Source organism: Microbacterium sp. KU4F, from assembly GCF_056868075.1.
In genome coordinates this window covers 624,610-847,107 of the sequence record NZ_CP200324.1, presented here as the reverse complement: position 1 = coordinate 847,107, position 222,498 = coordinate 624,610, and the positions used below count along the sequence as shown (strand labels likewise).

At 69.2% G+C, this 222,498-nt stretch carries 217 protein-coding genes, 5 tRNA genes, 1 other RNA gene and 13 pseudogenes (2 of these 236 cut by a window edge); 143 read left to right on the top strand and 93 right to left on the bottom strand.

Annotated features, from left to right (window positions below; all coding sequences use genetic code 11):
* Nucleotides 1-535, top strand: the 3' portion of a protein-coding gene (locus AC1VNH_RS04295; RefSeq protein ID WP_483110071.1) for a UPF0182 family membrane protein. 2,366 nt of this gene lie to the left of the window's left edge; 535 of the gene's 2,901 nt are visible here — the last part of the coding sequence; the start codon falls outside the window, past its left edge; its stop codon occupies nt 533-535.
* 170 nt (nt 536-705) lie between these two features.
* On the opposite strand, the gene AC1VNH_RS04290 is transcribed toward AC1VNH_RS04295, so the two are convergent.
* Genes AC1VNH_RS04290 through idi form a run of 7 tightly spaced genes read right to left on the bottom strand, consistent with a single transcriptional unit; the run spans nt 706 to nt 6,243 of the window.
* On the bottom strand, nt 706-1,590 hold the full coding sequence (locus AC1VNH_RS04290; protein ID WP_483110070.1) for a prenyltransferase: 885 nt from the start codon (nt 1,588-1,590) through the stop codon (nt 706-708).
* Nucleotides 1,587-1,892: a lycopene cyclase domain-containing protein gene (locus tag AC1VNH_RS04285; protein ID WP_483110069.1), complete on the bottom strand. Its 306-nt coding sequence runs from the start codon at nt 1,890-1,892 to the stop codon at nt 1,587-1,589. The genes AC1VNH_RS04290 and AC1VNH_RS04285 overlap by 4 nt, the downstream gene beginning before the upstream one ends.
* Complete coding sequence (locus AC1VNH_RS04280) at nt 1,889-2,215, bottom strand: lycopene cyclase domain-containing protein (protein WP_483110068.1); 327 nt, start codon at nt 2,213-2,215, stop codon at nt 1,889-1,891. Before AC1VNH_RS04280 ends, AC1VNH_RS04285 begins: the two co-directional genes overlap by 4 nt.
* Nucleotides 2,215-3,768, bottom strand: a complete 1,554-nt coding sequence (crtI, locus tag AC1VNH_RS04275; protein WP_483110067.1) for a phytoene desaturase family protein — start codon at nt 3,766-3,768, stop codon at nt 2,215-2,217. Before crtI ends, AC1VNH_RS04280 begins: the two co-directional genes overlap by 1 nt.
* Nucleotides 3,765-4,637, bottom strand: coding sequence for a phytoene/squalene synthase family protein (locus AC1VNH_RS04270; RefSeq protein ID WP_483110066.1), 873 nt, complete (start codon nt 4,635-4,637; stop codon nt 3,765-3,767). The genes crtI and AC1VNH_RS04270 overlap by 4 nt, the downstream gene beginning before the upstream one ends.
* The gene (locus AC1VNH_RS04265; RefSeq protein ID WP_483110065.1) at nt 4,634-5,692 is read right to left on the bottom strand and encodes a polyprenyl synthetase family protein; all 1,059 of its coding nucleotides are present in this window, start codon (nt 5,690-5,692) and stop codon (nt 4,634-4,636) included. Before AC1VNH_RS04265 ends, AC1VNH_RS04270 begins: the two co-directional genes overlap by 4 nt.
* A complete protein-coding gene (gene idi / locus AC1VNH_RS04260) occupies nt 5,689-6,243 on the bottom strand; it encodes an isopentenyl-diphosphate Delta-isomerase (RefSeq protein ID WP_483110064.1) in 555 nt (184 codons plus the stop codon). The genes AC1VNH_RS04265 and idi overlap by 4 nt, the downstream gene beginning before the upstream one ends.
* A gap of 76 nt (nt 6,244-6,319) precedes the next feature.
* Between idi and AC1VNH_RS04255 the strand changes: the two genes are divergently transcribed.
* Complete coding sequence (locus AC1VNH_RS04255) at nt 6,320-6,802, top strand: MarR family winged helix-turn-helix transcriptional regulator (RefSeq protein WP_483110063.1); 483 nt, start codon at nt 6,320-6,322, stop codon at nt 6,800-6,802.
* A gap of 78 nt (nt 6,803-6,880) precedes the next feature.
* Here the strand turns inward: AC1VNH_RS04255 and AC1VNH_RS04250 are convergent.
* A tRNA-Met gene (locus AC1VNH_RS04250) sits at nt 6,881-6,954 on the bottom strand.
* 86 nt (nt 6,955-7,040) lie between these two features.
* Here AC1VNH_RS04250 and AC1VNH_RS04245 point away from each other — a divergent pair.
* Complete coding sequence (locus AC1VNH_RS04245) at nt 7,041-7,844, top strand: carbon-nitrogen hydrolase family protein (protein ID WP_483110062.1); 804 nt, start codon at nt 7,041-7,043, stop codon at nt 7,842-7,844.
* A 1-nt stretch (nt 7,845) separates the two neighbouring features.
* Here AC1VNH_RS04245 and AC1VNH_RS04240 read toward each other — a convergent pair whose 3' ends face one another.
* The 3 genes from AC1VNH_RS04240 to AC1VNH_RS04230 all read right to left on the bottom strand — a co-directional run bounded on the left by AC1VNH_RS04240 (nt 7,846) and on the right by AC1VNH_RS04230 (nt 9,674).
* Nucleotides 7,846-9,045: an aminotransferase class I/II-fold pyridoxal phosphate-dependent enzyme gene (locus tag AC1VNH_RS04240; protein ID WP_483110061.1), complete on the bottom strand. Its 1,200-nt coding sequence runs from the start codon at nt 9,043-9,045 to the stop codon at nt 7,846-7,848.
* A gap of 257 nt (nt 9,046-9,302) precedes the next feature.
* Nucleotides 9,303-9,470 carry a hypothetical protein gene (locus AC1VNH_RS04235; RefSeq protein ID WP_483110060.1) on the bottom strand — a complete coding sequence of 56 codons (168 nt, stop codon included), beginning with the start codon at nt 9,468-9,470 and terminating at the stop codon, nt 9,303-9,305.
* Between the two features lie 81 nt (nt 9,471-9,551).
* Nucleotides 9,552-9,674 (bottom strand): hypothetical protein, encoded by a 123-nt coding sequence (locus AC1VNH_RS04230; protein ID WP_483110059.1) that lies wholly within the window; start codon nt 9,672-9,674, stop codon nt 9,552-9,554.
* Between AC1VNH_RS04230 and AC1VNH_RS04225 the strand changes: the two are divergent.
* From AC1VNH_RS04225 to AC1VNH_RS04205, 5 genes and pseudogenes are all read left to right on the top strand, one after another.
* Nucleotides 9,631-10,200 (top strand): annotated as a pseudogene (locus tag AC1VNH_RS04225) (S1C family serine protease); the annotation flags it as partial. The gene AC1VNH_RS04230 and the pseudogene AC1VNH_RS04225 sit on opposite strands and share 44 nt — an antisense overlap.
* A gap of 136 nt (nt 10,201-10,336) precedes the next feature.
* A complete protein-coding gene (locus tag AC1VNH_RS04220) occupies nt 10,337-10,651 on the top strand; it encodes a PDZ domain-containing protein (RefSeq protein ID WP_483110058.1) in 315 nt (104 codons plus the stop codon).
* Nucleotides 10,652-10,699: 48 nt separating this feature from the next.
* Nucleotides 10,700-11,059, top strand: a pseudogene (locus tag AC1VNH_RS04215) (CDP-glycerol glycerophosphotransferase family protein); the annotation flags it as partial.
* Nucleotides 11,060-11,169: 110 nt separating this feature from the next.
* Entirely contained in the window at nt 11,170-11,958 is a 789-nt protein-coding gene (locus tag AC1VNH_RS04210; protein ID WP_483112687.1) for a CDP-glycerol glycerophosphotransferase family protein, read from the top strand.
* Nucleotides 11,955-13,403, top strand: a complete 1,449-nt coding sequence (locus AC1VNH_RS04205) for a CDP-glycerol glycerophosphotransferase family protein (protein WP_483110057.1) — start codon at nt 11,955-11,957, stop codon at nt 13,401-13,403. Before AC1VNH_RS04210 ends, AC1VNH_RS04205 begins: the two co-directional genes overlap by 4 nt.
* Nucleotide 13,404: 1 nt before the next feature.
* Here AC1VNH_RS04205 and AC1VNH_RS04200 read toward each other — a convergent pair whose 3' ends face one another.
* On the bottom strand, nt 13,405-14,499 hold the full coding sequence (locus AC1VNH_RS04200) for a glycosyltransferase family 2 protein (protein ID WP_483110056.1): 1,095 nt from the start codon (nt 14,497-14,499) through the stop codon (nt 13,405-13,407).
* A 40-nt stretch (nt 14,500-14,539) separates the two neighbouring features.
* On the opposite strand from AC1VNH_RS04200, the gene AC1VNH_RS04195 reads away from it, so the two are divergent.
* Nucleotides 14,540-15,823, top strand: a complete 1,284-nt coding sequence (locus AC1VNH_RS04195; protein WP_483110055.1) for a CDP-glycerol glycerophosphotransferase family protein — start codon at nt 14,540-14,542, stop codon at nt 15,821-15,823.
* Between the two features lie 13 nt (nt 15,824-15,836).
* Here AC1VNH_RS04195 and AC1VNH_RS04190 read toward each other — a convergent pair whose 3' ends face one another.
* Together AC1VNH_RS04190 and AC1VNH_RS04185 are read right to left on the bottom strand one after the other, a co-directional pair.
* Nucleotides 15,837-16,733, bottom strand: a complete 897-nt coding sequence (locus AC1VNH_RS04190) for a hypothetical protein (RefSeq protein ID WP_483110054.1) — start codon at nt 16,731-16,733, stop codon at nt 15,837-15,839.
* Nucleotides 16,734-16,780: 47 nt separating this feature from the next.
* Nucleotides 16,781-17,473 carry a phosphocholine cytidylyltransferase family protein gene (locus AC1VNH_RS04185; RefSeq protein WP_460740535.1) on the bottom strand — a complete coding sequence of 231 codons (693 nt, stop codon included), beginning with the start codon at nt 17,471-17,473 and terminating at the stop codon, nt 16,781-16,783.
* A gap of 192 nt (nt 17,474-17,665) precedes the next feature.
* On the opposite strand from AC1VNH_RS04185, the gene AC1VNH_RS04180 reads away from it, so the two are divergent.
* Genes AC1VNH_RS04180 through AC1VNH_RS04170 form a run of 3 tightly spaced genes read left to right on the top strand, consistent with a single transcriptional unit; the run spans nt 17,666 to nt 21,232 of the window.
* Entirely contained in the window at nt 17,666-19,378 is a 1,713-nt protein-coding gene (locus AC1VNH_RS04180; RefSeq protein WP_483110053.1) for an ABC transporter ATP-binding protein, read from the top strand.
* Nucleotides 19,354-20,925, top strand: coding sequence for a hypothetical protein (locus AC1VNH_RS04175; protein WP_483110052.1), 1,572 nt, complete (start codon nt 19,354-19,356; stop codon nt 20,923-20,925). Before AC1VNH_RS04180 ends, AC1VNH_RS04175 begins: the two co-directional genes overlap by 25 nt.
* Before the next feature lie 40 nt (nt 20,926-20,965).
* Nucleotides 20,966-21,232: a DUF3039 domain-containing protein gene (locus AC1VNH_RS04170; RefSeq protein WP_243227542.1), complete on the top strand. Its 267-nt coding sequence runs from the start codon at nt 20,966-20,968 to the stop codon at nt 21,230-21,232.
* A 10-nt stretch (nt 21,233-21,242) separates the two neighbouring features.
* Here the strand turns inward: AC1VNH_RS04170 and AC1VNH_RS04165 are convergent, their stop codons facing one another.
* A complete protein-coding gene (locus AC1VNH_RS04165; protein ID WP_483110051.1) occupies nt 21,243-22,547 on the bottom strand; it encodes a nicotinate phosphoribosyltransferase in 1,305 nt (434 codons plus the stop codon).
* 41 nt (nt 22,548-22,588) lie between these two features.
* Between AC1VNH_RS04165 and murI the strand changes: the two genes are divergently transcribed.
* The 4 genes from murI (at nt 22,589) to AC1VNH_RS04145 (ending at nt 26,201) form a co-directional block, all read left to right on the top strand.
* On the top strand, nt 22,589-23,419 hold the full coding sequence (gene murI / locus AC1VNH_RS04160; RefSeq protein WP_483112686.1) for a glutamate racemase: 831 nt from the start codon (nt 22,589-22,591) through the stop codon (nt 23,417-23,419).
* 50 nt (nt 23,420-23,469) lie between these two features.
* Nucleotides 23,470-24,216 (top strand): ribonuclease PH, encoded by a 747-nt coding sequence (gene rph / locus AC1VNH_RS04155; RefSeq protein ID WP_309736447.1) that lies wholly within the window; start codon nt 23,470-23,472, stop codon nt 24,214-24,216.
* Entirely contained in the window at nt 24,213-24,809 is a 597-nt protein-coding gene (gene rdgB / locus AC1VNH_RS04150) for an RdgB/HAM1 family non-canonical purine NTP pyrophosphatase (protein ID WP_483110050.1), read from the top strand. The genes rph and rdgB overlap by 4 nt, the downstream gene beginning before the upstream one ends.
* Nucleotides 24,810-25,286: 477 nt before the next feature.
* Complete coding sequence (locus AC1VNH_RS04145) at nt 25,287-26,201, top strand: cation diffusion facilitator family transporter (RefSeq protein WP_483110049.1); 915 nt, start codon at nt 25,287-25,289, stop codon at nt 26,199-26,201.
* Here the strand turns inward: AC1VNH_RS04145 and AC1VNH_RS04140 are convergent, their stop codons facing one another.
* Nucleotides 26,202-28,580 carry an ATP-dependent DNA ligase gene (locus tag AC1VNH_RS04140; RefSeq protein WP_483110048.1) on the bottom strand — a complete coding sequence of 793 codons (2,379 nt, stop codon included), beginning with the start codon at nt 28,578-28,580 and terminating at the stop codon, nt 26,202-26,204.
* Between the two features lie 115 nt (nt 28,581-28,695).
* Between AC1VNH_RS04140 and ku the strand changes: the two genes are divergently transcribed.
* On the top strand, nt 28,696-29,556 hold the full coding sequence (gene ku / locus AC1VNH_RS04135) for a non-homologous end joining protein Ku (RefSeq protein ID WP_483110047.1): 861 nt from the start codon (nt 28,696-28,698) through the stop codon (nt 29,554-29,556).
* A gap of 15 nt (nt 29,557-29,571) precedes the next feature.
* Here ku and AC1VNH_RS04130 read toward each other — a convergent pair whose 3' ends face one another.
* From AC1VNH_RS04130 to AC1VNH_RS04120, 3 genes are all read right to left on the bottom strand, one after another.
* Nucleotides 29,572-30,264, bottom strand: coding sequence for a DedA family protein (locus AC1VNH_RS04130; RefSeq protein WP_483110046.1), 693 nt, complete (start codon nt 30,262-30,264; stop codon nt 29,572-29,574).
* A gap of 59 nt (nt 30,265-30,323) precedes the next feature.
* A tRNA-Leu gene (locus AC1VNH_RS04125) sits at nt 30,324-30,405 on the bottom strand.
* A gap of 75 nt (nt 30,406-30,480) precedes the next feature.
* A complete protein-coding gene (locus tag AC1VNH_RS04120; RefSeq protein WP_483110045.1) occupies nt 30,481-31,203 on the bottom strand; it encodes an alpha/beta fold hydrolase in 723 nt (240 codons plus the stop codon).
* A 235-nt stretch (nt 31,204-31,438) separates the two neighbouring features.
* Between AC1VNH_RS04120 and AC1VNH_RS04115 the strand changes: the two genes are divergently transcribed.
* From AC1VNH_RS04115 to AC1VNH_RS04075, 9 genes are all read left to right on the top strand, one after another.
* The gene (locus AC1VNH_RS04115) at nt 31,439-35,767 is read left to right on the top strand and encodes a family 43 glycosylhydrolase (protein WP_483110044.1); all 4,329 of its coding nucleotides are present in this window, start codon (nt 31,439-31,441) and stop codon (nt 35,765-35,767) included.
* Between the two features lie 138 nt (nt 35,768-35,905).
* The gene (locus AC1VNH_RS04110) at nt 35,906-36,511 is read left to right on the top strand and encodes a DUF4304 domain-containing protein (protein ID WP_483110043.1); all 606 of its coding nucleotides are present in this window, start codon (nt 35,906-35,908) and stop codon (nt 36,509-36,511) included.
* 91 nt (nt 36,512-36,602) lie between these two features.
* Nucleotides 36,603-37,766 carry a TadA family conjugal transfer-associated ATPase gene (locus AC1VNH_RS04105; RefSeq protein WP_483110042.1) on the top strand — a complete coding sequence of 388 codons (1,164 nt, stop codon included), beginning with the start codon at nt 36,603-36,605 and terminating at the stop codon, nt 37,764-37,766.
* Nucleotides 37,763-38,623, top strand: coding sequence for a type II secretion system F family protein (locus AC1VNH_RS04100; RefSeq protein ID WP_483110041.1), 861 nt, complete (start codon nt 37,763-37,765; stop codon nt 38,621-38,623). Before AC1VNH_RS04105 ends, AC1VNH_RS04100 begins: the two co-directional genes overlap by 4 nt.
* Entirely contained in the window at nt 38,620-39,540 is a 921-nt protein-coding gene (locus tag AC1VNH_RS04095; protein ID WP_483110040.1) for a type II secretion system F family protein, read from the top strand. The genes AC1VNH_RS04100 and AC1VNH_RS04095 overlap by 4 nt, the downstream gene beginning before the upstream one ends.
* Before the next feature lie 38 nt (nt 39,541-39,578).
* Nucleotides 39,579-39,773: a hypothetical protein gene (locus tag AC1VNH_RS04090; protein WP_137417346.1), complete on the top strand. Its 195-nt coding sequence runs from the start codon at nt 39,579-39,581 to the stop codon at nt 39,771-39,773.
* 3 nt (nt 39,774-39,776) lie between these two features.
* Nucleotides 39,777-40,172: a TadE/TadG family type IV pilus assembly protein gene (locus AC1VNH_RS04085; RefSeq protein WP_483110039.1), complete on the top strand. Its 396-nt coding sequence runs from the start codon at nt 39,777-39,779 to the stop codon at nt 40,170-40,172.
* Nucleotides 40,147-40,623, top strand: coding sequence for a TadE family protein (locus AC1VNH_RS04080; protein ID WP_483110038.1), 477 nt, complete (start codon nt 40,147-40,149; stop codon nt 40,621-40,623). The genes AC1VNH_RS04085 and AC1VNH_RS04080 overlap by 26 nt, the downstream gene beginning before the upstream one ends.
* Complete coding sequence (locus AC1VNH_RS04075) at nt 40,605-41,033, top strand: pilus assembly protein TadG-related protein (protein WP_483110037.1); 429 nt, start codon at nt 40,605-40,607, stop codon at nt 41,031-41,033. Before AC1VNH_RS04080 ends, AC1VNH_RS04075 begins: the two co-directional genes overlap by 19 nt.
* 7 nt (nt 41,034-41,040) lie before the next feature.
* Here the strand turns inward: AC1VNH_RS04075 and AC1VNH_RS04070 are convergent, their stop codons facing one another.
* Together AC1VNH_RS04070 and AC1VNH_RS04065 are read right to left on the bottom strand one after the other, a co-directional pair.
* Nucleotides 41,041-41,562 (bottom strand): cupin domain-containing protein, encoded by a 522-nt coding sequence (locus tag AC1VNH_RS04070; protein ID WP_483110036.1) that lies wholly within the window; start codon nt 41,560-41,562, stop codon nt 41,041-41,043.
* The gene (locus tag AC1VNH_RS04065; RefSeq protein ID WP_483110035.1) at nt 41,559-41,900 is read right to left on the bottom strand and encodes an SdpI family protein; all 342 of its coding nucleotides are present in this window, start codon (nt 41,898-41,900) and stop codon (nt 41,559-41,561) included. Before AC1VNH_RS04065 ends, AC1VNH_RS04070 begins: the two co-directional genes overlap by 4 nt.
* A gap of 39 nt (nt 41,901-41,939) precedes the next feature.
* On the opposite strand from AC1VNH_RS04065, the gene AC1VNH_RS04060 reads away from it, so the two are divergent.
* Both AC1VNH_RS04060 and AC1VNH_RS04055 read left to right on the top strand, forming a co-directional pair.
* Nucleotides 41,940-42,287 (top strand): GntR family transcriptional regulator, encoded by a 348-nt coding sequence (locus tag AC1VNH_RS04060; RefSeq protein WP_483110034.1) that lies wholly within the window; start codon nt 41,940-41,942, stop codon nt 42,285-42,287.
* Nucleotides 42,284-43,249: a hypothetical protein gene (locus tag AC1VNH_RS04055; protein ID WP_483110033.1), complete on the top strand. Its 966-nt coding sequence runs from the start codon at nt 42,284-42,286 to the stop codon at nt 43,247-43,249. Before AC1VNH_RS04060 ends, AC1VNH_RS04055 begins: the two co-directional genes overlap by 4 nt.
* Nucleotides 43,250-43,255: 6 nt before the next feature.
* Here the strand turns inward: AC1VNH_RS04055 and AC1VNH_RS04050 are convergent, their stop codons facing one another.
* The 9 genes from AC1VNH_RS04050 to AC1VNH_RS04010 form a co-directional block, all read right to left on the bottom strand.
* Entirely contained in the window at nt 43,256-44,650 is a 1,395-nt protein-coding gene (locus AC1VNH_RS04050) for an MFS transporter (RefSeq protein ID WP_483110032.1), read from the bottom strand.
* On the bottom strand, nt 44,647-45,981 hold the full coding sequence (locus AC1VNH_RS04045; protein ID WP_483110031.1) for an NtaA/DmoA family FMN-dependent monooxygenase: 1,335 nt from the start codon (nt 45,979-45,981) through the stop codon (nt 44,647-44,649). Before AC1VNH_RS04045 ends, AC1VNH_RS04050 begins: the two co-directional genes overlap by 4 nt.
* A complete protein-coding gene (locus tag AC1VNH_RS04040) occupies nt 45,978-46,646 on the bottom strand; it encodes a cysteine hydrolase family protein (protein WP_483110030.1) in 669 nt (222 codons plus the stop codon). The genes AC1VNH_RS04045 and AC1VNH_RS04040 overlap by 4 nt, the downstream gene beginning before the upstream one ends.
* The gene (locus AC1VNH_RS04035) at nt 46,643-47,710 is read right to left on the bottom strand and encodes an LLM class flavin-dependent oxidoreductase (RefSeq protein ID WP_483110029.1); all 1,068 of its coding nucleotides are present in this window, start codon (nt 47,708-47,710) and stop codon (nt 46,643-46,645) included. Before AC1VNH_RS04035 ends, AC1VNH_RS04040 begins: the two co-directional genes overlap by 4 nt.
* A 29-nt stretch (nt 47,711-47,739) precedes the next feature.
* The gene (locus tag AC1VNH_RS04030) at nt 47,740-48,834 is read right to left on the bottom strand and encodes an ABC transporter substrate-binding protein (RefSeq protein WP_483110028.1); all 1,095 of its coding nucleotides are present in this window, start codon (nt 48,832-48,834) and stop codon (nt 47,740-47,742) included.
* 133 nt (nt 48,835-48,967) lie between these two features.
* Nucleotides 48,968-49,831 carry an ABC transporter permease gene (locus AC1VNH_RS04025; RefSeq protein WP_483110027.1) on the bottom strand — a complete coding sequence of 288 codons (864 nt, stop codon included), beginning with the start codon at nt 49,829-49,831 and terminating at the stop codon, nt 48,968-48,970.
* 9 nt (nt 49,832-49,840) lie between these two features.
* Complete coding sequence (locus AC1VNH_RS04020) at nt 49,841-50,671, bottom strand: ABC transporter ATP-binding protein (protein WP_483110025.1); 831 nt, start codon at nt 50,669-50,671, stop codon at nt 49,841-49,843.
* Nucleotides 50,668-51,156 (bottom strand): flavin reductase family protein, encoded by a 489-nt coding sequence (locus AC1VNH_RS04015; protein WP_161594065.1) that lies wholly within the window; start codon nt 51,154-51,156, stop codon nt 50,668-50,670. Before AC1VNH_RS04015 ends, AC1VNH_RS04020 begins: the two co-directional genes overlap by 4 nt.
* A 163-nt stretch (nt 51,157-51,319) precedes the next feature.
* Entirely contained in the window at nt 51,320-51,760 is a 441-nt protein-coding gene (locus AC1VNH_RS04010; protein ID WP_137417330.1) for a hypothetical protein, read from the bottom strand.
* Between the two features lie 98 nt (nt 51,761-51,858).
* On the opposite strand from AC1VNH_RS04010, the gene AC1VNH_RS04005 reads away from it, so the two are divergent.
* Nucleotides 51,859-53,073 carry an MFS transporter gene (locus AC1VNH_RS04005; RefSeq protein WP_483110023.1) on the top strand — a complete coding sequence of 405 codons (1,215 nt, stop codon included), beginning with the start codon at nt 51,859-51,861 and terminating at the stop codon, nt 53,071-53,073.
* A gap of 6 nt (nt 53,074-53,079) precedes the next feature.
* Nucleotides 53,080-53,823 carry a MerR family transcriptional regulator gene (locus AC1VNH_RS04000; RefSeq protein ID WP_483110021.1) on the top strand — a complete coding sequence of 248 codons (744 nt, stop codon included), beginning with the start codon at nt 53,080-53,082 and terminating at the stop codon, nt 53,821-53,823.
* A 133-nt stretch (nt 53,824-53,956) separates the two neighbouring features.
* Here the strand turns inward: AC1VNH_RS04000 and AC1VNH_RS03995 are convergent, their stop codons facing one another.
* Entirely contained in the window at nt 53,957-55,486 is a 1,530-nt protein-coding gene (locus tag AC1VNH_RS03995) for an FAD-dependent oxidoreductase (RefSeq protein WP_483110019.1), read from the bottom strand.
* A gap of 28 nt (nt 55,487-55,514) precedes the next feature.
* Here AC1VNH_RS03995 and AC1VNH_RS03990 point away from each other — a divergent pair, with 28 nt between their 5' ends.
* Complete coding sequence (locus tag AC1VNH_RS03990) at nt 55,515-56,105, top strand: helix-turn-helix domain-containing protein (RefSeq protein WP_483110017.1); 591 nt, start codon at nt 55,515-55,517, stop codon at nt 56,103-56,105.
* A 90-nt stretch (nt 56,106-56,195) separates the two neighbouring features.
* Here the strand turns inward: AC1VNH_RS03990 and AC1VNH_RS03985 are convergent.
* From AC1VNH_RS03985 to AC1VNH_RS03975, 3 genes and pseudogenes are all read right to left on the bottom strand, one after another.
* A pseudogene (locus AC1VNH_RS03985) lies at nt 56,196-56,942 on the bottom strand (formate/nitrite transporter family protein); the annotation flags it as partial.
* Between the two features lie 99 nt (nt 56,943-57,041).
* Nucleotides 57,042-58,283 carry an FAD-binding protein gene (locus AC1VNH_RS03980; RefSeq protein ID WP_483110015.1) on the bottom strand — a complete coding sequence of 414 codons (1,242 nt, stop codon included), beginning with the start codon at nt 58,281-58,283 and terminating at the stop codon, nt 57,042-57,044.
* The gene (locus AC1VNH_RS03975) at nt 58,283-59,554 is read right to left on the bottom strand and encodes an MFS transporter (protein ID WP_483110014.1); all 1,272 of its coding nucleotides are present in this window, start codon (nt 59,552-59,554) and stop codon (nt 58,283-58,285) included. The genes AC1VNH_RS03980 and AC1VNH_RS03975 overlap by 1 nt, the downstream gene beginning before the upstream one ends.
* Nucleotides 59,555-59,574: 20 nt before the next feature.
* Here AC1VNH_RS03975 and prfB point away from each other — a divergent pair, with 20 nt between their 5' ends.
* From prfB to AC1VNH_RS03950, 5 genes are all read left to right on the top strand, one after another.
* Nucleotides 59,575-60,684: a peptide chain release factor 2 gene (gene prfB / locus AC1VNH_RS03970; RefSeq protein WP_234075202.1), complete on the top strand. Its 1,110-nt coding sequence runs from the start codon at nt 59,575-59,577 to the stop codon at nt 60,682-60,684.
* Nucleotides 60,685-60,744: 60 nt separating this feature from the next.
* A complete protein-coding gene (gene ftsE, locus AC1VNH_RS03965; protein ID WP_483110011.1) occupies nt 60,745-61,764 on the top strand; it encodes a cell division ATP-binding protein FtsE in 1,020 nt (339 codons plus the stop codon).
* Nucleotides 61,761-62,675 carry a permease-like cell division protein FtsX gene (gene ftsX, locus AC1VNH_RS03960; RefSeq protein WP_483110009.1) on the top strand — a complete coding sequence of 305 codons (915 nt, stop codon included), beginning with the start codon at nt 61,761-61,763 and terminating at the stop codon, nt 62,673-62,675. The genes ftsE and ftsX overlap by 4 nt, the downstream gene beginning before the upstream one ends.
* 69 nt (nt 62,676-62,744) lie before the next feature.
* A complete protein-coding gene (smpB, locus tag AC1VNH_RS03955) occupies nt 62,745-63,221 on the top strand; it encodes an SsrA-binding protein SmpB (RefSeq protein WP_307324783.1) in 477 nt (158 codons plus the stop codon).
* A 7-nt stretch (nt 63,222-63,228) separates the two neighbouring features.
* Nucleotides 63,229-63,618: a sensor histidine kinase gene (locus tag AC1VNH_RS03950; RefSeq protein ID WP_483110007.1), complete on the top strand. Its 390-nt coding sequence runs from the start codon at nt 63,229-63,231 to the stop codon at nt 63,616-63,618.
* On the opposite strand, the gene AC1VNH_RS03945 is transcribed toward AC1VNH_RS03950, so the two are convergent.
* From AC1VNH_RS03945 to AC1VNH_RS03935, 3 genes are read right to left on the bottom strand one after another with little or no spacing between them, the layout of a single operon-like run.
* Nucleotides 63,605-64,036, bottom strand: a complete 432-nt coding sequence (locus AC1VNH_RS03945; protein ID WP_483110005.1) for an SIMPL domain-containing protein — start codon at nt 64,034-64,036, stop codon at nt 63,605-63,607. The genes AC1VNH_RS03950 and AC1VNH_RS03945 overlap by 14 nt on opposite strands.
* Nucleotides 64,033-64,251, bottom strand: coding sequence for an SIMPL domain-containing protein (locus AC1VNH_RS03940; RefSeq protein ID WP_483110003.1), 219 nt, complete (start codon nt 64,249-64,251; stop codon nt 64,033-64,035). Before AC1VNH_RS03940 ends, AC1VNH_RS03945 begins: the two co-directional genes overlap by 4 nt.
* A gap of 20 nt (nt 64,252-64,271) precedes the next feature.
* Complete coding sequence (locus AC1VNH_RS03935; RefSeq protein WP_483110001.1) at nt 64,272-65,087, bottom strand: siderophore-interacting protein; 816 nt, start codon at nt 65,085-65,087, stop codon at nt 64,272-64,274.
* Between the two features lie 147 nt (nt 65,088-65,234).
* Between AC1VNH_RS03935 and ssrA the strand changes: the two genes are divergently transcribed.
* From ssrA to AC1VNH_RS03915, 4 genes are all read left to right on the top strand, one after another.
* Nucleotides 65,235-65,604, top strand: a transfer-messenger RNA (tmRNA) gene (gene ssrA, locus AC1VNH_RS03930).
* Nucleotides 65,605-65,733: 129 nt separating this feature from the next.
* Nucleotides 65,734-66,174, top strand: coding sequence for a MerR family transcriptional regulator (locus AC1VNH_RS03925; RefSeq protein ID WP_483109999.1), 441 nt, complete (start codon nt 65,734-65,736; stop codon nt 66,172-66,174).
* Complete coding sequence (locus AC1VNH_RS03920; RefSeq protein WP_483109997.1) at nt 66,171-67,133, top strand: NAD-dependent epimerase/dehydratase family protein; 963 nt, start codon at nt 66,171-66,173, stop codon at nt 67,131-67,133. Before AC1VNH_RS03925 ends, AC1VNH_RS03920 begins: the two co-directional genes overlap by 4 nt.
* Before the next feature lie 61 nt (nt 67,134-67,194).
* Nucleotides 67,195-68,157 carry an LLM class flavin-dependent oxidoreductase gene (locus AC1VNH_RS03915; protein ID WP_483109995.1) on the top strand — a complete coding sequence of 321 codons (963 nt, stop codon included), beginning with the start codon at nt 67,195-67,197 and terminating at the stop codon, nt 68,155-68,157.
* 27 nt (nt 68,158-68,184) lie between these two features.
* Here AC1VNH_RS03915 and AC1VNH_RS03910 read toward each other — a convergent pair whose 3' ends face one another.
* Nucleotides 68,185-69,390, bottom strand: coding sequence for a fatty acid desaturase family protein (locus AC1VNH_RS03910; protein WP_483109993.1), 1,206 nt, complete (start codon nt 69,388-69,390; stop codon nt 68,185-68,187).
* 543 nt (nt 69,391-69,933) lie between these two features.
* Between AC1VNH_RS03910 and AC1VNH_RS03905 the strand changes: the two genes are divergently transcribed.
* Together AC1VNH_RS03905 and AC1VNH_RS03900 are read left to right on the top strand one after the other, a co-directional pair.
* Complete coding sequence (locus AC1VNH_RS03905; RefSeq protein WP_137417306.1) at nt 69,934-70,137, top strand: cold-shock protein; 204 nt, start codon at nt 69,934-69,936, stop codon at nt 70,135-70,137.
* 144 nt (nt 70,138-70,281) lie between these two features.
* Nucleotides 70,282-70,626: a hypothetical protein gene (locus AC1VNH_RS03900; protein WP_483109991.1), complete on the top strand. Its 345-nt coding sequence runs from the start codon at nt 70,282-70,284 to the stop codon at nt 70,624-70,626.
* Between the two features lies 1 nt (nt 70,627).
* Here the strand turns inward: AC1VNH_RS03900 and AC1VNH_RS03895 are convergent, their stop codons facing one another.
* Complete coding sequence (locus AC1VNH_RS03895; RefSeq protein ID WP_483109990.1) at nt 70,628-71,071, bottom strand: MarR family winged helix-turn-helix transcriptional regulator; 444 nt, start codon at nt 71,069-71,071, stop codon at nt 70,628-70,630.
* 205 nt (nt 71,072-71,276) lie between these two features.
* Here AC1VNH_RS03895 and AC1VNH_RS03890 point away from each other — a divergent pair, with 205 nt between their 5' ends.
* The 5 genes from AC1VNH_RS03890 to AC1VNH_RS03870 all read left to right on the top strand — a co-directional run bounded on the left by AC1VNH_RS03890 (nt 71,277) and on the right by AC1VNH_RS03870 (nt 73,648).
* Complete coding sequence (locus AC1VNH_RS03890) at nt 71,277-71,444, top strand: hypothetical protein (protein WP_483109988.1); 168 nt, start codon at nt 71,277-71,279, stop codon at nt 71,442-71,444.
* Nucleotides 71,445-71,470: 26 nt separating this feature from the next.
* On the top strand, nt 71,471-71,821 hold the full coding sequence (locus AC1VNH_RS03885) for a DUF7882 family protein (protein WP_483109987.1): 351 nt from the start codon (nt 71,471-71,473) through the stop codon (nt 71,819-71,821).
* A gap of 176 nt (nt 71,822-71,997) precedes the next feature.
* Nucleotides 71,998-72,879: an SDR family oxidoreductase gene (locus AC1VNH_RS03880; protein ID WP_483109985.1), complete on the top strand. Its 882-nt coding sequence runs from the start codon at nt 71,998-72,000 to the stop codon at nt 72,877-72,879.
* A 142-nt stretch (nt 72,880-73,021) separates the two neighbouring features.
* A complete protein-coding gene (locus tag AC1VNH_RS03875) occupies nt 73,022-73,249 on the top strand; it encodes a DUF7882 family protein (protein WP_483109983.1) in 228 nt (75 codons plus the stop codon).
* A 138-nt stretch (nt 73,250-73,387) separates the two neighbouring features.
* Complete coding sequence (locus tag AC1VNH_RS03870; RefSeq protein WP_483109981.1) at nt 73,388-73,648, top strand: hypothetical protein; 261 nt, start codon at nt 73,388-73,390, stop codon at nt 73,646-73,648.
* Here AC1VNH_RS03870 and AC1VNH_RS03865 read toward each other — a convergent pair.
* The 4 genes from AC1VNH_RS03865 to AC1VNH_RS03850 form a co-directional block, all read right to left on the bottom strand.
* Nucleotides 73,639-74,481, bottom strand: coding sequence for a serine hydrolase (locus AC1VNH_RS03865; protein WP_483112685.1), 843 nt, complete (start codon nt 74,479-74,481; stop codon nt 73,639-73,641). The genes AC1VNH_RS03870 and AC1VNH_RS03865 overlap by 10 nt on opposite strands.
* A gap of 69 nt (nt 74,482-74,550) precedes the next feature.
* The gene (locus tag AC1VNH_RS03860) at nt 74,551-75,000 is read right to left on the bottom strand and encodes a Cpe/LpqF family protein (protein WP_483109980.1); all 450 of its coding nucleotides are present in this window, start codon (nt 74,998-75,000) and stop codon (nt 74,551-74,553) included.
* Between the two features lie 88 nt (nt 75,001-75,088).
* Entirely contained in the window at nt 75,089-75,658 is a 570-nt protein-coding gene (locus AC1VNH_RS03855) for a hypothetical protein (RefSeq protein ID WP_483109978.1), read from the bottom strand.
* The gene (locus AC1VNH_RS03850; protein ID WP_483109977.1) at nt 75,655-76,488 is read right to left on the bottom strand and encodes an inositol monophosphatase family protein; all 834 of its coding nucleotides are present in this window, start codon (nt 76,486-76,488) and stop codon (nt 75,655-75,657) included. The genes AC1VNH_RS03855 and AC1VNH_RS03850 overlap by 4 nt, the downstream gene beginning before the upstream one ends.
* 104 nt (nt 76,489-76,592) lie before the next feature.
* On the opposite strand from AC1VNH_RS03850, the gene AC1VNH_RS03845 reads away from it, so the two are divergent.
* A tRNA-Lys gene (locus AC1VNH_RS03845) sits at nt 76,593-76,665 on the top strand.
* A gap of 80 nt (nt 76,666-76,745) precedes the next feature.
* Here AC1VNH_RS03845 and AC1VNH_RS03840 read toward each other — a convergent pair.
* On the bottom strand, nt 76,746-77,966 hold the full coding sequence (locus AC1VNH_RS03840) for an ROK family protein (protein WP_483109975.1): 1,221 nt from the start codon (nt 77,964-77,966) through the stop codon (nt 76,746-76,748).
* A 93-nt stretch (nt 77,967-78,059) separates the two neighbouring features.
* Between AC1VNH_RS03840 and AC1VNH_RS03835 the strand changes: the two are divergent.
* The 4 genes and pseudogenes from AC1VNH_RS03835 (at nt 78,060) to AC1VNH_RS03820 (ending at nt 82,939) form a co-directional block, all read left to right on the top strand.
* Nucleotides 78,060-79,393, top strand: a pseudogene (locus tag AC1VNH_RS03835) (ABC transporter substrate-binding protein).
* Nucleotides 79,390-80,298, top strand: coding sequence for a carbohydrate ABC transporter permease (locus AC1VNH_RS03830; protein ID WP_483109974.1), 909 nt, complete (start codon nt 79,390-79,392; stop codon nt 80,296-80,298). Before AC1VNH_RS03835 ends, AC1VNH_RS03830 begins: the two are co-directional and overlap by 4 nt.
* Entirely contained in the window at nt 80,298-81,200 is a 903-nt protein-coding gene (locus tag AC1VNH_RS03825) for a carbohydrate ABC transporter permease (RefSeq protein ID WP_483109972.1), read from the top strand. Before AC1VNH_RS03830 ends, AC1VNH_RS03825 begins: the two co-directional genes overlap by 1 nt.
* A gap of 44 nt (nt 81,201-81,244) precedes the next feature.
* Nucleotides 81,245-82,939 carry a glycoside hydrolase family 13 protein gene (locus AC1VNH_RS03820; RefSeq protein ID WP_483109971.1) on the top strand — a complete coding sequence of 565 codons (1,695 nt, stop codon included), beginning with the start codon at nt 81,245-81,247 and terminating at the stop codon, nt 82,937-82,939.
* 58 nt (nt 82,940-82,997) lie between these two features.
* On the opposite strand, the gene AC1VNH_RS03815 is transcribed toward AC1VNH_RS03820, so the two are convergent.
* Nucleotides 82,998-83,564 (bottom strand): TetR/AcrR family transcriptional regulator, encoded by a 567-nt coding sequence (locus tag AC1VNH_RS03815; protein WP_483109969.1) that lies wholly within the window; start codon nt 83,562-83,564, stop codon nt 82,998-83,000.
* A 134-nt stretch (nt 83,565-83,698) separates the two neighbouring features.
* On the opposite strand from AC1VNH_RS03815, the gene AC1VNH_RS03810 reads away from it, so the two are divergent.
* Complete coding sequence (locus AC1VNH_RS03810; protein WP_483109968.1) at nt 83,699-86,146, top strand: MMPL family transporter; 2,448 nt, start codon at nt 83,699-83,701, stop codon at nt 86,144-86,146.
* Between the two features lie 65 nt (nt 86,147-86,211).
* Here the strand turns inward: AC1VNH_RS03810 and AC1VNH_RS03805 are convergent, their stop codons facing one another.
* Together AC1VNH_RS03805 and AC1VNH_RS03800 are read right to left on the bottom strand one after the other, a co-directional pair.
* Nucleotides 86,212-87,435: an MFS transporter gene (locus AC1VNH_RS03805; RefSeq protein WP_483109966.1), complete on the bottom strand. Its 1,224-nt coding sequence runs from the start codon at nt 87,433-87,435 to the stop codon at nt 86,212-86,214.
* Nucleotides 87,432-87,866, bottom strand: coding sequence for a MarR family winged helix-turn-helix transcriptional regulator (locus AC1VNH_RS03800; protein WP_483109964.1), 435 nt, complete (start codon nt 87,864-87,866; stop codon nt 87,432-87,434). Before AC1VNH_RS03800 ends, AC1VNH_RS03805 begins: the two co-directional genes overlap by 4 nt.
* An 83-nt stretch (nt 87,867-87,949) precedes the next feature.
* Between AC1VNH_RS03800 and AC1VNH_RS03795 the strand changes: the two genes are divergently transcribed.
* Nucleotides 87,950-89,134, top strand: coding sequence for an acetyl-CoA C-acetyltransferase (locus AC1VNH_RS03795; protein ID WP_483109962.1), 1,185 nt, complete (start codon nt 87,950-87,952; stop codon nt 89,132-89,134).
* Between the two features lie 20 nt (nt 89,135-89,154).
* On the opposite strand, the gene AC1VNH_RS03790 is transcribed toward AC1VNH_RS03795, so the two are convergent.
* Nucleotides 89,155-89,412 (bottom strand): cytochrome c-type biogenesis protein, encoded by a 258-nt coding sequence (locus AC1VNH_RS03790; RefSeq protein WP_137417275.1) that lies wholly within the window; start codon nt 89,410-89,412, stop codon nt 89,155-89,157.
* Nucleotides 89,413-89,526: 114 nt separating this feature from the next.
* Between AC1VNH_RS03790 and AC1VNH_RS03785 the strand changes: the two are divergent.
* The 10 genes and pseudogenes from AC1VNH_RS03785 (at nt 89,527) to serA (ending at nt 102,466) form a co-directional block, all read left to right on the top strand.
* Nucleotides 89,527-90,934 (top strand): annotated as a pseudogene (locus AC1VNH_RS03785) (alpha,alpha-trehalose-phosphate synthase (UDP-forming)).
* A complete protein-coding gene (gene otsB, locus AC1VNH_RS03780; RefSeq protein WP_483109960.1) occupies nt 90,931-91,695 on the top strand; it encodes a trehalose-phosphatase in 765 nt (254 codons plus the stop codon). Before AC1VNH_RS03785 ends, otsB begins: the two are co-directional and overlap by 4 nt.
* 46 nt (nt 91,696-91,741) lie before the next feature.
* Nucleotides 91,742-93,448 (top strand): dihydroxy-acid dehydratase, encoded by a 1,707-nt coding sequence (gene ilvD, locus AC1VNH_RS03775; RefSeq protein WP_483109958.1) that lies wholly within the window; start codon nt 91,742-91,744, stop codon nt 93,446-93,448.
* 43 nt (nt 93,449-93,491) lie between these two features.
* On the top strand, nt 93,492-95,294 hold the full coding sequence (locus AC1VNH_RS03770; protein WP_483109957.1) for an acetolactate synthase large subunit: 1,803 nt from the start codon (nt 93,492-93,494) through the stop codon (nt 95,292-95,294).
* Between the two features lies 1 nt (nt 95,295).
* A complete protein-coding gene (gene ilvN, locus AC1VNH_RS03765) occupies nt 95,296-95,805 on the top strand; it encodes an acetolactate synthase small subunit (protein WP_274285555.1) in 510 nt (169 codons plus the stop codon).
* Between the two features lie 88 nt (nt 95,806-95,893).
* Nucleotides 95,894-96,919 carry a ketol-acid reductoisomerase gene (ilvC, locus tag AC1VNH_RS03760; RefSeq protein WP_137417264.1) on the top strand — a complete coding sequence of 342 codons (1,026 nt, stop codon included), beginning with the start codon at nt 95,894-95,896 and terminating at the stop codon, nt 96,917-96,919.
* Nucleotides 96,920-97,111: 192 nt separating this feature from the next.
* A complete protein-coding gene (gene adhE / locus AC1VNH_RS03755) occupies nt 97,112-99,802 on the top strand; it encodes a bifunctional acetaldehyde-CoA/alcohol dehydrogenase (protein ID WP_483109955.1) in 2,691 nt (896 codons plus the stop codon).
* A 77-nt stretch (nt 99,803-99,879) separates the two neighbouring features.
* The gene (locus tag AC1VNH_RS03750) at nt 99,880-100,365 is read left to right on the top strand and encodes a DNA polymerase III subunit gamma/tau (RefSeq protein ID WP_483109953.1); all 486 of its coding nucleotides are present in this window, start codon (nt 99,880-99,882) and stop codon (nt 100,363-100,365) included.
* Nucleotides 100,362-100,706 carry a bacitracin resistance protein gene (locus AC1VNH_RS03745; RefSeq protein ID WP_483109951.1) on the top strand — a complete coding sequence of 115 codons (345 nt, stop codon included), beginning with the start codon at nt 100,362-100,364 and terminating at the stop codon, nt 100,704-100,706. Before AC1VNH_RS03750 ends, AC1VNH_RS03745 begins: the two co-directional genes overlap by 4 nt.
* 156 nt (nt 100,707-100,862) lie before the next feature.
* Nucleotides 100,863-102,466 (top strand): annotated as a pseudogene (serA, locus tag AC1VNH_RS03740) (phosphoglycerate dehydrogenase).
* Between the two features lie 182 nt (nt 102,467-102,648).
* On the opposite strand, the gene AC1VNH_RS03735 reads toward serA, so the two are convergent.
* On the bottom strand, nt 102,649-103,194 hold the full coding sequence (locus tag AC1VNH_RS03735) for a TetR/AcrR family transcriptional regulator (protein WP_483109949.1): 546 nt from the start codon (nt 103,192-103,194) through the stop codon (nt 102,649-102,651).
* A gap of 68 nt (nt 103,195-103,262) precedes the next feature.
* On the opposite strand from AC1VNH_RS03735, the gene AC1VNH_RS03730 reads away from it, so the two are divergent.
* The 5 genes from AC1VNH_RS03730 (at nt 103,263) to AC1VNH_RS03710 (ending at nt 109,102) form a co-directional block, all read left to right on the top strand.
* Nucleotides 103,263-104,810, top strand: a complete 1,548-nt coding sequence (locus AC1VNH_RS03730; RefSeq protein ID WP_483109947.1) for an MFS transporter — start codon at nt 103,263-103,265, stop codon at nt 104,808-104,810.
* Between the two features lie 29 nt (nt 104,811-104,839).
* Nucleotides 104,840-105,892, top strand: a complete 1,053-nt coding sequence (locus AC1VNH_RS03725; RefSeq protein ID WP_483109945.1) for a 3-isopropylmalate dehydrogenase — start codon at nt 104,840-104,842, stop codon at nt 105,890-105,892.
* 61 nt (nt 105,893-105,953) lie between these two features.
* Complete coding sequence (locus AC1VNH_RS03720) at nt 105,954-107,060, top strand: branched-chain amino acid aminotransferase (RefSeq protein ID WP_483109943.1); 1,107 nt, start codon at nt 105,954-105,956, stop codon at nt 107,058-107,060.
* 34 nt (nt 107,061-107,094) lie between these two features.
* Nucleotides 107,095-107,862, top strand: a complete 768-nt coding sequence (locus tag AC1VNH_RS03715; RefSeq protein ID WP_483109941.1) for a fumarylacetoacetate hydrolase family protein — start codon at nt 107,095-107,097, stop codon at nt 107,860-107,862.
* On the top strand, nt 107,855-109,102 hold the full coding sequence (locus AC1VNH_RS03710; protein ID WP_483109940.1) for an MFS transporter: 1,248 nt from the start codon (nt 107,855-107,857) through the stop codon (nt 109,100-109,102). Before AC1VNH_RS03715 ends, AC1VNH_RS03710 begins: the two co-directional genes overlap by 8 nt.
* Here AC1VNH_RS03710 and AC1VNH_RS03705 read toward each other — a convergent pair.
* Nucleotides 109,099-110,151 (bottom strand): aminotransferase class V-fold PLP-dependent enzyme, encoded by a 1,053-nt coding sequence (locus tag AC1VNH_RS03705; RefSeq protein ID WP_483109938.1) that lies wholly within the window; start codon nt 110,149-110,151, stop codon nt 109,099-109,101. The genes AC1VNH_RS03710 and AC1VNH_RS03705 overlap by 4 nt on opposite strands.
* 83 nt (nt 110,152-110,234) lie before the next feature.
* Here AC1VNH_RS03705 and AC1VNH_RS03700 point away from each other — a divergent pair, with 83 nt between their 5' ends.
* Together AC1VNH_RS03700 and gltX are read left to right on the top strand one after the other, a co-directional pair.
* Complete coding sequence (locus tag AC1VNH_RS03700; RefSeq protein ID WP_483109936.1) at nt 110,235-111,200, top strand: LysR family transcriptional regulator; 966 nt, start codon at nt 110,235-110,237, stop codon at nt 111,198-111,200.
* A gap of 11 nt (nt 111,201-111,211) precedes the next feature.
* The gene (gltX, locus tag AC1VNH_RS03695) at nt 111,212-112,726 is read left to right on the top strand and encodes a glutamate--tRNA ligase (RefSeq protein ID WP_483109935.1); all 1,515 of its coding nucleotides are present in this window, start codon (nt 111,212-111,214) and stop codon (nt 112,724-112,726) included.
* Between the two features lie 9 nt (nt 112,727-112,735).
* On the opposite strand, the gene AC1VNH_RS03690 is transcribed toward gltX, so the two are convergent.
* Both AC1VNH_RS03690 and AC1VNH_RS03685 read right to left on the bottom strand, forming a co-directional pair.
* Nucleotides 112,736-113,053: a mannosyltransferase YkcB-related protein gene (locus tag AC1VNH_RS03690; protein WP_483112684.1), complete on the bottom strand. Its 318-nt coding sequence runs from the start codon at nt 113,051-113,053 to the stop codon at nt 112,736-112,738.
* A 958-nt stretch (nt 113,054-114,011) separates the two neighbouring features.
* Nucleotides 114,012-114,488, bottom strand: a pseudogene (locus AC1VNH_RS03685) (glycosyltransferase family 39 protein); the annotation flags it as partial.
* Between the two features lie 286 nt (nt 114,489-114,774).
* Here AC1VNH_RS03685 and AC1VNH_RS03680 point away from each other — a divergent pair.
* Nucleotides 114,775-114,846 (top strand) — tRNA-Gln (locus AC1VNH_RS03680).
* A 251-nt stretch (nt 114,847-115,097) separates the two neighbouring features.
* Nucleotides 115,098-115,244, top strand: coding sequence for a hypothetical protein (locus AC1VNH_RS03675; protein ID WP_483109933.1), 147 nt, complete (start codon nt 115,098-115,100; stop codon nt 115,242-115,244).
* Nucleotides 115,245-115,502: 258 nt separating this feature from the next.
* On the opposite strand, the gene AC1VNH_RS03670 is transcribed toward AC1VNH_RS03675, so the two are convergent.
* A complete protein-coding gene (locus AC1VNH_RS03670; protein ID WP_483109932.1) occupies nt 115,503-116,243 on the bottom strand; it encodes a DUF5677 domain-containing protein in 741 nt (246 codons plus the stop codon).
* Between the two features lie 1,245 nt (nt 116,244-117,488).
* On the opposite strand from AC1VNH_RS03670, the gene AC1VNH_RS03665 reads away from it, so the two are divergent.
* Nucleotides 117,489-117,863: an EXLDI protein gene (locus AC1VNH_RS03665; RefSeq protein WP_483109931.1), complete on the top strand. Its 375-nt coding sequence runs from the start codon at nt 117,489-117,491 to the stop codon at nt 117,861-117,863.
* 18 nt (nt 117,864-117,881) lie between these two features.
* On the opposite strand, the pseudogene AC1VNH_RS03660 reads toward AC1VNH_RS03665, so the two are convergent.
* Nucleotides 117,882-118,779 (bottom strand): annotated as a pseudogene (locus AC1VNH_RS03660) (IS5 family transposase).
* Between the two features lie 400 nt (nt 118,780-119,179).
* Between AC1VNH_RS03660 and AC1VNH_RS03655 the strand changes: the two are divergent.
* From AC1VNH_RS03655 to AC1VNH_RS03645, 3 genes are all read left to right on the top strand, one after another.
* Complete coding sequence (locus AC1VNH_RS03655) at nt 119,180-120,346, top strand: SIR2 family protein (protein ID WP_483109930.1); 1,167 nt, start codon at nt 119,180-119,182, stop codon at nt 120,344-120,346.
* 2 nt (nt 120,347-120,348) lie between these two features.
* Entirely contained in the window at nt 120,349-120,966 is a 618-nt protein-coding gene (locus tag AC1VNH_RS03650) for a hypothetical protein (protein ID WP_483109929.1), read from the top strand.
* Nucleotides 120,967-121,273: 307 nt separating this feature from the next.
* Nucleotides 121,274-121,957: a FadR/GntR family transcriptional regulator gene (locus tag AC1VNH_RS03645; RefSeq protein WP_483109928.1), complete on the top strand. Its 684-nt coding sequence runs from the start codon at nt 121,274-121,276 to the stop codon at nt 121,955-121,957.
* Here the strand turns inward: AC1VNH_RS03645 and AC1VNH_RS03640 are convergent.
* On the bottom strand, nt 121,923-123,320 hold the full coding sequence (locus AC1VNH_RS03640) for an aspartate ammonia-lyase (RefSeq protein WP_483109926.1): 1,398 nt from the start codon (nt 123,318-123,320) through the stop codon (nt 121,923-121,925). The genes AC1VNH_RS03645 and AC1VNH_RS03640 overlap by 35 nt on opposite strands.
* A 180-nt stretch (nt 123,321-123,500) precedes the next feature.
* Here AC1VNH_RS03640 and AC1VNH_RS03635 point away from each other — a divergent pair, with 180 nt between their 5' ends.
* Together AC1VNH_RS03635 and AC1VNH_RS03630 are read left to right on the top strand one after the other, a co-directional pair.
* Nucleotides 123,501-125,003: an amino acid permease gene (locus AC1VNH_RS03635; RefSeq protein ID WP_483109924.1), complete on the top strand. Its 1,503-nt coding sequence runs from the start codon at nt 123,501-123,503 to the stop codon at nt 125,001-125,003.
* Nucleotides 125,000-125,932: an asparaginase domain-containing protein gene (locus AC1VNH_RS03630; protein ID WP_483109923.1), complete on the top strand. Its 933-nt coding sequence runs from the start codon at nt 125,000-125,002 to the stop codon at nt 125,930-125,932. The genes AC1VNH_RS03635 and AC1VNH_RS03630 overlap by 4 nt, the downstream gene beginning before the upstream one ends.
* Before the next feature lie 46 nt (nt 125,933-125,978).
* Here the strand turns inward: AC1VNH_RS03630 and AC1VNH_RS03625 are convergent, their stop codons facing one another.
* The gene (locus tag AC1VNH_RS03625) at nt 125,979-126,686 is read right to left on the bottom strand and encodes a TetR/AcrR family transcriptional regulator (RefSeq protein ID WP_483109921.1); all 708 of its coding nucleotides are present in this window, start codon (nt 126,684-126,686) and stop codon (nt 125,979-125,981) included.
* Nucleotides 126,687-126,714: 28 nt separating this feature from the next.
* Here AC1VNH_RS03625 and AC1VNH_RS03620 point away from each other — a divergent pair, with 28 nt between their 5' ends.
* The 5 genes from AC1VNH_RS03620 to AC1VNH_RS03600 all read left to right on the top strand — a co-directional run bounded on the left by AC1VNH_RS03620 (nt 126,715) and on the right by AC1VNH_RS03600 (nt 130,044).
* Nucleotides 126,715-127,362 carry a DUF4386 domain-containing protein gene (locus tag AC1VNH_RS03620; RefSeq protein ID WP_483109920.1) on the top strand — a complete coding sequence of 216 codons (648 nt, stop codon included), beginning with the start codon at nt 126,715-126,717 and terminating at the stop codon, nt 127,360-127,362.
* Nucleotides 127,363-127,460: 98 nt separating this feature from the next.
* On the top strand, nt 127,461-127,856 hold the full coding sequence (locus tag AC1VNH_RS03615; RefSeq protein ID WP_483109919.1) for a hypothetical protein: 396 nt from the start codon (nt 127,461-127,463) through the stop codon (nt 127,854-127,856).
* A 31-nt stretch (nt 127,857-127,887) separates the two neighbouring features.
* A complete protein-coding gene (locus tag AC1VNH_RS03610) occupies nt 127,888-128,235 on the top strand; it encodes an SseB family protein (protein ID WP_483109917.1) in 348 nt (115 codons plus the stop codon).
* Between the two features lie 55 nt (nt 128,236-128,290).
* Nucleotides 128,291-128,512 carry a hypothetical protein gene (locus AC1VNH_RS03605; protein ID WP_483109915.1) on the top strand — a complete coding sequence of 74 codons (222 nt, stop codon included), beginning with the start codon at nt 128,291-128,293 and terminating at the stop codon, nt 128,510-128,512.
* A gap of 62 nt (nt 128,513-128,574) precedes the next feature.
* Entirely contained in the window at nt 128,575-130,044 is a 1,470-nt protein-coding gene (locus AC1VNH_RS03600) for a glycoside hydrolase family 28 protein (RefSeq protein ID WP_483109913.1), read from the top strand.
* 13 nt (nt 130,045-130,057) lie between these two features.
* On the opposite strand, the pseudogene AC1VNH_RS03595 reads toward AC1VNH_RS03600, so the two are convergent.
* Nucleotides 130,058-131,558: pseudogene (locus AC1VNH_RS03595) on the bottom strand (amino acid permease).
* Nucleotides 131,559-131,775: 217 nt separating this feature from the next.
* Between AC1VNH_RS03595 and AC1VNH_RS03590 the strand changes: the two are divergent.
* Nucleotides 131,776-132,624, top strand: coding sequence for a CPBP family intramembrane glutamic endopeptidase (locus AC1VNH_RS03590; protein WP_483109911.1), 849 nt, complete (start codon nt 131,776-131,778; stop codon nt 132,622-132,624).
* Nucleotides 132,621-132,848 carry a hypothetical protein gene (locus AC1VNH_RS03585; protein WP_483109909.1) on the top strand — a complete coding sequence of 76 codons (228 nt, stop codon included), beginning with the start codon at nt 132,621-132,623 and terminating at the stop codon, nt 132,846-132,848. Before AC1VNH_RS03590 ends, AC1VNH_RS03585 begins: the two co-directional genes overlap by 4 nt.
* Nucleotides 132,849-132,914: 66 nt before the next feature.
* On the opposite strand, the gene AC1VNH_RS03580 is transcribed toward AC1VNH_RS03585, so the two are convergent.
* From AC1VNH_RS03580 to AC1VNH_RS03550, 7 genes are read right to left on the bottom strand one after another with little or no spacing between them, the layout of a single operon-like run.
* Nucleotides 132,915-133,886 (bottom strand): sugar phosphate isomerase/epimerase family protein, encoded by a 972-nt coding sequence (locus tag AC1VNH_RS03580; protein ID WP_483109908.1) that lies wholly within the window; start codon nt 133,884-133,886, stop codon nt 132,915-132,917.
* Nucleotides 133,873-134,967, bottom strand: a complete 1,095-nt coding sequence (locus AC1VNH_RS03575) for a sugar phosphate isomerase/epimerase family protein (RefSeq protein ID WP_483109906.1) — start codon at nt 134,965-134,967, stop codon at nt 133,873-133,875. The genes AC1VNH_RS03580 and AC1VNH_RS03575 overlap by 14 nt, the downstream gene beginning before the upstream one ends.
* Before the next feature lie 3 nt (nt 134,968-134,970).
* The gene (locus AC1VNH_RS03570) at nt 134,971-135,777 is read right to left on the bottom strand and encodes an ATP-binding cassette domain-containing protein (protein WP_483109905.1); all 807 of its coding nucleotides are present in this window, start codon (nt 135,775-135,777) and stop codon (nt 134,971-134,973) included.
* A gap of 8 nt (nt 135,778-135,785) precedes the next feature.
* Nucleotides 135,786-136,700: an ABC transporter ATP-binding protein gene (locus AC1VNH_RS03565; protein WP_483109903.1), complete on the bottom strand. Its 915-nt coding sequence runs from the start codon at nt 136,698-136,700 to the stop codon at nt 135,786-135,788.
* A gap of 1 nt (nt 136,701) precedes the next feature.
* Nucleotides 136,702-137,622, bottom strand: coding sequence for an ABC transporter permease (locus tag AC1VNH_RS03560; RefSeq protein ID WP_483109901.1), 921 nt, complete (start codon nt 137,620-137,622; stop codon nt 136,702-136,704).
* Nucleotide 137,623: 1 nt separating this feature from the next.
* Nucleotides 137,624-138,664 carry an ABC transporter permease gene (locus AC1VNH_RS03555; protein WP_483109900.1) on the bottom strand — a complete coding sequence of 347 codons (1,041 nt, stop codon included), beginning with the start codon at nt 138,662-138,664 and terminating at the stop codon, nt 137,624-137,626.
* A 4-nt stretch (nt 138,665-138,668) separates the two neighbouring features.
* Nucleotides 138,669-140,234, bottom strand: a complete 1,566-nt coding sequence (locus AC1VNH_RS03550) for an ABC transporter substrate-binding protein (protein WP_483109898.1) — start codon at nt 140,232-140,234, stop codon at nt 138,669-138,671.
* Nucleotides 140,235-140,431: 197 nt separating this feature from the next.
* On the opposite strand from AC1VNH_RS03550, the gene AC1VNH_RS03545 reads away from it, so the two are divergent.
* Genes AC1VNH_RS03545 through AC1VNH_RS03535 form a run of 3 tightly spaced genes read left to right on the top strand, consistent with a single transcriptional unit; the run spans nt 140,432 to nt 143,627 of the window.
* The gene (locus tag AC1VNH_RS03545; protein ID WP_483109897.1) at nt 140,432-141,166 is read left to right on the top strand and encodes an aspartate/glutamate racemase family protein; all 735 of its coding nucleotides are present in this window, start codon (nt 140,432-140,434) and stop codon (nt 141,164-141,166) included.
* 9 nt (nt 141,167-141,175) lie between these two features.
* Nucleotides 141,176-142,978: a 2-oxo-4-hydroxy-4-carboxy-5-ureidoimidazoline decarboxylase gene (locus AC1VNH_RS03540; RefSeq protein ID WP_483109895.1), complete on the top strand. Its 1,803-nt coding sequence runs from the start codon at nt 141,176-141,178 to the stop codon at nt 142,976-142,978.
* A complete protein-coding gene (locus AC1VNH_RS03535) occupies nt 142,968-143,627 on the top strand; it encodes a GntR family transcriptional regulator (protein ID WP_483109894.1) in 660 nt (219 codons plus the stop codon). The genes AC1VNH_RS03540 and AC1VNH_RS03535 overlap by 11 nt, the downstream gene beginning before the upstream one ends.
* Nucleotides 143,628-143,629: 2 nt before the next feature.
* Here AC1VNH_RS03535 and AC1VNH_RS03530 read toward each other — a convergent pair whose 3' ends face one another.
* From AC1VNH_RS03530 to AC1VNH_RS03520, 3 genes and pseudogenes are all read right to left on the bottom strand, one after another.
* Nucleotides 143,630-145,093 (bottom strand): chlorohydrolase family protein, encoded by a 1,464-nt coding sequence (locus tag AC1VNH_RS03530; RefSeq protein ID WP_483109892.1) that lies wholly within the window; start codon nt 145,091-145,093, stop codon nt 143,630-143,632.
* Nucleotides 145,090-145,425, bottom strand: coding sequence for a hypothetical protein (locus tag AC1VNH_RS03525; RefSeq protein ID WP_483112683.1), 336 nt, complete (start codon nt 145,423-145,425; stop codon nt 145,090-145,092). The genes AC1VNH_RS03530 and AC1VNH_RS03525 overlap by 4 nt, the downstream gene beginning before the upstream one ends.
* Before the next feature lie 106 nt (nt 145,426-145,531).
* A pseudogene (locus AC1VNH_RS03520) lies at nt 145,532-145,954 on the bottom strand (amidohydrolase family protein); the annotation flags it as partial.
* A gap of 486 nt (nt 145,955-146,440) precedes the next feature.
* Between AC1VNH_RS03520 and AC1VNH_RS03515 the strand changes: the two are divergent.
* Together AC1VNH_RS03515 and AC1VNH_RS03510 are read left to right on the top strand one after the other, a co-directional pair.
* Nucleotides 146,441-147,094: a formylglycine-generating enzyme family protein gene (locus tag AC1VNH_RS03515; RefSeq protein WP_483109890.1), complete on the top strand. Its 654-nt coding sequence runs from the start codon at nt 146,441-146,443 to the stop codon at nt 147,092-147,094.
* A 32-nt stretch (nt 147,095-147,126) separates the two neighbouring features.
* Nucleotides 147,127-150,129: a hypothetical protein gene (locus AC1VNH_RS03510; protein WP_483109888.1), complete on the top strand. Its 3,003-nt coding sequence runs from the start codon at nt 147,127-147,129 to the stop codon at nt 150,127-150,129.
* A 10-nt stretch (nt 150,130-150,139) separates the two neighbouring features.
* On the opposite strand, the gene AC1VNH_RS03505 is transcribed toward AC1VNH_RS03510, so the two are convergent.
* Nucleotides 150,140-152,152: a DUF262 domain-containing protein gene (locus tag AC1VNH_RS03505; protein ID WP_483109886.1), complete on the bottom strand. Its 2,013-nt coding sequence runs from the start codon at nt 152,150-152,152 to the stop codon at nt 150,140-150,142.
* A 162-nt stretch (nt 152,153-152,314) separates the two neighbouring features.
* Between AC1VNH_RS03505 and AC1VNH_RS03500 the strand changes: the two genes are divergently transcribed.
* The 6 genes and pseudogenes from AC1VNH_RS03500 (at nt 152,315) to AC1VNH_RS03475 (ending at nt 157,847) form a co-directional block, all read left to right on the top strand.
* Nucleotides 152,315-153,088 carry a hypothetical protein gene (locus AC1VNH_RS03500; RefSeq protein WP_137417202.1) on the top strand — a complete coding sequence of 258 codons (774 nt, stop codon included), beginning with the start codon at nt 152,315-152,317 and terminating at the stop codon, nt 153,086-153,088.
* Between the two features lie 130 nt (nt 153,089-153,218).
* Nucleotides 153,219-153,650, top strand: coding sequence for a hypothetical protein (locus tag AC1VNH_RS03495; RefSeq protein ID WP_483109884.1), 432 nt, complete (start codon nt 153,219-153,221; stop codon nt 153,648-153,650).
* An 83-nt stretch (nt 153,651-153,733) separates the two neighbouring features.
* Nucleotides 153,734-154,519, top strand: a complete 786-nt coding sequence (locus tag AC1VNH_RS03490; protein WP_483109882.1) for a DeoR/GlpR family DNA-binding transcription regulator — start codon at nt 153,734-153,736, stop codon at nt 154,517-154,519.
* Nucleotides 154,516-155,441, top strand: a pseudogene (locus AC1VNH_RS03485) (1-phosphofructokinase family hexose kinase); the annotation flags it as partial. The gene AC1VNH_RS03490 and the pseudogene AC1VNH_RS03485, both read left to right, overlap by 4 nt.
* A gap of 42 nt (nt 155,442-155,483) precedes the next feature.
* Nucleotides 155,484-157,544, top strand: coding sequence for a PTS fructose transporter subunit IIABC (locus AC1VNH_RS03480; protein ID WP_483109881.1), 2,061 nt, complete (start codon nt 155,484-155,486; stop codon nt 157,542-157,544).
* 33 nt (nt 157,545-157,577) lie between these two features.
* On the top strand, nt 157,578-157,847 hold the full coding sequence (locus AC1VNH_RS03475) for an HPr family phosphocarrier protein (protein WP_274285521.1): 270 nt from the start codon (nt 157,578-157,580) through the stop codon (nt 157,845-157,847).
* Between the two features lie 69 nt (nt 157,848-157,916).
* Here the strand turns inward: AC1VNH_RS03475 and AC1VNH_RS03470 are convergent, their stop codons facing one another.
* Nucleotides 157,917-158,555, bottom strand: a complete 639-nt coding sequence (locus AC1VNH_RS03470) for an MBL fold metallo-hydrolase (RefSeq protein WP_483109879.1) — start codon at nt 158,553-158,555, stop codon at nt 157,917-157,919.
* 109 nt (nt 158,556-158,664) lie between these two features.
* Between AC1VNH_RS03470 and AC1VNH_RS03465 the strand changes: the two genes are divergently transcribed.
* Together AC1VNH_RS03465 and AC1VNH_RS03460 are read left to right on the top strand one after the other, a co-directional pair.
* Nucleotides 158,665-158,740 (top strand) — tRNA-Glu (locus AC1VNH_RS03465).
* Between the two features lie 173 nt (nt 158,741-158,913).
* A complete protein-coding gene (locus AC1VNH_RS03460; RefSeq protein ID WP_483109877.1) occupies nt 158,914-159,387 on the top strand; it encodes a CinA family protein in 474 nt (157 codons plus the stop codon).
* Nucleotides 159,388-159,391: 4 nt separating this feature from the next.
* Here AC1VNH_RS03460 and AC1VNH_RS03455 read toward each other — a convergent pair whose 3' ends face one another.
* The 7 genes from AC1VNH_RS03455 to AC1VNH_RS03425 form a co-directional block, all read right to left on the bottom strand.
* Nucleotides 159,392-159,928, bottom strand: a complete 537-nt coding sequence (locus tag AC1VNH_RS03455) for a hypothetical protein (RefSeq protein WP_483109876.1) — start codon at nt 159,926-159,928, stop codon at nt 159,392-159,394.
* The gene (locus tag AC1VNH_RS03450) at nt 159,925-160,332 is read right to left on the bottom strand and encodes a DUF4383 domain-containing protein (RefSeq protein WP_137417187.1); all 408 of its coding nucleotides are present in this window, start codon (nt 160,330-160,332) and stop codon (nt 159,925-159,927) included. The genes AC1VNH_RS03455 and AC1VNH_RS03450 overlap by 4 nt, the downstream gene beginning before the upstream one ends.
* 148 nt (nt 160,333-160,480) lie before the next feature.
* Nucleotides 160,481-161,008 (bottom strand): hypothetical protein, encoded by a 528-nt coding sequence (locus AC1VNH_RS03445; protein WP_483109874.1) that lies wholly within the window; start codon nt 161,006-161,008, stop codon nt 160,481-160,483.
* A gap of 88 nt (nt 161,009-161,096) precedes the next feature.
* Nucleotides 161,097-161,846 carry an anti-sigma factor gene (locus AC1VNH_RS03440; protein WP_483109873.1) on the bottom strand — a complete coding sequence of 250 codons (750 nt, stop codon included), beginning with the start codon at nt 161,844-161,846 and terminating at the stop codon, nt 161,097-161,099.
* Nucleotides 161,846-162,445, bottom strand: coding sequence for an ECF RNA polymerase sigma factor SigK (sigK, locus tag AC1VNH_RS03435; protein WP_234075273.1), 600 nt, complete (start codon nt 162,443-162,445; stop codon nt 161,846-161,848). Before sigK ends, AC1VNH_RS03440 begins: the two co-directional genes overlap by 1 nt.
* Before the next feature lie 64 nt (nt 162,446-162,509).
* Nucleotides 162,510-163,601 (bottom strand): DUF4349 domain-containing protein, encoded by a 1,092-nt coding sequence (locus AC1VNH_RS03430; RefSeq protein WP_483109871.1) that lies wholly within the window; start codon nt 163,599-163,601, stop codon nt 162,510-162,512.
* Nucleotides 163,598-164,146, bottom strand: coding sequence for an RNA polymerase sigma factor (locus AC1VNH_RS03425; protein ID WP_483109869.1), 549 nt, complete (start codon nt 164,144-164,146; stop codon nt 163,598-163,600). Before AC1VNH_RS03425 ends, AC1VNH_RS03430 begins: the two co-directional genes overlap by 4 nt.
* A gap of 121 nt (nt 164,147-164,267) precedes the next feature.
* Here AC1VNH_RS03425 and AC1VNH_RS03420 point away from each other — a divergent pair, with 121 nt between their 5' ends.
* Complete coding sequence (locus tag AC1VNH_RS03420) at nt 164,268-165,266, top strand: TerC/Alx family metal homeostasis membrane protein (RefSeq protein WP_483109868.1); 999 nt, start codon at nt 164,268-164,270, stop codon at nt 165,264-165,266.
* A gap of 9 nt (nt 165,267-165,275) precedes the next feature.
* Here AC1VNH_RS03420 and AC1VNH_RS03415 read toward each other — a convergent pair whose 3' ends face one another.
* Nucleotides 165,276-166,592 (bottom strand): LLM class flavin-dependent oxidoreductase, encoded by a 1,317-nt coding sequence (locus tag AC1VNH_RS03415; RefSeq protein WP_483109867.1) that lies wholly within the window; start codon nt 166,590-166,592, stop codon nt 165,276-165,278.
* A complete protein-coding gene (locus AC1VNH_RS03410; RefSeq protein ID WP_483109866.1) occupies nt 166,589-167,908 on the bottom strand; it encodes an O-acetylhomoserine aminocarboxypropyltransferase/cysteine synthase family protein in 1,320 nt (439 codons plus the stop codon). The genes AC1VNH_RS03415 and AC1VNH_RS03410 overlap by 4 nt, the downstream gene beginning before the upstream one ends.
* Before the next feature lie 247 nt (nt 167,909-168,155).
* On the opposite strand from AC1VNH_RS03410, the gene leuC reads away from it, so the two are divergent.
* Genes leuC through AC1VNH_RS03380 form a run of 6 tightly spaced genes read left to right on the top strand, consistent with a single transcriptional unit; the run spans nt 168,156 to nt 174,491 of the window.
* Nucleotides 168,156-169,625, top strand: a complete 1,470-nt coding sequence (gene leuC, locus AC1VNH_RS03405; protein WP_483109864.1) for a 3-isopropylmalate dehydratase large subunit — start codon at nt 168,156-168,158, stop codon at nt 169,623-169,625.
* 1 nt (nt 169,626) lies between these two features.
* The gene (gene leuD, locus AC1VNH_RS03400) at nt 169,627-170,232 is read left to right on the top strand and encodes a 3-isopropylmalate dehydratase small subunit (protein ID WP_243227667.1); all 606 of its coding nucleotides are present in this window, start codon (nt 169,627-169,629) and stop codon (nt 170,230-170,232) included.
* 10 nt (nt 170,233-170,242) lie between these two features.
* On the top strand, nt 170,243-171,607 hold the full coding sequence (gene murA / locus AC1VNH_RS03395; RefSeq protein ID WP_344228651.1) for a UDP-N-acetylglucosamine 1-carboxyvinyltransferase: 1,365 nt from the start codon (nt 170,243-170,245) through the stop codon (nt 171,605-171,607).
* Nucleotides 171,607-172,377 (top strand): lysophospholipid acyltransferase family protein, encoded by a 771-nt coding sequence (locus AC1VNH_RS03390; RefSeq protein ID WP_344228649.1) that lies wholly within the window; start codon nt 171,607-171,609, stop codon nt 172,375-172,377. Before murA ends, AC1VNH_RS03390 begins: the two co-directional genes overlap by 1 nt.
* A 16-nt stretch (nt 172,378-172,393) precedes the next feature.
* A complete protein-coding gene (locus tag AC1VNH_RS03385; RefSeq protein ID WP_243227670.1) occupies nt 172,394-173,500 on the top strand; it encodes an NAD(P)H-dependent glycerol-3-phosphate dehydrogenase in 1,107 nt (368 codons plus the stop codon).
* Nucleotides 173,406-174,491 carry a D-alanine--D-alanine ligase family protein gene (locus AC1VNH_RS03380; protein ID WP_483109863.1) on the top strand — a complete coding sequence of 362 codons (1,086 nt, stop codon included), beginning with the start codon at nt 173,406-173,408 and terminating at the stop codon, nt 174,489-174,491. The genes AC1VNH_RS03385 and AC1VNH_RS03380 overlap by 95 nt, the downstream gene beginning before the upstream one ends.
* Before the next feature lie 3 nt (nt 174,492-174,494).
* Here the strand turns inward: AC1VNH_RS03380 and AC1VNH_RS03375 are convergent, their stop codons facing one another.
* A complete protein-coding gene (locus AC1VNH_RS03375; protein WP_483109861.1) occupies nt 174,495-174,962 on the bottom strand; it encodes a DUF3515 family protein in 468 nt (155 codons plus the stop codon).
* Nucleotides 174,963-175,031: 69 nt separating this feature from the next.
* Here AC1VNH_RS03375 and thiL point away from each other — a divergent pair, with 69 nt between their 5' ends.
* Entirely contained in the window at nt 175,032-176,018 is a 987-nt protein-coding gene (gene thiL, locus AC1VNH_RS03370) for a thiamine-phosphate kinase (protein WP_483109859.1), read from the top strand.
* On the opposite strand, the gene rsmD is transcribed toward thiL, so the two are convergent.
* Nucleotides 175,988-176,563, bottom strand: a complete 576-nt coding sequence (rsmD, locus tag AC1VNH_RS03365) for a 16S rRNA (guanine(966)-N(2))-methyltransferase RsmD (RefSeq protein ID WP_483109858.1) — start codon at nt 176,561-176,563, stop codon at nt 175,988-175,990. The genes thiL and rsmD overlap by 31 nt on opposite strands.
* 50 nt (nt 176,564-176,613) lie before the next feature.
* Between rsmD and AC1VNH_RS03360 the strand changes: the two genes are divergently transcribed.
* From AC1VNH_RS03360 to mutM, 6 genes are all read left to right on the top strand, one after another.
* On the top strand, nt 176,614-178,791 hold the full coding sequence (locus AC1VNH_RS03360) for an ATP-dependent DNA helicase RecG (RefSeq protein ID WP_483109856.1): 2,178 nt from the start codon (nt 176,614-176,616) through the stop codon (nt 178,789-178,791).
* Nucleotides 178,792-178,844: 53 nt separating this feature from the next.
* A complete protein-coding gene (gene coaD, locus AC1VNH_RS03355; protein WP_137417165.1) occupies nt 178,845-179,345 on the top strand; it encodes a pantetheine-phosphate adenylyltransferase in 501 nt (166 codons plus the stop codon).
* A 103-nt stretch (nt 179,346-179,448) separates the two neighbouring features.
* Nucleotides 179,449-179,946, top strand: coding sequence for a YceD family protein (locus AC1VNH_RS03350; RefSeq protein WP_243228192.1), 498 nt, complete (start codon nt 179,449-179,451; stop codon nt 179,944-179,946).
* Between the two features lie 12 nt (nt 179,947-179,958).
* Nucleotides 179,959-180,168 (top strand): 50S ribosomal protein L32, encoded by a 210-nt coding sequence (gene rpmF / locus AC1VNH_RS03345; protein WP_045248451.1) that lies wholly within the window; start codon nt 179,959-179,961, stop codon nt 180,166-180,168.
* 10 nt (nt 180,169-180,178) lie between these two features.
* Nucleotides 180,179-180,871 (top strand): ribonuclease III, encoded by a 693-nt coding sequence (rnc, locus tag AC1VNH_RS03340; RefSeq protein WP_483109853.1) that lies wholly within the window; start codon nt 180,179-180,181, stop codon nt 180,869-180,871.
* A 1-nt stretch (nt 180,872) separates the two neighbouring features.
* Nucleotides 180,873-181,769: a bifunctional DNA-formamidopyrimidine glycosylase/DNA-(apurinic or apyrimidinic site) lyase gene (gene mutM / locus AC1VNH_RS03335; RefSeq protein ID WP_483109851.1), complete on the top strand. Its 897-nt coding sequence runs from the start codon at nt 180,873-180,875 to the stop codon at nt 181,767-181,769.
* A 15-nt stretch (nt 181,770-181,784) separates the two neighbouring features.
* On the opposite strand, the pseudogene AC1VNH_RS03330 reads toward mutM, so the two are convergent.
* The 3 genes and pseudogenes from AC1VNH_RS03330 to AC1VNH_RS03320 form a co-directional block, all read right to left on the bottom strand.
* Nucleotides 181,785-182,165, bottom strand: a pseudogene (locus tag AC1VNH_RS03330) (DUF1643 domain-containing protein); the annotation flags it as partial.
* 84 nt (nt 182,166-182,249) lie between these two features.
* Nucleotides 182,250-183,329: a GNAT family N-acetyltransferase gene (locus tag AC1VNH_RS03325; protein ID WP_483109849.1), complete on the bottom strand. Its 1,080-nt coding sequence runs from the start codon at nt 183,327-183,329 to the stop codon at nt 182,250-182,252.
* A gap of 29 nt (nt 183,330-183,358) precedes the next feature.
* Nucleotides 183,359-183,607, bottom strand: coding sequence for a hypothetical protein (locus AC1VNH_RS03320; RefSeq protein WP_483109847.1), 249 nt, complete (start codon nt 183,605-183,607; stop codon nt 183,359-183,361).
* Between the two features lie 443 nt (nt 183,608-184,050).
* Here AC1VNH_RS03320 and smc point away from each other — a divergent pair, with 443 nt between their 5' ends.
* The 3 genes from smc to AC1VNH_RS03305 are packed head-to-tail and all read left to right on the top strand — an operon-like array spanning nt 184,051 to nt 189,009.
* Entirely contained in the window at nt 184,051-187,563 is a 3,513-nt protein-coding gene (smc, locus tag AC1VNH_RS03315; protein WP_483109846.1) for a chromosome segregation protein SMC, read from the top strand.
* Between the two features lie 23 nt (nt 187,564-187,586).
* Nucleotides 187,587-188,459 carry a signal recognition particle-docking protein FtsY gene (ftsY, locus tag AC1VNH_RS03310; RefSeq protein ID WP_483109844.1) on the top strand — a complete coding sequence of 291 codons (873 nt, stop codon included), beginning with the start codon at nt 187,587-187,589 and terminating at the stop codon, nt 188,457-188,459.
* A gap of 49 nt (nt 188,460-188,508) precedes the next feature.
* Complete coding sequence (locus tag AC1VNH_RS03305; RefSeq protein ID WP_234075295.1) at nt 188,509-189,009, top strand: DUF2004 domain-containing protein; 501 nt, start codon at nt 188,509-188,511, stop codon at nt 189,007-189,009.
* Nucleotides 189,010-189,011: 2 nt separating this feature from the next.
* Here the strand turns inward: AC1VNH_RS03305 and AC1VNH_RS03300 are convergent, their stop codons facing one another.
* From AC1VNH_RS03300 to AC1VNH_RS03285, 4 genes are read right to left on the bottom strand one after another with little or no spacing between them, the layout of a single operon-like run.
* Nucleotides 189,012-190,508, bottom strand: coding sequence for an ATP-binding cassette domain-containing protein (locus AC1VNH_RS03300; protein WP_483109842.1), 1,497 nt, complete (start codon nt 190,506-190,508; stop codon nt 189,012-189,014).
* Nucleotides 190,505-191,356 (bottom strand): ABC transporter permease, encoded by an 852-nt coding sequence (locus AC1VNH_RS03295; RefSeq protein WP_483109840.1) that lies wholly within the window; start codon nt 191,354-191,356, stop codon nt 190,505-190,507. Before AC1VNH_RS03295 ends, AC1VNH_RS03300 begins: the two co-directional genes overlap by 4 nt.
* The gene (locus tag AC1VNH_RS03290) at nt 191,353-192,339 is read right to left on the bottom strand and encodes an ABC transporter permease (protein WP_483109838.1); all 987 of its coding nucleotides are present in this window, start codon (nt 192,337-192,339) and stop codon (nt 191,353-191,355) included. Before AC1VNH_RS03290 ends, AC1VNH_RS03295 begins: the two co-directional genes overlap by 4 nt.
* A 7-nt stretch (nt 192,340-192,346) precedes the next feature.
* Complete coding sequence (locus tag AC1VNH_RS03285; RefSeq protein ID WP_483109837.1) at nt 192,347-193,987, bottom strand: ABC transporter substrate-binding protein; 1,641 nt, start codon at nt 193,985-193,987, stop codon at nt 192,347-192,349.
* Nucleotides 193,988-194,238: 251 nt separating this feature from the next.
* Between AC1VNH_RS03285 and AC1VNH_RS03280 the strand changes: the two genes are divergently transcribed.
* Nucleotides 194,239-194,832 carry a TetR/AcrR family transcriptional regulator gene (locus tag AC1VNH_RS03280; protein WP_483109836.1) on the top strand — a complete coding sequence of 198 codons (594 nt, stop codon included), beginning with the start codon at nt 194,239-194,241 and terminating at the stop codon, nt 194,830-194,832.
* Nucleotides 194,833-194,844: 12 nt separating this feature from the next.
* Entirely contained in the window at nt 194,845-196,383 is a 1,539-nt protein-coding gene (gene ffh, locus AC1VNH_RS03275; RefSeq protein ID WP_483109835.1) for a signal recognition particle protein, read from the top strand.
* 7 nt (nt 196,384-196,390) lie between these two features.
* Here the strand turns inward: ffh and AC1VNH_RS03270 are convergent, their stop codons facing one another.
* Together AC1VNH_RS03270 and AC1VNH_RS03265 are read right to left on the bottom strand one after the other, a co-directional pair.
* On the bottom strand, nt 196,391-197,122 hold the full coding sequence (locus tag AC1VNH_RS03270) for an SGNH/GDSL hydrolase family protein (RefSeq protein ID WP_483109834.1): 732 nt from the start codon (nt 197,120-197,122) through the stop codon (nt 196,391-196,393).
* A gap of 41 nt (nt 197,123-197,163) precedes the next feature.
* Nucleotides 197,164-198,324 carry a glutamate--cysteine ligase gene (locus tag AC1VNH_RS03265; RefSeq protein ID WP_243227691.1) on the bottom strand — a complete coding sequence of 387 codons (1,161 nt, stop codon included), beginning with the start codon at nt 198,322-198,324 and terminating at the stop codon, nt 197,164-197,166.
* Between the two features lie 181 nt (nt 198,325-198,505).
* Here AC1VNH_RS03265 and rpsP point away from each other — a divergent pair, with 181 nt between their 5' ends.
* From rpsP to trmD, 4 genes are read left to right on the top strand one after another with little or no spacing between them, the layout of a single operon-like run.
* Nucleotides 198,506-198,928: a 30S ribosomal protein S16 gene (gene rpsP, locus AC1VNH_RS03260; RefSeq protein ID WP_137417152.1), complete on the top strand. Its 423-nt coding sequence runs from the start codon at nt 198,506-198,508 to the stop codon at nt 198,926-198,928.
* Between the two features lie 5 nt (nt 198,929-198,933).
* Complete coding sequence (locus AC1VNH_RS03255; protein WP_137417151.1) at nt 198,934-199,164, top strand: RNA-binding protein; 231 nt, start codon at nt 198,934-198,936, stop codon at nt 199,162-199,164.
* On the top strand, nt 199,164-199,793 hold the full coding sequence (gene rimM, locus AC1VNH_RS03250; protein ID WP_483109833.1) for a ribosome maturation factor RimM: 630 nt from the start codon (nt 199,164-199,166) through the stop codon (nt 199,791-199,793). The genes AC1VNH_RS03255 and rimM overlap by 1 nt, the downstream gene beginning before the upstream one ends.
* 1 nt (nt 199,794) lies before the next feature.
* Nucleotides 199,795-200,484: a tRNA (guanosine(37)-N1)-methyltransferase TrmD gene (gene trmD, locus AC1VNH_RS03245; protein WP_483109832.1), complete on the top strand. Its 690-nt coding sequence runs from the start codon at nt 199,795-199,797 to the stop codon at nt 200,482-200,484.
* A gap of 7 nt (nt 200,485-200,491) precedes the next feature.
* Here the strand turns inward: trmD and map are convergent, their stop codons facing one another.
* Nucleotides 200,492-201,274, bottom strand: coding sequence for a type I methionyl aminopeptidase (gene map, locus AC1VNH_RS03240; RefSeq protein WP_483109831.1), 783 nt, complete (start codon nt 201,272-201,274; stop codon nt 200,492-200,494).
* 140 nt (nt 201,275-201,414) lie between these two features.
* Between map and AC1VNH_RS03235 the strand changes: the two genes are divergently transcribed.
* The 10 genes from AC1VNH_RS03235 to AC1VNH_RS03190 all read left to right on the top strand — a co-directional run bounded on the left by AC1VNH_RS03235 (nt 201,415) and on the right by AC1VNH_RS03190 (nt 208,990).
* On the top strand, nt 201,415-201,912 hold the full coding sequence (locus tag AC1VNH_RS03235) for an MFS transporter permease (protein WP_483109829.1): 498 nt from the start codon (nt 201,415-201,417) through the stop codon (nt 201,910-201,912).
* Between the two features lie 164 nt (nt 201,913-202,076).
* Nucleotides 202,077-202,424 carry a 50S ribosomal protein L19 gene (gene rplS / locus AC1VNH_RS03230; RefSeq protein WP_137417146.1) on the top strand — a complete coding sequence of 116 codons (348 nt, stop codon included), beginning with the start codon at nt 202,077-202,079 and terminating at the stop codon, nt 202,422-202,424.
* Nucleotides 202,425-202,542: 118 nt separating this feature from the next.
* Nucleotides 202,543-203,301, top strand: coding sequence for a signal peptidase I (gene lepB / locus AC1VNH_RS03225; RefSeq protein ID WP_344228586.1), 759 nt, complete (start codon nt 202,543-202,545; stop codon nt 203,299-203,301).
* Nucleotides 203,298-203,957 (top strand): ribonuclease HII, encoded by a 660-nt coding sequence (locus tag AC1VNH_RS03220; protein WP_483109827.1) that lies wholly within the window; start codon nt 203,298-203,300, stop codon nt 203,955-203,957. The genes lepB and AC1VNH_RS03220 overlap by 4 nt, the downstream gene beginning before the upstream one ends.
* Nucleotides 203,958-203,998: 41 nt before the next feature.
* Nucleotides 203,999-204,322 (top strand): DUF2469 family protein, encoded by a 324-nt coding sequence (locus tag AC1VNH_RS03215; protein WP_137417143.1) that lies wholly within the window; start codon nt 203,999-204,001, stop codon nt 204,320-204,322.
* Between the two features lie 92 nt (nt 204,323-204,414).
* Nucleotides 204,415-204,777 (top strand): YraN family protein, encoded by a 363-nt coding sequence (locus AC1VNH_RS03210; RefSeq protein ID WP_483109824.1) that lies wholly within the window; start codon nt 204,415-204,417, stop codon nt 204,775-204,777.
* Nucleotides 204,774-206,300 (top strand): YifB family Mg chelatase-like AAA ATPase, encoded by a 1,527-nt coding sequence (locus tag AC1VNH_RS03205; protein ID WP_483109823.1) that lies wholly within the window; start codon nt 204,774-204,776, stop codon nt 206,298-206,300. The genes AC1VNH_RS03210 and AC1VNH_RS03205 overlap by 4 nt, the downstream gene beginning before the upstream one ends.
* Complete coding sequence (gene dprA / locus AC1VNH_RS03200) at nt 206,297-207,457, top strand: DNA-processing protein DprA (RefSeq protein ID WP_483109822.1); 1,161 nt, start codon at nt 206,297-206,299, stop codon at nt 207,455-207,457. Before AC1VNH_RS03205 ends, dprA begins: the two co-directional genes overlap by 4 nt.
* Nucleotides 207,458-207,473: 16 nt before the next feature.
* The gene (locus AC1VNH_RS03195; RefSeq protein ID WP_243227701.1) at nt 207,474-208,376 is read left to right on the top strand and encodes a tyrosine recombinase XerC; all 903 of its coding nucleotides are present in this window, start codon (nt 207,474-207,476) and stop codon (nt 208,374-208,376) included.
* Nucleotides 208,377-208,408: 32 nt separating this feature from the next.
* The gene (locus AC1VNH_RS03190; protein WP_483109821.1) at nt 208,409-208,990 is read left to right on the top strand and encodes a DUF3060 domain-containing protein; all 582 of its coding nucleotides are present in this window, start codon (nt 208,409-208,411) and stop codon (nt 208,988-208,990) included.
* 1 nt (nt 208,991) lies between these two features.
* Here AC1VNH_RS03190 and AC1VNH_RS03185 read toward each other — a convergent pair whose 3' ends face one another.
* Nucleotides 208,992-209,519 carry a murein hydrolase activator EnvC family protein gene (locus AC1VNH_RS03185; protein WP_483109820.1) on the bottom strand — a complete coding sequence of 176 codons (528 nt, stop codon included), beginning with the start codon at nt 209,517-209,519 and terminating at the stop codon, nt 208,992-208,994.
* A 299-nt stretch (nt 209,520-209,818) separates the two neighbouring features.
* Here AC1VNH_RS03185 and rpsB point away from each other — a divergent pair, with 299 nt between their 5' ends.
* The 9 genes from rpsB to AC1VNH_RS03140 all read left to right on the top strand — a co-directional run bounded on the left by rpsB (nt 209,819) and on the right by AC1VNH_RS03140 (nt 216,468).
* The gene (gene rpsB / locus AC1VNH_RS03180) at nt 209,819-210,721 is read left to right on the top strand and encodes a 30S ribosomal protein S2 (RefSeq protein WP_344228569.1); all 903 of its coding nucleotides are present in this window, start codon (nt 209,819-209,821) and stop codon (nt 210,719-210,721) included.
* Between the two features lie 99 nt (nt 210,722-210,820).
* A complete protein-coding gene (gene tsf, locus AC1VNH_RS03175; protein WP_243227705.1) occupies nt 210,821-211,648 on the top strand; it encodes a translation elongation factor Ts in 828 nt (275 codons plus the stop codon).
* Between the two features lie 81 nt (nt 211,649-211,729).
* Nucleotides 211,730-212,446, top strand: coding sequence for a UMP kinase (pyrH, locus tag AC1VNH_RS03170; RefSeq protein WP_320434163.1), 717 nt, complete (start codon nt 211,730-211,732; stop codon nt 212,444-212,446).
* A gap of 63 nt (nt 212,447-212,509) precedes the next feature.
* Nucleotides 212,510-213,064, top strand: coding sequence for a ribosome recycling factor (gene frr / locus AC1VNH_RS03165; RefSeq protein WP_234075314.1), 555 nt, complete (start codon nt 212,510-212,512; stop codon nt 213,062-213,064).
* Nucleotides 213,065-213,070: 6 nt separating this feature from the next.
* A complete protein-coding gene (locus AC1VNH_RS03160) occupies nt 213,071-214,099 on the top strand; it encodes a phosphatidate cytidylyltransferase (protein ID WP_483109819.1) in 1,029 nt (342 codons plus the stop codon).
* Nucleotides 214,096-214,713, top strand: coding sequence for a DivIVA domain-containing protein (locus tag AC1VNH_RS03155; protein WP_483109818.1), 618 nt, complete (start codon nt 214,096-214,098; stop codon nt 214,711-214,713). Before AC1VNH_RS03160 ends, AC1VNH_RS03155 begins: the two co-directional genes overlap by 4 nt.
* Before the next feature lie 59 nt (nt 214,714-214,772).
* Complete coding sequence (locus AC1VNH_RS03150) at nt 214,773-215,456, top strand: aggregation-promoting factor C-terminal-like domain-containing protein (protein WP_483109817.1); 684 nt, start codon at nt 214,773-214,775, stop codon at nt 215,454-215,456.
* A 2-nt stretch (nt 215,457-215,458) separates the two neighbouring features.
* Nucleotides 215,459-215,746: a hypothetical protein gene (locus AC1VNH_RS03145; protein WP_243228193.1), complete on the top strand. Its 288-nt coding sequence runs from the start codon at nt 215,459-215,461 to the stop codon at nt 215,744-215,746.
* Nucleotides 215,746-216,468 carry an alpha/beta hydrolase gene (locus AC1VNH_RS03140; RefSeq protein ID WP_483109816.1) on the top strand — a complete coding sequence of 241 codons (723 nt, stop codon included), beginning with the start codon at nt 215,746-215,748 and terminating at the stop codon, nt 216,466-216,468. The genes AC1VNH_RS03145 and AC1VNH_RS03140 overlap by 1 nt, the downstream gene beginning before the upstream one ends.
* Here the strand turns inward: AC1VNH_RS03140 and AC1VNH_RS03135 are convergent, their stop codons facing one another.
* On the bottom strand, nt 216,469-217,524 hold the full coding sequence (locus AC1VNH_RS03135) for an AI-2E family transporter (protein WP_243227711.1): 1,056 nt from the start codon (nt 217,522-217,524) through the stop codon (nt 216,469-216,471). It abuts the gene before it with no gap.
* 153 nt (nt 217,525-217,677) lie between these two features.
* Here AC1VNH_RS03135 and AC1VNH_RS03130 point away from each other — a divergent pair, with 153 nt between their 5' ends.
* On the top strand, nt 217,678-219,507 hold the full coding sequence (locus AC1VNH_RS03130) for a DUF8094 domain-containing protein (protein WP_483109815.1): 1,830 nt from the start codon (nt 217,678-217,680) through the stop codon (nt 219,505-219,507).
* A complete protein-coding gene (locus tag AC1VNH_RS03125; protein ID WP_483109814.1) occupies nt 219,507-220,433 on the top strand; it encodes a tetratricopeptide repeat protein in 927 nt (308 codons plus the stop codon). The genes AC1VNH_RS03130 and AC1VNH_RS03125 overlap by 1 nt, the downstream gene beginning before the upstream one ends.
* Nucleotides 220,434-220,479: 46 nt before the next feature.
* Here the strand turns inward: AC1VNH_RS03125 and glgB are convergent.
* Nucleotides 220,480-222,498 (bottom strand): annotated as a pseudogene (glgB, locus tag AC1VNH_RS03120) (1,4-alpha-glucan branching protein GlgB) (it continues 118 nt past the right edge of the window).

Below are 222,498 nucleotides of genomic sequence, written 5' to 3'. Positions count from 1 at the left end.
CACCATCCCCGGTCCCGGCCAGGTGCAGAACACGTTCAACTCGGATCCCGGGATCTCGGCGCAGATCAACATCCTGAAACAGGGGCAGTCGAACGTCATCAACGGCAATCTGCTGACCCTCCCCGTCGGCGGGGGACTGCTGTACGTGCAGCCGGTGTTCGTGCAGGCCTCCAGCGGTACGCAGCTGCCGCAGCTGCAGAAGGTGCTCGTCGCCTTCGGCACCGAGGTCGCGTTCGAGGACACGCTCAACGAGGCGCTCAACGCCCTGTTCGGCGGCGACTCCGGCGCCAACGCGGGTGACCAGGACGTCGCACCGGACCCGGGGGCGACGCCCTCGCCCGACCAGACCGGTGGTACGGACGGTACGTCCACGGGAAACACCGGAAGCCCGGACTACCAGGCCGCGCTGCAGGACGCCCGTCAGGCGCTGATCGACCGGGACGCCGCCCTCAAGGCCGGCGACTGGACGAAGTACGGCGAGGCCGACAGTCGGCTCACGGCCGCGGTCGACAAGCTGATCGAGCTGGGCGGCTGACCCGCATCCGCTCCTCTTCGCGCCGGTCCCGCATTCCGCGGGGCCGGCGCGCTTGTCTTCACCAGCCCGCGAGACTGCATTCGCCGCACGAGATCACGGGTAAATACCGTGATCTCGTCACGGAGATGCAGTCTCGATGGTTCGAGTCGAAGGGATGCGGGCGAGCCGCGTCAGGCGGTGAGCAGCGCGTACCAGATGAGCAGCAGGGTCGTGCCGAAGCCACCCAGCTGATTGAGCCACAGGAACCGTCCCCAGCCGACCGTGGCCCGCTCGCACGTCTCATCGGTGATCGAGCGGTAGGGCCAGAGGGTGAGCAGGTACGGGATGACGAGCAAGCCTCCGAGCGGTCCCGGCCAGGCCGACGCGAGCATCACGAGACCCGCCGCGAGATAGCATCCGAGCGCGAACCACACGGTCCACCGCGCGCCGCGCACCGTCGCGATCGAGGAGATGCCGGCCTCGCGGTCCGCGGTGACGTCCTGCACGGCGCCGAACGCGTGGGAAGCGACGCCCCACAGGGCGAAGGCGACGAGGACGGCGATGAGCCCCGGCGTGAAGGTCGCGCCCGCGAGGACGAGCCCGTACACGGCGGGCGAGAAGAAGTGGATGCTGCTCGTCATCGAATCGGCGAACGGCACCTCTTTGAGGCGCAGCGGCGGCGCCGAGTAGAACACCACGAAGAACAGGCTGAGCGCGAGCACGACCCAGGATGCGGGCGAGCCGACCGCGACGAGGTACACGACGAACGGCAGGCACGACAGCGCCGCCGCCCACAGGGTGATCCGGTGCATCCGCCGATCGAGGACCGCGCCGTGCGTTCCGCCCTTGCGCGGATTGCGAAGATCCGACTCGTAGTCGAAGACGTCGTTCACACCGTACATCGCGAGGTTGTAGGGGACGAGGAAGAACAGCGTGCCGACGATGAGGGTGAGATCCACCGTGCGTGTGGTCATCACGACGGCCGCCGCGAACGGGAACGCCGTGTTGATCCAGCTCACGGGGCGCGACGAGACGAACAGCGTGCGCAGGATGTCGGCGGGGCGGAGGTCGGTCATTCGGTCTTCCGAGTCGGGAGCAGTGAGAGCACGGCGGGAACGCCGAACGCTGCGCACAGCGGATAGGAGAAGTCCTCGATCGGGGCGAGTCCGATCCGGATGCCGCTGAGATGCTCGGCGGGATAGGTGAACAGATCGAGGGCGATCATCACGTTATCGAAGACCGCGGTCAGCGCGAATAGCGCGATGGCGCAGGCGACGCTGGCCCGCATCCGTCGGGCGAAGCCCGGCCGGCGGGCGCTGACCGCGGTGACGATGGCGGTCACCAGCACGAACGGCAGCACGATGAGCGGGTAGGTCACGCCGCATCCCGTCTGCGTTTGGTGATCCGCAGGGATGCGGCGTGCACTACGAGCGCGAGGTAGCACAGGAACGCGAGGAACACCGGCTCCTCCAGCGGCAGGTGCGGGGCGAGATCGATGCCGACGAGCAGGGGGCTGCCGCCCTTGACGAAGACGCCCGTGGCGATGCCCACCGCATCCCAGAGGAGGAAGAAAGCGGTTCCGATCCCGACGGCTGCCGTGGTGCGCCCCGGCCGGGCCCACAGCGCCAGCCGGAACCGGGCATCGAGTGCGCCCACTCCGACGATGCTGACCAGCAGCGCCAGCAGGTAGAGCCCCGGCATCACACCGCCTCGGCCACCGGCTCGGGGAGAGGGCCCGCCGAGCGGTCGCCGCGCAGCCGCTTGACCACGAGCTCGGCGGAGATCAGGCACATGGGAAGTCCGATGCCCGGCAGCACGGACGCGCCCGCGTAGTACAGTCCCTCGACCTTGGCGGAGGCGTTGCGGGGCCGGAACAGGGCGCTCTGGGTGAGAGGATGCGCGAGACCCAGTGCGTTGCCGCGCCAGGCGTGCAAGTCGCTCTCGAAGTCGCCGGGGGCGATCGTGCGGCGCACGACGACGCGATCACGCAGGTCGGGAACACCGCACCATGCGGCGATCTGATCGATGGCCGCATCCGCCGCGCGCTCGATGACGACGTCACCGGCCCCGTCGACACCGCCGTGGCCGAGGCTCGGATCCGCGGGGATGGGCACCAGGACGAAGAGGTTCTCGTGGCCCTCGGGCGCGACGGAGGGGTCGGTCGCGCTGGGGCGGCAGACATAGAGCGACGCCGGATCCGGGATGCGGGTCGCGTCGCCGAAGATGGCCGCGAAGTTCGTACGCCAGTCCTCCGTGAACAGGAGCGTGTGGTGGGCGAGTTCGGGGAGCTCGCCCGTCACGCCGAGCAGCACGAGCAGCGCGCCGTAGCTCGGCGTCTTCGACTGCCACCAGGACTCCGGGTAGGTGCGGTACCGCTCGGGGACGAGGCGGGTCTCCGTATGGTGCAGATCGGCGGTGGAGACCACGACGTCGGCGTCGAAGCGGCGCCCGTCGGCGGTGACGACGCCGCGCGCGACGCCGTCGGCGACGAGGATGCGATCGACGTTCACGCCGGTCTCGATCACGACGCCGCGCTCGGTCGCGACGCGCGCGATGGCGTCGATCAGCGCGGTGAAGCCCCCCTGCGGATAGCGCACCCGATCATCGAGATCGAGGTGGCTCATGAGGTGGTAGAGGCTCGGCAGCTGGTACGGCGAGCCGCCCAGGAAGACGCCGGCGTAACCGAGGATCTGGCGGAGGCGCGTGTCGGTGAAGCGCTTGTCGATCCTGGACTGCAGCGGCTGGGTCAGCAGGCGCGTCAGGTGGCCCAGCCGACGCAGGATCGAACGGTCCGTGAGGTTGCCGAGCGACTCGTAGGTGTCGTACAGGAAGCGGGAGACGGCGAGGTCGTACGCCTCGCCGGCCGAGTCCAGGTACGCATCCAGACGCGCACCGGCTCCCGGCTCGATCGACTCGAACAGGGCGGTCGCTTCTTCACGACCAGATACGACGTCGACGGGTGCCTCATCGAGGTGGGATTCGGCATAGACGCGGTACGCGGGCACGAGATCGACGAGATCGAGCTGTTCTGCGGTCGTCGTGCCGAGCAGGCGGAAGAAGTGGTCGAACACCTCCGGCATCAGATACCAGCTGGGACCCGTGTCGAAGCGGAAGCCGTCGCGCTCCCACGAGCCCGCCCGGCCGCCCACCGCGTCACGCCCCTCGAGGAGGGCCACCTCGTGCCCGTCGTTCGCGAGCAGGGCGGCCGTGGCGAGCCCCGCGATCCCGCCTCCGATGACGACGGTGCGAATCATGAGCGTTCCTTCAGGGGTGCGGCGCCCAGCCAGGCGCGGGCGGCGAGAACCGCCTTCTGCGATGTGGGAACACGCACGCGCCCTTCGTCGGACGCCTGGCGTAGGCGCGCGGAGAGTGCGGCGAAGAGATCGTGGGCCGCCGTGACGGCCCTGCGGCAGTCCGAAGGCAGGAGCGGGACGGTGGCGGCTGCCGTTGCGAGGTCTCGATCGATCCGGTCGAGCACGTCGTCCCGCGTGCGCGCGACGCCGTCGACGGCGAGGTAGTCCCGTCCGAGGGCTCCCGCATCGTGCTCCAGGTCTCGAAGGAAGTTGACGTCCTGGAAGGCGCGCCCGAGCGCGCGTGCGCCCATCACGAGCTCGGCCGGGGGCGCGGAAGGGGACCGGCGTCCGGCGTTCTCGAAGACGGCGAGACACATCAGCCCCACCACTTCGGCCGATCCGTACACGTACGCGTCGTGCGACAGGTCGTCGTGTTCACGCACGCCGAGATCCGTCCGCATCGAGGCGAAGAACGGGGCCGTCAGGTCCTCGCCGATTCCGCACTCGCGGGCGGTCAGGGCGAAGGCATGCACGACGAGGTTCGCGCTGAATCCTCGCTCGACGGCTGCACGGGTCTCGCGCTCGAACGCGTCCAGCACTTCTTGCTGCCGCTCGCGGTCGAGCCCGGCCTCTCCGGCCGGTCCGTCCACGATCTCGTCCGCGACGCGAACGAGCGCATAGACATTGCGGATGTGGGGGCGTGTGCGCGGGCTGAGGAGCCCGGTCGCGAGGGCGAACGAGGTGGAGTACGCGCGGATGACGGATGCGGCGGCCGCCACCGCCGTGCGGTCGTAGAGGGAGAGCCCGCTCGGCTGATCGCGCGCGCTCACGGCATCCTCTCCGCGATGCGGGTCGCGAGCTCGTCGACGAGGGCGACAGCTGCGGGGGAGAGTGTGGCGGCATCGGCTCGCGCGGAGCGGAGCGTTTCGTCGATGAGCACCGCGAGACGCTCGCGGGCGCCTGTCGCATCCAGCGCGCGCTGCGCGGCGAGCACAGCCACGGGCCCCGTGTGTGCGACCGCGAGCGCCTCCGCGACTGCATCGCGGCCCGCCCCCTGCTGCGCCAGGACCACGAGCGGAGTGCGCTTGGCCTCGCGAAGATCGCTGCCCGCATCCCGCCCGGCCTGGTCGGCCGTGCCGAACGCGCCGATCAGGTCATCGACGAGCTGGAAGGCGAGTCCCAGCGCACCGCCGGCGCGGCGCAGCGCCTCGAGCTCGGGCTCGCTCGCGCCGGCGAGCAGAGCACCTGCGCGCAGCGGCGCGTCGAAGGAGTACACGGCGGTCTTGTCGTGTGCGGTCGTCAGCACGGACGCGGCCTCCGCCGCGTGCAGTCCCAGCGCGTTCTCGACGTCGGCGAGCTCGCCAGCAGCCGAGACCGACACGGCGTCGTCGAAGAGTTCCACGAGTGCCGTCCGGGTGGCGGCGGGCACGTCGACGAGCGCGAGGATGCGGGTGGCTTCGTACAACAGCAGATCGCCCCCGAGGATCGCCGCGGCGTCGCCGAGATCGTTCGCGCCCGAGCGGGACGCTCCTGCCGCGGTGGCGCGCGTTCGGAACTCCCCGGAGATGTTCAGTACGCCACGACGCTGGACGTCGTGGTCGATGACGTCGTCATGGACGACGAACGCCGCGTGCAGTAGCTCGAAGGCGGCAGCGACCTCGTAGACCGCCGGCAGCGCCTGGTCTGCGCCGTCGAATGCGAGATACGCGCCCACGACGTTGGCCGGCCGGAAGCGCTTTCCTCCGGTCGCCGCGCGCGTGACCGCGGCGGTGAGCGCGGCGTAGGCGTCTGCGCCGTCGGTCGCGCGGCGACGGATGCGGGCGAGAGCCGCATCGACCGCCGCGTCGATCCCCGCGCGGTTGTCCGCGCTGAGCCAGGAGATCATCGCGTCGCCGCCTGTATTCGCCGCTGGGTGACGAACAGATCGAGCTGACGTGCTTGCAGCACGAGCCAGGGGCTGAACGCCCACTCGGCGGCATCCAGCGCGGTCACGAGATCGGCGGGGTGCACCCACTGCGTCTCGAGCACCTCGAGCGGATTGGGCTGCGGCACGTTCTCGGCGCGGGCGACGTAGACGGGGCAGATCTCGTTCTCCACGATCCCGCTCGCGTCGGTGGCGCGGTACCGGAAGAGGGGGAGGGCCAGTTCGATGTCGGTCAGGCGCAGTCCGAGTTCGGAGTCGGCGTGACGCTTCACCGCGTTCAGGACGGGCTCGGCGGGCCGCGGGTGTCCACAGAAGGAGTTCGTCCACACGCCGGGCCAGGTGCGCTTGTGCAGGGCTCGACGGGTGACGAGGACGCGACCTTCGTCATCCAGAACATGGCAGGAGAAGGCGAGATGCAGCGCGGTGTCTGTACCGTGGACACTGCTCTTGGGCGCAGTCCCGATCTGGTTGCCCTCGTCATCCACAAGAATGACCTGTTCGATCTCGTCCATGCGCCCTTCCATTTTGCTAGTTTTACTAGCTAACCGAGTTCGATCGAGCATACATACGACCTGAGGGGGTGTCCACATGGCGAGTCCCGCTGACTCCGACGATACGTCGCGTGATATGGATCGCGCAGTATGGCGCGTCCTGTCGGCCGTGCGCGCCTTCAGCGACGCCATGGATCGCATGTACAGCGGCATGAAGGGCGACATGGACATGAACGCCACGGACCTCGCCGCTCTGCGCATGCTCATCATCCGCGAGCAGCGGGGACAGGACGTCAGCCCGCACGACATCGCGCGGCACCTACGGATCTCCACCGCCTCCACGACGAAGCTCGTCGACCGTCTCGAGGACTCGGGGCATGTTGTGCGCAAGCCGCATCCGGTGGATCGCCGGGCGAGGCTCATCTCGTTGACGGAGAAGTCCCGCACCGACTTCACGCACCACTTCCGCGACAGCATCGACGCGATGAGGGATGTCGCGTTCGACTACTCGCCGACGGAGCTCGCCGTGATCGCCGACTTCCTCGAACGGATGTCGATCGGCATCGACCCCGACGCTTGAGGAGCGAGAATCCGGTGTGACCAGGGCTTCCTGAGCAAAGCAGAAGGCCCGGATCCGAGGATCCGGGCCTTCTTTTTGTTGCGGGGACAGGATTTGAACCTGCGACCTCTGGGTTATGAGCCCAGCGAGCTACCGAACTGCTCCACCCCGCGGCACAAGAGATAACACTAGCACGCGTTCGAGCAGTGCGCGAATCGAGGCGGTTGCCGAGGTCCCTCCGGGCCGGGAGGATGGGGGAGTGCCCGCCGTTCTCTCCCTCGCCGTCGCGCAGTTCGCGCCGATCGCCGACCGCTCCGCCAACCTCGATCGCATCTGTCTGCTCGCGGCGCAGGCCGCCGCCCGCGGAGCCCGCGTGCTGGTGCTTCCGGAGTACAGCAGCTTCTTCGTCGACCCCTTCGACGCGTCGCTGCGCCAGAACGCAGAGCCCGGGATCGACGGGCCGTTCGTGCGGGGTCTGCGCGAGATCGCTGTGCGGGAAGACCTCACCCTGGTGGCGGGTCTGGTCGAGGCGGCGGATGCGGACCGCGTTCACAACACCGTCGTCGCGGTCGACGCCTCGGGTGTCGTCGCGAGCTACCGCAAGCAGCACCTCTACGACGCCTTCGGGCAGCAGGAGTCGGACTGGGTCGCGCCGGGAGACCTTGACAAGCCCCAGACCTTCACCGTCGACGGCGTCGTCTTCGGCATCATGACCTGCTACGACCTGCGCTTCCCCGAGGCCGCGCGCCGCATCGTCGATGCCGACGCGCACGTCATCCTCGTGCCGGCCGAATGGGTCCGCGGCCCGTTGAAGGAGCAGCAGTGGCAGACGCTGCTCGCTGCGCGCGCGATCGAGAGCACGGCGTTCGTCGCGGCGGCGGATCATCCCGCCCCGATCGGCGTCGGCCACTCCGTCATCCTCGATCCGCAGGGTGTGACCCTTGCCGGGCTCGCCGTAGGAGAAGGGCTTGCCGTGGCGCCGATCGACCTCGACGAGCTCGCCCGCATCCGTGCGGTGAACCCGGCGTTGCAGCTGCGGCGCTACCGCGTGGTGCCGCGCTGACTCAGGTCAGCGCCGTCAGACGGTGCATGGCCTCGGCGATGACCTCCGGGCGCTTGCAGGCCGCGAACCGCACGAGGCTCGCGTACTCGTGCTGTCTTTCCCGCGCGGCGAAGGCCGTCAGCGGGATCGCCACGACCCCGGCTTCGTGCGGAAGGCGGCGGCAGAACTCGTGCGCGTCGCTCACGCCGAGCGGGGCCGCATCCGCCACCGTGAAGTAGGAGCCACCGGCGCGGAAGGGGACGAACCTGGCGGAGCCGAGGCCCTCGCGCAGTACGTCGCGCTTGCGTTGCAGCGCGGTGCCGACGCCGGTGAAGAAGGCATCGTCCAGGCGAAGCCCTGCGGCGACGGCCGGCTGGAACGGCGCACCGTTGACATACGTCAGGAACTGCTTGACCGTGAGCACAGCGTCGATGAGGGATGCGGGCCCCGTGGCCCAACCGATCTTCCATCCCGTCACCGAGAACGTCTTGCCCGCGGACGAGATCGAGATCGTGCGCTCGGCAGCGCCCGGCAGCGTCGCGATAGGCACATGGCGGCGGCCGTCGAACACCAGATGCTCGTACACCTCGTCGGTCACGATGATCGCGTCGTGCCGATGCGCGAGGCGCACGATCTTCGCATGCACCTCATCGGCGAACACGACACCCGTGGGGTTGTGGGGATCGTTGAGCAGGATGACGCGGGTGCGGTCCGTGACGGCGGCGGCGAGCTGATCGAGGTCCGGCTGGAAATCGGGCCATCGAAGCGGCACGGTCACGAGCGTCGCGCCGGCCAGCGCCACATCCGCCGCATAAGCGTCGTAGTGGGGTTCGAAGACGACGACTTCGTCGCCCGGACCGACGAGCGCGAGGAGGGTCGCGGCAAGCGCTTCGGTGGCCCCCGCGGTGACGAGCACCTCGCGATCCGGATCGATGCGCAGCCCGTAGAACCGCGCCTGGTGTTCGGCGATCGCGAGGCGAAGATCCGCCGTGCCGCGACCAGGCGGGTACTGGTTGACACCCGTCGCGATCGCCTCACGCGCGATGTCGAGGAGTTCGGCTGGGCCGTCCTCATCAGGGAAGCCCTGGCCGAGGTTGATGGCAGCCGTTTCGGCCGCCAGCGCGCTCATCTCTGCGAAGATCGTAGGTGCAGGGGTGCCGTCCGAGCCCAGGAGTCCGGCGCCCGCGGCCACCCGGTGCCAGGGTGCGTTCTGGTTTCGCATTCAGCACACGTTAGTCCCATAGGGCTGTCCCAAGGCTGGCATAGGAAAACCACAGAGACGACGGTCACAGTGAAGATCGCCCGTCCAGAAGGAGCAACCATGAGTGACAACCAGGGCTCCCGCCCCGAATCCGAAGACTCTGTGTCCGAACCCGTCGCGCCCGCCGCATCGCCGCAGCCGGCTCCCGCGTCCGACGTGCCGACCACCCCGCCGGCCGCGGCTGCACCTGCTGCGCCGGCCATGCCGCCGCGCCCGCCCTACCCCGCCTCGTACCCGAAGGCGCCCGCCGGATACGGCGTCCCCGCAGCCGGTGCAGCCGCATCGGGCCAGGCGTTCGGCCCCGGCGCCCAGACCGCTCCGACGCTGCCGCTCGGCGGCCCGGCGCCGTCCGCGCCGGTGCGCAAGAAGTCGACCGCCGGTCGCACGGTGGGTCTGCTCGTTGCCGCGGCCCTCGTCGGCGGCGCCGCGGGCGTCGGTGGGACCTACGCCGGCATCAGCATGTGGGGTCAGACACAGACGACGGCGGCCAGCAGCCCCACCGTCGTGACGGTCAACGACACGCAGAAGGTCAACAACGTCACCGCCGTGGCCGCCAAGGTCCTGCCCAGCGTGGTCACGATCTCGGCCACCGCGAGCAACGGCGGCGGCACCGGCAGCGGTGTGGTGCTCTCCGAGGACGGCTACGTGCTCACCAACACGCACGTGGTGACGCTCGACGGCGCCACGGCCGATCCCACGCTGTCGGTCACGACCTCCGACGGCAAGGTCTACCAGGCCACGGTCGTAGGCACCGACCCGACGTACGACCTCGCAGTCATCAAGCTGACGGACGCATCAGGGCTGGCCCCGATCGACTTCGCCGACTCGAGCAAGCTCAACGTCGGAGACCAGGCGATCGCGCTCGGCGCCCCCCTCGGTCTCGACAACACGGTCACGACCGGCATCGTCAGTGCCCTGAACCGTTCCATCGAGATCGCCTCGTCGGCGGCGCCCGACGACTCCTCCACCAAGGAGGACGGCGGTCAGGGCCAGCAGGAGAGCCCGTTCCAGTTCGACTTCGGGCAGGGGCAGCAGCAACAGCAGCAGTCCCCGAACGCCACGATCAAGATCGCGGTCATCCAGACGGATGCGGCGATCAACCCGGGCAACTCGGGTGGCGCGCTGGTGGACTCCGACGGCAGGCTCATCGGCATCAACGTGGCCATCGCGTCCTCCGGCGGCAAGCTCGTCGGGCGGGCAGTCGGGCAACATCGGCGTCGGCTTCTCCATCCCCGCGAACATCGCCCAGCGCGTGGCAGACGAGATCATCAAGGACGGCAGTGCCACGCACGGCCTGCTCGGAGCGACCGTCGCCGACGCGGCGTCGCAGAAGAACGCCACGATCCAGGGCGCCTACATCCAGGACGTGTCCTCGGGCGGCGCGGCCGCCGGCGCGGGGCTGCGCTCCGGAGACATCGTCACCGAGTTCAACGGCGTTCCCGTCACCAACGCGATCGATCTCACCGCTCAGGTGCGTGCGGCCGCCGGCGGCTCCGAGGCCACGCTGAGCTACGTCCGCGACGGCAGGACCGAGACGGCCAAGCTCACGCTGGGCACGCTGCAGTAACCACACCGCTCCGACGGTTCGGACGCCACCTCGCGATAGGCTCGCGAGGTGGCGTCCTTCTCGTTCGGCGACGGCAATGCGAAGAAGCTCCTCGCCATCCCTCTCTATGCCGCCGGACGCGCCCTCACGCTGCTCGTGCCACGGGCGCGTGGGAGTTGGGTGTTCGGATCGGCGGCGGGAATCGCCGACGGCGGCCTCGCTGTCTGGAACGAGACGGTCGCGCGCGGCCACCGCGCCGTCTGGCTGATCCGCACCGATGCGCAGGCGCGGGATGCGGCATCTCGAGGCATCCCGCACGTTCGGGCTGATTCGCTGCGCGGACTCTGGCTCACGGCGCGCGCCGAGGTCGTCGTCGTCACGCATGGCTTCGGCGACGTCAACCGCTACACCGTGTCCGGGTCCTACCTCGTCCAGCTGTGGCACGGCATCCCGCTCAAGCGCATCGGCATCGACTCTCCCGAAACACTGCGCAGTCCTTCCTCCCGTCATCCCGACTGGTACGTCGTCTGCTCGCGCTCATGTACCGCAGCGCGACACGCCGGATCCGCCTCCTGCCGGCCGCATCCCACCTCGTGCGGGGCCGCCTCGAGTCGGCGTTCTCGCTCGACGACTCGCGCGTGCCCGTCGTCGGAGAGCCGCGCGTCGACGTGCTGTCGCGGGGGACTGCGGATGAGCGCCGGGAGAGCGCCCGCCGCCAGCTCGACGCACTGCTCGGTCCGCTCGCGGACGACCGGCTCGTGCTCTACGCCCCGACCTGGCGCGACGGAGACGAGGACCCGGCGATCCCGACGGCCGCCGACTGGGAGCGGATCACGTCCCTGCTCGACGAGCACAGCGCACGACTGATCGTGCGCCCGCATCCGTTGGGTGCCGGAGAGTACGCGCCGCCCGAGGGGGCGCAGCGTGTGCACCTGCTCGGCAGCGACCGTCTGGCCGATGTCACGCCGGTGCTTCCGGGCATGGATCTGCTCGTCACCGACTACTCCTCGCTGGCCTACGATTCCTCGCTCGTGCCGCTGCCGGTCGTCTACTTCGCGCCGGACGTCGACGACTACGCCCGTCGTCGCGGCTTCTACGGCAGCTACGCCGACGTCGCAGGATCGGATGTCGCCGTCGACTGGGAGCAGACACTCACGCAGATCGCGGCAGTGCTCTCCGACGACGACGTGCGCCGAGCGCGGCTGGAGCGTGCCCGGCGGTTGGATGCGGCGGTGCACGCGCACCGCGACGGCCGTAACGCTGAGCGGGTCTACCAGGCGATCATGACCGCCATCGGCGGCAACGAGCCTCGTAAGGAGATCGCATGACCACGGCGGAGTGGATCACGGGGAGCGCGCCTGCGCTTGTCCTGCGGGGAACAGGCGCCCGGCCCGAACGCGTCGAGCTGATCGGCGCCCGTGCGCGGGCGGCGGCCACGCTGACGGGTCGAGGCAAGACGTGGACGGCGACGCTCACGCTCTCCGCCTCCCGCTGGGGCGGGCCGGTTCTTCCGCTGCCGAGCGGGCGTTACCGGGTGCACGTCGCACCCGCCGCCTCCGCGGAGGCCCCTGACGCCCCCGAGCCCCTCTCGCTCGCGCAACTCGGACCGGTGCGCGCGACGCTGACGGGGTGGGAGCTCGAGATCGGACCGCCCGTCGATCCGGCGTACGACGCCGGCGAAGCGCAGGGCGCCCTCGAGCGGCGGTACGCGACCGGGCGTGAGCCGTTGGAAGAAGCGGTTTTCTTCGAGAGCTTCTACGGACGAAACGCCAGTTGCAACCCGCTCGCGATCGATCGGGTGCTCAGCGAGCGGCTGCCCGGCCTCGTGCGGTACTGGAGCGTCGTCGACCTCTCCGTCGAGGTGCCGGAAGGGGCGATCCCCGTCGTCGAGGGGAGCCCGGACTGGTGGCGGGCCCGCGCGGTCTCGCGTCTGCTGGTGGTCAATGACTGGATGCGTCGCAGGTATGTGCGCCGGCCGGGACAGCACGTCGTCCAGACCTGGCACGGCACCCCCCTGAAGCGGCTGGCCCTGCATCGGCCCGGTTTCGACCCGCGGCGGGCGGTCGCCGTCGTGCGCGAATCGCTCCGTTGGGATGTGCTGCTGGCGCAGAACCCTTATGCGGCATCGATCCTGCGCCGGGCTTATGCGTTTCTGCGCCGACCGATCTGGGTCGAGGGATACCCGCGCAATGACGTGCTGCGCACGGGGGATGCGGCGGCGGTGCGCCGACGCCTGGGCATCGGCGAGGACGAACGCGTCATCCTCTACGCGCCGACCTGGCGCGACGACCGCGAGCAGATCGTGGACTTCCTGGATGCCGAGAAGCTCGCGGCCGACTCCGGCGCGGTCGTGCTGGTGCGCGGTCACTCGCGTACGCTGCTGCCGGGTACGGACACCGAGGGTGCGCGCGTCGTCGACGTGACGGGCTTCCCCGATACCGCCCAGCTGCTGCTGGCCGCCGACGCGCTGGTGACGGACTACTCGTCGGTGATGTTCGACTTCACCGTCACCGGCAAGCCGGTGTTCTTCTTCGTACCGGATCTCGAGGACTACCGGGGACGCCTCCGCGGGTTCTACTTCGATCTCGCCGAGCGCGCCCCCGGCCCGCTCGTGCGTACGCAGGAGGAGTTGACCGCTGCCCTGACGCAGGATTCGGCGGCCTACGCGGACCGGTACGCCGCGTGGCAGCGCGCGTTCAATGCGCGTGACGACGGCCACGCGGCGGAGCGCGTCGTCGCCCGCATCCTGGATCAGGGATTGATCGGCGGCTGAGTCACGGCAGCGGTGTATTGCGTGATCCGAGCCGCGACGTGTCGACCGTGTCCCGCGCACCGCGCACGAGTCCCTGAATGAACCCGGCACCCCACGCAAGGTGCATCGAGGGCAGGACGCCCATCGTCCAGAGCTTGTCACGCCACCCCTTGCCGCCCCCGGGGCCGAGCGCGACGCCGACGACCAGGACGGCGTAGGCGACCACGGGCAGGTAGACGGCGTTCGCGACGAGGGCGGGGACGCCCGAGAGGATGCCGGTGAGCTGCAGTACTGCGGTCGCGACGGCGAGGGCCACGCAGGCCACGAGCACCGGCGGCGCGAAGAAGCGGAGTGAGTTGCGGCGGCCGTAGCGGCGCACCAACTCGCCGCGCCAGGCGCCGGTGGCCCGGAACTGGCGCACGAGTCGCTGCCAGCTCTCGCGGGGCCAGTAGGTCACGCGCAGAGCGGGATCGAACCAGACGCGGTATCCCGCGCGACGGATGCGGAGGTTCAACTCCCAGTCCTCGCCGCGTCGCAGCGACTCGTCGAATCCGCCGACCTCGTCGACGACGACACGGCGCATGACGCCGAGATACGCGGACTCGGCCGCACTCTCGCGCCGCCCGCCGTGATACGCCCCGCCGCCGAGACCGAACGGGGAGTTGTAGGCGCGGGCGACGGCGCGCTGAAAGGGCGTGCGGCCGTCGGCCTGCATCACGCCGCCGACGTTCGCGGCGCGCACGCGCGCGAGCGTCTCGAGGGCCCGCGCCGTGTAACCCGGAGCCAGCTCGGAATGCGCGTCGACGCGCACGATGGTCGGAAGGGTGCTGCGGGCGATCGCGAGATTCAGACCCGTCGGGATGTCCGCGTCGGGGTTGCGCACGAGCAGGATGCGGTCGTCTTCGGCGGCGAGACGCTCGGCGATCGCGTCGGTGCCGTCAGACGAGGGGCCCAGCGCCACCACGAGCTCCATGGGGCCGGGGGTCTGCTGGGCGAGCACGCTCTGCACGGCGCGTTCCAGATATCGCGCCTCGTTGAGCACGGGCATGACGAACGACACTCCTGCCTCGGCGGCGGGAACCGGGGCGTCACGATGGCCCCCCGCGTCGACATGCATCCGAAGATCATCCCATGCGTGCGCTGGTTAGGCTGGAAGGATGGGCCTGGCATCAGACATCCGCAAGGCGCGGGGACTCCTCCGGAAGGTCCTCGACAACCGCTCCGCCGTCCGCGAGGTGCGGGCGATGCGCACCCCGTTGCCCGTCGGTCACTTCCGCATCGGCGTCTACTTCGCCGACGGTGCCGTCAACCTCTACCAGATGCGTCAGTGGTACAAGCCGCTCCAGAAGCTCGCCGAGACCTGGCCGGTCCTGGTGCTCAGCCGCAACGCGACCTCGGCCGCGGCGATCATGGCAGAGAGCGAGCTGCCCGTCGCCTTCGTGCCGACCGTGCGCGACCTCGAGAAGGTCGTGGCCGCGCAGGGGCTGCGCATCGTGCTGTACGTGAACCAGAACACCCGGAACTTCCAGATGTTCCGTTACGGGCACCGCTGGCACGTGTTCATCAACCACGGCGAGTCCGACAAGATGTACATGACCACGAATCAGTTCAAGGCATACGACTATGCCCTGATCGCGGGGGATGCGGCTCGCCAGCGTCTGGGACGCGTGCTCTGGAACTACGACCTCGACACCCGCACGATCGCCATCGGCCGACCGCAAGCCGACCACTACTCCGGGGTGCTGCCCTACACGCCGGACGATCGTACGGTCGTGCTCTACGCGCCGACATGGGAGGGTGATCGACCTTCGGCGTTCTACGGATCCATCGCCAGTCACGGAGAGGCGCTTGCTTCGGCCGTGCTCGGCTCCGCGCGCCATCGCCTCATCTACCGGCCGCATCCGCGCAGTGGCGTGGTTGACCACGAGTACCTGGCCGCGCATCGACGCATCGTCGCGGCGATCGCGGCGGCGAACGCCGCCGACCCCTCCGCTCAGCACGTCTACGACGACGGGCCGGAACTCGGCTGGCAGCTGGCCGCCTCCGACGTCGCCGTGGTCGACATCTCCGCCATGGTCTACGACCGCCTCGCCGCCGACAAGCCGCTACTCATCACGCGCCCGGTCGACGAGCGCGCCGCGGTCGACACGAGCGGTTATCTCTCGGCGTGCGAATGGCTGGACGCCGCCGACGCCCCCCGCATCCTCGACGAGGTCGATCGCCTGGTCGTGGACCCGGACGCCGTCGCGCGACTGGCCCACTGGGTGGAGCACTATTTCGGCGACACCTCGCCCGGGGCTCCGACCGCGCGCTTCCACGCCGCGATCGCACGCCTGATGGAGGAGTGGGAGCAGTGGCACGCACGAGCAGGCGGTGACGCGGACGATGCCGCGGCACAGGCGGAGCTCGACTCGAACGCAGGGCGCGAAGAGGCGTCCTGACCCGGAAACGCTGCTACTTGCGCCGCGCGGAGCCGAGCGCCTTCGCTGCGTCCCGCGCGCGCCGGGTCGCGGATCCCGCGGCATGGGCCACGAGTCCGCCGGTGCGCGCGAGGCCCCGCCCCGCGAGCCGCTCGATCGGCGCCGCGCCCGGGCGAGGCTCGAGTTCCGCGGGCAGATCGATGGGCGGCATCCCGAACGCGCGTCGAGAAGTGGTGATCACGCGGCGCCCGAGCAGATGGTTGCCGGCGCCGCCCACCGCCGCGCCCACGCCGAACGGCAGCGCCTTGCCGACGAACGAGGCGCCGCCGCGCGCGGCGAACCGGTGCACGAACGAGGTCTTCAGTCGGTCCACGAGCGGACCGAGCGCCGCGCGGGGGAGGGTCGTGGTGATCAACTCGCCCCAGTAGGTGCTGCGCGAGGGACCCTTGCCGCCGGCCTGACGCGCGAGCTGGGTGACCAGGTCGATCCCCTCCTGGCCGAGCAGCAGCGTCAGAACGAGCGCGCGGGCCCGGTCGGGGTTCTCCACCGGGAGTCCGTGCACCTCGGCGACCGACTGCGCGAACAGCGTCGTCGTCTCCAGGAAGCCGAGAGTCTCCACGCCGCTCAGCGCCAACGTGACGCCCGTACCGATGCCGGGCACCACGGCGGTCGCGCCGACGGCGGCCCCGCCGGTGGTCACCGCCGCGAGGTAGCGGCGCTCCAGCATCCGCACGATCTCGACCGTCGTGGCGCGCGGGTGACGTACCCGGATGCTGCGCAGATGCGCCAGCACCACGGGCCGCTGGACGGCGAGCACACGGTCGAGGGCGCGGACGGTGAACGGGTGCTCACTCGACCCGACTGGTGGGATCCCGCCCTGCCACGGTGATTCGTCCGGCAGGCTGTGGATGCGGTGGACCTTCTCCGGCATGCTGCGATGCTAAGCGGCCCGGCTGAACGGTGCCGGGGGATTGCGGATCAGACGAACTGGTTCGCGCGCTCGAGGTCTTCGGCGAAGTCGACCTCGACGGCGTACAGGTCGGAGATGTCCATCGGCTCGAGCAGGAGACCGTCGTGCTGGATAGCGAGCTCGAGACCGCGCTCGAAGTAGTCCTGGTCGTCGACGCGCGCGAGGTGGTGCATGAACGAGCGCTTGTCGGCGCGCGAGATGTAGTTGATTCCCACGGCCTCGCCGATGCCGCCGCGAACGGTCTTGGACAGCTCCTTGATGAAGCCCTCGCTCGTGACGGTGTACTTGACCTCTTCGTCACTCACCTTCGCGGTGTTGACGGTGACGAAGGACTGCTCCCGCTCGATGAGCGCCACGGCGCGACCCAGCACGCGGGGATCGAAGACCACGTCGCCGTTCATCCAGAGCACGCCAGCCTTGCCCGTCGCAGACAGTGCGCGCAACAGGCTCTTCGAGGTGTTGGTCTGGTCGTAGCGCTCGTTGTAGACGTAGTCGGCCTCCGGGAAGGCCTCGACGATGGTCTCGGCGCGATACCCGACGACGGTCGTGATCTTGGCATCCGTGCCGAAAGCGGCGCGGATGTTGTCGTGCTGCTGGCGCATGATGCTGCGCCCGTCGTTCAGCTGGGTCAGCGGCTTCGGCAGGCTGCGGCCGAGGCGCGAGCCCATGCCGGCGGCAAGGATCACAGTCTGAAGTCTCATAAGGTTCATCGCTCCTGGAGTCGAAGTTCACGGTCGGTTCACCGACGAAACACTCCTTTGTGCCGTGCCCATGGTATCCGGGCCACCTGGAAGGCCGCAGATCTGCCCCCTGCCGTTGTGGATTCGTGACAATCGGAGACGCGGCCGTATCCCACCGATGGGATCGTCAGGGGCGGTTGGTACGTTGGTGAAGTGACCTCCACTCCTTCCGGTTCCGACGCGCCCACGCCCGACGACGGCTCCGTCGAGGAGGTCTCCGAAGCTCCCAAGAAGCCGGCATCCGCGCGTCCGTCGACGCCGCGCTCTCCGCGCCCCGCATCCGCTCGCCCGGCTGCGGCGCGCAAGCCCGCGGTGAAGAAGCCGGCCACGTCAGCCGCCGCGTCCGCGGCCGCGCCGGCCGAGGGAGAGGCCGCGGCACCGGTCGCTCCGAAGAAGCCCGCGGCGAAGCGCCCGACCGCGGCGAAGCGCACCGCGACGCCGTCGGGAGAGGATGCGGCCGCCCCTGCCGCGGCGAAGAAGCCGGCCGTGGCGAAGAAGCCCGCGGCCCCGCGAAAGCCGGCGGCACGTACGACGACAGCGCGTGCCGGCGAGACCGCGCCCAAGCCGCGCACCGCGGCGCCGCGGACGAAGGCAGCGCCGTCGGGAGCGAAGACGCCGCGCTCGACAGCCGCCAAGACGCCGCCAGTGGCCCCGATCGACGCGCCGGTACCTATGGACTTCGTCATCCCGCCCAAACCGCCCCTGCCGCCGCGGCCCGCGCCGTCGGATGGGGAACAGCCCGCTACTGCCGATGACATGATCGTGCCGGTCGAGGCGCCCGTCGAGGCCGCTTCGCCCGAGGTGCTCGACGCGGTGCCCGTCGTCCCCACGGCGGACGCGGCGACCGAGGAAAACGATGCCGGGCCTGCGGAAGTGCCCCCGGTCGATCCGGTCGAGACGGTCGAAGAGGAGGTGGCCGTCGAGATCGTGGAGGAGGAACCCGAGCCGATCGGGGAGGGTTCTCCCGTCACCGAAGCGGACGATGAGACTCCCGACGGCACACTGGCACGAGCCGAGACCGTCGTCGTGACCGAGCGTGCCGACGATGAGGAGGGCGAGCGGCTGTTCGCCGACGTCGCCGAGACGACGGCGCCTGCGAACGAACCCGCTCTGGCACTCGAGGTGAGCGGACTGACCAAGTCCTACGGAGCGACCGTCGCGGTCGCCGGCATCGACCTCGTCGTGCCCGCCGGCACGTTCTACGGCCTCGTCGGGCCGAACGGCGCGGGTAAGACCACGACCCTGTCGATGATCGCCGGACTCCTGAAGCCGGATGCGGGTACCATCCGCGTCGCCGGCGTCGACGCGCGCATCCGGTCACGTGAGGCCAAGAAGCTGATCGGTGTGCTGCCGGACCGGCTGCGCACCTTCGATCGCCTGACTGGTCGCCAGCTGCTGTCCTACGCGGGGCTGTTGCGCGGGCTCGACGCGAACACCGTGGAGCGCCGCGCCTCCGACCTCGGTCGCGCCTTCGACCTGACCTCTGCGCTGGGCCGGTCCGTTTCCGACTACTCCGCGGGCATGACCAAGAAGATCATGCTTGCCGCAGCCCTGATCCACTCGCCTCGCCTGCTCGTGCTCGATGAGCCCTTCGAGGCCGTCGACCCGGTCTCGAGCTCGGTGATCCTCGACATCCTGGGCACGTATGTGTCGCACGGCGGGACCGTTCTGCTCTCCAGCCACGGGATGGATCTGGTCGAGCGCGTGTGCGATCGCGTGGCGGTGATCGTCTCCGGTCAGGTGCTGGTCGACGGCACGGTAGCCGAGGTCCGCGGCGAGCAGACGCTCGAGGCGCGGTTCCTCGAGCTCGTCGGCGGCTCGAACGAGGTGGAGGGCCTCGAATGGCTGCACACGTTCTCCGACTGAGGGCGGCTCTGCTGATCGGGGCGCTGCGCGGCGACGCCGCAGAGCGCTGGCGGGCCATCATCGCGAGCGTGCTGGTCGTGGGCGGCGTCGTCGCCGCCGGCATCGCCCAGATCGCGCTCCAAGCGGTCACCGCACAGTCCGCCTTCGTCGTCACGGTCCTCGGCGGCAGCGCGGTCGCGGTGGGTTATGCGCTCGCGCCGCCTATCTCCGGCAGCCCGGACCAGCTCGACCCGCGGCGATTCCAGACCTTCGGACTCGAACCCAGACCCCTGGCCGGGGCGATCCTGCTCGCGAGCGTCATCAGCGTGCCCGTGCTGGCGCTGACGGCGGTGGCCGTGGCGACGGCGGTGATGTGGCTGTCGCAGGATGCCGGCGCGCCGGCGGTGATCGGACCTCTGCTGGGCGTGGTCACGGCGACGCTGCTCACCCGAGTGGCCGCCGGACTGGCCTCGATGTGGACGCTCCCGCGTCGGTCGCGCGAGCTCACGGGGCTGTTCATCCTCGCGCTGCTGGTCGTCTTCGTGCCGGTGGGGGTGTTCTTCGCCTCACTCGACTGGGGCGATGCGGTTCCCAGTCAGCTCGACGTGGCGGCTCACGTGCTCGCGTTCACCCCGATCGGAGCCGCCTGGGCACTGCCGGGACTGGCCGCGATCGGCGATGTCGGCGGGCTCTGGCTGGCCTTGACGGTCGCGGTGGTCACGATCGCCCTGCTCGGCTGGGCGTGGTACGCCATCGTGCGCCGTGCGCTCACGTCGATCGAGCGTCCCCTCGCCGCGCGAGAGCGCGGCGGCATGGGATGGTTCTCGGTGCTTCCCGGCACTGCGGGAGGCGCCATCGCCGCGCGCAGCCTCACGTACTGGCTGCGCGACCGCCGCTACGGCGTGAACGTGCTCGTGGTGCCGGTCGCGGCGCTGCTGACGACCATCCCGCTGCTGGTCGCCGGTGTACCCGCCGAGTACGTCGCCCTCGTACCCGTGCCGATCATCGCGCTCTTCTTCGGATGGTTGCCCCACAACGATGTGGCCTACGACTCCACCGCGGTGTGGATGCACGTCGCCTCCGGCGTGCGCGGCATCTCTGACCGCGTCGGACGTCTCGTGCCGATCCTGCTCATCGCGGTGCCGACGTTCGCCGTCGCCGTTCCGGTGGCGGTCGCGATTCACGGGCGTTGGGCACACCTGCCGGCGCTCGCGGGAGTGACGATCAGCCTGTTCCTGTCCGGTCTCGGACTCTCCTCGATCGCCTCGGCAGCCGCTCCGTACACCGTCTCGCGTCCGGGCGACAGCCCGTTCCAGCAGCCCCAGCGCACGGGATCTGCCGGCATCCTTTCGCAGGCGCTCGTGATGCTGGGTGCGCTTGCGGTCAGCGTGCCGACGCTGTGGTGGGCATGGCTCGCGGTCTCGGGTGACCCGTCCTTCGGCCTCGCCGCACTCGTGGGCGGAGCGGCGACGGGTGTGGTCGTGCTCGGTGTGGGTCTCGCTGTCGGTTCGCGGGTGTTCGAACGGCGAGAGAGCGAGCTCATGGAGTTCGCCGCGACCAGCTCGTGACCAGAGCCGCACGCAGCCCTCGCGGCTACACTTGCTGACCATGAGCACCCCTGCCGACAGCCCCGACCAGGGCGGCCTCGCCACCCTCGACCGTGAGCTCGAAGAGCTCATCCGCGAAGAGAGCATCGAGCCCGGCGATCACGAGCGCTTCTCGCACTACGTGAAGAAGGAGAAGATCCTCGAGTCGGCCATCACGGGCAAGCCCGTGCGTGCGCTGTGCGGCAAGAAGTGGACCCCGGGTCGCGACCCGGAGAAGTTCCCGGTCTGCCCGTCGTGCAAGGAGATCTACGAGTCGCTGCAGCAGTGACGCATAGCCCTCACAGGTAGCGGGTGGGAATCGCCGGATCCGACCGGCTGAGACCGTGCGCCGCGAGGGGGAGCTCGCCGCGGACCTCGAGGTGGTGGGCGCGCGCGGCGCGCACGCCCTCCGGTCCTTCGTGGGAGGCGTCGATCTCGCCGTGCGCCACGAGCGGCACCTGTAGGGCTCGTGCTTCCGCGAGATCGACCCGTGAGTCCGCCGCGTCGATGCGGATGAGCTCCGCCTCGGCGATTCCGTCGCGCAGGCGTCGGAATGCGGTCTTCCGTCCGCCCGTCGAGGTCTTCTCTGCGGATGCCTTGGCGACGCTGACCCACGTGCCGTCGGCATCCTGGCGCGCGACCAGTTTGTAGACCATCCCGGCGGTGGGTGTGCCCGAACCCGTGACGACGGAGGTGCCGACGCCGTACGCGTCGACGGGGGATGCGGCCAGTGCCGCCAGCGCGTACTCGTCCAGGTCGCTGGTCACGGTGATGCGTGTGTCGGTGGCGCCGAGCGCGTCGAGCTGCGCCCGCACGCGCGCCGCGACGACGGGCAGGTCGCCCGAGTCGATGCGCACTCCGCCGAGACCCGTGCCCGCGACGCGGATCGCCGTCTCGACGCCCCGCTCGATGTCGTAGGTGTCGACCAGAAGGGTCGTGCCGAGACCCTGAGCGGCGATCTGCGCGCGGAAGGCATCCTCTTCGCGCTCGTGCAGCAGCGTCCAGGCATGCGCGGCGGTGCCCATCGTGGGGATGCCCCAGGTGCGTCCCGCTTCCAGGTTGCTCGTCGCCCCGAATCCCGCGATGTAGGCGGCTCGCGCGGCGGCGACGGCCGAACGCTCGCCCGCTCGTCGCGAGCCCATCTCGGCCAGCGGCCGGTCGCCGGCGGCCAGCGACATCCGCGCGGCCGCTGTGGCGACGGCCGAGTCGTGGTTGAGCACGCTGAGGGCGAGGGTCTCCAGGATCACCGCCTCGAGGAAGCTGCCTTCGACGGTCAGCACGGGGGAGCCGGGGAAGTACAACTCTCCCTCGCGATAGCCGGTGATCGACCCGGTGAAGCGGAAGTCCGCGAGGGTGGCGAGCGTGTCCGCATCCACCACGCGGTTGTCGCGCAGGTACCGCAGCTCGTCGTCCTCGAAGCGGAACTCGCGCAGCAGGGAGAGTAACCGGCCGGTTCCCGCGACCACGCCGAACCGGCGTCCGCCCGCGAGGCGCCGGGCGAAGAGCTCGAAGACCGTGCGACGTGAGGCGGTGCCGTCACGCAGCGCCGCCTCGATCATGGTCAGCTCGTAGCGGTCGGTGAGCAGCGACGTCGTCTCGGGCATGGCGGTCACTCTATCGAGCGCGGGTAGGCTGAGTGATCGTGGTGAACGACGCGCCGATCGGGATCTTCGACTCCGGAGTGGGTGGCCTGACCGTCGCCCGCGCGATCTCGCAGTTGCTTCCGCGGGAATCGCTGCTCTACATCGGTGACACCGCGCGCTCGCCCTACGGCCCCAAGCCGATCGCGGATGTGCGCCGGTACTCGCTCGAGATCCTCGACACGCTGGTCGAGCAGGGCGTGAAGATGCTCGTCATCGCGTGCAACACCGCGTCGGCAGCGGTGCTCCGCGACGCGCGGGAACGCTACGACCTGCCCGTGGTCGAGGTCATCGGTCCCGCCGTGCGCACCGCACTCGCGACGACCCGAAACAGCCGCATCGGCGTCATCGGCACGACCGGGACGATCGGATCCGGCGCCTACCAGGACATGCTCGAGGTGAACCCGAACGTCACCGTGTTCGCGCAGGCCTGCCCCCGCTTCGTCGACTTCGTGGAAGCGGGTGTGACCGGCTCGCCCGAGGTGCTGCAGGTCGCCGAGCACTACCTGGAGCCGCTGCGCCACGCGGGCGTCGACACGCTCGTGCTCGGCTGCACGCACTACCCGTTCCTCGAAGGCGCTATCAGCTACGTCATGGGCGAGGGCGTGAGTCTCGTCTCGAGCGACACCGAGACGGCGAAGGACGTCTACCGTCAGCTCGTCTCTCGTGACCTGCTGGCGGGCCCCGACGCCGTGGCCCAGCACGTGTACGAGGCGACGGGCTCGTCGGCCGACGACTTCATCCAGCTCGCGCACCGCCTCATGGGGCGTGAGGTGCGTCAGGTGCAGCTCGTGCAGACCGGCACGATCGATCTGCCGCGCACCACCGCGTCCTGACGCCGCATCCCGACTTTCCCGCATCCGCCCCGCCCTACCCGAGGAGAACGATGACCGACATCACCCGCGCCGATGGGCGCACCGTCTCGCAGCTGCGTCCCGTGACGATCGAGCGCGGCTGGTCGAGCCAGGCAGAGGGTTCCGCGCTCATCTCGTTCGGCAACACGAAGGTGCTGTGCACGGCGTCGTTCACGAACGGCGTGCCGCGCTGGCTCACCGGCAAGGGCAAGGGGTGGATCACCGCGGAGTACGCGATGCTGCCGCGCGCCACGAACGACCGCAACGACCGCGAGAGCGTCAAGGGCAAGATCGGCGGCCGCACGCACGAGATCTCGCGTCTCATCGGCCGGGCGCTGCGCGCGGTCGTCGACACGAAGGCGCTGGGCGAGAACACGATCGTCATCGACTGCGACGTGCTGCAGGCGGACGGCGGCACGCGCACCGCGGCCATCACCGGCGCCTACGTCGCCCTCGCCGACGCGATCGAATGGGGCCGGCGCAAGAAGTTCATCGGGCAGAAGGCGCAGGTGCTCTTCGACTCCGTCTCGGCCGTCTCCGTCGGAATCATCGACGGTGAGCCCATGCTCGACCTCGCGTACGTCGAGGACGTGCGTGCCGAGACCGACATGAACGTCGTCGTCACCGGACGTGGGCTCTTCGTCGAGGTGCAGGGCACCGCCGAGGGGGCGCCGTTCGACAAGCGTGAGCTCGATGCCCTGCTGGAGCTCGCGGTCGCCGGATGCGGCGAGCTGGGCCAGGCGCAGGCAGCTGCCCTCGCAGCGGGAGACGAGGCGTGACCGACCGCGTCGTGCTGGCCACGCACAACCCGCACAAGGTCGAAGAGTTCCGCCACATCGTGCAGGCGACGCGTCCCGACCTCGCCGTCATCGGCTATGACGGACCCGAGCCCGTCGAGGACGGCGTGACCTTCGCGGCCAACGCGCTGATCAAGGCCCGCGCGGCGGCGGCTTACACCGGGCTTCCGGCTCTCGCCGACGACTCGGGCATCTGCGTCGACGTGCTCGGGGGTGCTCCGGGCGTCTTCTCCGCCTATTGGGCCGGACACCGCAAGGATGCCGCAGCGAACCTCGAGCTGCTGCTCGATCAGCTCTCGGACATCGCCGACCCGCACCGCAGCGCGCAGTTCGTCTCCACGATCGCGCTCGTGATGCCGGGTGGCGCGGAGCACGTCGTCGAAGGCGTCTGGCCGGGCCGGCTCGCGCTCTCCGCCGGCGGCGCCGGCGGATTCGGCTACGACCCCATCTTCATCCCCGACGGCCAGTCCGGCACGGAGCGCACGGTCGGTCAGTTCTCGGCCGCCGAGAAGAACGCCGCGTCGCACCGCGCCCGCGCGTTCGCCGAGCTCGGACCGCTGCTGAGCGAGCTCTGACCGCGGGAGCGAGAATCGCTCTCGTTCCGGGTATCACGAGCCAGCTACCAGCGAGTCGGCCGGGGCCGCTTGAACCCTCGGTAGAGGCAATACACAGCGAATGGGCACCATGCCAACCACAGGAGCCAGATCGCAATCGCCGCGCCGAGAGAGATGTCGCCCACGCAGAGAGGGATTCCTGGCGGCTCGTAGCAGTCGGAAACCATCAGCGCGGACACGGATTCCGGAATCAGCTCGCTGAAGAGTGCGGATAACACCCAGGCGCATCGTGCCGACCAGGTGGACTCTCGTTGCGGGTGTCTCCCCAGGCGACTCACGGCGGGAGAGTAGCGCATCGAAACGAACCGACCGTGCTCGATGTCGGAGGCATATCGAGTTCTGTCCGGGCCCGGGTCCGGCTCAGAGACTGGTTCTCACTCTCGTTCCCGATTGCGCGCAAACCGTCTGACGCCATGACCCGGCGCCTAGCCTGGTGCCATGCACGATCACGCGCCCGCATCCGGAGTCCGCGGCGGTAGCAACCGCCGCCTTCTCGCGATCTCGCTCGGGATCACCTCGACGGTGTTCGTCGTGCAGGTCGTCGGCGCGATCCTGTCCGGGTCGCTGGCGCTGCTCGCGGACGCGGCCCACATGCTGACGGATGCGGCCGCCCTGGTCATCGCGCTGATCGCCAGCGCCGTGGCGGCGCGCCCTGCCAACGACCGCCGCACGTTCGGCTACCAGCGCGCCGAGGTGTTCGGTGCGCTCGCCAACGGCGTGATCCTGCTCGGGCTCTCGCTGTGGGTCGGCGTCGAAGCGATCACGCGACTCATCAACCCCGCCGAAGCGGAGGTCGCCGGCGGGCTGATGCTCGGTGTCGCCGCGGTCGGCCTCATCGCCAACGCTGTCGCGATGTGGCTGCTGGGCGCGGCGCAGCGCACGAGCATCAATGTGCGCGGCGCGTACCTCGAAGTGCTCGGCGACCTGCTCGGCTCGGTCGCGGTGATCATCGCCGCCGTCGTCATTCTGGTGACCGGCTGGCTGCCGGCCGACGCGATCGCCTCGCTGCTCATCGCGGCGATGATCGTGCCGCGCGCCATCGGCCTGCTGCGCGAGGTGGTCTCGGTGTTGAGTGAGGCGACCCCGAAGGGCGTCGAGGTCGACACGATCCGCTCCCACATCCTCGGCACGCCGGGTGTCGTCGCCGTCCACGACCTGCACGTGTGGCAGCTCACCCGTGGCGCGCCCGTGTTCACGGCGCACGTCGTGGTCGACGAGGAGGCTTATGCCACGGGCAGCACCGCCCGCATCCTCAGCGATCTGCAGGGCTGCCTCGCCAAGCACTTCGACGTCGAGCATTCGACCTTCCAGCTCGAACCCGCCGATCACGTCGAGCACGAGGCGCACGCCTGATCACGTCTCGTCGCGCACCTCGTCGGGGTTCTTGTCCGGCCGAAGCCCGCGCCAGCGAGCCTGTCGCAGCCTGCCGTCGGGCGTGACCTCGGCGTAGCCGACCTCCGCCACGATCTCCGGGCGCACCCACACAGCATCCGACGCGTCTGCGTGCGGCACCTCGAGGAACGGGGATGCGTCGGCCCGCAGCGGCTGCAGCACCTCGTCGAGCCGGCGCAGTTCCCGCTCGCTGAAGCCCGTTCCCACCCGGCCGACGTATCGCAGCCCTTCGGCTGAGGGAACGCCCATGAGCAGCGACCCGATGCCGCCGCGGCCGTGACGACCCGGCCGGATCGCGCCGATCACGACCTCCTGCGCGGCGACGTGCTTGATCTTCAACCACTGGTCGCTGCGCCGGCCCGGACGATACACCGACGCCGGATTCTTGACCATGACCCCCTCGAGGGAGAACGCGGTGCTGGTCTCCAGCGCCGCATCCAGGTCGTCGAAGACGGGCGGCACGACCCACGGCGGATTCAGATCACGGGCCAGGCCCTCGAGGTGGGTGCGTCGCTCGCGCAGCGGGAGCGCGGTCAGGTCATGTCCGTCCAGAGCGAGGATGTCGAACACATGCAGATGCACGGGGACTCGCTCCGCCTCGCGTCGGATGTCCGCTGGCTTCGTGAGATGCATGCGGGACTGCAACAACGGGAAGCTCGGCCGCCCGCGCTCGTCCAGCGCGACGATCTCCCCGTCGAGGATGCAGGCCGCGCGTCGCAGACCGGGGTCGGCGATGAGCTCCGGGTAGCGGTCGGTGATGTCGGTGCCGCTGCGGGCGCGCAGCAGCATCCGCTCGCCATCCCAGAAGGCGAGGGCACGCACGCCGTCCCACTTCATCTCCGCCCACGGCTCGCCCCACCGCCGTGCCGCAGCGGCCGCCAGTCCGGCGGTGGAGTTCTCGGCGAGCATCGGACGCAGCCGCGTCGGCGAGAGCTCGTCCGGCCACGGAGCGTCGGATGCGGCGGCCGTTGGCACGTCGTCCTTCATCCGATGCAGGAGCCACGTGGATTTCTCGCCCTCACCGTCGGTGCGGATGAGGGCGAGTCGCACGGTACCCAGGGGGCCGCCCTCCCGGCCTGTCACGGTGAAGATGACCTCGTCCGGTCGCCATTTCTCCGCCTCGTAGGTGCCGGTGTCCCAGATTGTCACCTCGCCCGCGCCGTACTCGCCCGCCGGGATCGTGCCCTCGAAGGAGCCGTAGGCGAGCGGATGGTCTTCGGTCATCACGGCGAGGTGGTTGCGTTTCGTCGTCTCCGGCACGCCCTTGGTTACGGCCCAGCTCACGAACACGCCGTCGCGCTCCAGCCGCAGGTCGTAGTGCAGGCGCCGCGCGTGATGCTCCTGGATGACGAAGCGGAGCGCACCCGTGGATGCCGGATCGGCGGCCGGGTCTGAGGGCACCGGCTCGGGCGTGCGGTCGGCGGATCGCTTGGAGATGTACGTGCGCAGCGGGTCCATGGCGCCGCGTCGAGGGCGCAGTGGCGCGAGGAGGTCGCCGTCCTTTTCGGCGCGCGCGAGCACCTGCGTCAGGTCGAGCTGCGCGAGGCCCGGGTCGTCGAGCTCTTCCCAGGTTCGCGGCGCGGCCACGGTGGGTCGTGCCCGGCCGCGCAGCGAGTAGGGGGCGATGGTCGTCTTCTTGCCGTTGTTCTGCGACCAGTCGACGAAGACCTTGCCCGGGCGCAGGGCCCGCGACATGCTGCTGACGACGAGGTCGGGGTGGTCGGCCTCGAGCGACCGCGCGAGCTCCTTCGCCAGCGCGGAGGCCGCCTCGCTCGCCTGGCCGGCGGGGAGCGCGCAGTAGAGGTGGATGCCTTTGCTGCCGCTCGTGACCGGGAAGGGCTCGAGGCCCGCATCCGTGAGGATCGCGCGCGCCCATCGCGCGACCTCGGCGACGGTGGGCAGGTCGATGTCGTCGCCCGGGTCGAGGTCGAGGACGAGCCGGTCGGGGTCTGCGGGGCGCCCCTCGGCGTTGAACCGCCACTGCGGGGTGTGCAGCTCGAGGCTGGCGGTCTGTGCGAGCCAGACCAGGGTCGGAACGTCGTCGACGAGCACGTAGTCCTTGGTGCCCGTGGAGTGCTCGATGCTCTGACGGCGCAGCCACTCGGGGGCGCCCCGCTCGAGGTTCTTCGCGAAGAACGGTTCGGAGTCGACGCCGTCGGGCCAGCGTTTGCGAGTCACGGGTCGGCCGTCGAGGTGGGGGAGCAGTACCGGGGCGATCCGCGCGTAGTAGTCGATGACCTCTGCCTTGGTCGTGCCGGTGGCGGGATAGAGCACCTTGTCGAGATGGCTGACGCGGATGCGGCGGCCCTCGACGTCGACGGTCTGCTCGCGTGCGGACATGCGCCCATCCTGCCGCCCGGTGCCTCCGACGCGCACCCGTTGCGCCCTCGCATGTCGGATGCAAGAGGCCCGCAACCCCTAGCCGCGGCGCGCGGCTCGGATGTCTACTAGGCCTATGAGGTCGATATGGAAGGGCGCGGTCGCGTTCGGGCTCGTGAACGTGCCGGTGAAGGTCTACTCCGCCACTGAGGATCACGACGTCTCGCTGCACCAGGTGCACGCGGCGGACGGCGGCCGCATCCGGTATCAGCGCGTGTGCGAACTCGACGGCGAGGTCGTGCCGTATGCCGACATCGACCGGGCCTACGACGACGGCGACCGCACGGTGGTGCTCACCAAAGAGGATCTCGAGTCGCTGCCCGCCGAGAAGTCGCGCGAGATCTCGGTGGTCGAGTTCGTGCCGAGCGATCAGGTCGACCTGCTCACCCTCGACAAGGCCTACTACCTCGAACCAGACTCGTCGTCGCCGAAGGCCTATGTGCTGCTGCGGCGCACGCTCGAGCAGACCGACCGCACCGCGATCGTGCAGTTCTCGCTGCGTCAGAAGACCCGGCTGGCCGCGCTGCGCGTGCGCGGCGACGTGCTCGTGCTGCAGACGCTGCTGTGGGCCGACGAGGTGCGCGAGGCATCCTTCCCGTCGCTCGACGAGGACGTGAGGATCTCCGCGAAGGAGCTTGAGCTCTCGGCGGCGCTGGTCGACAGCTTCTCGTCCGACTTCGATCCCACCGAGTTCCGCGACGAGTATCAGGAGCAGCTGCGCACGCTGATCGAGGCGAAGCTGGAGAAGGGCGAGAGCGTCGACACCTCGGCCACGTTCGGTGAGGAGAGCGACGAGAAGGACGGCGGCGAAGTCATCGACCTCATGGCGGCCCTCCGTGCCAGCGTGGAGCGCAGTCGGGCATCGAAGAAGGACTCGTCATCGAAGAGCGACGACAAGCCCGCGGCGAAGCGGAAGAAGAGCTCGAAGGCGTCGTGACCGAATACGGCGGGCTTACTCGCCCGATGCGGCCCGGTCGCGCTGTTCCTTCTTGACCTTCGCGCGCTCGCGGAAGTAGTGCCAGAGCGTGACGGCGGCCGTGAGCGCCACGACGCCGACGAGGATGACGTCGATGTACTCGGTCACGATCTTCGCGACCCAGGGGATGTAGCCCACCAGGTAGCCGATCATCGTGAGCCCGAAGCCCCAGAGGATGGCGCCGATGAGGTTGTAGAGGCTGTACTTGCGCCACGGCATGTGACCGACGCCGGCCGCGACCGGTGCGAAGGTACGCACGATCGGGACGAAGCGGGCGACGATGACGGTCAACCCGCCGAAGCGCTCGAAGAACGCATTGGTGCGCTCGACGTTCTTCTTGCTGAACAGGCCCGACTCTTTGCGCTCGAAGATCGCCGGTCCACCCTTGTGGCCGATGAGGTAGCCCACTTCGCCGCCGACGAAGGCGGCGAGACCGATCAGCAGGGCCACGACCCACACGTTCACGCCGAAGACGCCGTTGGGTGCCACATCCGAGGAGTGCGAGAGCAGCCCGGAGATGATGAGCAGCGTGTCACCGGGCAGCAGGAAGCCGATGAGCAGGCCCGTCTCCGCGAACACGATGAAGCAGACCACGGCGAGAGCCCACGGACCGGCCGCCGCGATGATCGTCTCGGGCGAGAGCCAGGGGATGAGGGCGATGGAGTGCACGGGCGTCCCGTCGATCGGATGTCAGGATGCGGGGCGCGGGTGACACGCCCCCGTCCCCGTGCGGAAGGTGGGACTTGAACCCACACGCTCGAAAGCACAGGAACCTAAATCCTGCGTGTCTGCCAATTTCACCACTCCCGCGGGTGGGGACAGTCTATCCAGCGCGCTTCGGATCTCCTGTGCGTCGCCGCGCATGACGGCGACGCACAGGTCGCGTCAGGACGCGGTGACTTCGCTCACCGCCGTCTCGATGAGATCGGCCACCTCGGTCGGGTGGCTCTGCATCGCGAGGTGGGGCGCCGGAAGCTCCACGATGCCGCGAAGACCGGCGCGCGTGTAGCCGAACCGCTCGACCTCGGGATTGATCGTGTGGTCCTCGCTCGAGACGATGCCCCACGCGGGCTTGGTCTTCCACGCGGCGAAGGTCGCCGGCTCGGAGAAGGCGGCCGCCGACAGGGGGCGCTGCGAGACGGCGAGCACCTGGGTGCGCGCGAGGTCCACACCGGCGGCGAAGACCTCGGGGAACGCGGCGATCGCCACCGAGACGTCGGTGCCGGGCTCGTCGCTGCCGGGCACCGGGTAGGGCGTGTAGACCAGGTTGGCGGCGAGTTCGGAGTCGGGGAACCCGCCCTGCAGCTGGCCGAGACTCTCACCGACCTCGAGCACGTAGCCCGAGACGTAGACGAGCGCGACGACGTTCGCGGCCTCTCCGGCGACGGTGATGACCGCTCCGCCGTAGGAGTGTCCGGCGAGCACGACGTCGCCGTCGATGGTCTCGACGAACGCCTTGATGGATGCGGCATCCTCGCCGAGGCTGCGGTTGTAGACGGGGGGAACGCGCACGTCGTAGCCGCGGTCGAGCAGCTCACGGGTGACAGGCGCCCAGCTGGCGGCGTCGGCGAACGCGCCGTGCACCAGGACGATGGTGGGTTTGGCCACGGGACAACTCCTTGTTTCTGGGGGTGGATGGTGCGGCCGACGCTACGGCGCCAGGAGCGTCCCGTCTTGCTCGCGCGCGAGCAATGCCGTTCGACAAACTCGGCACGCGGGAGCGCTCCGGCGGGAGCGCTCCCGGAAATCGAAGCTGACAGGCACTGCGAGTGAGCGCTAACATCCGAAGAGCCGTCGTCGTCGTCGGTCACAGCAAAGACGCTCCCCGAAAGGACCGTAGCCCGTGCCCACGTTGCACCGGGCGGCCCCCTCGCGCCGCCGAACACCCCGGACGCTCGCCGTCCCCGTCCTCGCCGCACTTGTCGCTGCACCACTGGTCAGCCCGCTGATCGCTCACGCCGACACCCCTACCGGTCTCGTCGCGCACTACGCGCTCGATGAGACGAGCGGTACGGTCGCGGTCGATTCGTCGGGCAACGCGCGCAACGCGGCCTATGTGGGCTCGCCCACGCTGACCGGTGCGGATGGCGTGCGTCTGGACGGTTCCGACGACTACGTGAAACTGCCCAACGACCTGCTGCGGGGGCTGTCCTCGGTGACGGTCAGCGCCCAGGTGCTCGTGCGCTCGGAGATGAGCGGCAACCACTTCCTGTGGAACTTCGGCAACACGACCAACGGCATCGGCGACGGCTACCTCTTCGCGACCTCGACGCCGTACCGTGCCGCCATCGGCATCGGCAACTGGAGCACGGAGCAGGGCCCCAACAGCGGCAACGGCAACAACGTGCCCCGTGACGTGTGGAAGACGCTCACCTACACCCTCGATGACGCGACCGACACGTCGCGCATCTACCTGGACGGCGTCCAGGTCGCCGTCAACACCCAGACGACGACGAAGCCGGGCGACATCGGCCAGGGCACGACGACGGCCAACTACATCGGGCGCTCCGCGTACAACGCCGACCGCCTGCTCGCCGGCAGCGTCCGCGACTTCCGGCTGTACGACCGCGCACTGAGCGCGAACGAGGTGGGCGACCTGATCTACGTCCCGCCCGTGCCGGGCGAGTCGGAGGCTGTGGATGCGGCGCTCGCCGCCGTGTCCGTGCCGAATGCCGACGACGTCCGCGGCAACATCACGCTCCCTGAATCGTCGAAGGGTCTCGACGTCTCGTGGTCGTCATCGAACACGGGCGTCGTCGGCACGGACGGCGTCGTCACCCGCGGCTCGAGCGATGCGGCGGTGACCGTCACCGCCAGCGTCACCAAGGGCAACACCACCCGCACGCGTGACATCGCACTGACGGTGCGCGCGGCGGTCGAATTGGCGCCGTTCGAGGGATACACGTTCGCCTACTTCACCGGCAATTCGGTGCAGGGGGAGAACATCTACTTCGCGGCCAGCAACGGCAACAACGCGCTGTCGTGGACCGAGCTGAACAACGGCAACTACACGCTCACCTCGAACTACGGCGAGAAGGGTCTGCGCGACCCGTTCCTCATCCGCTCTCCCGAGGGTGACACGTTCTACCTGATCGCGACCGACCTCTCCATCGGCCGCGACGGCAACTGGGACCGCTCGCAGCGCACCGGCTCGAAGTACATCGAGGTGTGGGAGTCGCACGACCTCATCACCTGGAGCGAGCAGCGCCACGTGAAGGTCTCGCCCGACACCGCCGGCAACACGTGGGCGCCCGAGGCGTACTACGACGAGTCGATCGGCGAGTACGTCGTGTTCTGGGCCTCCAAGCTCTACGCGGAGAACGACGTCAACCACACCGGCAACACCTACAACCGGATGCTGTACGCCACCACGCGTGACTTCGTCACCTTCAGCGACACCAAGATCTGGCAGGACGACGGCCTGTCGCGCATCGACTCGACCGTCATCAAGGCGGATGGTGTCTACCACCGCTTCACGAAGGATGAGGGCGCCGGCGGCACGGGCTGCAGCGACATCATCCAGGAGCGTTCGACCGACCTGCGCGCGCCGCTGTCGGGCTGGACGATGGAGGACTCGTGCATCGGCCGCGACGCCGGAACCGGTGCGGTCGAAGGACCGTCGGTCTTCAAGGCGAACCCGGGCGACGTGAACGGCGAGAAGTACTACCTCTTCGTCGACGAGTACGGCGGCCGCGGCTACATCCCGCTCGCCACCGACGACATCGCCAACCCGGACTGGAAGGTGCCCGCGAACTACCGTCTGCCCGCCAGCCCCCGCCACGGCACGGTGGTGCCGGTGACGGCGGCGGAGCTCACGGCACTGCGGGCCAACCTGCCGCAGCCGATCTCGGCGAACGAGGACGGCGAGGTCGTGCGGTACGACTTCACCGACGGCTCGGGCACCACGCTGCACGACCGCTCGGGCATGGGGCGCGATGCCACCATCCAGGGCGGAGCGACGTTCTCGAACGGCGCCCTGACCTTCGACGGCTCGAACGACTACGTCGATCTGCCCGACAACCTGCTGGCAGGGGTGACGGATGTGACGGTGGAGACCCGCGTGAAGATCGACGCGGCTCAGCGCAATCCCTACTTCCTCTACTCCTTCGGCAACACCGGCGGCGACGGCAAGGGCAACGGCTACCTGTTCTCCACCGGCAACGACGCGTACCGGGCGGCCATCACGACCGGCAACTGGACGGGGGAGCGCAACGCCACATCCGCCGCCGCCCTGCCGCGCAGCGAATGGGTGCACCTCGTGTACACGCTGAGCGGAAACACCGCGCGGCTGTACCTCAATGGTGTGCAGGTCGCGCAGAACGACGACGTGGCCGTGGATCCCGGTGACATCGGGGGCGGTCGCACGCTGGCGAACTACATCGGCAAGTCGGTCTACAACGAGGACAACCTCTTCCGTGGACAGGTGAGCGACTTCGTGCTCTACAACCGGGCGCTCTCGCCCGGCGAGGTCGTGGAGCGCTCGGGCAACACCGAGGTGCTCGGCGGTGTGAGCCTCGCCGACCCGTCGGTGCTGAAGATGGCGCCGATCGTGGATGTGGCGAATCGCACGGTGACCTTCCCGGTCAACCGCGGTACGGACCTCACGAAGCTCCGCCCCGTCTACGCGACCGCGGAGGGTGTGACGCCCTCGCCCGCATCCGGCTCGGTGCGCAACCTCACCACGCCGGTGACCGTGACGCTGTCGCGGGATGGTGCGGACAACGTCGTGTGGACGCTGAAGGCGGTCGAGGTGAAGACCCCCGTGCTGCCGGGCCTGTACGCCGATCCGAACATCGCGGTGTTCGGTGACACGTACTACATCTACGCGACGAGCGACGGCGTTCCCGGATGGGGCGGCAACACGTTCTACGTCTGGAAGTCGAAGAACCTCGTGGACTGGACGCGGAGCGCCGAGCCCTTCCTGACGCTCGACGGAGCCGATGGCAACGTGCCGTGGGCGACGGGCAACGCGTGGGCGCCGACGATCATCGAGAAGGACGGCAAGTACTACTTCTACTTCAGTGGTCACGAGCCGAACGCCAACCGCAAGATGATCGGCGTCGCGGTCGCCGACAACCCCGAGGGTCCGTTCACGGCCCAGGAGCTGCCGATGATCCGCAACGACGAGAGCGTCACGAGCGGGCAGGCGATCGACCCGGCCGCGTTCCACGACCCGAAGTCGGGCAAGTACTACCTGTTCTGGGGCAACGGGAGCCCGCTGTACGGCGAGCTGTCGGACGACATGACCAGCATCGTGCCCGGCACGATCACGCGGATCTCGGGTCTGCCGGAGTTCCGTGAGGGCCTGTTCATGAACTATCGCGACGGGCTGTACCACCTGACGTACTCGATCGATGACACGGGTTCGCCGAACTATCGCGTCGGCTACGCCACGTCGACGAGCGTCGACGGCCCGTGGACCTACCGCGGCATCCTGCTGCAGAAGGACACCACGCAGGGCATCCTCGGCCCGGCGCACAGCTCGATCATCAATGTTCCGGGCACGGACGACTGGTACATCGCGTACCACCGCTTCGCCATCCCGGGCGGTGACGGCACGCACCGTGAGACGACGATCGACCGCATCCAGATCGGTTCCGACGGGTTGTTCCAGCCGCTGGTTCCGACCCTTACCGGTGTGGAGCCGCGGACGGTGCCGGGCACGGGTCCCGACCCGGAGCCGAGCGAGTCGTCGTCTCCGTCGCCCGAGCCGAGTGGATCGGCATCGCCTTCGCCGAGCCCCAGCGGTTCTGCGTCGCCGCAGCCGTCTCCGCAGCCGAGCGCTCCTGGAGTCTCGGTCTCGGCGTCGACCGTGGAGCGCGGCGGAATCGTGAAAGTCACCGTGACGGGTCTCGCGCCCGGTGAGCAGGTCACGGCGGAGCTGCGCAGCGACCCCATCCGGATCGCGGGCATCCCCGCGGCCGACACGACCGGCACGGTGGTGTTCGACGTGCAGATCCCCGCGGATCTGCCCGCCGGCGTCCACACGATCGTGGTCTTCGGCGCCGACGGGTCGGAGATCGCTCGCCAGCTGATCACCGTTGTCCCGGCGGGTCAGCTCGCCGTGACCGGTGCGCAGGGCCCCTTGGGTGTTGCGCTCCTCGGATCGCTGCTGATGGTGATCGGCGGAATGGCGTGGTTCCTGCGTCGTCCGCGTCGCCGAACGGTCTGATCGCCCTCTGAAACGGCCGGGGCCGGCACGGTATGCCTTTCGGGGCATATCGTGTCGGCCCTCGCTGTCTGGGGCGGCCGACTGCGGCCCCGAACGGTACGCTGCGCCGAGGACAACACGCGGAGGAGAACCGAGGGCATGGACCTGGAAGCTCGTTTGGTCGCGCTGGTGGCCGAGGCGGTCGTACCCGTGCTCAAGCCGCGCGGCTATCGCAAGAAACGACTCACCTGGACGAACGAGACACCGGATGCGGCCTACGAGATCGCGCTGCAGCGCAGTCACGGCAACAGCGGGGATCATCTGCGCATCTACATCGAGGGCGCGGCGTACGTGCCCGCGTTCGATCGGGCGATCGGGAGATCGGTGCCGGCCTCGGTGAGCGCGGGGACCGCCCAGTACCGTCAGCGCTTTGAGAGCATCGTGGACTGGCCCGCGCAGTGGATCGACCTCGAAACGTGGTCGCACGATGCGTTGGTGCCGCGGCTGCGTGAGGCGTTGGAGTTCCTCGCCGATCATCTTGAGGCCATCCGATCCGCGGACGAGCTTGCGGCGGCGAAGCTCGCGGCGGGCGCCGGGCTCGACTTCGACCTCTTCGCCTGGTGGTGCGTGACGGAGAACGAGGCGGCGCGCGCCGCGCAATATCAGCAGGCGTTGGCGACGTTCGGCCAGGAAGAGAGATGGCCCCGCCTTCGCGAGCAGTTCGCGACTGTCGCGACTCGGTATGGGCTGAGTCTGCCCGACTGACCCGACGCTCCAGTCGTCCGCGAGGCGATTCTGTGCGGCGGCTGTGGATAATTCGAGCGGGCGGTCGCCCATCGCCCGCAGGATGCTGCGCATGTCACCGTCATCCGCTCTCCGCGATGCGATGCCCGCCGAGGCCACGCTCGCCGAACGGGTGCGTGCGCGTCTGCGGGCCGACGGGATCGACCCCACGCGGGACCCCGAGGCGGGGGAGCGGCTGGCCCGCGCCGAGGTGCGTCGGCACAACGACACAGCGCTCGCGCGGGGTGCGGCGACGCTCGACGACGAGGACGCGTCCGTCCGCGGTGTGCTCGCGACCGTCGCCGGTTACGGACCCCTGCAGCCGCTGCTCGATGATCCGGAGATCGAAGAGGTCTGGATCAACGCACCCGACCGGGTGTTCGTGGCACGTGAGGGGCGCTCTGAGCGGACCGGTGTGGTGCTCACCGAATCCCAGGTGCGCGAGCTCGTCGAGCGCATGTTGCACGCGACCGGGCGGCGTGTCGATCTGAGTCAGCCGTTCGTCGACGCGTCGCTCCCGGATGGCAGCCGGTTGCACGTCGTGATCGGCGGGATCACGCGCAAGCACTGGGCCGTCAACATCCGCAAGTTCCTGCCGCGCTACCGCAGGCTGGCGCAGCTCGTCGCCACGGGCACACTGCCGCCCCAGGTCGCCGAACGGCTGAGTCGGGCGATGCGCCAGGGCGACAGCATCCTGGTGTCGGGTGCGACGCACGCGGGCAAGACGACGATGCTGGCGGCGCTCATCGCCGAGTGCGCACCGCACCAGCGGATCATCACCGTCGAGGAGACGTTCGAGCTCGCCGTCGACGCGCACGACATCGTGGCGCTCCAGGGCCGCCAGCCGAGTCTCGAGGGCACGGGCGAGGTCACGCTGCGACGGCTCGTGAAAGAAGCGCTCCGGATGCGGCCCGACCGCCTCATCATCGGTGAGGTGCGCGACGCGGAGGCACTCGATCTGCTGCTCGCGCTGAACACGGGCGTGCCGGGCGCCGCCACCATCCACGCGAACTCCGCCCGCGACGCCCTCGTGAAGCTCGCGTCACTTCCGCTGCTGGCGGGACGCAACATCGATCGGGGCTTCGTCGTGCCGGCCATCGCTTCCAGCATCGACCTCGTCGTGCACTGCGCGCAGGACGCCCGCGGCGCGCGACACGTCGTGGAGGTGATGCAGACGACCGGCGAGGTCATCGATGGTGTGGTCGAGGTCGTCCCCGTGTACGAGGCGGTCCGATGACGATCCTGCTCGGTGCGCTCCTCGGCGCCGGAATCCTCCTCCTGCTCGCGCCTCGCTTGTGGCCCGCGAGTGCGAAAACTGACCGCCCCGCGCCGCGGAGATCTCGGGGCGCGGTACTCCTGGCGGAAGCGGGTTTCGCGCACCTGCCCCTCAGCGTGCTCATTCTCGCCTCTGCAGCCGGCGCGGTTCTCGCCGCAGCGGTCGCCTGGCTGCTCACCCAGGTGCCGGCGTTCGCCCTGCTCGCCGCGCTCGCGGGGGCGGCGGCACCCGCGCTGTGGCTCCGCGGCCGAGCGCGCCGGCTCCTCAGGGTCAGGCGGGGACTCTGGCCCGACGTCTGCGACCTGCTCATCGCGTCGGTGCGGGCCGGCTTCGCGCTGCCGGATGCGCTTGCGTCGCTGCAGAGCTCGGCACCCACGCCCCTGCGCCCCGCCTTCGCGGGTTTCGCGCGGGACCTCGCCGCATCCGGTCACTTCGAGACGAGTCTCGACCGGTTGAAGGTGGCGCTGTCCGATCCGGTGGCGGACCGCATCCTGGAGACGCTGCGGATGGCCCGACAGGTGGGCGGAACCGAGCTGGTTCCGGTACTGCGGTCGCTGTCGGGGGCCGTACGGGCGGATGCGGCGGTGCGCGCCGAAGTGGATGCGCGACAGTCGTGGGTGCGCGGCGCCGCGGTGCTGGGGCTGGTCGCTCCGTGGGTGATCCTCGTGCTGCTGGCCCTCCGGCCGGAAGGCTCCGCCGCCTATTCGAGCCCCGAGGGCGTCGTGCTGATGGTCGTCGGCGCGCTCGTCTCTGTCGCCGCGTTCCGGATGATGCTGGCGGTCGGGCGACTCCCCGAGCCGCGGAGGTGGTTCGGATGACCCCTGCCGGCGTCACGCAGGTTGCGCTCGCGGTGCTTCTCGGTGGAGCGCTGGGTGCCGGGATCTCCCTGATCCTCTGGGCGACGCCCCGCTGGCGCGCGGTCTCGCTCGGGCGCCGGATCGCACCGTACCTGCGCGACGTCGCTGACCCGCGCGGACTGACGCCGCTGCACGCGCCCGTGCGTGACACGGGGGAGAAGCTGCTCCGCCGGTTGGGCGCGCGCGTGGGCGGCGCGGCCGATCTCGAGGTGCGACTGCGTCGGGCGGGATGGCGGATGGATGCGGCGGCCTTCCGGGCACGCCAGCTCACCTGGGCGGTCGTGGGCCTCTTCGCCGGCGCGGTCCTGGTCGTGGCCCTTGTCGTCGCCGGATCCTTCGCTCCCGCGGTCGGCGTCCTCCCGCTGCTGGGAGCCGCGGCCGGAGCGATCGGCTACGACCTGCGCCTCGGTGCGGCGGTTCGAGCCCGCGCTGCGCGGGCCGCCGAGGAGCTGCCCACCATCCTGGAGTTCCTCGCCCTGTGTCTCGCGGCCGGAGAGAGCGCATTCGATGCGATCCGGCGCGTCTCATCCGTCGGCTCCGGCGAGATCGTCGCGGAACTTCGTCGCGCGGTGCTCGACGTCGGCACCGGATCGTCGCTGAGTGACGCGCTCGGCTCCGTCGGACGGGCGATCGATACGCCCGCCGTGGCCCGCAGCATCGACCAGATCGTCGCGGCCATCGACCGCGGGGCGCCGCTCGCGCAGGTCCTGCAGGCGCAGGCGACCGACGCGCGCGAGGACGCCAAGCGCGTGCTCATCGAGAAGGCCGGTCGCAAAGAGATCTACATGCTGCTGCCGCTCGTCTTCCTCATCCTGCCGCTCAGCGTGCTCATCGCTGTGTTTCCCGGCATCGTCCTGCTGCGGCTGGGGTTGTCATGACCCCCGTCCGGCCCCTCGTGCTCGTGAAGGAGGGCACCATGTTCGATCGTTCCCCCATACGTCGCCTGCGCACAGCGTGGGGCAATCTCCTCGCCGACGAACGCGGCGACGTTCCGGGCTGGGTATTGATCACCCTGATGACCGCGGGTCTCGTCGTGGTGATCTGGGCGCTCGCCGGTCCCGCGCTCGCGGATCTGTTCACGCAGGCGATCGACCGCGTCAGCGGGTTCTGAGCGATGGCCGACCGGCATCCGCTGCTCGACGACGAAGGGGCAGCCCCCGTCGAGTTCGTGCTGGTCGGCGCTGTCCTGACGTTCCTCACCCTCGCCGTGCTGCAGTTGGGGTTCGCCGTCTACATCCGAAACGTCGTGCACGACGCGGCAGTCGAGGGGGCGTATCACGCTGCCCTCGCGGATACGAGCCTGGCAGAAGGGGCCGCGCGCACAGCGGATGTCGTCGCCCGGGTCGTGGGTGATGCCTACCCGGTGGAGGTGCAGGCCGCGGAGACCGACCGCTTCGGCTATCCCGCGACCGAGGTCACAGTGCGGGCGACGTTGCCGGTCGCGGGTCTGTGGGGCGTGCCCGAGGCGTTGGAGGTGACCGCTCATGCGCCGAACGAGAGCTTCGACTGAGTTCACATCGCTCCTGGAAGACGAGGGGGGCAACGCGTCGCTCGAGTTCATCGTGGCAGGCCTCATCCTGCTCGCGCCGCTCGTCTACCTGATCGTCGCGCTCGGAGCGATCCAGTCGCAGGCGCTCGGCGTGGAGGCGGCGGCCCGCCATGTCGCCCGAGCAGTGTCCACCGCGGCGAACGCGGAGGATGCGGCTGCTCGCGCCGACCTGGTTCTGGCGGCCGTCGCGGAGGAGTACGGGATCGATCCGGATGCGGTCGTGCTGCGATGGGAGTGCGCCCCCGCGGGTGTCGAGTGCCCGTCCGCCGGGGCGACCCTGCTCCTCAGCGTGAGCACGGATGTCCCGCTGCCCTTGGTGCCGCCGGTGCTGGGGCTCGACCAGCTCGCATCCGTTCCGGTCGAGGCGAGTGCCGCGCAGAAGGTGTCACGGCTGTGGGGGACGACGCCGTGAGGCGCCTCGCGCGCGACGACGAGGGCAGCATCCTGCCGCTCGTGATCGGTTACGCCGTGCTCGCTCTCGCCGCGATCTTCGTGTGCGTGTCGGCGACCAGCCTGTATCTCGCGCAGAAGCGCCTGGACGGTGTCGCGGATGCGGCTGCCCTCGCCGGTGCGGACGGTTTCACGCTGTCGGTGGTCGACGGCGCGCCGCGGGCTGAGCTGAGCGCAGACGGCGTACGCGAGCAGGCCGAGGCGCTGGTGGCGTTCTCCGGTGACGCGACCCTGGTGTCGGCGTCGACGCCCGACGGCGTCTCAGCGCAGGTGACGGTGGCGGGGGTGTGGCATCCGCCGCTCGTGTCGATGTTCGTCCCCGAGGGCGTCGCACTTGAGGCGACCGCCACCAGTAGGACGGCGCTGCGGTAGCGCGGGGTCACACCGCGTCGGGCGAGGTGAGCGCGGCGACCATGCCGGGCTCGAGCCATGACGGGCGCTGGTCGTCCGGGATGACCGGGGCGGCAAACCTCACACGATCCGGAGCCCAGCCCGGGGTCACGACGCTGCCGATCAGCGCATAGCCCCGCGGATCGATGAGCCGGAGCGCCTTCGTCGTGCCGGCGGGACACACCACCATCGGCTGCTCACCCGCATCCACATCCGTGCCGAGCACGTGCCGCTCGATGGTTCCCGCGTCCGTGGCCAGGAGATACTCGACCGGTCCGCCCGCGATGAGCACATGGATGTCGTCGGATGCGAGCCGATGCCAGTAGTTGACCGGACGCTCCGCGTCGAGCAGGTAGTAGATCGAGTTGTGCGCGGCCAGCGTGTCCTCACCCTCGGTGACCGGCAGCTCGGAACGGGAGCGCGGCGCCCACCACCCGGACTCGACGGGGAGTGGCTCGAGCTGCAGCGTGCGTCGCCAGTACTCGGCGCGGGAGGGGGCGTCGGGCGTCATCCCTCGAGGATGGCAGATGCCCGAGCGGCACGGATCGCCGCCGCGAGCGACACGACGATGGTCGCGATGAACACGACCACCACGATGACGGCGAAAACGACGGCTGCCACGCCGCTGAGCAGGAGCGCGCCCGCGCTCGCCGCGGCGCTCGCGGCGAAGCCGGCCCATGCCCACTGCGCCGCCGCGCGGTGCGCAGCGGTCCAGGCGGCGGGCGAACGCAGCGTGGACCGGATGCGGATGCCGGCGAGGCGGTTCTTGCCCAGCACGCCACTTGCGGCGAGCTGGGTGAGCACGGCCGAGACGAGGAGCAGAGCGGGGAACACGATCACGCCTGTCATGCCCTCAGCCTAGCCAATTGTTCTACTAACATTGCAAACATGTTGTTCCGCGTCGATCACGCTTCTTCGCTGTCGCTCTCCGACCAGATCGCCTTGCAGGTGCGGGCCGGCATCGTGTCGGGTGCGCTGGCGCCGGGGGAGCGCCTTCCGGCCGCGCGCGACCTGGCGACCGCGCTGCGCGTGAACATGCACACGGTCCTCCGTGCCTACGCGCGGCTGCGCGACGAAGGCATCATCGAGATGCGTCAGGGCCGCGGCGCGTGGGTGCGTCCGGAGGCGAACCCGACGCTCGTGCGGATCACCGAGCTGGCCGGGCAACTGGCCGCCGAGGCGCGCAAGATCGGACTGAGCCCGCAGGAGATCCTGCGGCTCGTGGAGTCATCGTGAGGGCGCGGCTTCGCTGGGTGCCGGCACTGACCGCGCTCGCGCTGCCCGCGCTGATGATCGCCGGTACCGGGCTCCTGTGGCGCGATGCGCTTCCCGACCGTATCGCCACGCACTGGTCCGATCTCGGGGCGGCGGATGGCGACGCGCCGACTATCGTCGTGTTCGTCATCGTCCTCGGGGTCGCTGCGGCGGCGGCGATCACGGGAACGGTGCTCGTCATCGCTTCCCGGCCGATGGCGCGCGGCACGAAGGCGAGCATGTTCTGGCTCGGGATGCCGGCCGCGCTCGCCGCGGCATGCTGGCTCGTGCCCGCGTGGCTGACCCTGCGCGCGGGATCGGCCGACGATGCCGTGCTCGGCGTCTGGATCATCCCGCTGCTGCTCTGCATCCTGTACGGCGTCGTTCCCTACGCCGTGGCGCCGCGGCCAGGAGCGACCGAGGAGCCGGGCGCGCAGACGATGCCTCTCGCGCCGAGCGAGGTCGGCGCATGGAGCCACACCTTCACGGCGAACATCTTCGTCTACGCCACGATCGTCGTCGCGGCGATCGCCGTCGTCGTCATCGTCCCGCTCGCGGCCTCGGGATCGCTCGGGTCTGCCTGGCTCGCACCGGTCATCCTGCTCGTCGCCACCGTGGTGCTCGCCTCCTTCATCCGCATCCGCGTGAGCGCGGACTGGCGCGGCCTGCGCGTCGTGTCGCTTCTGCTGCGCATTCCACTCAAGCGCGTCCCGCTGGCCCGCATCCGTCGCGCCGAAGCCGCACAGCTGAACCCCGGCGAGTGGGGAGGATGGGGCTACCGCATCATGCCGGGGCGCTCTGCGCTCGTGCTGCGCAGCGGTCCGGGGCTTGTCATCACGAGCGTGGACGGCACGCAGTTCGCGATCAGTCTCGCGGATGCCGACAACCCCGCACGGCTGCTCAATACACTGCGCGGGCAGGAGGTCGGAGCGGACTCAGCGTGATCCGGGTCAGGCGCTGGGTCTCGCCCGCGCCGCAGCGACACCCTTCGGCAAGAAGGCGGCGCCGGCGACCGCCACGAACCCCGAGAGGCCCAGCACGCCGAGCGCCACGACCGGACCGGAGACGGCGAGCAGCATCGCGGTGACGGCGCTGCCGAGCACGGCGCCCACTTGGCGGGTCGCGTTGTACGTGCCGGATGCGGCCCCCGCGAACTCCACGGGCACCGAGGTCATCGCGGCGGTCGCGAGCGGCGACCAGACGAACGAGTTCGCGAAGCCGAAGAGTCCGAGTGCGAGCACGAGCACGCTGATCGGAGCGCCGGTATCAGCCGCGACGGCACAGGCGCAGACGGACACGACCATCGCCGCCGACCCCGTGACGGCCACGGGTCGCGCACCCCACCGGCGCACGCAGAGGCCGGCGAGCGGCGCCGTCACGGCCGACACCACGCCGAGGGGGAGCACGACGAGGGTCGCCGTGCCCACATCCAATCCGCGCTCGTTCTGCAGATGGAGCATGACGGGGATGAGCGCCGCGCCCACGATGAAGCTCGCGCTCGTCGCCGACGACACCGCCGCGACGAACCCGCGGCTGCGCACGAGCAGCCCAGGAACCAGTGCACGCCGCGGGTCGCGCGGCTGGAACACGAACGCGAGCGCGGTCAGCGCGATGCCCGCCGCTGCGACGACGATCGTCAGCCATCCCGCCGTATGCGGGGCCTCATGCACCGCGAACACCAGGGCGAACACGCCCACGGCGCTCGCCGCCGCCGTCACCACCGGCACGGTGCCGCCGGCCGCGGGCAGGCGCGGTGCCCACCACACCACCATCGCCAGCGCGACGACGCCGAGCGGAACGTTGACGAGGAAGATCGCGGGCCAGTCCGCCCAGGCGATCAGCACACCGCCCAGCAGCGGACCGCTCGCGGCCGCGACACCGCCGACCGCGCTCCAGACGCCGAGCGCGGTCGGCAGGGATGCGGCGGGGAACACCCGACGGATCATGGCGAGGGATTGCGGCGTCATCAGCGCCGCCCCGGCGCCCTGCGCGATCCGCGCCGCGACCAGCACCTCCAGGGTCGGCGCCAGTCCGCACGCCAGTGACGCCGCCACGAACACGCCCAACCCCACGATGTACACGCGTCGGGGGCCGAAACGATCTCCCCACCGCCCGCTGCACAGCAGCGGCACCGCATAGGCGAACAGGTAGCCGCTGTTGACCCAGACCGTCGCCGCATCCGTCACCTCGAAGTCGGCCGCGATCGAGGGCACGGCCACCGCGACGATCGTCGAGTCGAGGAGCATCAGGAAGAACCCGAGACACATGGCCACGAGCGTCAGCCACGGCGAACGCGTGCGCGCAAGGCGAGGCGGAGCCGCGGATACGGCGACGGGAGCGGTCACGAGGCGAGGTTCTCCCGCAGCGTCGTGCCGGGGTAGCGCGGCGCGAGCGCACCCCGAGCCCGCAACTCGGGCAGCAGCAGCTCCGCGATGTCGGCGTATCCCGCGGGAGCGGCCAGCGGTGAGCTGAACATGTAGCCGCCGCGCTCGCCGGTTGCCGCGAAGTTCTCCTGCAGAGCGTCCGCGATCTCGGCGGCAGACCCGCACAGCGTGTGGTCCATCCCGGTCGCGTGGTGCCAGCCGGCCGCGAAGAAGTCCGCCCGGCTCATCCGGTGGTCCTCGCCGTGCTCGTCCATCAGAGCGCCCACGAGTCCGCCCGGGGTGGCCTGGGCGGCACGGATCTTCTCGGCGAGATCGCCCAGACGGAAGTGTGCGGGCAGCGTCGAGAAGTCGTAGCCCGCGTTGTGGGAGAGGTGTGTGCCCACCGCCTCCTCGTCCCAGAACGACAGCACCTCACGACGCCGCTCCTCCGCTTCGGCCCGCGTGCGGCCGACGATCACCTGCGTCGCCCAGAGGATGCCGACGGAAGCGGGGTCGCGGCCCGCATCCGCCAACGCCGCATCCAGCGCGGCACGGTGCCGCTGCTGCCCTGCGAGCGAGCCGCCGTAGCCGAACACCACGTCGGCGAAGCCGGCCGAGGTGGCGATGCCGCGCGGCGAGTTGCCCGCCTGCACCAGCACCGGATGCACCTGCGGACTCGGCACCGCGCTCAGCGGACCCTTGACCTGGAAGAACGCGCCGCGGTGGTCGATCGCGCGCACCTTGTCGGGATCCGCGAACCGGCCCGTCGTGCGATCGCGCACGATCGCGTCCGGTGCGACCGAGTCCCACAGGCCCTTGCAGACCGCGATGAACTCGTCCATGCGCTCGTACCGCTTCGCGTGCTCCATGAGTTCGTCGAAGCCGTAGTTGGCCGCATCCGCACTGCGCGTGGAGGCGACCACGTTGAATGCGATGCGTCCGCCGGTCACGTGATCCAGCGAGTTCAGCAGCCGAGCCACATAGAAGGGATGCATGAAGGTCGACGAGTACGTCAGGCCGAAGCCGATATGGTCCGTCACCGTCGACATGGCCGCGACGATCGGGCTCATGTCGTGCCGGGGCCACTGCACGCCCCACTCGACGGCGGGAGCGATCGATCCGCGCCAGGTGTCGGGGATGCCGCTGCCGTCGCCGAAGAACAGCAGGTCGACCCCGGCGCGCTCCGCCGTCACGGCGATCTCCTGGAACATGCGCACATCGGGGAAGTCGTAGCCCACCCACGACCCGGGCCGCGCCCAACGGCCCTCCGTGTGCGTGAACGACAGATCGAAGGCCGTGTGGATGCCGCTCATGCCGTGACCTCCTCACGCGACGCGGTCCACAGCCCCGCGATCTCGGCGATCGGCATGAGCAGCCCCACGTTCAGGGCGAGGGACTCGAGCGCCGCGTCATGCAGACGGACGTCATACGCCGCCGTTGCATCGGCCGCGATGACGACCGGCCAGTCGCGCTGGACGGCGTCGAACGCCGTCGCCGCCACGCAGCATTCAGTGGTGAGCCCCGCGATCGTGACCCAGGTGATGCCCGCGTCGCGCAGGACGGCCTCCAGCTCCGTGGCCACGAAGCCGCTGTAGCCTCGCTTGACGATGCGCGCCTCCCCGGGGGCGGGGGATACCCGATACCACTCGGCGCCGGGAGTTCCGGTGATGCACGGCGCATCGGGGATCTGCGCCTCGGGCTCGCCGGTGTGCAGCCACGAGCTCGCGTGCCATACGGCATCGGGGGCGCTCTCGAGTTCGACCCACACCACCGGCACACCGGTCGCGCGGGCGTGGTCGACGAGGGTCGCGGCGCGTTCCACAGCCTCAGCGACGTCGGCGAGCGCGGTCTCGTCCAGACCGAACGCCGCGAGGTGCTCGGGGTCGCCGAACGAGCGCTGCACATCCACGACGAGCAGGGCCGGGCGGGCCTCGGCAGCGGTGAGCACCGCGAGCTGCCGCTCGCGCAAGGCGCTCATACGGTCGCCGCCGTGCCCGCGTGCGCGCGCAGCGCCGGCAGCACCGCCTCGCCGAAGGCGGCCATGTCGGTGAGGTAGTCGGGGAAGATGAGCATGAGCCCGTCCAGCTCCGCCGTCTCGACGACACGGAGGATGCGCTCCACCAGCGTCTGGGCCGATCCGGTCACGTAGGGCGTCTGGAACGCCTCCGTGCCCTGAGCCCCCTCGGCCCACGACAGCGCGCGGTTCGGATCCCATCCCCACGAGCGCCGCATGTTCGCCAGCGCCTCCCGGTCCAGTCCTTCGCCGTAGTGCTGCGCCCGAGCCTCGGCCGCCGCATCCGTCTCGTCCTGCACGATGGTCAGCATCGAGTACGTCCGTGCCTCACGTCCGTGCTCCGCTGCGCGGGCATGCACGTCGCGGGAGAACTCCCGCATCTCGTCGAGGCTCTCCGAGCCGAGGAACGCCCCGTCGGCGTACTTCGCCTGGAAGGCGCGCCCGCTCTCGGATCGCCCCGCGCTGATGATGGCGGGCCTGGTCGCCGGATGCGGCCGCGACTGGCAATCGGTAAGAGTGAAGAAATCGCCCGCGTGGGTGACGGACTCCTCGCTCCACAGCCGCAGCACGAGCTGGGTCCACTCCTCGGTCATCCGGTAGCGGTCGGCGTGCGACATGTCGGCGTCCCATATGCCCATCTGCTCGAACTCGTCGGCGTACGAGCCGTTGACGATGTTCATCCCCGCGCGACCGTGGCTGATCTGCTGCAGCGTCGTGAACACTTTGGCGGCGAACGCGGGGTTCTGCATGTTCGCGTGGATGGTGGCCCAGATCTTCACACGGCTCGTGGCCTCGGCGATGCCGGCCATCATCGTGATCGACTCGATCGTCTCGCCCCAGTGGTCGGTGGCGCCGCCGAATCCGCGCCACTTGGCCATCGCCATGACGAAATCGAGGCCGATCTGCTCGCCGAGCACGGCGACCTGCTTGTTGTAGTCGTAATCGGCGGGCGGATAGGGGGCGGTGCCGGAGATCAGCCAGCCGCCGGCGGCGTTGGGGAGGAAGACGCCGTACTCGGTCATGCTCATGGGATGTTCCTGTCGTTCGGAGAGAGGTGTCAGGGCGCGGGCCAGACGAGTGCGTCGCCGTCGTAGATCGCCTCGATGAACGAGGTGTCGATGTACGAGGACGCGTCGTCTGCGGTCGCGGGGTTCTCGAGCAGGTCGTAGTCGACGAGCATCTTCCCGAGCGCCGCGTAGTTGTCGGTGTCGATGGCGCCGAGCGACCAACCGTCGGGGAGGGTGTCGGCGACCGTGGCGACCTCCGTCTCCCAGATGCGCTGGTTGTGCGCCGCGTCATAGCCGTCGCCGCTCAGCTCGGCGGTGTAGCCGACGCACTCCTCGGCGTTGTCGGCGCAGTACGCGTAGGCATGCAGGATCGCGCGGAGGAAGTCCTCGACGGCGGTCGGATGCTCGCTCGCGAACGCGGGGTTCACCGCCATCGCGCCGAGCGAGGAAGGCACACCGTAGTCGTACGGGCTCCAGACGGTGACCTCGTCCCCGGCCGCTTCGAGCAGGTTCGGCTCGTTGGAGATGAAGCCGGTGAGTGAGGTGACCTGCCCGCGGGGGAGCACGGAGGGGTCGTAGCCGACCTGCACCTGCTCGATCGTCGACATGTCGACGCCCTCCTCGTCGAGCATCGCCGCGACCGTCGGGGGCAACTGACCCTTGTGGCCGAGGATCGTCCCCTCGAGCTGGGTCAGCTTGGTGACGTCGGGCATCGTCAGCAGCACTTCGAGGCCCTCGTTGGAGTACGACGAGATGCCGAGCACATCGACGCCCGCATCCTGCGCCTGGATGAGGTTCTGCAGGCTGAGCGGGGTGAACTGCACCGTGCCCGCCGCCAGGAGCTGGGTGTTCTGGCTCGTCTCGCCCGAACCGGGCTCGAGCGACACGTTCAGGCACAGATCGTCGAAGTAGCCGAGTTCCTTTGCGGCGACCACCTCGAGGATCGACGCGGACGCCTGCCACTGGTATCCGCTGAGGTACGTGATCTCACCCGCATCCTTGTTGAGCGAGCAGCGTTCGGCGGAGACGGCCGAACCGGCATCTGCCGCCGGCGCGGTGTCGGCGGGGCCGGCGCAACCGGCGAGGGCGAGGGCGAGGGCTGCGAGCGCGAGCGGTGCAGCGAGCAGCAGGGGGCGTCGGGTCATGGCGGTGTACTCCCGGATAAGCGGTGGATGGTGCGGGTCGGGTGGTGCGGGTGGTGCCAGGGTGGTGCGGTTTCGGGCACGCCGGCCGGGCCCCCTGACCGTGGTGGCGCAGGAGGGGCATGGGATGTGTGCGTCAGCCTCTACGGCCGGGCGCGTGTGATTCGTGCCAGTGCAGAGCGCGTCGCTCCGCGGCGGTGACGACGGCGAGCAGTGCGGAACCCATGAGAGCCAGCACGAAGATCGACGCGTAGACGACCGCGAGCTTGTTGTTGGCGCTGGCGAGCTTGATCGCGGTTCCGAGGCCTTCCGCCGCGCCGGGGGCGAACATCTCGGCGACCACGGCGCCGACGACCGACAGCGGGAAGACGATCTTCAGCGCCGCGAACAGGAAGGGAAGGGAGCTGGGGATGCGCACGAACCACAGCATCTCCAGTCGCGAGGCCCGGATGGTCTCGTAGAACTGCATCACGGGAGCCGGCACCGAGCGCAGCCCGATCGACACGTTGATGAGGATGGGGAAGAAGCAGATGAGGGCGGTCACGACGAGCTTCGGCTCCGGGCCGAATCCGAACGCGACCACGAGCGCCGGGGCGATCGCCACGAGGGGCGTCACGTTCAGCACGACGGCGATCGGCATGATCGCGCGACGAAGCACGGGCACTTCGCTGACCGCGATGGCGAGGATGAAGGACGCGACGAAGGCGATGGCCAGACCGATGAGCGACTCCTGCAAGGTCACCCACGCGTTCGTGACGTAGAACAGCGGGTTGGAGACGATCGCCGTCACGACGTCGCCGAGCGGGGGGAGCAGGAACGGCATCTCGGCCGATCCCCACCACCACAGCAGCGCCAGCGCCACGATCATGAGTGTCAAGGGAGCCCAGACGGCGGGGCGATACCAGGCGCGTTTGGTCGAGCGGCGCACCGGACGGGGGGATGCGGCCGGCGTGGCGGCGACCTCGACGCCGCGGGCGTCGGTCGAGGACATAGCGGTCATGGCTCCTCCTCAGGCTGCCGAAGTCGACGGTGTGCGCCAGGCGTCCTGCAGCCGGCGGCGGATGAGGTCTTCGTAGTGGTGGAACGCGGGGGTGTTGATCTGCGCAGCCGGACGCGGTCGGGACAGATCGATGTCGATGACGTCGACGATGCGTCCCGGGCGCGGCGCCATCACGACCACCGTGTCCGAGAGGCGTACGGCCTCGGTGACCGAGTGCGTCACGAACACGACCGTCGTCTTGTACTCGTCCCACAGATCCAGCAGGTGCTCCTGCAGGGATTCACGGGTGAACTCGTCGAGCGCCGAGAAGGGCTCATCCATCAGCAGCACGTCGGGACGAAGGCCGAACGCGCGCACGATGGCCACCCGCTGCTGCATGCCGCCGGAGAGCTGTGCGGGCAGCTTGTCGAGGGCATCTCCCAGACCCACCTCGCGCAGCATGTGCGTGAGCTCCTCGGTGCTCGCGGTCGTCGTCGTGCCGGCGGTGGCGGGGCGGCGTCGCGAGCCGCCCCGGTTGACGCGTTGGGGGAGCGTGACGTTCTGCAGCACCGACTTCCACGGCAGCAGGGCCGGCGCCTGCGGAACGAGACCCACCATCTTCGCCTCGCACGCGGCGTCGGGCGAGACGCCGAAGACGCTCACCGTGCCGGCATCCGGCTGCTCGAGACCTGCGATCGCGCGCAACAGCGTCGACTTGCCGCATCCGCTCGGCCCGATCACGCTCACGAAGCGTCCGGCGGGGATCTCCAGGTTCACGTCCCCCAGCGCGACCAGTGCGCCTGCTCCCGTGCCGTACATCTTGTTGAGCGCGTCGATGCGGATGCCCGCGACGCCGCTCATGCGATGCTCCGAAAGGTGCGGTCCTGATAGACGAGAGGTGCGCGCTCGCTGACGCACACCTCCTCGACGGCGAGAAGCAGCATGAGGTGGTCTCCCATCGTGACGCGGCTGTCGACGCGCGTGATGAGTGAGGCCATCGCGTCGGCGAGCACCGGAAGGTGCGGGTAATCGGGGTGGGCGGAGAAGGTCGAGAACTTGTCGACGCCCTTCGTCGCGAAGCGGCGTGCCAGATCGCCGTGACCGTCCGCGAGGATGTTGATCGCCACGGCCTCGGACGCCTGGAACGCGTCGTAGGAGTCAGCGGTATCGGCCAGGAAGACCGCGACGAGCGCGGGATCGGCGGACACCGACGTGAAGCTGTTCGCCGTGAACCCGTAGTCCACGCTGTCGTGGCGGGTCGTGGCGACGGTGACGGATGTGGCCATCCGGCCGAGGGCCGCGCGCAGAGAACCGGTCACCTCGGGCGCGGGTGCGGAACGGAACATGAGACCTCCCATGGGAATCAATCGCAGACGATGATCATGGAGAGCGTGCCGGGTGGACGATCAGTGGTCGATCCGGCGGAGGTCCATCTGACGATGACGTTACGGGGCGGGTGTTTCACGCAGGGCGACGGTCCTGTTTCAGCTGTGTGAACAGCGCTCCGGGTCAGAGCGTCGCCGCATCCGGCAGTGCGTGCAACTCGCCCGCGTCCCACAGGAGCACCTCGAGTCCGACATCCGCCGCTGCCCGGCGGAGCCAGGATCCCGTTCGGAACGCCGGGAGGGCGCCGGTGCCGATGCACAGCACGGCGCGCGCTCCCGGCGTCAGACAGGTGCGCACCCAGGTGAGCTTGAACATGTCGGCCATGAGCTTGTTGCGGTGCTGCGAGGTGAAATCGCCGGTGCGGATCACCAGCTGAACGACGAGCGAGCCGTCCTCTGACGCCCCCTCGATCTCGGTGCGGCTGCCGTCCGAGAGCCGGAGGTGACGCGGACGCACCTCCACGCCGAAGCGCCCGCCGAGCGCAACCAGAGCCGCCCGCTCGACGCTGCCCGCCTCGAACCGACCCCACTCGTTGCGTGGTGCCGCCGGTCCGCGCTCGTTCACGCGGTCACTGTAGGCAGTGTGGATGACGCGCGTGTTACGCGCGCACCGGCGGTCAGGCGGCTTGACCCCGCCGCAACGTCATAGTTGTGACTGGGTGCATGATCGTCATTCCGCTTGCTTACCTGGCCTCCACTTTCCTCTCCCTGCTCGGGAACTCGATCGCCGCCGTCGCCCTGCCGCTCATCGTTCTACAGGTGACGGGCAGCGCCCTCGGCGCGGGTGCCGTCGCCGCAGCCACGGCGGTTCCCGCCATCCTCGCCGGACTGTTCGCAGGCGTGATCATCGACCGCGTCAACCGGCGCACCGCCTCGATCGCCGCAGATGTGATCTCGGCGCTCGCCGTCGCGGCCCTCCCCGTCGTCGACCTCCTCTGGGGGCTGAACCTGGGGTGGTTCGTGATCCTCGGGATCGTCGGTGCCCTCGGCGATGTTCCCGGCATGACGGCACGCGAGACGCTCCTTCCGGCGATCGTCCGCCACGGCCGGTGGGGCGCCGAACGGCTCATCGGCGCGCGGGAAGCGCTCGGAGCGATCGCGATCATGCTCGGTCCCGCACTCGCCGGCGTGCTGCTGGTGATGCTCGACGGAAGCAGCGTGCTGTGGGTGACGGCGGCCACTTCCTTCGCCGCCGCGACCATGACCCTGCTGCTGCCGCGGAGTGTCGGTGCGATCTCAGACAGAGTGGCGTCGCACGGGAACGGATGGGCGCAGGTGCGAGAGGGGTGGCGCGTGCTCGCGGGCAGTCGGTTCCTCGTCGCGACGACCTCGCTCAGCCTGCTCTCGGTCTTCGTGCTCGCCTCGATGCAGGCACTCGTTCTCCCGGTGTACTTCACCCTGGAGGGAGAGCCAGGTCTCCTCGGCCTCGTGCTCTCCGCGCTCGCCGCCGGCATGCTGGTCGGGGCCATGTACGCCCTCGTCGGTCGGCGCGGGTCTCGTCGGGGGTGGTTCCTCACGGGACTCCTGGGGAGCGGGGCAGGGTTTGCGCTGATCGGCGCCCTGCCGTCGGTCTGGGTCGTGCTCACGGGCGCCGCGGTCCTGGGTCTTGCCGCGGGCGTGTTCAACAGCCTGATCGGCGTGCTCATGATCGAGCGAATCCCAGATGCCCTGCGCGGCCGCATCCTCGGTACGCAGAACGCGGTGCTGACGGCGGCGCCGCCCGTGGGGATCGTGCTCGCCGCCGTGCTCACCGAATATGCGGGCGTCGATATGGCTGCCGCGCTGCTCGCGAGCGTGTGGCTCATCGCGCTCGTCGTCGGGCTCACCGCGAGATCACTGCGTAGCCTGGATGCCGTGACCGACACGGATGCGGGGTGAGACCCCGTGCGCAGCGGTGAACTCGCCCGCCTCGCCGGCGTCACGGTGCGTGCCCTCCGGCACTACCACCAGGAAGGCGTCCTGCCCGAGCCCGAACGCGGGAGCAACGGCTACCGCGAGTACCGTGTGAGCGACCTGGTGCGGGTGCTCCGCATCCGTCGGCTGGCGGCGGTGGGCATCCCGCTCGACGAGATGGCCGCTCTGCTCGACGGCGAGGCGGCGGATCCGGGCGCCCTCCTCGACACCCTCGACGCGGAGCTCGCGGCGCAGGTCGATCGGCTCAGAGCGCAGCGCTCGCTCATCGCGCGGCTGCGCGCCACCGACGCGGCGCCCGACGTTCCGCCCGAACTCGCTCCTCATCTCGCCGTGCTCGCCGCGGCCGGTGGTCCCGCCGGCCTGGCGAGCATGGACCGCGATCAGTCCGTGCTGCTCGCCCACCTCGCCGGCGACGAGGGCATGCCGCGGCTTGAGCGCCTCTACGAGATCCTCAGCGCGCCCGCCCTCGCGTCGCTCGTCGCCGAGATCTCGGCACGGTTCGCCGAGTTCGACGCCGACACCCCGTCCGCGGAGTTCGACGGGTTCATCGAGACCGTGGTCACGGCCTTCGCTCCCGTCGTCGCCGAGCTGACGGATGCGGGCGGCGCCGTCGACCTGGGGTCGGGGGCGGATCTGGTCGACGACCTCGTCCGCATCCAGTTCACGCCCGAGCAGCGTCGCGTCCTGCGCGAGATCGAACGCCGCCTGTCCTGACGCAGAGCCTCTCGCCCGCGAGACTGCATATCCGGCACGAGATCACTGTGATTACCCGTGATCTCGTGCGAAAGATGCAGTCTCGCGGGGGGGGGAGAGAGAGAGGAGGGCCCTCGGGCGGGCATGCCCGGGCTCATCGCCGCCGGAGGAGGAGCACGCCGTCGTCGATCGTGGACTCGGTGCCGTCGGGGGCGGTCGCCGGGCGCGGGCGTGTCTCGGCGACGACGGTCTCCCACGCGGACGGATCCAGCGCCAGCGCGGCGAGCTCCTCGTGCAGGGCGGGGAAGACCGTGTGCTGCGCATCGGCGTGCGACCACGGCGGAGCGGATGTGTGCGAGACCACGAGCAGGTGTCCGCCCACCGCGACGCGGGACGCGGCGGCACGCAGGATGGCGATGCGATCCAGCGTCACGGGGGAGTGCAGGAACGATGCGGTCACGAGATCGAAGGAGCCCTCCGGCATCCCCTCCGGAAGCTCCGCCCGCACGAACCGCGCGCGCCCGGCCAGGTCGGCGCTCGCCGACGCCGCGGTGGCCCGAGCGATGGCCGTGGTGCTGATGTCCACCCCCGTGACCTCCCAGCCCTGCTCCGCGAGCCACAGAGCATCGCCGCCCTCGCCGCAGCCGAGATCGAGCGCCGTGCCCGACGGCAGGGATGCCGCCACGTCGGCGATCGCGCGGTTGACGCGTCCCGACCACATCCGCTCGTCTCCCGCGTATCGACGCTCCCAGTAGGCGGCCGGCGCGGCCGCGCGGTCGAGGTCTTCCTCGACGAGCGCGGCATTGACGCCCGCTCCGACGAAGGATGCGGTCCCCATCGACAGGGGAACGTTCGCGCTCGGGTCGACGACGTTGCCGGCGGCCCAGATACGCGGGTGGCTCGTGCGTCCGAGCCGGTCGACCTGGATCATCGTGCCCATGGGGCCCTCGGCGCGCACGAGGTCGAGACCGTCGAGGAAGCCGTCGTGCGGCACAGGGCGACCCGCGGTGAAGATCGCCGACACGGCGACCTCGCGCCCGTCGGCGGTTCGCACCGCTTCGATCCGGTCACCCTCGCCGCGCACCTCGATCACCGGCGAGCTCACCAGGCGCACACCGCGGGCGAGCAGGCGGTGGCGGAGTTGCGGATCGAGCTCGCCGAGGCCCGCGGCGAAGACCACCACGTCGTCGCTCCACTGCGTCAGCAGCTGCGCTTGGTGCGCACCGAGCGGCGACGTCGTCAGCACGCCGATCGTCTGCCCGCGCACCTCCCAGCCGTGGCAGTAGGGGCAGTGGAGCACCGTACGGCCCCATCGCTCGGCGAGACCGGGGATGTCGGGAAGCTCGTCGCTCAGTCCCGTCGCCACGATGAGCGCGCGAGCGTGCACGACGGAACCGTCGTCGAGGGTCACCGTCACGCTCTGGTCGTCCGCCTCGACGTGCGAGACCGTGCCCTCCACGACACGGCCGCCGTACGCCTCCACCTCGGCACGGCCGCGGGATCGCAGCTCACCGGGAGCCACCCCCTCGTGCCCGAGCACGCCGTGCATATGCTCGGCGAAGCGGTTGCGGCCGGAGCCGGAGTCGACGACCGTGACGGCGCGACGCGCGCGCACGAGCATGAGGGCTGCGGAGAGACCGGCTGGGCCGGCACCGACGACGAGGACGTCCGTGGAGTTCTGCATGAGCCCATCACACGGCTACTCTGCAACTATGGCAAGCGATCTTGCGGAAACGGCAAACCCTTCCATCCGTGCGGAGCTCGACGATCTCGGGATGCGGCTGCGTACCGTGCGACGCGCGAAGGGGTGGACGCTCGATGACCTCGCCGCGCGCGCGGGCCTCTCCTCGAGCACCCTGTCGCGGCTGGAGTCGGGCAAGCGTCAGGCGAGCCTCGAGCTGTTGCTGCCGCTGGTGCGCGAGCTGGGGATCCGCATCGACGATCTGCTGCAGCCGCGTGACCAGGATCCCCGCGTGCGGCGCGCCCTCATCCATCGGGAGGGCCACCTCGTGCTCCCGCTCGCACCGGAAGGATCGCCGACGAACGCCTACAAGATCACCTATCTGCCGGGACCGGAGCCCGAGCAACGGGTGCACGACGGTTTCGCCTGGTTCTACGTGCTCTCCGGGCGGCTACGACTGCGGCTCGGCGAGCAGGACCTGGTGCTCGTGCGCGGGGAAGCGGCCGAGTTCGATACGCGCACGCCCCACGCGATGTCGGCCGCGGGCGGCAAGCCCGTGCAGCTCATCAGTATCTTCCACGGCGACGGCGACCGCATCCACACCCACTCCGAGCCCGTGTGACCCGGCCGCGCGTTCAGTGCTCGGTGAGCGCGGGCTCCGGAGCGACGGCGGCCTCGGTGAGCCGGGGGATCCGCCGATGAACCAGTACACAAGACCTACGAGCACGGCGCCGCCGAAGAGGTTGCCGAGTCCGACCCACAGCAGATTCGTGCCGAAGTGCCCCCAGGTGGCATCCGGAACGCCCGTGGCAAGGCCGATCGTGTACGTGGTCATGTTCGCGACGACGTGCTCGAAGCCGGACGTGATGAAGGCGAGGATCGCGCAGAAGATGACGGCGAGCTTCGCACCGTCGGAGCTGAGTCGCGCGCACATCCAGATCGCCAGGCAGACGAGCAGATTGCACAGTGCGCCTCGGACGAAGAGCTCGACCGGCCCCTCGTGCGCCTTCGCGGCGAGTATGTCGGCGAGCATCGTGCCCGCCGCCGCGTTGCTGTGCAGCACCCCCGACGTCGCGACCAGCACGCCGAACACGATCGAGCCCGCGAGGTTGGCGCCGAACGTGGCGAACAGCGCTCCGACCGCCGGGCCCGGCTTTATGGCGCGCAGGTACGTGCCCTGCGCGAGCGTCATCATCGATGACGTCACGAGCTCTCCGCCCGCGAAAACGACGAGCGTCAGTGCCACACCGAACACGAGCCCGCTGACGAACTTGCCCCATCCGCTTCCGGCGGCGGTCAGTGGCCCCGCCGCGCTGACCATCAGCACCACGCCGACGCCGATGTACGCGCCCGCCATCATTCCCGACGCGAGAAAGCGCCCGGGATGCCGCAGGCCGTGCACCTTGTGCTGCGCGGCCGGTGCCTGCACGTCGATGAGCGCGCGTTCGATAGTCAGCATGTCCGATCGGGCGCGAGTGGTGGGCGCGTCCGCCTCCTGCGTCGATCGTCCTCCGGATGCGGGGGCGTGCCGCGCTCGGTCAGCCGTGCATAAAGGGGATCAAAGTCCGAGCGCGGCCAGGAACGCGTTCCGGAAGGTTCCGGTCGGATCGAGCCGTTCGCGCAGCGCGACCGCGTCGTCGAAGCGCGGGTAGCGCGCGCGGATGTCGGCGGACGCCATCGTGAACACCTTGCCCCAGTGCGGGCGGGCGGCGTACGGGGCGAGAGCGTCTTCGATGTGGGGCAGCACGGCACGCACCCCCTCCTCATCGCGACGCCAGGTGAAGTGCAGCCCGACCGATTCGCGACCGTAGGCGCCGCTCAGCCACAGGTCGTCGGCGGCGATGGTGCGCACTTCGTTCACGAGCAGCAGCGGGGCGAACCGCGGCGACAGCTCGCGCAGCGCCCGAATGGCCGCGGGGGCGTCGCCGCGGTCGACGAAGTACTCGCTCTGCAGCTCGTCGCCCTGCGACGGGGTGAAGCCGAGACGGAAGTGGGGCAGGCGCTCGAGCCACGGACCCGCGACCCCTCCCTGCACGGTGCAGTTCTCGGCGGAGACACCCGGCAGCGGATGACGGGGCTCGGATGCGGGCAGGGAGCCGAGCACGTTCGCGGGTGCCGGAGCCTCGTCCACGCGTGCCTTGAGCCAGAGCTGGTCCGCGACATCGGGGTCGGTCCAGGTGCTGAACAGGCTCACGCTGTGACCGAGCGAGGTCACCGCCGAGAGGTCCTCCAGGGCAGCGTCCCAGGGCACGCGCTCGTAGACGGTCTGCGCGATGTCGTAGGTCGGCTCGATGTCGAGCTCGACGTCGAGCACCACGCCGAGCGCGCCCAGTGACACCACGACACCGACGAAGTCCGGATCCCCGCGGCGGAACCACCGGATCGTGCCGTCGGCCATCAGCAGCTCGATGCCCGCGACCGAGCCCGCGAGCGACCGGTTGCGGTCGCCGGACCCGTGCGTTCCGGTCGCGATGGCGCCGGCGACCGAGATGTGCGGCAGGGACGCGAGGTTCGCGAGCGCCCAGCCCTCGGCCTGCAGACGCTCGGCGACGTCGCCGTAGCGCAGACCGCCGGAGACCCGCGCGATGTGCGCTGCCCGATCGATCTCGACCGTTGCCCGCAGCGCCGCGGTGGACAGCAGGATGCCGGGGGTGTCGGCGATCGCCGAGAACGAGTGGCGTGTGCCGAGTGCGCGCACCGCATCCGCATCCCGCACGACGCGTGCGGCCTCTTCGCGGGTGGTCGGCGACACGAGCTCGCCGGTGTACGTCAGGTTGCCCGCCCAGTTCTGCAGTGCCATCAGCTCTCCTCGCGTCGTCGCGGAACGAAGCGCGGCACCCACCTGATGAAGGCCGCCGCGCCCAGCAATCCCACCACGCCCATCGCGCCGGTCGCCACCGACAGCGACGCGACAGCCGTGAGGGCGGTGAGCAGAAGCGGAGCGATGGCGCCGCCGGCATCGGTCAGGGTGCGCCACGAGCCGAGGAACGCGGCGGGCTCGCTCTTCGGCGCGACGTCCGCGCCGAGGGTGAGCAGGATGCCGCTGGAGAGACCGTTTCCGACGCCGAGCACCGCGGCGAACATCGCGAACCACATGTTCGCCGAGCTGAGATCGTGCGTGAGCGACAGGGCCAGGAAGCCGGTGCCCATGAGGATCATCGCCGGAAGGGCAGCCCAGAGCCTGCCGAAGCGATCCATGACCTGTCCGCTCGCGTAGAAGAGCGCGAAGTCGATCGCCCCCGAGACGCCGACGACGAGGGCGATGGTGGGGGCGTCGAGGCCCAGGGAGAGACCCCACAGCGGCAGCACGACCTGGCGCGCCGATCGAACGGCCGACAGGGATGCCGCGGCGACTCCGAGACGCGAGAGCACCCGCCGGTGCTGCCACATCGTGCGGAACACGCCCGCCCGCTCGTCGACGGGGATCGAACCGGTGACCGGTTCTCCGCTGTCGTCCTCGGATGCGGGCGCCCGGTCGGGAGCCGCGGGGGTCTTCTCCGGGTCGGGTCCCAGCAGCACCAGCAGAACGGTGGCGACGAGGCAGGCGATGAAGAACCAGACTGCGGACAGCTCGTCGCCGACGGCGAACAAAAGGCCGGCCGCGATGAACGGGCCGACGAACGTGCCGAAGCGGAACGAGCCGCCCAGCAGCGAGAGGGCGCGTGCCCGGAACGCGATCGGTACCCGCGTCGTCATGAACGAGTGGCGGGCGAGGCCGAACGCGGCCGCGCAGAACCCGATCACGAACACGGCGACGGCGAGGACAGCCGTGTTCGGTGAGAGCAGCATCGTCACGGAACCGGCGATGGCGAGGACGCCGCCGATCGCCATCGTGAGGCGCTCGCCGAGTCGCGCCACCGACCAGCCCGCCGGGATGTTGCCGCAGAGCTGACCCACGACGAGGAAGGAGGCGATGAACGCGGCCTCCGCCACATCCGCTCCACGCTCGGCCGCGAGGATCGGGATGAGGGGGATCACGGCCCCCTCGCCGAGGGCGAAGAGGATCGTGGGGCCGTAGATCATCGGCGCGAACCGCCAGAGCACGGAGCTGACGCGGTCGGACACGTGCATCCACGATACTCTGGAGTGCCATGCTCGAATTCGATCCGTCTGCCGACATCCAGGCCCTCCGCTCCACCTTCAGCGACATCAAAGCCGTCGTCGACGTCGACGCCCTCCGGGCCGAGATCGATCGGCTCTCCGAAGAGGCCGGCGCCCCCGACCTCTGGGACGACGTCGAGAAGGCGCAGAAGGTCACCAGCGCCCTCAGCCACCGCCAGGCCGAGCTCAAGCGCGTCACCGAGGTCGAGCAGCGTCTCGACGACCTCGATGTCCTCGTCGAGCTCGCCAACGAGATGGACGACGAGGACTCCGCCGAAGAGGCTCGCCGCGAGATCGCCGAGCTCGAGGACGTCGTCGGCCAGCTCGAGGTGCAGACCCTCCTCGACGGCGAGTACGACTCGCGGTCGGCCGTCGTCACGATCCGCTCCGGTGCGGGCGGCGACGACGCCACCGACTTCGCCGAGATGCTCATGCGCATGTACCTGCGCTGGGCCGAGCGTCACAAGTACCCCGTGAAGGTCATGGACACCTCCTACGCCGAGGGTGCGGGCATCAAGTCCGCGACCTTCGAGGTCGACGCCCCGTACGCCTACGGCACCCTCTCGGTCGAGGCCGGCACCCACCGCCTCGCCCGCATCAGCCCGTTCGGCTCGGCCGACAAGCGGCAGACGAGCTTCGCCGCCGTCGAGGTCATCCCGGTCATGGAGGAGGCGCAGGAGGTCGAGGTTCCCGAGAACGACATCCGCGTCGACGTCTTCCGCTCGTCGGGTCCCGGCGGCCAGTCGGTCAACACGACCGACTCCGCGGTGCGCATCACGCACATCCCCACCGGCATCGTGGTCTCGATGCAGAACGAGAAGTCCCAGATCCAGAACCGTGCCGCCGCCATGCGCGTGCTGCAGACGCGCCTCATGCTGCTGCAGCGCGAAGAGGAGGCCGCGAAGAAGAAGGAACTCGCCGGCACCATCACCGCGAGTTGGGGCGACCAAATGCGCTCCTACTTCCTCTACGGGCAGCAGCTGGTGAAGGACCTGCGCACCGGACACGAGGTGGGCAACCCCGCCACGGTGTTCGACGGCGACCTCGACGGCTTCATCGCGGCCGGCATCCGCTGGCGCAAGCGCAAAGACGAGGACTGATCCGGCGCGCCGGGTGTCGCACCGGGCATCCGTAGCGAGCGCGCTTAGGCTGTCACAGCCATGATCCGGTTCGAGAACGTCACCAAGCGGTATCGCGGCACCTCCCGACCTGCGCTGCAGAGCGTGGACTTCGAGGTGCAACGCGGAGAGTTCGTCTTTCTTGTGGGGGCGTCCGGCTCCGGCAAGTCGTCCTGTCTGCGCCTCATCCTGCGCGAGGACTCGCCCAGCGAGGGGCGTGTGGTCGTGCTCGGTCGAGACCTGCGTTCGGTGCCCAACCGCAAGGTCCCCTACTTCCGCCGTCAGATCGGCGCCGTCTTCCAGGACTTCCGGCTCCTGCCGACCAAGACGGTCTTCCAGAACGTCGCGTTCACGCTGCAGGTGATCGGGTCGTCCCGCGGGTTCATCCAGCAGGCCGTCCCCGAGGCGCTCGCGCTCGTCGGTCTCGACGGCAAGGAGAAGCGACTGCCGCACGAGCTTTCCGGTGGCGAGCAGCAGCGCGTCGCGATCGCCCGCGCACTGGTCAACCGTCCGCAGATCCTCCTGGCCGACGAGCCCACCGGAAACCTGGACCCGGCCACATCCGTCGACATCATGCAGCTGCTCGCGCGCATCAATGCCGGCGGCACCACGGTGGTCATGGCCACGCACGAGGCGGGATTCGTCGACCAGATGCAGCGCCGCGTCATCGAGCTGCGCGGCGGCGAGATCGTGCGCGATGAGCGACACGGCGGCTACGGCGACACGTCCGCCATCCCGCGTCTCGCGCCGGAGGTCGAGAAGGGCGCGGCGGCCGTCGCCGCTCTCACGGCCGTCCTCGACGTGCATCGCGAGATCGCCGAGACCGGTCAGATCGCACCCTTGACGCTGGATGCGGCTGTCGCAGCCACCGAGCAGGCAGCCCGCACCGAACCGGCGCACGCGGCGGCGGTGGCCGAGGCGAAGTCCGCGGAGGCACTGGCGGCACGTCTGGCCGAGGAGGAGCGCGCGAAGCGCGCCGGCGCCGACCTGCCCGCAGAACTGGGACTCGCTGACCGCCTGGGCCTCGGCGCGTCCGACGACGAGGTAGGACCCACACGATGAGATTCGGACTGATCATGGGGGAGGCCCTCAGCGGCCTCCGCCGGAACGCATCGATGGTGATCTCCGTCGTGCTCGTGACCTTCGTGTCGCTCACCTTCGTGGGCGCAGCCGTTCTCATGCAGATGCAGATCGGCAAGATGAAGGACTTCTGGGTGGATCGCGCCCAAGTCGCGGTCTACATGTGTGCCAGCGTGTCGACCGCGAGCACCTGCTCCGACGGCGTCGCCACCCAGGACGAGATCGATCAGGTGAGAGCGGAGCTCGAAGGCCCCGCGCTGTCGCCGCTCATCAAGAAGTACACGTTCGAGACGAACGACGAGGTCTACGACAAGGCCATTCAGCAGTTGGGCGACGACTACAAGAACATCGTCACGCCTGACCAGCTGCCCGCGACGTTCTCCATCCAGCTCAACGATCAGAGCCAATCGGATGTGATCGCGGAGGCGTTCGGCGGAAGGAAGGGTGTCGAGGAGGTCAAGGACCAGATGCAGTACCTCGAGCCGCTGTTCTCCGCCCTCACGATCGCGACGTACATCGCGGTCGGGATCGCCGGTCTCATGCTCGTCGCCGCCGTGCTGCTGATCGCGACCACCATCCGGCTGTCCGCGTTCGCCCGGCGAAAGGAACTCGGGATCATGCGTCTCGTGGGCGCTTCGAACCGATTCATCCAGACACCCTTCATCCTGGAGGGCGTGTTCGCCGCGCTGATCGGTTCGGCGTTGGCGAGCGTAGGAGTCTGGGCGACCGTCGAGTTCGGCATCAACGGGTATCTGCGTGAGCGCATCGGCTTCGTCACGACGTGGGTGGGGTACTCCGACCTCGCGCTGGTGATCCCGGTCATCGTCGTCATCGGTGTCCTGCTCGCCGCGCTGTCGGCCGGATTCGCGATACGTCGGTGGTTGCGCGCCTGATACGAGGGGCGCCGGGCTTGCTAGACTGACGGGCTGCCGCGCGCCGTGCGGTCGCACGAAGGAGAGAGCATGCCCAGGGAACGCGGAGAGAAGGTCGTCGCGACCAACCGCCGCGCGCGCCACGACTACACCGTCGAGAAGACGTACGAGGCCGGCCTCGTGCTGACCGGCACCGAGGTGAAGTCGCTGCGCCAGGGGCGGGCCAACCTGACCGACGGCTACGCCTACATCCAGGGCGGCGAGGCGTTCCTCGACGCCGTCCACATCCCCGAGTACTCGCAGGGGCACTGGACCAATCATGCGGCCAAGCGCACGCGCAAGCTCCTGCTGCACAAGGAGGAGATCGTGAAGCTGTCGCACGCCGTCTCCGCCGGCGGCTACACGCTCGTGCCCCTGCGTCTGTACTTCTCCGACGGGCGCGCGAAGATCGAACTCGGCGTCGCCAAGGGCAAGCGGGAGTACGACAAGCGTCAGACCCTGCGAGAACGACAGGACACCCGCGAGGCCGAGCGCGCGATGCGCCTGCGCAACCGCGTCGGGGAGTGATCATTCGATGGGTCCGAGCCGCGCGCTGGCGGTGCGAGCCAACGAGGCCGAGGTCGGACAGATCGTCACGAACCTGTTGACCAACGCGATCAAGTTTTCGCCCGAGCAGGGATCGATCCGTGTGACGGCAGGGCCCATCGGTCACGCCGCGCTCGTCGAGATCGAAGACCACGGTCCTGGCATCAGCGAGCAGGACAGGGCCCGCGTCTTCGAACGGTTCTATCGCAGCCCGCAAGCCGTGAGCGACGGCGTTCCGGGCTCGGGGATCGGTCTGTCGGTGGCTCAGGCGCTGGCGGGCGCGATGGGCGGCGCGATCGTGCTGTCGGAGGGGGAGGGAGGCGGAACCCTCGCCGCCCTGCGACTCCCGCTCTCGGAAGAACAACTCAGCGAGCGCTGAACCGGGCCTCGACTCCGACCGCGACGACGACCTCGTCCGGGCGGACCACGATCGCGCTGTCCGCGGACGCGGACTTCATCATCATCGGTCCCGCTGTCGCCGAGTCGGATGACAGGAGTCCCGCATCCGCGACCTCGATGGCGGTCACGTGGTGCAGGCCGAGGGATGCGGCGTACGAGCGCGCACGAGCGACCGCATCCTCCACTGCGGCACGCGCGACCCGATCACGCGCTTCGCGATCGGTGCCCTCGCGCAGCCGCCAATCGACGCCGTCCAACTGGACGGCGGGATCTGCGGTGGCGGTGTCGATCCACGCGGACAGCATGTCAGCGTCGTCGAACACGGCCCGGAACTCCAGTGAGGCGTGGTGGACGGGGTCGAGGCGGCTGCCGTCGGGTCCCCACGGGCGATCCGTCAAGACGTGAGTGCGGAGCTGGTCCAGGACACGAGCCCGCCGGAGTCCGCTCGTGCGTCGAGCTGGTCGCGCAGCCGCTGGCCGGATGCCGCGAGTCGGGCCATCGCCTCGCCGCGGTCGGGATGCTCGACGCGCACGCCGATCCGGGCGACACCCTCCTCGGCGGAGATGCGCTCCTCGTGGGAGCCGCGGACCGTGATCGTGACGTCCTCGCTCATGCCCGACAGCCTACGGATGTTCAGTCGGGAAAGATCTGGCCGACAGGGAGTCGTTTCTCGGCCTGGAAGGTGTCTTCGCTGCGCCCGTACGCCCAGTAGGCGGACAGCGAGAGGTCCTGGCGCGCGACGCCGCGTTCTGCGAAGACTGCGCGCAGTCTCTTCATCGCCTCCCGTTCTCCGTGCGCGAAGACCTGCACACGGCCGGACGGCCAAGGAGCACCTGCGACGGCATCGACGAGTCGCGAGCCCGGCGCGTCGTGGTCTTCGTCGACCCAGGTGACGTCTGCGGATGCGGGCAGGGGGATGTGGTGGGCCGCGGAACGCGCCTCGGCGACGACGGTGGCGCGCACCCCTTCGGGCAGCGTCTCGAGTGCCGCAGCGATCGCGGGGAGCGCGGACTCGTCGCCGACGAGCAGCCGGTGGTCGGCGGCGACATCCGGCCGGTATCCGCCCCCGGGTCCGGCGAAGGTCAGCAGGTCGCCGGGGCGCGCCGTTGTCGCCCATCGTCCCGCGACGCCCGTGTCGCCGTGGGTCACGATGTCGATGTCGAGCGTGTGCGCGGTGTGGTCCACCCGGCGCACGGTGTACGTGCGAACGCTCGGCAACTCGTCGAACGGAAGACGCTCACGCAGCTCGGCCAGGTCGTACGGCGGGGTGAGCGTGCTCCCGTCCGGCGGGATGTGGAGCTTGACGTACTTGTCGGTCTCCTCGCGGTCGGTGAAGGCCGTGAACCCGTCGCCGCCGAGGGTGACGCGTACCATCCCGGGGCTGAGAGCCGTCGTCCGGACGACCTCGAGCGTGACCTGCGGGCGGGGAGGGCGGCGGGGAGCGGTCATCCTTCGATCGTATCCGCGGACGCGGTGGCGAAGGCTGGTGGGAATGGCGGTGCCGTCGCATCCGTTGTAGTCTGTGATGCTCGCGGGTTCGCCCCGCGAGGTGAAAACTCCACAGAGCGACAATGGTTCCTTCACCGAAGGGTTCACGGGGATGATCGGTTTCGACATCGCCTGCGAATCGCCGAGAAGCGGGCCGAGGATGCAGGGTTATCTCGTAAACGCTCCCTGTAAACCAATAAGTGCCGAATCCAAGCGCACTGACTTCGCCCTCGCTGCCTAAGCGAGCCCGATAGTCCGTCAGACCGTGTGTGATCCCGCCACGGACCCTGGCGTCATCTAGGGATCTTGCTACGTACCGGCGTCTGGACGGTGCGTGGGACTCTTCCCAGACTGGGCTCGTCGACTTATGTGTCTGTGCTAAAAGTCGGAGCCGAGCAGAACGTCTCCACAGACTGCGCCCGGAGAAGCCGCCGTATCACAGCGATGGACGGGGGTTCGATTCCCCCCATCTCCACCAACCGTTGTCGCTCATGCGAGTGCGAGAGGCCGTCCTTCGGGGCGGCCTCTCTTCGTTCTCCTCGTCGATCGCAGTGAAGCGGCGGGAACGCCTTGACTTCAAGCGCTTGAGGTGTGGTCCCATGCCTTCATGAGCACAATGACGATGCAAGAAGCGTCGCGCCGTACCGGACTGAGCGGGCCCACTCTCCGGTACTACGAAGAGGTCGGGTTGATCGGCCCGATCGCGCGCGACGACAGCAGCGGCCACCGCCGCTACACAGAGCACGACGTCGACGACCTCCAGGCGCTCGCGTGTCTGAGAGCGATGGGCGTCGGGATCGAAGACATGCGCACGTACCAGAGCAATCGCGCGCGTGGCTCGGTCGCGGCGACCGAGCAGCGGGATCTCCTCCTCAGGCACGCCGTCAGGATCGAGGCCGAGATGGAGACGCTCACGGTGCATCTCGAGTACCTCCGCGCCAAGGCGTCTCTCTGGGACGCCCGCGCGGTCGGTGACTCCGATGACGAGATGCGAGCGAACTCGCGTGTGCAACAGGTGCTCCCGAAGCTTGCGGCGGTGCTGCGATGAGCGCGGTTCTGGTGACGGGCGGCTCCGGCTATCTGGGTACCCGGCTGATATCCGACCTTCTGCGATCGGGCGTCCGTGTGCGCGCGACAGTCCGCTCGCTGGACGCAGAGACCGAGCTGCGAGCGGCCGTGCGGCGCGGCGGCGCCGACGACACCGAGCTCGAGCTGACCGTGGCATCACTGACCGACGACGCGGGCTGGGCGGACGCGATGTCGGGCGTCGATGGCGTCTATCATCTCGCTTCGCCCATGATCCAGACGGATGATGCCGACGAGGTCGTGCGGCCAGCGCGGGATGGGGCGCTTCGCGTTCTCCGCGCTGCGCGCGACGAGGGTGTGCGTCGGGTCGTGCTGACGTCGTCGTTCGCTGCCGTCGGCTACTCGCCCAAGCCTGTCCGCGACTTCACGGAGGAGGACTGGACGGATCCTGACACTCCCGGCCTGCCCGCGTACCCCCTCTCGAAGGTCGTCGCGGAACGTGCGGCCTGGGACTTCATCGAGCGCGAGGGCGGGGAGACTGAACTTGTGGTGATCAATCCGACCTGGATCGCCGGTCCGACGCTGACGGCGAAGGCGCGATCGTCCCTGCAGGTGTTCACCGCCATGCTCGGCGGACACATGGCGTTCACGCCTCGCCAGCGCTTCGGCATCGCCGACGTCCGCGACGTGGCGGATGCGCATCGGGCGGCCATGGCCGAACCGGGCGCAGCGGGCAAGCGCTACCTGGTACTTGCCGACGGGCCGACCATGACCTTCCTCGAGGTCGCCGAGACGCTCCGCGAGAGCCTCGGATGCGACGCTGCGCTCGTTCCGACGCGCGAAGCAGCCGGAGAGGAGCTACCGCCGCTGGTGATCCACAACGAGCGGGCCAAGACGGAACTCGGCCTCCGCCCGCGGCCGGTCCGAGAGACGATCGTGGAGACCGCACGGAGCCTTCAGGAGCTCGGAATGCTCGGCTGACGGGGCCTAGGGTGGAGGAGACCGCGCCGCTGGGGTGATGGCGGTCTGACTGGAGAGATTCATGCCGTCAGCGACGAAGAACGTCGGGATCATGCTGCCTCGCGACCTCCCGGTCGCGGAAGTCCTGGACTTCGCGCGGCGCGCGGAGGAGGCGGGCTTCGACGAGCTCTGGGTGGTCGAGGACCTCGGCTACCGAGGGGGGATCGCGCAGGCGGCATCGGTGCTCGCGGTGACCTCCCGTGTGACGGTCGGCGTGGGGATCCTGCCCGCCGCTGTGCGGAACGTCGCCTTCGCGGCGATGGAGATCGCGACGCTCGCCCAGCTGTACCCGGGGCGCCTCGTCGTCGGCATCGGTCACGGGATGCCGGACTGGCTGACGTCGGTCGGTGCGTGGCCCCAGAAGCCGCTGACGTTCCTCCGCGAGTACGTCGTCGCCCTCCGAGCGCTCCTGGAGGGTGCCGAGGGGCCGAAGCGCGGCACGTACGTCGATGTGGAAGGACTGCGGCTGAGCGAGGTCCCCGAAATTGTTCCTCCGCTCGTGCTCGGCGTCCGCGGACCGAAATCGCTCGCTGCGGCCGGCGAGATCGCGGACGGGGTGGTGCTCGCCGAACCCGCCGCGCCCGAGTACATCGCTCACGCCTTGGCGCAGATCGGCGACGTCGAGACCCGCGTGATCACCTACGACCTGGCGGTCGTGGCAGACACGACGGATGCGGCGCAGGCGATCGTCCGACCGGCTCTGGCCGTCCTGGCCGAGACCGACTGGCGACCGCACCTTCTGCCCCTGCCGTACGCGGAAGAGCTCTTGCAGCGCGCCGCGGAGCTGCCCGTCGACACCTTCACCCAGACACTGCCCAGGGAATGGGTGGCGGAGCTGACGTTGGCGGGCACGGTCGACGAGGTGCGCGCCGGCGTCCAGCGGCGTCACGACGCCGGCGCGACCACGGTCGTGTTCATTCCCGTAGGGGAGAACCCGAGCGCGGCGATGCAGGCCCTCGCTGAAGCTCTTCCGGATCGTCTCTGACGGGGCGGTGCTCCCGGTCGGCGGAGGTCACACCCGCCGGTACTGTGCCGTCACGGGGCAGTCGAATGGGTCGCTGGCTGCGAGGCCGACGCGATTGAGGTACTTGATCACGATCGCGTACGAGCGCACGAGCGAGGTCTCCGTGTAGGGGACGTCGTTTGCGCTGCAGAAGTCCCGCACGATCTCGCGCGTCTTCGCCAGGTGCGGGCGCGCCATGCTCGGGAACAGGTGGTGCTCGACCTGGTAGTTGAGCCCGCCCATGAGGGCGGTCGCCCACCATCCGCCGCGGATGTTGCGCGAGGTGCGCACCTGCTTCGAGAAGAAGTCGAGCTTCGCGTCCGGAGCGATCACGGGCATGCCCTTGTGGTTCGGAGCGAAGGAGGCGCCCATGTACACGCCGAACACGGCGAACATGACGCCGAGGAACGCGAACGCCATACCCAGGGGGAGCATCAGGAAGACGGCCGCGAAGATGACGGCGAAGCGCGCGCCGATCAGGGCGAGTTCGGTGCCGCGCCCTGTGATGGCGCCACGCGAAAGCAGGTGCTTCACGCTCAGGAAGTGCAGGTTCAGGCCCTCGAGTGTCAGAAGGGGGAAGAAGAACCATCCCTGCTTGCGCGTGATGAGTCGTCGGAGACCGCGGGCCGAGGCCGCATCCTCGTCGAGGAACGAGATCGTGTCGACCTCGATGTCGGGGTCCTTGCCGACGCGATTCGGGTTCGCGTGGTGACGGCTGTGTTTGGAGTCCCACCACGAATAGCTGGTGCCGACGAGCCCGATGAGGACACGGGCGAGCCGGTCGTTGGCGGGACCGGTCGCGAGGATCTGACGGTGCGCTGCCTCGTGGCCGAGGAAAGCCAACTGGGTGAAGATCACCCCCAGTGCGGCTGCGATCAATAGCTGGAACCAGCTGTCGCCGAGGAGGATGAAGCCGGTGACGGCGCCGCCGAACGCGAGCGCGAGGGCTGCTCCGACGACGGCGTAGAACCAAGGCGCGCGTCGAAGGAGTCCCGTCTCGCGCACCACCTCCGAGACCTGGCTGTACGCGCGGGTGATCGGGGGAAAGTCTTCTTTTCGAGCGTAGGTCTGGCGGATCGGTCCGAGTGTTGCGTGGGGGGATGCAAGCGTGGCGGAGATGAGAGATGCCCGTCCTGTGTGGCGGCCGTCCTCGGCCGTCGGTGCGAGTCTCCGACGAATGCCGAAGCCTGTTGCCCACGCTAACCGCGCCCACATGCCGCCAGCTGTATGTAGCCGGTGCATCGTCTGCCGATGCGCACAACCGGGGCGGATGCTAGACTGAGGCAACCCCGCAACCGGGGCAGCAGGTGAGTAACAGATGTCGGCTCATGGAAGAGCGATGTTCTTCTCCACCGAAGCAACCGCACCTCGGGTGCCTCTGATCCTTCTCGCGTGTAGCATCCGCGAGTCCTGAAAGTCTTTGTGTTTATCCCCATCCCCACCGGTCCTGAGACCGCGTCGGCGCCCGTGTGGCGTCAGGCCGACCACGGTATCTTCGTGGCGACCATCGCCGGCGAGTACGCCGGCTTCGTGGAGTCGATCGACGACGTCCATATCGCCCACAGCGCGCTCGGCGAGTGCGTCGGCCTCTTTGCCGAGCAGGAGGATGCTTTCGTCGCCGTGGTAGCGGCACGGACGTTTTCCGCATACGCTCGCGAACACGCGGACAAGTTCCGCGTCCCACATCGTCCGTTCCGTAGACATAGGAACGGCACACCCGGTCGCCCCGGCGGCCAAAACAACAGAAGGAAAGACACGATGGCCACTGGCACCGTGAAATGGTTCAACTCCGAGAAGGGCTACGGCTTCATCGCTCCCGATGACGGCTCCGCCGATCTCTTCGCACACTTCAGCGCGATCGCTGGCAACGGCTTCAAGGAGCTCCGCGAAGACCAGAAGGTCGAGTTCGACGCCGAGCAGGGCCCCAAGGGTATGCAGGCCGCGAACATCCGCGCGCTCTGACGACTCGTCGTCCCAGAAGGCCCCCGCAGCAGTGCTGCGGGGGCCTTCGTCCTGCACTCGGTCGACTCGGATCCGTGAGAGCATGTGCTTCGGGGTCCGCCCGATGACGCACGATGTGCATGAGGATGCGCGGGGAGGAATGCCATGCCGTTTCGAAGCCTCGAGACGCTCGAGTCCTGGCTCATCGAGTTCCGCGAGCTCGGATACCCGATCGCCGGCACGGTGAAGGTCATCCCGCAGGACAGTGAGTTCGGCAGTGACACCGGCCTGGTGGGTGTGCGCCTGATGAACGCCCAGACCGTGACCTACATCCAGCCCGCCGAGCCCGGATCGACCACGTGGGTCGTAACGTTCGAAGCGCGTGACACAGACCTCCAGCTGGATGCCGCCGGCGCCTTCCGCCTTTCCGTGGAACTCGCGATGGTCTCGGCGTTGTGCACCTTCCTGCAGACGAAGTCGAAGGCCTACATGGCGAACCTCGCCGTTTGACTCACGCGCCCCGCGAGACGCTCTCCTCAGTGAGGCGACTCAGCAGTGCGGCGAGTTCGTCAGAGCGTTCGGCGAGGTTCGTCCCCACCGCCTGTTCGAAGCGACGGTCGAACTCGGTCAGGGCCGACCACGGCTCGGACGTCAGATCCACTGTCGCAGTGATGTGGTTACCGCGACGGTCTTCGGCATCCGACTCGCGACGTGCAAGTCCGCGCTCGACCAGACGATCGACGAGAGATGTGACACCGGCGGAAGTGATGCCCAGATAGTCTCGAAGAGCGGACGGGCGCACGCCGGGATTGTCGACCACGAAGAGAAGTGCGCGTGCGTCGACTTCACTGATGCGCAGCTCTTTGCGCGCGGCGACGAGCGCATCGTTCCGGGCAGCCGAGTAGGCGTTCAGGGCGCGCGAGAGTTTCGAGGTCGAGGCGGCTTCGCTGGACATCCGCATAGTCCTCCGTCGGTCGGGTAGTACCGCTGGACAGCTTAGCCACGCTTGGAGGTTCATTTAGCTATGTAACTAAAATGAGGGATATCTCATCTGTGTAGCTAAAATCGCGAACTACCTGATAGCGTCATCTGCAGAACGACATGGAGGCCGAGGCTGGACGAAAGTCCGGATCGTCGCAGGTATCGGCAAGGGGGGAGACATGGCTGTTGCATCATCCGCGTGGGCTTCCGAAGCCTCGCGCCGACGCTCGACATTCGTGCCGCTTCAGCGCGGGGGGTTGCGTTCGGCATCGCAGGTCGCGTTCATCGCGTCGTGCGTGGTCGCCGCGTCGGCATCCATCGCGTTGGGCGCGCTCGCGCTCGTCTGACATACCGACTCAGGGGAAGGGACACCATGGGAAAGCTGTACTACGGGGCTGACACGGAGGCCGTCGTCATCCCCGACCGCCTGTTGAGCCACATCAAGGTCGTGGCCGCCACGAAGCTGCGCCGCAACGAGTCGTTCACGCTCTCCTGGGTGCATGCACCGGGTGAGCCCGTGGGCCGCTCCACGCTCTGGCTGCAGCCCTCGATCCCGATGCGATTCGTCTTCGACTCTGTCGAGCCCGAGCAGCTCGACCCGTCAATGCTGCGCACGCTCGCGGACCAGGCCGCCTCGAGCGCGGGCATGCACGTGGACTTGACCAAGGAAGAATTCGGTCTCCAGAAGAACACCACCGAACGCAAGCTCGCATCGGTCGCCTGAACCGACCTGTCACGAAGCCCCGAACCGCCGTCGCTGCGGTTCGGGGCTTCGTCGTTCGTGTCTCGTCCGCGGGCGCGTCCCTCGACGCTCACCCGCCGAATGTCAAGGCCCTCGGTGCCGCGGCGTGTGGCGCGCAGCATGGCCCGCAGGTACCCGACCACGACGAGAGGACGATCATGAACACGACCGCCGACCCGCGCGAGGGTGAAGGAGCCGAGGGATTCCCCGGACAGCAGCAGTCGCAGCCCGGCAAGACCGCAGCGATGGATCCGGAACCGGACCACGGCGAGCAGAGCTACCGCGGAACCGGCCAGCTGACCGGCCGTCGCGCGCTCATCACCGGAGGCGACTCCGGTATCGGGCGTGCGGTGGCGATCGCCTTCGCCCGTGAGGGCGCCGACGTCGCGATCGGTCATCTGCCGGAGGAGGCCGAGGACGCGGCCGAATCGGTGCGTTGGATCGAGGAGGCCGGACGACGCGGCGTCGCTCTCGCCGCCGACATCCGCGACACCGACGCCGCCACGCGGATGGTGGAGCAGGCGCGTGAGCAGTTGGGCGGTCTCGACCTGCTGGTGCTCAACGCCGGCTACCAGCGCGATCGCGAGAGCATCGACACCATCCCGCTTGACGACGTGAAGCGCGTCTTCGACACCAACCTCCTCGGCCTGATCGCCGGTGCGCGTGCCGCGGTACCCCATCTGCAGGAGGGCTCTTCGATCATCGTCACGAGTTCGGTGCAGGCCTTCTCGCCGTCGCCGTCGCTCATCGACTACGCCATGACGAAGGCGGCGCAGGTGGCTTTCGCGAAGGCACTCGCCGAGGAGCTCGGACCTCGAGGTATCCGCGTCAACGCCGTCGCTCCGGGACCGGTGTGGACGCCGTTGATTCCCGGCACCGGCTGGGATGAGGAGCGCATCGAGACCTTCGGTACGGATACACCGTTGGGTCGCGCCGGGCAGCCTGCCGAGCTCGCCGGAGCTTACGTGTACCTCGCCTCGGATGCGGCGCGCTATGTGAGCGCCGCGGTGCTGCCGGTCACAGGCGGCAAACCGCTCTGATCCTTCACGACCCGTGCCGGTCGTTCGTCTGCGGAGCCTTGCATGCGCATCGCGGACGACGACCGGCATCGGTGTGCGCGGGCGACCGATCATCGACACAGTGTCGCGACCGAGCGGCTACGGGCAGGAGCGCGGAAGCAGTATGGGAAGACTCTGGTACGGGCGCGAGGAGTACTTCGTCGTCGAGGACGATCTGATCGCGCACCTGCGGGTCGTGACGATGAACAAGCTCCGTCGCGGGGAGGCCTTCATGCTGACCGTGCCCACCGACGATGGAACGGGCGGGCGGCGGAGCCTGTGGATGTCTCCCGCGGTGCCGATGTCGTTCACGTACTCGCGGAGGGGCCCCGTACAGATCAGGCGGAGCTGATCGAAGCGCTGATGGATGCGGCCAACAGCCCCGACGGTCTCGACGTGCAAGAGCTGATGACGGGACACACCCCCTCGTAGGGACCCGGGCGTGGGTGTCGTGAGAGCATGTCGAGGTCGCAGACCCGAAGGAGCCGCCATGCCCGATCCGCGCCGCCGCCCTCTCGGTACCGGAGCGCTGACGCTGGAGCACGCCGAGGCTCCGGAGCGTTGGCGGCTCACGGGGACAGGGGAGGGCGCCCCCGAAGCGAACTGGGGCCACTGGGTACGCCTCGCGCAGCGGATACTCGAGGTCGACGCACTGTCGCGCGAGCGCGAGGGGCGCGGCGACGCCTGGGACGAGGGGTTCGCCGCCGGTCATGCTGCACACGGCGACGACACCGCGAATCCCTATCGCTGACCAGGTCCCTGCGCCGCCAGACGCAACGCATCCGCGCCTAGACCGAACATCTCGCGTTGGGCCGCGGTGATCACCGCAGGGTCGTCGCCTCGCAGCTGGATGACGACGGTGACCCGTTCGCCCTCCGCCGTCTCTCCCGACCAGGATGCGGCGAGTACTCCCGGTGCGGAGCCACCCTTGAAGCCCAGGTAGGGCAGGAGCGTCCGATCGAGATCTGCGCCGATTCCCGGGTTCTTCGAAAGGATGGCGCGCACGGTCTCGTCGCCCGTGTCGAGCAGCGCCCGATGCACCGCCGCCACGGTCGCGGGGGTGGCGAACCAGTCGACGCCGTTGACCCAGACCGGGTGAGTGACACTTGCCGCATCCACCGACAACGGCGCGGCGTCGATGCCGTCCAGAAGGCGTCGACGCTCCACCTCATCGGCGTCATGCCACTGAGCGGACAGCGCCGAGTCGCCCCAGCCGAGAGTGAAGAAGTCCTTCGTCGTCAGCCAGGGTGCATTGCCCTCGCCGCCGACGCTCGCGAAGGCCGTCTCGACACGCTCCCGCCCGAGTCGCCGGATGAGCAGATCGGTCGCGGTGTTGTCGCTGATCGCGATCATCTCCTGGGCCGCATCGCGCACGGAGACCTCGGTGCCGGTGGGCTGATCCTGGAGGCGCCCGGAGGGTAGGCTCCGGTCCGCGTCGGTGAGCACGAGGGTCTCGTCCCACGTGAGCTCCGACGAACGGACGGCCTCGGCGGTGGCGAGAAGCACGAAGAGCTTGAACACCGAGCCGAGCGGGGCAGCGTCGTCCGCCCGGCGTTCGATGAGCTCGTCGTCGCCGCGGCTGATGAGGACCCCGAGCTCGCCGGGCAGTTGATCGAGGCGATCAGCGACCTCGTCGAGCGAGGAGGATGCTCTTCATGGCTCGGATGCAGGCCCGAGGAGGAAGGTGACGATCATGTCGTCGTCGTTGATGGCGACGGTCATGTCGAACGGTTCGCCGATCGTGCCCCTGAGTGTCGTCACCGCCGAGCGTTCGTCTTCCTGGTACGCGGTGACGGTGAACGGCGCGGCGGGCCGGATCTGCGTGTTGAGCAGGTCCGCGACCTCGGCCGCGGACACCTGGGTGGTGAAGGTCGTGTCGAGGTGGGTCTCCCACTCGGCTGCGGTGGTGTCCTCCTCAGCGCCGAGGACGTCGATGATCCATGCGGTCTTCGCGCCGACGGGAGTGTCGGCGATCTCGACGGACGGTGACGTGGCCGTCGTCTCGGAGTCAGGGGTCTGGGCGGCCGGCGCGCACGCCGTCAGGGCGAGCGCCGCAGCGGCGGCGAGGGCGAGGGACGAGAGCGGGCTCAGCCGGCGGGGCATGGCGGGGTCCTTTCGTGGGGATCCCTTCCACGCTAGGCACGGTGCCGCCTGAGCGCCTCCGTCTGGCGGGGGAGTTGTCGAAAGCGCGTCAGGAGCCGGGACGTTCGACGAGCAACAGCCCCTGCTTGGTGTCGGCGAGCGTGATCCAGCCGTCGCCGAACTGGTACGTCATGCCGTAACCGTCCGAGTCGGGGTTGAGGACGTTCGACGGGTTCTCGGTGATGTACTCGTCACCGATGCTCTTCCAGCCACTCGCCAGCAGTTCGCTGCGGGCCGTCTGGGCTTCGGTGTCGCTCGCCGGCGCCCACCCGAACACCTGCACGTGATCGCTCGCGACCGAGTAGTCGCCCCACACGCACTGGATGCCATCGGGGAATGTGAGGCTGCCGACACGGAACACATCTTCTTTCGCGGTCCACTTCGCCTTCGCGAAGTCCGCGATGACGTCGTCGGGCAGGAGCGACTCGCACGTCGGCTTGTCGATCGTTCCGGGTGTGGGCTCGCTGGTGGCGACGGGCGTCGGCGTGGCGGCGTCGGGTGCAGGCGCGGGAGTAGAGGCGACGGGTTCGGGAGCAGCCGGGCTCGAGCATGCGGCCAGCGACAGCGCGCCGACGACGAGCAGTGCGGAGCTGAGTGAGGTGCGGATGCGGCGGGTCATGCCGAGGCCTCCGAGTCGGTAGCGGGGGAGAAGAAATCGAGGAAGGACTGGTGGAGCATGCCGTTGGTGGCGAGAACAGACCGAGTCGAGAGTGAGTCAGTGCCGTCGAAAGCCGTCATGCGCCCACCCGCTTCGGTGATGATCGGTCCGAGGGCGGCGATGTCGTATTCCTTGACATCGAACTCGGCCACCATCTCGAGCCGGCCTTCGGCGAGGAGCATGTAGGGCCAAGCGTCACCGTATCCGCGGTCGCGCCAGACGGCGCGCGAGAGCCGAATCAGGCCGTCGAGGTGACCCGCATCATCCCACTGCGCAATGCTCTGGAAGCTGACGCTGGAGCGGTCGAGGCTGTTCACGTCGGACACGGCGAGTCGGCGCGGCTGGGCGGCGCCGTTCGTCCACGCACCCTCGCCCTCGGCGGCCCACCACCGGCGTCCGATCGAGGGCTGGCTGACCACGCCCACGCGGGGTACGCCGTCGACGGCGAGAGCGATGAGCGTCGCCCAGATCGGGATGCCCTTCAGGTAGTTGTGGGTGCCGTCGATCGGGTCGATGATCCACTGGCGTGCGCTGTCGCCGACCGATCCGAACTCCTCGCCCAGCACCGCGTCATCCGGCCGTTCGCTGGAGAGGATGGCGCGAATCGCCTTCTCGGTCGCGAGGTCGGCCTCGGTCACATAGGACGCGTCGGGCTTGACCTCGACGCCGAGGTCGGCGGCGTCGAAGCGCGACATCGCGACGGCATCCGCCGCATCCGCCATTCTGAGGGCGAGCGCGAGGTCGTCGGAGAAGCTGCCCGCGAGCGCACCGGAGGACGAAGTGGGGGACATGATCGCCAGCCTACCGGGCCGGTCCCGCCTCGATTGGCGCTCGGCTTCGTCGGGTGATAGCGTTGTCCCTCGGTTCGGAAAGTGAGTTTCTCGCTCCGAATCACGCACCTCTAGCTCAATCGGCAGAGCAACTGACTCTTAATCAGTGGGTTCAGGGTTCAAGTCCCTGGGGGTGCACGGATTGCCTCGACAGATCTCGCCATCTGCCGGGGCTTTCTGCTTTTCGGAGCATGACTCGGCTTGGCTGGGTGGATCGCCTAGAGACCTCGTCCAGCGCGCGCCACGCGGCGGGGGAGCGCGTCCGAGCGTGCACGATCGCGCGCGCGAGCCAGAGCGCCCCGAATGACGACATCGCCGCCGAGACTCGAACGAAGCAGAGCCGGCGCCGGCAGGTGAATCTGGGTTGCGAGCGTTGTCTGTGCGGCGTCCAGTACCGGCTGGATGCCGTCTGCGATCGCTCCGCAGACGATCACTTTCTCGGGATCGAACATGTTGCCCAGCACTCCGACGATGCGCGCCAGGATGTGCCCGACGGCATCGGTCACATCGCGCGCCAAGGGGTCGCCAGTTGCTGCGAGCTCGAGTACGTCGCGGCCACGCACAGCGGAAGGGTCGATTGCGGCGAGGCCGTCGGCGCTGTCGCCCTCTCCCGCCGCCCGCGTGATCACCTCCCGAGCCAGCCTTTCGAGGGACGGCCCGAGCCCGAAGGCGGAATCGACATCTCGGATGAAGTCGAACGCGAACATCTCACCCACGCCGCCGTGCGCGCCGTGCAGGAGATGGCCGTCGACGACGACTCCGGCGCCGAGTCGTTCACCCGCGAGCAGAGCGACGTAGTCCCTGCTCCCGATGGCTTCGCCCTCGCTGCCCTCGGCCGCGGCCGCCAACTGGGCGTCGTTCTTCACTTCAACGACATCCGCCTCGTCGCGGAGGGCGTCGATCAGCCCCGGATTGGTGCGCTCCCAGAAGCCCTCGGGGTGTGGCGGCGACTGTCCCTGCAGCGTCACCGGAGCGGCGACGCCGACACAGAGGGCGAGCACGTCGTCGCGTTCCACGCCGGCCTCGGCGAGTGTCTGGCGCAGGTGCGCGATGACGGTCTCACGACGATCTTCGACGCTCTGCGTGGGCGAGAGCGGGATCTGCCGCCGCAGCAGCGTCTCGCCCGAGAGATTCGCCACGGCGGCGGTGAGATGGGTGTCCCCGGCATCGAGGGCGGCCACCACTCCGGCATCCGACCGAAGCAAGAACCGCCGGGCCGGCCGACCGGCTCGGTACTCGCCGGCATCGCGTGCATTGGGCAGTTCGTGCAGCACGCCCGCCGCGATGAGCCTGTCGATCGCCTCGATCGCCGTCGAGCGGGTGAGGGACGCGGCGCGCATCGCCTCGGTGGCGGTGAAGGCCCCCGCGCTCCACGCGAAGTCGAGCACCGCGTCCAGGCTGGCTCGCCCGGTGCCCGCCTCGAAGACCGACTGATTCACTCTTGACCTTTCCGCGGATGTCCTGACAGAGTATTGCCGATCAGTTAATTCGGCGACTAAATCTAATCACCGACTGATCAGATCGAGCGGCAGATGCCGCTGGACGGAAGGACGAAGGTGTCTCTGATAACCGCACGATCACGAGCGCTCCGGGCTGCGGCCGCCGGCATTGTGCTCGCCTTGGCGGGAACCCTTCTCGCCGGCTGCAGCAGCGACGGCCGGGAGACGATCCGGTTCACGTTCAGCAAGCGGGAAGCGCTCGACTTCATGAACGGCGTCGTCGAGGCGTACAACGCGTCACAGGATCGCGTCCGCGTCGAGATGGACACCTCGGGAGTGGATGTCGTCTCGGCGAGCTTCGTTCGAGGCAATCCGCCCGACATCATGCTCGCCAACTACAACTACGAGACCGCGCGGTTCGTGCAGCGCTGCGCGCTGACCGACCTGAGCGGCACGACCGCCGCCTCCACCACGCGCGATGATCTGCAGACCCTCATGGACCAGTACGGCTCGTGCTCCGGACGCGTGAGTGCGCTGCCTTACTCGGTGATGGCGGCGTCGGTCATCTACAACAAGGAGCTGTTCGCGCAGGCGGGCATCACCGTCCCCACCACCTGGGACGAACTGCTGGCCGCGTGCGAGAAGCTCGAGGAGGCCGGCATCACGCCGTTCTACGCCACGTTCAAAGACGACTGGACGGTGGGCCAGGGGTGGTACGACTACGCGGTCGGAGGGTCGGTCGATGTCGTGGACTTCTTCAACCGTCTCGCTGCCGAGGGCGACGGGGTCGGGCCGGAGTCTGCCACCTCGTTCGAGAAAGACTTCACTCAGCCGCTCGACAAGATGACCCAGCTGACGTCCCAGTTCGTGAACCCGGACGCGGCCAGTCGTGGCTACGGCGATGGCAATCTCGCCTTCGCGAAGGGCGAGGCTGCGATGTACCTCCAAGGGCCGTGGGCCTTCAGCGAGATCGCGAAGACGGCACCGGACCTGGAACTCGGCACGTTCCCCCTGCCGATGACCGACGACCCGTCCGATCGTCGGGTGCGCGTCAACATGGACCTGGCGGCGATGATCCCTGAGGGTTCACGTCATCAGGAGGCCGCGCGAGACTTCCTGGAGTACCTCTACGAACCCGCGACCATTGAGGCGTACAACGCTTCACAGCTGGATTCACCCCCACCACGGATGCGCCGATGCCGGATGATCCGCGCATCGCCGGAATGATCCCCTTCTACACGGCCGGCGAGGTCTATCAGGGGCCGTCCGTGCTCGTACCGAAGACGATTCCGATCTTCAACTATGCGCAGGCCGTCGTGCTGGGGGCGAGCCCGCAAGCCACCTTGCGCACGATGGACGCCGACTGGGCGCGCCTTGCCTTCCGTGCCCCCGCACCCACGACCGAGACAGAGGAGTCCGGGCAATGACCACATCGACGATCGTCACCGGCGGTGACCGCAGAGCGCGGCGGAGCAGCCGCCGCGTCGAGCCGATCTACTACCTCTTCCTCCTGCCGAGCCTGGTGCTTTTCACCCTCGCGATCACCGTGCCGGGAGTCGTCGGCATCTTCTTCAGCTTCACGGACTCGATCGGCATCGGAGAGTGGCGCTTCACGGGACTCACCAACTACATCGCCATGTTCAGCGATCCGGCGATCCTGCAGAGCTACGTGTTCACGATCGGGTTCTCCATCGCCACGGTCATCGTCGTGAACGTGGCGGCATTCCTGCTCGCGGTGGGACTGACCGCCCGCATCCGACTGAAGACCGCTCTACGCACCGTCTTCGTGATCCCGATGGTCATCTCGGGCATCATCATCGCCTACGTCTTCAACTTCCTCTTCTCGAACTCTCTGCCCGCACTCGGCGAAGCGGTGGGCATCCCCGCGCTCTCCACAAGCCTGCTCGCGAACCCCGATCTCGCATGGGTCGCGATCGTGATCGTTACGGCCTGGCAGGCGATTCCGGGCACACTGCTGATCTACATCGCCGGCCTGCTCGCCGTTCCCGGTGACGTCTACGAGGCGGCCTCGCTGGACGGCGCCTCCAAACGTCAGCAGCTCCTGCGGATCACTCTCCCGCTCGTGGCCGGCTACGTCGTGATCAACGTGATCCTCGGCTTCAAGGGCTTCCTGAACGCCTACGACATCATCGTGGGCTTGACCAACGGCGGACCCGGCACCGCCACCCGCAGCGTCGCGATGACGATCATCGCGGGGTTCAACGGCGGTGATTACGCCTACCAGATGGCCAACGCGACCATCTTCTTCGTCGTCGCCATCCTCATCTCCTTGCTCCAGCTCTCGCTGACTCGCGGAAGGAACGCCTTCTGATGTCCACGCAACCCGCTCTCGTCGCCGAGGATGCTGCGGCTTACGCCCCGAATCGTGTCCGCAAGGGCGTCCCGGTGCGCGGCGAACGCGTCAGCTGGTCGACCACGATCGTTCTGGTCCTGTGCGCCGTCACGGTTCTGCTGCCGCTCTACGTCACCATCTCGATGTCGTTGAAGACCACCGGCCAGGCCGTCGACGGCAACGCGTTCTCGCTCCCCGCGCCCTTCAGCCTCGACGGCTTCGTCCAGGCATGGAACCTCACGAAGTTCCCGGTCGGCGCCGGGATCTCGCTCCTGGTGACGGCAGGTACCGTGGTGGCGACGATCCTGCTCGCCGCATTCGCGTCGTATGCGATCGTCCGCAACTGGGATCGCAGGCTGTTCCGGTACTCGTTCTTCTACCTGCTGGCTGCGATGTTCATCCCGTTCCCCGTGGTCGCTCTGCCGCAGATCCAGCTCACGGGCCGCGTCGGGCTCGACAATCCGTTCGGCGTGATCATCCTGGCCACGATGTTCCAGCTGAGCTTCAGCGTGCTGCTGTTCACCGCCTTCCTGCGCTCGATTCCGCTGGAACTCGAAGAGAGCGCCCGCATCGACGGTGCGACGACCTGGCAGACCTTCTGGAAGCTGATCTTCCCGCTGCTCGCGCCGATGAGCGCAACGGTCGGCATCTTCGCCTTCCTCTACGCGTGGAACGACTTCATGATGCCCTCGCTGATCATCTCGGACCCGGCGCTGCAGACCCTGCCAGTGCGTCAGAACCTCTTCCAGACGCAGTTCAGCAACAACTACAACGTGTCGTTCGCCTCGTACCTCATGGCGATGGCGCCCGCGATCCTCGCCTACCTCTTCACTCAGCGATGGGTCATGGAGGGTGTGACCCAGGGCGCCGTCAAGGGTTGACCGTCCGCTTCACCGCTCGATCCCCGAACCTCGAAAGGTCCCGCATGTCTGCCGTGCTCTCCGCCTCCGACCATGGCGAGCTCACCCGCTCGGACGACCGCGACTGGTGGCGCCAGGCCGTCGTCTATCAGGTCTACCCCCGCAGCTTCGCCGACGCCGACGGCGACGGGATCGGCGACCTTCGCGGCATCTTGTCCAGAGCCGACTATCTGGCCGCGCTCGGAGTGGATGCCGTGTGGCTGAGTCCCTTCTACCCCTCCGAGCTGGCGGACGGGGGCTACGACGTGGCTGACTACCGTGACGTCGACCCCCGTCTGGGCACCCTGGCCGACTTCGACGAACTGGTCGCTGCGCTGCACGAGCGCGGCATCCGCATTGTCGTGGACATCGTGCCCAACCACACGTCCGACAAGCACGAGTGGTTCCAAGAGGCGCTGGCGTCCGGTCGCGGCTCCGCTGCGCGAGAGCGCTACATCTTCCGCGAGGGCACGGGATCCGACGGGTCTGAGCCGCCCACAGACTGGACGGCCGCCTTCGGGGGGTCGGCGTGGGAGCGCGTCGCCGACGGACAGTGGTACCTGCACAGCTTCGCGATCGAACAACCCGACCTCGACTGGAACCATGCGGAGGTGCGCGAGGACTTCCTGAAGACGCTGCGGTTCTGGTCGGACCGAGGTGTCGACGGCTTCCGTATCGACGTCGCCCACATGCTGACGAAAGATCTCCGCGATCCGCTCCCCTCGGCCGCAGAGCTCGCAGCGATGCCGATCGACGGCACGCATCCGTTGCTCGACCGCGACGACGTGCACGAGATCTACGCCGAGTGGCGTCGGGTGTTCGACTCGTATGATCCGCCCCGGACGGCCGTCGCCGAAGCGTGGGTCGCGACCGATCGCGTGCCGAAGTACGCGAGCCCCGAGAGCTTGGGCCAGTCGTTCAACTTCGACCTGCTGCGAGCGGGGTTCGATGCTGCGCAGTTCCGCGAGATCGTCACGGACAACATCTCCTTGGCTGCCCGGTCGGGTTCTTCGAGCACGTGGGTGCTGTCGAACCATGACGTGTTCCGCCATGCGACCCGTTACGCGTTGCCGCTGATCGAGGAGACCGACGATGCGGTGCCGAACAGGCACGGCGGCGGGTGGCTCGAGGCCGGCGCCGACGAGAGCGTCATCGACCGCGCCGGCGGTGTACGCCGAGCGCGTGCCGCATCGATGTTCCTCCTGGGTCTGCCCGGATCGGCGTACCTGTACCAGGGGGAGGAGCTGGGCCTGCACGAGGTCGCAGAGATTCCCGCGGACCAGCGTCAGGACCCGACCTTCTTCCGCACCCACCAGACGCAGTACGGACGTGACGGATGCCGCGTGCCCCTGCCGTGGACCCGTAGCGGCTCCTCGTTCGGCTTCGGCGCGGGCGGTGCCCACCTCCCGCAGCCCTCGTGGTTCGCGGACTCCTCCGTGCAGGCGGAGGAGGAGGACCCGTCGTCCACGCTCTCGCTCTACCGCCGCGCACTCGCCCTTCGTCACCAGCTCCTCGCGCCCGAGAGTCTGGAGTGGGTCGACACAGGTCGGGGCGACGTCCTGCATTTCCGTCGTCCGAACGGGTGGGAGATCGTGACGGTCTTCGGGTCTACGCCCTTCGCGCTCGATGCGGAGTCGGCTCGACGCGTCGTCCTGTCCAGCGCGGCGATCGACGGACACCTCGTGCCCGGCGAGACCACGGTGTGGATCGCGGGCGGGTGAGGGCGACCAGCCGATGCCCATCGCCGTCGATGGATTGCAGGAGCGCGAGGTTTTCCGTTCACACCGCGGGGCGGTCGAGGGGGCCGAACAGGGCCTGCCAGAGCCACTGAATGGCGACCTCGATCGGCGGCAACGGGTCGCGTGCCAGCCAGGCGGTGATGACACCCAGCGCGCTGCCGGTGACACTCGCTGCGACGACATCGACCGGCAGCCCGTCGAACACGGGCGGCGCGCCCTCGCCCACGGCGTCGCCGACGATCCGCTCCACCCGAGCACGCAACTGGGCGGCGACCGTCAGTGAGCCGTGCTCACCGAGGACGAGTCGATAGAGGTCGGCGTTGTCGGCGATGTGCTGGAGGTACGTCGTGAGCTCGGCGGGCGGCTGGCTGATGTCGCGCGGGTCCGCGGAACGGATGATCCGGCTCGACACGTCGTCGACGGCCGACTCCAGCGCGTCGGCGAGGAGCTGGTCCTTGTCGGCGTAGTGCTGGTAGAAGCTGCTGCGGTTCACCCCCGCCTCGGCCGCGATGTCGGCCACGGTGATCGCGTCGAGCGGACGCTCACGGGCGAGATCGAGCAGCGCGTTTTGCAGACTCGCTCTCGTGCGCGCCACGCGGGGATCCATCCCGCCATCTTGTCAGAGCGACGGAGCGCTGCTGGGATTTCTCCCACACGTGATGGTTTTGCAACACGTGTCGGATATCCTCGACGAGGCTCGATGGTGCGCCGCAACCCACCCACCCCTCGGAAAGGCACGTCGTGGCCCAACTCCTCTACCGGCTGGGGCGCTTCTCGGCGCGCCGCGCCTGGCTCGTCCTCGTCGCCTGGGTGATCGCCCTCGGCGTCGCAGCGGGATCGTTCGTCGCCTTCGGCGGCACGCTCGCCACCTCCTTCAGCATCCCCGGCACCGAGACGGAGCGCGTCAACGACCGCCTCGCCGACGCCCTTCCCGACCTCACGGGGGCCAGCGCGCCCGTCGTGTTCCAGACGGACGGTCAGCCGTTCACCGACGCGCAGAAGGACGACATCTCCTCGCTGCTGAAGGACGTCGCTGATATCGACGGCGTCGCGGGCACGGTCGACCCGTTCCAGACCGAGGCGCAGCGCGCCGACCAGGCCGCGCAGCTCGCGTCCGGCGCCGACCAGCTCGCCCAGGGCGAGAGCCAGTTGGATGCGGCGCAGCAGCAGCTCGATGCGGGCAAGGCGCAGCTGGACGCCGCCATCGCACAGGCGCAGGCCGCGGGCGTCTACGCCCAGGCCGAATTGCAGTTCGCGGCCCAGCAGGCACAGATCACCGCGAGTCAGGAGCAGATCGACGCGTCGCGCGCTCAGCTGGAGGCGCAGAGGCCGCAGCTCGAAGCGGGTCAGGAACTGCTCGACGCCGCATCCGGGATCCGCACCGTCTCCACCGACGGCGCCACGGCGCTCGGCAACGTGGCATTCACCGAAGACATGTTCTCGTTGCCGCAGGAGACGAAGACAGCGGTCGCCGACCGCCTCAGGAGCGCTGACATCCCCGGCGTCAGTGTCGACTACTCCTCGACGATCGCCCAGTCGACCGACGGCCTCATCGGAGTCGGCGAGCTCGTCGGTGTGCTCATCGCGGCGCTGGTGCTCGCCATCATGATGCGGGCGCTGCTGCCCGCCATCACGCCCCTGATCGGCTCGCTCATCGGCGTCGGCGTCGGCGTCGCCGGATCCCTCGCGTTCTCCGACGTCGTGGACATGGCGTCGGTGACCCCGATCCTCGGTGTCATGCTCGGTCTCGCCGTCGGCATCGACTACTCGCTGTTCATCGTGAACCGGCACCGCAAGCAGGTGCTCGCCGGCATGGACATCGGCGAGTCGATCGGTCTGGCCAACGGGACGGCGGGCAACGCCGTCGTCTTCGCCGGGACCACCGTGATCATCGCCCTGGTCGCGCTCCTCGTCACCGGTGTGCCGTTCCTCGGCGTGATGGGTGTCGTGGGTGCGGCGTGCGTGTTCGTCGCCGTCCTCGTCGCCAACACGGTCACGCCCGCCCTGCTCGGGCTCATGAAGCTGCGGGTGCTGCGCCGCGGGCTGCGCGCGAAGGTCGGGCATCCCGATCACGCGCCGGCCGAGCTGCGGCCCATGCGCACCGGCCGCGTGGTCGCCGCGGGCGCGGTCGCGATCATCGCTCTGCTCGTCATCGCCATCCCCGCCCTGTCCATGCGTCTCGGACTGCCCGATGGCTCCTCGGAGGCCACCGACACGACCCAGTACCGCGCCTACACGGCGGCGACCGAGGCATTCGGCGCCGGCGTCAACGGCCCGCTGCTGGTCGTCGCCGAGACGCCGCAGGCGGTCGAGGAGAGCGACCGCGTCACGACGCAGGCCGACATCGTCCGCACGCTCATGGCGCAGGACGATGTGGATGCAGTCGCTCCGATCGCGGTCTCGGATGACGGCAGGACCTTCGCGTTCCAGGTGGTCCCGCAGGACGGGCCCGCCAGCGAGTCGACCGAGACGCTCGTACACGACCTGCGCGCCCTCTCACCGCTCGACGGGGACATCGAGCTCGGCGTCGCGGGCCAGGCATCCGCCAACATCGACGTGTCGCAGAAGCTCGCCGACGCGCTGCCCGTCTACCTCGCCGTGGTCGTGGGCCTCTCGCTCGTCATCATGGTGCTGGTGTTCCGGTCGATCCTGGTGCCCGTCATCGCGACCGCGGGTTACGTGCTGTCTCTGTTCGCCGCGCTCGGCGCCGTCACCGCGATCTACCAGTGGGGCTGGCTGAGCGACGTGTTCGGCGTGCACGATCCCGGACCGGTGCTGAGTTTCGGACCGATCATCTTGATGGGCGTGCTCTTCGGCCTCGCGATGGACTACCAGCTGTTCCTCGTCTCGGGCATGCGCGAGGCGTACGTTCACGGCGCTCCGGCACGCGCGGCAGTCGTTGCGGGCCTGCGGGGTGGGCGTGCGGTGGTCACGGCCGCGGCGATCATCATGATCTCCGTCTTCGGCGGATTCGTCTTCAGCCACCTCGCGATGGTGCGTCCGATCGGCTTCGGGATGGCGATCGGTGTGCTCTTCGACGCATTCATCGTGCGCATGGTGATCGTTCCGGCGCTCATGCACCTGTTCGGGCGCGCGGCGTGGTGGCTGCCGCGCTGGCTCGACCGCATCCTGCCCGATGTGGACGTCGAGGGCGCGGCGCTCGAACGCGCCCACCCCGTGCCGCACTGACTCTGCACATACGAGAGAGGGGGTGTCCACCGGATGGTGGGCACCCCCTCTCTCGTATGTGCGTGTCAGGCTGCATCGCCGACGAGGACGGCGACTCCCTCTTCGGCCGCATCCGCCGGGCGCTCGTCGATGCGACGCAGAGCGCGGCGCCCGAGGGCGATGGTCAGCGCAGCGATCACGATCGACGCTGCGGCCACCAGGTACGGCACCGTCGCGTTCGAGGCGTGCCACAGCCATGCGGCCAGCGGCGGGGCGGCCGCCCCGCCGAGGAAGCGGACTGCCGAGTAGGCCGAGGATGCGACCGCGCGGGGGAGATCCGTGGCCTCCATGACCGCCTCCGTCAGCACCGTGTTCATCACGCCCAGAAGAAGGCCGCCCACGACGATGCAGGTCACCAGCGCGGCGGAGCTTGCGACGAGGATGCCGCCCACGACGAGATCGATCGCGAGCAGTGGCAGAACGACGAGCATGACGCCCGAGCGGGTGAACCGACGCAGCAGCAGCGGCGCGACCCACACGCTCGTGATCGCCAGGGCGACGCCCCATCCGAAGAACGTGAAGCCGATGCCCATCGCCCCGAATCCGAGCGGGAACGGCGAGAAGGCGAGGAGGGTGAAGAAGCCGATGTTGTAGAACAGGGCCGCTACCGCGAGCACGGCGAGGGCCGGCTGTCCGAGCGCGCGGAACGGCGCCGACAGCGGCACGGGCGAGCGCTTCTCCTTCGGTCCGCGCAGCAGCACGGCGACCGCGATGAAGGCGATGGCCATGAGCACGACGACGCCGAAGAACGGTCCGCGCCAGCTCACCTCGCCGAGCAAACCGCCCAGCAACGGACCCACCGCGATGCCGACGCCCAGCGCGGCCTCGTACAACACGATCGCCGCGGAACTGCCCCCGCTGGCGGCCCCGACGATCGTCGCGAGCGCCGTGGAGATGAACAGGGCGTTGCCCAGACCCCACCCGGCCCGGAATCCGATGATGGCGTCGACGCTGCCCGACAGAGCGCTGAAGAGCGAGAAGACGACGATGAGGGCGAGACCCGCCAGCAGTGTCGCCTTGGCGCCGATGCGACTCGAGATCCAGCTCGTCACCAGCATCGCGAGGCCTGTCACGAGCAGGTAGCTCGTGAAGAGGAGCTCGGTCTCGACGGGGGTGGCCTCGAGCGACTCGGCGATGGCCGGAAGGATCGGATCCACGAGACCGATGCCCATGAAGGCCACGACGCAGGCGAACGCGACGGCCCATACCTGTGCGCTCTGGCGCCAGACGGACGTCGTCCCCGCGCTCATCGTGCCGCTCCTGCGAAAGCGCCGGTGCGCGACATCAGGATGCGGGAGGCGTGCTCGAGCGCCGCCCACTCCGCCTCGTCGAGATCGACGAACAGCGGCTCGAGCGTCTCGCCGAGCTGTGTGCGCCACGCATCCATCGCCTCGGAACCCGCGGGGGTGATCGAGACGCGTGTCACCCGGGAGTCCTCCTCGTCGCGCTCGCGCGCCACGAGGTGCAGGTCGGCGAGCTGACCGACCAGGCGGGTCATCCCGGGCTGCGTGGTGCGGCTCAGCCGCGCCAGGTCGCCCACGCGCTGGGGGCCCTCCTTCTGCAGGATGCTGAGGGCGCGCCACTGGGCGGCGGGCGCATCGTTCTGTGTCGTGACGGCGGCGACGCGGGTGAGCGCGTGCGCGGCGACGACGATCCTCTCGATGGCTTCGGCTTTTCGCATATCCCAAGTATATACCCAAGGTATGTAATGCTGGGGTTGAGCAGGCACGGCTGGACGGCGCCCAACCGCCGTAGGCTGGGACGATGACTCCCGACGACATCGTGATCGTTGCCGCTGCCCGCACGCCGCAGGGGAGGCTGAAGGGTCAGCTGGCCTCTCTGGCGGCCCCTGAGCTGGGCGGGGTCGCCATCCGCGGCGCGCTGGCACAGGGCGGGATCCCCGCATCCGCCGTCGACGCCGTCCTCGTCGGGCAGGTTCTGCCCGCCGGTACCGGGCAGAACCCCGCGAGACAGGCGGCGATCGCCGCCGGGCTCGGCTGGGATGTTCACGCCGCAGGCGTGAACAAGGTCTGTCTCTCCGGGCTCACCGCCGTCATCGACGCAGCCCGGATGATCCGCGTCGGCGATGCATCCGTCGTCGTCGCCGCGGGGATGGAGTCGATGAGTCGCGCACCGCACCTGCTGACCGGCTCGCGCGACGGATACGCCTACGGCAGTGTCGAAATGCTCGACCACATGGCCTATGACGGGCTCACCGACGCGTTCGACCGCGTGAGCATGGGTGAATCGACCGAGCGTCGCAATGCCGACTACGAGGTCACGCGCGAAGAGCAGGATGCGGTCGCCGCCCGTTCGCACCAGCGCGCAGCCGCTGCTGTCGCCGCCGGTCTCTTCGACGCCGAGATCGTGCCCGTCGAGGTACCGCAGCGCCGGGGCGAGCCCGTCGTCATCACGCGCGACGAAGGAATCCGCGCCGACACCTCCGAGGAGGTGCTCGCAAAGCTGCGTCCGGCCTTCGCCGAGGGTGGGACCATCACCGCGGGCAACTCGTCCCAGATCTCCGATGGCGCATCAGCCGTCGTGCTCACGACGCGCAGCCACGCCGATGCGCAGGGATGGAAGGTGCTGGCCGCGCTCGGAGCGAGCGGGCAGGTCGCCGGTCCCGACAACTCGCTGCATGCGCAGCCGGCGCGGGCCATCGCCCGCGCACTCGAGAGGCAGGGCCTCGCCGCGTCCGATCTGGATCTCGTGGAGATCAACGAAGCCTTCGCAGCGGTCGTCGTCCGCTCGCAGCGCGAGCTCGGCGTCACAGACGAGGTCGTGAACCCGCAGGGCGGCGGCATCGCGTTGGGGCACCCGATCGGCGCGTCCGGAAACCGACTCGTCGTCCACGCCGTGCACGAGCTCGTGCGGCGTGGATCCGGCACCGCTGCGGTCGCGCTGTGCGGCGGCGGCGGTCAGGGCGACGCGCTCATCCTCGTGCGCTGACGACCGCGAGCGGGAGGGCCTCAGCGGCGCAGACGTTTGCGGAGAAGCTTCGTCTCGTCTCCGGAGACCGGGGAGTCGCCGGCGGCCACGTGTCCGCGCTTGGCGCGGAAGGTATCGACGATCGCGCCGATGGCGAGTGCGAGCGTGATGCCCCAGCTCACCCACGCCAGCGCCGTCCTCCAGGTGAAGGGCTCCTCGTTGTTGCGCAACCCTCGAAAGAGCGTGGCGCCACCGAGAAGGGCGCTGAACAGACCGGAGCCGAAGAGGTAGGAGCGCATGAGGCCACGCTATCGCGGGAGGATACCCCCTCGCTCGGGGCTTGCGCGAACCCCTGGAGGCCCTGCAGGCCGCTGTTAGCCTGAGTGGCATCCCGAGAGACCAGGAGTGCTCGCGTGCCGCAAGCAGAGTTCGTCGTCGTCGCCAACCGCCTTCCCGTCGACCGAGACGCCGACGGCGGATGGCGTCGCAGCCCCGGCGGGCTGGTCACCGCGCTCGAGCCGGTGATGCGAAAGAGCGACGGCGCGTGGGTCGGGTGGGCCGGAAAGCCCGACCTCGAACTCGAGCCGTTCGACGCCGACGGCACCCACCTCGTGCCGATCACGCTCAGCGCGGAAGAGGTCGAGCTGTACTACGAGGGCTTCTCGAACGACACGATCTGGCCGCTCTATCACGACGTGATCGCAGCTCCCCGATACCGCCGCGAATGGTGGAACGCCTATGTGGCCGTCAACCGCCGGTTCGCCGAGGCCGCCGCGGAGGTGGCCGCCGAGGGTGGCACGGTGTGGGTGCAGGACTATCAGCTACAGCTGGTGCCCCAGTTCCTGCGGGAGCAGCGGCCCGACCTCACGATCGGGTACTTCCACCACATTCCGTTCCCTGCATACGGTCTCTTCTCGCAGCTGCCGTGGCGTCGTCAGGTGCTCGAGGGACTCCTCGGCGCCGATGTGATCGGCTTCCAGCGGGTGGCGGATGCGGGCAACTTCGCCCGAGCGGTGCGTCGCCAGCTTCGCTACGAGACGAAGTCGACGGGCATCAAGGTTCCGCAGGCCGACGGCTCGGTGCGCATGGCGCTGGCCAAGGCGTTCCCGATCTCCATCGACGTGGCCTCGTACGTCGAACTCGCAGAGCGGCCGGAGATCCAGGCGCGCGCCGCCGAGATCCGTGAAGAGCTCGGCAACCCGCGCCACATCCTGCTCGGCGTCGACCGCCTCGATTACACCAAGGGCATCCGCCACCGCATGAAGGCCTTCGGTGAGCTGCTGCAGGACGAGCGGCTCTCCGTCGAGGACGTGACCCTCGTGCAGGTCGCGAGCCCCAGCCGCGAACGCGTGGAGACGTACCAGCAGCTGCGCGACGAGATCGAGCTCACGGTGGGGCGCATCAACGGGGATTACGACACGATGGGCCACACGGCCATCCGCTACCTCCACCAGGCCTTCCCCAAGGAGGAGATGGTGGCGTTGTACCTCGCCGCCGACGTCATGCTCGTCACGGCGCTCCGCGACGGCATGAACCTCGTCGCCAAGGAGTACGTCGCGAGCCGCATCGACAACCGCGGCGCGCTCGTGCTGAGCGAGTTCGCCGGAGCCGCCGATGAGCTCGGCAAGCTCGCTGCTCGTGAACCCCCACGACATCCAGGGGCTCAAAGACACGATCGTCCGGGCGATCGAGATGACACCGGGCGAGCAGGGACGCCGGATGCGGGCGCTGCGCCGTCGTGTGCGCGAGCACGACGTCGAGGACTGGTCGCGGGAGTTCCTCGCCGCGCTCGCGGGGATCCGGGGAAGCGGCGCGGCGTGAGCGATCTCGAGAGCCTCGCGCGCACTCCGCGACTTCTCGTCGCGCTCGATTTCGACGGCACGCTCTCGCCGCTCGTGGACGAGCCGATGTCGGCGCGGATGATCCCTGCGGCGCGCCGCGCGCTGGATGCCCTGGCCGCCCTGCCCGCCACCGATGTGGCGCTGGTGTCGGGGCGATCGTTGGCCGATCTCCGTGTGATCAGCGAACACACCGACGACTCGCTCTTCCATCTCGCGGGCTCCCACGGCGCCGAGACCTGGCACCCCGGTGCCAGGGCGGGAGAGGACGACGCTGACGACCCCGCGGATCGGCGGCTTCTGTCCGAGCTGGTGGCGGAGTCCGAGCGCATCATCGCGGACGTCGACGGAGCGTGGGTGGAGCCGAAGGCCTTCGGGCTGGGCCTGCACACGCGCCTCGCGCGGCCGGAAGCGGCTCAGGCGGCCCAGCGCGAGCTCGACGCCCTCATGGCTGAGCGTGCACCGGGCTGGCGGCGGCGCACCGGCCGCGACATCCTCGAGTTCGCGTTCCGGCACGAGGGCAAGGACCAGGCGGTCGCGGCGCTGCGCGAGCGTCTCGGTGCCACGGCGGTGCTGTTCGCCGGCGACGACGTCACTGACGAGGATGCGCTGCGTTCGCTCGGAGAGGGCGACCTGGGCGTACACGTCGGCGCGGGCGACAGCGCCGCATCCGTGTCCGTCGAAGACCCTGCGGCGCTGGCGGCGCTCCTGGACCGGCTGGCCCGACTGCGCGCTCAGCGTTGACGGCTCGGCGACCGTGACAGGCGCCCGGCCGCAATAGACTGCACGGGTGAGCCACCCCGACGAAGCGATCGACATCAAGCCGCGCAGCCGCGCTGTGACGGACGGCATTGAAGCCACCACCTCCCGAGGCATGCTGCGTGCCGTCGGCATGGGAGACGAGGACTGGGACAAGCCCCAGATCGGCATCGCCTCCAGCTGGAACGAGATCACCCCCTGCAACCTCAGTCTCGACCGGCTCGCCCAGGGCGCCAAGGAGGGCGTGCACGCCGGTGGGGGATACCCGCTGCAGTTCGGCACGATCTCGGTCTCGGACGGCATCTCGATGGGGCACGAGGGCATGCACTTCTCGCTCGTCAGCCGTGAGGTCATCGCCGACTCCGTCGAGACGGTCATGATGGCCGAGCGCCTGGACGGCAGCGTGCTGCTGGCCGGCTGTGACAAGTCCATCCCCGGCATGCTCATGGCCTCGGCCCGGCTCGACCTGTCGAGCGTCTTCCTCTACGCGGGTTCGATCGCGCCCGGCTGGGTCAAGCTCAGCGACGGGACCGAGAAGGACGTCACCATCATCGACTCCTTCGAGGCGGTCGGTGCCTGCCTCGCGGGCAAGATGAGCGAGGCCGACCTCAAGCGCATCGAATGCGCGATCGCGCCGGGTGAGGGAGCGTGCGGTGGCATGTACACCGCCAACACCATGGCCTCGGTCGCAGAGGCGCTCGGACTCAGCCTCCCGGGCAGCGCGGCGCCGCCCTCCGCCGACCGCCGGCGCGACTACTTCGCACACCGTTCGGGCGAGGCCGTCGTCAACCTGCTCAAGCTCGGCATCACGACGCGCGACATCCTGACCAAGGAGGCGTTCGAGAACGCGATCGCCCTCGCCATGGCGCTCGGCGGCTCGACGAACGTCGTGCTGCACCTGCTCGCGATCGCGCGCGAGGCCGACGTCGAGCTCTCGCTCCACGACTTCAACCGCATCGGCGACAAGGTGCCCCATGTGGCCGACATGAAGCCGTTCGGCCAGTACGTCATGAACGACGTCGACCGCCACGGCGGCATCCCGGTCATCATGAAGGCGATGCTCGATGAGGGACTTCTGCACGGCGATGCCCTGACCGTCACCGGCAAGACGCTCGCCGAGAACCTGCGCGAGCTCGACCCGGACCCCATCGACGGCACCGTGATCCACACCTTCGACAACCCGATCCACGCCACCGGCGGCATCACGATCCTGCACGGCTCGCTGGCGCCCGATGGCGCGGTGGTCAAGACGGCCGGCTTCGACGCCGCCGTGTTCGAAGGACCCGCGCGCGTGTTCGAGCGCGAGCGCGCCGCGATGGACGCACTGGAGGCGGGGGAGATCCACGCCGGCGACGTCGTGGTCATCCGGTACGAGGGCCCCAAGGGCGGCCCGGGCATGCGCGAGATGCTCGCGGTGACCGCCGCCATCAAGGGCGCCGGTCTCGGAAAAGATGTACTACTCTTGACGGACGGACGATTCTCGGGCGGCACAACCGGCCTGTGCATCGGCCACGTAGCACCGGAGGCGGTGGACGCAGGTCCTATCGCTTTCGTGCGCGATGGTGATCTGATACGGGTCGATATCGCGGCTCGCTCTCTCGACCTACTCGTCGATGAGGCCGAGCTGAGCTCCCGCCGCTCTGGCTGGGAGCCGCTTCCCCCGCGCTATACCCGTGGCGTCCTGGCCAAGTACTCGAAGCTCGTGCGTTCGGCTGCCGAAGGCGCCGTCACCGGGTAACTTCGCCTCCGACATCCCGTCATCCCCACCCGAGGTAGTTCCCATGTCCTCAGACATCTCTGCGGCTATTCCCCGGCCGCCCGCCCGTGCGCAGTCCGCACCCGTGATCACGGGAGCGGAGGCCGTCGTCCGCTCGCTCGAACTCGTCGGCGTCACCGACGTGTTCGGACTCCCCGGCGGCGCGATCATGCCCGTCTACGACCCGCTCATGGACGATGAGGCCGTACGCCACATCCTCGTGCGCCACGAGCAGGGCGCCGGTCACGCCGCCGAGGGCTATGCCGCCGCATCCGGTCGCACCGGTGTCGCCATCGCGACATCCGGCCCCGGCGCGACGAACCTCGTCACCGCGATCGCGGACGCCTACATGGACTCCGTCCCGCTCGTGTGCATCACCGGTCAGGTCTTCTCGACGCTGATGGGCACGGACGCGTTCCAGGAAGCCGACATCGTGGGCATCACGATGCCGATCACGAAGCACTCGTTCCTGGTGAAGACGGCCGAGGAGATCCCCGGCGCGATCGCGGCCGCCTTCGAGATAGCGAGCACGGGGCGCCCCGGTCCGGTGCTCGTCGACATCACGAAGGACGCCCAGCAGGCGACGGCCCCCTTCATCTGGCCGCCCAAGGTCGAGTTGCCCGGCTACCGCCCGGTGACGAAGGCCCACGGCAAGCAGATCCAGGCCGCGGCCCAGCTGCTGTCCGAGGCCCGCAAGCCCGTGCTGTACGTCGGCGGCGGCGTGATCCGCTCGCACTCCTCCGACGAGCTGCGCGTGCTGGCCGAGGCGACGGGGGCTCCGGTCGTGACGACGCTCATGGCGCGAGGCGCGTTCCCGGACTCGCATCCGCAGAACCTCGGCATGCCCGGCATGCACGGCACGGTGCCCGCGGTGCTCGCACTGCAGGAAGCGGACCTCATCGTGGCGCTCGGCGCCCGCTTCGACGACCGCGTCACGGGCAAGGCGTCGCTGTTCGCCCCCGGCGCGAAGGTCGTGCACGTCGACATCGACCCCGCGGAGATCTCGAAGATCCGCTTCGCCGATGTGCCGATCGTGGGCGATCTGAAGGAGGTGCTCGTCGACCTGGACGGCGCCTTCCGCCAGACCATCGGCGACCAGCAGCCGGACATCACCGAGTGGTGGAGCTATCTCGACGGGCTCCGCGACGAGTTCCCGCTGGGCTACGCGCCCACGACCGACGGTCTGCTGTCGCCGCAGCAGGTCATCTCGCGCATCGGCGAGCTGAGCGGCCCCGAGGCGATCTACGCCGCCGGCGTCGGCCAGCACCAGATGTGGGCCGCCCAGTTCATCAAGTACGAGCGTCCCAACTCCTGGCTCAACTCCGGCGGCGCCGGAACCATGGGCTACGGGGTCCCTGCCGCCATGGGCGCGAAGGTCGCGGAGCCCGACCGCGTGGTGTGGGCGATCGACGGCGACGGCTGCTTCCAGATGACCAATCAGGAGCTCGCCACCTGCGTGATCAACGAGATCCCGATCAAGGTCGCGATCATCAACAACTCCTCGCTGGGCATGGTGCGCCAGTGGCAGACGCTGTTCTTCGACGGCCGCCACTCGAACACCGACCTCAACACCGGCCACGGTACCGCCCGCATCCCGGACTTCGTGAAGCTCGCCGATGCGTACGGCTGCCTCGCGATCCGCGTCGAGCGCGAGGACGAGATCGACGCCGCCATAACGCTTGCCCTCGAGACGAACGATCGCCCGGTGGTGATCGACTTCGTCGTCTCGGCCGACGCGATGGTGTGGCCCATGGTTCCGCAGGGAGTGAGCAACAGCTTCGTGCAGTACGCCCGCGACCACGCACCCGAGTTCGACAAGGAGGACTGACATGACTTCACACGTGCTGAGCCTCCTCGTCGAGGACAAGCCGGGTCTGCTGACCCGCGTGGCGGGCCTGTTCGCCCGACGCGGTTTCAACATCGAGTCGCTCGCCGTGGGCGTGACCGAGGTCCCCGGACTCTCGCGCATCACGGTCGTCGTCGACGTCGATCAGCTCCCGCTCGAGCAGGTGACCAAGCAGCTGAACAAGCTGATCAACGTCATCAAGATCGTCGAGCTGGATGCGGCCGCCTCCGTGCAGCGTCAGCATGTGCTGGTGAAGGTGCGCGCCGACAACGCGAGCCGCTCCAACGTGCTCGAGGTCGTGAACCTGTTCCGCGGTTCCGTCGTCGACTACGCGCCGGACGCGCTGGTGGTCGAGATCACCGGCGACAAGGGCAAAGTGGACGCGTTTCTGCGCGCCCTCGAGCCCTTCGGCGTCAAAGAGATGGCGCAGTCCGGGCTGCTCGCGATCGGTCGCGGCGGCAAGAGCATCACCGAGCGCGTCCTGCGCGGATAACCCCTTTTCGCAAGCCGTTCACCGGTCGTTGAGCGAGCGCAGCGAGTCGAAACGCAACGACCGACACACGAAGGAGAAAACACACACCATGGCTGAGATCTTCTACGACGCCGACGCCGACCTCTCGATCATCCAGAGCAAGAAGGTCGCGATCGTGGGCTACGGCTCGCAGGGTCACGCCCACGCGCAGAACCTGCGCGACTCCGGCGTCGAGGTCGTCATCGCGCTGAAGGACGGCTCCAAGTCCGCCGCCAAGGCGCAGGAGGACGGCTTCGAGGTCAAGTCGGTCGCCGATGCCGCCGAGTGGGCGGATCTGATCATGATCCTCGCCCCCGACCAGCACCAGCGCTCCATCTACGCCGACAGCATCAAGGACAAGCTGACCGCGGGCAAGACCCTCGCCTTCGCGCACGGCTTCAACATCCGCTTCGGCTACATCGAGACGCCCGAGGGCGTCGACGTGATCCTCGTCGCCCCGAAGGCGCCGGGCCACACCGTTCGTCGCGAGTTCGTCGCGGGCCGCGGCATCCCGGACATCATCGCCGTCGAGCGCGACGAGACCGGCACCGCGTGGGCCACGGCGCTCTCGTACGCCAAGGCCATCGGCGGTACGCGCGCCGGTGTCATCAAGACGACCTTCACCGAGGAGACCGAGACCGACCTGTTCGGCGAGCAGGCCGTCCTGTGCGGTGGCATGAGCCACCTCGTGCAGTACGGTTTCGAGACGCTGACCGAGGCCGGCTACCAGCCCGAGATCGCCTACTTCGAGGTGCTGCACGAGCTGAAGCTCATCGTCGACCTCATGTGGGAGGGCGGCATCGCCAAGCAGCGCTGGTCGATCTCCGACACGGCCGAGTACGGCGACTACGTCTCCGGCCCGCGCGTCATCGATCCCTCGGTCAAGGAGCACATGCAGGCGGTCCTCGCCGACATCCAGTCCGGCGCGTTCGCCAAGCGCTTCATCGACGACCAGGATGCCGGTGCTCCCGAGTTCCTCGCGCTGCGCGAGAAGGAGCAGGGCCACCCGATCGAGGCGACCGGCAAGAAGCTGCGCTCGCTCTTCTCGTGGCAGCAGCAGGACTCGGACTACACCGAGGGCTCTGCCGCTCGTTGATCCGCGCCTGAGCGCCTGAACACCTCGCCGTGCACCACGCGGCGGACCTGGCCCGGTCATCGCATCCCGAACACAGGATGCGGTGGCCGGGTCTTTTTTCGTGGGACCTTGGGCCCTGGGTAGTGGCCTGACCAATTCATAATCTGGTCCCATGACGCGCGGCGAATGACCGCGCAGAGTGGGAGTGTTCCGATGTCTGTCGTCATCGATGCCCTCGTCGACCGGGCCCAAGAAGCTCTGGCCGCGTACGCATCCTTCACCCAGGAGCAGATCGACCAGATCGTCCGCAAGGCGTCGGTCGCTGCCCTCAGCCACCACGCCGACCTCGCGGTGCTCGCCGTCGAAGAGACGCGTCGAGGCACGTTCGAGGACAAGGCCGTGAAGAACATGTTCGCGTGCGAACACGTCACGAACTCGATCATCAACCAGCGCACGGTCGGTGTGATCTCCACCGACGAGCTCACCGGCATCACCGAGATCGCCGACCCGGTCGGCGTCGTGTGCGCCCTCACGCCGGTGACGAACCCGACGTCCACGACGATCTTCAAGTCGCTCATCGCGCTGAAGACCCGCAACCCCATCGTGTTCGGGTTCCACCCGTCCGCTCAGCGCTCGTCCGTGGCCGCTGCGACGGTCGTGCGCGATGCGGCCGTCGCCGCGGGTGCGCCCGCCGACTGCATCCAGTGGATCGAGGAGCCGTCGATGGAGGCCTCGGGTGAGCTCATGAACCACCCCGGCGTCGCGCTCATCCTCGCCACCGGCGGCAACGCCATGGTCCGCGCGGCATACTCCTGCGGCAAGCCCGCCCTCGGCGTCGGCGCCGGCAACGTGCCCGCCTTCATCGAGCGCACGGCGAAGGTCGGTCGCGCGGTCAACGACATCGTGATCTCGAAGTCGTTCGACAACGGCATGGTCTGCGCCTCGGAGCAGGCCGTCATCCTCGATGCCCCGATCGCCAAGGAAGCACTCGCGGAGTTCGCACGCCTGCACGCCTACATGGCGACGCCGGCCGAGAAGCGCCTGCTGGAGGAGTTCATCTTCGGTGTGGCCGCCGACAGCGCCAACTGCGCCGACGCGAAGCTCAACGCATCCGTCGTCGGACAGTCGCCCGCCTGGATCGCTCAGCAGGCCGGCTTCGAGGTGCCCGCGGACACGTCGATCATCCTCGCCGAGGTCTCCGGTGTCGGACCGCACGAGCCCCTGACGCGCGAGAAGCTCGCGCCCGTGCTGGCCGTGCTCCACGCCCGCACCCCTCAGGAGGGCATCGACCTCGCCGAGCAGATGGTCGCCTTCGATGGCCTCGGCCACTCCGGCGCGATCCACAGCAACGACCCCGCGGTGATCGCCGACTTCGCCGACCGCGTGAAGGCCGTGCGCATCATCGAGAACGCCCCGTCGGCCCTCGGTGGCATCGGCGACATCTACAACGCGTTCATGCCGTCGCTGACCCTCGGCTGCGGCTCCTACGGTCACAACTCGGTCTCGAACAACGTCTCGGCGGTGAATCTGTTGAACATCAAGCGCGTCGGTCGGCGCAACAACAACCTGCAGTGGTTCAAGATCCCGGCGAAGACCTACTTCGAGCCGAACGCGCTGCGCTATCTGATCGACATGAAGCACATCGACCGGGTCACCATCGTCACCGACGCCACGATGACCAAGATGGGCTTCGTCGACCGGGTCGTCGACATCCTGCACCGCCGCCCGACGCCCGTGCACCTGCAGATCATCGACCGGGTGCTGCCCGAGCCCACCGTGGCGAGCGTGCAGGCCGGAGCCGCGCAGATGCGCGAGTTCCAGCCCGACACGATCATCGCGCTCGGCGGCGGCTCGCCCATGGATGCGGCGAAGGTCATGTGGCTGCTCTACGAGAACCCCGACGTGCAGTTCTCCGACATGCGGGAGAAGTTCTTCGACGTGCGCAAGCGCGCCTTCAAGTTCCCGGAGCTCGGTACCAAGGCGAAGCTCGTCTGCGTGCCGACGACGTCGGGCACCGGAAGCGAGATGACGCCGTTCGCGGTGATCACCGACGAGACCACGGGCATGAAGTACCCGCTCGCGGACTACGCGCTCACGCCGTCGGTCGCCATCATCGACCCGACGCTGACCGCGGCGCTGCCGGCCTTCCTCGTGGCGGATGCGGGATTCGACGCCCTCACCCACGCGACCGAGGCGTACGTGTCCGTCTACGCGAACGACTACACCGACGGTCTCGCGCTGCACGCGATCAAGCTGATCTTCGAGAACATCGTGCGCTCCACGCAGGCGCCCGCGGGTTCCAAGGACGCCGCCGACCTGCAGGCCCGCGAGAAGATGCACAACGCCGCATCCATCGCCGGCATGGCCTTCGGCAACGCATTCCTCGGGATCGTGCACGCCATGGCACACGTGACCGGTTCGAAGTTCCACCTCGTGCACGGCCGCACCAACGCGATCTACCTGCCGCACGCGATCCGCTACAACGGCCGCGTTCCCAGCAAGGTCACGAGCTGGCCGAAGTACGAGCGCTACATCGCACCGGAGCGCTACCAGGAGATCGCCAAGCACCTGGGACTGAAGGCGGACACCCCGGAGCAGGGTGTGGAGAGCTACGCCCGCGCGGTCGAGAAGCTGCGTGACGCCGTCGGCATCGAGCGCTCGTTCCAGGCGCAGGGCGTCGCGGAGGGCGACTTCATCGGCCGCCTCGACGAGCTGGCCATGGCCGCCTACGGCGACCAGTGCGCTCCGGCCAACCCGCGTCTGCCGCTGCTCGCGGACATGCGCACCCTCATGGAGGCCGCCTACTACGGCACCTCGTTCGACGAAGTGCGCGCTGCTCGTGCGCACGCCGAAGCTGCGGCGGATGCGGCGACTGAGCCCGCCCGTCCGACGCAGGACGCCTGAATCCCCTTCTGGGCGTCCGGGCCCCGGGATCCTTGTGATCCCGGGGCCTTCGCTCTGCCAGGAGGTAGGGTCGAGGCATGGTTTCGCGTGACGACGACGCTCTCAGCTGGGACGGCGACGACGACCCGACGCTCGCCCCGCAGGTGGCGCCCCGCCGGGCCGCATCCGCCCCGCAGGAGCGGGCGGACGTGACGCCTGCGACGCGTCTGGACGCCGAGACGGAGGCGGTTCCCGCATCCGCCTCCGCCTCCGCCGACGCCGAGCCCGCGCCGATGAGCAACGTCGCGCTCGTGACCCTCGGCGTGTTCGGCGGCGTCTACCTGCTGCTCGCCGTCGGGTGGTTCATCGGCGGGTCGCGGCTGCAGCTCGTCGCACAGCTGTTCATCAACCCCGCCGCGCACATCGCGGCGTGGATCCTGGCGATCGCGGCCCCCGCCGTCTGGTTCGCGACCACGATGGTGCTGACGCGCTCCCGGCCGATGTGGCTGCGGATCGTGGCCCTGGTCGTCGGTGCGGTGGTGCTGCTGCCGTGGCCGTTCCTCATGACGGGAGTGGGAGCATGAGCGCCACGACGCCCGCGCCCCGCGTCGCGCTGCCGGTCTGGCTCATCGTCACGATCGCCGGCTTCGCGGCCCTCTTCTTCGCGTTCGCGCTCTGGACGGCGCTCGGATTCCTGTTCCAGCAGGCCGGGGGAGACGCCGGGCTCACCGGGTACGGCTGGTTCGTGCTGCTGCTGCCCGTACTGTTCCCGATCCTCGTGTTCGCCGGCTGCTTCGCCCTCGGCTGGCGGCGCAAGGCGGGGCCCTTCGCGCTTCTGCTCCTGCTCGGCCTGTGCCTGGTCGCCGTCTTCTGGCTCGACATCTTCGCCTACGCGTCGGTCACCCCCGCGCTCTACAACACCTGAGATCCGAAGGCCCAACGTCCTGTCACACGGTCGGGGACACCGCAGCCGGGGCAGTAGGCTGGCAAGTGCGCGGCCGGCCCGCCCGCGACGCGCTTCCACCCGCCTCGCGCCGTCGTGCTCTGCACGCGGTCCCGCATGTGTCAAAGGACATCCGCTGTGACCAAGCCCGTCGTCCTCATCGCTGAAGAGCTCTCTCCCGCCACGATCGATGCCCTCGGGCCCGATTTCGACGTGCGCCACGTCGACGGAGCAGACCGTGCCGCGCTGCTGCCCGCCCTCGCGGACGCGCACGCGGTGCTCGTGCGCTCGGCGACGCGGATGGATGCGGAGGCCATCGCCGCCGCACCGGCGCTGAAGGTCATCGCCCGCGCGGGCGTCGGTCTCGACAACGTCGACATCAAGGCTGCGACGACCGCCGGCGTCATGGTCGTCAATGCGCCGACCTCGAACATCATCTCCGCGGCGGAGCTCACGGTCGGACACATCCTGAGCCTCGCGCGCCGCATCCCGGCCGCGCACGCGTCGCTCTCGTCCGGCGCCTGGAAGCGCAGTCTTTCACCGGCACCGAGCTCTTCGAGAAGACCGTGGGCATCATCGGCCTCGGCCGCATCGGCGCGCTGATCGCCGCCCGCCTGCAGGCGTTCGACATGCGTGTCGTCGCCTACGACCCCTACGTCACGAGCGCCCGTGCCCAGCAGCTGGGCGTCGAGCTCCTCACGCTCGACGAACTTCTCGAGCAGAGCGACTTCATCACCATCCACATGCCCAAGACGCCCGAGACCACGGGCATGATCAGCACCGAGCAGCTGCGTCGCATGAAGCCGACCGCGTTCGTGGTGAACGTCGCCCGCGGCGGGCTGATCGACGAGGCCGCCCTGGCCGACGCGCTGATCTCCGGTGAGATCGCGGGCGCGGGGCTGGACGTGTTCTCGAGCGAGCCGCCCGCTGCCGACAGCGACGCCGCCCGCCTGCTCTCGCTGCCGAACGTGGTCGTGACCCCCCACCTCGGCGCATCGACCGACGAGGCGCAGGAGAAGGCCGGCGTCTCTGTCGCCAAGTCCGTGCGGCTGGCGCTGTCGGGCGAGCTCGTCCCGGATGCGGTCAACGTCGCCGGAGGCGTCATCGACCCCTACGTCCGCCCGGGCATCGCGCTCGTCGAGAAGCTCGGCCAGATCTTCTCCGCGCTGGCCGTCTCGCCCGTCACGAGCATCGACGTCGAGGTGCACGGCGAGCTCAAGGACTACGACGTCAGCGTGCTGAAGCTCGCAGCCCTCAAGGGTGTGTTCACGAACATCGTCAGCGAGTCGGTGTCGTACGTGAACGCGCCGCTGCTGGCCGACCAGCGCGGCATCGAGGTGCGGCTCATCGTCGACGGCGTGAGCGAGGAGTACCGCAACGTCATCACCGTCGCGGGCGCCCTGTCCGACGGCTCGCAGCTCTCGGTGTCGGGCACGCTGACCGGCACGAAGCAGATCGAGAAGATCGTCGCCATCAACGGCCACGCCCTCGAGCTGCCGATCGAGAAGCACCACATCGTGATGCAGTACACCGACCGCCCCGGAATCGTCGCCGTCTACGGTCAGCGATTCGGCGAAGCCGGCATCAACATCGCCGGCATGCAGATCGCCCGCCGCGCGGCCGGGGGACAGGCCCTGTCCGTGCTGACTGTCGATTCGCCCGTGCCCGACGAGCTGCTCGCCGAGGTGGGCTCCGCCATCCAGGCCGACCTGTTCCGTCAGATCGAGATCACCGAGTCCTGAGGCGCGTCGCTCGCGGCGCGGCGGCGCTTCGTCTCGCCGCGGTCGCTCAGCGACCTGCATCCTCGACGCCGAGCGAGCATTCATTCATCGAGCGAGCATTCAATCGGGTGCTCACTCGGCGTTGTCGATTCCGGTCGTTGAGCGAGGCGCGCAGCGCCGAGTCGAAACGTCTGGAGGTCGGGTCAGCCGCGCGCGGCGCGGGTGACGATCTCGACCAGGGCGTCCATCGCGGCGCCCGTCGGAGTGGGGCCGGCGACGCCGTCGCCCTCGAGGGCGTTGTTGAAGTACAGGCCGTCGCTCACGAGCATCACGAGATCCAGGGCCGCCTCGCTCGCCACGTGCGTGCGCAGCGCCTCGGCCCAGCGGTCCCGGATGGCGCGCAGCGCCGTTCCGGCGGCGGTGTGCCCGCCCTGGGCGAGCCGCGAGACGGCGACGAGCGCGCGATCCAGCGCGTCATCGCTCATCGCGGACGTGCGCACGAAGTAGGCGACAGGACCTTCCGCTGACGCCGACATGCGATCCAGGTCCTCGTCGACGAGCACGTGGAGGCGTTCGAGCAGACCGGTCTCCAAGGCGTCCTTCGACCCGAAATGGTAGAGCAGGCCGCCCTTGGACACCCCGGCGGCCCGCGCCGTCGCATCCATCGTCGCCGCGCGTTCGCCCTCGGTGACGAGAAGTCTCTCGAAGGCGTCGAGCACCAGCTCACGGGCGCGCGGGGGTCGACTCATGGTCTCGATCGTACTGACGGAGGACGTGTCATCTCTGTTACTATACCAGCCGGACGGTTTAGAAACATATGAACACACTCACTCAAGACATCGCCATCGCCGAGGCCGAGGGGCGCCGCGTCGGATGGCGCGGCTGGGCGGCGCTCGTCGTCCTCATGCTCCCCGTGCTGCTGGTCGCGGTCGACAACACCGTGCTGAGCTTCGCGCTCCCGGAGATCGCCCTGCAGCTGCAGCCCACCAGTACGCAGCAGCTCTGGATCATCGATGTGTATCCGCTCGTGCTGGCGGGATCCCTCGTGACGATGGGCACGCTCGGCGACCGCTTCGGACGTCGTCGGATGCTGCTGATCGGCGCCACGGGCTTCGCCGCCGTCTCCGCCCTCGGAGCGTTCGCGCCCAGCGCCGAGCTGCTGATCGCCGCCCGTGCCGTCATGGGCGTCTTCGGCGCGATGCTGATGCCGTCCACGCTGTCGCTGCTGCGGAGCATCTTCACCGACCGCAACCAGCGCCGGCTCGCGATCGCCGTCTGGGCGGCCATGTTCTCGGCGGGCGCGGCGCTCGGTCCCGTCGTGGGCGGGTTCCTCCTCGAGCACTTCGCCTGGGGATCCGTGTTCCTGATGGCCGTGCCCGTGCTGATCCCGCTGCTGGTGCTCGCGCCGATCCTGGTGCCGGAGAGCCGCGACCCGAACCCCGGCCGCGTGGACCCGGTGAGCATCGTGCTCTCCATGGCGACCATGGTGCCCATCGTCTACGCGATCAAGGAAGCCGCGGCACACGGCCCGAGCCCGCTCGTCGCCGCACTGCTCGTCGCCGGCGTCGGGTTCGGTGTGCTGTTCGTGCGCCGTCAGCGCCGCTCCGAGACGCCCATGCTGGATGTGCGCCTGTTCGCTCGCGGCGCGTTCAGCGGTGCGCTGCTCGTCAACCTGCTGAGCGTGCTCGCGCTGGTCGGCTTCATCTACTTCGTCTCGCAGCACCTGCAGCTCATCGTCGGTCTCTCGCCGATGACCGCAGGGCTGGCGCTCGTGCCCGGTCTCGCGCTCATGATCGTCGCGGGACTCGCGGTCGTTCCGGTCGCAAAGCGCATCTCGCCGCGCGTGGTCATCCCGGTCGCCCTGGTGTTCTCGTTCGCGGGATACGTCATGGTCGCGCTGTCCACGGACCCGGGCTCGGTGGCGCTGCTGGTGGTCGCCTTCATGGTGCTGGGCATCGGGATCGGCGCCGCGGAGACCGTCTCGAACGAGCTCGTGCTCGCCAGCGCCCCGCCGGCGAAGGCGGGCGCTGCCAGCGCCGTCTCCGAGACGGCGTACGAGGTGGGCGCCGTGCTGGGAACGTCGCTGCTCGGAGGACTGCTCACCGCGCTCTACCGTGCGAACCTCGTCGTGCCGCAGGGGGTGCCCGCGGACGTCGCCGATGCGGCGCGCGAGACGCTGGCGGGCGCCGTGAGCGCCGCGAATGAGCTCGCCCCCGAGACCGGCGCCGCGCTTCGGGATGCGGCAGCGCACGCCTTCGACGCCGGTGTCGGCGTCACCTCGCTCATCGGCGCGGGTCTCGTCGTCGTGGCGGCGGTCATCGCCGCCACTACGCTGGGATCATCCCGCAACTCGCCGCGGCGGTGATGCCCGCGGCATCCTGAGACAGGAGTGCCATGTCGCGCGTCGTGAAGCTCGCCGTCATCCCCGGTGACGGAATCGGTCCGGAGGTCGTCGCCGAAGCCGACAAGGTTCTCGAAGCGGTGGCCGCCGGCACCGACGTCACGTTCGAGCGCACCTGGTTCTCGCTCGGTGCCGCGCGCTTTCTCGAGACCGGCGACACCCTCACCGACGATGACCTGGCGGCGATCGCCTCGCACGACGCGATCCTGCTCGGCGCCGTCGGGGGAGTGCCCGGCGACCCGCGCTTGAAGAACGCGAACATCGAGCGCGGCCTGCTCCTCAAGCTGCGTTTCGCGCTCGATCACTACGTGAACCTGCGTCCGTCGAAGCTCTACCCCGGTGCGAGCGGTCCGCTGGCCGTCCCGGGCGAGATCGACTTCGTCGTGGTGCGCGAGGGGACGGAGGGCCCGTACGTCGGCAACGGTGGCGCGATCCGCGTGGGCACCCCGCACGAGGTCGCGAACGAGACCTCCGTGAACACGGCGTTCGGCGTCGAACGCGTGGTGCGCTTCGCGTTCGCCGAGGCCGAGCGTCGCCGCAAGAAGCTCACCCTCGTGCACAAGACCAACGTGCTCGTGCACGCCGGCGGCATCTGGAAGCGGATCGTCGATGAGGTGGCGACCGAGCACCCCGACGTCGCCGTAGACTATCTGCACGTCGATGCGGCCACGATCTTCCTGGTCACGAACCCCAGCCGCTTCGACGTGATCGTCACCGACAACCTCTTCGGTGACATCCTGACCGACCTGGCAGGTGCCGTCACCGGTGGCATCGGCCTCGCCGCATCCGGGAACATCAATCCCGACGGCGACTTCCCGTCGATGTTCGAGCCCGTTCACGGTTCGGCTCCCGACATCGCGGGCCAGCAGAAGGCCGACCCCACGGCCGCGATCCTCTCGGTCGCGCTCCTGCTGAATCATCTCGGACTGCGCGATGACGCCGACCGCCTCACCCGCGCGGTCGAGGCCGACATCGCCGAGCGGTCCGATTCGGTCCGCACCACAGCACAGATCGGCGACGCGATCATCGCGCGGCTCCAGGCGTAATCTGGAGCCCGCAGCCGTCGCCCGTGACCGCGCCGCCAGGCGCAGATGAAGCGAGATCCTCATGACACTCCTCGACACCGATCCCGACCAGGGCCTCGCACCGCTCGAGTTCGCCGTCACCCGCAACCTCGCCGCCCGCGGCGCCGCGGAGCGCGAGCAGATCCTCGAGAACCCCGGCTTCGGCACCGCCTTCACCGACCACATGGTCGACATCTGCTGGTCGATGCGCGGTGGCTGGCACCGTCCGCGCGTGCAGCCCTACGGCCCCATTTCGCTGGATCCCGCCGCCGCCGTCCTGCACTACGGCCAGGAGATCTTCGAGGGCATCAAGGCCTACCGTCACGCAGACGGCTCGATCCACACCTTCCGTCCCGACCAGAACGGCCGGCGTCTGCAGCGCTCAGCGCGGCGGCTCGCGCTTCCGGAGCTGCCGGTGTCGTACTTCGTGCAGTCGCTGCGCGAGTTGATCAAGGTGGATGCGGCCTGGGTGCCGGCGGGCGCCGACCAGAGCCTGTACCTGCGGCCGTTCATGTTCGCCAAGGAGGCGTTCCTGGGCGTGCGTCCGGCGCAGAAGGTCGCCTACTACCTCATCGCGAGCCCCGCGGGCGCCTACTTCAAGGGCGGCGTGCAGCCGGTCTCGATCTGGCTGAGCGAGGACTACTCCCGCGCCGGCAAAGGCGGCACGGGCGCGGCCAAGACCGGCGGCAACTACGCGGCCAGCTTGCTGCCGCAGTCGGAGGCGTACGAGAACGAGTGCGACCAGGTCGTGTTCCTCGATCAGGACGGCAATGTCGAAGAGCTCGGCGGCATGAACATCGTGTTCGTCAAGAAGGACGGCACGCTCGTGACCCCGCAGTCCGACTCGATCCTCGAGGGCATCACCCGCGACTCGATCCTGCAGCTCGCGATCGACCGCGGTCACAAGGTCGAGGGGCGCGTCGTGTCGCTCGCCGAGTGGCGCGACGGCGTCGCCTCGGGGGACATCGTCGAGGTGTTCGCCTGCGGCACGGCCGCGGTGGTGACGCCGATCGGTCAGCTCAAGGGCAAGAACTTCTTCGACGAGCAGCCGACCGGCTCGCTCGCGCTGTCGCTGCGCGAGGAGCTGACCGACATCCAGTACGGACGCCGCGAAGACACGCACAACTGGCTCGTCCGGCTCGACGCCTGATCCCGCAGCGGGGCGTCCTGGATAGGCTGAATGGGTGAAGATCGCTCGTTTCAGCCACCAGGACGCCATCGCTTACGGAATCGTCGACGACGACGAGCTCGTGCAGCTCGCCGGGGACCCGATGTTCGCCGGCTTCGAGCCGACGGGAAAGCGCATCCCGATCGCGGATGTGGCGCTGCTGGCGCCGGTGATCCCGCGATCCAAGGTCGTGGCGATCGGACGCAACTACCGCGCGCACGCGGAGGAACTCGGCAACGATGTCCCCGCCGAGCCTCTGATGTTCCTCAAGCCCAACACCGCGGTGATCGGTCCGGGCGACGTCATCGTGCGTCCCACGCAGTCCGAGCGAGTCGACTTCGAGGGCGAGCTGGTCGTGGTGATCGGTCGCATCGCGAAGAACGTGCCGGTCGACAAGGCGCTCGATGTCGTGTTCGGGTACACGGTCGGCAACGACGTGACCGCGCGCGACCTCCAGCGCAGCGACGGCCAGTGGTCGCGCGCCAAGGGCTTCGACACCTTCTGCCCGCTCGGACCCGTCATCGAGACGGAGTTCGATCCCGCATCCGCCGCGCGCGTCGTGACGCGCGTCAACGGCGACGAGCGTCAGTCCGCTCCGCTGACCGATCTCATGTTCCCGATCGCCGAGCTGATCGCCTACGCGTCGTCGGTGTTCACGCTGCTGCCTGGCGACGTCATCATGACCGGAACCCCCGCCGGCGTCGGCCCGCTCGTGGCTGGCGACGAGGTCGAGGTCGAGGTCGAGGGGATCGGCGTTCTGCGCAACACCGTGCGCGATGCCTGAGGCCACTGACCTGCTGCCGGATGCGGCTGAGCTGACCCGCATCCGCCGCCGCACGCTGTGGCTGCTCTCGTCCGGACAGATCCTCGGCGGGATCGCCTTCGGCGCGACGATCTCGCTCGGCGCGATCCTCGCGACCGACCTGTCGGGTGACGAGGCGTTCTCGGGGTGGGCGACCGCAGCCGTGACGCTGGGAGCTGCGGCGTTCGCCATCCCGCTCGCGGCCCTCGCGCGCCGCCGCGGGCGCCGTCCTGCGCTCGCGGCCGGGCTTTCTGTGGCCCTGATCGGGGTGCTCCTCGTGATCGGCGCGGTGGCGGGCGCATCCTTCCCGCTGCTCCTGGTTGCTGTCGTGCTGATCGGTGCGGGGCAGGCCGCGAACCTGCAGTCGCGGTTCGCCGCGGCCGACCTCGCCACCGACGCGTCGCGCGGTCGCGACATCTCCGTCGTCGTCTGGGCGACGACGGTCGGCGCCGTCCTCGGCCCGAACCTGGTAGGCCCAGGGCAAGCGCTCGGCGATCTCGTCGGCATGCCCCCACTGACGGGGCCCTACCTGTTCACCATCGTCGCCCAGGTGCTCGCCGTCGTCCTGTACGTTGCGGCGCTCCGCCCCGACCCCTTGCTGTTGGCGCAACGTCTCGTCGCACGGGATGCGGCGGGCGCGGGCCCTCGGATCGCCCGCGCCGACCGGCCCGTGGCGGCGCGCTACGCGATCCTCGCGATCGCCGCCTCGCACGGCACGATGGTCGCCGTCATGGCCATGACACCTGTGCACCTCGTGCACCACGGTGCGAGCCTCACGATCGTGGGGCTCACCATCAGCCTGCACATCGCCGGGATGTATGCCCTGTCGCCGGTGTTCGGCATCCTCGCCGACCGGATCGGCCGGGTGGCGACCGTGCTCGTCGGGCAGGGACTGCTCGCCGCATCGCTCCTCGTGTCGGGCTTGGGGCAGAACTCGAACACCGCAGTGACCGTCGGCCTCGTGCTGCTGGGGCTCGGGTGGAGCGCCTCGACCGTGGCGGGAGCGGCGCTGCTCGTGGAGACCAGCAGCGAGGCGATGCGCACCCGCAGGCAGGGCCGCAGCGACCTCGCGATGAACCTCGTGGGGGCGGCCGGCGCGATCCTCGCCGGAGTCATCCTCGGCTGGATCGGATTCGGCGGGCTCGCGTTCGTCACCCTTGCGCTGGTCGTGCTCGTGGTCGCGGCATCGCCGCTCGCGCGCAGGCGGCGAGACGCGGTCTAACGCAGCGCTCGCACCGCGCGGTCGACGTCGTCCTCGTCGTTGAAGACGTGGAAGGCGAGGCGCGCGCGTCCGGCGCGGCCGGATGCGGTGATGCCGGCGGCTTGCAGTCGCGCAAGGGTGGCGGCGTCCGCGTCGGTCCACGTCACGATCGCGCTCGGCGCCGCAGGCGTGGGCAGGCCCATCTCGGTGAGGAACCGGCCTGCGAGCCCCGTCGTGTACCGGTGGATCGCGGTCATGTCGGCATTGGCGAAGAGTCCGAGTGTGGGTTCGGCGCCCACGAACGCCTGCCATGCGGGGGAGACGTCGAACCGGCGGGCGTCCGAGGCCAGCGTCGCGGCATCGCCGTAGCAGGACTGCCACGGGTCGGCCCCCGCGTACCAGCCGGCGTGGAGCGGTGTGAGGGTGGCCGCGAACTCCTCCGTGAGGGCGAGGAAGGCGACGCCGCGCGGCGCGCACAGCCATTTGTACGCGTGCACGACGAACGCGTCGAAGGCGGTGGCGTCGACAGGGAGCCAGCCGACCGCCTGCGTGCCGTCGCACAGCGTGCGGGCGCCGACGGCGCGGGCGGCGGCGGTGATCGCGGTGTGATCGGCGACCTCGCCGGATGCGGACTGCACGATCGAGAAGGCGACGAGCGCCGTGTCGGGACGCACCGCGTCGGCGAGCTCTGCGAGCGGTGCGCAGCGCACCCGGAGGCCACCACGGTGCACGAACGGGAGCACGAGCGAGGAGAAGTCACCGTCCGGCACGAGCACCTCGCTGCCGTCCGGCAGGGATGCGGCGATGAGGCTCGCCAGAACGGACGTCTGCGACCCGATCGCCACGCGTGCCGGGGTGACCTGCAGAAGTCGTGCGGCGTGCTGGCGGGTCTGCTCGACGACCACGGAGTAGGCCGCCGCATCCGCTCCGAGCGTGACCGAGCGCATGATGTCGGCGATGAGGGCGTCGCGACTCGCGCGCGGCGGCAGCCCGCCGGTGCAGGCGGCGAGATAGTCGCGACCGCCGTCGAAGGCCGCGCGGACGGCGGTGAGATCCAGCGGTGCGGTCATGCCTCCAGCATCGAGATGCGCGAGGTCGGGGTCTACGGCAGAAGGGGCATCGCCTTCATAAGCTCACGTTATATATTCGGCGCATGGTCGATCCAGACGAGGGCGAACTCGCCGTGCAGGCGTTCCGCGTGATGCGTGCCATCGCCGACACGGGCTCCATCACCGCGGCTGCCGCATCGCTCGGCTACAGCCAGCCCGCCGTCAGTCAGCAGGTGCGCCGGATCGAGAGTCGTGTCGGGATGCCGGTGGTCGAGCGCGTCGGGCGCCGGGTGCGCCTCACCGAAGCTGGCGCCGTGCTCGCCCGCCACGCGGATGCGGTCGCGCGCTCCATCGACGCCGCCTCCGACGAGCTGGCGCAGCTGCGCGGGCTCGCCTCGGGCCGCGTGCGTCTGACCGGATTCCCCTCGGCGTCGCCCACCCTCGTGCCGCGGGTGCTCGCGGCGCTCTCGGACAAGGCTCCCGGGCTCGCGGTGACCTACGTCGAGGCGGAACCGCCGGAGGCGATGGCCGCGGTGCGCGAAGATCGCGCCGACATCGCGCTCACGTTCAGCTACCCGGGCGACGAGAACGACCCGCACGGCGAGAGCGCGCGCGGGCTCGTGGTACGCACGCTCGGTGCGGACCGCATGTTCGTCGTGCTCCCCGAGGGTCATGAGCTCGTCGGAGCACCCGTCGCTCAGCTCGGCGAGCTCGCCGACGCATCCTGGATCGCGGGCTGCCCTCGGTGCCGCGGTCACCTGCTGGAGCTCTGCGCCCGTGCCGGGTTCACGCCGCGGATCGCTTTCGAGACCGACAACATCGTCGCGGTGGAAAACCTCGTGGCCCGCGGTACCGGCGTGGCGACCCTGCCGGGATTGGCACTCGATTCGTTCCCGCTGCTGCCGGGCGTGCAGGCGGTGCCGCTGCCGCCGGGGGAGCAGCGCACGCTGCACGTCGTGACGGCGGCCGACGCGCATCGCGTGCCGGCCCTCCGGTTGGCGCTCGCGGCGGTCGGCGAGGCCGCGCAGGCCGCGGGAGTGGGCCGCGGCACGGCGGGACGACGCGGGTAGGCTGGGAGCCTATGGTTTCCGCACCCGATCCCCGCACCACGACCGCAACCGGCTCCGACATCCGGGTGCGGTTCTGCCCCTCGCCCACGGGCCTGCCGCACGTCGGCCTCATCCGCACCGCGCTGTTCAACTGGGCCTACGCCCGGCACAACGGCGGCAAGCTCGTCTTCCGCATCGAAGACACGGATGCGGCCCGCGACAGCGAGGAGAGCTACCAGCAGCTGCTCGAGGCGCTGCGCTGGCTCGAGATCGACTGGGACGAGGGCGTCGAGGTCGGCGGTCCCCACGCGCCGTACCGGCAGTCGCAGCGACACGAGCTCTACCGCGAGGTGCTCGACAAGCTGCTCGCCGCCGGCGTCGCGTACGAGAGCTACTCGACGGCCGAGGAGATCGACGCGCGCAACGAGGCGAACGGCCGCGCCAAGCAGCTCGGCTACGACAACTACGACCGCACGCTGACCGAAGAGCAGAAGGCCGCCTTCCGCGCCGAGGGACGCGAGCCCGCCTACCGCCTGCGCGTGCCGGACGAAGACCTCACCTACGTCGACCTCATCCGCGGTGAGGTCACCTTCCCGGCAGGGTCGTTCCCCGACTTCGTCATCGTGCGCGCGGGCGGCGTGCCGCTCTACACCTTCGTGAACCCGGTCGACGACGCGCTCATGGGCATCACGCACGTCATCCGCGGCGAGGACCTCATGCCCTCCACCGCGCGTCAGCTCTCGCTCTACCGCGCGCTCATCGAGGCGGGCGTCACCGACTTCGTGCCGCGCTTCGGACACATGCCGCTGGTACTGGGGGAGGAGGGCAACAAGAAACTCTCCAAGCGCGACCCGAAGGCAGACCTCTTCCTGCAGCGCGAGAAGGGCTTCATCCACGAGGGCCTGCTGAACTACCTCTCGCTGCTCGGCTGGTCGCTCGCGCCCGATCGCGACGTCTTCTCGCTCGACGAGCTCGTCGAGGCCTTCGACATCGCCGACGTGAACCCCAACCCGGCCCGCTTCGATCAGAAGAAGGCCGAGTCCATCAACGGCGATCACATCCGGATGCTGGCGCCCGAGGACTTCGCGACCCGCATCCTGCCGTACCTGCGCGACGCGGGCATCATCGGCGAGACGCTCGATGACCGTGAGCGGGCGCTCATCGCCGCCGCCGCTCCGCTCGTGCAGGAGCGCGTGCAGCTGCTGGGTGACGTGCCGGGCCTTCTCGGGTTCCTGTTCCGCGACGAGGTGGAGTACGCCGAGGACGCCCTCGCGTCGCTGCCGGCCAACGCCGGCGAGGTGCTGGTTGCCTCGGTGAACGCGCTCGAGCTCGTGCCGCACGCGGAGTTCGCGGCCGCATCCGTGCAGGAGGCGCTGCAGAAGGCGCTCATCGAGGAGCTGGGCCTCAAGCCCCGCGTCGCCTACGGCCCGCTCCGGGTGGCGGTCAGCGGTCGTCGGGTGTCGCCGCCGCTGTTCGAGTCGATGGAGCTGCTCGGCAAGAGCGAGAGCATCCGCCGCCTCGACGCCCTGGTGCAGAAGATCGGCTGACGCGACCGCTCATCCAGCGGCGCAGGAGTAGAGCGACGCGCCCGCGGGGGCATCCGGCACGAGGGTGCAGGTGGACGTCACCCAGGCGCTGATGTCGGTCGTGGCGCTCGACGCGGCGCGGATGCCCCCAGCTCCTGCTCCCGATGCGCCGGAGCCGAGCACGTAGGTGACCTCGCCGGTGGCGACCATCTGCTGGAGCGCGGCCAGGGTCGGGACGTCGTCGCTGCCGTCGAATCCGCCGATGGGCAGCACCGACCCGCCGCGCGAGGCGAGAATCGAGCTGCGCCGCCGACTGCGCGCCGAACGTGGCGACGAGGTACTTCGCATCGCCCTGTCGCTCCGTGAGGTAGAGCAACAGCGCCGCGTCGGAGGCGTTCTCGCCTGGCACGCCCGTGGGGCGCATCCCGCCGCGGGCGCCGGTCTGCGCTCCGCCGGCCGGTGCGTGCGGTCTTGCGCCGCTCGCCGAGCCGCCGAAGGCCGTACCGCCGGGCCGAAAGCCGCCGAACCCGCCGCCGCCCGGCATCTGGGAGACCCCGGCGGCCGTCGGATTGATCGAGCTTGGTGTGCTGATCGTCAGCACGGACCAGGCCGCCGGCGTCAGTAGCAGCGCGATCACGGCGACCACCGTGGTCAGCCAGCGCAGCGCCTGCGCGCGGTGTTCGAGGACGAGAAGCAGCATCGCCACAACAGCGATGGCGGCCTGGATCCAGGCGATGACCGGGCTCGGCTCGGGGTACATCGCCGCGATCAGGACGGCGGTGATCGCCGCGACGGCGATGAGAAGAAGCTGCGGCCAGAACAGGCGCCGCGATCGCGCGACGGCGAACGCTGCGGCCACGAGAAGGGCGACGGGGATCGCGAGTGCGGACGTGTAGAACTGGTGCATCCCCGCGACGAGCGAGAACATCGCGACCTCGGTCGCGAACCACCCGCCGAGGAACACGACCGTCGCGGGGCGCCATCGCAGGATGAGCAGGACGACGATGGCCGCGACGGTCGCAGGCAGCAGCCACGCGATCTGGCCGGCGAGCTCGGTGTTGAACAGACGCAGAGGGCCGGGGTCACCGGAGAAGGCCGGCGTGAACGAGCGGTAGGCGTCCGAGTCGGCGGTGGCGCTGAAGCGCCCGAGTCCGTTGTAGCCGAAGACCATCTCCCACGGATTGTTGCTGTTCGTTCCGCCGACGTAGGGGCGAGCGGATGCGGGGACGAGCCATACGACGGCGACCCAGGCCAGCGAGACCACGAGAGTCACGGCCCCCGAAAGGAGGGTGTGCCAGATGCGCCGCCACCACGGCTGACGCGTGCACAGGTAGGCCACCGCGAGAGCGGGCCAGACAGCCCACGCCTCGAGCATGTAGGTCTGGAAGGCCACGCCGATGAGCGCTCCGGTGAGCACGTACCAGCCGAGGCTGCGCTGCTGGATCGCCCGGACCGCCGCCCACGCCACCAGCGCGAGCGCGAGCACGAAGAACGCCTGCGGCTGATTGGATCGCGCCACCGCGACGAGGATCGGCGTGGTGGCCACCACGGCACCCGCGAGCAGGCCGCCCGTCGTCCCGACCAACCGACGCGCGGTGAACGCGGTGACGACGGCCGCCACAGTGGCGGCGGCCGCGTTCGGGAGAATGACGGCCGCCGGCGAGAAGCCGAACAGGCGCACGGCCAGGGCCGGGATCCAGAACGAGCCGGGGATCTTGTCGAGCGAAACCGTGCCGGCGGGATCGAAGGCTCCGAAGAAGAGGTTCGACCAGCTCTTGCTCATCGACATCGCGACGGCGCCGTAGTAGTCGCTCATCGAGGCGGACACCTGCCATCCGGTCAAGACGGCGGCAGCGATCACGATCAGCACGAGCCCCACGGGCCACGCGGCACGGGTACGCCACAAGACGGGGGAGGGAGTGGACACGGCGGTCATGGCAGGACCGTACGAGTCCCGGTGAGGGATTCGGGATGAGCCGTCGATGGCGTCGCCGTGAGCCCGCCCCGGTTTGGGATTGCCGCGGGCGTGGGCTAAGCTCTTCTCTTGGCGCTACTTCGGTAGAAGCCGGTGGGGTATGGTGTAATTGGCAACACGGCTGATTCTGGTTCAGTTGTTCTTGGTTCGAGTCCAGGTACCCCAGCAAGACAGATAGCCCCGGAAATCCGCGCGAGAGCGGACCACCGGGGCTCTTGCTTTGTGCCACAGCGTCGTTACCGATGCCTCCCATCCCGCATGATCAGCGCGTGGACTTCAGTGACCCCCATCGCCCGATGAGTCCCTACCGGCGTGTGGGGTAGGTCATCAGTGTGTTCACGTCCGCGACGTTCGGAGCGCTCGCTCAACGCCCGAGCAGCTTTCCTCTGGTGGTACCTCGTTCACGAGGCTCAGCAGATGACGATGCTGGTCGGCCCGGTACTCGTCGTCGGGCTGTCGTATCGAAACGGCGACAGCAAGGGCATCCCGGCGCGCGTCGCCGACATGCTTCTGCGGTCCGGGAGCTGGCGCGTCGAGGCGCGCGTGGCGTGTGACCCGAAGTAGTACTGCGACCAGGCCGCCTACGACGACTACTTCGAAGCACTGGTATGGGGTACGGTCACGCTGAGAGGCTGGGCCGCCGCACAAGATGCCCGCGTGGTCCGCGTCCCGGCTGAAGAGCTCGCCGGGGGAGCAGACGTCCCCGAACCGGCCGCCCAACGGCGTCAGGCACGCCACCACGGCGGCGATTGCCTAGAGTTTGAGAAACCGTGAGTTCTCGGTCTGGCGGTGGCCGCCATTTCCTTCTGCTTTGCGATCAGCTCAGATTCCAACGCGCCGCTTTCGTGGAGCCTTCACCTGGTCGGCGAGCTGCACGGGGAGGTGGAGCTCGTCCGACGCACGGTCGAGTGCTTCCAGCAACGCGTCATCGTTGGTGAGCCGGGCCAGCACCCAGCGCGCGAGCATGCAAGAAACGGCGGCCGCGTATGTCGCCTGATAGCGGTAGGCGTACTCCTGGTCGTAGAGGATGTGCGTCTCACCCTCTCCCGGGTGCAGGAACGAGGTGACTGCACTGTGCGTGACGTGTACGTGCTGGGATAGCACGTGATAGCTCGTTTCAAGGAACGTGCCTTCGTCGAGGTCGCGGACCATGTCCATGAACTTGCCGAGCCTGCTTCCTTCTGGAAGCGGGTCGAGCTCGGTCAGCGCTTCCCGGAGTTCATCGTTGTCCAGCCACTCGGCGAGCTTGCTGTAGTGCTCGACACGGTCGCGAGCGACGGAGTTTCGGAACTTTCTCAGGCCACCATCGACGACGAAGACCCACTGCAGCGTGATGGCATGTTCGAGCGCTGCACGTGCCAGCGGGACGGCCTCACCGTCCATCTCGGCGTCCAGGAGCGTCAGATACGCGTTGCTATAGCGAAACGTGCGCGCAATGAGCCCATAGAGAAGTAGGAACTCGTCGGAGTGTGCCCTCTCGACGGTGAAGCCGTCGACATCTCGCAGACTTGAAACACAGGCACGGATCCAGTTCGCAAGGGCATCTTCAGGTACGTCAGGCATGCCTCCACCGTAGGAGGAGCTGGCGACATCGGCCGAAGGAACGAGAAAGCCCGCGTGGCTCGCGCCAGCGGGTATTCCCGCGAGTGTACGTTGACTCAGCATGCCAGCGGACCGACCATGGTCCCTCGGCCGAGCACCCAGACGGTTTCGAGTATGTGCTGCCGGGGTCGTCGTGAGAATCGGGTTGCCTGCATTCTCGGATGTAGTTCCTTCATCGAGAACCTTCTGTTCATTGTCGTGCCGGTTGTTATTTCGGTGGACATCCGGGTGACGGCAAGAGCCAAGAAGGCCGCAAATATGCTTGTCAGGTGCAACGAATCGAACGTCGCGCCGCTGGCCAAGCTCAACCAACGAGCACTATTGACTTGCGATGCATCCATTCCACCGGAGGCGCCCGACACTCCGCTCGCCGGGTTCGTCGTCCGCGACCTATCTGGTGGCGCTGCGCCGCACCCATTGACGCGTCGCCGTGATTTTCGTGCAACAAGAGACATGAGCGGGTTTGCAAGAGCCTGCTCAGCACCTTATGAGGTTCTCCGTCGAAGTGCCGACTTCACGGGTGACGGATGATCGTGCCGCCGTGCGCTAACAACAATCGGGGCCCGCGACATCTGAGGCCCGCGTTCCTCGGCCGGCGCGACCGCAGACAACTGAATCGAGCTTCAATGCCTACGTGGTCGATTCGGCATCACAGCGGACCTCGGCGGGAGTCAGGGTTTCAAGCTGACCTTCGCGTACCCAAGAGGGGGGCGCCTTCTCGCCCATGTCGATTGCCTCCCGAAACCGCATGACAACAGCGCGGTGCTCCAGCCTGTGGCGGTCTTTGAAGTCCAGAAGCCACCATGCGCGTCCCGTGACCTCCGCGAAGGCCCGACACAGTGCGACAAGTGATCGTCCGTGGCTCTCCTCCGCGCGCAGCACCGTCGCGAACGCATGGGAATGATCCACGGCGGTGCTGATGGCCTGCGTGATGGACGAGAACCGGTCGACCAGTTCTGCCCACCGACCCGCAAGTGAGTCGGTGTCCCGATTAGGGCGTGTTGCGAAAGTTCGGGGCGATGGTTGATCGCCGTTCGGCGTGTGTGCATACTTATGAACATGCCTACCCGGAATGTGTATGTCTCGGCAGATGATGTTGACCTGTTCGATCGGGCGTCCGAACTTGCTGGGGGCCTGTCGGCTGCGGTAGCCGCGGGGTTGAGGCTGTTCGTCGCAGCACGCGAGCGAGAGCGAGGAGTCGGGGAGATGCAGCAAATCGAGGTCGAGGTCAACGATGGCCCAGTAGTCACTACCAAGCGGTTCACGGGGCGTCGGCTCTTGCGATTCGAGAGTCCGGATGGTCCGCGAGAGACGACGTATCGCGTGTATGCGACCGCTGGCGGTCAGATCGCCGTCTATCGGCGTGACGACCCGAACTGGCGTGCGTTTGCATCGTCAGATGAGGACAGTCCGGTGTGGAGCGACGAGCGAACATGGTCAGGTGACTGGTGGCAGTCGGGCCAGCGGTCTTTGTCGGTGTTTCCTGATACCGCCGCGATGGTGGACCAACTGCCGCAAGACTTGATCAGTGCCATCGTCTCGGTGCTCGCCGACGCACCAGTCGAGGACCTCGAGATCTAATTCTCGGCCCAGCACCTGTCAGTCAGTGAACGCGGCCACCCAGTGAAGGGTGGCCGCGAGGCAGAGGCCGGCGTGGTAGTTGCGGGCGGTCTTGTCTGAGCGCATCGCGATCCCGCGCCACTGCTTGAGCTTGTTGAAGCACCGCTCGACGACGTTGCGGTCCCGGTAGCGGATCCGCTGCTCGTCGCCGAAGTCGATCGGTCGCCCGCGGTGCTTGCGTCGGTGAGCGATCTGATCGTCGCGCTCGGGGATCGTCGCAGCGATCCCGCGCTCGCGAAGCCACGCCCGGTTCGCTCTTGACGGGTAGCCCTTGTCCGCGAGCACCCGATCCGGCCTCAACCTTGGCCTGCCTCTCGCGCCCGAGACGCGGATCTCGCCCAGCGTGACGGTCAGCATGCTGGTGTCCGCCGCCTGCCCAGGCGTGAGGATGAACGCGAGAGCGCGTCCCTTGCCGTCGCAGACCAGATGACTCTTCGTCGTCAGCCCGCCACGGGAGCGGCCGATCGCGTGATCGGGTGGTTCCTCACCGAACTTCTTGTAGTTCGACAGAGCCCCCCGTGGCCCGCGGAAGGGTGGCGCCATGCTGATGCACGCGGACGATCGTGGAGTCGATCGACGCGACCCAGTCCAGATCCCCGGACTGCTGAGCAAGCGACTGCGTCTTCTCCAGCACCCGCGCCCACACGCCCTGCTCAGACCACCGGTTGAAGTTCTTGTAGATCGTGTTCCAATTGCCGAACCGCTCCGGCACGTCCCGCCATGGCGCCCCAGTCCGGTACCGCCACGCCGTCGCCTCGACCACCGTGCGCCGATCCACCGGCGGACGCCCCGTCGACTTCGCAGACGGGAACAACGGCCCGATCACAGCCCACGCCTCATCCGAGATCACATCACGCGACACGCGTTCAAGACTCACCCACGATGCGCCCCAAGGCGTTTAGCAACACGGCCTAGTGGGCCTGCCTGTCGAGATGCGCGTCCAACCACGCCGCTGACGCCACTGCTCAAGTCCATCAGCGCGCTTGACAGCTCGACGCGCGTCGCGCGAGGCGTGGGAGTCTGCGCCTTCGAACGTCTTCACGCTGAAGTCTCCAACCCCCTCAGCATTGCGCTTCGTGGTCTCCGTTCTGGCGTCCTTCCGGCATGACGTTAGTTGGGTTCGTGCATTTCGTCTGGTCGCCGATATCTCCAGTGTCAGTAACCCTTGGAGGCGGATGGTGCAGCCCGACCTCTCGCGGAGGCCGAGGCCAGAGACACGCCGTGGGCCCCTTCGATGATGTTCCCGGGTGTGTCCGGTGTGGCAGGCAGGATGGCGTGTGGAGGATTCTTTGGCCGCACCGCTTTCTCAAGTAGTTTCGCTCGCAACGTCGATGCACGCGCAGCCTGGCGTCTATGCAGTGTTGCTCGGATCGGGAGTGTCGACGGGCGCTGGCATCCCCACAGGGTGGGGTGTCGTTCGTGAGCTTGTCGGACGGATCGCTGCTGCCTCCGATCCAGAGGATCCCGACGCCGCAAAGGCCGCGTGGGATGACCCAGAGGCCTGGTGGGCAGAGCATGGCAAGGGTTATCTCGGGTACTCGACCTTGCTTGAGCAGCTGGCGCCGCTCCCTGCGGCACGACAGGGACTCCTTTCTGACTTCTTCGAGCCGAGCGAGGAGGAACGCGAGGAGGGGCTCAAGCAGCCCAGCCGGGCGCATTTAGCGATTGCTGACTTGGTGAAGCGTGGTTTTGTGCGTGTAATCGTCACTACGAACTTCGATCGCCTCATGGAACGTGCGCTGGAAGCGGTTGGTGTATCTCCACAGGTGATCAGTCGACCGGAGGCGATCAATGGCATGGCGCCCCTGGCGCATTCGCCGGCGACGCTGATTAAGCTCCACGGCGACTACAAGGATCTCGGCAGTCGCAACACCCCCGACGAACTCGGCGCCTACCCCGAGGAGTGGAAGCGCCTCCTGGCGCAGGTCTTCGACGAGTATGGGCTTCTGATCTCGGGCTGGTCCGCCGACTATGACACAGCCCTCGTTGACGCACTTGAGAACGCCCCGAACCGTCGCTACCCATTGTTCTGGGATGCGCGCAGCAGCAGAGGCGAAAACGCCACGCGGCTACTGAGCGCTCGTGCAGGCATCGCTGTTCCGGCCGCTAGTGCTGACGACCTGTTTTCGGACTTGGTGGGAAGCCTCGATGCACTCGACAAGCTCGCGAGCCCGCCGCTCTCGACAGCGATGGCCGTGGCGCGGCTGAAGCGATACCTGCCCGATCCGGTTCGGCGGATCGACCTTCACGATCTCCTCATGGACGCAACCGATCAGGTGGTTGCTGCGATCGCGGCGCAGCCCGTCATGATCGACGGTCAAGTTACGTACGAACTCCTGGAGGGAATCTATGAGGGTCACTTCCGTTCGATGGAGCAACTCGCTCAGCCTTGGCAGCGGGCGTCTGGCACGATGTCGACGGGTTTCACGATCGTCTGTGGGTAGACGTGCTCCAGAAGCTCGTCGACGCCGGAACGGCTCCGCTCACAGGCTGGAAGGATCCGCTGGAGATGGCGCGGCGGTTCCCTGCCTTTATCGCGCTTGCCGTCGTTGGCGTGACCTCTATTCGCCGCGGGCGAGATGAACTCCTGATCCGCTTGGCAACTGATGCCGAAGGGCGAAACAAGTACAACCAGAACGAGCGGGAGCCCGCCGCACAATCGGTCCACTACCTTCGCCTTGCCCAGGACGATTGGCTCAATAGACTTCCTCGTTGGGGACCTCAGCGTTGGCTCTACCCGACGAGTCATCTCTTCGTGACGGACTTGCGCGGCTACTTTGCGGACTCGATTCCGGTTGACGATGAGTTCCAGTTGGCGTATCAGAGCTTCGAGTATCGGCTGGGACTAATCCAGGAGCGAACGCCGGGCAAACACGCCATCTCGGGGGAGTACGTCGGCGAGTGGGGTTGGGAAGGCGACGTTCCAAAGATGGAGTCCGAGCTCCGCCGCCAGCTTGAGCGCGGGCGGGCTACAGCATGGCAGCGCTTCTACGGGGGCGCCGACGAACTCGAGGCAGCGCTAGTCGCTCAGCGCGAGACACTCAAGCGCTATGTGAGATGGTGACGCCACACGCGGTGTCGTTGCAGTTCGCTACGGTCGCCTTATGCGCCCGCTCGGAGGCCGCGTGACGAGATGGGAAGTCCGGACGTTATCCACCAAACTTCGACCTGTGTCGCGAATCACACCTGCTTAGTCGAGGCGCCGCTTGATGTCGATCGCGACGGGATGCGTGCTATTGAGCCCGTTGGCTGCGCCGCGCTCGACCGTCGGGGCGTCCTCCGCCCGGGCGGGTGAGCCTCCCCGCCGCCCGCCGCACCGCCCGTTAGGCTGACCGGGTGGCTGGCGTGAGGATGCGGACCGGGAGAGGGCGATGAGCTCGCCCGCTGTCGGCGCCCGCGCGGCGGATGCCGTGTTCGACGGGCTCCGCGAAGAGATCGTCGCCGGACGTCTCGCGGTGGGGGAGAGGCTCCCCTCGGAGGCGGCCCTCGCCGAGCGTTACGGCGTGAGCCGTCCGAGTGTGCGCGAGGCCATCCGCTCTCTCCAGACCCTCGGCCTCACCCGAACCCGGACGGGCAGCGGCACGTACGTCGTGTCGGACCGCCCCGCACTGTCCCTCGGCTACGGCGATTTCTCGCCCCGTGATCTCAGCGAGGCGCGACCGCACATCGAGGTGCCCGCCGCGGGCCTCGCCGCCGAGCGACGCACCGACGCACAGCGCGCAGAACTCGCCGCGCTGTGCGATCGCATGGACGCCACCACCGACCCGGAGGAGTGGGTCGAGCTCGACTCGCGCTTCCACGTGCTCGTGGCCGAGGCATCCGGCAACGCCGTGTTCGCCCGCGCGGTCGGCGACATCCGCGACGCCCTCAGTCACCAGTCCGGCGTCGTGAACCTCATCGCGGATCGTCGCGAGCCCTCCTCGCGGGAGCACCGGGCGATCGCTGAGGCGATCGGCATCGGCTCGGCCATCGAGGCGCGGGAGGCCATGCGCGCGCACCTCGGCGCTGTCGAACGCGTCGTCAGCCCGCTGTCGGAACCAGCTTCTCGGGACTGAGCGCCGCGACCAGAGCGTCGGCATCCAGCAGCCCACGCTCGAGCACGACCTCGGGAACCGAACGCCCCGAGCGCAGCGCCTCACCCGCGACCTCCGTCGCTGCGCGGTAGCCGATCAGCGGATTGAGCGCGGTCGCGAGGCCGATCGAGTCGGTCACGCGGGCGGCCATCACCTCGGGACGAGCCTGGATGCCGCTCACGCACCGCTCGGCGAGCAGTCGGCACGCCGCGGTCAGGTGGGCGATGCTCTGTGAGAGCGCCCGCACGATGACGGGCTCGAAGGCATTCAACTGCAGCTGTCCGGCTTCGGCGGCGAGGGTGACGGCGAGATCGTCGGCGATGACCGTGTACGCGACCTGCGTGACCATCTCGGGGATGACGGGGTTCACCTTGCCCGGCATGATGCTCGATCCCGCCTGCAGCGCAGGAAGCGTGATCTCGCCGAGGCCCGCGCGCGGACCCGACGACAGGAGCCGAAGGTCGTTGCACGTCTTCGAGAGCTTCACCGCGATGCGCTTCAGCATCCCCGACAGATGGACGAAGGCGCCCGGGTCCTGCGTGGCCTCGACGAGGTCGGCGGCGGGAACGAAGGGGCGTCCCGTCAGCTCGGCGAGGTGCCTGACGGCCAGGGGGCCGTAGCCGGCGGGTGCGTTCAGGCCGGTGCCGATCGCCGTCGCGCCGAGGTTCACCTCGAGCAAGAGCCGTGCGGATTCGCGGAGCCGCGTGCGGTCCTCGTCGAGCATGACCGCGAACGCGCCGAACTCCTGGCCGAGGGTCATCGGCACCGCATCCTGCAACTGCGTTCGACCGATCTTGACGTACCCCGCGAACTCGGCGGCTTTCGCGGCGAACGCGTCGTGCAGGACGCCCATCGCGGCATCCAGTCCGTCGACCCCCTCGACGAGCGCGACGTCGATCGCCGTCGGATAGGCGTCGTTCGTGGACTGGCTGAGGTTGACGTGGTCGTTCGGGTGCAGGTGGGTGTATTCGCCCTTGGCGTGCCCGAGGAGCTCCAGGGCCCGGTTGGCGATTACCTCGTTCGCGTTCATGTTGGTCGATGTGCCCGCGCCGCCCTGGATGACGTCGACGACGAACTGGTCGGCGAGCGCGCCGCCTCGGATCTCGCGGCACGCCGCCGCGATGGCGTCTGCGCGCACCGGATCGAGCAGGCCGAGGTCTCGGTTGGCGAGCGCCGCGGCCTCCTTGACGAACGCGAGCCCCCGCAGGAGGAACGGATATGTGCCGATCGGCACGCCGGTGACCGGGAAGTTGTCCCGGGCGCGGGCCGTGTGGACACCCCAGTAGGCGTCGTGGGGGATCTCGGCAGGTCCGAGGAGGTCGTGCTCGGTGCGCGTCGTCGTCATGTCGCTCTCTTCCTTGAGGTGGACGAACGGCGCCAACCTATCAGACAGATTTGACATTTTCACGGCCTGGACTTGACGAATGCGTCCATTCAGGTGTTCAGTTGTCCCCGACCTGTCAGGCAGATAGCACATCCTCCTCCTCGCGGCGACGGAGCCGACGAGACCAGAAAGCGAGAACCGATGACAACGGAGTCGAGCACGTCACAGACGGAGGCCGCGCTGCTGCGCACGGCCTCGATCGCCCAGGCCGAAGGCGCGGGCTTCCACAAGGGTCTGCGTCCGCGCCAGATCCAGATGATCGCCATCGGCGGCGCGATCGGAACGGGCCTGTTCATGGGCGCCGGCGGCCGACTCGCGACGGCGGGACCAGCGCTCGTGCTGGTCTACGCGGTCTGCGCCGTGTTCGCCTTCCTCGTGATGCGCGCACTCGGTGAACTGATCGTCCACCGCCCCTCCACGGGCTCCTTCGTGTCGTACGCCCGTGAGTTCTACGGCGAAAAGATGGCGTTCGCCGCCGGGTGGATGTACTGGCTCAACTGGGCGATGACCTCGGTCGCCGACGTCACCGCCGTCGCGCTCTACATGAACTTCTTCAAGCAGTACGTCCCCGCGCTCGTCGGCATTCCGCAGTGGGTGTTCGCGCTCGTCGCGCTCGTGCTCGTGCTCACGATGAACCTGCTCTCGGTGAAGGTCTTCGGCGAGCTCGAGTTCTGGTTCGCGATCATCAAAGTCGCGGCCCTCGTCACCTTCCTCGTCGTCGGCATCCTCTTCGTCGTCACCGGCACTCCCGTCGCCGGGACCACCCCCGGCTTCCACCTGATCGTCGACAACGGGGGAGTTTTCCCGAACGGCATCCTCCCCGCGCTCATCGTGGTGCAGGGCGTCGTGTTCGCCTATGCGTCGATCGAGCTCGTCGGCACAGCTGCGGGCGAGACCGAGAACGCGCGCAAGATCATGCCGAAGGCGATCCGTGCCGTTGTGTTCCGCCTCGCCGTCTTCTACGTCGGCTCGGTCCTGCTGTTCGCCCTTCTTCTGCCGTTCTCGAGCTACAAGGCCGGTGAGAGCCCCTTCGTCACCTTCTTCGGGTCGATCGGCGTGCAAGGAGCCGACGTGATCATGAACCTCGTCGTATTGACAGCAGTGGTCTCGTCCCTGAACGCCGGCCTGTACTCCACCGGCCGCATCCTGCACTCGATGGCCGTCACGGGCTCCGCGCCGGCCCCTCTCAGGCGGATGAACCGGGCCGGCGTTCCCTACATGGGCATCGCGGTCACCGCGGTCGTGACGGCTCTCGGCGTCGTGCTCAACGCGCTCGTCCCGTCGCAGGCGTTCGAGATCGCCCTGAACGTCTCCGCCCTCGGCATCATCAGCGCCTGGGCGGTCATCATCCTCTGCCAGATCAAGCTGCAGCGACTGGCGCGATCCGGCGTGATGGAACGCCCCTCGTTCCGTATGCCGGGAGCTCCCTACACCGGCTGGGTCACCCTGGTGTTCCTCGCCGCGGTCATCGTCCTCATGGCGCTCGACTTCCCGATCGGCACCTTCACGGTCGGGTCGCTCATCGTGATCGTGCCTGCCCTCATCGGCGGCTGGTTCCTGCTGCGCGACCGCATCCGGATGCTGGCCGCCGAGCAGACCGGCACGATCGCCGCACTGCAGCGCACGGACGAGAGCGGCGCGTGAGCGAAGGTCACCTCGTCGTCATCGCGACCGGCGGCACCATCGCGAGCCGCCGGTCGCCCGACGGGTCGAGCGCTCCCGTCCTCGGCGGGAGCGCTCTGCTCCACGGCTTCGCAGACGGGGACGACGTGCGCGTCGTCGACGCGTTGGCTGCCGACTCGGCCACCTTCACGCTCGCCGACATGCAGCACATCGTCGATGCGGTCGTCCGCGCCGTTGACGACGAGGGCGTGCGCGGAGTGCTCGTCCTGCACGGGACGGACTCGCTCGAGGAGACCTCATTGCTGGCCGCGATTCAGGCCGGACGGCCACGGGTTCCCGTGGTCTTCACCGGTGCACAGTTCACGGCCGACCACCCGGACTCGGACGGGCCCGACAACATCCGCGACGCCCTGGCTGCGACCCGCGCGGCGGACGCCGGCGTCTGGGTGGCGTTCGGAGGCCGCATCCTCTCGACGTGGGGTCTGTCGAAGCTCACCACCGACCGCGCCGATGCCTTCGGTCACGCGCGACAAGACGCCGCGGTCGTGCCGCGCCTGCCCGGCGACGTGTCTCGGTTCCGGGTCGACATCGTCGCGCTGCCTCCTGGCGCCGATGACCTGCACGTGCGCGCGAGTGTCGCGGCCGGAGCCGATGGGCTCGTCCTCGAGGCGCTCGGGTCGGGCAACACCACCCCGACGGTCGTCGCCGCGGTCCGCGACGCGGTGGCGGGCGGCATCCCCGTCGTCGTCTCGAGCCGTGTTCCTAGGGGCCTTCTCGTCCCCTCGTACGGCGGGGGCGGTGGCGGTGCCGACCTCGCCGAGGCGGGCGCCCTGCATTCGCCGACCCTGCGTCCGGGGCAGGCCCGCATCCTGCTGGCGGCGCTGTTGGCAACAGGAGCGGACCGTGAGCTCATCACTGCCGCCATGTCGGGACGTGCGGCGGATCGCTGAGCGCTGCACGACAACTAGGAGCGCTGGCCGTATCGCCGAGGAGGCTCTATGCGGGCGATTCCTCGTCGCGAAGCAGATGCCGAACCGGGAGGGAGCGCGTCCAACCTCGCTCATGGAGCTGCTGCGTCCCGGTGAGGATGAGATCGAGGGCGAAGGTGAACTCGGCCTCGTCATCGCAGGCCTCGCCGGCGTGGGGTGAGGTCGTCGCCATCTGCACGATCGAGGGATACGCGGCTGCGAACGCGGTCATGGCCCTGGCCCGCTCGTCCGGATCCTCCGGGATCCGAGGCGTCGGCAGCACATCGCGCGTGAAGCCCCACATGCGTGTAGAAAGTGCGTGCATGGTGTGGTGGACGAGGTCCGCGGGCAGTCCGCCTTCGAACATCCCCGCCATGAGCGCATCCATGTGGTGCAGTGTCTGCGGCGTGGCCAGCGGGCGGGACTCGATCGCTTCCCGCGCCCACGGATGGGCTGCGAACGCCCGTCGAGCGGCGAAGACACGGGCCCGGGTCGTCTCCACCCAATCCGTGCCGGACGCCACGGCAGGGATGCCGGCGATGACGCGATCGAGCATGAGATCGACCAGCTCGGAGTGGTTGGCGACGTGCTTGTACAGCGCCATCGGCGTGACGCCCAGCTGCTCCGCGACGCCGCGCATGCTCGCCCGGTCGAGGCCGTGCTCGTCCGCGATGGCGATCGCGGTGTCGACGACGATCTCCCGGCTGAGCGGGATCCGGGCCGTGCGAGTTGACACGTATACATCGTATACATACGATCTGACCATGCAAGCATACGCCGTATACCCGACTGACGATCCTCACGAGATCGACCGTGCATCCCGCCGATACGCCCGCGTCGCCGGGATTCTCTACCTCGTCACTCACGTCACTTCCGTCGTCGCGGTCGTGGCCTACGGAGCAGGCCTGATTCCGGCGGGGGTGACCCTGGAGTTCGCACTCGCCCTCGGATGCGCGGGAACCGGCATCCTTCTCTGGCACCTGCTGCGCGCCTTCGGGCCCGTCCGCGCCGCGACGTTCGCCGTTCTTCGCGGGGTGGAGGCTGCCGTCATCCTCACCGGGACGCTGCCGATGCTCGCGATCGCGTGGGCGGGCGCCGCTGGTTCCTTCGCGGAACTGATGTCCGCGACGCACGCCGCGTCGTTCCTTCTCGGACAGGGCCTCGTGATCAGCGTCAACACGATCGTGCTGGGTTGGCTCCTCTGGGACTCTCGCGCGGTGCTCCGACCGCTCGCCGCGCTCGGCGTGGCCGGAGGTGCTCTCGTGCTGGTCAGCAACCTCTCTCAGCTGTGGGGAGTCATTCCGCTGAACGGACCCGTCGCCGCTGCTGCGGCGATCCCGGTCTTCGCCTTCGAGCTGTGGCTCGCGATCACCCTCATCGTCCGCGGGTTCCGCGCGCCGGTTCAGTCCTAGGCTCCGGCTGTGCGCAGCGGATGCCGTGCGCTTACCCGAACATCGCGAGTCGGGACAAGGCGCGGGAGAAGAAACGTGTCGGTCGCCACGATGGCAGGATGACCGACAGTACACGTGATGCACTTGTCCGCGAACTGGACCTTCGTAAGGAGGCGTTCCAGGCTGCCTCGGGCAACACCGAGGCCGAGATGGCGGTCTGGGAGGCGGCGGCGAAGTTGCCTGATTGGTTCATCGTCAACCGCGGGACGCCGGAAGAGCCGATGCCCGGCGGATTCCAGTTCGACGGGATCGGCACGCTCATCGGGGTGTACAGCACCGCGGAACGCGCGGCGGAAGTGGGGGGCGTGGAGGCCACGCTGCTGGCCGCAGGCGATCGACTGGCTCGCATCCTTCGCGCAGAACGGTGTCGCCGGGATCGTTCTGGACTCGCCGGGACCATGGACGTCGCTGTCGAACCTGCGCTTCTTCCGGCAGTGGATTCCGGCGGAGCGTGATTCGCCGGATGCCGTCGTCATCGCTCCCCGCGTGCAGGCTGCCGCCGACGCGTACACGGCGGCGCAGGACGACGAGACCTACGCCGCGGTCGTCCGAGAGATCGCGAATGCCAAGCTGTTCGTCGTCTTGGATCCGGCAGGCGACGGCTCCGCTCCCGCCAGCATCGTCAACGGCCGCGGCGAGCGGATCCTCCTGGCCTTCACCGACTCGGGACGGGTCGACGCGATCTACGCGGGCAAGGAGATCACCGCGGTGCCGCGCTCCGGTGGCGAGATTCTGCGACTCATCGGCGGCGCGTTCGACGTGCTGGTGCTCGACCCACAGCATCCGTCGTCGTTCGCGTTGACGCCGGAGTGGATCGGAGACGATCTGCGGTGATCGACGGGGCCTCCTGGCCCTTCCCCTCCCACCGGCGGAACGGCAGAATCGCGACGTGTCCATGAGTGAGCCGTTCATGCCCGCCCACGAGCCCCACCCGTCCGACGACCCGCGTGACATCGATCTCGATCACGATGCCGATGTGATCGCTGACCCGGCAGACGACCAAGAGGCGACGGATGCGGCCGAGCCGAGCACTCCGAGCGACTTCCGCACCCCGCAACCCGGCGACCGGCCGACCGAAGCCATGCTGCGCGAGGACTTCCGCGACAGCTGAGGTTCAGCCGCCGCATCGAGGGTATCCGGCGCGCGCATAAGCGATGCTGCGAGCATCCCGCGGTGCGGGTTCGATCTGCGGTCTCGGTCGCGCTGCTTCTCCTGGTGGTTCTCAGCGGTTGCGCCGCTCTGCGGGGCACCTCGACGCAGGAGTCGACGGCGCTCGCATCGGGCGACCGGCGCTCGGTCTCAGAGCCCGCGGCTCCCGCTCAGACGTGCGCCACCGTCACAGCTCGGCTCGCCCTGACCGACGGCACTGCCGACGATGCCGATGAGGCCGCCCCGCCCGACACGGCGCGCATCCAGCTGGCGCTGGACGGTTGTGCCCAGACCGCGGACTCCGTCGTGGCGGTGCGCCTGGCCGCATCCGGACCGCTGACGGATTTCCTCACGGCGCCTCTCACGCTTCGGCAGGGCGAGGTGCTCGTGCTCGACTCCTCCGTGACGCTCTACGCCTCGCGCAATCCCGCCGACTACCAGATCTCGGGCCGGGAAAGCTGCGGCACGGTCGGCAGGGGCGGCGGCGGGTGTGCGCCGCTGCTGACGCTCTCCGGCGCGCACACCGGGGTGGCGTCGACACCGGACGCGGCAGGCCGCCAGGGCCGCATCGACGGCCGCGGGGGACAGACGATGCTCGGCGCATCCCAGAGCTGGTGGGACCTCGCGCAGGCGGCGAAGGGCCACGGGATTCAGAACGTGCCGCGGCTCGTCCAGGCCACGAAGTCGGATGATGTCACCCTGCACGACGTGGACCTGGTCGACGCTCCGGGCATCCACGTCTCCTTCCAGAACGCCGACGGACTCACGGTCTGGGGCGTGCGCATCCAGACGCCCGCGACCGCGCGGAACACCGACGGGATCGACCCGGCCGGAGCGACGGACGTCACGATCACCGACCCGTGGATCATGGACGGCGATGACGGCATCGCGGTCAAAGCCGGCTCACAACCGTCAGCGCACATCTCGATCCTCGGCAACCACCTGTTCGGAACCCACGGCATCTCGATCGGAAGCGAGACGACGGCCGGCGTGAGCGACGTGCTCGTCGCCGACGACACCGTCAGCGGCACCGACGCGCTCGGCAACGTCAGCGGGGCATCGACCGGAATCCGCATCAAGAGCTCACCCAAGGTCGGCGGCATCGTGCAGCAGGTGACGTATCGCCGGATCTGCGTCGATGCCGTCAAAGCGCCGATCGACATCGATCCGTTCTACGGCGGCTCGAACGGTCCGAACGTCCCGCGGTTCCAAGACATCGTGGTGACAGGACTGCGCGTCACGAACTCGCCACACGGAGCGACCTCGGTGCTGAAGGGGGTGGACGCCGCGCATCCGCTCCGCCTGCGACTCGAGGACGTGGACGTGGACGCGGGCGCGGTTCAGGCCTCCGACGCGGACATCACCGCATCCGGCGTCGTGTTCGGGGGAGCGGCGCTGGACTCGGACGGCTCCGGGGTCCACGTCTCGGATGCGGAGGCGCCCAGCCCGACCGACTCGGCGCCGTGCGCGTTCCCCGCCTACCCCTCGCTGTGACGCCGGGGCGAGCTCACTTCTCGGGAGGCGCCACGACCCGCGGCGTCGCAGGGTTCAGGAAGTCGCCGCTGCCGACCCGCGCGTGCCGCCGGGAGTACGCGAAGTAGATCGCGACGCCGAGGGCGAGCCAGATGAGGAAGCGCAGCCATGTCTCCACCGAGAGGTTCAGCATGAGATACGTGCAGATCAGCGCGGACAGGATGGGGAGAACCGGACTCCACGGCACGCGGAAGCCGCGCTTCAGGTCGGGGCGTGTGCGACGCAGCACGACGACGCCCACCGAGACCAGCACGAACGCCGAGAGCGTGCCGATGTTGACCATCTGCTCGAGCACGCCCACGGGGGTGACGCCCGCGACGACGGCGACGATGATCGTCACCACGATCGAGATGACCCACGGCGTGCGCCAGCGCGGGTGCACCCGTGCGAGCTTCTGAGGCAGCAGCCCGTCGCGGGACATTGCGAAGATGATGCGCGTCGCACCGATGAGCAGCGTCAGTACGACGGTGGTGAGCCCCGCGACCGCGCCGGCCGAGATGACCGTCGCCATCCACGACTGGCCGTGGTACGCGAACGCGTTTGCGAGAGCCGCGTCGGGGTCGAGGTCGCGGTAGGAGACCATGCCGGTGACCACGAGCGCGACGGCGCAGTAGAGGATCGTGCAGATGATGAGCGAGGCGATGATGCCGATCGGCATGTCGCGCTGCGGGCGGCGCGTCTCCTCCGCGGTGGTCGCGACGACGTCGAATCCGATGTAGGCGAAGAACACGAGAAGCTGCACCGGCGAGGATCCCGCCGACCCCGAAGGTGGCCGGTTCGATGCCCGAGAGGAACTGCAGCAGCGGCTGCGTGAGTCCCGAGACGGATGCGGTGCTCTCGGCAGCGGGCACGAACGGCGTGAAGTTGGCCGGGTTCACGAACATGAGACCGGCGACGATGACGAACAGCACGATGAACAGCTTCACCGCGACCAGGACGAGATTGACGCGCAGCGACTCCTTGATGCCGATCGTCATCAGGGTGCCGAGGACCAGGACGAGCAGGACGGCTGGCACGTCCACCACGCCGCCGTGCGAGAGCTGCTCCGGAAGCACGATGCCCAGCTGTTCGAGGAACGCTCCAAGATAGGCGCTCCATCCCTGCGCGACCACGCTCGCGCCGAGGAACATCTCGAGGATGAGGTCCCATCCGATGATCCAGGCGAAGAACTCGCCGAGCGACGCGTACGAGAACGTGTACGCCGACCCCGAGACCGGCACGGTCGAGGCGAACTCGGCGTAACACATGGCTGCGAGGGCGCAGGCGATAGCGGCGATCACGAAACTGACGACGATCGACGGACCGGCGACCTCGTGCGCGGCACGTCCCGTGAGCGTGAAGATTCCCGCGCCGATCACGACGCCAACGCCGAACACAGTCAGATCGAGCGCGCTGAGCGATTTCTTGAGGCGGAACTCCGGTTCCTCGGTATCGGCGATGGACTGCTCGACCGATTTCGTGCGGAGAAGACTCACGTGGTGCTCGCTTTCGACGGATTCCGTGGCGTCGGGCGCCACTCAGGGAGGATAGCCGCCGTCCATGGCCTACGGTCGGTCTCTCGCGCCGTGTGTACAACCCCGCTCACGAGTGGTATCCAACGGGCGAGCGCGCGCCGCATCCCTCTTGCGGGTCGGCGGATTCTCCCGGCTCGCGGCCGAAGCGCGGCGACGTGATCGGGTGTGCACTGGAGACATGACCGGCTCGGGCCGCATCCCGGAGACAGCCGTACGCCGCGGCGGTGTTGCGGTGTTCCTGTGCGTCTCGTTCGGCGTGACGTGGATCGTGTGGGCGCCGCTCGTCGTCGAGGCGCAGTCCGGAGGGCTGGGTCGGGTGCCGTGGACGTTCTTCCTCGGGTCGCTCGGCCCCTCCTGCGGCGCGCTGGCCGCATCCTTCTGGGAAGGCGGGCGGGTGGAGCTGCGGAGATGGGCACGGCGGGCGTTCTCGGTGCGGTTCGCCGCGCGGTGGTGGATCGCCGCTGTCGGCATGCCCGTGGCGTACTTCCTCATCGGGTACGGGGTCGCCGCGGCGGTCTCCGGCTCGTGGCCGGATCTGGCCGGGTTCGGCGCGACAGAGAAGCTGCCCGACCTGGCCTGGCCGCTCGTGGCGCTCGTGTGGGTCGTCACGTTCGGGCTGGGGGAGGAGTCGGGATGGCGCGGGTGGCTCCTGCCCGCGCTCACGCGCAGGCTGTCGGCATTCTGGGCGACCTTGATCGTCGCCGCGGTGTGGATCGGCTGGCACGCTCCCGCGTTCCTGTTCAACCCCACCTACACCGCCATGGGCGCCGGGATCATCGGCTGGATCCTCGCTCTGGTCACGGGATCGTTCCTTCTGACATGGATGGCGCAGGGTGCGCACTGGAGCATCGTGCCGGTGCTCATCTGGCACGCCGGATTCGATCTGTTGACGGCTGCGGATCAGTCCGCGGGTGTCATCGCATCCACCATCAGCGCGATCGTGATGACGCAGGGACTCCTGTGCGCCTGGCTGGTGTGGCGCAATGCTCGCGCTCGCCGAGTGCCCGCCCCTATGCTCAGCCCTTGACTGAGCCAACGAAGGAACAGCTCGAAGCATTCGACAAGGTCGAGAAGCGCACGGTGGGCGGGGAGATCCGCTACTACCTCAAGAACATCAAGGAGCACTGGCCCGTCGTGATCGAGCAGCATCCGGATGCCGCCGGCCACGAAGCCTGGTGGACGTCGGACGGCAAGTTCCATGCGACCCACGAACAGCTCCGCCGCGACGCGATGGTCGGCGGCATCGTCTAGGGCGCCCGCTCCGCACCGCGAGACTGCACTTCCCGCACGAGATCACTGTCATTACCCGTGATCTCGTCACGAATGTGCAGTCTCGGGGGCTGGAGTCGATGCGCCGACGAAGCGCAACGCCGCATCCTGCCGCGTCGTGAGGGGGTCCGTACGCGGGGCGCTCGCTTGCGCGAGACGCCAGAGCTCGGCGACCTCGGCCACGCTCGCCTCGTGCTCGTGCGCGATCCAGGCCGGGTCGAACGCCGGCATCGACAACTCGGCACGGTGCAGGTCGATGACCCGTGGCGCGTCCGGCGGCAGCAGGGCGAGCATCGCGTCCCACGGCAGGGCGCCGTCTCCCAGCCCGCGCATGACGCGCGTGAGACCGGCCGGATCGCGGACCACGGCGCAGTCGTCGAGGAACACGGTGTGGGTGAGGGCCGCCACTCGCTGGGCGGCGCGCAGGGGACTCTCCAGCCGTGCGAGGACATTCACGGGGCTGAACCCGAGCCGAAGCCCCTGCACCTGCTCGCAGAGCCGCACGGCTTCGTAGGTCGTCATCTCCTCGTGCGTCTTGAGGACGAGGGGTATGTCGCTCGCCGCCTGACGCAGTTCGCGCAGGAGCGGCACCGAACGCTCCAACTGGTCGGCCCACGTCGGAGTGTCCCGGAACCGGTCCGCGTCCGTTCCCACCGTGAGGTGCAGCGACTGCGCGCCCAGGAGCCGGGCCGCCTCGATCTGCGCGAACGGATGCGTGGGGGCGCCGACATCGGCGCCCCAGAGATCGCCAGCCCGGTCGGGGTGCGCGGCGGGAAGGCCCACCGACAGGCTGACGCCGCTCTCACGGGCCGCCGCGCGCACGTGCGCGAGCTCACCCGGATCGAGGTCCGTCGACGCCAGACCCACCGCAGGGAGATGGAGGAGGTTCGCGCCGAGGGCGGCTGCTGCATCGATGGCGCCGACGAGATCAGTGCTCCAGCCGTCCGCGCCCTCCGGATGCGGCACGTCGCGGAGACAGATGCCGAAGCCCGGGCTCATCGGCGCGTCACGCATCGACACGCGAGGAGAGGGGAATGCCGGACTGCGCGGCGGTGGCCCGGACATAGGCGAGCGACTCGTCCACCCATGTCCAAGCTTCGTCCGCACCGAACGTGCGTGCCTCATACGCGGCGGGAGCCATCATGCGCCCGTCCACGACCGCGTTCTCGCACTCCTGGGCGAGCGAAAGCCACCGGGCGAGCTCGGGCACGGTGAGGTCAGGGTGACCGGCGATCCATTCCGGATCGTAGAGGGCGATGCCCGTCGCGCGTCGGGTCGTGATCAGTGGCACGTCGCCGTCCTCCCGCGCCTCCGCGATCTCCAGCGACAGATTCAGGTCGGGGTTGTGTTCGAACAGCACCGGCAGGATCCACGCGAGGTCGACGACGCCCTGGCCGTTGGGTCGCATCTGATACCGGATCCCCTGCGGGTCGAAGAAGAGCGCCGCGTCCTTGATGTGGGTCTGCCGAACGTACGGCGCGAGTCGTTCGGCGGTCAGCGCCGGATGCTCTGCACGCTGCAGGGGGTTAGCCGTGTCGTAGGTGATGCCCATCACGTCCGGACCCACCTCCTCCACGAGCCGCACGAGCTCGAACGAGGTGATCTCCTCGTGGGTCTCGGCGTTGAGGTGGAGACCGAGGTCGCGGGCGATCGGTGCCAGCCGTTGGGCGAACTTCGCCGCGGCAGCGAGCTGATCGCTCCAGTCCACGTCGGTGCGGAACCGGTCATAGCCGAATCGCCCGCCGTATGGCTTGAAGTTCGCCGTTGCGACCCACAGTTCGCTTATGCCGACGGCTGCGGCGGTCTCCATCATCTTTCGGAAACCGAGGAGGGTGTCGCCGTCGCCCAGAGCCCGGATCTCCGGGGCCTCAGCGAGACCGTAGGGGTTGATCTTGCCCAGACCGGACTCAAGATACAGGCCGTGGGCATCCGCCACCGCGCGCGTCTCGCGCAGCACGCCGGGATCCAGCGTCGGGGTCATGTGGAGCATGGTGCGGAAGAAGAGGCCGTCGAGGCCACGGGCGGCTGCCCGCTCGAGTTGCTCGGGCGCTGTCAGCGTCGCAGAGCCGGGCAGTTTGAGAGCGTCACTACCGAGTCGCATGGGTCATCCTTCGTGGGCGCGGGTGGCGGGGGTACGAGCGAGCCAGTCGCTGTCGGGGTCGGGAACGGGCACGGAGGCCAGCAGCTCCCGCGTGTAGGGGTGTCGGGGGGGTCGGAATATCTCGTCGGAGGATCCCTCCTCGACCACGCGTCCGCGCTGGAGCACGGTGATACGGGAGCACAGGTACTTCACGACCGCCAGGTCATGTGCGACGAAGAGGATCGACAGCCCGAGATCGTGGTGCATCTGCTTGAGGAGGTTGAGAATCTGCGCCTGCACCGAGACGTCGAGTGCGGAGACCGCCTCGTCGCACACGAGCAGACGGGGGTTCACCGCGAGGGCGCGCGCGATCGCGATCCGCTGACGCTGACCTCCGGAGAACGATGCCGGATGCCGCGACGCGACCGACGGGTCCAGCCCGACCATCTCGAGCAGCTCGCCGACGCGGCGGCGGCGCCCCGACGCCGAGCCGTGCAGATCATGCACGAGCATTCCCTCCTCGACGATCTGCTGCACGTTGCGCCGCGGCGAGAGGCTGCCCATCGGATTCTGGAACACCATCTGCACGTCGCGGCGGTACGCCTTCAATCCCGCACCGCGCAGGTGCAGCACGTCGGAGCCGTCGAGCGTGACCGTGCCGCCATCCGCCTTCTCGAGGTGCATGAGTACGCGCAACAGGGTCGACTTGCCTGACCCCGATTCGCCGACCAGCCCGACCACGCTGTGATCGGGCACCTCGAGAGACACCCCTTGCAGCGCCTCGGTGTCGGGCTTCCCGAACGTTCGGAAGGTCTTGTCGATGTCGGTCATCCGCAGCATCACGCCACTCCCATCCGAGCCTCGAGCGCTGCGCGGGCGACGAAATGGTCGGGACCGACTTCGACGAGCACGGAGTTCTCGGGCGTGGGCACCGGGAGCGTGTCACGGTCGAGCGGGACGAGCGGGCGGTCGATGTCGATCCTCGGCACTGCACGCAGCAGGCCGCGCGTGTAGGGGTGACGCGCATCGCGGAAGAAGGTGGCGACGGGCGCGCTTTCGACGATCCGGCCCTGGTACATGACGGCGACGCGGTCCGCGAAGCCCGCGACGATGCCGACATCGTGCGTGATGAACAGGACGGCGAGTCCGCGTGCGGCCGTCGCGTTGGAGAGCACTTCCAACACCTGCTTCTGCACGCGTACATCAAGGGCGGTCGTGGGTTCGTCGGCGATGAGCAGCTCCGGTTGGCCGGCCAGCGCCATCGCGATCACGACACGCTGCCGCATCCCGCCCGAGAACTCGTACGGATAGGCCAGTGCACGCATACCCGCATCCGGCACGCCCAGTTCCGTCAGCAGGCGCACGGTCGCGCTTCGGGCCGCCGCGGGGTTCATCCCGCGAGCCCGGAACAGCGGGGTCAAGTGGTCCCCGATGCGGCGGAGGGGATCCAGGGAGCCGAGGGGATCCTGGAACACCATCCCGACGCGACGGCCTCGCACGGTACGCAGGCGACGTTCGGACATCCCCAGGACATCGTCCTCGCCGACGCAGATGCGGCCCGTCGCGACGATGCCGTCGTCGAGCTGCAGAACTGCGCGAGCCGTGACCGACTTGCCCGATCCGGATTCTCCGACCAAGGCCACCCGCTCACCGCGGCCCACGGTGAGGTCAATGCCGTGGACCAGGGGAAGGGGGCCGTCGGCGGAGTCGGCCGCCAGTTGCAGATCCTCGATCCGCAAGACCGCGTCCATCATGTCAATGTCCTTTCGTGCGCCGCAGCGTGCGGTGATGGAAAGCGTCGCCCAGCAGGGCGAACCCCATGGAGGTGACGGCGATCGCGACGCCGGGGAAGAAGGCGGCCCACCACGCGGAGCCCATGTACGTGCGTGCCGCGACGACCATCGCGCCCCACTCGGCTGACGGCGGCTGTGCGCCGGCGCCGATGAAGGACATCGAGCCGATCAGCAGGACCGTGATGCCCATGTCGCCCGCCCACTTCACCCAGAGCGCGGGTAGTGCGTTCGGCAGGACGTGGCGGAGCATGAGCGCGGGGGTGCTGACTCCCAGCGTCCGTGCCGCCTCGACGAACGGTTCATTCATCGTCTCGCGCATGATGCCCGCGAGCAGTCGCGCGGTGATCACCCAGCCGGTCGCCCCGAGCGCGATGATCGACGAGGTCAGCGAAGGCCCCATGAGTGCTGCTATCAGGAGCGCAAAGATGAGCGTCGGGAAAGCCTGCATCACGTCGATGCCCCGCAGGATGATGTCGCCGATTCCGCGGGGTGCCAGCACGGCAGCGGTTGCGACGATGACGCCGATGATCGAGTAGAGCACGACGATCGCGAGGGAGGCGAAGAGCGTCGTCTGCGCGCCGACGACGACCCGCCAGAAGACGTCGCGCCCCTGGTCGTCCGTGCCGAACCAGTGCGAGACGCTGGGAGGAAGCCGGGCGTCGGCGATGTGGGAGACGTAGACTTCCGGTGCCAGCATCGGGCCGACGATCGCCGTGAGCACGGCGACCGCGGCGATGAGGAAACCGAGCGCGTCGAGCAGGGAGCCAGCACGACCGTGGCGCCGCCGCCACGCCCTCCGTGTGGAGCGTGCCGCTGCGAGTCGGTCGGTGATGCGCGTGCGGCGAGGCGCGTGCGGCGCGGGGCGCGTGTCGAGTCTGGTCATGTCAGATTCCCATTTCGGCGCGGCGGAGGCGCGGATCGCGGACCGTTTGGATGATGTCGACGAGCGAGTTCGTCACGATGACGATCACGCCGATGACGAGTACGCCGCCGATGACGACGCTGGAGTCCTTCTGTGCCACCGCGTTCGTCAGGACGGAACCCAACCCGTCGCGGCCGAAGATCGACTCGACGAGCACCGCGCCGCCGAAGAGACTGCCGAACTCGATGCCGACCAGGATGAGGGTCGGGGTGAGGACGTGCGGGATGAGGTTGCGTCGCAGCACCTGAAGCCTCGTCTGTCCCGTCGCCCGGGCGACGAGGACGAAATCGTGTCGGCTGGCGGTGAGGAACTCCGCTCGGATCACGCGGTAGGCGGGACCGATGAAACCGAGCGCGAGCACGATCGCGGGCAGCGCGATGTGAGCCAGCGCGTCGCTCGCGGCGACGGGATCCCCCGCGAGGATCGCATCCAGCAGGGTGGAGCCGGTGATGTGGGGCACATCGACGGCGCCGATCGTGTACTTGCCGGAGATGGGGAACCAACCCAGGACCGATCCGAAGAGTCGTTGAAACATGAGTGCGAGCCAGAACGCAGGAAGCCCGCACACGAGGATGATCAGCAGTCGGCGCCACGATTCCGCTCGGCCACTCGGGCGCAGTGTCGACAGCGCCGCGAGGGGGAAGGCGATCGCGATGGACAAGACGATCGTGACGATCACGAGCTCCGCCGTGGTGGGCAGGGTCGCCATCAGCTGATCGATGACCGGGCCTCTGCTCGTGCTCGAGACGCCGAGATCACCTCGTGCGATGCGCCCCAGGAACGCGACGTAGCGCTCGAGGAGCGGCCCCGAGAGACCGAGCTGCTCGCGGAAGCGCTCGATCGTCTCGGGGCTCGCCCCGGGACCGGCCGCAGCTACCGCTTCATCGCCGGGCGTGATCTGGATCAGCAGGAAGACCGCTGACACGAGCACGAACAGGGTGAGCAGAGCCCCTCCCACCTTGCGCAGGATGAAGGTGGCGATACGGACCGGTGCCATCGTCATCGCCTCAGCCGGCCACGCGCAGGTCGGCGATGGCGAGCTGTCCGGATGCCGTCTTCGGTGCCGAGGCTGGCGCCGCGATCTTGTCGCTGAAGGCCCAGTTCGTGTTGTTCGTGTACAGCGGCATGGACGCGTTGTCCTCGTCGAGGATGGTCTCGATCTGCTTCATGAGTGAGCATCGTGCGTCGGCGTCCGGCGTCGACTTGACCTGCGCGATCAGCGCGTCCACTTGCGGGTTGCTGTAGGCGGGCTTGTTCGTGCCGACCGCCTGCGAGGAGTACACCTGGGTGAGCATGACGCCCGGGTCCGGCACCGGCAGGCCTTCGCCCGCGAGCATCATCTCGGGGATGTTCTTCCAGTCGGTGAGGGTCGTGAGGTAGTCCGCGAAGGCGATCGGCTCCAGATTGAGAGTGACGCCGATCTCCGAGAGGTTCGACTGCAGCAGGGTCGCCTCCTGTACCTGCTCTTCGAAGGCGGGCTGGTAGCGCATCGTGAGAGTGAGATCGGACTTGCCCGCATCCGCGAGGATCTGACGTGCCGCATCGAGATCCTGGTGCACGACGGGCAGATCGGCGGCGCACGAGAGCCCTGCCGGCAGCATCGTGGTGTTGAGCTCCCCGGAACCGCTACGGATGCCCGCGAGCGCGCCTTCGTAGTCGAAGGACAGGCGCAACGCCTGACGCACCGCGGGGTCGGCGGTCGCCCCGGTCGAGTTGTTGAGCCAGACCATCGCCATGCTGGAGCCGACCGGCTCGACCTGGAAGCCTGCGTCGCTGACGGAGTCGATGTCCGCGGCGGAGATACTCGTCGCGTCTACGGCCCCGGCCAGAAGCTCGTCGCGGGACGCGGACAGCTCGTCGACTCGGCGCAGGACGACCGTGCCGGGCCGCTCCGCGGAGAAGTCGAAGTAGTCAGCGAATCGCTCATAAGTGATCGTGCCGGGCTCGCTGGACGCGAGCGTGAACGCTCCCGAGCCGGCATCGTGCGACAGCAGCCAGCTCTGTGCGTTGTCGGTGCCCTCGTTCGCGGCGACGAGCTTCGAGTTGAGGATGTAGACGCGCGAGAGCTTCGAGGCGAACAGCGCATCCGGGGCGGCGAGGGAGATGACGACGGTGTGGTCGTCCGGCGCTTCACTGCTGACGTACCCGGCCGTCTGGCCGGCGATGCCGCTTCCGATGTTCGAGATGCGGTCGAGGGTGTAGACCACATCCGCCGCGGTCAACGGGCTGCCATCGTGGAAGAGGACATCGTCGCGCAGTGTGACGGTGAGCGCGGTCGCATCGTCGTTGTAGCTGAAGTCGCTGGCGAGGGATCCGACGAGCTGTCCGGCGTCGTCGAACCGCAGCAATGTGTCGTATAGGGGTGCAACGGCCGCGTCGACCTGCAGGTAGCTGGACTGCGAGGGGTCGAGGGTCGTCACCTCATTGCGTGCTGCCACCACGATCGTGGTGTCGCCGGCTGCCGAGGCGTTGCCTCCGGAGTTGGGCGCTTGTGCGGCGCACGCCGTGGCGAAGAGTGCGGCAGTCAGCAGCAGGGGAAGTGGCGCGAGAAGTCTTGCTCGGGTCCTGTTCACAGGAGCTGCTCCTTTTGGAGGGTGGTCGGGTAGGAGGATGAAGCGGCCTAACTGTATACAGAAACTTGTTTCACGCACGGGGCTCCATGTTTCGATCGTGTGACACTCTGGCGTATTCACGGGAATCGAGCTGTGCGGGGCTGATTGACTGTTCTTGAACGGTATACAGTGCTGAGATGCAACCCCGGAGAGGCCAGATGAGAATCCTCGTAGTGAACTGCAACACCTCGACCCAGACGACCCGGGCGATCGAGGTCATCGCACGCGCCGCCGCGCGCGCCGGCACCGATATCGAGGTGGCCCAGCCGGCCTGGGGCGTGGAGTCGGCGGAGGGGTACTACGAGAGCTTCATCAGCGCTGCCGCCGTGCTCGACGTGCTCGCCTCGCGGGGGCATGAGGCCGATGCCGTCGTCTTGGCAGGGTTCGGCGAGCACGGCCGGGAGGGCGCCCGGCAGCTGCTCAGCGCACCTGTCGTCGACATCACCGAGGCCGCAGCGCTCGCGGCGGGACTGCTGGGTCACCGCTACGGTGTCGTGACCACCGTGCGCAGCACGGTGGCGGGCATCGAGGACAGCCTTTCGACTGCGGGACTGGATCGCCGTTGCGTCGGCGTGCGCGCGGCCGACATCCCCGTTCTTGCGATCCACGAGTCGTTGGATCGGACGGCGGCGGCGCTGGCGGTCGAAGCCCGCACGCTGATGGAGCGCGGTGCAGATGTGATCGTGCTGGGCTGCGCGGGGATGGCGGGGCTCGACGTGCTGCTTGAACAGGAACTGGGTGTCCCCGTCATCGACGGTGTCCAGGCGGCAGTCGGCGTGGCGGAGTCGCTCGTCTGGATGGGAAAGACCACGAGTTCGTTCGGTCCGTTCGCGCCGCCGTCCGCGGCGAAACACCGTCCCGGGTGGCCCGTCAGCAGCGCAGCCGTCGCGTGAGGAGGACTCGTGATCAATCCCGACCGCACCGCGTCAGTGCCCGGACTCTTCCACGTCTCCGAGGCCAACTTCTGGCCGGAGACCCGTGCTTCGCAGGAGTTTCCTCGCAGCGTCCGCATCCTCGACTCGACGCTTCGCAAGACGTACTTCACGGCAGGTCAGGCAACCTCGGATGCGGGCTTCCTCCGCATCAGTGAGGCGCTCGTCGATCTGGGCGTGACCGACACGTGTCTGAACGTCACCTGGGCGGGCAGCACGGAACCCACGCCCCAGGACTGGCGGCTGATGCGCACCGTCCTCGCCGCGGAACTGCCCTGGCGGGTCAACGTCTGGTCCGACATCCTGCTCGGCAACGGTCGTGACCCGCTTCCGATAGATCCCGCGGATGGACTGCGGCGGCTCGTCGACGCAGGTGCGCGCTACGTCGCGCCCGGCATCGTCCCGGCGCCGGACGCGGAGGCGGCCGCGCGACAGATGGAAGAGCTCGACGCCCATCTCGCGCTCGCGGCCGACCTGGGCGTGGTCAGCACCATCACGCTCGCTCACGTCGGCCTCCGGGATTTCGACGAACTGGTGCGCGTCTCTCGGCACGCCGTGCGCGGGGGAGCGGTGCGGTTGGATCTGATGGATTCGACGAGCTCGCTGTCGCCTCAGGCCATGCGCAGCTTCGTTCAACGATTCCGCCGTGAGGTCGGCGAGGACGTCGCCGTCACGATGCACGTCCACGACGAGTTCGGCCTCGCGACAGCCGGCGCGCTCGCAGCCGTCTCCGAGGGGGCGATGCCGGACGTGTCCGTCAACGGGATGTCCTATCGAGCGGGTTTCGCGCCCCTCGAGGAAGTCGTCCTCGCGCTCGAAGTACTGCACGGCGTGGACACGGGTCTGCGGTTGGATCGCCTGGCAGAAGTCTCGCGCATCGTGGCCGCCGAATCGGGTCTGCCGGTACCGCAGCTCAAGCCGTTGACCGGATCGTACGCGCACCTCAAGCACATGCCCGGGGACGCGGCGACGGCGATCCAGCAGGGTGACGCGGCCTTTCCGCCCATCTCGCACGGCATCGTCCCCACTGCCATGGGTGCCCACGTATCGTGGGTATGGGGCCATGCGAGCAGTGCGGCGCAGACGCGAGCGCTGGCCGCATCCGTGGGGGAGGAACTCAGCGAGCACGAGCTGACGGCGGTGCGTTCGGCCCTCGACGGCGCCGTCGCGGCGATCCCGTCCTACCCTCGCTGGCTGGAGCCGGCGGATGCTCGCGCCGTCCTGTGTCGCACCCTTGCCGGGCTCCGCGCGGGTGTCGAGGTGCCCTCTATCGCGGAGGCGGTCGCCAGCGCCGTCGCGGATGCGGATCTCGCCGATGAGATCTCCCGTCGGCTGGGGGAGAGTCGTCACACGGCGGTTCCGGATTCGGATGTCGTCCGAACGGCTGTGGGATCGGCCGTCGATGCACTGACGGTGGGGCGCCTCATCGACCTGCTCGACGGGTTTCGTCGGTTCGGCGACGAGGAAGGCGGTTCACGTCCCGCATTGTCCGCCCGTGAGGAGCGCGGCATCGACACGGCCCCGCCCGCTGACCGCATCCGCCTGCTGAACGCGGCGGCCGCCTACGAAAGGCGCTTCGGATTCCGGGCGGTCGTCGCGGCCGACGGGCGATCCGCGTCCCAGATCGCGGCAGAGATCGAGTCCGCGGTCCGCAGCGACGCGCAGGCGGAGCATCATCGGGTGCGCGCAGCGGTCACGGCTATTCTGAGCGGACGGATCGATCGCCATGCGGGGCGCGGTCGGGAACGGCAGGAGTCGAATCATGGTGGCTGATTCACGGCTGTCTGCGCAGATCTACGAGACGCTCCGGCGCCGGATCATCCTCGGGGAGATCCCGCAGGGGGCTCGGCTGGCTGAGCAGCGTTTGGCGGAGGACCTCGCGGTGTCGCGGGTTCCCCTGCGCGAAGCGATCCCGCAACTGGAAGTCGACGGATTCGTGGCGTCCCTGCCGCGCCGTGGCGCGGTCGTCACCCGCTGGGACACACGGCTCGTGCACGATCTGTTCGACACGCGTCTTGCCCTGGAGCCCGCGGCCGCCCGGCGCGCCGCGGTGCGCGTTCGAGAGGGCGGGTCGATCGCGGAACTGGAACGCATACAGGCGGAGTCCGAGCTCGAGCTGGCAGCGGGCGATGAGCTGGGCGTCGCCGATGCGAACACGCGCTATCACCAGGCGCTCGTCGACACGGCGGAGAACGCGCTTCTGTCGGGTCTTATGCGTGCGACGAGCGGCCGGATGTCGTGGCTGTTCTACCTCACGCGCCAGCGCGACTCCTCGGTCGCGTGCGCGGAGCATCGAGAGATCACGGCCACCATCCGCTCCGGGAACGAGCGCCTCGCCGAAGCGGTGGTCTACGCGCATATCGAGGCCGGTCGCGAGCCTTCACTGTCCGCGATGAAGAGCCTGCTCGCCGAGTCCCTCTGACCTCACGCTGTCGGAAAGCTCGGCGGGAACAACTCGTCGGTCGAGACGGGCACGTCCGTACGCTCTCCGTAGCCGCGCTTCAGGAGCGCGAAGATCGACTGCGCCTGCGCGCGGAGCTCAGCCATGTCGGTACCCACGAGCTCTCCGTCCCGAACGCGCACTACCCCGCCCACGATCGAGAGAGTAAGGGCTCGGCCTGTCGAGTGCTGCACGAGCGTGCGGATCGGATCGTCGATGACGCCGTCGCGCACATCGTCGAGCCGGAACGCCACGAGATCCGCCGTCGCGCCGACGGCGATCCGCCCGAGATCGTTCCGCCGGAGCGCCTGGGCCCCGCCGAGCGTCGCCGCGCGGATGTAGTGGGCGTGGGCGCCCGCGTCCAGCCTCCCGGCGAGGATCTTCGCGACGGAGCTTCCGACATCGATGCCGCGGATCAGGTCGGGCGGAAAGGAATCCGTCCCCAGGGCGATCGCGACGCCCGCCTCGCGGTAACGGTCGACGTGGTCCAGCGCCGCGCCGTAGCGCGCGGACGTCAGCGGACAGTGCACGATCGTGGCCCCGGCGTCGGCGATGCGATGAAACGATCCGCCGCCGACCGTGCCCGCTCGCGGATTCTCGTCGACATAGATGGCGTGGGGGATGAGGAGCCGGTCCGTCAGCATCCCCGCCTGCTCGATCAGATCGAGCGAGGTCGTACCGCGCTCGCGGAGCAGGCGCAGCTCTTCCAGGCCCTGCAGCGCATGCAGTCGCACCGGAACGTCAAACTCTTCGGCCGCCTCGGCGGTGCGGGCGAGGAGGTCGTCGGTCATCGTCTCGACACGACACGGCAGGAGGGCGCCCGACGCGAGGGGTGAACGGCGCTCGGCGACCCACCGCAGAAAACGCACGGCGTCGGCGAATCCTGCCTCGCCGCGTGCCGGCTCCCAGTGGATGCGAAGGCTGCCGTCGGAGCCGGCGACGGGCACGCCGCTGCGATAGCTGGGGCCGAGCACGACGCGTATACCGAGATCCTCGGCCGCTTCCACCATCTGAACCGCGTCATCGAAGGTCTCGGCCCAATCGCTGTGCACTTCTGACGCGATGGGCATCGCGCACGTCACGCCGTGTAACAGCAACTGCGCGAAGGCGAAACGCCGCATGACGGCACGCTGCGCGGCGTCGAGCACCGGCACGCGGTCGGTGCGCCTCGCGTGACGCTCCGACCATTGCAGTCGTCGCGCCGCCGCGGGATCGTGCCATGAATCGAGAATCGCGTGGTCGATGTCGGCGAGAGCGTCCAGGTCGATGAGGCCAGGCATGAGGATCGCATCACCGAGTTCGAGGACCTCGCCGCATGCTTCGTCCGACGCAGGACCCACGGCCACGATCCTGTCGTCCACGATCCGCACCTCGCCATCGATGAGCAGCCGATGGTCATCGCCCGCGGAGACAAGCACCCAACGTGCCCGCAGAGTCAGCGTGTTCACCGGAGCACCCCCGTCTCGGCCACAATCCGCCCCTGATGCAGGACCGTGCGATCGCCGGGACGATCCATGACGGCCGAGGTCGGCGTCTCCGCATCAAGGAGTACGAAATCCGCCGCGTCGCCGACCGCGAAGCCGCGATGCGTGTCGACGGTGCGTTCGGCATCCAGGATGCGTGCTCCGCCGACGGTGGCGATGTGCAACGCCTCTTCGATCGCGTCGTCTCGGCGCAGTCCGGCGGCGTAGCTGAGCTGCCAGGTGCGATCGAGCATGTCTGTGTTCCCGTACGGCGACCAGTAGTCGCGCTGACCGTCCTGGCCGAGTCCGAGTCGGATGCCGCGCGCCAGGATCTCGGACAGCGGGCTGGAGCCGGCCCCCGGGAGCGATGGTGGTCAGGGCGATGTCTAGTTCGGCCAGTTCGTCGAGCACCGCTCCGCGCGGCGCCTCGGGAAGATCGGCCAGGCAGAAGGCGTGCGCAATCGTCACTCGGCCTCGATAGTCGAGCGCGCGCACGCGCTCGATGATCTTCCGAATGGTGAAGTGACCGAGTTCACCGGGCTCGTGCAGGTGGATGTCGACCCGCACTCCGTGAGTCTCCGCGAGGTCGAAGACGATGTCGAGGTGACGGCGCGGGTCACCGTCCAGCGCGCAGGGGTCGATCCCTCCGACGACGTCGGCGCCGTGTCGGAGAGCGGCGTCGATGAGTTCCGGCACACCCGGCTCCAGCAGCAGACCGGCCTGGGGGAATGCCACGATCTCGACATCGGCTCGTTCCGCGTGTCGGGTTCGGGCCTCGAGCACGCCTTCCAGTCTTTCCAGCCGGCAGTCCGCATCGATCTGCGCATAGGCGCGGGCACGTGTCATGCCGTGGCCGATCGCACGGCCGAGCGTTTCGGTTGCCCGATCGGCGACGGATGCGCCCGCGTCGCGCCAGTGCGCGCGATCATTCGCGATCTGGTTCCACAGGGAGCCGGGCTGCGCGGTGTGCGGGCGGAACGGGAGGCCGATGCGCGTCGAGTCCAGGTGGACGTGCGCGTCGGTGAACGCGGGCAGTGCGAGCCGCCCGCCGCCTGTGAGGATCGGTCCTTCCGTAGCGGTGCCGGCGGGGAGAATCGCCGCGACGCGCCCTTCCCTGATCACCAGATCGACGGGGCTGCCTCCCCAGGGGCGTACGTCTACCAGGGTCAACGTCATGGCAGTCTCCAGGTGGTATACCGAATGTGGATCTGAGTCGCCACAACTCGGCGCTGACTCATGATCTGGACAGTAGCGGTATACCGTTACGGGTGTGTTGCGCCGGGATAGCGTGCGCGCACGGTCAGCGCGCGGCACACCGTTTAGGGTGGCGGGATGGTCGATATCGAGATGCGGGCACTCGATGCCGGAACCGTCGTCCTGGGCGACGCGCGGGGACGAACGCGGCGCACCGTCGAGATCGGGGCCTTCGAGATCGGCGTGTACCCCGTCACGGAGGAGGTCCTCGCCGAGCTGCTCGGCATCGAGGTGCGCCATCCGCGAGTGCCGGCCACCGACCTGAGCTGGCTGCGCGCGGTCCGTCTGTGCAACGCCGCATCCGAGTGGGAGGGGCTGGATCCCGCCTACGTCTTCGACGGCGCGGAGGTCACCTGGCACCGGGATGCCGACGGCTACCGCCTTCCGACCGAGGCGGAGTGGGAGTACGCCTGCCGCGCCGGGTCCGCCGCCGCGCACTATGGTCCGCTGACGGAGATCGCGTGGACGGCGGCGGACGGTGTGGCTCGTGCGCAACGCGTGGGCGGTAAGATGCCGAATCTCAACGGGCTTTTCGACACGCTCGGCAACGTGTGGGAGTGGTGCTGGGATCTGCTCGACCCCTCCGCAGACGACGATCGTCGGGTGTTCCGCGGGGGAAGTTTCGCGAGTGATGCGTTCAGCGCCCGCGCATCCACGCGTCGTGGCGCGCTCCCGGATGCGGGCGGAGACGACATCGGCATGCGTCTGGCCCGCGGTCCACAAGAGGCGTAGGGCGCCCTCCGCGACCCCCTACGCTGGGTCGGATGAGCGGCGAGGGGGAGTCGGGGGAGCTCGCCCCGCGCGCGGACGGCGAGGAGCGATACGCCGACGACCGTCCGCGTCCGACACCCTTGTGGGCTCTGCTGTCGCGGTGGCTCCTGAGGTGGGAGGCCTGGCTGCGCTCGCACGGCGGCCGCCCGCTTCGCATGACGATCGGCGGCTTCTGGATCGCCGTGACGGCGATCGCCGCGTTCCTCCTGGTCGGGCCGATCATCAACCCGCCGCTCGGGCTGGAGGAGATCACCGACTCGGCTGAGCACGCGACCGACACGTGGATCGCGCGGGACTTCGACGTCGACTACACGTTCACGCGGGACGATGACGGGCGGCTGCAGGCGGAGGTCGTCGAGACGATCACGGCCTTCTTCCCCGACGATGTCGACGAGTCGGGCGTCCGGCGCGTGCTGTCGACCCAGTACCAGGGACACGACCTCGCGCCGCGCGACGTCACGGCGTCGATCGACGGCGTCGCGGTCGAACCTCGTCTGCTCGAGCGAGGGGATCGGCTCACGTTCGTGCTCGACACGGGCGAGCGGCTGAGCGGCGACCACGAGTTCGTGCTGCGCTACCGCATCCAGGATCTCGCCTACACCTCGACCGATGACATCACCGGTGACGGCGTCGATCTGCTGGAGTGGAGCGTCTTCGGCCCGGACTGGCCGCAGGGGTTCGCTGCGCTCGACGTCAGCGTGACGGTGCCGGAGGAGCTCGACGCACTGCTCGTTCGTCAACCTTCCGGCGGCGTCGCCTGGACCCTGGTGAGCGGGATGGACTGGCTCGAGCCCGAGGACAGCTCGCCGCCGGGCAAGAAGACGTACGCGTTCACCGTCGACCAGAACGTCCCCCCGCACGCGACCGCATGGTTCCGGATGCTGTTCCCCGAGGGCACCTTCACGATGCCGCCGCCGACCGGCCTGTTCCTGTTGCAGACCTTCGGTCCGCTCCTGCCGCTGGCGATCCTGCTGCTCACGCTGCCCTTCGCCATCGCCGCGCGTGCCGTGGCGTGGAGCGATGCGCGCGGTCGCCCCTGGTACGTCGCGCAGTACGACCCGCCGAAGGGCGTCTCCGTCGCACAGGCCGTGCAGATCGTGCAACGCCCCCGCAACCGTGAGCTCGCGCTCGCCGTCGCCGCGGTGCGCGGCACACGTCGATCCGCCCAAAGCACGGTCCTGATCGCCGCGGGGCGCGCTGCGCGGCAGAGCGGGCGGGTCGGCGACGGCTTCCGGGCGCGCGCGGGATATCTGCTCGACCGATCCAGATCGCGCCAGATCGCAGACGGATTCCGCCGCATCCCGAGCGGCTTCGTCCGCGACTGGTTCATCGCCGCGCCGCTCGCGCTGACCGTCGTGCAGCTCGCCATCATCCGCCAGCTCTCGCACCAGGAGACGCTCGCCGTGATCTGGTGGCCCGGCGTTTTCGTGCTCGTCTCGCTCGCGGTGTCGGCCATCGTGGTGTGGATCGCCGTCTCCGCCCGCCCGTTGACCCGGAAGGGCGCTCTCGCGCGGCAGTATCTGGCGGGCATCGACGCCTACGCCCGGCGCACCTCGATGTTGACGCGCACCACGATCGACGACGCGTTGCTGCCCTACGCCGTGATCGTGGCCGACCCACGGGAGGCGGGGCGCCGCGTCTCTGCGCTCGTCGAGCGCGAGCTCGGCGGCGACGCAGAGCTGCGCGCATGGCGCACCTCGGACTTCCTGTCGTGGCCCCGTCTGCTCGTGCGCTCCGCCGCTCTCCTGATTGTCGCGGGTGCGGTCGTGCTCGTCGCCGTGATGCCCAATCCCTACCTTCGGCTCACGACGTACGAGCGGTGGGACTTCGAAAACCCCGGCACGCTCTACACGCAGGTCGCCAGTGTGGACGTCGACGCGCGCCTCAGCGCGGATGGCGACCGACCGCGTCTCGACGTCGTGCAGACCGCGGTGGTGGACTTCGACGACGAATCCCATCGCGTGCCGCAGTTCGCGACCCCCGTGCGCACAGCGATCGAGGGTCAGTCGCTCGGGCTGGAGGTCGACGAGGTTCGGGTCGACGGTGAGGCCGTCCCGTTCCATCTGTCGCTGCGCGACGACGCGGGCACGATCACGACCGCGATGACCCAGGTGCGCAGCGGCCGGGCCGAGGTCGAGGTGCGCTACGCGTACACCTCGCCGGCCGTGGCGGGGGAGGCCTCGCGAGCATCGGGGCGAGAGGGTGAGTCGGTCGACCGCATCCGGTGGGCGGCGCTGGTCGACGGGTGGGAGAGCGGGTGGACCTATCCGTCCGAGCCCGATCCGGTCACCGTCACGCTGCGCGTCGACGACGAGGTCGCCCAGCGGGCCTTCTCTGCCGGCTGGTTGCGCGAGGACCCCGAGACATCCGAGGATGCGCGCGATTGGAAGGACTCTTCGTATGCCTTCGGCACGCTGGAGCCGGAGCTGAAGCCGCCGCCCTCCTCCGGCGAGCAGGCGGGCACGATCACGGAATCGGACGAATCGCTGTCGGATGCACGTGTGCATTCCCTCCGAGTCACGCACGGCGAGTACGGGTACCCCACCGACAGCCTCTATGCGGATCTCGGCGTGCTCCTGGAGTTCCCCGCGGGCACCTGGGTGGGACCCGATCCCACTGCGCGCGACGCCGAGCAGTTGGCCTGGGCGCTTCCCACGATCATCGTGCTCTCGACCGCCGCCGTCGCCGTCGCACTGGGGTTGACCGCCGTCGTCGCCTGGCGCGTGCGCGGGACGCGCCGGATGGCCCCCGGTCTCGTCCGCGACGTCTTCTGGTGGGTCACCCCGGCGACGGCGTTGGGCGCCGTCATCGTCGGCGTGTGGGCGACCGCCGACATCCCCGCCGATTGGCCTGAGGTCGCCCTGCAACTGCCGGCGTGCGGGCTCGCTCTGCTCGCCGCGATCACCGCGGCCGTCGCCGTGAGGCCGGTCGCTGCGCCTCGCCGACCCGACGACCGTGCCTGGATGCGGGCGCGCGACCCGCAGCGAGACGCCTGAGCTCTGCGGCTCAGTCGCGCATCGCGTTGCCGATGTAGGAGTACTTCACGAAGACCTCTGCGGCGATCCCCGCCTCTTCGAGTACGCCCTGCACGGCGGCGAGCATGTATCGGGAGTCCCAGCCCATGTAGAGGAAGGCTCCGTCGCCGAGCTCGTCCCACTGGCCGTTCCATGCCCGGGTCTCGTATACCGGACCGCCGCGCCGGGCGCTGAACGACAGGAGGTCCTCACGGGCATCGGCCCACAGCCGCTTGAAGATGCGGTTGAACAGGGACGCGATGTCGTAGATCTCCCAGTGCTCGCCGCGGTACTCCACGTACGACCACTCCTGCTGCCAGCCCGGCGGAAACCCGCGGCGCTTCTTCGCGTCGAGGATGGGGGTCAGATCGTCGTCGTCGATGAGCACATCGGCTCTGCGGCGCCACACCGCGAGGAACTGCTCGATGAGCACCACGGTGCGCCGGGAGATCGCGGCGGTGTTCCACGCCTCGAGGTCAGCGACGGATGCGGTCAGCTCGACGGCGCTGCGTCGGTACAGGTCGCGCTTGTCCGGGAACGAACGGTCGAGCGCGCGCTCCGCGAGCGGTTCCTCGAGTAGCGCGAGGTTGCCCAGTGTCGCCGCCAGCGCGCGGTGGCTGTTCTGCTCGTCCTCCGAGAACTCGCTCCAGGTGCGAACGCCGTCGCCGCTCCAGCCGTCGCCCGGTGCGAGCGGGACGATGTGCTCGACGTCGAGATCCGCCGCGGAGTCGCGTCCGGCGAGGCGCGCCAGCACGTAGGCGGGATGCGGCAGCGGAGTGAACTTGAGGGCGATCCGCATCCGCTCGTCGGAGGGCGTGATGCGCCCGAACGCATGGCTCAGCGCCTCGGGACCTTCGGCTCGTGCACGACAGAGACGCGCGACGAGCCGATCGTTGGTGAGACCGGCGACCAGCCGGCGCAGCAGAAGCGCCTGCAGATCCTCCAGCGCCTCGATCAGTGCGTCGCGGTCGATGACGCCCCGCTCATGGTCGCGGTAGGCGGCCATCACCAGGGGGAAGGTGCCGCGCCCGAACGTGCCGAGGAAGCGAAGCTGCGCGGCGACACCCTCGTCGGGGGCGTGCGCGGGCTCGAGAAGCACGCGGTAGATCTCCGAGTACGCCTTCCACTCGGCCGCATCCCGCTCCAGGGACTCGGCTTCGAGGACCGGGAACTCGCCGCGGAACGCGTCGTAGACGGCGCGCGTCGTGCCCCCCGTGAGTTCGCGTCCGGTGCGCATCACCAGGTAGTGGCGCCAGAAGTCCGCGATCGCCTCACCCGTGTTCTGTTCGATCGGCAGCCAGAACCGCTCCTCGATCTCGGTCTGCTCCGCGTGGGTCAGACCCATGAGGATGTAGTTGTGGATGAGCTCGTGGTCGCGCAGCGGCTCGCCTGTCGAGTTCAGGCTCTCGAAGATCTGCTGCGCGTTGGCATCGGCGCCGAGCGCGATGGCGACGTGCTCGAGACGCTGGAGTCCTCGCCAGATGCGGGGCGCCTCCTCGGGGCGGATCTGGCTGCGGAAGAACGCGTAGTTGTCGTCGAAGCGCGATGTGCGATCCTCGGCGTCGGCCTCTCGTCGATCCAGCACCACGCTCTCGAAGACGTCCGCCCACGCCCGGTGAGGGCGCAGTTTCGTGCGGTGGGTTTCGCCGCCGCGCACGAGAACCTCGTGCAGGCGTGCCGCCAATGCAGGGTCGCTGTCTCGCACGGTGTGCTCGAGGGCGGCGACCAGAAGCATCAGGGTCGTGATGCGCTGCTGGCCGTCGATCAGCACGAGCTCCGCGTCGTCGGAGTCCCCGCCGCGCGACGACAGGATGGAGGCGAGGAAGTGGGTGTGCCCCTCCGGGAGGTCAGCGACCTGGCGCACATCGGCCAGCAGCTGCTCGCAGCCGCCGATGTCCCAGCGGTACTGCCGTTGGTAGACGGGAACGACGATGGCGAGGTCGGGATCGCTCAGCCAGGCGATCGTGTTGACGGCGGTCGCATCGACGTTGGTGGCGGTGGCCATGATCCTCGATCTCGTTGCGGGCGAAGCGCGTCGCGCGGGGCGACCAGACCACTCTAGGCCGGGGCAACGGGCCTCCCGGGTATTGCCGAGGTGCCCGAGTAGGCTGGCCTTACCTGGGCCAGTAAAAACGCGCTGACCCCCCACCGAAAGGCATGATTCGTCATGGGTTACATCAAGTCCGCCGCTCTCGAGGAGACCGGCTACGTCGTCCTCGACAGCTACAACCAGGAGCTCGATCCCAAGGAGTGGCTCGACATCGAGTACAACGACTGGAAGTCCTCGGGCGACACCCGGTTCGCCCCTCTTGCCAGCGCCTTCGGCGAGATCGAGTGCAACGGGTTCTGGAACCACAAGCCCCCGCGCACCGACAAGGATGGCGTGTGGATCGATTCGCAGGTCGCGAAGGCCCCGAACCTCGTGCGCCGCGCGCAGGAGCCCGGTGCGAACGTGGGCCGCTGCCGTGTCATCGAGCTGCAGCCCACGCCCTACGGCGACTGCCTCTACAACCTGCACCAGGACGACAACAACCGCCTGAACCCGGACGGAACCGGCTGGGTCGTGCGCGGCTTCTTCAACCTGACGGACGACAAGGACAGCTACTTCGTTCTGCGCGAGAACCGCACGGACCCGCGTGGCGAGGTGCGCATCGCGCTCCCCGCCGGCGCGCAGCTGATCATCGACACCCAGCGCCTCTGGCACGCGGCCACGCACAACGGCACCGACCCGCGCTACTGCCTCATCACCTCGTGGACGTCGGGTCCCGAGCTCGACGCCTACATCGAGAAGTACCACGGCGTGAACCACGTCGAGAGCGTCGAGGTCCCGCAGGACGTGCTCGAGCACGGCTACGCCGAGCAGGCGCGCAAGGATGCGGCGCGCGCGGCGTACTACGCGGCGAAGGGTCAGGCGGCCGTCCAGGCCATGAGCGAGGCCTGAGACCCCTCACAACGGTGGCCCGATCCGCAGCGCGGATCGGGCCACCGTTTTGCGTGCACGCGCCCACCCGTCAAGAGGCGGGGCCGTCAGGAGGCGATGACTCAGGATGGAGCGGAACGAGGGGGAGGGCATGCAGCCGAGTGAGGTGGTCATCGACGCGCCCAGAGCGCGGGCAATGCGCACATGGATGATCGTGACGGTCGTCTGCGCGATCGTGGGTGGGGGTGCGTTGATCGTCGCGGCCATCCTGGCGGTGACGATCCCGTTCGCCGGCTTGGGTGTGGTGCCCGCAGTGCTGATCCTCGCTTTCGGCGGGTTCCTGAGCTTTCTCGTCGCGGTGGTCGCCTCGTTCGTGCGTGTCGACATGTCCGCCACCGACGGCAAGGCGATCGAGTTCGCGATCGCGAGTGCCGGTTTCGGCCAGATCGACGCACGGCGTCTGTTGCGAGGCGACGCCGTCGTCACCTCATCCGGGCACTGGGCTCGCCTGCGGCGCACTTCCGACGGAGAGCGCAGTTGGATGATCGTCACGCTCACGCCGGCGGGCCCTCGGCTCATGTGATCGACCCCCTGTGGTTTTTACCTGGCCCGACCGTTTGTTTGTGTGGCTTTGTGTTGTAATGTGTTGATCCTTCGAGGAGGATCATGTACGCAACGGAGCGCCAGGCGGCGATCGAGCGAATCTTGGACGCCGAGGGACGACTCGTCGTCGTCGATCTCGCGGAACGCTTCGACGTCACCACAGAGACCGTCAGGCGCGATCTCGCATCCCTGGAGCAGCGCGGTGTGCTGCAGCGCGTGCACGGCGGAGCGGTCGCTCAAGGCCGCTCCAGCACTCGCGAGACGTCGATCAGCGAACGCATCCATGAACGCAGCGATGCGAAGGGGCGCATCGCCCGTGCAGCGCTGAACCTCCTTGGCGATCGCTTCAGCGGATCCGTGCTGCTGGACGCCGGTTCCACGGTGGGCGCACTCGCGCAGGAGCTGCCGTCCTCCCTGGCGATGCGCGGAGGGCGCGCGGATGTCGTCACGCATTCCTTCGCCCACGCACCTCTGCTCGCGGAACAGGACGGGATCGACCTCACGCTCGTGGGCGGTCGGGTGCGTCGCGTGACGGGCGCTGCGGTCGGGGCGACGACGGTCGCCGCGATCCAGGGTCTTCGCCCTGACGTCGCCTTCCTCGGCACCAACGGACTCTCCGCCGCGTTCGGTCTCAGCACCCCCGATCCGGAAGAGGCTGCCGTCAAGCGCGCGGCGGTCGCGGCGGCGCGTCGCGTCGTCGTGCTCTGCGATGCGCAGAAGTTCGACCTCGAGCTCCTCGTCTCGTTCGCGCCGCTGGCTGCGCTCGACGTGCTCGTGACGGATGCGGCTCCGCCCGCCGCGCTGGCGGAAGCGCTCGAGCGCGCCGACATCGAGGTGGTGGTCGCATGATCGTCACCGTCACCGCCAACCCGTCCCTCGATCGAGCCGTCTCGCTGGCAACCCCGCTCCAGGTCGGCGAGGTGCAGAGCGCCCTCGCCGTGCGCGAGGATGCGGGTGGGAAGGGCGTGAACGTCTCCCGCGTCGTCGCGGCCGCAGGAACGTCGACTCTCGCCGTGCTTCCGCTGGCCGACCAGGATCCCTACGCCGCCGCGCTCGCTCAGACCGGCATCCCGGTGCGGTCCGTCCCCGTGCACGGCCATGCCCGTGCGAACCTCACCCTGGCGGACCCGCACGGCACGACGACCAAGATCAACCTGCCCGGCGCCGAGCTCGGCGCGGCGGATGCGGACGCGTTGATCGAGACGATCGTCGCGGCCACGGCAGGTGCCGACTGGCTCGTGCTCGCAGGATCCTTGCCGCCGGGTGCGGGTGACGACTTCTACGTGCGCGCGATCCTCGCCGTGCGTGCTGCGCACGGCGATGCGACTCCTCGCATCGCCGTCGACACCTCCGGCGCCGCACTCGCGGCGGCCGTGGCCGAGGCCCGCCCTGATCTCATCAAGCCCAACGAGCATGAGCTCGCCGAGCTGACCGGCGCTCCCGCCGACACGCGCGACATCGACGGCATCGTCGCTCTCGCGCAGGACCTCGTCGGCCCGCGTGTCGGTGCAGCACTGGTGACGCTCGGCGCCGCGGGTGCGCTGCTGGTCACAGAGGACGGCGTCTGGGTGGGAACGGCCCCCCGCATCACGGCGGTCAGCACGGTGGGCGCGGGCGACAGCTCCTCGCCGGATACCTGCTGGCCGATGTGGCCGGCGCCGAGCCCGCCGAACGTCTGCGTATGGGGATGCGATACGGCGCGGCCGCCGCATCCCTTCCTGGAACCCAACCCCCGACCCCGGCGGATCTTGTGACCGCCGAGATTCCCGTGCAGCGGATCATCCGCTGACGAACCCGACCACTGGAGGTCATCGTGTCCGACACCATCACACCGGAGCTCGTCGTCCTCGACGAGGATCTCGGCGCCGACAAGGCAGCCGTCATCCGGGCCCTTGCCGCGCGCGTGGTCGCCGCGGGTCGGGCCACGGATGCCGACGCGCTCTTCGCCGACGCCTGGGCGCGCGAGGAGAAGGATGAGACCGGCCTGCCCGGCGGCATCGCGATCCCGCACGCGAAGAGCCCCGCCGTCTCGCAGGCCTCTCTCGCCTTCGCGCGGCTGAAGCCCGCCGTCGCCTTCGGCGCAGGCGACGGCCCGGCCGATCTCGTCTTCCTCATCGCTGCTCCCGCGGACGCCGCCGAGGAGCACCTCGCCGTGCTGTCGCGCCTCGCGCGGAGCCTGATGCAGGAGTCGTTCACCAGCGACCTGCGCGCCGCCGCCGATGCCGCATCCGTCGTGTCCACCGTGCGCCAGGCGATCGGCGAGGAGCAGGCCGCAGCGCCCGCGACGACCCAGGCGGCGCCCGCCGCATCCGCTTCCACCGCGCTCGAGGTCGACGGCCGCCCCGCGCGGATCGTCGCCGTCACCGCCTGCGCGACCGGAATCGCGCACACCTTCATGGCGGCCGACGCGCTGACCGCGGCCGGCAAGGAGCAGGGCATCGACCTCATCGTGGAGCCCCAGGGCTCCAGCGGCTACAAGGCGCTTCCGCAGAGCGTGATCGACGACGCCGACGCGGTGATCTTCGCCGTCGACGTGGATGTGCGTGAGCCGCAGCGGTTCGCGGGCAAGCCCGTCGTGCGCTCGGGAGTGAAGCGCGGCATCGAGCAGCCCGTCGCCCTCATCACCGAGGCTCTCGCCGCGGCCAAGGACCCGAACGGCGCGCGCGTGCCGGCCGCGTCCGGCTCCGGTTCGGCGTCGAGCAGCGCTCCCGCGCAGAACGCGCGATGGGGCGCGAAGATCCAGCGCATCCTCCTCACGGGTGTGAGCTACATGATCCCGTTCGTCGCCGGCGGTGGTCTGTTGATCGCTCTCGGCTTCCTCCTGGGCGGTTATCAGGTCACCGCTGACGCCGGCAAGGTGATCATCGACAACTCGCTGTGGAACCTGCCGACGGAGAACATCACGTCGCCGCTGGGCCCGATCGGTCAGTACCTGGGATCCGTCGCCTTCATGATCGGTGCGACGTCGATGGGCTTCCTGGTCTCGGCGCTGGCCGGCTACATCGCCTTCGCGATCGCCGACCGCCCCGGCATCGCCCCCGGTTTCGTCGCCGGTGCGGTGGCCGTGCTCATGAACGCCGGCTTCATCGGCGGCATCATCGGCGGTCTGCTCGCCGGTTTCATCGCCTGGTGGCTCGGACGCCTCAACCCGCCCCGCTGGCTGCGCGGTCTGATGCCGGTCGTGATCATCCCGCTGATCGGCTCGATCATCGCTTCGGGACTCATGATCCTCTTCCTGGGCCGGCCGATCGCCGCACTCATGGACGCCCTGAACGTGGGACTGACCGACCTCGCCGGTACCGGAGCGATCGTCGTCGTCGGCATCATCCTCGGCCTCATGATGTGCTTCGACCTCGGCGGTCCTGTCAACAAGGTCGCCTATGCCTTCGCGACGGCGGGGCTGGCAAGCGTGTCAACGGCCGACATCCACGCGGTGCCGTTCCTGATCATGGCCGCCGTCATGGCCTCGGGCATGGTCCCGCCGCTCGCGATGGCGCTCGCCTCGACTGTCCTCGCACGTGGTCTGTTCACGCCGGTCGAGAAGGAGAACGGCAAGGCGGCCTGGCTGCTGGGTGCCGCCTTCATCAGCGAGGGCGCCATCCCGTTCGCCGCTGCCGACCCGCTCCGGGTGATCCCGGCCAACCTCGTCGGCGGCGCCATCACCGGTGGTCTCAGCATGGCACTGGGCGTCTCGTCGCTCGCACCGCACGGCGGCATCTTCGTCTTCTTCGCCATCGACCCGATCTGGGGCTTCCTGATCTCGCTCGTGGCCGGAACCGTCGCCACCGCCCTCGTGGTCGTCGCGCTGAAGAAGTGGGTCGGACGCAAGGAACTCGCTCAGGCGGAAGCGACCGCAGCACCCGTCGCGGCCTGAGAGCATAGAAGGGTAAGACGAGAGGAATCACTCATGGCAGAACGTCAGGCGACAATCGCCAGCAGCTCGGGCCTTCACGCCCGCCCCGCCAAGCTCTTCGTGCAGGCGGTGCAGGAGAAGAAGCTCCCCGTCACGATCGCGCTCGAGGGCGGCCCCGACCTGAACGCGGGAAGCATCCTGTCGATCATCGGTCTCGGTGCCTCGCACGGCAGTGTCGTGACCCTGAAGGCGGAGGGTGAGGGGGCCGAGCAGGCCCTCGATGAGCTCGTCACGCTGCTCGAGACGGACCTCGACGCCGAGTAGAGCGTCCTTCAGATGACGAAGGCGGATGCGGACACCTGCGGGTGCCGCATCCGCCTTCGTCGTTCGTGCTCAGAGTTCGAGCGTGTCGCCCGGCTCGAGCACGACGAGCTCTCCGCCGTGTTGCTCCGCGGCCCACTTCAGTCGGGCGCGGCCCATCTCCTTGCCCGCGACGGACAGCGTCATGTCGTGCGTTCCGAACACCTGGCGTGGTTTCACGGCGAGAACGAAGTCCATGGCGTCGCCGATCTTCAACCAGGGCGCGCCGACGGGGGCGGCGAGCACGGCCACGTCGTGGCCCTTGGGGAGGGCGTACGCGTCGCCCGGGTAGTAGAACGTGTCGTCGACCAGGACGCCGACGTTGTCGATCACCGGGATGCTCTCGTGGATGACGGCGTGGCGCCCGCCGAAGAAGCGGAGGCGGAACGGCTCCACCTCGACGGTGTCGCCGGGGGCCACGACGGTGATGTCGTATCCCGGCGCGGCGTTCTTGACGCCCTCGGGCGCGTAGATGGGCAGCCCGGGATTGGCGGCGATGAGGCGATCGATGTGATCGGCCGTCCAGTGGTCGGGGTGCTCGTGGGTGATCACGAGGGCCGCGACGTTCGACGTGTCGGGCAGGGGAGTCGTGAACGAACCGGGGTCGATGATGAGCTTGCGGCCCTGCTTCTCGAGGGTGAGGGCGGCATGCTCGTGCTTGGTGATTCGCATGACGCGAGTCAACTCTTCGCGGCTCGTCGGGGCAACCCGACACGGATCCCGGCCTCGATTTGGCGCAACGCAAGACCGCATGGCATACTTGAACGGTTGCCACGGCAGCGGCCCCATCGTATAGCGGCCTAGTACGCCGCCCTCTCACGGCGGTAACGCGGGTTCGAATCCCGCTGGGGTCACCAACAGAAAACCCCCGGTCAATCCGGGGGTTTTCTTGTTTTCTGGATGGCTCCCGCTTCGGCGGTGTCCCTCTCGTGTAGTGCGCGCGGGTCACCGAAGCAATCCCCTCAGGTCGCGTCCGGTCACGGCATACGGTGCCGACGTCCGAGACGATCGAGGGGAGCAGGATGTGGACGTGACCGAGAAGATCGGTGAGCTGGCGACGGCCGCGGGCATCCGCGTCGCGGCGGCGGAGTCGCTGACCGGAGGGCAGGTGTGCACGGCCCTCGGGGCGACGCCGTGCGCATCCGACTGGTTCGCCGGAGGAGTCGTCGCCTACACGATCGAGACGAAGAACCTCGTGCTCGGGGTGCCCGAAGACATCGACCCGTGTTCGGCGGAGTGCGCGCGGACGATGGCTGCGGGGGTGCGCGATGCGCTGGAGGTGGATGCGGCCGTCGCGACGACGGGTGTGGGCGGGCCGGATCCGCAGGACGGGCACGCCCCCGGAACCGTCTTCATCGGCTGGGCGCGGGGGCCGCACGCCGGAGCGCGCGAGTTCTCCTTCGAGGGAGACGACCCGGAGCAGATCGTCGAAGCGACCACGCACGCGGCGCTCGAGATGCTCGCCGAGGTCCTGGAGGGTGCGTCAGGCGTCGACGACCGCTGAGGGCTCAGTGGTGCGGCACGACCGGGACGGTGCCGTCATCGCGCAGCAGGATCCCGTCCTGGACGGCGCCGAGGGCCGGGGTCACCAGCACCGCGATGAGCGCGGCAGCGGCAAGCAACTGGCCGACCCGCAGATGCTGCGCGGGGACGTCGCGGCGCGTGGCTGCTGCCGCACAGGCTCCGAGGGTCACGCTGAAGGCGACGCACACGGCGACGCCCACGATGCTCGTGTGCGCGGGTTCGCTCGCCAGCAGCGACGTCGCGGCGAGTATCGCGAGGAGGGCGCCCGCCGTGGTGGAACGAGGCGCGAGGAGGCGACCGGCGCGAAGCGCCGCGATACCCCATCCGAGACCTGCGAGCCCCAGGCAAGCGGCTCCGACACCGATGACGCGGTTCGTCGACGTCGCGTCCGGGAGCACGACGGCGCCCGCCCCGAGAGCCGCGAGCACGAGCGCGGCGCCCCAGGCGAGGGCGGCCGGCCACGGCCCGGCGAGCAATTCTGCCCGCCGGCCCGCGGCCGCGCGCGTGTGCTGGATGCTCATGCCGTGGCGACGCGGGCGCCGCGGTCGGCGCCGACGCCGATGGCGAGCAGCACGACGGCGCTGCCCAGGTGCAGGAAGTGGTCGGGGACGTTCAGCGCCAGGATGTTGGCGGCCGTGCCCACGAGGAAGAACCCGGCCACGCCGAGCAGCAGGTAAGCGGCGCCGACGACGGTGTTCACCGTCTTGGCTGCACGGACGTTGGCGAGGCCCGCGACGAGCAGCGCCGCACCGATGAGCAGGTGAGCGACGTTGTGCAGCGGGTTCACGGCGAAGATGCCGAGGAGGAGCCCTCCTTCAGTGGCGAGGAACCCCACGCCGCCGGTGACGGCGAAGCCGAGGAGACCGACGAGGAGATAGATCGCGCCGAAGATGGTCGCGACGAGGCGGTTCGGGGAAGAGCTCATGATGACCTCCGGTGTAGGGAGGATGCGACCGTGTGCCGCATCCATCACTTGTTCGTCACGGCCCCGAGAACGGATGGGAGGACTTTCGGGCTCCTCACAGAGAACGGGGCGCCGCTCCCGAAGGAACGACGCCCCGTGCGCGGCGATGTCAGTTGAGAAGACCGCCGAGGTCGAGGTTGGAGGTGAGGCCGTCGACGAGGTCGCCCACCTGCGTGCCGATGTCGCCGACGGATCCGCCGACCGACGTCTCGGGGGCGACAGGTGTCTCGATGCCGGTCTCGTTGCCGGAGCCGACCGGTGCCTCGACAGGAGCCTGCACGTCGTTACCGGAGGCGACCGGCGCCTGCACGTCGTTGCCCGACGCGACCGGCGCCTGGTTGCCGGAGAGCACGTCGCCCACGATGGGTCCCTGGATCACGCTCACGTCGCCGACAGAGGTGTCGGGGGCGACGGATGTGTCGGGGGACACCGAAGCACTTCCGGCCTCGATCGCGCTCGTCAGCCAGGTCTGCGCGGCTTCGACCGGGGCGCTCAGCGTCGTGGTGAAGGTGGACCAGTCGCCTCCGCGGGGCTCGTCTGCCGAGGCCGGCAGCGCGAACCCGGCGACAGCGATCGCTGCAGCGCCCGCTCCCGCAGCGGTGATGATTGCCAGACGGTTCTTCGTGTTCGTACGCATCGATATCTCTCCTTGTTTTCCGTCTGCGACCTTTCGGCCGCACACAGGTCATCCGAAGCCGCGACTCGAACGGATGGGAGGAAATATCTCAGGTCGTGATGGCGAACATCGCGTCCGTCGTGGGAAGACCGCTGGGCGATCCGCCCGCGGCCTCCACGGTGACAGCGATCACGTCGCCGGGCTGGAACGTGCCGGCGAGCTCGGAGACGGCGTCGTCGGCCGAGAAGGTGCCGGCCGGGAGGGGGGCGCCATCGCGGATGAACCACATCTCGAACGTCTTGTCGTCCTCGAGCGTCGGCATGCCGTCCGTGACCAGCACGGCCCGTCCCGTGGATGCGGACCAATGCGCTGTCGCGGACGCGCCATCGTCGAGGGTGACGCTCGCCGACTGCGCGTCGGGAGCGTCCTGGATCTGCTCCAGGGCGACCTGAGCGCCGTCCTCGGGGGTCAGCAGGCGCCCGAGCGAGAGGCCGCCGATGCCGAGGGCGAGGATGAAGGCGAGGGAGGCCGCGAGTGCGAACCACATCCGTGAGCGGGGGCGGCGCGGCGCCCGAGCGGGGGCCGGGTCCACGGTCGGTTCAGCGGGAGCGGTCGATCGCGGAGCGTTCTGCGGCACGGTGGCGATCCGCGAGAGCAACGAGTCACGGACCTGCGGACGGGGTACCACGTCGCCTGCGCCGTCGGCAAGGGCCGCTGCGGTGTCGAGCTCCATGGCTACGATCGTGTCCCAGGCGGGATGAGCGGCCAGAAGCTCCTGGAAGCGCATCTCGTCTTCGGTGGAGAGCGCGTTGAGGGCATGGCCAGCCGCGAGGTCGCGGAACTCATCTTCTTCTTCCATCACTGCACCCCCATCCTGGTTCGCAATCTGCTCAATCCATCACGCATGCGTGTTTTCACGGTTCCCAACGGCGCCCCGACGAGGGCGGCGATCTCGGTCTGAGAGTAACCGCCGTAGTAGGCGAGGACGATCGTCTCGCGCTGCGCTTCGGGTAGCCCGGCGAGCGCCTCGGAGACGCGCCCGCCCTCGATCTTCAGTTCCACCGTCTCGGCGACGCCGTCATATGCGACGTCGAGATCGCGAAGGCCGACGCGTGCATCACGATCGGCGCTGGCCTGCGACGCCCGCACGCGGTCGACGGCTCGGCGGTGCGCGATGGTGAGAACCCACGACCTTCCTTGTCCCTTATTCGGAGCGAAGCGCGAAGCGGATTGCCAGATCTCGAGAAAGACTTCCTGCAGCACCTCCTCGCTCTGCGAAGGGTCGACGAGGACGCGACGGATGAGGCCGAACATGCGCGGAGACAGCATGTCGTACAACTGTGCAAAGGCGTTCTGATCGCCCCCGGCGATCGCGGCGAGCAGCGTCGCCACATGATCGATTCCCCCCGAGCCGTCCTCGGGAACCTCGACGCCGTCGATCACCACAGTCACCAGCATGCCTTATCGCGCACGCAACCCCCTGCGGGCACGCGGCGGACAGGACCGCGTGGTAGTCCGTCACTCAGGGCGATGGGTGGGACGCGCCCGGGCCTCCGGACGCGTCAACGGCATCGTCTGATCGGCGGATGCGACGCGCGCGACGCGCACGTCGCACCGCCCACACGATCACGCCGGCGACGGCGATCACCGCGAGCCACGGAAGGAGGAAGCCCAGCCCGATGACGATCCCGTTCACGGTCGCGACGAGCCCCGCCCATCCTGCGGCGATCCCGTCGCCGAATCCGGCGGGATCCGCTTGCGGCGCTGCGTCCCTCGAAGCGAGGTTGACGGTCAACGTCGACATCGCGACCTGATCCTCCAGCATCTCGAGCTGCTGCCGGTCCGCATCCAGCGCCGCCTGACGGTCGGCGAGGGCGGACTCCGCCGCGATCAGGTCCGCGACCGACGCCGACTGCGCAAGCAGCTCGGTGAGGCGCGCGACCGACGTCTCCTGCGCCGCTATCCTCGCCCGCAGGTCGACAGCCTGGTCCGTGACGTCGAAGCGATCCACCGACGACGCCGACACGGTTCCCAGAGCACCGACTTGATCGATCACATCCTGCAACCGGTCGGCGGGCACCCGCACCGTGATCGAGCTCTGCCCGGGCACCGGGTACACCGGATCGGTCGTGGCCGGAGAGCCGGCGATGCTCGCCGACGAGACGTACCCCTGCACACCCGTCACGATCGCGGTGATCTGCTGCTGAGTGTCTTCGGGGTCGTCCACGCTCATCTGGATCCACCCCGATGCGGAGACCTCGCGGCTCGTATCCGTCGCTGCGGACCGCCCGCCGTCGGCCCCCACGATGTCCTGCGCCGCGATGGCACCCTCCTGGATCTGGACACCGACAGGCGCCGAATCGTAGAGGGACACCGGGTTGGTGACCTCGGCCCCGCGACCGCCCAGGACGACGGGCGAGACGAGCGCGGCCAGCGCGACGACCGCGACACCGGCGGCGGCGACCGCCCACCCGCCACGGCGTCGCGCCCGCCGGCGGACCCGGTCGAACTCGAGATCACGGTCGATCCCTCGCTCGATCCGGTCGATCTGCTCTGCGGTCGGGCCCTCCGGCAAGGAGCGCTCCTGCCCCTGATCCCGGTCGTCGATCGTCATGATGCGTTCCCCTCCTGGACGGTGCCGCGCAGGCGGCTGCGGATGCGGGAGAGACGGTTGCGGACGGCGCCGTGGGTGAGGCCCAGCTCGGCGGCCGCGGCATCGTAGGCGTAGCCGTGCGCGGCGCACAGCACGAAGAGCTCGCGATCGAGATCGCCGAGACTCGCCACCTCCCGGGCGACGCGATCGGCCAGCTCGGAGTCGATGACCGCCTGCTCCACGTCGATCGGCGACGGCATGCGCTCGTCGAGTGTCGCGCCGACGTGCTCGCGTTCGCGGCGCAGCGCACGCAGGCGGTTCGCGCACACCAGGCGACAGATCGTCGCGAACCAGGGGAGAGCCGAGGCTCCCTCCAGTCGGAAGCCGCGAAGCTTCCGCCACGCCGTGACGAACGTTTCCTGTGCCGCGTCCTCGGCGTCCGCGGTCGTCGGCAACAGGATCGCCGCGATGCGGTAGACCGCGTCGATGTTGCCGCGATACAGCGCGCGGAAGGCCTCGTGGTCTCCGTGCGACGCGCGCGCGATCAGCTCCCCATCGCTGGTCATCGTGCCCCAATCCCTCAGCGCCGGACGCGCCGACGTCTTCTCTCACCCTCAAGTGTCCTCGGCCGCCCGATCGTCTCAGATCCGCATAAACTGTGGCGTTCGCCGATTCCGAAAGGCTCTCATGGGCTTCGAGATCCCGGTGTGGTTCCAGATCGTCGCGCTGATCGTGCTCGTTCTGATCCTGGCCGCCGACCTTCTTCTCATCCTCCGTCGACCCCACATCCCCTCCGCGCGGGAGGCCACCCTGTGGGTCGTCTTCTACGTGTCGCTCGCGCTCGTGTTCGCCCTCATCCTGCTGTGGGTCTCGGGCAGTGCGGATGCGGCGGGCCAGTTCGTGGCCGGATGGTTGACGGAGTACAGCCTCTCGGTCGACAACCTGTTCGTCTTCGTCCTGCTGATGGGGCAGTTCGCCGTCCCACGCAAGTACCAGCAGGAGGTGCTGATGGTGGGGATCATCATCGCGCTCGTGCTGCGAGGCATCTTCATCGCGTTCGGTGCCGTCCTGATCGAGAACCTCTCGTGGATCTTCTACGTGTTCGGGCTGTTCCTGGTCTGGACGGCCTGGCGTCAGGCCTTCCCCGGGGACGACGAGCACGGCGAGCAGCGCGAGAACGCCGTCGTGCGGATGCTGCGGCGCTTCGTCCAGATCAGCGACCAGTACGAGGGGTCGAAGCTGCGCACGGTTGTCGGCGGCAAGAAGGTCTTCACGCCGATGCTGCTCGTGTTCGTGGCGATCGGGTTCACGGACCTCGTCTTCGCGATCGACTCCATCCCGGCCATCTTCGGCATCACGCAGAGTGCCTTCATCGTCTTCACCGCGAACATCTTCGCCCTCATGGGGCTGCGCCAGCTCTACTTCCTGCTGGGCGGACTGCTCGATCGCCTGCGCTACCTCCACTACGGGATCGCGTTCATCCTCGCCTTCATCGGCGTGAAGCTCTTCCTCCACGCTCTGCACGAGAACGAGCTGCCCTTCATCAACGGCGGCCACGGCGTCGAATGGGCGCCCGACATCTCCGCCTGGGTCTCGCTCGTCGTGATCGTGGTCGCGATGGCGACCGCGACCGTCGCGAGTCTCGTGGCGGCACGGCGCGAGGCGGCATCCGTCGACGAGGGCTGAGTCGCGCGGTCAGAACGAGCGCAGGTTCGCGCCGAGGCCCGCGCCGTCGTACTCGCGGCGCAGGATGCCGCGACGGCGGAGGATCGGCACCAGCTCGTCGAGCATGCGGTGCACGGTGACCGGATGCACATCGCCCCACAGCAGGACGCCGTCGTTGCCCCAGTCGCCGAGCTGCTCGATGCGATCCGCGAGTTCGCCCGCGGTCCCCACCCAACCGGTGCCGTCCGAGATGCGGCCGAGGCGTGCGTGCGCGGCCAGGATCTCCCGCAGGGGTGTCTCGCGCGCATCGTGGTCGCCGACGAGCCGGCGGATGCTGCCGTGCGACACGTGCGGGGCGAAAAGCCCCTCGGGCAACGGCCGGTCGAGATCGAGCGCGGTGAGATCCGTCTCCAGATCCGAGGACTGCCGCCTGGCGATCGCGCGCAGAGCGGATTCGTCGGGCGTGCGCGACGCGGACACCAGTCGGTCCGCCTCCTCGGGGGAGGAGACCAGAACGGGCTGGATCGCGAACAGCACCTTCACGTCCGACGGGGTGCGGCCGCGCTCGCGTGCGGCGCGGTGGATGCGCTCCCGGTAGGCGCGCACGCTCGCCTCGTCCAAGGGCGCGAGCGCCAGCTGCACGTCCGAGTGCGCTCCGGCGAACGCAAGACCCCGCTCCGACCCGCCCGGTGACACGATCGCAGGTTCACCGTCGGTGAAGGGGAGTGCGTTGAGCGGTCCGTCGAATCCGAAGTGCCGGCCGCGGTGGCGCACCGCCCGCATCCGGGTGCCGTCCGCGTAGCGGTCGTCATCGCGGTCGAGGACGAGCGCGCCCTCGTCCCAACTCCGCCACAGCGAGCGGATGCCTTCCAGCCACTCCTCGGCGCGGTCGTAGGCGGCATCGTGCCCGAGCGGCGCGTCCGTCGAGAAGTGCCGGGCGCTGCCGGTGTCGGTCACCACGTTCAGCCCCAGCCTGTGGCCGCTCAGGTGCTGCAGCGACGCGAACTGGCGCGCGGCCGTGTAGGGCAGGTATGCCGCCGGGTTGACGGTCGGGACGACGCCGAGGTGCTGCGTCGCCGCGAACAGATACGGCGCCAGGACGAACGGATCGTGCTTGGGACCGCCGAAGGCGTGTCGCACCCGCAGATCGATCGTTTCCGCAGAGCCGAGCGAGGGTGCGTCCTCGATGATCAGCAGATCGAAACCGGCCTGCTCCAGGGTGCGTGCGGACTCCTGGTAGAGCTGAGGGGCCGTCCAGGCGTAGTCCCAGTCCAGGCTCGGCAAGCCCCAGCCGTGCGGGCCGAACCCGCGAGCCAGGAACCAGCCGAAGTGCTGGGGGCGGCTCACCCGATGACCTCGATCGTGCGGGAGGACGCTGCGAGCGACGCGGCCTTGAGCGCCCGCTCGAGATCGGCGATCAGGTCGTCGGCATCCTCGATGCCGATCGACAGGCGCAGCGTTCCCGGATACACGCCGAGCGCCGCGCGCGCGTCGTCGCTGTGCTGCGCGTGGCTCGTCGTCGCCGGATGCAGCACGAGCGAACGGACATCGCCGAGGTGGGTCATGTGGGTCACGACCTGGACGGCCTCGACGAAGGCGCGAGCCGCTTTCTGCCCACCGTGCAGGGTGAAGGTGAAGACGGAGCCGGCGCCGCGGCGGAGAAGGCGCTCCGCAAGGGCGTGGTGCGGGTGGCTCGCGAGCCCGACGTAATCGACCGACGCCACTTCGTCGCGGGTCTCCAACCACGCCGCGACCCGCGCGGCGTTCGCCGACTGCTCGCGCACGCGCAGGTGCAGCGTCTCGATCCCTTGTGAGACGAGGAAGGCATTGAGCGGCGAGGGAGTGGGGCCCAGTCGCGGGGCGACGGACTCGCGCACATAGGCCAGCCGCGCGCGGGCGCCGTGGCGCTCCCAGACGCTGGGCGCGCCGTCGTGGCGCGCGGTCACCAGCTGCGGGAACAGCGATCCCGAACGAGCGGCGTCGAAGCGGCCGTCGTCGACGATCGCGCCGCCGAGCGCCGCCCCGTGCCCGGCCAGGAACTTGCTCGCCGAATGCACGACGACCGCCGCCCCCAGCTCGATCGGCCGCAGCAGATAGGGCGTTGCGAACGTGTTGTCGACGACGAGAGGGATCCCGTGCTCGTCGGCGACGGCGGCGATCGCGGGAACGTCGAGAAGGTCATTGCGTGCATTGCCGATGGACTCGGCGAACAGGGCACGTGTCTCGGGGCGGATCGCGTCCTGCCACGCGCGCGGGTCCGCGATGTCGTCGACGTACGTGACCGTCACCCCGAACCGGGAGAGCAGATCGTTCACGAGCCCGCGCGTGCCCTCGTAGATGTGGGTGGAGCTCACCAGATGATCGCCGGCCGACAGCAGCGACATCAGCGCGACCGAGACGGCGGCCTGGCCGCTGCCGACGAACACCGCGCCCGCGCCGCCCTCGAGCTCGGCGAGGCGCCGCTCGAGCGCGTCGGCGGTCGGATTGCCGGTACGCGTGTAGCCGTAGCCGTCGCCCGTGGCGAAGTGGGCAGCCGCGTGATCGAAGTCGTCGAAGCGGAAACCGGCGGTCATGTAGACCGGGACGGTACGCGATGCCGCATCCGTCCATTCGGTGCCGCTGTGCACCTGTCGCGTGGCGAATCCGTAGGTGGGTTCGGTCATGGGAGTCCTGCCGTCTCGGGTCGCAGCAGCCTAAAAGCGCGGACGGCTCGCGCACGAGTGCGTCGACACACAACGTCACCTGCGTGCCGCTGCGCGTGGGCCGCGCCGCCGGAGCGCGGTGGTAGCCTGTGCGGGTGCGGATCGCTCGCCTTCTCCTTCGCAGCCGCGACGAGTCCTAGACCCAGGCCTCCCTCGTCGCGGAGTTCGTTGCGGGCTTGATCCACCGTCATCTCAGGAGAACGACAGCATGAGCAATCCCGATCACTCCGCGGCGTCCGCGCCGCGCACCCTGGCCGAGAAGGTCTGGGACAACCACCTGGTGGTCAAGGGCGAGGACGGCCAGCCCGACCTCATCTATATCGATCTGCACCTCGTGCACGAGGTCACGAGCCCGCAGGCCTTCGATGGTCTCCGTGCCGAAGGGCGTGGCCTGCGCCGTCTCGATCTGACGATCGCGACCGAGGACCACAACACCCCGACCCTCGCCATCGACAAGCCGATCGCCGACCCGACCAGCCGCCTCCAGATCGAGACGCTGCGCCGCAACGCCGCCGAGTTCGGGGTGCGCATCCATTCGCTGGGCGACGCCGAGCAGGGAATCGTGCACGTCGTCGGTCCGCAGCTGGGGCTCACGATGCCCGGCATCACGGTCGTCTGCGGCGACTCGCACACCTCGACCCACGGCGCCTTCGGCGCCATGGCCTTCGGCATCGGCACGAGCGAGGTCGAGCACGTCATGGCGACGCAGACGCTGCCGCTGAAGCCGTTCAAGACCATGGCCATCACGGTCGAGGGAACGCTGCGCCCGGGCGTCACCGCGAAGGACATCATCCTCGCCGTGATCGCGAAGATCGGCACCAACGGTGGGCAGGGCTACGTGCTCGAGTTCCGCGGCAGCGCCATCCGCGCCCTCTCGATGGAGGGGCGCATGACGATGTGCAACATGTCGATCGAGGCCGGCGCGCGCGCGGGCATGGTCGCCCCGGACGAGATCACGTTCGCCTACTTGAAGGGCCGTCCGCACGCTCCGAAGGGTCAGGACTGGGAGGATGCGGTCGCCTACTGGCGCACGCTCCCGAGCGACGAGGGCGCCGTGTACGACGCAGAGGTCTTCCTCGACGCGGACGAGCTCGAGCCCTTCGTCACGTGGGGCACGAACCCCGGCCAGGGCGTGTCGCTGAACGACGTCGTGCCGACGCCGTCCGAGATCGCGGATCCGAACGAGCGCGTGGCCGCCGAGCGGGCTCTGGAGTACATGGATCTCGCCCCGGGCACGAAGCTGAAGGACGTTCCCGTGGATGCGGTCTTCATGGGCTCGTGCACCAACAGCCGTATCGAGGACCTGCGCGCATTCGCATCGATCGTGAAGGGCCGCAAGAAGGCCGAGGGCGTGCGGGTCATGGTCGTGCCGGGCTCGGCACGCGTCCGGCTGGAGGCCGAGGCCGAGGGTCTGCACCGCATCTTCGAGGAGTTCGGTGCCGAGTGGCGCTTCGCCGGCTGCTCGATGTGCCTGGGCATGAACCCGGATCAGCTCGCTCCGGGCGAGCGGTGCGCATCGACGTCGAACCGCAACTTCGAGGGCCGGCAGGGCAAGGGCGGGCGCACGCACCTGGTGTCGCCGCTCGTCGCCGCCGCGACCGCGGTGCGCGGAACGCTGTCGAGTCCGGGGGATCTCGATCCCGTCGAAGAGCCGGCGATCGTCGGGGCGGGGGTCTGACATGGAGAAGTTCAGCGTTCACACGGGTGTCGCAGCCGCGCTCAAGCGTTCCGCCGTCGACACGGACCAGATCATCCCCGCCGTCTACCTCAAGCGGGTGACCAAGACGGGCTTCGAGGACGCCCTGTTCGCCAACTGGCGTCAGGATCCCGATTTCGTGCTGAACCAGCCCGCGTTCGCGCAGAGCTCGATCCTCGTCGCCGGACCCGACTTCGGCACCGGCTCGAGCCGGGAGCACGCGGTCTGGGCCTTGCGCGACTACGGCTTCAAGGTCGTCCTGAGCCCCAAGTTCGCCGACATCTTCCGCGGCAACGCGGGTAAGCAGGGTCTCGTGACGGGCGTCGTCACCGAAGCCGACGTCGAAGCGCTCTGGGCGGCGATCGACGCAGAGCCCGGCATCGAGATGACGGTCGACCTGACGGCGCGCGAGGTCGTCGCGGGCGAGCTCCGGGTCCCGTTCGAGATCGACGATTACACTAGATGGCGGTTGCTGGAGGGCCTCGACGACATCGGGCTGACGCTCCGCAACGAAGACAAGATCGCCGCCTACGAAGCGCGACGCGAATCCTGGAAGCCGCGGACACTCCCGCCCCTTCCCGCACAGTGAGGTACCGCATATGACACTTCTCGGGCAGACGACCGAATCCTCCAGCCCGCTCGCGGAGGAGGCGGAGATCCTCGAGATCCGCGGCGGACGGCCTCTGCGGGGCACCGTCGAGGTGAAGGGGGCGAAGAACCTCGTCACGAAGGCGATGGTCGCCGCCCTTCTGGGCGAGAGCCCGAGCCTCCTGCGGGACGTTCCGATGATCAGCGACGTCGCCGTGGTGCGATCGCTGCTCGAGGTGCACGGCGTTCGCGTGGCCGAGGGCGACGAGCCCGGCTCGCTCGTGCTCGACCCCCGTGACGTCGAGAGCGCCCACATGGAGGAGATCGACGCGCACGCGGGTGCGTCGCGCATCCCGATCCTCTTCTGCGGGCCGCTGCTGCACCGCCTCGGACAGGCGTTCATCCCCGACCTCGGCGGATGCCGCATCGGTGACCGTCCGATCGACTTCCACCTCGACGCGCTGCGCAAGTTCGGCGCGATCGTGGAGAAGCTGCCCAGCGGCATCCGGCTGTCTGCTCCGCGGGGTCTGCACGGCGCCAACATCCACCTGCCCTACCCGAGTGTCGGGGCGACCGAGCAGGTGCTGCTGACCGCGGTGCGGGCACAGGGCATCACGGAGCTGCGCAACGCCGCGATCGAGCCGGAGATCATGGATCTCATCGCGCTGCTGCAGAAGATGGGCGCGATCATCTCCTATGAGCCGAACCGCGTCATCCTCATCGAGGGCGTCCCGAAGCTCAACGGCTACGACCACCGGTCGATCTTCGACCGCAACGAGGCCGCCAGCTGGGCGAGCGCTGCCATCGCCACGGACGGGGAGATCTTCGTCGCCGGTGCGCGCCAGCAGGAGATGCTCACCTTCCTCAACGTGCTCCGCAAGATCGGAGCGCACTTCGAGGTGCGCGAGGACGGCATCCTGTTCGCCCGCGGTGAGGCACTGAAGCCCGTCACGGTCGAGACCGACGTGCACCCCGGCTTCATGACCGACTGGCAGCAGCCGCTCATCGTCGCCCTGACGCAGGCGACGGGACGCTCGGTCGTCCACGAGACGGTGTACGAGAACCGCTTCGGTTTCACCCAGGCTCTGGTCAAGATGGGGGCGGACATCACGGTCTACCCGCACGGACTGCAGGAGGGGCCGCGCCGTGTGCCGCGCCGCTCGCTGGAGCAGGCCGCGGTGATCACCGGACCCACCCCGCTGCACGGCGCCGACATCACCGTTCCGGACCTCCGGGGCGGGTACAGCCACGTGATCGCGGCGCTGGCCGCCGAGGGCACCTCGACGGTGCGCAACATCGGGATCATCCGCCGCGGATACGCGGACTTCCTCGCGAAGCTGACCGCGCTCGGCGCCGACTTCGACGTCATCGGCTGATGGCGGCGCCTACGCCCCGTCGACGGCGCGCGTCGACGGAGAAGACACGGCCGAGCGTGTTCTGGCTGCTCGGCGGGATCGTGGTCCCGTTCGTCGGGCTGATCGCCAAGATCGAGATCGAGGGCGAGGAGAACCTGCCCGAAGAAGGTCCGTTCGTGCTGGCTCCCAACCACCACAGCGAGATCGACCCGCTTCTGGTGGCCGTGGCCGTGTGGCGCATGGGGCGTGCCCCGCGTTTCATGGCCAAGGAGAGCCTCTTCCGGGTTCCCGTGCTCGGCTGGGCGCTGCGCGCGACCGGCATGATCCCCGTGGCGCGCGCCTCGAGCGCGGCCGCCGCGAAGCAGGCGCTCGACACGGCGCGTCACCTCGCCGAGCGGCGCGCGGGCGTCATCGTGTACCCCGAGGGCACGCTCACCCGCGACCCCGACCTGTGGCCGATGCGCGGAAAGACGGGGGCGGCGCGCCTGGCGCTGGCCGGTGACATCCCCCTCATCCCGATGGCGCAGTGGGGCGCGCAGCAGATCATGCCGCGCTACGGCAAGTTCCGCCTCTGGCCGCTCCGCAGGCGCGTGCGTGTGCGGGTGGGGCAGCCGATCGCGCTCGAGGAGTACCGCGACCGCGCCGCCCATCCCGCAGCACAGGCGGAGCTCACCACGCGCGTCATGGACGAGATCGCAGAACTCCTGTCCGACCTCCGCGGCGAGCCCGCCCCCGCGGCGCGCTGGGAGCCCGGCGCTCACGGGCAGAGCGAGACGGGCCGTCTTGAGTAGGCGTGGCGCCACCCCCATGACCCGCGTCGCCGTCCTCGGCGCGGGCAGCTGGGGCACCACCTTCGGCAAGATCCTCGCCGACGGCGGTGCGAACGTCGTGATGTGGGCACGCCGCCCGGAGCTCGCGAACGAGATCCACACCGGTAAGCGCAACACGAAGTACCTGCCCGGCATCAATCTGCCGCGCACGATGACCGCGACCTCGCACCTCGCGGAGGCGCTCGAGGGCGCCGACCAGGTCTACCTGTCGATCCCGAGCCAGTCGCTGCGCGAGAACCTCGCGGGTGTCCGGCCGTTGCTCGAGGGCAGCTCGGTGCCCGTCGTCTCACTGATGAAGGGCGTCGAGAAGCGCACCGGACTGCGGATGAGTCAGGTCATCGAGCAGGCGCTCGGATGCGACCCGGCGCGCATCGCCGTCGCTTCCGGGCCGAACCTCGCGCTCGAGATCGCTCAGGAGCAGCCCACCGCCGCGGTGATCTCCTCGATCAGTCCCGAGACGGCGGAAGTCGTCGCACGTGCGGCGCGCAACCGCTACTTCCGTTCCTTCGTCAACACGGACGTGATCGGCACCGAGTTCGGCGGTGTGCTGAAGAACCTGATCGCGGTGGCGATCGGCATCGTCGACGGAGTCGGCTACGGCGAGAACACGAAGGCGTCGATCATCACGCGCGGTCTGGTCGAGATGACGGACTTCGCCGTCGCTCAGGGCGCGCAGCCGGAGACGCTGCAGGGGCTCGCCGGGCTCGGCGACCTGATCGCCACGTGCCAATCACCCCTCAGCCGGAACAACACGGCCGGCAGGCTCCTGGGACAGGGGTACAAGTTCCAGGACGTCGTGGCGCAGATGCAGCAGACGGCGGAAGGGCTCGCATCCGTCGCCCCCATCCTGCAGCTGGCCAAGGCGAGCGGCGTGCAGATGCCGATCGTCGAGCAGGTCAAGCGCGTGCTCGACGGCACGATGAATCCGCGCGAGATCGCCCCCCACCTGACGACCGACGACGACACCCCGCAGGGGGAGAGGACCCAGAATGGACAAGCCGGTAGTGGTGGTGCTCTTTGGCGGTCGCTCCAGCGAGCATTCGATCAGCTTCGCCACGGCGGGCGGGGTTCTGGGCTCGCTTGACCGCGAGCGCTACCGGGTGATCCCGGTCGGTCTCACCCGCGAGGGCGCGTTCGTGCTCGAGGACGACGATCCTGACAAGTTCGCCCTCGTCGCCGATCGCCTGCCTGCCGTGATCGACAACGGCACGCGCATCATCTGGCCCGAGGCCGCGGGGGATCGCGTGCTGCGCGTCCGCGACGCCGACGGCACCGTGCGCGAGCTGGGTGCGGTCGACGCGGTTCTGCCGATCCTGCACGGTTCGCACGGTGAGGACGGCACCATCCAGGGCTTCTTCGACACACTCGAGCTGGCCTACGCGGGCGGCGGAGTGATCGACTCGGCGCTGTGCATGGACAAGCACTTCATGAAGGTCGCGCTGCAGGCGGACGGCATCCCGGTCTCGCCCGGAGTGACCCTGCGCCGCGCCGACTGGAACGAGGACACGGATGCGGTGCGCCCGCGCCTGGCGCCCCTCGAGCTTCCCTGGTTCGTCAAACCCGCTCGCGCGGGCTCGAGCGTAGGTGTGTCGAAGGTGCACTCCGCTGACGAGCTCGACGCGGCGCTGCGGATCGCTTTCGACGAGGACGACAAGGTGCTCGTCGAGCAGGGCATCGTCGGACGCGAGGTCGAGGTCGGCGTGCTCGAGGGTCGCGACGGCGTCGTGCGCGCCTCGCTTCCCGGCGAGATCGTGTTGAGTTCGCGCGAGTTCTACGACTTCGAGGGCAAGTACCTCGGCGGCGACGGCGTGGATGTGGTGTGCCCGGCCGCGATGACCGACGCCGAGATCGACGCGGTCCGCGACATGGCGCTGCGCGCTTTCGCCGCCGTCGACGGCCGCGGTCTCGCACGCGTCGACTTCTTCCTGACCGCGGACGGTCCGATCGTCAACGAGTTGAACACGATGCCCGGCTTCACGCCGATCTCGATGTTCCCGAAGTGCTGGATCGCGTCCGGCCTCAGCTACTCCGAGCTGCTGTCGGAGCTCATCGAGACGGCGCTCGCGCGGCGCTGACGCCTACGAGGTGCCGGGGCGTGCGGTGCACTCCCCGTCCTTCGGCAGTTTCGCGACCAGCGACGAAAGACTATCGAGCACGTCGACGCTGGAGACCACGTCGTTGTCGAGGTAGATCTCGACGGCGGGCGTGCGCCCGAAGCTCGTGAGGCGGTATCGGGGCGCGTCGCTGTCGTCGATGAGCCAGTCCACGCCCGACACCGTCTGGCAGACGAGGGTGGAGGGTCCCGGCGGTGTCACACCGCAGGTCAGGATCACGGCGGCCGGGTCGCCCCACGCCCCCGTCGCCTGCGCATCCGTCCATCGGCGGTCCTGGCCCGCCACATTCTGGGGCAGGTAGGCGGTGACATCCGCACAGCGCGGATCGTTCGCGGATGGGGCGGGTTCGAGTGCGACCGTACTGCTGCAGCCGGAGAGAGCGAGCAGCGCGAGGGCGACGGCTGCCAGGCGGCCGAGTCGGGGGCGGATCACCTCTCCAGGCTAACCCCGGCGGCGGCCGCATCCGTCTCGCGTCAGTGCCGTGGAAGGTAGCGTGGCGGGGTGGACGAGCGCAGCGAGACGACCGTGGCGGAGCTCAGCGAACGGGAGATCCTGCGCCGCATCCTGGCGCGCGTCGGGACGGGCTCCGCCGTGGTCGGCCCCGGCGACGACGCGGCGGTGCTGGCCCCCGCCGGGCAGATCGTGGCGACCGTGGACACCCTCGTTCACGGTCCGGATTTCCGGCTCGCGTGGACCGGCGGATTCGACCTCGGCTGGAAGGCCGCCGCCGTGAACCTCGCGGACGTCGCCGCGATGGGCGCTCGCCCGACGGCGTTGCTCGTGGCCCTCGCGATGCCCGACGACACGACGATCGGCTTCGTCGAGGCCGTGGCGGACGGCCTGCGCGCGGCGTGCGACGAGCTCGCGCCGGGATGCGCCGTCGAGGGCGGCGACCTCACGGTCTCCGACACGCTCACCGTCGCTGTCACCGCGTTGGGCGAGCTCGACGGTCCCGCGGTGCTCCGCTCCGGCGCACGGGCGGGCGACACGGTCGCGGTCGCGGGGAAGCTGGGCGGTGCCGCACGAGGATTGCGACTCCTGTTCACCCGGTTCCGCGATACCGATCTTCGCCCCGTGCCGGTGGACCCGCAAATGCTCACGGATGCGGAACGCGACGACATCGCGGCGCAGTTGCGCCCGCATCCGCCGATCGCCATCGGGCCGCGAGCCGCGGCGGCCGGGGCGCACGCCATGATGGATGTCTCCGACGGTCTGGTGCTGGACGCGACGCGCCTGGCCGACGCGTCGGGGGTCACGATCGCGCTCGATGCGGCGTCCCTCGGTCCGGATGCCGACACCGCGCTGCGCGGTGGCGAGGATCACGCCCTCCTCGCCACCTTCCCCGCGCACCTCGCTCTGCCCGACGGTTTCCGCCCGATCGGGACGGTGCGCACGCGCGGCGAACATCCGGTCACGGTCGACGGCGCGAGTCCCGCCGATCGCGGCGGATGGGATCCTTACGCCGACTGGGACGCCGGTCGCGGCTGAGCCCACCACAGCGCGGTGTCGCCGTGACGGCGCTCGCGCACCTGCTCCAGGCCGGCTCGCTCCCACTCGGGTTCGGCGGAGCGCTTCGCCCGCTCGACGACCACGAGGGCGTCATCGGTGAGCAAAGGCCGCAGCAGTGCGAGTGCCTCGGTGAGATCCTCGTCGGCGATGTCGTAGGGCGGGTCGAGGAACACGAGGTCGTAGGCGGATGCGCCCTGGCGCAGGAAGGCGGCGACGGTGCTGCGGTGCGCCCGGGCCGTCGCACCGGTCGCGCGGGCGATGACCTCGGCGTTTCGCCGCACCACGGCGGCGGCCTTCGCGTTGTGCTCGACGAGGTCGACGTGCACCGCGCCGCGGCTCAGCGCCTCGAGGCCGAGCGCGCCCGAGCCCGCATACAGATCCAGCACGCGGGCGCCGGCGAGCATGTCCTGGGACTCGAGCGCGGCGAAGAGGGACTCGCGGACACGGTCGCTCGTGGGTCGGGTTCCGCTGGCCGGCACGTCGAGTCGGAGTCCGCCGGCGGCTCCGGCGATGATGCGCGTCACCCCCTCACCCTACCGACGGGCGTGGGGGAGGCCCGCCGTAGAATCGGCTCATGTCCGTCACCCTCGACTCCCGCCTCGACGGGGTGATCGGAGGCAAGGCCGCGACGACCCTGCAGCGGGCGTTCGGGATGCGGACGGTGAGCGATCTGCTCACGCACTACCCGCGTCGCTATGCGAAGCACGGCGAGCTGACCCCCATCGACTCGCTGACCGTCGACGAGCAGGTCACGATCGTGGCGCAGGTCAAGAGCGTCACCGATCGGAGGATGAAGAACCGGCGCGGGTCGATCCTCGAGGTCGTCATCACCGACGGCCGCGGCGACCTCGTGCTCACCTTCTTCAACCAGTCGTGGCGTCAGGATCAGCTCAAGGTCGGCCGCCGCGGCACCTTCTCGGGCAAGGTCGGCGAGTACCGCCGTCAGATGCAGCTCGCCCATCCGGACTATCAGCTCTTCGAAGACGAGAGCGTCGCGCTGATGAACGCGCAGGCGTACGCCTCGCAGCCCATCCCGATCTACCCGGCGACCGCGTCCCTCTCGAGCTGGAAGATCGGCGAGCTGATCTCCCACACGCTCGACCTGCTCGCCCCCCTCGACGATCCGATCCCGGACGACATCCGTGCGCGCGAGGGACTGTTGAGCTTCCGAGAGGCTTTGGAGCGCGTGCATCGGCCGGATTTCGACGACGTCATCGACCAGGCGACGCACACGCTCCGCTGGCAGGAGGCGCTCGTGCTGCAGACCGCCCTGCTCCAGCAGCGCCAGCTCGTCCGCGCGCTGTCGGCGGAGCCCCGGCCGGCGGGGTCTCTGCTGGAGCGCTTCGATGCGGCGCTGCCCTTCGACCGCACACCGGATCAGATCTCGGTCGGCGAGTCGATCGCCGCCGACCTGGTGGGTCCGTGGCCCATGAACCGCCTGGTGCAGGGCGAGGTGGGCTCGGGCAAGACTCTCGTGGCGCTGCGTGCCATGCTCCAGGTGGCCCAGAGCGGCGGGCAGTCGGCGTTGATCGCCCCGACGGAGGTGCTCGCCGCGCAGCACCTGCGTTCGCTCACCAAGATGCTCGGTCCGGCCCTGGCCCCCGAACTCATGCCGACGCTGCTGACCGGGCAGATGGGGGCCGCCGAACGACGCAAGGCGGCCCTGCGGGTCGCCGCCGGACAGGCGCTGATCGTCGTGGGCACGCATGCGCTGCTCAGCGACAAGACGACCTTCGCCGACCTCGCGCTGGTCGTCGTCGACGAGCAGCACCGCTTCGGCGTCGAGCAGCGCGAGACGCTGCGGGCCAAGGGCACGAGCCCGCACGCGCTCGTGCTCACCGCCACACCGATCCCGCGCACCGTGGCGATGACCGTGTTCGGCGACCTCGACGTGTCGACGATCCGCACGATGCCGGCCGGCCGCGCCGGCATCGAGTCGTTCGTCGCACCGGTGGGGGAGAAGCCCGCCTGGTTCGAGCGCGTCTGGATGCGGGCCGCGGAGGAGGTCGAGAAGGGCTATCAGGTCTTCGTCGTGTGTCCGGCGATCGACGTCGAGCCCGAAACCGCGATCGCCGAAGCCGGGCAGGAGCCCTCGGCCACGATCGACGACCTGCCCGACGAGGTCGGTGCCGCTCGTCCACGGTGGGGCGTCGTGCAGGTGGTCGGGCTCCTCGCCGAGCATCCCCGGTTCGCCGACAAACGCATCGCGCTGCTGCACGGCAAGCTTCCCTCGGAAGAGAAGGATGCGGTAATGCGCGCCTTCGCCGCCGGCGACATCGACGTGCTCGTCGCGACCACGGTCGTCGAGGTCGGCGTCGATGTGCCGAACGCATCGACGATGATCATCCTCGACGCCGATCGGTTCGGCGTCTCGCAGCTGCACCAGCTCCGCGGGCGCGTCGGGAGAGGTTCGGTGCCGGGGCTCTGCCTCCTCGTCACGGACGCTCCGCCGCGCACATCTGCTCGCACCCGCGTCGAGGCGGTCGCGGCGACGCTCGACGGTTTCGAGCTCGCCGAGGTCGACCTCCAGTTGCGAGGCGAGGGCAACGTCCTCGGCGCGGCGCAGTCGGGAGCACGCTCTTCGCTGCGGATGCTGCGTGTCGTCACCGATGCCGACCTCATCGCCAGAGCGCGCGGCGACGGCGAGGTGATCCTCGCCGACGACCCGGCGCTGCTTCGGCATCCCGGTCTCGCGGGCGCCATCGAGCGTCGACTGGACGCCGACGAACGCGCGGCCCTGGGAAAGAACTGACGGCTTCCCGGCGCGTTCCTCGTCCGCCGAAGGCGCCCCGCTAGGGTGAGAGGGTGAGCAACCGGATCGCCGTCGTCCCCGGCTCCTTCGACCCGCCCACCCTCGGTCATCTCGACGTGATCCGTCGCGCCGCGGGCCTGTACGACGAGGTCCACGTGCTCGTCGTGCACAATCCGGGCAAGGAGGCGATGCTTCCCATCGCGCAGCGTGTCTCCCTGCTGGAGCAGTCGATCCGCGAGGACGGCTTTCCGGCCGAGCATGTCACGGTGGCCTCCTGGAGCGTCGGCCTGCTGGTGGACTACGCAACCGAGGTCGGTGCCGGCGTGCTCGTGAAGGGCATCCGCTCGCAGGTGGACGTCGCCTACGAGACGCCGATGGCGATCGTCAACCGACATCTGGCGGGCGTCGAGACCGTGTTCCTGCTGCCCGACCCTTCGCACGCGCTCGTCTCGAGCTCGCTCGTTCGACAGGTCGCCTCCCTCGGCGGCGACGTGTCGCCGTACGTTCCGCCGGTCGTCTCGCGCTTCCTGGACACGGGCGGCCGGGGCATCTGACGGATCTCGCGGCGCGCCGGCGGGCTAGACTCTCCGGGTGAGAAATCGTCGACCCGGCCCCTTCAGCATCGGTGTGCGCGACATCGTCAATCGCCCCGGCGAGATGCGCGAGGTGTCCTTCGACGTCCCCGCACCCGAGAAGTGGGGCGAGGGACTCGTCTCTGTGGCACAGGGCGAAGAGGTGCACATCGAGGCTCGTCTGGAGTCCGTCCACGAGGGCATCCTCGTCACCGGCGACGTCGAGGCGGAGTACACCGGAGTGTGCGGGCGATGCCTCATCGACATCGCCGCGCCTGTCGAAGTCGAGTTCCAGGAGCTTTTCGCGTATCCTGGATCGGAAGCGTCCGACTTCGAAGTTCAAGACGACCACGTGGATCTTGAAAATCTGGTCAGGGATGGCGTCGTCCTGTCGCTTCCGTTCCAGCCGGTGTGCCGGCCGGATTGCCCAGGTCTCGACCCCGAGACCGGTGAGCGTCTGGCAGACCACCCCGCGCAGGCACCGCGCGAAGCCCTCGATCCTCGCTGGGCAGCGCTTGCGGACCTGGTAGCGGAACCGGCCACGGAGCCCGGCGACGCAGGACAAAGCACACAGACCTCGTAGAAAGAGAAGACCATGGCAGGTAACCCCCCGAAGCGCAAGGTTTCGCGCTCCAACACCCGTTCGCGCCGCGCGCAGTGGAAGGCCGAGGCGCCCGCCCTCGTCAAGACCATCGAGAACGGCAAGGTCGTCTACAGCCGCCCGCACCAGGCGAAGGTCGTCACCGACTCGCAGGGTACCGAGCTGTTCCTCGAGTACAAGGGCCGCAAGGTCGCTGACATCTGAGCCGCGTTCCGTGACGGACGCTGCTGCGGATCTCTCCGCACTTTCCGAGAAGCTCGGGGTCGATATCGACCCCGAGCTTCTCGCGCTGGCGCTGACGCATCGCTCGTACGCGTACGAGCACGGCCAGATCCCGCACAACGAGCGTCTCGAGTTCCTCGGGGACTCGGTGCTCGGACAGGCCGTGACGGTCAAGCTGTACCGTTCGCACCCCGAGCTCGACGAGGGGTCCCTGGCCAAGCGCCGGGCGAGCGTCGTGTCGACGGTCGCCCTCGCAGAGGTGGCCCGCTCGATCGGTCTGGGCGCGTACATCCGTCTCGGCCGCGGCGAGCAGCTCACGCGCGGTGACGACAAGGACTCGATCCTCGCCGACACGACCGAGGCGATCATCGGCGCGACGTACCTCTCCGCCGGAACGGACGCGGCGACCGGACTCGTGCTGCGCCTCATCGAACCGTTGCTCGCCGATCCGGAACGGTACGACGCCGCCGTCGACCCGAAGACCGCGCTGCAGGAACTCGCGGCCCGGATGGGGCTTCCCGCGCCCGTGTACCGGGTGGATTCGACCGGGCCGGACCACGCCCGGGTCTTCGAGGGCACCGTGACGGTGGGCGAGGTGAGCACCACCGGATCGGGGACGAGCAAGAAGCAGGCCGAGATGGCCGCTGCCCTGACGGCGTGGCGCACCCTCAGCGGACGCGACTGAGGTGCCCGAGCTCCCCGAGGTCGAAGTCGTGCGCGCGGGTCTCGCGCCCGCCGTCGACGGTGCGTTCGTGAACGGCGTGGAGGTGCTCGACGAGCGCGCGCTCACCCGTCATTCCGGCGACGGGTCGCACTTCGAGGCCGAGCTCGCGGGCCGCACGCTCGGCGCCCCGGCGCGCCGCGGCAAGTTCCTCTGGATCCCGTTGGCGGACGCGGGGGAGCAGGCCGTCGTCGCGCACCTCGGAATGAGCGGGCAGATGCTTCTGCGCGAGCCGGGGGCGCCCCGCGAGCGCCACGAGCGCGTACGGTTCGACATCCGGCATCCGCAGCACGGCGAGCTGGCGGTCGTTTTCGCCGATCAGCGCACGTTCGGCTCTCTAGCCGTCGACCAGCTCGTGCCCACCAGCGATGGCGCGGCAGGAGGCTACGGGACTGACCGCGCGAGCGTTCCGACACAGGTGTCACACATCGCGCGGGACCCGCTCGATCCGGCCTTCGACGATCGCGGCTTCCGCCGCCTCGTGGCGCGCAAGCGCTCGGGTATCAAGCGAGTGCTCCTCGACCAGGGTGTCGTCAGCGGCATCGGCAACATCTACGCCGACGAGGCGCTGTGGGCCGCCCGCATCCATCCCGAGACCGTTGCGGCGACATTGAGCACGCGGGCGGTGAACCGGCTGCTCACGGAGGTGCGCGCCGTGCTGCAGAAGGCGCTCGCGGAGGGCGGCACGAGCTTCGACGCGCAGTACGTCAATGTGAACGGCCAGGCCGGCTACTTCGCACACTCGCTGAACGCGTACGGGCGTACCGGCGAGCCGTGCGCTCGCTGCGGCCACGCGATCGTCCGCGTCGCCTTCACGAACCGCTCGAGCCACTACTGTCCGCACTGTCAACGATTGCGGTGAAGCGAGCATGTGGCCTCAGGGTAGATAACGCTTCGGCCCCAGCATAGGGAGGGGCCTCCCCGGAGGACTCGGATGTCGGGGGTTGCCCATGGCTGTCAGAGGGTCCCAAGTGAACGCGGCGACGCCCATCCGGTCGAGCAACATACGGACGTCGGTTCGGGCTCTCTTCAGCGTCGGATGGGGGACGTTGCCCCAGGCGCCGAGCACCTCGGTGACACCGTGGCGCTGCAGCACCCCTTCGATCGCGGCGCAGTTCTTGTCCGACAGCGAAGGGTCGTACGCGGTGAGCCGACTCGGTTTGGGGGAACGCTCTGGATACAGGTTCAGCATGATCCAACCGGAGTAGCCGTTGTCGTCGCTCGCGGCGATCAGACGGTTGATGGTCCTATCCGACTCGCCGCTCCGGGCGGAAAGGGCGCATCGCCCGAGGTCCCGTCGGAGGCGGCATGCCTCCGACGGGACCTGAGGGGCCCCGCGTGCTCACGAGAGCACGCGCTTCCACACGCCCTCGTAGCTGACCGGGACGAAACCGATGGCCTCGTTGATGTCGAGCATCGGCCGGTTCTCCTCCGCGTTGTACGTGACGACGCGTGTCGAGGCCGGAGCGACCCGCGGCCAGGCGAGCAGGCCCTCGGCCTTCACGAGCATGCCGAGCCGGTGACCGCGATGTGTCGAGAGCACGAGGGTGTCGTACTGGTGCGACGCGATCTCCGGGTCGACCCCGAGCACGAGCTCGTTGAACGCGCACAGCTCACCGGTGGCAATGTGCTGTGCAGCGGTCACCAGCATCCGGCGTCCGCCGTCGAGGATGTCGGCGTCCCAGGTGCGCACACGCGCGGCATCCCAGGTCTCCTCGTCCACCACCAGGTCGGCGGACGGGGCGTCTGTCGACATGCGCGACTTCATCCAGGCGTAGCCCTCGACGAACTCGTCGGGCGTGGGTGTCTCCCACTGCACGACGCGGTAGTCGGCGGATGCGGCGCGCGCATCGGCGGCATGCCGTTCGAGTTCGGCTCGGCTGTCCGCCAGGGTGAAGGCGCTCTTTCGTACGATCTGCTCCAGCGTGTAGCCGTGCCGTAGCAGGAAACGCGCCGAATGATCGAGCGGCACATGGCCGAAGCCGGTCGGAGGCGTCAGCTGCTCGCCGTTCGCGGCCGGATGCTCGACCCAGCTCTGCATGACGCTGCGACCGTGCGCGCGGGCCGTCTCTTCGAGGAGCGTGTGCGCACGCTCGCCGATGCCCTGACCCCACACGTCGTGCCTGAGCTCGATGAACACGTACGCCGTGCGCGACCCGTCCTCCTGTGGCAGGTCCATGCCCATGCGCCCCACCGGCTCGTCATCGAGGAGGACGAGCCAGTGGAGGCGCAGTTCGTGTGCATCTGAGCGGGCGAACGGTGCGAGCTCGCCGGGTGTCATCCGGTCGTCGTCCGTGCCGGAGATCTCGCGATAGACCTCGTTGCGGATGGTGGCCAGCTGGTGGAAGTCCCGGGCCCCGGGCCCGTCGAGGTCCGTGGGGACCTCGACGGGCCGCAGCTCGAGCGTGGTGAGGGTGTTCATGGTGGTGCTCCGTGGGTGAATCGTGTCGATCATCGGATCGTGGGCTGGGCTCCGGTGCGCACGACGGCCAGGTCGTACGCGCGTCGGACGTCCTGCGCGAGGATCGCCCGAGCGTTGGCCTCGGCAGAGACGCGCCGCCGAGAGCGGTCGCGACCCCAGAGCAGCAGTCGAAGTCCGACGTGCATCGCGATGCGATCGATGAGGGTGGGCCGTGCGGTGGGCGACGGCGGGTGGGTGGGAAGCGACGCCCGGATGGGGGCGTCCTGAGTGATATTCACGATGGTTCTCCGAGTGAGAGTGGGCAGAGCGCGGCCGCCGGACGGGGCCGCAGTGCGGTCGGAAAGGGCCGACCACGTGCGAGGGCACGGGCGGCGGAGGAACGAACGGCTCAGCGTGCGATCGACTCCGCGCGGAGGTCTGCCCGGTGATGGGCGGACTTATCCCCGGCGAGGGTCAACGAGCGGTGTGCGTGCGACCGTTCTGGAACACACCGACGGAGCGGATCGCATCGACGGCGCACGTGTTCGGCGCGGTGGTGACAAGCAGACGAGTCATCTTGCGATCTCCTTTCTCAACGTCGGTTGGCAGATCAGGACGCTAGCGTGTCTGAGAGACAGCTGTCAACATCCCGGGCGTGTCGCGCTCTCTGCCTGCGTCGCTGCGAGGCGGAAGAGGGCCGCTCCGGTAACGTCGTGAGAAGCCCGACGACCGGAGGATCCGCATGCACCTGAAGAGCGTGACGCTCAAAGGGTTCAAGTCGTTCGCGCAGCCCACGACCTTCGCCCTCGAGCCGGGTGTCACCGCGATCGTGGGACCGAACGGATCCGGCAAGTCCAACGTCGTCGACGCCCTCGCCTGGGTGATGGGCGAGCAAGGCGCGAAGACCCTCCGCGGCGGCAAGATGGAGGACGTCATCTTCGCCGGCACGTCCACCCGGGGCCCGCTCGGACGTGCCGAGGTGCAGCTCACGATCGACAACGCGGATGGGGCGCTTCCGATCGAGTACGCCGAGGTGACGATCAGCAGGACACTGTTCCGCAACGGCGCCAGCGAGTATGCGATCAACGGTCAGTCCTGCCGACTTCTCGACGTGCAGGAGCTGCTCAGCGACTCGGGACTCGGCCGCGAGATGCACGTCATCGTCGGGCAGGGGCGCCTCGACACCGTGCTGCAGGCGAGCCCCGAAGACCGCCGTGGCTTCATCGAGGAAGCAGCCGGCATCCTGAAGCACCGTCGGCGCAAGGAGAAGACCCTTCGCAAGCTCGAGGCCATGGAGGCGAACCTCACCCGCCTCAGCGACCTCGCCGGCGAGTTGCGCCGTCAGCTCAAGCCGCTCGGGCGACAGGCCGACATCGCGCGCGAGGCGGCGACGATCGCCGCCGTCGTCCGCGATGCGCGGGCGCGGCTGCTCGCGGACGAGCTGGTCGCACTGCAGGCGGAGCTCGCCGACTTCGCGCGCAACGAGCAGGATCGCCGCGCGGAGCGGACCCTCCTGCAGGACCGCGCCGATCAGGTCAAGGCGCGTGTCACATCCCTCGAGACGCAGGAACGCTCCGAAGCGGTGGATGCGGCCCGCCGCGTCGCCTTCGGACTCGAACAGGTACAGGAGCGCCTGCGCGGTCTCTACACGCTCGCGGGCCAACGGCTGAGCCTGCTCTCCGAAGACGATGACTCCCTGGCGCCCGCACCCACGGTGTCACAGGCGGCGATCGACGAGGCGCGCGAAGAGCTCGACACGATCACGACCGGTGTCGGCGAGGCCGAGGACGCCGCGGCGGCCGCCGCGCGCGACGTGACCCGTGCGCGTGCCGAGCTCGACGCGCTGGATGCCGACATCGCCGCGCAGAGCGCCCTCGTCTCCGAGCACGACATGCGCCTCACGGCCCTGCGCGGCACGGCGGAGGCGGCGGAATCGGCGCTGGCGGCCGTTCGTGCCGCCGTGGAACGACAGCAGAAGGCGCTGGATGCCGCGCTCGCTCGCCGAGCCGAGGCGGAGGAGGAACTCGCGGGCGCCGACCCGGACCTGGTTCCGGAGACCTCGTCGGCAGAGCACGCCGCGGCGTACGAGCAAGCGCAGCGGCACGCCGCAGACGCCGAAACCGCGGTGGCCGGCATCCGGGAGCGACTGCACGCCACCGAACGCGAGGTCGATGCGCTGTCCGCTCAGGTCAAGACGCTCGGGCGCGCCTTGGACGTGCGCACCGGCGCCTCCGAGCTCATCGCGGCCGGAGGCAGCGGCGTTCGCGGACTCGTGGGCGATGCCGTTCAGGTGACCTCCGGCTACGAGGCCGCCATCGCCGCCGCGCTGGGCGCCGTCGCCGGGGGCGTGCTCGTCGACAGCGAGGCGGATGCGGTGGATGCGGCGGCGGTGGCACGCGGCGGAGACTTCGGCGTCGTCGACATCGTGATCGCGGAGGTGTCCGCCGCCCCGGCGGACATCCCCGACATCGAGGGCATGGTGCGCGCGACCGACGTCGTCACGGCTCCGGCGGGTGTCGCGGGGCTCCTGGCGCGTGTCGTGATCGCCGCGGATCTTTCGGCTGCACAGGGCGTCCTCGCTTCGGCACCCGAGCTCACCGTGGTCACGCGCACGGGCGAGATCGTCACGCGCTACTCGGTGCGCGCGGGCAGCGGCCAGGGTCGATCCCGGCTCGAGCTCGCGGCAGAACGCGATGCCGCCGCCGAGCGACTCGGCGAACTGCAGGTCGTCGCCGACTCCCTGTGTGAAGCCCTCTCCGATCAGACCCGAGCGCTCCATGAGGCGCGCGCCCGCACCAAGCACACCCTCGACGCGCTGCGCTCCCACGATGCGGCACTCGCGGCGCACGCCGAGAAGGTCAACCGGGCGACGGTCCGACACGAGGCGGCGGTGGCGGAGTGCGAGCGGCTCACGCAGACGCTGCGCCAGGCCCAGGCGGCAGTGGTCGAGGCCGAGGATTCCGCGCGCGTCGCGGCGGACCGCCTGGCATCGGCCCAGGAGGCCCCGCGCCCGATCCTGGATGCGTCGGCGCGCGACGGCATGCTCGCCGCTCTCGACGCGGCGCGCGACGGCGAGATGCGCGCTCGCCTGGATGTGGAGACTCTTCGCGAGCGGATTCGCGCCGGCGAGGCTCGCATCGCCCAGCTCCAGCGTCAACGCGAACGAGAGCGCGCGGCGGCCGAGGAAGCCGCCCGCCGCGCGGTGATCCGCCGGCGCCAGCGCGACATCGCTGCGTCCGTGGCAGCTCAACTGCCGGCGCTGCTGGACTCGGTCGACCGATCCGTGTCGCAGGCGCGCGTGGAGCTCGCCGCGGCGGAGTCCGCGCGAACGGCGGTCACGGCGGAGCTCTCCGAAGCGCGTCGCGAGGAGGCGGCGCTGCGGGAGCGCCTGAGCGGTCTCACAGAGAGCGTCCACGGACTCGAGCTGCGCATCCACGAGAAGAAGCTGCACGTCGGCTCGCTGCGTGAGCGGGTGCAGAGCGAACTCGGCCTGGAGGAGAACATTCTCATTGCGGAATATGGGCCGGATCAGCCGATCCCGGACGACGCCGCGGAACCCGCCGAAGAAGGCGAACAGCCCACGATTGCCTTCGACCGGGGCCAGCAGCGCAAGCGCCTGCAGGAGGCGGAGCGCAAGCTCGCGCAGCTCGGACGGGTCAACCCGCTCGCCCTTGAGGAGTTCGCAGCCCTTGAGCAGCGGCACACGTTCCTCACCGAGCAGCTCGCCGACCTCACACAGACACGCAAAGACCTGCTCACGATCATCGAAGAGCTCGACGAGCGGATGCGGTCGATCTTCCTCGAGGCGTTCGAGGACACCCGCGTCGCCTTCACCGAGGTGTTCCCGCTGTTGTTCCCCGGCGGCACCGGCAGCATCGCGCTCACGGATCCCGACAACCCCCTCACGACCGGGATCGACGTCTCGGTGCGGCCGGTCGGCAAGAAGGTCGAGCGGCTCTCGCTGCTCTCGGGCGGGGAGCGCTCGCTCGCGGCTGTCGCGTTGCTCGTCGCGATCTTCAAGGCGCGCCCCAGCCCCTTCTACATCCTCGACGAGGTCGAGGCTGCGCTCGATGATGCCAATCTCGGGCGCCTGCTGACGGTGTTCGAGCAGCTGCGCGCATCCAGTCAGCTGATCGTCATCACGCACCAGAAGCGGACGATGGAGATTGCCGACGCGCTGTACGGCGTCTCCATGCGCCAGGACGGCGTCTCGGCCGTCGTGGGCCAGCGGGTGCGCGAGCGCGAATCCGCGTGAGCCCGGCCGCGTAGGCTGGAGGCATGGCCGAGAGATCGTGGTCGCTGGGGCGTGCCCTGCGAGGGATGTTCGTCAAGCCCGTCATCGACGAGAGCACGTGGGAGGACCTCGAGACGGCCCTGCTCACGGCGGACTTCGGTCCCGACGTGACCGAACGTCTCATCGACGAACTGCGCGAGAAGGTCGATCGGTATCGCACGACCGACCCCAAGGACCTCCAGCGGATGCTGCGCGAGAGTCTCGAGGAGCACTTCGCGAAGTTCGACTCCACGCTCCGGCTCACCGAGCGTCCGGCCGTCGTCCTCGTCGTCGGCGTCAACGGCGTGGGCAAGACGACCACCATCGGCAAGTTCGCGAACTTCCTGCGTCGCTACGACCGCTCGGTCGTCGTCGGCGCCGCCGACACCTTCCGTGCCGCGGCCGTCGACCAGCTCGCGACCTGGGCCGAGCGCGGGGGAGCAGCGATCGTGCGTCCGCAGCAGGAAGGGCAGGATCCCGCATCCGTCGCCTTCCAGACCGTGGCGCACGCGATCGAGACGGGTACCGAGATCGTCCTCGTCGACACCGCCGGGCGCCTGCACACCAAGGGCGGGCTCATGGACGAGCTGGGCAAGATCAAGCGCGTCATCGAGAAGCAGGCGCCGATCAGCGAGGTGCTCCTCGTGCTCGATGCCACGACGGGCCAGAACGGTCTGATGCAGGCCGAGGCGTTCCTCGAGCAGGCCGGGGTCACCGGGCTCGTGCTCACCAAACTCGACGGATCGGCCAAGGGCGGATTCGTCCTGGCCGTGCAGGAGCGCACCGGCATCCCCGTGAAGCTGTTGGGTCAGGGCGAGGGCATCGGAGACCTCACCGGATTCACGCCCCACGTCTTCGTCGAGCAGCTCGTCTCCTGAGCCGCGCGCCGGACTACCGCCTGGCGGGTCGGGCTGGTTTCATTGACTCATGGCGATCGAGCACGACTTCTTCGGACTTCTGGAATCAGGGCCCGACGGATCCATCTTCTGGTCCGAGAACGTCGAGTTCGGCGACCAGAGCGTGACGGTCGATCTCACGGCTCCCGACCAGGAGGACGTCTCCGTGGCAGCCCTGGACGTCGCCGCCTCCCTCATCTCCTCGCTCGAGCAGCTCGACCTGCTCGCGCGCAATGCCATGATCGGCGAACTGGACGACCGCACCAGCGAGGTGACGGAGTACATCCTGCAGCAGCAGGACACCTTCGGCGAGGACATCACCGATCTCCTCGTGGACATCTCGGGTGACGTCCACGTCGACGTCATCCGTTCGCTGCAGCTCACCAGTATGACGATCCTCGCGGACGAGCATGGCGGTTCGGATCCCTTTGCCGTCCTCGAGTACGCGCTCGATGCGGACGCGACCGACGATGTGCTCCTGGTGAATCTCGACTCGGACGGCGCGGTGATCTCGGTCACGAGCGCCGACTGAACTCACTCCGACGGCACAGCGGTCGCCGCGGCGATCAGTTCGCGCGTGAAAGGGTGCTGAGCGCCGGTGAAGACCGCCTCGGTGGGTCCTTCCTCGACGACCCGGCCGGCGGACATCACGAGGACACGATCACTGACGCGCCTGATGACGGCGAGGTCGTGCGAGATGAAGACGACGGCGGCCCCGGTCGTGGCCGGCAAGGTGAGGATGAGGTCGAGGATCCCGGCCTGCGTCGCCACATCCAGCGCCGACACGGGCTCGTCGCACACCAGCACGTCTGGGGAGGCAGCGAGCGCCCGCGCGATGGCCACGCGCTGCCGCTGCCCACCGGACAGCGTCGCCGGACGTCGTCGAAGCAGCGTCGGGTCGAGCCCCACCCGTTCGAGGAGCCCTCGGGGGGTCGGCGCGTCGGGAGCGGATGAGGCCGTCAGGATGCGTTCGACGCTCCACCGGGGATCGAAGCTGCCCAACGGGTCCTGCGGTACGAGACGGATGCGCGGCGCGGGCGTTGCGAGCGTGATCGTGCCGGTGTCCGGATGCTCGGCGCCCACCAGGAGACGGGCCAGGGTCGTCTTGCCCGACCCGGACGCGCCGACGACGCCGACGACCTCGCCAGCCCGGATGCGGAGATCGACGTCCGTGAGGGCGGTGACCGAGCGATATGCACGCCCCACGCCCTCCGCGCTCAGAAGCACGCGGCCCGCCGGCTGCGCGGCGATCGACTTCGGCCCGCGCGGAGACGCGGCCAGCAGCGCGCGGGTCGCCGCGTGGCGCGGCGCCGACAGCACCTGAGCCGTGGGGCCCGTCTCCACCACGGCACCGTCCTCCAGCACGGCCACTCGGTCGGCGACGCGGGCGACGGCCGCGAGGTCGTGGCTGATCAGCAGGACCGCTCGACCCTCGTCGCGGATGCGGGAGAGGAGATCCAGCACGTGCACCGCCACCGTGGCATCCAGGGCGGTCGTCGGCTCGTCGGCGATGAGGATGTTCGCGCCGCCCACCATCGCGGAGGCGATGAGGGCGCGTTGACGCATTCCGCCGGAGAGCTCGTCCGAACGGCGCGCCAGCAGCGTTTCCGGCTCCGGAAGCCCCGCGTCCGAGAGGGCCTGCAGGACACGTGCGCGTCGGAGGGGCCGGGGGACCCGGTGCAGCGCGAGTGTCTCGCCGACCTCCGCCTCGATCGTCCGCAGCGGGTCCAGCGATTGGAGGGCGTCCTGCAGCACGAGCGCGACGTCTCGCCCCCGCATCCCTCGCCAGCCGCGTCTTCCCGCGCGTCTGACATCGCGCCCCGCGACCTCGAACCGCGCCGCGGTGACCGAGGCGCCGGCCTGCTCCTGCGTGAAACCCAGCAGCGTTCGCGCCAGAACGGACTTGCCTGCGCCGGAGGAGCCGACGACGGCGACGATCTCGCCCGGTTCCACCTCGAGGTCGACGCCGCGCAGGACGTTCCCGGTGCCGGGAAGTGTGACCCGCAGTCCCGCCACATGAAGCCCACTCATGTGCGCACCCCGCCCGCCAGGCGTCGCCCGACCGCCGTGAGCACGGCGGCCGTGGTGACGATCGCGAGTCCGGGGAAGACCGTCATCCACCAGGCACTGCCGATGTAGACACGCCCCGCGTTGAGCATCGCCCCCCACTCCGGCGACGGCGGGAGCGCCCCGAGCCCGAGGAAGCTGAGCGCCGAGACCCACACGATCGCCTGCCCGACGCCGAGGGTCGCGACCGAGACGAGCGGCCACAGCGCGTTGGGCGCGATGTGGCGGAGGAGGATGCGCACCGGCCCGACATGCTCGAGGTGCGCGTACTCGACATAGCCGCTGCGTGCGACCTGCCGCACCTGGGTGCGCAGCATCCGCGCGTAGCCCGGTGTCGTCGCGAGCCCGATCGCGACCACCGACGCCGCCGTCCCCGGACCCGTCACCGCCACGAGAAGGAGGGCCATGACGAGCGTCGGGAGGGCGAAGAGCACCTCGATGATCCGCGACAGTGCCGCATCCAGCCACCGTGGGCCGAGGCCGGCGGTGAACCCCAGGAGAAGGCCGGCCCCGACGCCGATCGCGGTCGCCGCGGCGCCGACCCCGGCGGATGCGGCGGCGCCGTGCACGACGCGCGTGTACAGATCGCGCCCCGACTCGTCCGTTCCGAACAGGTGCGCGGGACTCGGTGGGCGGAACGCTTCGGCCGGCGCGATTGCAAGCGGGTCGCCCGGAGCCAGCAGCCCGGGCCAGATGATCGCCACGATCAGTACGACGAGTCCGATCAGAGCCGTGACTCCTGCCGCACCCCACGCGGAGACGAACGCTCTCGTAACTCCGGGCCGTGCCTGCGTCGAGGCGGCGGCAGTCACGCGCCCACCGCCACCGTCGGGACGCGCAGCGACCGAGGTCGCCGACCGCGAAGACGCGGATCGACGAGGAGTTCCGCCGCATCCGTCAGAACGACCACGACGACGTAGATGAGCGCGACCACGACGACGGCGCCGATCACCAGCGGCACGTCGCGGGCTGTGGCCGCGTCGATGAGCAGGCGTCCGAGACCGGGGCGCGCGAAGAGGGCTTCGACCACGACTGCGCCGGAGAGCAGGCTGCCGTAGGCCCACCCGGAGAGCGCCAGGGCGGGAAGTGCGGCGTGCCGCAGCGTGTGCCGCAGCAGCACCCGCACCTCGGATGCGCCGCGGCTGCGAGCGGTCGTCGCGAAGGGAGCGGCGTCGGCAGCGGTGAGCGAATCGCGCATGACCTGTGCGAGGAAGCCGGCGATCGGAACGGCGAGGGTGAGGACGGGGAGCACGAGCCCCGCCGGATCGGCGCCGACGCTCGTGGCGGGCAGCACGCGCCAGGTCGCGGCGAACAGCAGGATGAGCACGGCGCCGAGCCAGAACTGCGGCATCACGGTGGCGATCGTCTCGACGGAGCGCAGGACGGTCGACACGAGCCGCGCCGCCCGGCCGCGCACCACCGTGACGATGATCGCCCCGATCAGTGCCAGCACCCACGCGACCAGCAGGGCGAGGGTTGCGAGAAGGAGGGTGGAGGGCAGCTGCGCGGCGATGAGATCGGCGACGGGCTGCTTCCTGGCGTACGAGTCGCCCAGCTGCACGGTGGCGATCCGGCCCAGTTGCAGCAGGTACTGCACGAGCAGCGGCTGGTCGAGCGCGTAGGCGCGGGTCGCCGCCTCCACCGTCTCGGGCCCCGCTTGGGAACCCGGACCGCCGAGGATCGCCTCGAGGGGGTCGCCGGAGGCGCGCAGCGCGAAGAACACCACGGTGGCCACGAGCCACACGACCAGCAGCGCCGATCCGACGCGCGCCACCACCCAGCGAAGGACCCTCACCGAGCGCTCAGCCGTTCAGGCGGGTGTCGATGAAGGTCGGCGTGGCCACCGTGCCCAACGTCGTGACGCCGCTCGCGCCGCGCACCAGGAAATGGTTCTGCTGGTCGTAGAGCGGGAGGATGGCGTAGCTGTCGAGGATGATGTGCTGCGCCTGGGCGTACAGGTCGGCGCGCTGCTGGTCGTCGGATGCGGCCGACGCCTGATCGAGGAGCGCGTCCAGCTTCGGATCGGACAGTTGTGCGTGGTTGGCGAAGTAGCCGCTGGGCGCGGGGACGATGCCGTCGGAGTCGTACAGGATGCGCAGGACGTCGGGTCCCACCTTCGTGTACGGCGCGCTCACCGCTTCGTACTCCTTCGCGCCGAGTGCGGCGTACCAGCCCGACAGGTCCAACGGGGTGATCTGGACGTCGAAGCCCACGGCGCCGGCGTTCGCCTGGATCTGCTCGAAGAGCGACTGCTCCGCCGCTACCGACTGGTTGGTGCTGACGGGGAAGCGCACGCTGAGGCGCGCCCCGTTCTTCGTGCGGACGCCGTCCGCATCCCGCGTCGTCCAGCCGGCCTCGTCGAGCAGCTGTTCGGCGCGCGCGGTGTCGGTCGTGAACAGCGACGCGTCGCTGACGGCGGCGGGCTCCGTGCTCGCGAGCGGCGAGAACGAGCGCGTGACCGTGCCCTGGTAGAGCGCCGTGATACCCGGGTCCGGATCCGCCGCCCGGATGAACGCCTCGCGCACGCGGATGTCGTCGAACGGGGCCTGGCCGGTGTTGAGCTCGATGCGGTTCACGGAGCCGGGTCGGGGTGCGTCGATGTGGGTCGTGTCGGTCGAGTTCTCCGCCGCGACGATCGCGTCCGGCTGCGGGTTGTCGATGACCTGCACCTCGCCCGAGAGCAGGGCCGCCTGCCGCGTTGCGGCATCCGGGATGAAGCGCCACTCGATCGCATCGAGGTAGGCGGGGCCCTCGTGCTGGGCCTCGGGGCCGGGGGAGGCGTAGTTCTCATTGCGCACGAGGTGCACCGACTCCTGCGGCGTCCAGGAATCGACGACGAAGGGGCCGGTGCCGATGGGCGCCTTGCAGTTCTCCTCCTGCCCGCGGGCGATTCCCGCGGGGGACTCGATCGCGGTCCACTGCTGACTGAGCGACTCCAGGAGTGCGGAGTCGGGGGCTGCGAGGTGGAAGCGCGCGTGCGTCGCGTCCACGACCTCGACGTCGGTCACCTTCGCGACGGCCAGATAGCCCGTGCTGGATGCGGTGTCGGGGTCCTTCAGGTGCTCGATGTTGGTCTTGATCGCGGCCGCATCGACGGGGGTGCCGTCGGTGAAGGTCAACCCGTCGCGGAGGGTGAAGTCCCACGTGAGTCCGTCGTCGCTGACCTGCCACGACTCGGCGAGCCACGGCGTGATGGTGCCCTCCGCGTCGCGGCCGACGAGCGGCTCCAGGTACTGCGTCGAGATGAGCGCCTGCGGGTAGTTGCCGCCGACGTGCGGGTCGAGGCAGGTCGGCTCGGCGTCACCGGTGGCGTAGACGAGGGTCCCGCCGTCACGCGGAGCGTCAGCCGTGCCCCCGGCCGCGCAGGCGGTGAGGGCGAGGGCGGCGGCGAGGCCCGCGGCCGACACGGCGGCGCGACGAGAGCTGAGAGGTGCAGGGATCATGGTGGGAGCCTTCAACGAGGAGGGGCACACGGAAGCGCGCGGACGGACTTGCTGTATCCGGTCCAAGAAGCCAGCCTACCGCGGTTCGCGGATGCCGCTCCGCCGCATCCGCGGGCCGAGTGCCGGTGCCCGTCGGGCAGGAGATCACCACACATCAGGACGATCCGGACCGAATCGTCCTGATCCAGGGAGATCTCCTGCGGGAGGGATACGGCCGCATCCGAGGAACGGGCGCTGACTAAACTGCTCGGATGACCGACGTACCGCGGATGGGACGGCCTCGGGCGAGCTCGCCAGAGACGATCGCCGAAGCCGCATGCGAGCTGTTCTTCGAGCAGGGGTACGAGGGGACCTCGATCGGAGACATCACGCGTCGCGCCGGCGTCGCGCGAGCCAGTTTCTTCAACTACTTCCGCGCGAAGAGCGACGTGCTCTGGTCCGGCTTCGATGCGCGTTTGGCGGCGGCGTTGGGCGCCATGGCGGAGGGTGCGGCCGTTTCCGACGCTCTCGCTGGCATCGGGCGCGACCTGACCCCCGACACGCTCGCGCTCGCGATCACCAACGCGGAGGCCATGGGTCTCGGCGAGGAGCTCGAGAGGCAGCGCGCCGAACGGTTGGCGCTGCTGCAGCGTGAGATCGCCCCTCGACTGACCGACACGACCGGCGACGCTCTGCTCGCGCAGATCCGCGCCGCCGCCTACGGTGCGGCCGTTCTCGGTGCGGTCTGGATGTGGGCGCAGCACGGTGCCTCGTCGGTGTCGCTGGAGGCTCTCCTGCAGCACGCGCTGTCGATCTCGGGGCGCTTCGGAGGGTCCGACGACTCATCCGCCGCCGCGCTCGCGTAAAATCGACGCATCATGGCGACTTTCGGCACCCTCTCCGACCGGCTCACTGAGACCTTCCGCAATCTGCGCACGAAGGGGAAGCTCAGCCCCGCCGACGTCGACGGGACGGTGCGCGAGATCCGACGCGCCCTGCTCGACGCCGACGTCGCACTGGCGGTGGTGAAGGAGTTCACGGGCAAGGTCCGCGAGCGGGCGCTCGGCGACGAGGTCAACCGTGCGTTGAACCCCGCGCAGCAGGTCGTGCAGATCGTCAACGAGGAGCTCGTCGCGATTCTCGGCGGCGAGCAGCGTCGTCTGCAGTTCGCCAAGACGCCGCCCACGGTCATCATGCTCGCGGGTCTTCAGGGCTCCGGAAAGACGACGTTCGCCGGAAAGCTGGCGCGTCTGCTGGAGAAGGACGGCCACACGCCGCTCCTCATCGCCGCCGACCTCCAGCGACCCAACGCCGTCAACCAGCTGCAGGTCGTCGCCGAGCGCGCGGGAGCCGCGATCTACGCGCCCGAGCCCGGCAACGGCGTCGGCGACCCCGTGCGCGTCGCGCGCGACGGTGTCGAGTACGCCCGTCGCCACCAGCACGACACGGTCATCATCGACACCGCCGGACGCCTCGGCGTGGATGCGGAGCTCATGAAGCAGGCCGCCGACATCCGCACGGCGACCGATCCCGACGAGGTGCTGTTCGTCATCGACGCGATGATCGGCCAGGATGCGGTCAACACCGCGACCGCTTTCCAGGAGGGTGTGGACTTCACCGGTGTCGTCCTCTCCAAGCTCGACGGCGACGCCCGCGGCGGTGCTGCGCTTTCCGTGGCCTCGGTCACGGGTCGTCCCATCATCTACGCCTCGACCGGTGAAGGACTCGAGGATCTCGAGCCCTTCCACCCGGACCGCATGGCGAGCCGCATCCTCGATCTGGGTGACATCCTCACCCTGATCGAGCAGGCGCAGCAGACCTTCGACGAAGCCGAGGCGATGAAGGTCGCCGAGAAGCTCGCGAAGGAGCAGTTCACCCTCGAGGACTTCCTCGAGCAGCTGCAGCAGATGAAGAAGATGGGCTCGATGAAGAAGATGCTCGGGATGCTCCCGGGCATGGGCCAGATGAAGCAGCAGCTCGACAACTTCGACGAGCGCGAGATCGACCGTACCGAGGCGATCATCCGATCGATGACGCCGGCCGAACGCCGCAACCCCAAGCTGCTCAACGGCTCGCGCCGTCTGCGCATCGCACGCGGCTCTGGCATGACCGTGACCGACGTGAACCAGCTCGTGCAGCGTTTCGACCAGGCCGCGAAGATGATGAAGACCGTCGCGCGCGGCGGCGTGCCCAGCATGCCCGGCGTCGGCTCGATGGGGCGTCCGGGAGCGTCGGCGAAGCGCGGCAAGCAGCAGAAGGTGAAGGGGTCGCGCTCGGGCAACCCCGCCAAGCGCGCCGCCGAGAACGCGGGGCTGCCCGCTGCGGAGCCTACCGGTTCGGGCTTCGGTCTCGGGGGCGGGAAGGCCCCGAGCGAGGCCGACCTCGCCGAACTGCAGAAGCTGCTCGGCCGCGGCTGAGCGCGCGTCAGAGCACGATTCCTGCGTGCGCGAGAACCGTGCGCACGTGACGGGCGAGATACTCCTGCCCCTCTGCGGTCGGATGCTCGCTGTCCCACTGCAGCAGCTCCGGGTTCTCCTGCAGCGGCTGACCCAGCCAAACGAACGTGCCGTCGGCGGCCTCCACGGCTGAGCGGAGGGCGTCGGAGCTCCACGCGATCGACGGCGGCGCCTCCCAGGGCTGGTTCCACAGCGTGCTCAGCCCGACGATCCGCGTCGAGGGGAGCTCCGCGTGCAGTTCCTCGACCGTGGCGCGCGTCGCCGCGTCGATGTCGTCAGCGTCCTCGTCCGAGTCGTTGTCCGAGGACTGCAGGATGATCATCGCCGGCTCGAGGTCGACGGCCTCCTGCGCGAGCGCCGAGAAGTTCGTCCCGCAGTCGCCGTCCACCACGAATCCCGCGCCCGCGCACGAGAGATTCACGATGTCCGTGTGCGTCTGTTCGCCCAGCAGAACGGGCCACGCCTGGTCGGGGTCGAGCCCGTACCCCGACATGATCGAGTCGCCGATCGTGACGATGACGGCGTCGGAGGCGTTCGTCGGTGTACGCGTCGGCGAGGCCGACGGCGCGGGCGACGCCGGATGCGGAGGGACGTTCGGCCGTTGCGGCGGTGCAGCCGCGCACCCGGCCATCATCAGCGTCACGACCCCGACAGCGGTCCAGACCGTTGCATGGAGCCGGTGGCGGCGGTGGACGATCACGGGATCACGGTAAGCAGCGAGTTTATGAGCGCGGTACAGGTTCAGCCGCGGGCGGCCAGGGGCGCGCGGCGCTCGGGGCCGGCGCGGAACTCGCGGATAAGGTGCTGCACCACCTGGCGCAGGTCACCGCCCGACGCGTCTGCGACGGCGAGCTGACGCGCGTAGCTGGCTCCCTGCGCGAGGGTGGTGCGCACACCCTCGAGCTCCTCGGCGCACTTGAGCTCGACGGCCACGTCGCCCACACGCTCGAGCGTGGCTTCGAGATGCTCGACGACAGGTTCCTGTCGTCCGTCGCGATCGACGATGACCCGTGCGTCCAATCCGTACCGTGCAGCACGCCACTTGTTCTCGCGCACGAACCAGGGCTGCAGCGACGGCAGCTGTTCACCGGCGTCGAGTCGGCGCGAGAAATCCTCGACGAGGGTCTGTGTGAGAGCCGCGACCGCGGCGAGCTCGGGCAGCGTCGACATCCCGTCGCACGCGCGCACCTCGATCGTGCCCCACCGCGGGGCGGGACGGATGTCCCAGCGCACCTCGGTGGCATCCGCCATCACCTCGGTGCGCACCATGTCGTCGAGGTAGGCCTCGTACTCGGCCCAGTTCCCGAGGCCCCACGGCAGACCCGCCGTCGGCAGCTGCTGGAAGACGAGGGCGCGGTTCGAGGCGTATCCGGTGCGCTCGCCCGCCCAGAACGGACTGGATGCGGAGAGCGCCTGCAGATGGGGCAGGTACGTGGACAGGGCGTTGATGATGGGGAAGACCTTCGTGACGTCGTCGACGCCGACGTGCACGTGGATTCCCCAGATCATCATGTTGCGCCCCCACCACTGGGTGCGCTCGATGAGCGAGTGGTAGCGGGTCTTGTCGGTGACCTCCTGGTCGTACCACTGCGCGAAGGGATGGCTACCCGCGCACAGCAGCTCCACACCGCGCGGATCCGTCGCCGTGCGGACGGCCGCGATCGCATCCGCGATGTCGTCGACGGCGGCCTCGACGGTGTCGCCCACGCCGCTGGTGACCTCGATCGTGTTGGTGAGAAGCTCGCCCGTGACCTGGAACCGCTCGGGGGCGACCGACTCGGCGAGCTCATCGATGATCTCGGGCCCGCGGGGAACGAGATCGCCGGTGCGCCCGTCGGCGAGCATCAGCTCCCACTCGAGGCCGACGGTCGAGCGGCGCGACGGGGCGAAGGGGACGGTCACCGGCTCAGTCTGACACGCGGGGCGCGCTGGTTCGCGAGCCGCGTCATCATCTGGCAAAATAGACAGCTGGACCCCGCCCGACCCTCTATCCGGCCGGGTCCGAACCACAGAGCTTCCGCCGGGTGTGCACCCCACGCTCCAGGCGACCAGTTCGACCACCTTCCACACATTCAGGAGAATCGTGGCTGTCAAGATCCGTCTCAAGCGTCTCGGAAAGATCCGTGCGCCCTACTACCGCATCGTCGTCGCCGACTCGCGCACCAAGCGCGACGGTCGCGTGATCGAGGAGATCGGTCAGTACCACCCGACCGAGGAGCCCTCGGTCATCAAGGTCGACTCCGAGCGGGCCCAGTACTGGCTCGGCGTCGGTGCTCAGCCGACCGAGCAGGTCCTCGCGATCCTCAAGCTCACGGGCGACTGGGGTCGCTTCAAGGGCGACAAGGACGCCGTGAGCACCGTCAAGTACGCAGAGGGCAAGGCCCCCTTCGAGGTCGACGCGGCCAAGAAGTCGGTCATCAAGCCCAAGGCCGAGAAGAAGGCCGAGGAGCCCGCTCCCGCCGAGGCCGAGGCCGCCGACGAGGCTGCTGAGAGCACCGAGGCGTAATCACCGTGCTGGCTGCCGCGCTCGAACACGTCGTCAAGGGGATCGTCGACAACCCCGACGCCGTGCGCATCGTCTCGTCCACGTCGCCGCGAGGCGATGTGCTCGAGGTGCACGTCCACCCCGATGACCGGGGTCGCGTGATCGGGCGCGGCGGTCGCACCGCCAAATCTCTGCGGACCGTGGTCACGGCCCTCGCCGACGGCAGCCGCGTGCGCGTCGACGTCGCCGACGACTGATGGCGGCCGCATCCGGTGACGGAGCGCGCGCATCCGCGCCGCGCCCCGGCAAGACCCAGCTTCGCGTCGGTCGCCTCGTCAAGGCCCACGGCCTCAAGGGCGCCCTGAAGCTCGAGCTGTACACCGACGACCCCGACGGTCGGTTCGTCCCGGGGGCGGAGTTCACCCTCCAGGTCCCCGATTCGTCGTCATGGTTCGGCAAGACCGTCACGGTTCGCGAGTTCCGGTGGATGAACACGCATCCCGTCGCGTTCTTCGAGGGCGTCGACGACCGCGACGCGGCGGAATCCCTCGTGCGCGCCATTCTCTGGATCGACCAGGACGAGCAGAGCACCTCCGACGAAGAGGACGCCTGGTTCGACCACCAGCTCGTCGGCCTCGACGTCGTTCGCGACGGAGTCGTCGTGGGGCGGGTCGCCCGTGTCGACCACCTTCCCGCGCAGGATCTGCTCGCGGTCGCCGTCGGCGAGAACGAAGTGCTGGTCCCGTTCGTCAAGGCGATCGTCCCCGAGGTGGATCCCGCCGCGGGGCGCGTCGTCGTGACGCCGCCCGCCGGGCTCTTCGAGGAGCTTCCCGCCGACGACGAGTCCACCGCCGAAGACGAAACGGCCGCGACCGGCGAGGACTGACGTGCGCATCGACGTCATCACGATCTTCCCCGAGTTCTTCGACGTTCTCGAGGTATCGCTTCTCGGCAAAGCCCGTGGCAACGGACTGCTGGATGTGCGGGTGCACGACCTGCGCGATTTCACGACCGATCGGCATCGCACAGTCGATGACACCCCGTATGGCGGGGGAGCGGGCATGGTGATGAAGCCCGAGCCCTGGGGTCTCGCACTCGACGCGATCGCCCAGGAGGCGACGTCGGAGCCGACGTTCGTCTTCCCTTCCCCCGCGGGCGAACGGTTCGTTCAGGCGACGGCTCGCGAATGGAGCGGCCTGGATCACCTTGTCTTCGGCTGCGGCCGGTACGAGGGCATCGACGAACGGGTCTTCACCTACGCGGCCTCGCTCGGACAGGTGCGACTCGCGAGCCTCGGCGACTACGTGCTCAACGGCGGCGAGGTGGCGGCGATGGCCATGATCGAGGCCGTCGGACGTCTCGTGCCCGGCGTCGTCGGCAACCCGGAGAGCCTCGTCGAGGAGTCGCACGAGGACGGGCTGCTGGAATATCCGTCGTACACGAAGCCCTCCGAGTGGCGTGGCCTGGCCGTGCCCGATGTGCTCCTGAGCGGACATCACGGCCGCGTGGCCGAGTGGCGTCGCGACCAGCAGGTGGAACGCACGCGCGAGCGGCGTCCCGACCTGCTCGTCGACTGAGCGCGGCTCAGTCGACGCCGAGGAACCCGCGGTCGGTCAAGACGATGGGGCCCTCCGCCGTGACGGCGACGGTGTGCTCCGTGTGCGCGCCGCGGGAGCCGTCGGCGCTGCGCAGCGTCCAGCCGTCCGGGTCGGTCACCAGGCGATCGGTCGTCTCCAGCAGCCAGGGCTCGAGCGCCACCACGAGACCTTCGCGCAGCGGATAGCCGCGGCCGGGCTTTCCGTCGTTCGGGACGTGCGGGTCGCCGTGCATGACGCGGCCGACACCGTGGCCGCCGAAATCCGTGTTGATGGAGTAGCCGGCACCGTGGGAGACGGCGGCGATGGCAGCCGACACGTCGCCGACGCGGTTGCCGACCGTCGCCGTCTGGATCGCGGCATCCAGAGCGATGCGCGTGGTCTCGATCAGGCGAAGATCCTCGTCGCGGGCGGTTCCGACCACGAAGGAGACGGCGGAGTCCGCGACCCAGCCGTCGACGGATGCCGCGAAGTCGAGCGAGACGAGGTCACCGTCGCGCAGCGTGTAGTCGAAGGGCAGCCCGTGCAGCACGGCGTCGTTGATCGAGGTGCAGATCACCTTGCCGAACGGGCTGGCGCCGAAGGACGGGTGATAGTCGATGTAGCAGGACTCGGCGCCGGCCTTTCGGATCATGTCGTGCGCCCTGCGGTCCAGTGTCAGCAGGTTCGTGCCGACCTTCGTCTCGTCCCGCAGCGTCGCCAGCACTTCGGCGACGAAGCGCCCGGCCGGTCGCATCTGTTCGATCTCGGTCGGCGTGCGCAGTTCGATCATGGTGCTCCTTCGTTCTCCGCTCCATTCTCTCCCGCTCGCGGCGCGAGCGTCGTGCCCGCGGCCGCGTGCGCCGCTGGGCGTCCGCCCCGAGTGTCGCTCGCGAGCGGTCCTGGCGGCGCGTGCACGCGTACGATGCAGGCATGTGGCTTCGTCGTGCCGGCTTCCACTGGCTTCTGCCCTCCGCCTTCCTGCTACCGCTGTGGCTCTTCGTCGGGTGGACGGTGACAGGCGCCGGCGGCTGGGCTCTGCTGTGGGTGCTGTTCATCGCCATCCCCTCCGTCTTCTTCGGCCAGCTCCTGTTGACGCTCTTGACCCGTCTTCGGCCGACGGCGCGTGCCGAACGTGCGCTCTCCTGGTGGGATGTGGCCGGTTACGGCCTCTGGCACGCATTGACGATCGCTCTCGGCCTGTTCGTCCAGCAGTGGTGGGCGCCCGTCATGGTGCTCACGGTGCTGGTGGGGGTCGCGAACATCTGGCTCCAGCTGTGGCAGCTCTGGCGCGAGGCGCGTCCGCGAGCGGCCGTGCTGCACACCAGCGACGGCACGGCCTACATCCCGCCGACGAAGCCCTCACCGGCCGCATCCGCGCCGGCGCACGAGGTCATCGTGGTCGAGGAGACGGTGCAGCGCGACGCGTGAAGTTGGCGCGCGGAGCGGCGCATGGCAGAATGGTTGTTTGTGCCCTGACCGGTCTCTGCCTCAGGGGAGACAGCCACGCATCCCGCGTGGTGCGGGCACCGCTCCTACTTTCGTAAACACCAGTTTCGCAGCCGACCTGTGGCGGTTGCAGGAAGAGATCACTCATGCAGATCCTCGACGCCGTCGATGCGGCTTCGCTCCGCTCCGACATCCCGGACTTCGGTCCCGGCGACACCGTCAAGGTGCACGTCAACATCACCGAGGGCAACCGCTCGCGTATCCAGGTCTTCCAGGGCGTCGTCATCGGCCGCCAGGGCGACGGCGTGCGCGAGACCTTCAACGTCCGCAAGATCAGCTTCCAGGTCGGCGTCGAGCGCATCTTCCCGGTGCACTCGCCGATCATCGACAAGATCGAGGTCGTGACGCGTGGTGACGTGCGTCGCGCCAAGCTGTACTACCTCCGCAACCTCCGCGGCAAGAAGGCGAAGATCAAGGAGAAGCGCGACCGCTGATCGCGCTCCGTCACGAAGCCCCGACCGCTCCGGCGTCGGGGCTTCGTCGTGTCCGCGGCCGCGCGCTGATGTGCGACGCTAGAGTGCGGCTCGTGCCGCCTGTATCTCGAGGAACTGCATGAGCACCGACAACCCCTCCGTCGACGACGCATCGCTGCCGCGCCGATCCCGGCCTCGCCGACGCCGCGGTGCGTTGATCTTCCTCCGCGACGTCCTGGTCATCATCCTGATCGCGTTGCTGGTGTCGTTCCTGGTCAAGACGTTCCTGGTGCGCTCGTTCTACATCCCGTCGGCGTCGATGGAGAACACGCTGATCGAGCAGGATCGCATCCTCGTCGACGAGCTGACGCCGCGTTTCGGGGGATACGAGCGCGGTGACGTCGTCGTGTTCCGCGACCCGGGCGGCTGGCTGGGCTCCTCGGTGTCCGCTCCGAGTCAGGGGCCGATCGTGGACGGAATCGAGTGGGTGCTCTCCCTCGTGGGCCTTGCCGCGCCCGACAGCGACGACCACCTCATCAAGCGCATCATCGGGCTGCCCGGCGATCACGTCGTCTGCTGCAACGACCTAGGCCAGATCACGGTCAACGGCGCTCCGATCGACGAGTCCTCCTATCTCCTGCTGCCCGACCCCGGAGCTCCCGCATCCTCGCTCGACTTCGACGTCACGGTGCCGGAGGGATCGCTCTGGGTCCTGGGGGACAATCGTTATCGGTCGAAGGACTCGCGATACAACCAGGACCAGCCCGGTCGCGGCTTCGTGCCCATCGACAACGTCGTCGGACGCGCGTTCCTGATCACGTGGCCCTTCGACCGCTTCGGCGGAATCGACTTCCACCACGAGGTGTTCGCGGACGTGCCTCGGCCGGAGGGCCAGTGAGCCCGGTCCAACCGACGCTGCGGCTGGAACGGCGCCTGTGGGCCGATCAGCGCATCGTCATCGCGTGCGACGAGGTGGGGCGAGGCGCTCTCGCAGGCCCCGTCGTGATCGGCGCGACGGTCATGGCCCCGCGCACGCGCCGGGTCCGCATCCCCGAGGGTCTGCGCGACTCGAAGCTCATCCCCGAGGCGCGCAGGGCGGATGTGGCCCGCGTCGCCGAGGCGTGGGTCGACGCGAGCGCGCTCGGGTGGGCGACCGCCGCAGAGATCGACGCGGTGGGGATCACGCGAGCACTCGGGCTCGCCGCCCACCGCGCGCTCGACGGCCTCCGCGCGCAGGGCGTGGACATGACGGATGCGGTCGTGCTGCTCGACGGCAACCATGACTACATCACGCCCGCGGGGGCGACGCCGTACGAGGTGCGCACCGTCATCAAGGGCGACCGCGACTGTGCGAGCGCTGCCGCCGCATCCGTCGTCGCCAAGGTCGCGCGCGACGCGCACATGGTCGCGCTGCACCCGGATGCGCCCGCGTACCTCTGGGAGCGCAACAAGGGCTACGCCAGCCCGGAGCACCGCGCCGCCATCGCCGCCCACGGGCTTCACGCGCATCACCGGGCCTCGTGGCAGATCGCCTCGGCGCCCACACTCTTCTGAGACCGCGCCGACCCGGACCGCAGCCGTAGAATGGACGCACCATGGATGACGATGTCTTCGAAGACTACGACCGCGAACTCGAGCTCGCCCTCTACCGGGAGTACCGCGACGTCGTCTCGCAGTTCCAGTACGTGATCGAGACCGAGCGCCGCTTCTACCTCGCCAACGACGTCAACGTCGTGCGCCGCGACACCGAGCACGATTTCTACTTCGAGATCTCGATGACCGACGTGTGGGTGTGGGATATCTACCGCGCCGATCGTTTCGTGAAGGCCGTGCGCGTGCTGACGTTCAAGGACGTCAACGTCGAGGAGCTCTCGCGCCGCGACTTCCAGCTTCCCGAGGAGCTCTCGCTCGACAACTGAGCGATTCTCCTCACCGGCCGGGAGGCGGCGGGTTCTCCCCGAGGAGAGTCCGGTCCGCAGAGACGGCGCCGACGGTTCGCCACGCTGTGCCTATGGCAGCCAAAGACGACCTGGGACGCGACGGTGAGAACCGGGCCGCATCCTTCCTGACCGAGCGCGGGTACCGCATCCTCGACCGCAACTGGCGGTGCCCTCTCGGCGAGATCGACATCGTCGCCCTCGAGGCCGGCGAGATCGTCGTCGTGGAGGTCAAGACGCGCACGAGCGAGCGCTTCGGGCATCCCCTCGAAGCCATCGACGCGCGAAAGCGGGCCCGTCTGTGGCGCCTCGCCGTCGCGTGGTGCATCGCGCATCCCGACGAGGCTCGAGGCCGCGCCGTGCGCATCGATGCCGTGTCGGTGCTGGGGATGGATGCCGGAACCGGCCACGTCGAGCATCTGCGGGACGTGCGATGACCGTTGCGCGGACGTGGTCGATCGCGCTGAACGGGCTCGAGGGCGCTCTGGTCGAGGTCGAGGCCGATGTCAGCCAACAGACCCCCGAGTTCCGCATCATCGGACTCGGCGATCGCGCGCTCGGCGAGGCGGTGCAGCGCGTGCACAACGCGTGCGCCAACTCGGGCCTCCCGCTGCCGCGGCGCCGCCTCACCGTCAACCTGTCGCCGGCGAGCCTGCCCAAGCACGGATCCGGCTTCGACGTCGCGATCGCGATCGCCGCGCTCACAGCGGACGGCGGGATGGATGCGGCGTCGGTGGCCGCCACGGTGCACATCGGCGAGCTGGGGCTCGATGGGCGACTGCGACCCGTCTCGGGTGTGCTTCCTGCGGTGGTCGCCGCCGCGCGTGCCGGGCGTCGACGGATCGTCGTGCCGGCGGCGAACGGTGAGGAGGCCCGACTCGTGACGGGTATCGAGGTGCTCCCTGCCGCGACCTTGGCCGAGGTGGCCGCGCGGCACGGCGCGGACGTCGTCGTCCCCGACGTGGCCGCGCCGACGCCGGCCACGCCGGCGGACGAGGAGCCTGAGATGCTGGATCTGTCGGACGTGATCGGTCAGCGGGAGGCCGTCGAGGCGCTCGTGGTCGCCGCGGCGGGCGGGCACCACCTGCTCATGAGCGGTCCGCCGGGGGCGGGTAAGACGATGCTCGCGCGGCGCCTGCCGGGCATCCTGCCGCCGCTCGATCGCGAGGCGGCTCTCGCCGTGGCATCGATCCGCTCGCTGTCGGGCGAGGCCGTGACCTCGCTCACCCGCATCCCGCCGCTGGAGGCGCCGCACCATACGGCCAGCGTCGCTGCCCTCGTCGGCGGCGGCTCCCGTGTCATCCGGCCGGGTGCCATCGCCCGTGCCAGTGAGGGGGTGCTGTTCCTCGATGAGGCAGGGGAGTTTCCCGCCAGCGTCCTCGACGCCCTCCGTCAGCCGCTCGAGCGCGGAGACATCCACATCCATCGATCCGGGATCAGCGTGCGTTATCCCGCGCGATTCCAGCTGGTTCTCGCCACCAATCCGTGCCCGTGCGGCAACTACGGAGTGCGCGGAGCGACGTGCGAGTGTCCGCCGGCCGCGATCCGCCGCTACCTCGGTCGGTTGTCGGGCCCGCTCCTGGATCGCGTGGACATCGATCTGCCGATGCGCCGCGTCGCGGCCGTGGGCGCCGATGCCGCGGTCGGACGTGTCTCGACGGCGGATGCGGCCAGACGCGTCGCGGATGCCCGCGCGCGCACCGCGGAGCGGCTGGCCAGGACACCGTGGCGACGCAATGTCGACGTTCCTGGGCGGTGGCTGCGGGAGGGACCCTCGGCGCCACCTGCGTCGGTGCGGGCGCCGCTCGACGCGGCACTGGAACGGGGCCAGCTGACGCTCCGTGGGTACGACCGCGTGCTCCGGCTGGCATGGACGCTGGCCGATCTCGCGCAGCGCTCCGTGCCGAACCAGGAGGACATCGGTCGTGCCCTCTTCATGAAACGGGGGATCGCCGCATGAACGTCGATGCGGTGATCGAGCGCATGCTCCCGGTGCTGGGGGAGCGGGCGACACCGGAACGCGCCGCCCGCGTGTTCTGGAGCGGCGTCGTCGAGCCCGGCGACGCCGTCGCGGGCGCACTGCTCGCACGGATGCCGGCCCAGGCGGCGTTGTGCGTCGCGGACCGCCCCGCGGAGATCGCGCGGGTCACGGGTATCCGGCCCCGCGCTGCCGCGGACGCCTCTGCCCGATGGCGCCCCCGCCTGCACAGCGAGCTCGTGAGCGATGCTCTGAAACGCGCAGAGCGGGCGCGGGTGTCGATCCTCGTCCCTTCGGATCCCGAATGGCCCCACGCGGTCGACGATCTCGCGGATCACGCCCCCCTCGCGCTCTGGGTGCGCGGCGACCCCCGTGCGCTGGCCGCGCCGTCCATCGCTCTCGTCGGCGCACGGGCGGCCACACCCTACGGCGAACATGTCGCGGGCGAGCTGGCTGCGGGCCTCGCCGGCGCGGGGATCTCGGTCGTGTCGGGAGCCGCCTACGGGATCGACGGAGCAGCGCACCGCGGCGCGCTCGCCAGTGGCACGGGCGCGACCGTCGCCGTGCTCGCGAGCGGGTGCGATCGGGCGTATCCTGCCGGACACGAAGAGATGCTCGGGCGTATCGCCGACACCGGGGCGGTGGTCGCGGAAGTCCCCTGCGGCGGCGCGCCGACCAAGTGGCGGTTCCTGGCGCGAAACCGCGTCATCGCCGCCCTCTCGCGTGCGACCGTGGTCGTCGAGGCGGGTGCGCGCAGCGGCTCACTCAACACGGCCGGCCACGCGGCGTCGCTCGGGCGTCCCTTGGGAGCCGTACCCGGCCCGGTCACGAGTCCCGCGTCGCTCGGATGTCACCGACTTCTGCGTGAGTATGACGCCGTGTGCATCACCGACGCCGCCGAGGCGCGGGAGCTCGCCGGACTCGGCACGGCCCAGCCTCTCGCCGTCGCTGGCGCGTGGACCGACGAGCGCACGAGGGTGCGCGATGCGCTGAGTGCCCGGGTCGGACGGGAGGCGGCGGAGCTGGCGGCGCGGTCTGGGCTGGCGGTCGCAGAGGTCGAGGCCATCCTGGGGATCATGCTGATGGAGGGCTCTGTCGTGGGGGATGACGGCGGGTGGCGACGCTCCACAGGGCGGTGACTGGCAAGCTGGCTGCATGATGTTGGCGACTGCGATCGAGGCTTGGTGCGATCACCTCGCCGACGTGCGCCGACTGTCGCCCGCGACGGTGCGCGCGTACGGATCCGATCTGCGGGACTTCGCCGCGCTGTCCGGCGTCGCAGAGGTCGAGGACGTCGACCTCGAGGAACTGCGCGAGTGGCTCTGGCAGGCGACGAATCGCGGCGACAGCCGCGCGACGATCGCGCGGCGCACCGCATCCGCTCGGGGCTTCTTCGGCTGGGCGCGGGAGCAGGGGATCATCCAGGCCGACCCGAGCCTGCGCCTCATCGCGCCCAAGCGGGGCAGGACGCTCCCGGCGGTCGCGAGCGCCCCCGCGTTGGGCGAGATGCTGGGCGGCTTGGCCCGCGACAGCGCGGATGGCGATCCCGTGACACTGCGGGATCGGGCGGTACTCGAGCTGCTCTATGGCGCCGCATTGCGCGTGTCCGAATTGTGCACCCTGCGAAGCCGGGACCTCGACCGCGAGCGCCGCACCGTACGCGTGACGGGCAAGGGTAACAAGGAACGGGTCGTTCCCTACGGTGCGCCGGCCGAGGAGGCCATCGATGCGTACCTCGTGCGCGCACGACCCGTTTTGGCTGCGCGCGCCGGCGGTCAGCCCGCGGATGCCCTCTTCCTCGGTGTCCGCGGCGGCGCACTCGGTCCCCGCAGCGTCTACGATCTCGTCGCACGGACGGTCGGTCCCGTCCTCGGTCGTGCCGCCGGTCCGCACGCCCTTCGGCACTCGGCGGCGACCCACCTGCTCGACGGCGGGGCCGACCTGCGTGCCGTGCAGGAGATGCTGGGGCACGCGAACCTCGGCACCACCCAGATCTACACGCACGTGTCGCACGAACGGTTGGCGGCCACCTACCGACAAGCCCACCCACGGGCATGACGCGGACCCCGACCGGCGCGTACCGTGAGCACATGAGCGTGCGTCGTCTGGGCCACATCGCGATCCTCATCGCGGCTGCGGCCGTGCTGACCGGATGCGGGGTCGTCGCCGCTCCCCGGCAGACCGTCCTTCCCGCGCCGCCGACCGCAGCGTCTCCGTCGTCGCCCGCCACGCCGATCCCCTCCCACGCCGCGACCACTGCTCCCACGGCCGCCCCGCCGGCCGCCGAGGGCACGGTCGTCTGCGCGGGTGGACGGACGGAGATATCCGGCGCCGATCAGGACTTCGTGTTGACGGGGGATTGTGCCTCGGTGACGATCGGCGGCACCGGTCTGCGTGTCGACGCGACGCAGGCGACGCTCGGCGTCGTTCAGCTCTCGGGGGATCGCAACGAGCTGACCTCTGCCGACGTCGCCGATCTCTCGGTGGGCGGTCAGGACAACGTCATCGACGCGGCGACCTTGTCGACGGTTGCTCTCAACGGCGACCGGAACACGGTCACCGCGTCGGGGTTCACCGCCCTCACCGTCTCCGGCAACGACAACACCGTGCGGGCGGACCGCCGGGGAGCGGTCACCGACAACGGCCAGCGCAACACCGTCGGCGGCCGCTGACTCAGCAGCACGGCAGCAGTATCGCGCGGGGCACGCCGCCCAGCAGAAGCAGCGGATTGATGTAGACCCCGTCGCGACGCGCGCCCAGGTGGAGAGTTTCCGGGGCGGCATGGCCGCCGGACGACAGCGTGCCCACGACCTCACCGGCACGCACGTGCGTTCCCGGCGTCAGAGCGCTGGCGAGCGGTTCCAGAGTGCTCACGAGGCCGTCGCCGTGATCGATCGTCAGGACGGGGCGATCGACCACGACGCCGGCGAACAACACCACGCCGTCGGCCGGGGCGACGACCGTCGCGGTTCCCGCCTCGATGTCGATTCCGCGATGGCCCGCAGCGTAGTCGTGTGCCGGCTGGCGATACGGCTCCACGACGCGGCCCAGCACCGGCCATGTCCAGGAATGCGCCGCATCCACGGCGATCGTCTGCGCTGAGCGAGCGGGTGCGGCGACGGCCGCGGACGCGGGAGCCGCCAGCGCGAGGAGCACGAGGGCGACGACTGTCAGGCGGCGGCCGGAGGAGGATGCGGACATGATCCCAACGTGGCGTCGCCGAGGTGGCGGAGGGAGCGTCGAACGCGCACGTGGGGACAGCATGCCGGGCGGGGAAAGCGGGGGAGAGGACATCGTCCCGGGCGCCGTGCACAGGCTCCCCGACTGGTACACTTGAATCGCGCCTCGCATGTCGAGGTGACTCCGCGTGCCCCGAGTGGGAGCAACCCGCGGCACATCCACCCTACGGTCCCGTCCTCGGACGGGTGGGTGCGTGCCGGGCACCAGGCTCGTCGACCGATCGGTTCGACGCGAACAACCGCAACAGAAGGAGAACGGCCATGGCCGTCGTCACCATTCGCCAGCTGCTCGACAGCGGCGTCCACTTCGGACACCAGACCCGCCGGTGGAACCCGAAGGTCAAGCGCTTCATCCTCACGGAGCGCTCCGGCATCCACATCATCGACCTCCAGCAGTCGCTGTCGTACATCGACAAGGCGTACGAGTTCGTCAAGGAGACCGTCGCCCACGGCGGCACGGTGCTCTTCGTCGGCACCAAGAAGCAGGCGCAGGAAGTCATCGCCGAGCAGGCCACGCGTGTCGGCCAGCCGTACGTCAACCAGCGCTGGCTCGGCGGTCTGCTCACCAACTTCTCGACCGTCAGCAAGCGCCTCGCCCGCATGAAGGAGCTCGAGGAGCTCGACTTCGAGGACCCGGCCGCGAGCGGCTTCACCAAGAAGGAGCTGCTGCTCAAGAAGCGCGAGCTCGACAAGCTGCACAAGTCGCTCGGCGGTATCCGCAACCTCACCAAGACGCCGTCGGCCATCTGGATCGTCGACGCCAAGCGCGAGCACCTCGCCGTGGATGAGGCCACCAAGCTCGGCATCCCCGTGATCGGCATCCTCGACACGAACGCCGACCCGGACGAGTTCCAGTTCCCGATCCCCGGCAACGACGACGCGATCCGCTCCGTCTCGCTGCTGACCCGCATCATCGCGGACGCGGCCGCCGAGGGCCTGCAGCAGAAGCACAACCCCGAGTCCGGTGCCGAAGAGCCCCTGGCCGAGTGGGAGCGCGAGCTCCTCGAGCAGGGCGCTCCCGTCTCCGAGGGTGCCGACGCGGTCGTGGCATCGACCGAGTCCGCCGCGGACGAGGCTGCCGCCGAGGAGCAGGTCGAGGCTGTCGCCGCCGCCTCCGGCGAGAGCGTCGAGGCCGTCGCCGAGGCCGAAGCCACCGACAAGTAATCAGCGCGTCCCCTGGACCCGCTACGATCGGCGCGGCCGCGAACCGGCCGCGCCGATCGGCATCCGCGAGAACTCTCCCAACAGAAGGAGCCGCCACTCATGGCAAACTTCACCATCGCCGACATCAAGGCTCTGCGTGAGCAGCTCGGCACGGGCATGGTCGACACCAAGAAGGCCCTCGAGGAAGCCGACGGCGACCTCGAGAAGGCCGTCGAGATCCTCCGCCTCAAGGGCGCGAAGGGCAACGCGAAGCGTGCGGACCGCTCGACCAGCGAGGGCCTCGTGGCCGCGCGTGAGGTCGACGGCAAGGTGACGCTCATCGAGCTGAACACCGAGACCGACTTCGTCGCGAAGAACGAGCGCTTCATCGCTCTGGCGGACAAGGTCGTCGAGGCCGCCGCTGCCGTCGCCGCCGACTCCGTCGAGGCCGCCCTCGCCGCGCCGGTCGACGGCAAGACCGTCGAGCAGCTCATCTCCGATGAGGCCGCGATCATCGGCGAGAAGGTCGAACTGCGTCGCGTGCGCACCCTCTCGGGCGATCACGCCGAGGTCTACCTCCACAAGACCAGCAAGGACCTCCCGCCGCAGGTCGGCGTCGTGCTGATCTACTCGGGCGACGACGCGGAGACCGCGCGGAGCATCGCGCAGCACATCTCCTTCGCCAACCCCTCCTACCTCTCCCGCGACGACGTGCCCGAGGCCGACGTCGAGAAGGAGCGCGAGATCGTCACCGAGATCTCCCGCAACGAGGGCAAGCCCGAGGCCGCGCTGCCGAAGATCGTCGAGGGCCGCGTGAACGCGTTCTTCAAGCAGGTCGCCCTGCTCGACCAGGACTACGCGCGCGACAACAAGCTGTCCGTCGCGAAGGTCGCCTCCGACGCAGGACTGACCCTCACCGACTTCGCCCGCTTCAAGGTCGGCGCGTAAGTCGCTCGAAAGGCCCGCATCGTCGTCGGTGCGGGCCTTTCGCATGCCGTAGTTTTGACCCGACGAGAAGAGGACGCACACATGGACGAATCGACCGGGCGCCGTCGCGTCCTTCTGAAGCTCTCCGGAGAGGCCTTCGGGGCCGGCTCCCTCGGAGTCAACCCCGACATCGTGAGCCAGATCGCTCGTGAGATCGCTGCAGCCGTCGACGAGGTCGAGATCGCGATCGTCGTCGGCGGCGGCAACTTCTTCCGCGGCGCCGAGCTCAGCCAGCGCGGCATGGACCGCGGCCGCGCGGACTACATGGGCATGCTCGGCACCGTCATGAACGCGCTCGCGCTGCAGGACTTCCTCGAGCAGGCGGGCGCCGCGACCCGCGTGCAGTCCGCCATCGAGATGACGCAGGTCGCCGAGCCGTACATCCCGCGTCGCGCGCAGCGCCACATGGCCAAGGGGCGGGTCGTGATCTTCGGTGCGGGAGCGGGCCTGCCGTACTTCTCCACCGACACCGTCGCCGCGCAGCGCGCGCTCGAGATCGGCGCCGACGAGGTCCTCGTCGCGAAGAACGGCGTGGACGGGGTCTACACGGCCGACCCCAACAAGGACTCTTCGGCGGTCAAGCTCGACCGGATCACCTACAACGACGCGCTCATGCAGGGGCTCAAGGTGGTCGACTCCACCGCCTTCAGCCTCTGCATGGACAACCGCATCGACATGCGGGTGTTCGGAATGGAGCCCGCCGGCAATGTCACGCGCGCCCTGCGCGGCGATGAGATCGGCACACTCGTCACGGCGTGACCTCCGCGTGCGGGGCTCGCCCCGCCACTAGACTCGAAAACTGCTGGATATAAGGGAGTTACCGTGATCGCCGATGTGCTGACCGAAACCGCCGGACGTATGGAACGTGCCGTGGAAGCGGCCAAAGAGGACTTCTCGACCGTCCGAACGGGGCGTGCGAACCCGCAGCTGTTCCAGAAGCTGAGCGTGGAGTACTACGGCACGCCGACCCCGCTCGCGCAGCTGGCCTCGCTCAACAACCCGGAGGCGCGCACGATCATCGTGACGCCTTACGACAAGTCGGCGCTGAAGGCGATCGAGCAGGCGATCCGCGACATGCCCAACCTCGGCGCCAACCCGACCAACGACGGCAACATCATCCGAGTGACGATGCCGGAGCTGACCCAGGACCGCCGCAAGGAGTACGTCAAGCTCGTGCGCAGCAAGGGCGAGGACGCGAAGGTCCACGTGCGCGGCATCCGCCGCAAGGCCAAGGACGAGCTCGACGCGCTGAAGTCCGAGGTCGGCGAGGATGAACTCGTGCGCGCTGAGAAGGACCTCGACGCTCTGACGCGGTCGCACGTCGACGCGATCGACGAGGCGCTCAAGCGTAAAGAAGCCGAGCTCCTCGAGGTCTGAGAAGGCATGTCCGACGCATCCGATGCCGCCGGGGTCGCACCAGAGAGTGCGACACCCGGGCAAGGAATGCCGCCGGGACGCGATCGTGTCGGGGCGGAACACCAGTCGCCGCCGATTCGCACGCGGCGGAACGAGTTCGAACTGCAGGTCGCACATGCGCGGGCCGAGTTCGAAGAAGCGAACGAGCGCATCAAACAGCGCACCGGCCGGGACCTGATCCTCGCGATCGTCATCGGGGTCGCGATCGGCGCTGTGGTGCTGGTCGCACTCGTGTTCGTCAAGTGGCCGTTCCTGATCTTCGGCGCGGGTGTGGCGCTTCTGGGCACATTCGAGTTCGCCCGTGCGCTGCAGGCGTCGGGCCGCAAGGTCGATGTCGTCCCGCAGCTGGCAGGCGGGGTGATGATCCTGCTGTCCGCGTACTTCCTCGACCTCTGGCTCCACTGGGTGTCGCTGTTCGTCGCGGTCGTCGTCATCGTGGTGTGGCGTCTGCTGGGGCAGATGATCGCGCGAGACGGCAGAAGATACGCCGCCGTCGTCGACGACGTCCTGGCGGGGGCTCTTCTTCCCATCTATGTCTCGTTCCTCGCGAGCCTCGCGCTGGTGCTGCTGCGCCAGGAGCACGGCGAGTGGTGGGTGATGGCGTTCCTCATCGTCGCGATCGCCTCCGACACGGGCGCCTACGTGACGGGGTTGACCCTCGGTCGCCACCCGATGGCGCCTCGCATCAGCCCCAAGAAGACCTGGGAGGGCTTCGCCGGGGCGGCCCTTGCCGCCGTCGTCGCGGGGATCCTGCTGTCGTGGCTGATGCTCGGACTGCCGTGGTGGAGCGGAATCATCTTCGGCCTGGTCATCCTGGGCACGGCGACCGCCGGCGACCTGGGCGAATCCATGCTCAAACGTGATCTCGGAATCAAGGACATGAGCTCCTGGCTGCCGGGGCACGGCGGTGTGCTCGATCGCCTCGACTCCATTCTCCCGTCCGCTCCCGCAGCTCTTGCTCTGTTCTATCTGCTGACACCTCTGGCGGTCTCATGACAGTCCACGACGAATCCGCGCTCGAGCAGCGCAGTGACGACACGGCGATCTCCGCCTCGTCGCATCACAACGCGTTCCCTCGTGTGCAGGGGCGAGCCAAGGGCTACGACCCTGCCGCCGTGGATGCCTTCCTCGCGCGTGCACGGGAGGCCTTCGAGTCCGATGCGCCCGGCGAGACGGCGGTCGGCGCTTCCGACGTCCGTGACGTGTCGTTCGCGCTCGTGCGCGGCGGGTACGCGATCGGGCCGGTGGATGCCGCCCTCGGTCGTGTCGAGGACGCGTTCGCCGCACAGGAGCGTCAGCAGACGATCGCCCGCCTGGGCGCACGGGCCTGGGTGCAGCAGCAGCGTGAGGACGCACAGGTCGTCCTCGACCGACTGGGACGCGACCGCAGACACCGCTTCGATCGCGTCTCGGTCGTCCACTACGGGTATCGCGTCGAGGAAGTCGACCTCGTGGCCGATCGGATCGCGGGCTACCTCACTGACGGCACGGGTCTCACCGTCGAACAGGTGCGTTCGGTCGCGTTCCGGATGCAACGCGGCGGATACCGCGAGACCCAGGTGGATGCGGTGCTCGATGCCGTCGTCGAGATCATGCTGGCGGTCGGTTGAACGGCGCCGGGCGTGCTCGCATGGCGTTCTCAGGACCAAATCGTTACAATCGGGAGATCGTGACTTCCGGAGATGACACCCGAAACCCGGCGCCGCTGACCCGACGGTCCGCTCGAGCGCTGGTGGCTCCGGCCTCGGCACCCGCCTCGAAGGCCGCGTCGAACGCGCGCTGGTCGCGCCGTCGCGGGGTCGTGGGGGTGTTCGCCGGAGTCGCTGCACTGGCTTTCGCTGCCGCATCCGTCGGGCCCGCGGCATTCGCTCTCACCGAGAGCGCACCCGCTCCGTCGGAGGCTGAAACGGTCTATTCGAGCACGCTCGGCGATGCGCAGAGCCTCGTCGTCGCGTCGGGTGCGGTCGTGACCCTCGACCGCGACTCGTACAGCGCGTTCGAGAAGCCGAAACCGCCGCCCGAGCCCGAGCCCAAGGTCGCTGCGGCCTCGCCCGCGACCCCGTTCTACTCGGGTGGCGGAGCCCCCTCCGAATGGATGGCAGTCGCAGGGATCGCCGAGAGCGACTGGGGCTACGTCGACTACATCGTCTCCAAGGAGAGCGGCTGGAACCCGAACGCCACGAACCGCAGCTCGGGCGCGTGCGGCCTCGTGCAGGCGTTGCCGTGCAGCAAGGTTCCCGGCAACGGATACGACCCCGTCGACAACCTGCGTTGGGCCACCGGATACGCCGTCGGTCGGTACGGCAGCTGGGCGGGCGCGTACGCGTTCTGGGTCAACAACCACTGGTGGTGAGCGTGGCGCGATCGCGTCGACGGCGGCCCGCGCAGACCGGCTCCGAGGAGTCGTTCCAGCGCCTGCTGGCCGGGTGGAAGCGGACGGAGTCTCGCGGCGGACGCGAGTGGACGGTACAGCCGATCTCAGCGGTGCAGGCGGTCAAGGAGTACACCTGTCCCGGTTGTCACCGCGTGATTCCCGCGGGAACCGCGCACCTCGTCGTGTGGCGCGCGGACGGTGTCATGGGTGACGCTGCCGACCTCGCAGCTCGGCGGCACTGGCATTCTCACTGTTGGAAGGTGGCGTGATGGCTGAGATCCGTGGTGCGAGTGTGCTTCCGGCGCGGCGCGAGGACATCGTCCTGCGCACGGCGGACGGGCTCGAACTCGTGGGGGAGTTGGCGCTCCCGCTCGAAAAGGAGCCGGTCGCCACCCTCGTGACGCTTCATCCGCTGCCGACCCACGGCGGCTTCATGGACTCGCACATCCTCCGCAAGGCTGCGGCGCGGCTGCCCGCCCTTGCTGACCTGGCCGTTCTCCGCTTCAACACGCGGGGCACCTCGTCGCCGCGCGGGCGAAGCGACGGTCGATTCGAAGAGGGGGTCGGCGAGAGAGCCGACGTCGCCGCGGCGATGGATTTCGTCGCGGAGCGCGCACTGCCACATCCGTGGCTCGTCGGCTGGTCGTTCGGCACGGAGCTCGCGCTCAAGTACGGCAGGGAGCATCCCGTCGACGGCGCCATCCTCCTCTCGCCTCCGCTGCATCGAGCCACGGAGGGTGATGTCGCCGCCTGGCAGGGCGATCCTCGACGACTGGTCGCGCTGATCCCTGAGTTCGACGACTATCTGCGCCCCGACGAGGCGCGTCGCCGGTTCGCGTCGGTCTTCGGCATGACCCTGATCCCCGTGGAGGGCGGGAAGCATCTGTGGGTGGGGGAGGCGCAGACCCGTCGTGTGCTGGGCGAGATCGTCGAGATCGTCAATCCTGCGGCCGCGCCTCTGCCGACCCATTGGGACGGGCCGACGCTCTGATCAGCGCTCGTTCATGCGCGGGACGATCACCTGCCGGTAGATGATCAGGATGCTCGCGGCGACCGGGATCGCGACGAGAGCGCCGAGGAGTCCGAGCAGCGACCCGCCGGCGAGGGCCGCGATCACGACCACCGCGCCCGGGACGGCGACGGCGCGACTCATGATGCGCGGCGACACCAGGTACGCCTCGAGCTGCATGTAGATGACGTACCAGATGGCCGCTGTGAGCGCGGTCGTCGGCGACCCGAGCCCGGGGATGAGGCACGTCAGGACGATGATGACCGAGCCGGTCAGCGTTCCGACCAGGGGGATGAGCGAGAAGAAGAACGCGATCACGGCCAGGACGGCCGGGAAGGGGGCCTGGATGATCGTCAGGAAGATGGCGCTCAACACCCCGTTGATCACACCGAGACTGACCTGTCCCATGACGTAGTAGCCCACGGAGTCGGTGATCTGCTCGGACAGCTCGATGAAGCGCGGACGGCGCGAAGCGGGGACGAGGCTGTAGACCGCTGCCTTGAGGTTCGGCGTCGACGCCGTGAAGTAGATCGTCAGGATCAGGACGATGAAGGCGCCGGTCAAGCCGCCGAGGAACGCAAGGCTCGCGTTGATGACGCCGCCGGTGATGTTGCCCCAGTTCGACAGAGCCCAGTCCTGCACATTCGTCACGGTGTCGTCGATGGTGCTGTCCTGGATGCCCGGGAAGGTCGAGTGGATCCAGTTCTTTACGTCCTGCCACGACGTGCTCTGCAGGAATCGCGTGACCTCCTCGACCAGCTGGCTGACCTGACTCACGATGATCGGCACGACCATCCAGACGATGCCGGCGAAGATCGCGAGGACGCCGAGGACGGTCACCAGCACGGCGGACCAGCGCGGCAGCCGCCGTCTCGTCAGCCACGCCACCACGGGCTCGAGCCCGAGCGAGAGGAAGAGCGCGGTTCCGATGTACAGCAGGATCGTCGACAGGGTCTGCACGCTGCCGATGAGCAGAAGCCCCAGGCCGACGCCGAGCGTGCCGATGAAGGCGATGCGGAACGGGTTGTGGAGCTTCACAGTGCCTCCTCGAGGAGCGGAACGTGCTGCACACACGATACGGGGGACGTCCCTGTTGAGGCGGCAGCGACCCCCTCTCGCGCAACACACAGGCGTCTCGGCTAGTCTCGAATGTCGGATCGTTCCGCTCCGCGGGCATGGGAGGAAGATTTCGTGCGTTTCGTCTGGGCCGTCGCGGCCTTCGTACTGGCCGCTCTGCTCATCGGGGCCGGCATCGCTCAACGGACCGTTTTCTACGGGCCGTCCACGCAGAGTGCCGAGATCCCCGCTGCGGACGGAACCGCGTACACGATGGTCGACGGCGCGGTCCTGACCTCTCTGCCCGGCACGCAGACGTTGCGCGTCTCGTCTTCCGACGGCGTCTTCGTCGCGTACGGTCGCACCGCCGACATGCGCGCATGGCTCTCCGATCAGACGTACAACGAAGTGTCGACGGGTGAGGACGGCGTCCTGAACGCGGCGGTGGTCGAGCCCGAGGTCGCTCCGACGGATGCGCCCGCGGACACGGCGGGAGAGGGTGAGGGCGATGCCGCGACCGCACCTGAGCCGACCGAGAACCGCAATCCCGCGGGGTCCGACCTGTGGCTCGCCGAGTACAGCGACGATCGTGCGGTCAGCGTTCCCCTGCAGCTGCCCGACTCGATGAGCGTGCTGATCGCCTCGGACGGCACCAAGGCCGCGCCCGCCGAGGCCAGCATCACCTGGAACATCGCGCAGACGACACCGTGGGCGGGCCCTCTCATGCTGCTCGGCGGCGTCGCCCTCGTCGCGGGGATCGTCCTGTACATCCTCGCCATCCGACACGACCGGCGCTCGCGCGGACCGCGTCGCAAGGCGCCGCCGCCCTTGCCCGAGACGCAGCCGATCGATCTGGCGGTAGAACCCGGAGCGAAGGGCGTGATCAGCGCGACGCCGTCACGACGATCCTCGCGTCGTCCGTTCCTCGCGATCCCGCTCGCGGTGGTCGGTGCACTGGTGTTCACCGGTTGCTCGCCCGACGCGTGGCCGGATCTGGCCCCCACGCCGACGTCCTCTCAGACCGCCGCGATCGTCGACTCCGCCGACCAGCAGGCCCCCGCAGTCACCGAGGCGCAGGCGCAGGCGATCCTGCAGCGTATCTCGACGACGGTCGCGTCCGCCGACGAAGCACGCGACGCGAACCTCGCGGCCACCCGGCTCGACGGAGCCGCGCTGGCAGAGCGCAACACCAACTACGTGCTGCGCGGTGCCCTGGCCGACGAGGCGGCATTGCCCCCGATCCCCGCCGAACCGACGCAGATCATCCTGCCGCAGGCGTTCGACGAGTGGCCGCGCACGGTGATGGCGGTCGTGCAGAAGGAGGGCGCTCAGGGCCCCGTCTCCACGATCATGTTCCTGACGCAGGCTGATCAGTGGGCGGATTACAAGCTGTCGTACATCGGCGATCTGCTCGGATCGGTCGAGATGCCCGACCTCGCGCCCGCCTATATCGGCGCCTCCCAGGTGCCGCCGGACTCGTCCTTCCTGACGGTCGCGCCGGACAAGCTCGCCGAGGCCTACGCCGACGTGCTGAACAACGGCAAGGACAGCGCATCCATCGGGCTCTTCGACGAGCAGACCGACCTGTTCAGCCAGAACGTCGCCAAGAACCGTCAGGAGCGTCGCGACAAGTTCAATGAGACAGGCGCCTCGACGGGCAAGATCGAGTTCGCGGCCCAGGCCGGCAGCCAGCAGCCGCTCGCGCTCGCAACGCTCGAGAGCGGGGCGATCGTCGCCGTCTCGGTCAACGAGGTCGACACGGTGACTCCCAACAGCGGGGATGTCGTCATCAAGCTGACCGACAATCCGACTGCGCAGGCGTTGACCGGTGTGTCGGAGTCCGCCACCGGCGTGACAACGACCTTTGCCGACCAGCTGTTCTTCTACGTGCCGGCGCAGGGATCCTCAGAGAAGATCCGACTCCTCGGTTACACCTCCAACATCCTGGAAGCGAAGGTTCTGTGATGTCCGATCAGGCCCCTGGTGCCGTGCTGCGCGGCGCCGTCGACCTCTCCGCGCTGCGCAACCGGCCCGCCCCGGGCTCGAACGTCGCACCGTCCGCCCCGACCTCGGGCTCCCTCGTCCGGGACGTGACCGACGCGACGTTCGGCGAGATCCTTGAGCTCTCGCGGACGGTCCCTGTCGTCGTCGACCTGTGGGCCGAATGGTGCGGGCCCTGCAAACAGCTCAGCCCGATCCTCGAGAAGGTCGTCCACGAGCTCGCCGGTCGCCTCGTCCTGGCGAAGGTCGATGTCGACGCCAACCCGCAGATCGCGCAGGGCTTCCGCGCGCAGTCGATCCCTCTCGTCGTGGCTCTGGTCGGCGGGCAGCCGGTTCCGCTGTTCACCGGCGCCGTGCCCGAGGAGCAGGTCCGCGACGTCTTCTCGACAGCCCTGCAGCTCGCAGCGCAGAACGGCGTGACAGGCACGGTCGATGCGGGCGCGGAGAGCACGGCGGATGCGGCCGAAGAGCCGCCGCTGCCACCCCTGCACGCGGAGGCGTTCGTCGCGATCGAAGAAGGCGACTACGCGCGGGCGGCCGCCGCCTATGAGCGTGCCCTGGCGGAGAACCCGCGCGACGCCGATGCGCAAGCCGGCCTCGGGCAGGTGCGTCTGCTCCAGCGTGTGCAGGGCGCCGACCTGCAGCAGGCGCGGGCCGCGGCCGCTGCCGCGCCCACCGACGTCGACGCGCAACTCCTCGTGGCCGACCTCGACATCTCGGGCGGACACGTAGACGACGCGTTCGCACGGCTGCTCGATCTCTTCGCCGCGCTGCCGGCCGACGAACGCGCACCCGTCCGCACGCGTCTGCTCGAGCTGTTCGGCCTCGTCGGCGACGCGGATCCCCGCGTCATCCGCGCGCGCGGACGCCTCGCCTCGCTCCTGTTCTGAGGCCGAGGCGCCCAGGTTCGCCTCACACGCGTGTGGCGAACCCGGGTCAGTCCGCGGGTGAGAGCCAGAGCGCCCCGAGCGGCGGCAGCGTCAGACGTGCGCGCCCGGACGCGTCGGCGGTCACCGCGCCGAGGTTGCCGACCCCGGAGCCGCCGAAGGCGGATGCGTCGGAGTTGAGCAGCCTGCCAGACGCCCGCGAGCGGCAGATCCAGTTCGTAGTCGTGCAGCGGTGCCCCCGAGAAGTTGAAGACGGCCACCAGAGGCCGGCCGTCGGCATCCCAGCGGACGAACGCCGAGACGTTCGGATTCCACGTGGGTCCGCCGATGCGCGAGAACGCGGAGCCGTCCGCATCCCGCTGCCACAGCGCCGGGGTGTCGCGGTAGGTGGCGTTGAGGGATGCGACGAAGTCGCCGAGCTCTCGGTGGGCGGGCTGGTCGAGCAGCCACCACTCCAGCGATCGCGACTCGGACCACTCCGCGATCTGGCCGAACTCCTGCCCCATGAACAGCAGCTGCTTGCCGGGGTGGGCCCACATGTACGCCAGGAACAGTCGCATCCCCGCGAGCTTCTGCCAGTGGTCCCCGGGCATCCGCGCGAAAAGGGAACCCTTGCCGTGCACGACCTCGTCGTGACTGATGGGAAGCACGTAGTTCTCACTGAACGCGTACACGAACGAGAACGACAGCTCGCCCTCGTGATGCGCGCGGTAGAGCGGATCGCGCGAGATGTACACGAGCGAGTCGTTCATCCACCCCATGTTCCACTTGAAGCCGAAGCCGAGACCTCCCGCGCTGGTCGGCGCGGTGACGCCCGGGTAGCTGGTGGACTCCTCCGCGATCATCGCGATTCCGGGGAACGTCTTGTAGACGGTCGCGTTGGTCTCCTGCAGGAACTGGATCGCCTCCAGGTTCTCGCGACCGCCGTAGATGTTGGGCTCCCACTCGCCGGCCTCGCGGGAGTAGTCGAGGTACAGCATGGAGGCGACCGCATCCACACGCAGGCCGTCGACGTGGAACTCCTCGAACCAGTACAGCGCGTTGGCCACGAGGAAATTGCGCACCTCGGCCCGGCCGTAGTCGAAGATCAGGGTGCCCCAGTCCTTGTGCTCGCCGCGTCGGGGATCGGGGTGCTCGTAGAGCGCCTCTCCGTCGAAGCGAGCGAGCGCGAACTCGTCGCGCGGGAAATGACCCGGCACCCAGTCCATGATCACGCCGATGCCGGCTGCATGCAGGCGGTCGATGAGGTAGCGGAGATCGTCGGGTGAGCCGAATCGGCTCGTCGGCGCGTAGTAGCCGCTCACCTGGTAGCCCCACGATCCGCCGAAGGGATGCTCAGCGAGAGGGAGGAACTCGACGTGCGTGAACCCCTGGGCGCTCACATACTCGATGAGCGGGTCCGCCGCGTCGCGGTAGCCCAGCCCCGGACGCCAGGAGCCGAGGTGCAGTTCGTACACGGACATCGGGCGCTCGAGCGGCTGGCTGGCAGCCCGCTGGGCGATCCACGCGTCGTCGCCCCACTCGTAGCTCGACGCGGTCACGACCGAAGCCGTCGCCGGCGGAAGCTCGGCCCGGCGCGCCATCGGATCCGCCTTGAGGATCCACCGACCGTCGCGTGTGAGGAGCTCGTACTTGTAGGTGCTGTCTGCGCCCACGCCCGGCACGAAGAGCTCCCACACGCCGCTCGCGCCCATCGACCTCATGCTGTGGGACTGGCCGTCCCAGCCGTTGAAGTCGCCGGCGACGCGGACGGCCTGCGCGTGGGGAGCCCACACGGCGAACGACGTGCCTGCGACGCCCTCATGTTCGCGCACGTGGGATCCGAGCACCTGCCACAGCTGCTCGTGACGTCCCTCTCGGATGAGGTGGAGATCGAGCTCACCGACCGTGGGGGAGAAGCGGTACGGGTCGTCGGCGGTGTAGGGGGCTGAGCCGTCGTACGTCGCGGTGAGCTGGTAGGCGCCCGCATCCCCGCGGTACGTGCCCTCCCAGATGCCCGCGCGGACGTGGTCGAGAGCGACCTCGCGACCGTCGGCGAAGACGGCCGTGACGGATGCGGCCAGCGGCC

Excerpts from the sequence above, each read along its gene's own strand:
- AC1VNH_RS04290 (WP_483110070.1), bottom strand. The coding sequence starts at position 1,590 with ATGACCGACCTCCGCCCCGCCGACATCCTGCGCACGCTGTTCGTCTCG.
- AC1VNH_RS04280 (WP_483110068.1), bottom strand. The coding sequence starts at position 2,215 with ATGCCGGGGCTCTACCTGCTGGCGCTGCTGGTCAGCATCGTCGGAGTG.
- crtI (WP_483110067.1), bottom strand. The coding sequence starts at position 3,768 with ATGATTCGCACCGTCGTCATCGGAGGCGGGATCGCGGGGCTCGCCACG.
- AC1VNH_RS04265 (WP_483110065.1), bottom strand. The coding sequence starts at position 5,692 with ATGATCTCCTGGCTCAGCGCGGACAACCGCGCGGGGATCGACGCGGCG.
- idi (WP_483110064.1), bottom strand. The coding sequence starts at position 6,243 with ATGGACGAGATCGAACAGGTCATTCTTGTGGATGACGAGGGCAACCAG.
- AC1VNH_RS04255 (WP_483110063.1), top strand. The coding sequence starts at position 6,320 with ATGGCGAGTCCCGCTGACTCCGACGATACGTCGCGTGATATGGATCGC.
- AC1VNH_RS04240 (WP_483110061.1), bottom strand. The coding sequence starts at position 9,045 with ATGCGAAACCAGAACGCACCCTGGCACCGGGTGGCCGCGGGCGCCGGA.
- AC1VNH_RS04210 (WP_483112687.1), top strand. The coding sequence starts at position 11,170 with ATGTACCGCAGCGCGACACGCCGGATCCGCCTCCTGCCGGCCGCATCC.
- AC1VNH_RS04205 (WP_483110057.1), top strand. The coding sequence starts at position 11,955 with ATGACCACGGCGGAGTGGATCACGGGGAGCGCGCCTGCGCTTGTCCTG.
- AC1VNH_RS04200 (WP_483110056.1), bottom strand. The coding sequence starts at position 14,499 with ATGCATGTCGACGCGGGGGGCCATCGTGACGCCCCGGTTCCCGCCGCC.
- AC1VNH_RS04195 (WP_483110055.1), top strand. The coding sequence starts at position 14,540 with ATGGGCCTGGCATCAGACATCCGCAAGGCGCGGGGACTCCTCCGGAAG.
- AC1VNH_RS04190 (WP_483110054.1), bottom strand. The coding sequence starts at position 16,733 with ATGCCGGAGAAGGTCCACCGCATCCACAGCCTGCCGGACGAATCACCG.
- AC1VNH_RS04185 (WP_460740535.1), bottom strand. The coding sequence starts at position 17,473 with ATGAGACTTCAGACTGTGATCCTTGCCGCCGGCATGGGCTCGCGCCTC.
- AC1VNH_RS04175 (WP_483110052.1), top strand. The coding sequence starts at position 19,354 with ATGGCTGCACACGTTCTCCGACTGAGGGCGGCTCTGCTGATCGGGGCG.
- AC1VNH_RS04170 (WP_243227542.1), top strand. The coding sequence starts at position 20,966 with ATGAGCACCCCTGCCGACAGCCCCGACCAGGGCGGCCTCGCCACCCTC.
- AC1VNH_RS04165 (WP_483110051.1), bottom strand. The coding sequence starts at position 22,547 with ATGCCCGAGACGACGTCGCTGCTCACCGACCGCTACGAGCTGACCATG.
- rph (WP_309736447.1), top strand. The coding sequence starts at position 23,470 with ATGACCGACATCACCCGCGCCGATGGGCGCACCGTCTCGCAGCTGCGT.
- AC1VNH_RS04145 (WP_483110049.1), top strand. The coding sequence starts at position 25,287 with ATGCACGATCACGCGCCCGCATCCGGAGTCCGCGGCGGTAGCAACCGC.
- AC1VNH_RS04140 (WP_483110048.1), bottom strand. The coding sequence starts at position 28,580 with ATGTCCGCACGCGAGCAGACCGTCGACGTCGAGGGCCGCCGCATCCGC.
- ku (WP_483110047.1), top strand. The coding sequence starts at position 28,696 with ATGAGGTCGATATGGAAGGGCGCGGTCGCGTTCGGGCTCGTGAACGTG.
- AC1VNH_RS04110 (WP_483110043.1), top strand. The coding sequence starts at position 35,906 with ATGGACCTGGAAGCTCGTTTGGTCGCGCTGGTGGCCGAGGCGGTCGTA.
- AC1VNH_RS04105 (WP_483110042.1), top strand. The coding sequence starts at position 36,603 with ATGTCACCGTCATCCGCTCTCCGCGATGCGATGCCCGCCGAGGCCACG.
- AC1VNH_RS04100 (WP_483110041.1), top strand. The coding sequence starts at position 37,763 with ATGACGATCCTGCTCGGTGCGCTCCTCGGCGCCGGAATCCTCCTCCTG.
- AC1VNH_RS04095 (WP_483110040.1), top strand. The coding sequence starts at position 38,620 with ATGACCCCTGCCGGCGTCACGCAGGTTGCGCTCGCGGTGCTTCTCGGT.
- AC1VNH_RS04090 (WP_137417346.1), top strand. The coding sequence starts at position 39,579 with ATGTTCGATCGTTCCCCCATACGTCGCCTGCGCACAGCGTGGGGCAAT.
- AC1VNH_RS04085 (WP_483110039.1), top strand. The coding sequence starts at position 39,777 with ATGGCCGACCGGCATCCGCTGCTCGACGACGAAGGGGCAGCCCCCGTC.
- AC1VNH_RS04080 (WP_483110038.1), top strand. The coding sequence starts at position 40,147 with ATGCGCCGAACGAGAGCTTCGACTGAGTTCACATCGCTCCTGGAAGAC.
- AC1VNH_RS04070 (WP_483110036.1), bottom strand. The coding sequence starts at position 41,562 with ATGACGCCCGACGCCCCCTCCCGCGCCGAGTACTGGCGACGCACGCTG.
- AC1VNH_RS04065 (WP_483110035.1), bottom strand. The coding sequence starts at position 41,900 with ATGACAGGCGTGATCGTGTTCCCCGCTCTGCTCCTCGTCTCGGCCGTG.
- AC1VNH_RS04060 (WP_483110034.1), top strand. The coding sequence starts at position 41,940 with ATGTTGTTCCGCGTCGATCACGCTTCTTCGCTGTCGCTCTCCGACCAG.
- AC1VNH_RS04045 (WP_483110031.1), bottom strand. The coding sequence starts at position 45,981 with ATGAGCGGCATCCACACGGCCTTCGATCTGTCGTTCACGCACACGGAG.
- AC1VNH_RS04040 (WP_483110030.1), bottom strand. The coding sequence starts at position 46,646 with ATGAGCGCCTTGCGCGAGCGGCAGCTCGCGGTGCTCACCGCTGCCGAG.
- AC1VNH_RS04035 (WP_483110029.1), bottom strand. The coding sequence starts at position 47,710 with ATGAGCATGACCGAGTACGGCGTCTTCCTCCCCAACGCCGCCGGCGGC.
- AC1VNH_RS04030 (WP_483110028.1), bottom strand. The coding sequence starts at position 48,834 with ATGACCCGACGCCCCCTGCTGCTCGCTGCACCGCTCGCGCTCGCAGCC.
- AC1VNH_RS04025 (WP_483110027.1), bottom strand. The coding sequence starts at position 49,831 with ATGACCGCTATGTCCTCGACCGACGCCCGCGGCGTCGAGGTCGCCGCC.
- AC1VNH_RS04020 (WP_483110025.1), bottom strand. The coding sequence starts at position 50,671 with ATGAGCGGCGTCGCGGGCATCCGCATCGACGCGCTCAACAAGATGTAC.
- AC1VNH_RS04015 (WP_161594065.1), bottom strand. The coding sequence starts at position 51,156 with ATGTTCCGTTCCGCACCCGCGCCCGAGGTGACCGGTTCTCTGCGCGCG.
- AC1VNH_RS04005 (WP_483110023.1), top strand. The coding sequence starts at position 51,859 with ATGATCGTCATTCCGCTTGCTTACCTGGCCTCCACTTTCCTCTCCCTG.
- AC1VNH_RS03995 (WP_483110019.1), bottom strand. The coding sequence starts at position 55,486 with ATGCAGAACTCCACGGACGTCCTCGTCGTCGGTGCCGGCCCAGCCGGT.
- AC1VNH_RS03990 (WP_483110017.1), top strand. The coding sequence starts at position 55,515 with ATGGCAAGCGATCTTGCGGAAACGGCAAACCCTTCCATCCGTGCGGAG.
- AC1VNH_RS03980 (WP_483110015.1), bottom strand. The coding sequence starts at position 58,283 with ATGGCACTGCAGAACTGGGCGGGCAACCTGACGTACACCGGCGAGCTC.
- AC1VNH_RS03975 (WP_483110014.1), bottom strand. The coding sequence starts at position 59,554 with ATGCACGTGTCCGACCGCGTCAGCTCCGTGCTCTGGCGGTTCGCGCCG.
- prfB (WP_234075202.1), top strand. The coding sequence starts at position 59,575 with ATGCTCGAATTCGATCCGTCTGCCGACATCCAGGCCCTCCGCTCCACC.
- ftsE (WP_483110011.1), top strand. The coding sequence starts at position 60,745 with ATGATCCGGTTCGAGAACGTCACCAAGCGGTATCGCGGCACCTCCCGA.
- ftsX (WP_483110009.1), top strand. The coding sequence starts at position 61,761 with ATGAGATTCGGACTGATCATGGGGGAGGCCCTCAGCGGCCTCCGCCGG.
- smpB (WP_307324783.1), top strand. The coding sequence starts at position 62,745 with ATGCCCAGGGAACGCGGAGAGAAGGTCGTCGCGACCAACCGCCGCGCG.
- AC1VNH_RS03950 (WP_483110007.1), top strand. The coding sequence starts at position 63,229 with ATGGGTCCGAGCCGCGCGCTGGCGGTGCGAGCCAACGAGGCCGAGGTC.
- AC1VNH_RS03940 (WP_483110003.1), bottom strand. The coding sequence starts at position 64,251 with ATGAGCGAGGACGTCACGATCACGGTCCGCGGCTCCCACGAGGAGCGC.
- AC1VNH_RS03935 (WP_483110001.1), bottom strand. The coding sequence starts at position 65,087 with ATGACCGCTCCCCGCCGCCCTCCCCGCCCGCAGGTCACGCTCGAGGTC.
- AC1VNH_RS03925 (WP_483109999.1), top strand. The coding sequence starts at position 65,734 with ATGAGCACAATGACGATGCAAGAAGCGTCGCGCCGTACCGGACTGAGC.
- AC1VNH_RS03920 (WP_483109997.1), top strand. The coding sequence starts at position 66,171 with ATGAGCGCGGTTCTGGTGACGGGCGGCTCCGGCTATCTGGGTACCCGG.
- AC1VNH_RS03915 (WP_483109995.1), top strand. The coding sequence starts at position 67,195 with ATGCCGTCAGCGACGAAGAACGTCGGGATCATGCTGCCTCGCGACCTC.
- AC1VNH_RS03910 (WP_483109993.1), bottom strand. The coding sequence starts at position 69,390 with ATGTGGGCGCGGTTAGCGTGGGCAACAGGCTTCGGCATTCGTCGGAGA.
- AC1VNH_RS03905 (WP_137417306.1), top strand. The coding sequence starts at position 69,934 with ATGGCCACTGGCACCGTGAAATGGTTCAACTCCGAGAAGGGCTACGGC.
- AC1VNH_RS03900 (WP_483109991.1), top strand. The coding sequence starts at position 70,282 with ATGCCGTTTCGAAGCCTCGAGACGCTCGAGTCCTGGCTCATCGAGTTC.
- AC1VNH_RS03895 (WP_483109990.1), bottom strand. The coding sequence starts at position 71,071 with ATGTCCAGCGAAGCCGCCTCGACCTCGAAACTCTCGCGCGCCCTGAAC.
- AC1VNH_RS03890 (WP_483109988.1), top strand. The coding sequence starts at position 71,277 with ATGGCTGTTGCATCATCCGCGTGGGCTTCCGAAGCCTCGCGCCGACGC.
- AC1VNH_RS03885 (WP_483109987.1), top strand. The coding sequence starts at position 71,471 with ATGGGAAAGCTGTACTACGGGGCTGACACGGAGGCCGTCGTCATCCCC.
- AC1VNH_RS03880 (WP_483109985.1), top strand. The coding sequence starts at position 71,998 with ATGAACACGACCGCCGACCCGCGCGAGGGTGAAGGAGCCGAGGGATTC.
- AC1VNH_RS03875 (WP_483109983.1), top strand. The coding sequence starts at position 73,022 with ATGGGAAGACTCTGGTACGGGCGCGAGGAGTACTTCGTCGTCGAGGAC.
- AC1VNH_RS03870 (WP_483109981.1), top strand. The coding sequence starts at position 73,388 with ATGCCCGATCCGCGCCGCCGCCCTCTCGGTACCGGAGCGCTGACGCTG.
- AC1VNH_RS03860 (WP_483109980.1), bottom strand. The coding sequence starts at position 75,000 with ATGCCCCGCCGGCTGAGCCCGCTCTCGTCCCTCGCCCTCGCCGCCGCT.
- AC1VNH_RS03855 (WP_483109978.1), bottom strand. The coding sequence starts at position 75,658 with ATGACCCGCCGCATCCGCACCTCACTCAGCTCCGCACTGCTCGTCGTC.
- AC1VNH_RS03850 (WP_483109977.1), bottom strand. The coding sequence starts at position 76,488 with ATGTCCCCCACTTCGTCCTCCGGTGCGCTCGCGGGCAGCTTCTCCGAC.
- AC1VNH_RS03830 (WP_483109974.1), top strand. The coding sequence starts at position 79,390 with ATGACCACATCGACGATCGTCACCGGCGGTGACCGCAGAGCGCGGCGG.
- AC1VNH_RS03825 (WP_483109972.1), top strand. The coding sequence starts at position 80,298 with ATGTCCACGCAACCCGCTCTCGTCGCCGAGGATGCTGCGGCTTACGCC.
- AC1VNH_RS03820 (WP_483109971.1), top strand. The coding sequence starts at position 81,245 with ATGTCTGCCGTGCTCTCCGCCTCCGACCATGGCGAGCTCACCCGCTCG.
- AC1VNH_RS03815 (WP_483109969.1), bottom strand. The coding sequence starts at position 83,564 with ATGGATCCCCGCGTGGCGCGCACGAGAGCGAGTCTGCAAAACGCGCTG.
- AC1VNH_RS03805 (WP_483109966.1), bottom strand. The coding sequence starts at position 87,435 with ATGAGCGCGGGGACGACGTCCGTCTGGCGCCAGAGCGCACAGGTATGG.
- AC1VNH_RS03800 (WP_483109964.1), bottom strand. The coding sequence starts at position 87,866 with ATGCGAAAAGCCGAAGCCATCGAGAGGATCGTCGTCGCCGCGCACGCG.
- AC1VNH_RS03795 (WP_483109962.1), top strand. The coding sequence starts at position 87,950 with ATGACTCCCGACGACATCGTGATCGTTGCCGCTGCCCGCACGCCGCAG.
- AC1VNH_RS03790 (WP_137417275.1), bottom strand. The coding sequence starts at position 89,412 with ATGCGCTCCTACCTCTTCGGCTCCGGTCTGTTCAGCGCCCTTCTCGGT.
- AC1VNH_RS03770 (WP_483109957.1), top strand. The coding sequence starts at position 93,492 with ATGTCCTCAGACATCTCTGCGGCTATTCCCCGGCCGCCCGCCCGTGCG.
- ilvN (WP_274285555.1), top strand. The coding sequence starts at position 95,296 with ATGACTTCACACGTGCTGAGCCTCCTCGTCGAGGACAAGCCGGGTCTG.
- ilvC (WP_137417264.1), top strand. The coding sequence starts at position 95,894 with ATGGCTGAGATCTTCTACGACGCCGACGCCGACCTCTCGATCATCCAG.
- adhE (WP_483109955.1), top strand. The coding sequence starts at position 97,112 with ATGTCTGTCGTCATCGATGCCCTCGTCGACCGGGCCCAAGAAGCTCTG.
- AC1VNH_RS03750 (WP_483109953.1), top strand. The coding sequence starts at position 99,880 with ATGGTTTCGCGTGACGACGACGCTCTCAGCTGGGACGGCGACGACGAC.
- AC1VNH_RS03745 (WP_483109951.1), top strand. The coding sequence starts at position 100,362 with ATGAGCGCCACGACGCCCGCGCCCCGCGTCGCGCTGCCGGTCTGGCTC.
- AC1VNH_RS03735 (WP_483109949.1), bottom strand. The coding sequence starts at position 103,194 with ATGAGTCGACCCCCGCGCGCCCGTGAGCTGGTGCTCGACGCCTTCGAG.
- AC1VNH_RS03730 (WP_483109947.1), top strand. The coding sequence starts at position 103,263 with ATGAACACACTCACTCAAGACATCGCCATCGCCGAGGCCGAGGGGCGC.
- AC1VNH_RS03725 (WP_483109945.1), top strand. The coding sequence starts at position 104,840 with ATGTCGCGCGTCGTGAAGCTCGCCGTCATCCCCGGTGACGGAATCGGT.
- AC1VNH_RS03720 (WP_483109943.1), top strand. The coding sequence starts at position 105,954 with ATGACACTCCTCGACACCGATCCCGACCAGGGCCTCGCACCGCTCGAG.
- AC1VNH_RS03710 (WP_483109940.1), top strand. The coding sequence starts at position 107,855 with ATGCCTGAGGCCACTGACCTGCTGCCGGATGCGGCTGAGCTGACCCGC.
- AC1VNH_RS03705 (WP_483109938.1), bottom strand. The coding sequence starts at position 110,151 with ATGACCGCACCGCTGGATCTCACCGCCGTCCGCGCGGCCTTCGACGGC.
- AC1VNH_RS03700 (WP_483109936.1), top strand. The coding sequence starts at position 110,235 with ATGGTCGATCCAGACGAGGGCGAACTCGCCGTGCAGGCGTTCCGCGTG.
- gltX (WP_483109935.1), top strand. The coding sequence starts at position 111,212 with ATGGTTTCCGCACCCGATCCCCGCACCACGACCGCAACCGGCTCCGAC.
- AC1VNH_RS03690 (WP_483112684.1), bottom strand. The coding sequence starts at position 113,053 with ATGCGAAGTACCTCGTCGCCACGTTCGGCGCGCAGTCGGCGGCGCAGC.
- AC1VNH_RS03675 (WP_483109933.1), top strand. The coding sequence starts at position 115,098 with ATGACGATGCTGGTCGGCCCGGTACTCGTCGTCGGGCTGTCGTATCGA.
- AC1VNH_RS03670 (WP_483109932.1), bottom strand. The coding sequence starts at position 116,243 with ATGCCTGACGTACCTGAAGATGCCCTTGCGAACTGGATCCGTGCCTGT.
- AC1VNH_RS03665 (WP_483109931.1), top strand. The coding sequence starts at position 117,489 with ATGCAGCAAATCGAGGTCGAGGTCAACGATGGCCCAGTAGTCACTACC.
- AC1VNH_RS03645 (WP_483109928.1), top strand. The coding sequence starts at position 121,274 with ATGAGCTCGCCCGCTGTCGGCGCCCGCGCGGCGGATGCCGTGTTCGAC.
- AC1VNH_RS03640 (WP_483109926.1), bottom strand. The coding sequence starts at position 123,320 with ATGACGACGACGCGCACCGAGCACGACCTCCTCGGACCTGCCGAGATC.
- AC1VNH_RS03635 (WP_483109924.1), top strand. The coding sequence starts at position 123,501 with ATGACAACGGAGTCGAGCACGTCACAGACGGAGGCCGCGCTGCTGCGC.
- AC1VNH_RS03620 (WP_483109920.1), top strand. The coding sequence starts at position 126,715 with ATGCAAGCATACGCCGTATACCCGACTGACGATCCTCACGAGATCGAC.
- AC1VNH_RS03615 (WP_483109919.1), top strand. The coding sequence starts at position 127,461 with ATGACCGACAGTACACGTGATGCACTTGTCCGCGAACTGGACCTTCGT.
- AC1VNH_RS03590 (WP_483109911.1), top strand. The coding sequence starts at position 131,776 with ATGACCGGCTCGGGCCGCATCCCGGAGACAGCCGTACGCCGCGGCGGT.
- AC1VNH_RS03575 (WP_483109906.1), bottom strand. The coding sequence starts at position 134,967 with ATGCGACTCGGTAGTGACGCTCTCAAACTGCCCGGCTCTGCGACGCTG.
- AC1VNH_RS03570 (WP_483109905.1), bottom strand. The coding sequence starts at position 135,777 with ATGACCGACATCGACAAGACCTTCCGAACGTTCGGGAAGCCCGACACC.
- AC1VNH_RS03565 (WP_483109903.1), bottom strand. The coding sequence starts at position 136,700 with ATGATGGACGCGGTCTTGCGGATCGAGGATCTGCAACTGGCGGCCGAC.
- AC1VNH_RS03560 (WP_483109901.1), bottom strand. The coding sequence starts at position 137,622 with ATGACCAGACTCGACACGCGCCCCGCGCCGCACGCGCCTCGCCGCACG.
- AC1VNH_RS03555 (WP_483109900.1), bottom strand. The coding sequence starts at position 138,664 with ATGACGATGGCACCGGTCCGTATCGCCACCTTCATCCTGCGCAAGGTG.
- AC1VNH_RS03545 (WP_483109897.1), top strand. The coding sequence starts at position 140,432 with ATGAGAATCCTCGTAGTGAACTGCAACACCTCGACCCAGACGACCCGG.
- AC1VNH_RS03535 (WP_483109894.1), top strand. The coding sequence starts at position 142,968 with ATGGTGGCTGATTCACGGCTGTCTGCGCAGATCTACGAGACGCTCCGG.
- AC1VNH_RS03515 (WP_483109890.1), top strand. The coding sequence starts at position 146,441 with ATGGTCGATATCGAGATGCGGGCACTCGATGCCGGAACCGTCGTCCTG.
- AC1VNH_RS03510 (WP_483109888.1), top strand. The coding sequence starts at position 147,127 with ATGAGCGGCGAGGGGGAGTCGGGGGAGCTCGCCCCGCGCGCGGACGGC.
- AC1VNH_RS03505 (WP_483109886.1), bottom strand. The coding sequence starts at position 152,152 with ATGGCCACCGCCACCAACGTCGATGCGACCGCCGTCAACACGATCGCC.
- AC1VNH_RS03500 (WP_137417202.1), top strand. The coding sequence starts at position 152,315 with ATGGGTTACATCAAGTCCGCCGCTCTCGAGGAGACCGGCTACGTCGTC.
- AC1VNH_RS03495 (WP_483109884.1), top strand. The coding sequence starts at position 153,219 with ATGCAGCCGAGTGAGGTGGTCATCGACGCGCCCAGAGCGCGGGCAATG.
- AC1VNH_RS03490 (WP_483109882.1), top strand. The coding sequence starts at position 153,734 with ATGTACGCAACGGAGCGCCAGGCGGCGATCGAGCGAATCTTGGACGCC.
- AC1VNH_RS03475 (WP_274285521.1), top strand. The coding sequence starts at position 157,578 with ATGGCAGAACGTCAGGCGACAATCGCCAGCAGCTCGGGCCTTCACGCC.
- AC1VNH_RS03470 (WP_483109879.1), bottom strand. The coding sequence starts at position 158,555 with ATGCGAATCACCAAGCACGAGCATGCCGCCCTCACCCTCGAGAAGCAG.
- AC1VNH_RS03455 (WP_483109876.1), bottom strand. The coding sequence starts at position 159,928 with ATGAGCATCCAGCACACGCGCGCGGCCGCGGGCCGGCGGGCAGAATTG.
- AC1VNH_RS03450 (WP_137417187.1), bottom strand. The coding sequence starts at position 160,332 with ATGAGCTCTTCCCCGAACCGCCTCGTCGCGACCATCTTCGGCGCGATC.
- AC1VNH_RS03445 (WP_483109874.1), bottom strand. The coding sequence starts at position 161,008 with ATGCGTACGAACACGAAGAACCGTCTGGCAATCATCACCGCTGCGGGA.
- AC1VNH_RS03440 (WP_483109873.1), bottom strand. The coding sequence starts at position 161,846 with ATGGAAGAAGAAGATGAGTTCCGCGACCTCGCGGCTGGCCATGCCCTC.
- sigK (WP_234075273.1), bottom strand. The coding sequence starts at position 162,445 with ATGCTGGTGACTGTGGTGATCGACGGCGTCGAGGTTCCCGAGGACGGC.
- AC1VNH_RS03430 (WP_483109871.1), bottom strand. The coding sequence starts at position 163,601 with ATGACGATCGACGACCGGGATCAGGGGCAGGAGCGCTCCTTGCCGGAG.
- AC1VNH_RS03425 (WP_483109869.1), bottom strand. The coding sequence starts at position 164,146 with ATGACCAGCGATGGGGAGCTGATCGCGCGCGCGTCGCACGGAGACCAC.
- AC1VNH_RS03420 (WP_483109868.1), top strand. The coding sequence starts at position 164,268 with ATGGGCTTCGAGATCCCGGTGTGGTTCCAGATCGTCGCGCTGATCGTG.
- AC1VNH_RS03410 (WP_483109866.1), bottom strand. The coding sequence starts at position 167,908 with ATGACCGAACCCACCTACGGATTCGCCACGCGACAGGTGCACAGCGGC.
- leuC (WP_483109864.1), top strand. The coding sequence starts at position 168,156 with ATGAGCAATCCCGATCACTCCGCGGCGTCCGCGCCGCGCACCCTGGCC.
- leuD (WP_243227667.1), top strand. The coding sequence starts at position 169,627 with ATGGAGAAGTTCAGCGTTCACACGGGTGTCGCAGCCGCGCTCAAGCGT.
- murA (WP_344228651.1), top strand. The coding sequence starts at position 170,243 with ATGACACTTCTCGGGCAGACGACCGAATCCTCCAGCCCGCTCGCGGAG.
- AC1VNH_RS03390 (WP_344228649.1), top strand. The coding sequence starts at position 171,607 with ATGGCGGCGCCTACGCCCCGTCGACGGCGCGCGTCGACGGAGAAGACA.
- AC1VNH_RS03385 (WP_243227670.1), top strand. The coding sequence starts at position 172,394 with ATGACCCGCGTCGCCGTCCTCGGCGCGGGCAGCTGGGGCACCACCTTC.
- AC1VNH_RS03380 (WP_483109863.1), top strand. The coding sequence starts at position 173,406 with ATGGACAAGCCGGTAGTGGTGGTGCTCTTTGGCGGTCGCTCCAGCGAG.
- AC1VNH_RS03360 (WP_483109856.1), top strand. The coding sequence starts at position 176,614 with ATGTCCGTCACCCTCGACTCCCGCCTCGACGGGGTGATCGGAGGCAAG.
- AC1VNH_RS03350 (WP_243228192.1), top strand. The coding sequence starts at position 179,449 with ATGCGCGAGGTGTCCTTCGACGTCCCCGCACCCGAGAAGTGGGGCGAG.
- rpmF (WP_045248451.1), top strand. The coding sequence starts at position 179,959 with ATGGCAGGTAACCCCCCGAAGCGCAAGGTTTCGCGCTCCAACACCCGT.
- AC1VNH_RS03325 (WP_483109849.1), bottom strand. The coding sequence starts at position 183,329 with ATGAACACCCTCACCACGCTCGAGCTGCGGCCCGTCGAGGTCCCCACG.
- smc (WP_483109846.1), top strand. The coding sequence starts at position 184,051 with ATGCACCTGAAGAGCGTGACGCTCAAAGGGTTCAAGTCGTTCGCGCAG.
- ftsY (WP_483109844.1), top strand. The coding sequence starts at position 187,587 with ATGGCCGAGAGATCGTGGTCGCTGGGGCGTGCCCTGCGAGGGATGTTC.
- AC1VNH_RS03305 (WP_234075295.1), top strand. The coding sequence starts at position 188,509 with ATGGCGATCGAGCACGACTTCTTCGGACTTCTGGAATCAGGGCCCGAC.
- AC1VNH_RS03300 (WP_483109842.1), bottom strand. The coding sequence starts at position 190,508 with ATGAGTGGGCTTCATGTGGCGGGACTGCGGGTCACACTTCCCGGCACC.
- AC1VNH_RS03285 (WP_483109837.1), bottom strand. The coding sequence starts at position 193,987 with ATGATCCCTGCACCTCTCAGCTCTCGTCGCGCCGCCGTGTCGGCCGCG.
- AC1VNH_RS03280 (WP_483109836.1), top strand. The coding sequence starts at position 194,239 with ATGACCGACGTACCGCGGATGGGACGGCCTCGGGCGAGCTCGCCAGAG.
- ffh (WP_483109835.1), top strand. The coding sequence starts at position 194,845 with ATGGCGACTTTCGGCACCCTCTCCGACCGGCTCACTGAGACCTTCCGC.
- rimM (WP_483109833.1), top strand. The coding sequence starts at position 199,164 with ATGGCGGCCGCATCCGGTGACGGAGCGCGCGCATCCGCGCCGCGCCCC.
- map (WP_483109831.1), bottom strand. The coding sequence starts at position 201,274 with ATGATCGAACTGCGCACGCCGACCGAGATCGAACAGATGCGACCGGCC.
- AC1VNH_RS03235 (WP_483109829.1), top strand. The coding sequence starts at position 201,415 with ATGTGGCTTCGTCGTGCCGGCTTCCACTGGCTTCTGCCCTCCGCCTTC.
- rplS (WP_137417146.1), top strand. The coding sequence starts at position 202,077 with ATGCAGATCCTCGACGCCGTCGATGCGGCTTCGCTCCGCTCCGACATC.
- lepB (WP_344228586.1), top strand. The coding sequence starts at position 202,543 with ATGAGCACCGACAACCCCTCCGTCGACGACGCATCGCTGCCGCGCCGA.
- AC1VNH_RS03215 (WP_137417143.1), top strand. The coding sequence starts at position 203,999 with ATGGATGACGATGTCTTCGAAGACTACGACCGCGAACTCGAGCTCGCC.
- AC1VNH_RS03210 (WP_483109824.1), top strand. The coding sequence starts at position 204,415 with ATGGCAGCCAAAGACGACCTGGGACGCGACGGTGAGAACCGGGCCGCA.
- AC1VNH_RS03205 (WP_483109823.1), top strand. The coding sequence starts at position 204,774 with ATGACCGTTGCGCGGACGTGGTCGATCGCGCTGAACGGGCTCGAGGGC.
- dprA (WP_483109822.1), top strand. The coding sequence starts at position 206,297 with ATGAACGTCGATGCGGTGATCGAGCGCATGCTCCCGGTGCTGGGGGAG.
- AC1VNH_RS03195 (WP_243227701.1), top strand. The coding sequence starts at position 207,474 with ATGATGTTGGCGACTGCGATCGAGGCTTGGTGCGATCACCTCGCCGAC.
- AC1VNH_RS03190 (WP_483109821.1), top strand. The coding sequence starts at position 208,409 with ATGAGCGTGCGTCGTCTGGGCCACATCGCGATCCTCATCGCGGCTGCG.
- AC1VNH_RS03185 (WP_483109820.1), bottom strand. The coding sequence starts at position 209,519 with ATGTCCGCATCCTCCTCCGGCCGCCGCCTGACAGTCGTCGCCCTCGTG.
- rpsB (WP_344228569.1), top strand. The coding sequence starts at position 209,819 with ATGGCCGTCGTCACCATTCGCCAGCTGCTCGACAGCGGCGTCCACTTC.
- tsf (WP_243227705.1), top strand. The coding sequence starts at position 210,821 with ATGGCAAACTTCACCATCGCCGACATCAAGGCTCTGCGTGAGCAGCTC.
- pyrH (WP_320434163.1), top strand. The coding sequence starts at position 211,730 with ATGGACGAATCGACCGGGCGCCGTCGCGTCCTTCTGAAGCTCTCCGGA.
- AC1VNH_RS03160 (WP_483109819.1), top strand. The coding sequence starts at position 213,071 with ATGTCCGACGCATCCGATGCCGCCGGGGTCGCACCAGAGAGTGCGACA.
- AC1VNH_RS03155 (WP_483109818.1), top strand. The coding sequence starts at position 214,096 with ATGACAGTCCACGACGAATCCGCGCTCGAGCAGCGCAGTGACGACACG.
- AC1VNH_RS03140 (WP_483109816.1), top strand. The coding sequence starts at position 215,746 with ATGGCTGAGATCCGTGGTGCGAGTGTGCTTCCGGCGCGGCGCGAGGAC.
- AC1VNH_RS03125 (WP_483109814.1), top strand. The coding sequence starts at position 219,507 with ATGTCCGATCAGGCCCCTGGTGCCGTGCTGCGCGGCGCCGTCGACCTC.